At 63.2% G+C, this 199,894-nt stretch carries 174 protein-coding genes, 1 tRNA gene, 2 pseudogenes and 1 riboswitch; of the genes and pseudogenes, 85 read left to right on the forward strand and 92 right to left on the reverse strand.

The window, feature by feature from the left end; all coding sequences use genetic code 11:
- Positions 1–576, reverse strand: a pseudogene (locus tag KO539_RS25230) (hypothetical protein); the annotation flags it as partial.
- 63 nt (positions 577–639) lie between these two features.
- Positions 640–1,206 (reverse strand): hypothetical protein, encoded by a 567-nt coding sequence (locus KO539_RS25235; protein WP_219312665.1) that lies wholly within the window; start codon positions 1,204–1,206, stop codon positions 640–642.
- 412 nt (positions 1,207–1,618) lie between these two features.
- On the opposite strand from KO539_RS25235, the gene KO539_RS25240 reads away from it, so the two are divergent.
- A complete protein-coding gene (locus tag KO539_RS25240; RefSeq protein ID WP_219312667.1) occupies positions 1,619–3,421 on the forward strand; it encodes a DUF1800 family protein in 1,803 nt (600 codons plus the stop codon).
- Between the two features lie 9 nt (positions 3,422–3,430).
- Positions 3,431–4,876, forward strand: coding sequence for a DUF1501 domain-containing protein (locus tag KO539_RS25245; RefSeq protein WP_219312669.1), 1,446 nt, complete (start codon positions 3,431–3,433; stop codon positions 4,874–4,876).
- Here KO539_RS25245 and KO539_RS25250 read toward each other — a convergent pair.
- Positions 4,873–5,709, reverse strand: coding sequence for an intradiol ring-cleavage dioxygenase (locus KO539_RS25250; RefSeq protein ID WP_219312671.1), 837 nt, complete (start codon positions 5,707–5,709; stop codon positions 4,873–4,875). The two genes, KO539_RS25245 and KO539_RS25250, sit on opposite strands and share 4 nt — an antisense overlap.
- Before the next feature lie 131 nt (positions 5,710–5,840).
- Positions 5,841–6,269: a Spy/CpxP family protein refolding chaperone gene (locus KO539_RS25255; protein ID WP_051958667.1), complete on the reverse strand. Its 429-nt coding sequence runs from the start codon at positions 6,267–6,269 to the stop codon at positions 5,841–5,843.
- Positions 6,270–6,462: 193 nt separating this feature from the next.
- Here KO539_RS25255 and KO539_RS25260 point away from each other — a divergent pair, with 193 nt between their 5' ends.
- Both KO539_RS25260 and KO539_RS25265 read left to right on the forward strand, forming a co-directional pair.
- On the forward strand, positions 6,463–7,152 hold the full coding sequence (locus KO539_RS25260) for a response regulator transcription factor (RefSeq protein ID WP_219312673.1): 690 nt from the start codon (positions 6,463–6,465) through the stop codon (positions 7,150–7,152).
- A 2-nt stretch (positions 7,153–7,154) separates the two neighbouring features.
- A complete protein-coding gene (locus KO539_RS25265) occupies positions 7,155–8,654 on the forward strand; it encodes an ATP-binding protein (RefSeq protein WP_219312675.1) in 1,500 nt (499 codons plus the stop codon).
- 41 nt (positions 8,655–8,695) lie between these two features.
- On the opposite strand, the gene KO539_RS25270 is transcribed toward KO539_RS25265, so the two are convergent.
- The 7 genes from KO539_RS25270 to KO539_RS25300 form a co-directional block, all read right to left on the reverse strand.
- A complete protein-coding gene (locus tag KO539_RS25270; RefSeq protein ID WP_219312677.1) occupies positions 8,696–9,031 on the reverse strand; it encodes a FlxA-like family protein in 336 nt (111 codons plus the stop codon).
- 121 nt (positions 9,032–9,152) lie between these two features.
- Positions 9,153–9,722, reverse strand: coding sequence for a dCTP deaminase (gene dcd, locus KO539_RS25275; RefSeq protein ID WP_035819543.1), 570 nt, complete (start codon positions 9,720–9,722; stop codon positions 9,153–9,155).
- Between the two features lie 133 nt (positions 9,723–9,855).
- Positions 9,856–10,656, reverse strand: coding sequence for an alpha/beta fold hydrolase (locus KO539_RS25280; RefSeq protein WP_176389165.1), 801 nt, complete (start codon positions 10,654–10,656; stop codon positions 9,856–9,858).
- Between the two features lie 58 nt (positions 10,657–10,714).
- A complete protein-coding gene (locus KO539_RS25285; RefSeq protein ID WP_219312679.1) occupies positions 10,715–11,410 on the reverse strand; it encodes an HAD family phosphatase in 696 nt (231 codons plus the stop codon).
- Between the two features lie 21 nt (positions 11,411–11,431).
- Positions 11,432–12,193: a TSUP family transporter gene (locus tag KO539_RS25290; RefSeq protein ID WP_034756294.1), complete on the reverse strand. Its 762-nt coding sequence runs from the start codon at positions 12,191–12,193 to the stop codon at positions 11,432–11,434.
- Between the two features lie 123 nt (positions 12,194–12,316).
- Positions 12,317–12,901, reverse strand: a complete 585-nt coding sequence (locus KO539_RS25295) for a Fic family protein (protein WP_219312681.1) — start codon at positions 12,899–12,901, stop codon at positions 12,317–12,319.
- Positions 12,898–13,116, reverse strand: a complete 219-nt coding sequence (locus KO539_RS25300) for an antitoxin VbhA family protein (protein WP_219312683.1) — start codon at positions 13,114–13,116, stop codon at positions 12,898–12,900. The genes KO539_RS25295 and KO539_RS25300 overlap by 4 nt, the downstream gene beginning before the upstream one ends.
- Positions 13,117–13,338: 222 nt before the next feature.
- On the opposite strand from KO539_RS25300, the gene KO539_RS25305 reads away from it, so the two are divergent.
- Both KO539_RS25305 and KO539_RS25310 read left to right on the forward strand, forming a co-directional pair.
- Positions 13,339–14,262 carry a LysR family transcriptional regulator gene (locus KO539_RS25305; RefSeq protein WP_219312685.1) on the forward strand — a complete coding sequence of 308 codons (924 nt, stop codon included), beginning with the start codon at positions 13,339–13,341 and terminating at the stop codon, positions 14,260–14,262.
- Between the two features lie 106 nt (positions 14,263–14,368).
- A complete protein-coding gene (locus KO539_RS25310) occupies positions 14,369–15,199 on the forward strand; it encodes a hypothetical protein (RefSeq protein WP_219312687.1) in 831 nt (276 codons plus the stop codon).
- Positions 15,200–15,233: 34 nt separating this feature from the next.
- Here KO539_RS25310 and KO539_RS25315 read toward each other — a convergent pair whose 3' ends face one another.
- Positions 15,234–17,657: a DNA internalization-related competence protein ComEC/Rec2 gene (locus KO539_RS25315; protein WP_219312689.1), complete on the reverse strand. Its 2,424-nt coding sequence runs from the start codon at positions 17,655–17,657 to the stop codon at positions 15,234–15,236.
- 12 nt (positions 17,658–17,669) lie between these two features.
- Entirely contained in the window at positions 17,670–17,813 is a 144-nt protein-coding gene (locus KO539_RS25320) for a hypothetical protein (RefSeq protein WP_219312690.1), read from the reverse strand.
- Between the two features lie 48 nt (positions 17,814–17,861).
- Between KO539_RS25320 and KO539_RS25325 the strand changes: the two genes are divergently transcribed.
- Together KO539_RS25325 and KO539_RS25330 are read left to right on the forward strand one after the other, a co-directional pair.
- Complete coding sequence (locus KO539_RS25325) at positions 17,862–18,695, forward strand: class I SAM-dependent methyltransferase (RefSeq protein WP_219312692.1); 834 nt, start codon at positions 17,862–17,864, stop codon at positions 18,693–18,695.
- A 1,188-nt stretch (positions 18,696–19,883) separates the two neighbouring features.
- A complete protein-coding gene (locus tag KO539_RS25330; protein WP_219312694.1) occupies positions 19,884–21,869 on the forward strand; it encodes a helicase-related protein in 1,986 nt (661 codons plus the stop codon).
- Between the two features lie 3 nt (positions 21,870–21,872).
- Here KO539_RS25330 and KO539_RS25335 read toward each other — a convergent pair whose 3' ends face one another.
- The 7 genes from KO539_RS25335 to KO539_RS25365 form a co-directional block, all read right to left on the reverse strand.
- The gene (locus tag KO539_RS25335; protein WP_035819555.1) at positions 21,873–22,346 is read right to left on the reverse strand and encodes a T6SS effector amidase Tae4 family protein; all 474 of its coding nucleotides are present in this window, start codon (positions 22,344–22,346) and stop codon (positions 21,873–21,875) included.
- Between the two features lies 1 nt (position 22,347).
- On the reverse strand, positions 22,348–22,734 hold the full coding sequence (locus KO539_RS25340) for a Rap1a/Tai family immunity protein (RefSeq protein ID WP_219312696.1): 387 nt from the start codon (positions 22,732–22,734) through the stop codon (positions 22,348–22,350).
- 216 nt (positions 22,735–22,950) lie between these two features.
- Complete coding sequence (locus KO539_RS25345) at positions 22,951–24,183, reverse strand: sorbosone dehydrogenase family protein (RefSeq protein ID WP_219312698.1); 1,233 nt, start codon at positions 24,181–24,183, stop codon at positions 22,951–22,953.
- A gap of 7 nt (positions 24,184–24,190) precedes the next feature.
- Positions 24,191–24,988 carry a TatD family hydrolase gene (locus KO539_RS25350; protein ID WP_219312906.1) on the reverse strand — a complete coding sequence of 266 codons (798 nt, stop codon included), beginning with the start codon at positions 24,986–24,988 and terminating at the stop codon, positions 24,191–24,193.
- Between the two features lie 12 nt (positions 24,989–25,000).
- Complete coding sequence (gene lolD, locus KO539_RS25355) at positions 25,001–25,726, reverse strand: lipoprotein-releasing ABC transporter ATP-binding protein LolD (protein WP_035819561.1); 726 nt, start codon at positions 25,724–25,726, stop codon at positions 25,001–25,003.
- Positions 25,727–25,742: 16 nt separating this feature from the next.
- On the reverse strand, positions 25,743–27,008 hold the full coding sequence (locus tag KO539_RS25360) for a lipoprotein-releasing ABC transporter permease subunit (RefSeq protein WP_070310877.1): 1,266 nt from the start codon (positions 27,006–27,008) through the stop codon (positions 25,743–25,745).
- A 65-nt stretch (positions 27,009–27,073) separates the two neighbouring features.
- Positions 27,074–28,351, reverse strand: coding sequence for a lipoprotein-releasing ABC transporter permease subunit (locus KO539_RS25365; protein ID WP_035827518.1), 1,278 nt, complete (start codon positions 28,349–28,351; stop codon positions 27,074–27,076).
- A gap of 160 nt (positions 28,352–28,511) precedes the next feature.
- On the opposite strand from KO539_RS25365, the gene KO539_RS25370 reads away from it, so the two are divergent.
- From KO539_RS25370 to KO539_RS25400, 7 genes are all read left to right on the forward strand, one after another.
- Positions 28,512–29,564 carry a hypothetical protein gene (locus tag KO539_RS25370; RefSeq protein ID WP_219312700.1) on the forward strand — a complete coding sequence of 351 codons (1,053 nt, stop codon included), beginning with the start codon at positions 28,512–28,514 and terminating at the stop codon, positions 29,562–29,564.
- Entirely contained in the window at positions 29,561–31,261 is a 1,701-nt protein-coding gene (recJ, locus tag KO539_RS25375) for a single-stranded-DNA-specific exonuclease RecJ (RefSeq protein WP_099403146.1), read from the forward strand. The genes KO539_RS25370 and recJ overlap by 4 nt, the downstream gene beginning before the upstream one ends.
- Before the next feature lie 20 nt (positions 31,262–31,281).
- A complete protein-coding gene (gene fos / locus KO539_RS25380) occupies positions 31,282–31,695 on the forward strand; it encodes a fosfomycin resistance glutathione transferase (RefSeq protein WP_099403226.1) in 414 nt (137 codons plus the stop codon).
- Positions 31,696–31,969: 274 nt separating this feature from the next.
- Positions 31,970–32,056: riboswitch (cyclic di-GMP riboswitch) on the forward strand.
- A gap of 85 nt (positions 32,057–32,141) precedes the next feature.
- Entirely contained in the window at positions 32,142–34,769 is a 2,628-nt protein-coding gene (locus KO539_RS25385) for a S53 family peptidase (RefSeq protein ID WP_219312702.1), read from the forward strand.
- A 141-nt stretch (positions 34,770–34,910) separates the two neighbouring features.
- A complete protein-coding gene (locus tag KO539_RS25390; RefSeq protein ID WP_035819569.1) occupies positions 34,911–35,348 on the forward strand; it encodes an MbcA/ParS/Xre antitoxin family protein in 438 nt (145 codons plus the stop codon).
- Between the two features lie 2 nt (positions 35,349–35,350).
- Positions 35,351–36,058, forward strand: coding sequence for an RES family NAD+ phosphorylase (locus KO539_RS25395; RefSeq protein WP_219312704.1), 708 nt, complete (start codon positions 35,351–35,353; stop codon positions 36,056–36,058).
- Between the two features lie 41 nt (positions 36,059–36,099).
- On the forward strand, positions 36,100–36,420 hold the full coding sequence (locus KO539_RS25400; protein ID WP_176390254.1) for a DUF2288 domain-containing protein: 321 nt from the start codon (positions 36,100–36,102) through the stop codon (positions 36,418–36,420).
- A gap of 3 nt (positions 36,421–36,423) precedes the next feature.
- On the opposite strand, the gene KO539_RS25405 is transcribed toward KO539_RS25400, so the two are convergent.
- The 6 genes from KO539_RS25405 to KO539_RS25430 form a co-directional block, all read right to left on the reverse strand.
- Positions 36,424–38,553: a TonB-dependent siderophore receptor gene (locus KO539_RS25405; RefSeq protein WP_219312706.1), complete on the reverse strand. Its 2,130-nt coding sequence runs from the start codon at positions 38,551–38,553 to the stop codon at positions 36,424–36,426.
- 71 nt (positions 38,554–38,624) lie between these two features.
- Complete coding sequence (locus KO539_RS25410) at positions 38,625–40,643, reverse strand: DKNYY domain-containing protein (protein WP_219312708.1); 2,019 nt, start codon at positions 40,641–40,643, stop codon at positions 38,625–38,627.
- Between the two features lie 108 nt (positions 40,644–40,751).
- Positions 40,752–41,474: an ABC transporter ATP-binding protein gene (locus tag KO539_RS25415; protein WP_219312710.1), complete on the reverse strand. Its 723-nt coding sequence runs from the start codon at positions 41,472–41,474 to the stop codon at positions 40,752–40,754.
- A gap of 10 nt (positions 41,475–41,484) precedes the next feature.
- Complete coding sequence (locus tag KO539_RS25420; protein WP_219312712.1) at positions 41,485–43,428, reverse strand: ATP-binding cassette domain-containing protein; 1,944 nt, start codon at positions 43,426–43,428, stop codon at positions 41,485–41,487.
- A 7-nt stretch (positions 43,429–43,435) separates the two neighbouring features.
- The gene (locus KO539_RS25425; RefSeq protein WP_035819581.1) at positions 43,436–44,326 is read right to left on the reverse strand and encodes a branched-chain amino acid ABC transporter permease; all 891 of its coding nucleotides are present in this window, start codon (positions 44,324–44,326) and stop codon (positions 43,436–43,438) included.
- 85 nt (positions 44,327–44,411) lie between these two features.
- Complete coding sequence (locus KO539_RS25430) at positions 44,412–45,569, reverse strand: ABC transporter substrate-binding protein (protein ID WP_070219975.1); 1,158 nt, start codon at positions 45,567–45,569, stop codon at positions 44,412–44,414.
- Positions 45,570–45,937: 368 nt separating this feature from the next.
- Between KO539_RS25430 and KO539_RS25435 the strand changes: the two genes are divergently transcribed.
- Positions 45,938–46,834 (forward strand): hypothetical protein, encoded by an 897-nt coding sequence (locus KO539_RS25435; protein ID WP_219312714.1) that lies wholly within the window; start codon positions 45,938–45,940, stop codon positions 46,832–46,834.
- A 9-nt stretch (positions 46,835–46,843) separates the two neighbouring features.
- Positions 46,844–47,314 carry a hypothetical protein gene (locus tag KO539_RS25440; protein WP_219312716.1) on the forward strand — a complete coding sequence of 157 codons (471 nt, stop codon included), beginning with the start codon at positions 46,844–46,846 and terminating at the stop codon, positions 47,312–47,314.
- Here KO539_RS25440 and KO539_RS25445 read toward each other — a convergent pair.
- Together KO539_RS25445 and KO539_RS25450 are read right to left on the reverse strand one after the other, a co-directional pair.
- Positions 47,268–47,759, reverse strand: coding sequence for a tetratricopeptide repeat protein (locus KO539_RS25445; RefSeq protein WP_219312718.1), 492 nt, complete (start codon positions 47,757–47,759; stop codon positions 47,268–47,270). The two genes, KO539_RS25440 and KO539_RS25445, sit on opposite strands and share 47 nt — an antisense overlap.
- A complete protein-coding gene (locus tag KO539_RS25450) occupies positions 47,756–49,786 on the reverse strand; it encodes a bifunctional 2',3'-cyclic-nucleotide 2'-phosphodiesterase/3'-nucleotidase (RefSeq protein ID WP_219312720.1) in 2,031 nt (676 codons plus the stop codon). Before KO539_RS25450 ends, KO539_RS25445 begins: the two co-directional genes overlap by 4 nt.
- Positions 49,787–49,877: 91 nt before the next feature.
- Here KO539_RS25450 and KO539_RS25455 point away from each other — a divergent pair, with 91 nt between their 5' ends.
- From KO539_RS25455 to lysS, 4 genes are all read left to right on the forward strand, one after another.
- A complete protein-coding gene (locus KO539_RS25455; RefSeq protein WP_219312934.1) occupies positions 49,878–50,072 on the forward strand; it encodes a hypothetical protein in 195 nt (64 codons plus the stop codon).
- A protein-coding gene (prfB, locus tag KO539_RS25460) for a peptide chain release factor 2 (protein ID WP_138829122.1) occupies positions 49,989–51,093 on the forward strand; the annotation gives its coding sequence in 2 pieces (ribosomal slippage) (positions 49,989–50,069 and positions 50,071–51,093; 1,104 coding nt in all). The genes KO539_RS25455 and prfB overlap by 84 nt, the downstream gene beginning before the upstream one ends.
- 2 nt (positions 51,094–51,095) lie before the next feature.
- A complete protein-coding gene (locus KO539_RS25465) occupies positions 51,096–51,797 on the forward strand; it encodes an HAD family phosphatase (RefSeq protein WP_219312722.1) in 702 nt (233 codons plus the stop codon).
- 18 nt (positions 51,798–51,815) lie between these two features.
- Complete coding sequence (gene lysS / locus KO539_RS25470; protein WP_219312724.1) at positions 51,816–53,345, forward strand: lysine--tRNA ligase; 1,530 nt, start codon at positions 51,816–51,818, stop codon at positions 53,343–53,345.
- Between the two features lie 70 nt (positions 53,346–53,415).
- Here lysS and KO539_RS25475 read toward each other — a convergent pair whose 3' ends face one another.
- The 11 genes from KO539_RS25475 to ppnN all read right to left on the reverse strand — a co-directional run bounded on the left by KO539_RS25475 (position 53,416) and on the right by ppnN (position 63,959).
- Positions 53,416–54,417: a Gfo/Idh/MocA family protein gene (locus tag KO539_RS25475; RefSeq protein ID WP_219312725.1), complete on the reverse strand. Its 1,002-nt coding sequence runs from the start codon at positions 54,415–54,417 to the stop codon at positions 53,416–53,418.
- A gap of 12 nt (positions 54,418–54,429) precedes the next feature.
- Positions 54,430–55,452 carry a porin gene (locus KO539_RS25480; protein ID WP_219312727.1) on the reverse strand — a complete coding sequence of 341 codons (1,023 nt, stop codon included), beginning with the start codon at positions 55,450–55,452 and terminating at the stop codon, positions 54,430–54,432.
- Between the two features lie 34 nt (positions 55,453–55,486).
- On the reverse strand, positions 55,487–56,446 hold the full coding sequence (locus KO539_RS25485; RefSeq protein WP_219312728.1) for a D-glycerate dehydrogenase: 960 nt from the start codon (positions 56,444–56,446) through the stop codon (positions 55,487–55,489).
- A 20-nt stretch (positions 56,447–56,466) separates the two neighbouring features.
- Positions 56,467–57,453 (reverse strand): sugar kinase, encoded by a 987-nt coding sequence (locus tag KO539_RS25490; protein ID WP_307789222.1) that lies wholly within the window; start codon positions 57,451–57,453, stop codon positions 56,467–56,469.
- Positions 57,450–58,196 (reverse strand): sugar phosphate isomerase/epimerase, encoded by a 747-nt coding sequence (locus tag KO539_RS25495; RefSeq protein ID WP_219312730.1) that lies wholly within the window; start codon positions 58,194–58,196, stop codon positions 57,450–57,452. The genes KO539_RS25490 and KO539_RS25495 overlap by 4 nt, the downstream gene beginning before the upstream one ends.
- On the reverse strand, positions 58,193–58,927 hold the full coding sequence (locus KO539_RS25500) for an amino acid ABC transporter ATP-binding protein (protein WP_099403130.1): 735 nt from the start codon (positions 58,925–58,927) through the stop codon (positions 58,193–58,195). Before KO539_RS25500 ends, KO539_RS25495 begins: the two co-directional genes overlap by 4 nt.
- Positions 58,914–59,564, reverse strand: coding sequence for an amino acid ABC transporter permease (locus KO539_RS25505; protein ID WP_219312732.1), 651 nt, complete (start codon positions 59,562–59,564; stop codon positions 58,914–58,916). The genes KO539_RS25500 and KO539_RS25505 overlap by 14 nt, the downstream gene beginning before the upstream one ends.
- Before the next feature lies 1 nt (position 59,565).
- The gene (locus KO539_RS25510; RefSeq protein WP_219312734.1) at positions 59,566–60,258 is read right to left on the reverse strand and encodes an amino acid ABC transporter permease; all 693 of its coding nucleotides are present in this window, start codon (positions 60,256–60,258) and stop codon (positions 59,566–59,568) included.
- A gap of 90 nt (positions 60,259–60,348) precedes the next feature.
- Positions 60,349–61,155, reverse strand: a complete 807-nt coding sequence (locus tag KO539_RS25515) for a transporter substrate-binding domain-containing protein (RefSeq protein ID WP_219312736.1) — start codon at positions 61,153–61,155, stop codon at positions 60,349–60,351.
- Between the two features lie 196 nt (positions 61,156–61,351).
- Complete coding sequence (locus tag KO539_RS25520) at positions 61,352–62,401, reverse strand: LacI family DNA-binding transcriptional regulator (RefSeq protein WP_219312738.1); 1,050 nt, start codon at positions 62,399–62,401, stop codon at positions 61,352–61,354.
- Between the two features lie 187 nt (positions 62,402–62,588).
- Positions 62,589–63,959, reverse strand: a complete 1,371-nt coding sequence (ppnN, locus tag KO539_RS25525) for a nucleotide 5'-monophosphate nucleosidase PpnN (RefSeq protein WP_035819612.1) — start codon at positions 63,957–63,959, stop codon at positions 62,589–62,591.
- A gap of 311 nt (positions 63,960–64,270) precedes the next feature.
- Here ppnN and KO539_RS25530 point away from each other — a divergent pair, with 311 nt between their 5' ends.
- From KO539_RS25530 to KO539_RS25545, 4 genes are all read left to right on the forward strand, one after another.
- The gene (locus tag KO539_RS25530; protein WP_219312740.1) at positions 64,271–65,776 is read left to right on the forward strand and encodes a peptide MFS transporter; all 1,506 of its coding nucleotides are present in this window, start codon (positions 64,271–64,273) and stop codon (positions 65,774–65,776) included.
- Between the two features lie 131 nt (positions 65,777–65,907).
- A complete protein-coding gene (locus KO539_RS25535) occupies positions 65,908–66,594 on the forward strand; it encodes a UPF0149 family protein (RefSeq protein WP_257626470.1) in 687 nt (228 codons plus the stop codon).
- A gap of 11 nt (positions 66,595–66,605) precedes the next feature.
- Positions 66,606–68,306, forward strand: a complete 1,701-nt coding sequence (locus KO539_RS25540) for a hypothetical protein (RefSeq protein WP_219312742.1) — start codon at positions 66,606–66,608, stop codon at positions 68,304–68,306.
- A gap of 14 nt (positions 68,307–68,320) precedes the next feature.
- On the forward strand, positions 68,321–68,701 hold the full coding sequence (locus KO539_RS25545) for a hypothetical protein (protein ID WP_219312744.1): 381 nt from the start codon (positions 68,321–68,323) through the stop codon (positions 68,699–68,701).
- Here KO539_RS25545 and KO539_RS25550 read toward each other — a convergent pair.
- Both KO539_RS25550 and KO539_RS25555 read right to left on the reverse strand, forming a co-directional pair.
- Complete coding sequence (locus KO539_RS25550; RefSeq protein ID WP_219312746.1) at positions 68,688–69,209, reverse strand: GNAT family N-acetyltransferase; 522 nt, start codon at positions 69,207–69,209, stop codon at positions 68,688–68,690. The genes KO539_RS25545 and KO539_RS25550 overlap by 14 nt on opposite strands.
- 98 nt (positions 69,210–69,307) lie before the next feature.
- Positions 69,308–69,535: a hypothetical protein gene (locus tag KO539_RS25555; protein ID WP_035819625.1), complete on the reverse strand. Its 228-nt coding sequence runs from the start codon at positions 69,533–69,535 to the stop codon at positions 69,308–69,310.
- 133 nt (positions 69,536–69,668) lie between these two features.
- On the opposite strand from KO539_RS25555, the gene KO539_RS25560 reads away from it, so the two are divergent.
- On the forward strand, positions 69,669–70,862 hold the full coding sequence (locus KO539_RS25560; RefSeq protein WP_219312748.1) for a hypothetical protein: 1,194 nt from the start codon (positions 69,669–69,671) through the stop codon (positions 70,860–70,862).
- Entirely contained in the window at positions 70,855–71,784 is a 930-nt protein-coding gene (locus KO539_RS25565) for an AAC(3) family N-acetyltransferase (RefSeq protein ID WP_219312750.1), read from the forward strand. Before KO539_RS25560 ends, KO539_RS25565 begins: the two co-directional genes overlap by 8 nt.
- A 56-nt stretch (positions 71,785–71,840) precedes the next feature.
- Here the strand turns inward: KO539_RS25565 and KO539_RS25570 are convergent, their stop codons facing one another.
- A complete protein-coding gene (locus tag KO539_RS25570) occupies positions 71,841–74,108 on the reverse strand; it encodes an OPT family oligopeptide transporter (protein ID WP_219312752.1) in 2,268 nt (755 codons plus the stop codon).
- A 199-nt stretch (positions 74,109–74,307) separates the two neighbouring features.
- On the opposite strand from KO539_RS25570, the gene KO539_RS25575 reads away from it, so the two are divergent.
- Positions 74,308–76,635, forward strand: coding sequence for a penicillin-binding protein 1A (locus tag KO539_RS25575; protein ID WP_257626471.1), 2,328 nt, complete (start codon positions 74,308–74,310; stop codon positions 76,633–76,635).
- Positions 76,636–76,697: 62 nt separating this feature from the next.
- Here the strand turns inward: KO539_RS25575 and KO539_RS25580 are convergent, their stop codons facing one another.
- Positions 76,698–77,354 (reverse strand): TetR/AcrR family transcriptional regulator, encoded by a 657-nt coding sequence (locus tag KO539_RS25580; RefSeq protein WP_225241642.1) that lies wholly within the window; start codon positions 77,352–77,354, stop codon positions 76,698–76,700.
- 361 nt (positions 77,355–77,715) lie between these two features.
- Here KO539_RS25580 and KO539_RS25585 point away from each other — a divergent pair, with 361 nt between their 5' ends.
- Together KO539_RS25585 and KO539_RS25590 are read left to right on the forward strand one after the other, a co-directional pair.
- Positions 77,716–78,630: a triacylglycerol lipase gene (locus KO539_RS25585; protein ID WP_035819631.1), complete on the forward strand. Its 915-nt coding sequence runs from the start codon at positions 77,716–77,718 to the stop codon at positions 78,628–78,630.
- A gap of 10 nt (positions 78,631–78,640) precedes the next feature.
- Complete coding sequence (locus tag KO539_RS25590; protein ID WP_219312754.1) at positions 78,641–79,561, forward strand: lipase secretion chaperone; 921 nt, start codon at positions 78,641–78,643, stop codon at positions 79,559–79,561.
- Between the two features lie 3 nt (positions 79,562–79,564).
- Here KO539_RS25590 and KO539_RS25595 read toward each other — a convergent pair whose 3' ends face one another.
- The 4 genes from KO539_RS25595 to KO539_RS25610 form a co-directional block, all read right to left on the reverse strand.
- Entirely contained in the window at positions 79,565–82,342 is a 2,778-nt protein-coding gene (locus KO539_RS25595; protein WP_219312755.1) for a winged helix-turn-helix domain-containing protein, read from the reverse strand.
- Between the two features lie 51 nt (positions 82,343–82,393).
- The gene (locus KO539_RS25600) at positions 82,394–83,293 is read right to left on the reverse strand and encodes an EAL domain-containing protein (RefSeq protein ID WP_219312756.1); all 900 of its coding nucleotides are present in this window, start codon (positions 83,291–83,293) and stop codon (positions 82,394–82,396) included.
- On the reverse strand, positions 83,293–84,888 hold the full coding sequence (locus KO539_RS30615) for a methyl-accepting chemotaxis protein (RefSeq protein WP_281431296.1): 1,596 nt from the start codon (positions 84,886–84,888) through the stop codon (positions 83,293–83,295). The genes KO539_RS25600 and KO539_RS30615 overlap by 1 nt, the downstream gene beginning before the upstream one ends.
- Before the next feature lie 344 nt (positions 84,889–85,232).
- Positions 85,233–87,002 carry a methyl-accepting chemotaxis protein gene (locus KO539_RS25610; protein ID WP_219312758.1) on the reverse strand — a complete coding sequence of 590 codons (1,770 nt, stop codon included), beginning with the start codon at positions 87,000–87,002 and terminating at the stop codon, positions 85,233–85,235.
- A 340-nt stretch (positions 87,003–87,342) separates the two neighbouring features.
- Here KO539_RS25610 and KO539_RS25615 point away from each other — a divergent pair, with 340 nt between their 5' ends.
- From KO539_RS25615 to KO539_RS25645, 7 genes are all read left to right on the forward strand, one after another.
- Positions 87,343–88,287 (forward strand): 5'-nucleotidase, encoded by a 945-nt coding sequence (locus KO539_RS25615; protein WP_219312760.1) that lies wholly within the window; start codon positions 87,343–87,345, stop codon positions 88,285–88,287.
- A gap of 87 nt (positions 88,288–88,374) precedes the next feature.
- Positions 88,375–91,818 carry a transcription-repair coupling factor gene (gene mfd, locus KO539_RS25620; RefSeq protein ID WP_219312762.1) on the forward strand — a complete coding sequence of 1,148 codons (3,444 nt, stop codon included), beginning with the start codon at positions 88,375–88,377 and terminating at the stop codon, positions 91,816–91,818.
- A 55-nt stretch (positions 91,819–91,873) separates the two neighbouring features.
- On the forward strand, positions 91,874–92,716 hold the full coding sequence (gene serB / locus KO539_RS25625; protein WP_219312914.1) for a phosphoserine phosphatase SerB: 843 nt from the start codon (positions 91,874–91,876) through the stop codon (positions 92,714–92,716).
- Positions 92,717–92,814: 98 nt separating this feature from the next.
- A complete protein-coding gene (locus KO539_RS30620; protein ID WP_219312764.1) occupies positions 92,815–93,543 on the forward strand; it encodes a nucleotidyltransferase domain-containing protein in 729 nt (242 codons plus the stop codon).
- A complete protein-coding gene (locus KO539_RS25635; RefSeq protein ID WP_219312766.1) occupies positions 93,540–94,451 on the forward strand; it encodes a TIGR04222 domain-containing membrane protein in 912 nt (303 codons plus the stop codon). Before KO539_RS30620 ends, KO539_RS25635 begins: the two co-directional genes overlap by 4 nt.
- Positions 94,435–95,295 carry a DUF692 family multinuclear iron-containing protein gene (locus KO539_RS25640; RefSeq protein WP_219312768.1) on the forward strand — a complete coding sequence of 287 codons (861 nt, stop codon included), beginning with the start codon at positions 94,435–94,437 and terminating at the stop codon, positions 95,293–95,295. The genes KO539_RS25635 and KO539_RS25640 overlap by 17 nt, the downstream gene beginning before the upstream one ends.
- Positions 95,292–95,549, forward strand: coding sequence for a hypothetical protein (locus KO539_RS25645; protein ID WP_219312770.1), 258 nt, complete (start codon positions 95,292–95,294; stop codon positions 95,547–95,549). The genes KO539_RS25640 and KO539_RS25645 overlap by 4 nt, the downstream gene beginning before the upstream one ends.
- Before the next feature lie 7 nt (positions 95,550–95,556).
- Here KO539_RS25645 and KO539_RS25650 read toward each other — a convergent pair whose 3' ends face one another.
- The gene (locus KO539_RS25650) at positions 95,557–97,434 is read right to left on the reverse strand and encodes a serine hydrolase (RefSeq protein WP_219312772.1); all 1,878 of its coding nucleotides are present in this window, start codon (positions 97,432–97,434) and stop codon (positions 95,557–95,559) included.
- Between the two features lie 86 nt (positions 97,435–97,520).
- On the opposite strand from KO539_RS25650, the gene KO539_RS25655 reads away from it, so the two are divergent.
- The gene (locus KO539_RS25655; protein WP_099403110.1) at positions 97,521–97,883 is read left to right on the forward strand and encodes a hypothetical protein; all 363 of its coding nucleotides are present in this window, start codon (positions 97,521–97,523) and stop codon (positions 97,881–97,883) included.
- 39 nt (positions 97,884–97,922) lie between these two features.
- Here KO539_RS25655 and KO539_RS25660 read toward each other — a convergent pair whose 3' ends face one another.
- A complete protein-coding gene (locus KO539_RS25660; protein WP_219312774.1) occupies positions 97,923–99,089 on the reverse strand; it encodes a cystathionine beta-lyase in 1,167 nt (388 codons plus the stop codon).
- A 189-nt stretch (positions 99,090–99,278) separates the two neighbouring features.
- Complete coding sequence (gene rimO, locus KO539_RS25665) at positions 99,279–100,634, reverse strand: 30S ribosomal protein S12 methylthiotransferase RimO (protein ID WP_219312916.1); 1,356 nt, start codon at positions 100,632–100,634, stop codon at positions 99,279–99,281.
- A 295-nt stretch (positions 100,635–100,929) separates the two neighbouring features.
- Between rimO and KO539_RS25670 the strand changes: the two genes are divergently transcribed.
- Positions 100,930–102,462, forward strand: a complete 1,533-nt coding sequence (locus KO539_RS25670) for a sialidase family protein (RefSeq protein WP_219312776.1) — start codon at positions 100,930–100,932, stop codon at positions 102,460–102,462.
- 40 nt (positions 102,463–102,502) lie between these two features.
- The gene (locus KO539_RS25675) at positions 102,503–102,712 is read left to right on the forward strand and encodes a DUF1203 domain-containing protein (protein WP_219312778.1); all 210 of its coding nucleotides are present in this window, start codon (positions 102,503–102,505) and stop codon (positions 102,710–102,712) included.
- Positions 102,713–102,784: 72 nt separating this feature from the next.
- On the opposite strand, the gene KO539_RS25680 is transcribed toward KO539_RS25675, so the two are convergent.
- The 3 genes from KO539_RS25680 to phaC form a co-directional block, all read right to left on the reverse strand.
- The gene (locus KO539_RS25680) at positions 102,785–103,075 is read right to left on the reverse strand and encodes a nucleotidyltransferase family protein (protein ID WP_219312780.1); all 291 of its coding nucleotides are present in this window, start codon (positions 103,073–103,075) and stop codon (positions 102,785–102,787) included.
- Positions 103,076–103,177: 102 nt separating this feature from the next.
- Positions 103,178–103,741, reverse strand: coding sequence for a polyhydroxyalkanoate synthesis repressor PhaR (gene phaR, locus KO539_RS25685; RefSeq protein WP_010399000.1), 564 nt, complete (start codon positions 103,739–103,741; stop codon positions 103,178–103,180).
- 225 nt (positions 103,742–103,966) lie between these two features.
- Positions 103,967–105,688: a class I poly(R)-hydroxyalkanoic acid synthase gene (phaC, locus tag KO539_RS25690; protein ID WP_257626472.1), complete on the reverse strand. Its 1,722-nt coding sequence runs from the start codon at positions 105,686–105,688 to the stop codon at positions 103,967–103,969.
- Between the two features lie 108 nt (positions 105,689–105,796).
- On the opposite strand from phaC, the gene KO539_RS25695 reads away from it, so the two are divergent.
- Positions 105,797–106,018, forward strand: coding sequence for a hypothetical protein (locus KO539_RS25695; protein ID WP_307789224.1), 222 nt, complete (start codon positions 105,797–105,799; stop codon positions 106,016–106,018).
- Between the two features lie 16 nt (positions 106,019–106,034).
- Here KO539_RS25695 and pgeF read toward each other — a convergent pair whose 3' ends face one another.
- Both pgeF and KO539_RS25705 read right to left on the reverse strand, forming a co-directional pair.
- On the reverse strand, positions 106,035–106,820 hold the full coding sequence (gene pgeF / locus KO539_RS25700) for a peptidoglycan editing factor PgeF (RefSeq protein ID WP_219312784.1): 786 nt from the start codon (positions 106,818–106,820) through the stop codon (positions 106,035–106,037).
- On the reverse strand, positions 106,820–107,845 hold the full coding sequence (locus KO539_RS25705) for an RluA family pseudouridine synthase (protein WP_035819654.1): 1,026 nt from the start codon (positions 107,843–107,845) through the stop codon (positions 106,820–106,822). The genes pgeF and KO539_RS25705 overlap by 1 nt, the downstream gene beginning before the upstream one ends.
- An 89-nt stretch (positions 107,846–107,934) precedes the next feature.
- On the opposite strand from KO539_RS25705, the gene KO539_RS25710 reads away from it, so the two are divergent.
- Positions 107,935–108,738 carry an outer membrane protein assembly factor BamD gene (locus tag KO539_RS25710; protein WP_219312786.1) on the forward strand — a complete coding sequence of 268 codons (804 nt, stop codon included), beginning with the start codon at positions 107,935–107,937 and terminating at the stop codon, positions 108,736–108,738.
- 36 nt (positions 108,739–108,774) lie between these two features.
- On the opposite strand, the gene yaaA is transcribed toward KO539_RS25710, so the two are convergent.
- Complete coding sequence (gene yaaA, locus KO539_RS25715) at positions 108,775–109,545, reverse strand: peroxide stress protein YaaA (RefSeq protein ID WP_219312788.1); 771 nt, start codon at positions 109,543–109,545, stop codon at positions 108,775–108,777.
- Positions 109,546–109,575: 30 nt separating this feature from the next.
- On the opposite strand from yaaA, the gene KO539_RS25720 reads away from it, so the two are divergent.
- The 3 genes from KO539_RS25720 (at position 109,576) to KO539_RS25730 (ending at position 112,422) form a co-directional block, all read left to right on the forward strand.
- Complete coding sequence (locus tag KO539_RS25720) at positions 109,576–110,010, forward strand: putative toxin-antitoxin system toxin component, PIN family (protein ID WP_219312789.1); 435 nt, start codon at positions 109,576–109,578, stop codon at positions 110,008–110,010.
- Positions 110,011–110,093: 83 nt separating this feature from the next.
- Positions 110,094–111,272, forward strand: a complete 1,179-nt coding sequence (locus KO539_RS25725) for a pyridoxal phosphate-dependent aminotransferase (protein WP_219312791.1) — start codon at positions 110,094–110,096, stop codon at positions 111,270–111,272.
- A gap of 46 nt (positions 111,273–111,318) precedes the next feature.
- Positions 111,319–112,422, forward strand: coding sequence for an HD-GYP domain-containing protein (locus KO539_RS25730; protein WP_219312793.1), 1,104 nt, complete (start codon positions 111,319–111,321; stop codon positions 112,420–112,422).
- A 42-nt stretch (positions 112,423–112,464) separates the two neighbouring features.
- Here KO539_RS25730 and KO539_RS25735 read toward each other — a convergent pair whose 3' ends face one another.
- Complete coding sequence (locus KO539_RS25735) at positions 112,465–112,923, reverse strand: nuclear transport factor 2 family protein (protein WP_219312795.1); 459 nt, start codon at positions 112,921–112,923, stop codon at positions 112,465–112,467.
- A 317-nt stretch (positions 112,924–113,240) separates the two neighbouring features.
- Here KO539_RS25735 and KO539_RS25740 point away from each other — a divergent pair, with 317 nt between their 5' ends.
- On the forward strand, positions 113,241–114,092 hold the full coding sequence (locus KO539_RS25740) for a helix-turn-helix transcriptional regulator (protein WP_051958704.1): 852 nt from the start codon (positions 113,241–113,243) through the stop codon (positions 114,090–114,092).
- 29 nt (positions 114,093–114,121) lie between these two features.
- Positions 114,122–115,156, forward strand: a complete 1,035-nt coding sequence (locus tag KO539_RS25745; protein ID WP_219312797.1) for a serine hydrolase — start codon at positions 114,122–114,124, stop codon at positions 115,154–115,156.
- A 7-nt stretch (positions 115,157–115,163) separates the two neighbouring features.
- Here the strand turns inward: KO539_RS25745 and KO539_RS25750 are convergent, their stop codons facing one another.
- From KO539_RS25750 to KO539_RS25825, 16 genes are all read right to left on the reverse strand, one after another.
- Entirely contained in the window at positions 115,164–116,054 is an 891-nt protein-coding gene (locus tag KO539_RS25750; RefSeq protein WP_219312799.1) for an alpha/beta hydrolase, read from the reverse strand.
- 24 nt (positions 116,055–116,078) lie between these two features.
- A complete protein-coding gene (locus KO539_RS25755) occupies positions 116,079–117,149 on the reverse strand; it encodes a tetratricopeptide repeat protein (RefSeq protein ID WP_257626473.1) in 1,071 nt (356 codons plus the stop codon).
- 17 nt (positions 117,150–117,166) lie between these two features.
- Positions 117,167–118,072, reverse strand: a complete 906-nt coding sequence (locus KO539_RS25760; RefSeq protein WP_219312801.1) for an ExeA family protein — start codon at positions 118,070–118,072, stop codon at positions 117,167–117,169.
- A complete protein-coding gene (gene mshL / locus KO539_RS25765; protein ID WP_219312803.1) occupies positions 118,073–119,860 on the reverse strand; it encodes a pilus (MSHA type) biogenesis protein MshL in 1,788 nt (595 codons plus the stop codon). It abuts the gene before it with no gap.
- 38 nt (positions 119,861–119,898) lie between these two features.
- The gene (locus tag KO539_RS25770) at positions 119,899–120,312 is read right to left on the reverse strand and encodes an MSHA biogenesis protein MshK (protein ID WP_257626474.1); all 414 of its coding nucleotides are present in this window, start codon (positions 120,310–120,312) and stop codon (positions 119,899–119,901) included.
- Positions 120,297–120,980, reverse strand: a complete 684-nt coding sequence (gene gspM / locus KO539_RS25775; protein WP_219312805.1) for a type II secretion system protein GspM — start codon at positions 120,978–120,980, stop codon at positions 120,297–120,299. Before gspM ends, KO539_RS25770 begins: the two co-directional genes overlap by 16 nt.
- Complete coding sequence (locus KO539_RS25780) at positions 120,980–121,651, reverse strand: PilN domain-containing protein (RefSeq protein ID WP_219312807.1); 672 nt, start codon at positions 121,649–121,651, stop codon at positions 120,980–120,982. The genes gspM and KO539_RS25780 overlap by 1 nt, the downstream gene beginning before the upstream one ends.
- A complete protein-coding gene (locus KO539_RS25785; RefSeq protein ID WP_219312808.1) occupies positions 121,648–122,607 on the reverse strand; it encodes an agglutinin biogenesis protein MshI in 960 nt (319 codons plus the stop codon). The genes KO539_RS25780 and KO539_RS25785 overlap by 4 nt, the downstream gene beginning before the upstream one ends.
- Positions 122,608–122,738: 131 nt before the next feature.
- On the reverse strand, positions 122,739–123,197 hold the full coding sequence (locus KO539_RS25790; RefSeq protein WP_219312810.1) for an agglutinin biogenesis protein MshP: 459 nt from the start codon (positions 123,195–123,197) through the stop codon (positions 122,739–122,741).
- On the reverse strand, positions 123,194–124,096 hold the full coding sequence (locus KO539_RS25795; protein WP_219312812.1) for a prepilin-type N-terminal cleavage/methylation domain-containing protein: 903 nt from the start codon (positions 124,094–124,096) through the stop codon (positions 123,194–123,196). The genes KO539_RS25790 and KO539_RS25795 overlap by 4 nt, the downstream gene beginning before the upstream one ends.
- A complete protein-coding gene (locus KO539_RS25800) occupies positions 124,093–124,650 on the reverse strand; it encodes a prepilin-type N-terminal cleavage/methylation domain-containing protein (protein WP_219312814.1) in 558 nt (185 codons plus the stop codon). The genes KO539_RS25795 and KO539_RS25800 overlap by 4 nt, the downstream gene beginning before the upstream one ends.
- Positions 124,640–125,293: a Tfp pilus assembly protein FimT/FimU gene (locus KO539_RS25805; RefSeq protein ID WP_225241662.1), complete on the reverse strand. Its 654-nt coding sequence runs from the start codon at positions 125,291–125,293 to the stop codon at positions 124,640–124,642. The genes KO539_RS25800 and KO539_RS25805 overlap by 11 nt, the downstream gene beginning before the upstream one ends.
- A 45-nt stretch (positions 125,294–125,338) precedes the next feature.
- Positions 125,339–125,809, reverse strand: a complete 471-nt coding sequence (locus tag KO539_RS30625; RefSeq protein WP_281431297.1) for a type II secretion system protein — start codon at positions 125,807–125,809, stop codon at positions 125,339–125,341.
- Between the two features lie 78 nt (positions 125,810–125,887).
- A complete protein-coding gene (locus tag KO539_RS25815; protein ID WP_219312816.1) occupies positions 125,888–126,394 on the reverse strand; it encodes a type II secretion system protein in 507 nt (168 codons plus the stop codon).
- Positions 126,394–127,629, reverse strand: a complete 1,236-nt coding sequence (locus KO539_RS25820; RefSeq protein WP_219312818.1) for a type II secretion system F family protein — start codon at positions 127,627–127,629, stop codon at positions 126,394–126,396. The genes KO539_RS25815 and KO539_RS25820 overlap by 1 nt, the downstream gene beginning before the upstream one ends.
- A gap of 1 nt (position 127,630) precedes the next feature.
- Positions 127,631–129,334 carry a GspE/PulE family protein gene (locus KO539_RS25825; RefSeq protein WP_035819688.1) on the reverse strand — a complete coding sequence of 568 codons (1,704 nt, stop codon included), beginning with the start codon at positions 129,332–129,334 and terminating at the stop codon, positions 127,631–127,633.
- Between the two features lie 213 nt (positions 129,335–129,547).
- Between KO539_RS25825 and KO539_RS25830 the strand changes: the two genes are divergently transcribed.
- The 17 genes from KO539_RS25830 to KO539_RS25910 all read left to right on the forward strand — a co-directional run bounded on the left by KO539_RS25830 (position 129,548) and on the right by KO539_RS25910 (position 150,411).
- Positions 129,548–130,276: an ABC transporter ATP-binding protein gene (locus KO539_RS25830; protein ID WP_219312820.1), complete on the forward strand. Its 729-nt coding sequence runs from the start codon at positions 129,548–129,550 to the stop codon at positions 130,274–130,276.
- Entirely contained in the window at positions 130,273–131,781 is a 1,509-nt protein-coding gene (locus KO539_RS25835) for an ExeA family protein (RefSeq protein WP_257626475.1), read from the forward strand. The genes KO539_RS25830 and KO539_RS25835 overlap by 4 nt, the downstream gene beginning before the upstream one ends.
- Positions 131,782–131,888: 107 nt before the next feature.
- Entirely contained in the window at positions 131,889–133,841 is a 1,953-nt protein-coding gene (locus tag KO539_RS25840; RefSeq protein WP_219312822.1) for a type II secretion system protein GspD, read from the forward strand.
- Complete coding sequence (locus KO539_RS25845) at positions 133,838–135,217, forward strand: tetratricopeptide repeat protein (RefSeq protein ID WP_219312824.1); 1,380 nt, start codon at positions 133,838–133,840, stop codon at positions 135,215–135,217. Before KO539_RS25840 ends, KO539_RS25845 begins: the two co-directional genes overlap by 4 nt.
- 7 nt (positions 135,218–135,224) lie before the next feature.
- The gene (locus tag KO539_RS25850; protein ID WP_219312826.1) at positions 135,225–136,928 is read left to right on the forward strand and encodes a GspE/PulE family protein; all 1,704 of its coding nucleotides are present in this window, start codon (positions 135,225–135,227) and stop codon (positions 136,926–136,928) included.
- A complete protein-coding gene (locus KO539_RS25855; protein ID WP_219312828.1) occupies positions 136,928–138,133 on the forward strand; it encodes a type II secretion system F family protein in 1,206 nt (401 codons plus the stop codon). Before KO539_RS25850 ends, KO539_RS25855 begins: the two co-directional genes overlap by 1 nt.
- 7 nt (positions 138,134–138,140) lie before the next feature.
- Entirely contained in the window at positions 138,141–139,703 is a 1,563-nt protein-coding gene (locus KO539_RS25860) for a hypothetical protein (RefSeq protein WP_219312830.1), read from the forward strand.
- The gene (locus KO539_RS25865; RefSeq protein WP_257626476.1) at positions 139,700–140,377 is read left to right on the forward strand and encodes a hypothetical protein; all 678 of its coding nucleotides are present in this window, start codon (positions 139,700–139,702) and stop codon (positions 140,375–140,377) included. The genes KO539_RS25860 and KO539_RS25865 overlap by 4 nt, the downstream gene beginning before the upstream one ends.
- Complete coding sequence (locus tag KO539_RS25870; RefSeq protein WP_219312832.1) at positions 140,374–140,781, forward strand: hypothetical protein; 408 nt, start codon at positions 140,374–140,376, stop codon at positions 140,779–140,781. Before KO539_RS25865 ends, KO539_RS25870 begins: the two co-directional genes overlap by 4 nt.
- Positions 140,778–141,500, forward strand: a complete 723-nt coding sequence (locus tag KO539_RS25875; RefSeq protein ID WP_219312833.1) for a hypothetical protein — start codon at positions 140,778–140,780, stop codon at positions 141,498–141,500. The genes KO539_RS25870 and KO539_RS25875 overlap by 4 nt, the downstream gene beginning before the upstream one ends.
- Positions 141,497–142,207: a type II secretion system protein gene (locus KO539_RS25880; RefSeq protein ID WP_219312835.1), complete on the forward strand. Its 711-nt coding sequence runs from the start codon at positions 141,497–141,499 to the stop codon at positions 142,205–142,207. The genes KO539_RS25875 and KO539_RS25880 overlap by 4 nt, the downstream gene beginning before the upstream one ends.
- Positions 142,207–142,980, forward strand: a complete 774-nt coding sequence (locus KO539_RS25885) for an ABC transporter permease (RefSeq protein WP_219312837.1) — start codon at positions 142,207–142,209, stop codon at positions 142,978–142,980. The genes KO539_RS25880 and KO539_RS25885 overlap by 1 nt, the downstream gene beginning before the upstream one ends.
- Complete coding sequence (locus KO539_RS25890) at positions 142,980–143,705, forward strand: hypothetical protein (RefSeq protein WP_219312839.1); 726 nt, start codon at positions 142,980–142,982, stop codon at positions 143,703–143,705. Before KO539_RS25885 ends, KO539_RS25890 begins: the two co-directional genes overlap by 1 nt.
- 87 nt (positions 143,706–143,792) lie before the next feature.
- Positions 143,793–144,365, forward strand: a complete 573-nt coding sequence (locus tag KO539_RS25895) for a prepilin-type N-terminal cleavage/methylation domain-containing protein (RefSeq protein WP_219312841.1) — start codon at positions 143,793–143,795, stop codon at positions 144,363–144,365.
- A gap of 27 nt (positions 144,366–144,392) precedes the next feature.
- The gene (locus KO539_RS25900) at positions 144,393–144,758 is read left to right on the forward strand and encodes a YgiW/YdeI family stress tolerance OB fold protein (RefSeq protein ID WP_219312843.1); all 366 of its coding nucleotides are present in this window, start codon (positions 144,393–144,395) and stop codon (positions 144,756–144,758) included.
- A 233-nt stretch (positions 144,759–144,991) separates the two neighbouring features.
- On the forward strand, positions 144,992–149,491 hold the full coding sequence (locus KO539_RS25905; RefSeq protein WP_219312845.1) for a PAS domain-containing protein: 4,500 nt from the start codon (positions 144,992–144,994) through the stop codon (positions 149,489–149,491).
- Entirely contained in the window at positions 149,488–150,411 is a 924-nt protein-coding gene (locus KO539_RS25910) for a diguanylate cyclase domain-containing protein (protein ID WP_099403076.1), read from the forward strand. Before KO539_RS25905 ends, KO539_RS25910 begins: the two co-directional genes overlap by 4 nt.
- On the opposite strand, the gene KO539_RS25915 is transcribed toward KO539_RS25910, so the two are convergent.
- From KO539_RS25915 to KO539_RS25935, 5 genes are all read right to left on the reverse strand, one after another.
- Entirely contained in the window at positions 150,412–150,867 is a 456-nt protein-coding gene (locus tag KO539_RS25915) for a MaoC family dehydratase (protein WP_219312847.1), read from the reverse strand. It lies immediately after the preceding gene.
- The gene (locus KO539_RS25920; protein WP_219312849.1) at positions 150,860–151,348 is read right to left on the reverse strand and encodes a MaoC family dehydratase; all 489 of its coding nucleotides are present in this window, start codon (positions 151,346–151,348) and stop codon (positions 150,860–150,862) included. The genes KO539_RS25915 and KO539_RS25920 overlap by 8 nt, the downstream gene beginning before the upstream one ends.
- Positions 151,345–152,490: an acyl-CoA dehydrogenase family protein gene (locus KO539_RS25925; protein WP_219312851.1), complete on the reverse strand. Its 1,146-nt coding sequence runs from the start codon at positions 152,488–152,490 to the stop codon at positions 151,345–151,347. Before KO539_RS25925 ends, KO539_RS25920 begins: the two co-directional genes overlap by 4 nt.
- Before the next feature lie 16 nt (positions 152,491–152,506).
- Positions 152,507–153,697 (reverse strand): acyl-CoA dehydrogenase family protein, encoded by a 1,191-nt coding sequence (locus KO539_RS25930; protein ID WP_219312854.1) that lies wholly within the window; start codon positions 153,695–153,697, stop codon positions 152,507–152,509.
- A gap of 164 nt (positions 153,698–153,861) precedes the next feature.
- On the reverse strand, positions 153,862–154,449 hold the full coding sequence (locus KO539_RS25935; RefSeq protein WP_219312856.1) for a TetR/AcrR family transcriptional regulator: 588 nt from the start codon (positions 154,447–154,449) through the stop codon (positions 153,862–153,864).
- A 156-nt stretch (positions 154,450–154,605) separates the two neighbouring features.
- On the opposite strand from KO539_RS25935, the gene KO539_RS25940 reads away from it, so the two are divergent.
- On the forward strand, positions 154,606–155,814 hold the full coding sequence (locus KO539_RS25940; RefSeq protein WP_257626477.1) for an MFS transporter: 1,209 nt from the start codon (positions 154,606–154,608) through the stop codon (positions 155,812–155,814).
- A 12-nt stretch (positions 155,815–155,826) separates the two neighbouring features.
- On the opposite strand, the gene KO539_RS25945 is transcribed toward KO539_RS25940, so the two are convergent.
- The 3 genes from KO539_RS25945 to aceE all read right to left on the reverse strand — a co-directional run bounded on the left by KO539_RS25945 (position 155,827) and on the right by aceE (position 160,960).
- Positions 155,827–157,416, reverse strand: a complete 1,590-nt coding sequence (locus KO539_RS25945; protein ID WP_219312858.1) for an aspartate:alanine exchanger family transporter — start codon at positions 157,414–157,416, stop codon at positions 155,827–155,829.
- A gap of 230 nt (positions 157,417–157,646) precedes the next feature.
- Positions 157,647–158,267 (reverse strand): glutathione transferase GstA, encoded by a 621-nt coding sequence (gstA, locus tag KO539_RS25950; RefSeq protein WP_219312860.1) that lies wholly within the window; start codon positions 158,265–158,267, stop codon positions 157,647–157,649.
- A 17-nt stretch (positions 158,268–158,284) separates the two neighbouring features.
- Positions 158,285–160,960 carry a pyruvate dehydrogenase (acetyl-transferring), homodimeric type gene (aceE, locus tag KO539_RS25955; protein WP_219312862.1) on the reverse strand — a complete coding sequence of 892 codons (2,676 nt, stop codon included), beginning with the start codon at positions 160,958–160,960 and terminating at the stop codon, positions 158,285–158,287.
- A 134-nt stretch (positions 160,961–161,094) separates the two neighbouring features.
- On the opposite strand from aceE, the gene KO539_RS25960 reads away from it, so the two are divergent.
- Positions 161,095–161,586 carry a MarR family winged helix-turn-helix transcriptional regulator gene (locus KO539_RS25960; protein WP_219312864.1) on the forward strand — a complete coding sequence of 164 codons (492 nt, stop codon included), beginning with the start codon at positions 161,095–161,097 and terminating at the stop codon, positions 161,584–161,586.
- On the opposite strand, the gene KO539_RS25965 is transcribed toward KO539_RS25960, so the two are convergent.
- A complete protein-coding gene (locus tag KO539_RS25965) occupies positions 161,571–162,677 on the reverse strand; it encodes a pyruvate dehydrogenase (RefSeq protein WP_219312866.1) in 1,107 nt (368 codons plus the stop codon). The two genes, KO539_RS25960 and KO539_RS25965, sit on opposite strands and share 16 nt — an antisense overlap.
- Before the next feature lie 135 nt (positions 162,678–162,812).
- Between KO539_RS25965 and KO539_RS25970 the strand changes: the two genes are divergently transcribed.
- A complete protein-coding gene (locus KO539_RS25970) occupies positions 162,813–163,001 on the forward strand; it encodes a hypothetical protein (protein ID WP_219312868.1) in 189 nt (62 codons plus the stop codon).
- 45 nt (positions 163,002–163,046) lie between these two features.
- On the opposite strand, the gene KO539_RS25975 is transcribed toward KO539_RS25970, so the two are convergent.
- The 3 genes from KO539_RS25975 to alaC form a co-directional block, all read right to left on the reverse strand.
- A complete protein-coding gene (locus KO539_RS25975; RefSeq protein WP_219312870.1) occupies positions 163,047–163,541 on the reverse strand; it encodes a hypothetical protein in 495 nt (164 codons plus the stop codon).
- 250 nt (positions 163,542–163,791) lie between these two features.
- Entirely contained in the window at positions 163,792–166,080 is a 2,289-nt protein-coding gene (gene metE / locus KO539_RS25980; RefSeq protein ID WP_219312872.1) for a 5-methyltetrahydropteroyltriglutamate--homocysteine S-methyltransferase, read from the reverse strand.
- 363 nt (positions 166,081–166,443) lie between these two features.
- Complete coding sequence (gene alaC / locus KO539_RS25985; RefSeq protein ID WP_035819772.1) at positions 166,444–167,661, reverse strand: alanine transaminase; 1,218 nt, start codon at positions 167,659–167,661, stop codon at positions 166,444–166,446.
- A 309-nt stretch (positions 167,662–167,970) separates the two neighbouring features.
- Between alaC and KO539_RS25990 the strand changes: the two genes are divergently transcribed.
- Entirely contained in the window at positions 167,971–168,654 is a 684-nt protein-coding gene (locus tag KO539_RS25990) for a pentapeptide repeat-containing protein (protein ID WP_225241695.1), read from the forward strand.
- 163 nt (positions 168,655–168,817) lie between these two features.
- Here the strand turns inward: KO539_RS25990 and KO539_RS25995 are convergent, their stop codons facing one another.
- Positions 168,818–170,032 (reverse strand): MFS transporter, encoded by a 1,215-nt coding sequence (locus KO539_RS25995; RefSeq protein WP_219312874.1) that lies wholly within the window; start codon positions 170,030–170,032, stop codon positions 168,818–168,820.
- A gap of 119 nt (positions 170,033–170,151) precedes the next feature.
- Between KO539_RS25995 and KO539_RS26000 the strand changes: the two genes are divergently transcribed.
- Positions 170,152–171,078 carry a LysR family transcriptional regulator gene (locus KO539_RS26000; protein ID WP_219312876.1) on the forward strand — a complete coding sequence of 309 codons (927 nt, stop codon included), beginning with the start codon at positions 170,152–170,154 and terminating at the stop codon, positions 171,076–171,078.
- 160 nt (positions 171,079–171,238) lie between these two features.
- Here the strand turns inward: KO539_RS26000 and KO539_RS26005 are convergent, their stop codons facing one another.
- Positions 171,239–173,509 (reverse strand): carboxy terminal-processing peptidase, encoded by a 2,271-nt coding sequence (locus KO539_RS26005; RefSeq protein ID WP_219312878.1) that lies wholly within the window; start codon positions 173,507–173,509, stop codon positions 171,239–171,241.
- 519 nt (positions 173,510–174,028) lie between these two features.
- On the opposite strand from KO539_RS26005, the gene KO539_RS26010 reads away from it, so the two are divergent.
- From KO539_RS26010 to KO539_RS26040, 8 genes and pseudogenes are all read left to right on the forward strand, one after another.
- The gene (locus tag KO539_RS26010; protein ID WP_176389285.1) at positions 174,029–175,999 is read left to right on the forward strand and encodes a methyl-accepting chemotaxis protein; all 1,971 of its coding nucleotides are present in this window, start codon (positions 174,029–174,031) and stop codon (positions 175,997–175,999) included.
- 442 nt (positions 176,000–176,441) lie between these two features.
- Positions 176,442–176,666, forward strand: a complete 225-nt coding sequence (locus KO539_RS30630; protein ID WP_307789227.1) for a hypothetical protein — start codon at positions 176,442–176,444, stop codon at positions 176,664–176,666.
- Between the two features lie 15 nt (positions 176,667–176,681).
- On the forward strand, positions 176,682–179,714 hold the full coding sequence (locus KO539_RS26015; protein WP_307789229.1) for a type VI secretion system tip protein TssI/VgrG: 3,033 nt from the start codon (positions 176,682–176,684) through the stop codon (positions 179,712–179,714).
- Entirely contained in the window at positions 179,711–181,285 is a 1,575-nt protein-coding gene (locus KO539_RS26020) for a hypothetical protein (protein WP_219312881.1), read from the forward strand. Before KO539_RS26015 ends, KO539_RS26020 begins: the two co-directional genes overlap by 4 nt.
- A 2-nt stretch (positions 181,286–181,287) precedes the next feature.
- The gene (locus tag KO539_RS26025; protein WP_219312883.1) at positions 181,288–182,301 is read left to right on the forward strand and encodes a PoNe immunity protein domain-containing protein; all 1,014 of its coding nucleotides are present in this window, start codon (positions 181,288–181,290) and stop codon (positions 182,299–182,301) included.
- Positions 182,302–182,515: 214 nt separating this feature from the next.
- Entirely contained in the window at positions 182,516–183,376 is an 861-nt protein-coding gene (locus KO539_RS26030) for a PoNe immunity protein domain-containing protein (RefSeq protein WP_219312885.1), read from the forward strand.
- Between the two features lie 6 nt (positions 183,377–183,382).
- Positions 183,383–183,535, forward strand: a pseudogene (locus KO539_RS26035) (methyl-accepting chemotaxis protein); the annotation flags it as partial.
- Between the two features lie 51 nt (positions 183,536–183,586).
- The gene (locus tag KO539_RS26040; RefSeq protein WP_219312887.1) at positions 183,587–183,859 is read left to right on the forward strand and encodes a putative signal transducing protein; all 273 of its coding nucleotides are present in this window, start codon (positions 183,587–183,589) and stop codon (positions 183,857–183,859) included.
- Between the two features lie 13 nt (positions 183,860–183,872).
- Here the strand turns inward: KO539_RS26040 and KO539_RS26045 are convergent, their stop codons facing one another.
- Entirely contained in the window at positions 183,873–184,421 is a 549-nt protein-coding gene (locus tag KO539_RS26045) for a thymidine kinase (RefSeq protein WP_219312889.1), read from the reverse strand.
- Between the two features lie 306 nt (positions 184,422–184,727).
- Here KO539_RS26045 and KO539_RS26050 point away from each other — a divergent pair, with 306 nt between their 5' ends.
- Together KO539_RS26050 and KO539_RS26055 are read left to right on the forward strand one after the other, a co-directional pair.
- Positions 184,728–186,107, forward strand: coding sequence for a cystathionine beta-synthase (locus tag KO539_RS26050; RefSeq protein ID WP_219312891.1), 1,380 nt, complete (start codon positions 184,728–184,730; stop codon positions 186,105–186,107).
- Positions 186,104–187,285: a PLP-dependent aspartate aminotransferase family protein gene (locus KO539_RS26055; protein WP_219312892.1), complete on the forward strand. Its 1,182-nt coding sequence runs from the start codon at positions 186,104–186,106 to the stop codon at positions 187,283–187,285. Before KO539_RS26050 ends, KO539_RS26055 begins: the two co-directional genes overlap by 4 nt.
- Positions 187,286–187,388: 103 nt before the next feature.
- On the opposite strand, the gene KO539_RS26060 is transcribed toward KO539_RS26055, so the two are convergent.
- Together KO539_RS26060 and KO539_RS26065 are read right to left on the reverse strand one after the other, a co-directional pair.
- Entirely contained in the window at positions 187,389–189,602 is a 2,214-nt protein-coding gene (locus KO539_RS26060) for an acylase (protein ID WP_219312894.1), read from the reverse strand.
- A 15-nt stretch (positions 189,603–189,617) separates the two neighbouring features.
- Complete coding sequence (locus KO539_RS26065; RefSeq protein WP_099403045.1) at positions 189,618–190,457, reverse strand: hypothetical protein; 840 nt, start codon at positions 190,455–190,457, stop codon at positions 189,618–189,620.
- Between the two features lie 112 nt (positions 190,458–190,569).
- Here KO539_RS26065 and KO539_RS26070 point away from each other — a divergent pair, with 112 nt between their 5' ends.
- Complete coding sequence (locus KO539_RS26070; RefSeq protein WP_219312896.1) at positions 190,570–191,016, forward strand: DUF2939 domain-containing protein; 447 nt, start codon at positions 190,570–190,572, stop codon at positions 191,014–191,016.
- A gap of 124 nt (positions 191,017–191,140) precedes the next feature.
- Entirely contained in the window at positions 191,141–191,644 is a 504-nt protein-coding gene (locus tag KO539_RS26075; RefSeq protein ID WP_158300208.1) for a DUF2939 domain-containing protein, read from the forward strand.
- A 29-nt stretch (positions 191,645–191,673) separates the two neighbouring features.
- On the opposite strand, the gene KO539_RS26080 is transcribed toward KO539_RS26075, so the two are convergent.
- On the reverse strand, positions 191,674–193,011 hold the full coding sequence (locus KO539_RS26080) for a polysaccharide deacetylase family protein (protein WP_219312898.1): 1,338 nt from the start codon (positions 193,009–193,011) through the stop codon (positions 191,674–191,676).
- A 271-nt stretch (positions 193,012–193,282) separates the two neighbouring features.
- Between KO539_RS26080 and KO539_RS26085 the strand changes: the two genes are divergently transcribed.
- The 3 genes from KO539_RS26085 to KO539_RS26095 all read left to right on the forward strand — a co-directional run bounded on the left by KO539_RS26085 (position 193,283) and on the right by KO539_RS26095 (position 198,260).
- Positions 193,283–193,495: a hypothetical protein gene (locus KO539_RS26085; RefSeq protein WP_099403040.1), complete on the forward strand. Its 213-nt coding sequence runs from the start codon at positions 193,283–193,285 to the stop codon at positions 193,493–193,495.
- A 329-nt stretch (positions 193,496–193,824) separates the two neighbouring features.
- Entirely contained in the window at positions 193,825–195,555 is a 1,731-nt protein-coding gene (locus KO539_RS30635) for a methyl-accepting chemotaxis protein (RefSeq protein ID WP_219312902.1), read from the forward strand.
- Between the two features lie 431 nt (positions 195,556–195,986).
- Positions 195,987–198,260 (forward strand): TonB-dependent receptor, encoded by a 2,274-nt coding sequence (locus tag KO539_RS26095; protein ID WP_374106493.1) that lies wholly within the window; start codon positions 195,987–195,989, stop codon positions 198,258–198,260.
- Between the two features lie 134 nt (positions 198,261–198,394).
- Here the strand turns inward: KO539_RS26095 and KO539_RS26100 are convergent, their stop codons facing one another.
- The gene (locus KO539_RS26100; protein WP_219312904.1) at positions 198,395–199,147 is read right to left on the reverse strand and encodes a hypothetical protein; all 753 of its coding nucleotides are present in this window, start codon (positions 199,145–199,147) and stop codon (positions 198,395–198,397) included.
- A gap of 320 nt (positions 199,148–199,467) precedes the next feature.
- Here KO539_RS26100 and KO539_RS26105 point away from each other — a divergent pair.
- Positions 199,468–199,554: transfer RNA gene (locus KO539_RS26105), tRNA-Leu, on the forward strand.
- Positions 199,555–199,894: the final 340 nt, after the last annotated feature.

The raw sequence follows: 199,894 nt of genomic DNA on the forward strand, positions 1-199,894 counted from the left end.
CCCCAGCAAGCCGGGCGCGAACTGGCGCGCCGCCGCGCTGGCGGCCGCCTGGGCGATGGCGCGCGGATCGCCCGCACCGCGCGCCTGCGCGGCGCGGTTGACGGTATCGGCGGCCAGGCGCACGAACTGCTTGGCGCCTTCGAATTCGCGGTCCTCGTTTGACGACGCTTCCGCTTCCAGCCCCAGCGCGCCGCCGGCGGCCGAGGCCAGGCCGCTGCCGATCTTGGCGCCCAGCGGGCCGCCGAAATAGCCGCCGATGGCGCCGCCGGCCAGGGGAATGGCCTTCTTCGCCACACCCTTGAGCACGCCGCCGATGGCTTGTCCCACGGGCGACTTGATGATGCCGCCCGCCACCGACGCGGCCTTGCGCAGGAAATTGCCGAGAAACTGCTCCAGTTCGGCTTCATTGCTGACCGACAACAGTTCATTCGCCAGTTCCATCTCCTCGGTCTCGGAAAACATGGCGTTCGCGCCGCCCTCGCCGCTCCACTCGCCCTGGCCAAACTCGAACTGTTCCGCTTCAAAGCCGGACATCTCCTGCCCGTATTCCAGGGTCGTACGATCCAAGTCATGCATGATCAGCTCCTCAAAGTGATTACCTCGGTTGGGACTACCTTGCCGGACAGACTGGCCGTCCGGCTAACAATCGAGCACGACGATGTGCCCGCCCTCGCGGCGCCAGCGGCCAGCGTCCCGCCCCGACATTTGCGCCGCCTGCCTGAGCAAGCCTGGCGCCTCGCTGCGTGCCACTTGCAGCAAGGCCGTTTCCACCCGTGCCCCGGGCGCGCGCGTGCCCATGCCGCCGTCCTGCGCCAGCGCCGTGTTGACGGCATCGATCAGATGCACGACCTGGCGCGCCAGTTCGAATTCCTTGTCTTCCGGGCTGAGTCCTTCCAGTTCCATGCCGAAGATGCGGGCAGCGCGCCGCTTGAGCGCCTGCGGCGAACCGCCATGCAGGGGCAGCAAGGGCGCCACCACCTTGCCCAGCAACTGGCGCAGCGGGCCTTCCAGCGGCGTGCCGCGCACTTGCTGTCCCGCCGCCGTGGCGTCCAGCTGGCGCCTCAGGAAATCATCGAACTGGGCCGGCGCCTGCAATTCCAGCAATTGCGCCGCCAGTGCCAGTTCATCTTCCTGCTGCAAAGGCAGCACGCCCGGCGCTTCAGGCAATTCCATTTCGGGACGATAGGCGAGCAGGCGGCTGGTCATGACAGGCTCCGGTGAAAGATGGGCGGGTAAGCCATGCCTCCCTGTTGCAAGGGCCATGCCAGTCAGGCGCAGGGGAAAAAAGAGACAGGACGGCGAACGGCGTTTCGCCGATAGCGTAAAAACCATGGTTTCCGGCGAAGCGGGTTTCGTTGTCAAGATGAGCTTTTGAACAAGCTTAATTGGCAGGAATGGTTACGTCGCCTATCCGCCACAGTGCTTGTTCTAGACAAAAAATATTTTTCATTTTCAAAAAACAAACTTCGCGCTACATCTTCAAAAACACCTTCATTGCCACGCCAAATGATCGCAAAAATAAACGTGGCCAACACGTAAATAGTTAATTGGAAACAGGATTTTAGTAGGCAGGCCCTACAATTAACGGGCCAGAATTTGATTGCTTGAAAGAAACTAAATGATAGACCCTACTTTGCGCCGTTTATTGGCCATCACCCTACTCAGCCTGCTAGCCGCCTGCGGCGGTGGCGGCGACAGCAAGACCGGCGCCAGCCAGAACCCGGACATCTCGGCCGTGGCACCGGGGACCACCGCCCCCGGCGATCCGGCAGCCCCCGGCACCAAGCCCGGCGAGACCATTCCGCCGCCGCCTCTGACCACGCCACCGGCCGGCCAGACGGCCACGTTCACGCGCCCGGCAGCGTCGCGCTTCCTGGGCCGCGCCACGTTCGGGCCGGACATGGCGGCCATCGATGCCCTGGCCGCCAGCGACAGCGACGCCTGGTTCCGCGCGCAGTTTTCCAAGCCGCAAACCTTGCACCGTAAATATATCGACGCCAAGTATCCCGTCGCGGGCGCGGCGGCCACCCAGGCCGTGCCGAACGACTTTTATGAATCGTTCTGGCAGCAAGCCGTGCGCGGCGACGACCAACTGCGCCAGCGCGTGACCTTTGCCCTGTCGGAAATCTTTGTCGTCTCCACGCAAAACGAGGCCGTGTGGCCGCAAACGCGGGGCGTCGCCAGCTATTACGATATGCTGGGGCAACACGCGTTCGGCAACTTCCGCACCCTGCTGCAGGGCGTGGCCACGCATCCGATGATGGGCCTGTACCTGTCGCACCTGCGCAACCAGAAGGAATCGGCCACGCGCACGCCCGACGAAAATTTCGCCCGCGAAGTGATGCAGTTATTTACCATCGGCCTGTACCAGCTGAATGCCGATGGTTCATTGAAATTGTCCGGCGGCAAACCCATCGACACTTACACGCGCGACGATGTGAGCGGCCTGGCGAAAGTGTTTACGGGCTGGAGCTGGGCCGGGCCGGACCAGGGCGCGAACCGCTTCTTTGGCAGCGTGGCCGATCCGGACCGCGACTGGAAGCCGATGCAGAACTATGCGGCGTACCACTCGACCAGCGAAAAACGCTTTCTGGGCGTCAGCGCGGCGGGCGCCGCCGGCGGCGAAGCGGACATGGCGCTGGCCCTCGACACCCTGTTCAACCATCCGAATGCGGGCCCCTTCTTTGGCCGCCAGCTGATCCAACGCTTAGTCACCAGCAACCCCAGCCCGGCCTATGTGGGCAGGGTCGCGGCCGCCTTCGCCAACAATGGTTCGGGCGTGCGCGGCGACATGCAGGCCGTGATCCGCGCCGTGCTGCTCGATCCCGAAGCGCTGGCGCCAGCCGGCAGCAGCCTGCGCACGGGCAAATTACGTGAACCGCTCGTGCGTCTGGGCAACTGGATGCGCGCATTCCACGCCAGGGATGCCGCCCTGCAGTACCGCATCTATTACCTCAGTGATCCGCTGTCGGGACTGGGCCAGAATCCCATGAACGCGCCCTCCGTCTTCAATTATTTCCGTCCGTCCTACGTGCCGCCCAATTCGGCGTTGGCGACGGCTGGCCTGGTGGCGCCGGAAATGCAGATCACGTCGGAGCCGTCCGTCACCGGCTACCTGAACTTCATGCAGGACGCCATCAGCGGCGGCGTGGCGGAAAACAGCGCCGTTAAGGCCGACTACTCGGCCGAACTGGCGCTGGCCGAGCAGCCGGCCGCCTTGCTGGATCGGGTCAACTTGCTATTAATGTCCGGCAATATGTCATCCCGGCTGCGCACCAAGATCCTGTCGGCCGTCACGAGCATCGCGATTCCCGCTGCCAACGGCAGCAATGCCGCGCAAGTGACGAAGGCGAAATCCAACCGCGTGTACCTGGCCATTTTCCTGGCCATGGCCTCGCCTGAATACCTGGTTCAAAAATAAGGAAGCTGCATGAATACCCCTACTCACTTCTCGCGCCGCCGCTTCCTCGGCTCCATGCTGGGCCTGGCAGGCAGCACGGCCGCGCCCTTCGCCCTCAACCTGGCCGCCATGGGTCAGGCTGCGGCCCAGTCCGCCGACGACTACAAGGCCCTCGTCTGCCTGTTCATGAACGGCGGCAACGATACCTTCAACACGGTGCTGGCCACCGACACGCCTTCATGGAGTGAATATGTGCGCCTGCGCAACACAGGCAGCAACGATTCGATCCACCTGCCCGGCGTCGGCGAAACGGGCGGCGTGCTGCCGATCACGCCCGCCACGGCGCAGGCGGGCCGCAGCTTTGCCCTGCATCCCGCGCTCGCTCCCGTGAAAGACCTGTTCGACGGCGGCCGCGCCGCCATCGTTGCCAATGTCGGCACCCTGATCCAGCCCGTGACCCTGGCGCAATACAAGGCGGGCAATGTGGCGCTGCCGCCGAAACTGTTTTCGCATAACGACCAGCAATCGACGTGGCAATCGGGCTTGCCCGAAGGCGCCAGCATCGGCTGGGGCGGACGCCTGGGCGACCTGCTCGGCGCCGGCAACGCAAATGCGACGTTTACCGCCATCTCGGCCGCGTCAAACGCGCTCTTCCTCAGCGGGCGCCAGGTGCGCCAGTTCCAGGTGGGCCGGGCGGGCGCCGTGCCGATCCGCAATATCGGCGGCGGCTACCTGTTCGACACCACAGAGGGTGAAACCGCCTTGCGCGACATCATCAGCACGGCGGGCGACGACATGATGGAGCAGGAACACGTGGCAACGGTGCAGCGCGCCATTTCCAGCCAGAGCGTGCTGAGCGGCGCCATGCTGGCGGCCGGCGCGGGCGGCGTGCCCAATCCGCCGCCCTATATCAACCCGAACACGGGCGCGTCCAGCGTCAACCAGCTGGCCGTGCAATTGCAGACGGTGGCGCGCATCATTGGCGGGCGCGGCCCCCTGGGAGCGAAACGGCAAGTGTTTTATGTGACCCTGGGCAGCTTCGACACGCATGACCGCCAGAAGGAATTGCATGGCGACCTGATGGCGCGCCTGGCGCACGCGCTCGCGTATTTCGACGCGACCCTGGCGTCCCTGCAGGGTGCCGACGTACGGCGCCAGGTGACGACGTTTACGGCCTCGGACTTCGGCCGCACCTTCAGCAGCAACGGCGACGGCACGGATCACGGCTGGGGCGCGCACCACTTTGTCGTGGGCGGCGCCGTGAAGGGCCGCGACATCTACGGCGCCTTCCCCACCACGGGCCTGGGCCATGAGCTGGACGTCGGTTCCGGCGCCCTGCTGCCGACCACATCCGTCGACCAGTACGGCGCCACCCTGGCCAAGTGGTTCGGCGTGGCCGACAGCCAGCTGGCCGAGGTGTTCCCGAACATCGGCAACTTCAGCCGGCGCGACCTGGGTTTCATGACGACGGCTTAACCATTCACGGCGATGGTCAGGGTGACGACATAGCCATCCGTAGCGTTGCCCGTCACCGTGGCCATCTGCAAACTGTTGCCGTCGCTGAAAACATTGTCGCTGGCATAACTGATCTGCGCCAGGTTGCGCACGCTGGCCGTGTAGCCGCTAGTTGCGTAGGCTTCGTTCAAGGTTGCCATCGGCAAGGTGAACTGCGAGGTCTTGATGCGGTTCGAGGCAGAGGCCGCCTTGGCCAGGCTGGGATAGACCTCAAAGTGCACGTGCGGCATGCGCCCGGCGTAGCAGCCGGGAAAGATGGTCGTAAAGCTGACGTTGCCGGTGCTGTCCGTTTCCTGCACGCCGCGCAAGTAATTTTGCGCCGTCACGCCGCTCGAATACAGCGAATACAGGCCGTCGCGGTCGCAATGCCACAGATAAACGGCGTAGCCAGCCAGGCTGGCGCAGCCGCCGCTGGCGTTAAGCAACTGCAAATGGATGGTCAAGGGCACGCCCGCCGCCACGCCGGTGGCGCCATTGAAACTGGCGCGGATATCGCTGCGTACGACGCCCGTCTGGTTCAGCACATTGATGATGCTGCCGCCATGCGTGTTCGTGCCATCGGCAGGATACGGCCCGCCCGTCTCCTCGGGTATCACCGTGCAGGCGCCCGTGGCCGCTACTGTGACGGTGCCGCTGCTGGCCGCCGTGGCGCCGGCGTCCGAACCGCCGCCACAGCCGATCAAAGGCAAGGTGGCGGCGCCGGCCAGCAGCCAGCGCAGCACTTGCCGCCGCTCAGCCGCCTGTCGCCGCATCATTTCAAGGTCGGATGCCAAACCGTGATCATGTAATTCCATATATATTCCATCAAGTGGGGCAAGCCCGCCAGGGCGGGGTTCAGGCTGGCGCACAGGTACAAAACCTGCGTGGCCCGTCGCGAGAGCGCCTGGATGCGCATGCTGGCTCTCCCTGTGGTCGCGCCGGCCGCTTACTCGGGGCGCTCTAGCCGACGCGGGCCCTGGCGGCCGTCGCTCCGCTGCTGCGCCTGCTGGCGCTGTTCCGGCGTCAGCACGGCCAGCAATTGCTGCTCGAGGCGCGCCTGCTGCAAGCTGATCTGCGCCATGGCTTGCGCCGCCGTGCTGGCCAGCGCACTGGCCTTCGCATCGTCGTAGGCGCTGGACCCGGCCAGCGCACGCAACTGTTCATGGGCCTTGAAGGCGATCTTTTCCTGTTCCCGCAGCAAGGGCGCCTGGGCGTAGGTGGCGGCGAAAATCTTGTCCTGCTGCGCTTCGTTCAGCTCGATGCCATGCAGAAACGGCGGCAAGACTGGCGGCGGCCCAGACTGGGCCAGAGCCAGCAGCGGCATGCTGCAAGCGGACAGCAGCAACAAAGAGACGACGATACTCAGATATTTCATCGGGATTTCCTTTCGTGGCGATCAGCCCTGATTGTCGCCGTCTGGCGTGTAAAGCAACGTCAAGGCGGCGTAAAAGCGCGTAAAGGAAGCGCCGGAAATGTAAGCGAACGTATGTAAAAGCGGGTAAAACCGCCGTGAACAGCCCCCTTTGACTGCTATCATCGGGCGATATTCACCCGAAAAAAGCACAGGCATGAGCAAGGTTTTGTTAATCGATGACGACGTGGAACTGGTCGGCATGTTCCAGGAATACCTGACGCAGGAAGGTTTTGATGCGCGCGCCGTGCATGACGGCGAAAGCGGCGCGGCCGAAGCGCTGACGGGCCTGTATGCCATCGCCATCCTCGACGTCATGATGCCGCGCATGAATGGCCTGGAAACCCTGCGCCGCATCCGTGCCGGCAGCAACCTGCCCATCTTGATGCTGACGGCGCGCGGCGACGATACGGACCGCATCGTGGGCCTGGAGCTGGGTGCCGACGATTACGTCACCAAACCGTGCACGCCGCGCGAGCTGACGGCGCGCATCCGCGCCATCCTGCGCCGTTCGCAAGCCGTGCCGCACGATGCGTCCGGCCTGGTGCCGCTGACCGTGGGGCAACTGACGATGTGGCCCGAACAGCGCCGCGTTGCCTGGGCCGGTGCGCACCTGGAACTGACGAGCACGGAATTCAACCTGCTGGAAGTGCTGGTACGCCATGCGGGCAAACCCGTGAGCAAGAATCAATTGTCGGAACTGGGCCTGGGGCGGCCCATGGCCCGCTTCGACCGCAATATCGACGTGCACTTGAGCAGCCTGCGCCGCAAGCTCGGCAGCCTGGCCGATGGCCGTTCCTGCCTGCAAACCGTGTACCGTCTCGGCTACCAGCTGATCAAGGAGTAAGCGTGGGCCGTCTGTTCTGGAAGTTTTTTCTGTGCATCATGCTGGCACAAGTGACGGCCACCATCGGCATCGGCGGCACCTTCTGGCTGAAAAACCGGGCAGCACAGCAGGAACGGGCTCTCGACATCGATACCAGTCCGCCCGCGCAAATGATCATCGAGGCCGCCAGCGCCACTGTGGAAGCGGGCGGCAGCCAGGCCTTGCGGCAATTCCTCGGCAAGCTCGAACGCATGCGCGTGTTTGCCGTCGATGCCAAAGGACAAGAATTGATGGGCCGCACGGTGCATCCCGCCATGCTGGCCAAGGCGCGCGCCATGCTGGAGCAGGGCCAGGCCCATCCCGTCGTGCGCGAAGCGGCCGGCGGCGACGGCAAGCGCTACCTGCTGTTCCTGCCCTCGTCCGAACGCTTCCGCAATGCCGAGGCGGGCGCCGCGCGCGACACGCTCAACGCCGTCGCCATGAGCGGCCCGCGCGCCATGGGAGCCGGTCCACGGCCGCACGAAGCGGGCGCGCCACCGCCACGCGGCGAATTCGGCCGCGGCATGCCGCCGCGCATGGACACGCCCTACCGCAACTTCATCCCCCTGGCCGCCGCCATCGCCGCCAGTTTGCTGTTCGCCTTTTTGCTGGCCTGGTATTTTGCGCGCCCCATCCGCGACTTGCGGCAGGCGTTCGAGGCCGCCTCGCACGGCAACCTGGCGCCGCGCTTTCACGCCAGCGGCAAGCGCGGCGATGAATTGACGGACCTGGGCCGCGATTTCGACCGCATGACGGGCCGCTTGCGCAGCCTGATGGATAGCCAGACGCGCTTGCTGCATGATGTGTCGCACGAGCTGCGCTCGCCACTGGCGCGCTTGCAGGCCGCCATCGGCCTGGCGCACCAGCAACCGGAAAAGATGGCCGCCTCGATGCAGCGCATCGAACGCGAAAGCGAGCGCATGGATAAACTGATCGGTGAACTGCTGACCCTGTCACGGCTGGAGGCCGGCGCCGCGCAAGCGGGTGCCGGGCACACGCACAGCGAAGACGTCAGCATCGCCGATCTCGTGCACGACATCGTGGACGACGCCCGCTATGAAGCCAGGGCGCGCCTGCTGGGCATAGCCCTGGCGGGCGACGCGGCCATGGCCGACGCCAGCGTCACGGGCCAGCCGGAACTGCTGGCCCGCGCCGTGGAAAACGTCGTGCGCAATGCCATCAAGCACAGCCCCGATGGCGGCACGGTGCACGTGGAGCTGTCGCGCCTGCATGATGACAAGCAGGAATGGCTGCGCATCGCCGTGCTGGACCGTGGCCCCGGCGTGGCCAGCGCCGACCTGGCCCGCATCTTTGAACCGTTCTTCCGCGCCAGCAATACCCAGCACAGCACGGATGGCCACGGCCTGGGCCTGGCCATCGCCCGGCACGTCATCAACGCCCATGGCGGCCGCATCAGTGCCAGCTTGCGCAGCGGTGGCGGACTGTGCGTGGAAATGCTGTTGCCCGTCAAAACGCCAGGCTGACCTGTCGGCGAGCCTGGCGTTTTATCCGTGCGTATCTGCTGTTATGCCTGCGTATCGATGATGCTGCCCAGGGTCGACGAGGTCGATTGCGCTGGACTCGTCGCCGTATCGGCGCTGCTGGCCGGCTGAGCGTCTTGCTGCGCCTGCGCGGCGGCAGCTTGCAACTGGGCAATTTGCGCCTGCAAGGCCTGGATTTGCTGCGCCAGTTGCTGCTGCAGCTTTTGCGACGCCTCCGTCTGCTCGCCCTTCTGCGACTCCGTCAACTGCTTTTGCGCCGCCGTGATCTGCTTTTGCAGCGCCGCGATCTGCGAACCGCTGCCCGCACTGGCGCTACTGGCCGCGCCGACTGCGCCGCCTGAACCGATTGCCGCTACCATACTGCCTCCTCAGTGTTTCAATACCAAGGTTAACGGCAGGCATGGCGCGCGGATGTAGGTCGGCGGGTGTAAAGGCAGGTAAAGACTGCTAAACCGGATGGCGCCCCGCCCTTCGCTGCAATCAGGTCTTCGGCAAGGTCACGCCAACCTGGCCCTGGTATTTGCCGCCGCGATCCTTGTACGACGTTTCGCACACTTCATCGGATTCGAAGAACAGCACTTGCGCCACGCCTTCGTTGGCGTAGATTTTCGCCGGCAACGGTGTCGTGTTGGAAAACTCCAGCGTCACAAAACCCTCCCATTCCGGTTCGAACGGGGTGACGTTGACGATGATGCCGCAACGGGCATAGGTGCTCTTGCCCAGGCAAATCGTCAGCACATTGCGGGGAATGCGGAAATACTCGACCGTACGGGCCAGCGCGAACGAGTTCGGCGGGATGATGCAATAACCCTTGCCCGATACGTCGACGAAATTATTCGCGTCAAAATCCTTGGGGTCGACGATGGTGGTGTTGATATTGGTGAACAACTTGAACTCGTCGGCGCAACGGATGTCATAACCATAGCTGGACGTGCCATAGGACACGATACGGTTGCCGTCGCGTTCCTTGACTTGGCCCGGTTCGAACGGCTCGATCATGCCCGTTGTTTCCGCCATGCGGCGTATCCATTTATCGCTTTTAATCGTCATCGCAGGGGTATCTTTCTAGAATATCGGAATGGCTGGAGCCGCACATCTGGTGCAGGCGCGGCCCGGATGGCAGGATTTTACGCGAAAATCCGCCGCCGTTGGCCCCCATCGCCTGAAAATCCCTGGCGATATTCTATTGCTTCGCCAGCAATGCCGTGATCATCTCGCGCACCACCTGTGCCGTCAGTTCCGGGTTTTCCATGGGAAACAGATGGCCGCCCGGTACCTGGCGGAAAAACTTGCCGACCAGCTTGCGCGTGGCCGTCAAGCCCGCCTGGCGGCATTCCACCGATTCCGTGCCGCCGATAAAGCCGATGGGCACTGGCAAGCCATCCTTGACGAGGCCGCCGATATGGTGCGGCAAGCTGCGGTAGACATCCGTTTCCACTTCGCGCGTAAAGCGCAGCTGCACCCCTTCCGGATGGGGCACCAGGCCGCTGTCGATGTAGTCGCGCAAGACCTGCGGCGCCCAGATGGCGAACATGTCCTTGGCGGCAAAATGCTCATACGCCGCTTGCGCATCGGGCCACAGCTTGCGCCGCCGGGCGGAAAAACGTGACGGCGAGAACCGCTCGCCCAGCGCCGTGTTGCGCGCCAGGCGCACCAGCAAGGCGCGCCAGCCCGCCACCACGGGCGAATCGAGCAAGACCACGCAGCGCACCAGATCGGGCCGCTGCTTGGCCACCATCACGCTGAGCATGCCGCCCAGCGAATGGCCGACGAGAATCACGGGCGCGCTGTAGCGCCGTTCCAGCTCGTCGATATATTCGCGCACCAGCTCGGGCCAACCCGTGCTGACGGGATAATTCGGGTCGTGCGCGTGCATGTCGAGCGCCTGCACGGTGTAGTGCTGGCCCAGCAAGCCAAACAGCTTGCGGTAGGTGCCAGCAGGATAACTGTTGGCGTGGGCAAAGTGCAGTTGCGGGAGGGTCATCGTGGGACGGTGCCGGTGAATGCGATAAACAATTGTAATGGCATGCCGGCAAGACGGATCAGAGGAAGGCCTCTAATTGTCCCTGCGACCGCGTCATGCCGGGCACGAACGAAGCCAGTACCTCGCCCAGCTCGGCGTTTGAATCCACCACGCAAAAAGCGTCGTCAAACGCATGATGACGGTTCATCTGATTGCGCACGACGATGCATTCCAGCCCCGCCGCATTGGCGGCGCGCAAGCCGCGCGGCGAGTCTTCCACGGCCACGCAGTCGGCGGCGGCCAGGCCCAGGCGCTGCAAGCCCAGCTGGTAACCGTCGGGCGCCGGCTTGCTGTCGCCATACATTTCACGCGTCAGCACAAAGTCGAAATGTTGCAACAAGCCCGTGGCCGCATGGCTGATCCGGAAATGCTGTTCATAAGCACTGGTGACCACGCCCATGGCCACGTGCGGGCGCAGCGCCGCCAGTACTTGCTTGACGCCGGGCATGGCCAGCTGCCGCGCCTGGCGCAGGCGTTGCGCAAACAGCACGGTGCGTTCGGCCCGCAGGCGCTCGACCAGCTCAATGTCGTGGCCCTGCCCCAGCAGCACATGCCAGGCGCCGTAATTATTGTCCAGGAACCAGTCAAAAAATTGCTTCGGCGTCAGGTCTATGCCGTAGGGCAAGAGCAAGTCGCGGTTGCTTTCGTAAAACAGCTGCTCGGTGTTGACCAGCACGCCATCGTTGTCCCACAGCACGCCCTGGATGGTTTTCATGGCTTGTTGTCGTTCAAAAACTTACTTGAAGAAGATGTCGTAAGACAATTTCACAATCAGCAGCACCAGCAGCACGAGGAAGAGGATGCGCACGAAGGCGGCGCCGCGGCGCACGGCGATCCAGGTGCCAGTCAGCGCACCAAGGATATTGCACACAGCCATCGGTGCGGCCACGGCATACACCACGTGGCCGGCGGGAATGAAGAAGGCCAGCGCGGCCACGTTGGTGGCGATATTCACCAGCTTCGAGCAGGCCGAGGCGAGGATGAAATCGAAGCCGAAGACGCGGATGAACAGGAAAATCAGGAAACTGCCCGTGCCAGGTCCGAACAGGCCGTCATAAAAGCCGATGGCGCCGCCGATGACGATGGCGAGGATGCGTTCGCGCGGACCGATGGGGCGCGCTTCGCGGGTCGTGCCGAAATCCTTCTTGATGAAGGTGTAGATGGCCATGATGATGATCAGCACCAGCACCATGGGGCGCACCACCTGTTGCGGCACGTAAGACACGGCCGCCGCGCCGATGAAGGACATGACGAAGGCGCTGGCCACGGCCGGCAGCACCAGCAGCCAGGGGATATGCACCTTGCCGACAAACGAGCGGGCGGCAAACGTGGTGCCGCAGGCGGACGCCAGTTTATTCGTGCCCAGCAAGGACGTTGAGGCCATGTTCGGCATCAGGTTGAACAGGGCCGGCAGCTGTATCAACCCGCCCCCGCCCACGGCGGCATCGATCAGGCCGGCAAAGAAGGCAAATAAACACAGCAGCGAGATGGTCAGCATGATAGGCAATAAGGAATGATCGACAGCGGCAGTATAGGCGCCGTGGATTTTTCCGGATGCAACTTCAAATTGCGGAAAACGCAATCAGGCGTAACGCTTGACGGAATGCGCCAGGAGGCCTGACTACTGCTGGCTGGTTATCATTGTGAACACGTTTTCCATCGGCCCCACGTTGCCGGCAAAACTCACAGTGGCCGCATCTATCCAGGTTTTTTGAGACACTTTAGTGTAGTCGAGATCGAAGCCCGCATGCCGTGCCAGTTGCTCGATGAATTGCCGCGTGCTGCGTCCGTTGCCCTCTCTGAACGGATGCAGGGCATTGATTTCGGCATAGTGATAGGCGAGGCGCGTAATGAATATCGGCTTATCGAGCCCGACAAGCAGCTTGTCGCGTGCAATGGCTGGAAAGACCTGCTTGTCTGCATAGTTCTGGATCGCGGCGTGATGCGCGAAAAACGTGGAACCCTTGGAAATATCCACGGTCCGAGTTTTTCCGGCCCAGGCATACAGGTCTTGAAAAAGGTAGGAATGTATTGCTTGCAAGTGTGCTAAATCGAATCGTCCAACAACTGGGCTTTCCTGAAGCTCCATGGAGCGCTCGGCAGTTTTACGAAATTCGAACTGCCTCAATCGTTCCTTGTCACGGATATCCGGCTTGTTACGCAGAATATCCGTACCAGGATAACAATAGGGGTCATTGAAAGTCACGCGGCATGCAGGACTGGTGTTTTTTCCTGGTCATCAGCGCTGACACCAAATTGGACATCGGTCATTGCGCGCACCTGGGCAAGCGTAAGTTCACCTTGAATATAGCGGTCAAGCAACGCCAAGTATTGCTGATCTGGCTCAAAGCCTTCAATTGCCCAACTTGCCAGTGTTTGATTGACGGAACGTTGACGATCTTGCTGGGTAAATTTGGCCATCAATTTCTCCCGTAGAAACGATATATCAAGGCAGATTTTAGCATGCTACGCAATGATTGACTTGGCAGCCATGCGGCACTGCCCGAAGTTACTCATGGGAATAGCCGCTCCCCGCACCCCCACGTGTTCATTCGTGCGCATTGCGAAAAACGCCATGAGGCATCGCACTTGACGAAATGCCTGACACTGCGGTCTACTGGCCTCTTTTGCCAGGAGTCACCGATGTCGATGAAACTGATGTGGGAGATCCGCGCATTCTGCACCGTGGTGGAAAAGCGCAGCTTCATCCACGCGGCACGCATGCTGGGACGCTCGCCGTCGGCCGTCACGCGCGCCATCCAGTTCCTCGAAGACGCCATCGGCGCCGAGCTGATCTTGCGCACGCAAAAGCAGTTCACCCTGACGACGGCCGGCGAAACGTATTACGCGTCGGCCAAACACTTGCTGGAAACGCAGGCCGAGGCGGAAGACCAATTGGCGGAATTGAGCAACTCGCCGCAAGGCTGGGTGCGCCTTTCCGCGCCGGAAATCCTGTCGCTGGGTTTTCTGCCGAAAGTGGTGGCACAGTTTTCGCGCGACTACCCGAACGTGTCAGTGGACATCCATTTCTCGGATAAATCGATCGACCCTATCCAGGAAAAGCTGGACTTTGCCATCCGCGGCGCCTTCCCCCAGTCGAGCGAGCTGATCGGCTACCCTCTGTGGAATTACCGCCGCTACATGTACGCCTCGCCCGCCTATATCGAACGCATGGGCGCGCCCGAGGAACCGGAAGAGCTGGCCGGCCACGACATCATCATGCACTCGGCCCCGCGCATCCTGCGCGACTGGCATTTCGTTTCCAGCGAACGCAACGTGCGCTACCAGGTACAGCCGCGCTTCCGCTTCACTTCCGGTATCGCCACCTTCCAGGCGGCCCTCGAAGGCGCCGGCATCGTGCGCCTGGCCAGCTGGCTGGCCGAGCCCGCCGTGGCCGCCGGCACCCTGCGCCGGGTCTGCACGGCGTACCGGCTGACGTCGTCAAAAGAGCTCGATCCCAGCATCCATGCCGTGTATGGCACCTCGAGGATGGCCAAGGGAGCAAGGTTGTTTCTGGAATATGTGCGGCAGCGGGGGTTGGAGATACCGGATGAAAGGGGAAACTAGTAAAACATAGTTGTCAATCTTATGCAGATAAAAAGTGAAAATATATCCTGCATGTTAAAATTTAAAAGACACCTCTCAAATTCTTCACAAAGAAAAATATTCCGACATGAGCAAGTTAATTCCAACACAAGCGATACACAGGAAATTTGATTTAACCTCTGATGCACCCTCGCCAGAAAGCAAAGCAAATACTGCGAGATGGTTTGCAGAAATGATAATAAAAGATTTTCTTTCTGATAAATTTCCCACGGGTGACAATTTTCAAAATTCATCAATTGGAGAATTAATATTAAAACTAAAGGGAAAGATACACCCTACGGTCATTGATGCCCTTAACCAAATAAAAAAAATTGGTGATCAAGCGTCGCACTACAATTCAAACCAAAAAATCCTTGACATTGATGCAAAAAAATCCATTGATACCGCATTCAGTCTCTTCCCATTATTAATCATAGATCATCTGAAAAAAAATCCATTAAGTGAGCATCCTGATAGAGCTCTCTTGCTAAGTACAACATTGCCATCAATTAGATTGCAGATACTTGATGAAATAATGGAGTTCGATAGTGATAAGGTTACTCAATATCAACTCGAAATTTTGCACAAATGGTGTTTGGCATGTGCAAAAAGCGGAAAGAGAGATAAAGCTAGACGTAAACTCAAAGATCTTTTAAAAAGAAATAAAATATCAATTGAAACGCATTCCTTTGAGGAGAATTCAATTAACGAAATAACAAGAAGAATGGCTAATAATGAACTTCCGATCGCCAAAACGCATGCGGATTTTGTCAGAAACTTCGGAAACGTTATGAACAGATTGAGCCAACATAGCAAAGAAGAAAATGCTGAACTAATTAAACTTCTCAACGGAATGGTAGAAGGAATAGAGCCTAGTGAAATGGGGCATCTGAAAGGTATGCAAATATTTCCAGTCTGAATGCCGCTGAGAATTGACGTCAATCCAGGCATTCCTAGCGGCTATGCCAGTACCGCGGCCGGCTGGCGCGATACCGCGTTACATCAATATTGTCCCCAAACTCCAGCACCACCGCCCCCGTCACATCCGTGCGCAACCGCGCAATGCCCATGTCGCCATAGCGTGCATACACCTGCGCCTTCGGATGTTTATAGCGATTCCTGTGCCCGACCTGAAAAATAGCCAGGGTCGGATGGACCGCGTTCAAAAATGCCGGCGTCGATGACGTCCCACTGCCGTGATGAGGCGCCAGCAGCACGTCGGCGGCCAGTTCGCCGTCCATCGAGCGCGCCAGCAATTGCGCCTCCTGCGCCGCTTCAATGTCGCCGGCCAGCAGGATCGCGTGCTTTCCAGCCGTGATTTTCACGGTGCAACTGCGGGCGTTCGGCTTCAGGGCGATGTCCATGTGGCTCGCCGGCAATGGGTGCAACATGGCGAAGTGCACGCCTTCCCACGTCCAGCTCTGGCCTGCCATGCAGTGCAGATAGGGCTGGTGTAACTCCCGCCGCGCCTCGACGGCCGGGTGGCCACCGAACAGCGACGAGGCCAGCCAGCCCACTTGCACGTTTTCCAGCAGGGACATCGCGCCGCCTGCGTGATCGAGGTCGCTGTGGGAAATGATCACGCCGTCGAGCTTGCCTATGCCGCGTGCGCGCAGGTAAGGCACGATGACCCGGCTGGCCCCATCGGAATCGAGGCTGTAGGCGGGTCCCGTGTCGTACAGCAGGCGGTGTTCATGCGTTTCCACCAGCACGGCCATGCCTTGTCCCACGTCAAAAGCCGTGATCCACATCTGGCCCGGAGGCGGACTCGATGGCAAGGCCGTCAGCAGCGGCAGCCAGCCCAGCATGCCCGCCCAGCGATGCGGCCATCCCCGTGGCGCCAGCAGCCATGCCGTGCCAAGCAATGCCCAGCAAAAACTCCACATTGGCGGCGCGGGCGCCGTCCACACGGCAAAGCGGCGCGCACCCAGCCACTCGAGCAACTGCGCCAGCATCTGCACGATGGCGTGCGCCAGCAGCAGCAATCCATCGGACAGGGGCGTCGGCAGCAGGCTGCCAGCCAGGGACAAGGGCGTGACGACCAGGCTGATGATGGGGATGGCCAGCGCATTGGCCACGGGGCTGACCAGCGACACTTGCGAGAACAGCAGCATCGTCAACGGCACCAGTCCCACCGTCACCACATACTGCGTGTGGGCGCCCAGCGCCACGGCCGCGCGCAGACGACGCCAGCGTCCGGCCTGCAGCGGCATCGGCGCCGTGGTGCGCCCTGCCGTCGCGTACAGCATGGTGGCGACGGCGCCGAACGACAGCCAGAAGCCGGGCCACAACACGGCCCACGGGTCGAGCAGCACGACCACGCCCAGCGCCAGGCACAGGATATGGCCTATGCTGGTGATGCGTCCCAGCCACAAGGCCAGCGCGACCACCAGCAACATATACAAGGTGCGCTGCGCGGGCACGCCGAAGCCGGCCAGCAGCACGTACAAGAACGCGGCCAGCGCGCCGGCCAGGGCCGCCACCTTTTGCGCCGGCAAGCGCAAGGGCAGTTGCCAGTCGGTAAAGAATGAACGGCGCCACAACGCGCCCGCACCCAGCGCGAACAGGCCCGCGATCATCGTAATGTGCAAACCCGAGATGGAAATCAAATGGCTCACGCCCGTGCGGTTGAACACTTGCCAGTCCGACTGGGGTATGGCGCGCTGGTCGCCCACCACCAGCGCCACGATCACGCCCGCATACTGCTTGCCGTCCAAGCTGCGCAAGATGCGCGCGCGCAAGGCCGCGCGGCTGGCCTCCACCACGTTGCCAAAGCCGGGCACGAAGGCGGCCAGGCGCACGTTCGGCGTATCCGCGCGCGGCTGCGGCCTTACATAGCCCGTGGCGCGCACGCCCTGCTCCAGCAGCCACGCTTCGTAGTCAAAACCCATGGGGTTCGCATTGCCGTGCGGACGCTGCAGCCGCACCGTCAGGCGCCAGCGCTCGCCCGGCTGCACGTCGCCGACATCGTTCGTCACTGCATCGCGAAAACCCGCGTACCAGGACAGCGCGATCAAGGGCGGCACCTTCGCCCCAACCGCCTTCTCCACGGCAAAATTGAAACGCACGCCCTGCTCGAAGCGGTACGGCAGACTGACCACAGTGCCCGTGACAACAATATCCTGTCCTTCATCGGCCAGCGCCAGTTGCGGCGCCATGGCGGCCTGGGCCAGCCAGGCCGCCCAGTAAAAACCCAGTCCCACGCCAGCGGCAAGCGCAACAACGCAACGCCAGTGCGCGTGGTGGCGCAGCGCCAGACTAGCAATAAACCCTACGCCAGCGATCACCCACAGCAACGTGCCCGCCTGCGATGGCAAGCTTGCCTGCGTCTGCAACCAGGCAGCGCCAGCGGCAAAGCCGAGTATCAGGGTGCGCATAAGAAGGCAGAATCAAGGCAGAATCAGCTCGCGGCGAAAAGGGCTCAGGTACTGTGAGCGTTTTCTGCGCTTTGCCCTCTGATCTGGCGCAATGGCGTCCTGAATAAGAAAGTTCAGCACGCCATCCGGCACCACCGCTGGTGAAATCTTCTCCATGCTAAGATGGCCATCCGGCGCCAGGCGCCACGACTTGGCGGACCTTGCATGACCCTACTGACAGCGGCCGAAACTTATTTGCAGGACTTTCATCAAAGGCAAGTCGGCGCGACCAGCGCCGCGTTTGCTCATCTGCCGGCCAATTCCCCCGCTGCCAACTGGACCTCGTCCTACCATGTGCTGACCAGCCTGGTACCGGACGTGGCGACGCCATTGACTGTGCTCGACCTGGCCTGCGGCGACGGCCATCTGCTGGGTTTGCTGGCAGCCAGGCGGCAAGCCCGGCTGCAACTGTTCGGCATCGACATGAGTCAGGCTGAACTGGCCGTCGCGCGCGCCGCCCTGCCCCCGTCCGTGCATCTGCTGCCAGGGCGCGGCCAGGCGCTCGACCTGCCATCGGCCAGCGTCGACTATCTCGTTTCGCACATGGCGCTGATGCTCATGGACGACATCGAACAAGTCGTGCGTGAAATCCGCCGCGTGCTGCGCCCCGCTGGCCAGTTCGCCGCCATTGTCGGCAGGACGTTCTTGCTGGGCGAAGTGAACGACGTTTTCATGCGCGTGTTCAAGCCGATCGCCAGTACCGAACTGCCACCGCTGCGCTTTGGCGACCGCCGCACGGGGTCCGAAGCGGGCTGGCGCGAGCTGCTCGATGGCAGTTTCGCAGATGTTGAATTCGACGACATCAACGTACCATGGACGCCCACGCCGGGCGAACTGTGGACGGCCCTGCTGGACACTTACTATATCGACCGCCTGGACGACGGCGCCAGACAGCGCCTGCGCGGCGCGTTCATGGACGCCGTGACGCCGCTGCAAGCCGGTGACGGATTGATCGCCACCGGCTGGGGACTACGGGCCGTACGCGCACGGGCAGCCTGAACTGCCATCGATGCCATGGCTTGCTGGCGTCAGAGGCAACAGGCTACGATAGTTGCTGCCGCGGCGCGCAGTACTCCTTCTGTCAATTGCAGGTTTGCTGGCAAGCGGACCGCTCGGCGTTGCACTCAGCTTGAGCGGTACCGCCAGCAATGCAAGCCCGCCATTCGGCGGCGCAGGCGCTAGCGCAGCTTGCAAAGGCTGGCGTCGCAGTCACCGCCAAACCGAGGCCTGACGCAAAAAGAAATGCAGCGAGCTTTTTATTCATGGAGTTCTCCCAAAGTCGGATGGCTGATAAATCCCTGCGCGCGCCATCCTCTGGCGCAGGGTCACATACACAGGTATGTCGAGTGTCATCGCAAGCTGGCTGTGCGTCAGCGCGAAGTGAAAAGTATTGCGGTCGCCAACGTATCCTGGAGCACCGTCAAATCAAAGCCGTTCATATAAAACGCGGCGCGCCTCATTCGATAGCCAGAATAATGCCGCACATCGCCGTCAATTTCAGCTATTTTGAAAACATGCCAAAAATTCCCTCGTAAAATATGATGCCATCATCAGCTCGCCTTTATTAATTGTCAAGTTAATTCGATTCATTTCGCACCAGCGGATAATTTCTCACGCAATGAAAAATACAGGCGCGATAAGGAAACGATCCCGCCGTGCTTAATTTCAAATCGACAGCGTGGTAAGGCGCGTTCAGTCATGCCAGATGCTGCTGGCACCATGGGAGCGTGGCGATAATTAGCCATTGCCGGATGCGTGCAAGAGAACACCTGCGACCTCGCATCCAGAAAAACAATCTGCACATAATACGAATATCACCACCGTGGATACCAATAGAAACTTACTCTTTGTTATTATCGACGCTACGGTAGTTAAAGTTTCACAATTAAATTTAACAAATCAAACGACCTTAATAAAAATATATTTAAAAATTCAGCCGAATAAAAATGGAACGGGAAAAATACGATGAGAGAGAAGCACCAGATATCGCATTCCGATTCCACGCTCAAGCAAAGTGATTCGCCAGAATGGAAGCGCCGCTCTCAATGCCTGCCAGTTGCTTATCCGGCACAGAGAATCATCGCTTTGAAAATCAGTGCTCTTGTGACAGCCGCACCTCGCACGGGGCAAAATCTTTGCCTTCGCACGGTATAATCGGCCTCGCTTACTTCAACACCCAGGCACGACATGACTTCCTCCGCACTTCCTCACGATACTTCCACCGACATTTCTGACAGCAGCGAAGACAATAACGACGCCACCCTGGTCGCGGAACTGGGGGAACTGGCCGAGCATATCCGCCTGGTGAAAATGGAAGGCCGCGTCTTCGTGCGCTTTTCCGGCGTGGTCAAGGCGGGCCACCTGATGGTGCCGTATGCGCTGGTACCAAGCCAAGGCGTGCTGGCGCGGCCGGCCAAGTGGCGCAAGATGGACCGCGAGACCAAGCTGGCCCTCGTGCGCGAACGGGCCAGCGCGGCCGTCTTCGAAGAGCTGCGCCAGCATGTGATCGATTTCGTCGCCGATATCGCGGGCCTGAGCGAAGACGTGGATACGGACCCGATGGTCTTCCTGCACACCTTGGCCGACATGCAGACGTCGGAGCCGGCGGGCATGGTGTTCGACCGCATCCGCCAGCGCTTCCATCACGCCATCGAGCGCCAGCAGGAAGAACAGCATGCGGCGCGCACGCGCCAGAGCATCAACCTGGCCGAGTATCCGGCCTCGTTCGAGATGGCGCGCCGCCTGCCGCGCCGCTTCATCGCCCTGCTGGGACCGACGAACTCCGGCAAGACGCACCGCGCCATGGAAGCGCTGGTCAAGGCAAAGAGCGGCATCTATCTTGCGCCATTGCGCTTGCTGGCCCTGGAAAACTACGAGCGCCTGCAGGAAGCCGCGCCGCATGGCAAGCCGCTGGCCGTGAGCCTGATCACGGGCGAGGAACGCCGGGTCGTCGACGGCGCCACGCACGTGGCCAGCACGGTGGAAATGCTGGACACGAAAACCGTCGTGGAAGTGGCCGTCATCGATGAAATCCAGATGCTGGCCGACCCGGACCGGGGCGCCGCGTGGACGGCGGCCGTCTGCGGCGCGCCGGCCCACACCGTGTATCTGGTAGGAGCCCCCGAAGCGCGGCGCGCCATCGAGGCGCTGGCCGAACGCCTCGACTGCCCGCTGGAAGTGCATGTACTCAAGCGCATGGCGCCCCTGTCGATGGAGCCGACCGCCGTGCGCAAGGTGCGCAACCTGCGCCGCGGCGACGCCGTCATCGCCTTTTCGCGCCGCGAAGTGCTGATGTGGCGCGACATGATCACGGAAACGGGCCTGTCGGTGGCCACCGTCTACGGCAACCTGTCGCCCGAAGTGCGGCGCGCGCAGGCGCAGCGCTTCCGCGATGGCACGGCCGATATCGTCGTCGGCACGGATGCGCTGGCGATGGGCCTGAACATGCCGATCGCGCGCATCGTCATGACCACCTGCGTCAAATACAATGGCCGCGAAGAGGAAGAGATTTCAGCCGCGCTGGCGCGCCAGATCGCCGGGCGCGCGGGCCGCTACGGCGTGCATGAAGAGGGCCTCGTGGCGGGCTACGACAACGAAACGCATGAAGTGATGCGCGCCCTGCTGAAGGAAAAGCTGCACCCGCTGAATACGAGCGGCTTCGCCGTGGCGCCGTCGCTTGAACACCTGCACCGCATTTCGTCGGTGACGGGCGAACTGTCGCTGTCCAAACTGCTGCGCCGCTTCATTCACAATATCGACGTGCCAGACGGCTTCTTCTTCCCCCGCATCACGGAAGACCAGAAGGAGCGCGCCGTCTGGCTCGACACCCTGCCCCTGTCCGTGGCCGACAAGTTCACCCTGTCGCTGGTGCCGATATCGAGCAAGGTGCCGTCTTTGCAAACGGCGTGGGAACACTGGGCGAAGAATCTGTCGCAGGGAAAAACCAGCACCTTGCGCCAGCACGCGTATGGCGGCGGCACGCAGAATTTGCAGCAGGTGGAAGACACTTGCCGCTACTATTCCGCGTATGCGTGGCTCAGCTACCGCCTGCCCGAATTCTTCCCCGATATCGCCGTGGCGCAAAACCTGTCGCGCGACGCGTCGGAGCGGGTCGACTCCATCCTGCGCGCACACAATGCGGCTTCGCGCGGACGCTCGAAGAAGTTCAAATAGACGTCAACGGATTTCCCAGAACCACACTTCCGCGCAATCCCAGTAGCACTCGGAACCGCACACCTTCACGCCGATGGATGGCAAGAGGATGTCGATATGCCCGCCCGCGCCACCCAGGTAACCGGGAATGCGGAAAAAGGCGACGAGGCCCTTGCGCTGGCCGATGCCGGCGATGGCGGCGTCGCGTGCGAATTTCTCGGGCGGGCCAAACATCGAGGGGCTGGCCAGCATATGCGCCAGCTTGGCCTGTCCCGGTTCGATCAGCGCGCCCTTGAACGGCCCCTTGCGGATCGCCATGCGGCCCTTGACCTTGACGCCGGCCTTGATCAGGGCCAGGCTGACGCGGATGGCGCAGGTATTGGCAAAGCTGTCCTTGCCGATCAAGTCTTCCCAGCCGATTTCGCCGAACAGGGCCGCCTGGTCGACGGCGGCCACGCTCGGATAATTCTCGCGCAGCTTGATGAATGCAGGTTTCACGTCAGCCTCCTGGTGGTGGAGTGGAACAGGGAAAACGCCGCGCCAGAATGGCGACAATCAGGGTGGACGCTTCGCCCAGACGGGCGCGCGCGGGCAACTTTTTCAGTTCGGCGACGATGTGCGCGTCGATTTCCACCGTTTTCAGCCGACCCGTATCGCACCACAGCCGCCCCTGCGCCGCATCGGCCACGCCGGCCAGGTAGCCTTTGGCGTAGCGCTGATCGAGCAGGAAGATAGCATCGGCCATCGCTCCCTTGGCCGGCCCTTCCTGGTAATACGCGATCAACTGGTCGGCGCTCAGGCGCGGCGCCGGAGCATAGGCTGCGCCCTGCCCGTGTGCGTTGGGCAGGCACAGGCTCAATACAATGAAAAGGAAGGGGACATACATGGCCAGCCATGGTCAGTGAGGGAGGTCTGGCTGATTGTAGAAGGATGCGCCAGCCCCGCACTGAGCGAGGTCAAGCGTAGGTCGGGTAGGTCGGGTAGGTCGGGTAGGTCGGGTTAGGCCAAAGGCCGTAACCCGACAACACCAGCCAACAATGATGTCGGATTACGCGCGGCGTTGCCCCGCTAATCCGACCTACACGTACGACACCGGTGAAAGTTACGGTTTGCCCGGCGCCGCATAATGCAGCTTCAGCACCAGCCCATTATGGTCGTCGGCCATATAGATATCGCCATCCTGTCCCTGCTTCACATCGACGGGCGCGCCTCTGCCCTGCTTGCCCTTGCGTTCCCAGTTGCTGATCAAGTCGACGGACTTGCCCAGCGGCGCACCGGCCTTGTCGGGCAGCAGGGCCACCAGGCGGTGACCGTTGCTGCGGTAGCCGTGATAGCCGATGATCAGGCTATTCTTGTACAGCGCCGGGAAACGGCTGGCCGTATAAAAGGTCATGCCCAGCGGCGCGGCATGGCCGGGCAGCAGGCGCTCCGGCGCCGCGTATTGGGCGTCGCACGCCGTCTTCGGATATTCGGGACTGGCGACGTTATCGTCGTAGCAGTACGGCCAGCCGTAGTGCCGGTCGGCCTTGATCAGATTGAGTTCTTCATGCGGCAGGTTTTCGTCGCTTTTCAGTTGCGGCATGGCGGCCTGGATGGCGTCGCGCGAGTTTTCCGCCTGCCACAGCTCGCCCGTCGCAGGGTGAAAAGCCAGCGCCATCGAGTTGCGCAAGCCGCGCGCATGCGTGCGCCAGCTCGTCACCGTGCCGGCCGGCCAGGCCATCGCGTATTCGCGGATGGCGCCCAGCGCTTCCAGGCCTTCCGCCGAAGGGCAAGCCTTGGCCGGGTCCGGCGCCTTGCCATCGTTCTCGCAATGGTCGGTGCTCGAGCCCACGTTCACGTACAGGTCGCCCTTGGGGCTGAAGCGCATGTTCGTCAGCAGGTGCAAACCGAGGCCCGGCAGGCGCGGCGTCTTGGCCTTGCCGCCGATCACGTCAGTGACGGTGCGCGTGGTGTCGCGCAGGTCGAAGCGGAAGATGCGCCCCACCTCGCCCACGTAGACCATGCCGTCCGGTCCCTGCACGATGCCGTTCGGGCGATCGAGCTTGTCGAGCAGGAGCTTGCGCTCGTAACCGCCACCGGCCGCCTTGGGCTGCAACAGCCACAATTTACCCTGCTTCGGCGCCCATCCCGTCATATCCGTGACGAGGATGTCGCCATTCGTCAGCGGCAGTACGCCACGGGGAAATTTCAGGCCGTCGGCCAGCACGGCCACGCAAAAGCCGGCCGGCGTGGCGACGTCGAGGCGAGGCAAGCCGTCGCACTGAGCGCTGGTCGCAGCCATAACGGGAGCGAAGGCACCGGACAGGCAAGCGGCCAGGATGATCTTGTTATTCATTGTGGTCTCATTCCATCAAGGGTAATCGGGGCAGTACGGCGCGCGCATTGGCGCTGGTGGCAACGGCCACGTCGGCCAATGCCAGGCCGCGCAGCTCGGCCAGCACGGCGCCGATGCGCGGCAATTCTTCGGGGCTGTTGCGGCCCGGGTGGATCCAGCTTGGGGAAATGTCGGGCGCGTCCGTCTCCAGCACGATGGACGCCAAAGGCAAATCGGCGGCCATGCGGCGTATCTGCAGCGCGCGGGTAAAGGTCATGGCGCCGCCAAACCCCAGCTTGAAACCGAGGTCGATATAGCCCTGCGCCTGCTGGAAGCTGCCGTTGAACGCATGCGCGATGCCACCGTTCGGGCGGATCTGGCGCGCGTGCTTGAGGACGATGTCCTGCGAGCGGCGCACGTGGGTCAGCACGGGCAGGTCGAAGTCGCGGGCGATCTTCAGCTGCTCGCGCAGGAAGTGTTCCTGCCTGGCGCGCATGGCCGGTTCGCACAGCATGGGGATGAAGAAATCGAGGCCGATCTCGCCGATGGCGACAAAGCGCGGGTCGTTCATCGCCAGCGCCACGGCTTCGCGCAGGGCGATCAAATCGTCCTCGGTGGCGTGCGGCACGTAGATCGGGTGGATACCCAGCGCATAGCAGGCGTTGGGCGCCGCTGCCGCCAGGTCGCGCACGATGCTGAAATTGGCCCGTTCGACGGCGGGAATGACGATCATGTCCACGCCTTGCTGCTGCGCGCGCGCCGCCACCTGCGGCGATTCATCGCCGAATTCATGTGCGTCGAGGTGGCAGTGCGTGTCGATCCACAGCATGGCGGTTCCTTAATATTGGTACGGCTGCAGCCCTTCGTCCGTCAGGCGCAGCACGCGGTCGCAGCGCTTGGCCAGTTCGATATCGTGCGTGACGATGACAAACGCCGTGCCCAGGGTGCGCGACAGTTCCAGCATCAGGTCGAAAATCTGTTCGGCCGTGGCGTGATCGAGGTTGCCCGTCGGTTCATCGGCCAGCACGCAGGCCGGCTGCGTGACGAGGGCGCGGGCCAGGGCCACGCGCTGGCGCTCGCCGCCCGACAATTCACCGGGCGTGTGCGTGACTCTCTTGGCCAGGTTCACGCGCGTGAGGATTTGCTGCGCCAGCTCGGTGGCCGGCGCGCGCTTCATGCGGCGGATCATCAAAGGCATGGCGACGTTGTCCAGCGCGGAAAACTCGGGCAGCAAGTGGTGGAACTGGTAGACGAAGCCCAGCGAAGCGTTGCGCAAGTCGCCGCGCGCCTTTTCGCTGAGGGTGGCGAAGTCCTTGCCCAGCAAGGTCACCTTGCCGCTGGTGGGCGTATCGAGGCCACCCAGCAGGTGCAGCAGGGTCGATTTGCCGGAGCCGGATGCGCCGACGATGGCGACGCGCTCGCCGCGGTGGACGTCGATGTCGATGCCAGCCAGCACCTGCACCTTGTAGCTGCCCTGCGTGAAAGTCTTGCCCAGGCCGCGGCAGGAAAGGACGGCGGAATCGGCGGAAGCGCCGTTGGAGGCAGGTTTGTTCAGATCGGTCATGGTAGTCGTCAGTGGTTTATTCATAGCGCAGGGCTTCCGCAGGTTTCACGCGGGCAGCCCACCAGCTTGGGTACAGGGTCGCCAAAAAGGCGAGGATCACGGCCAGCACGCCGATCTTGGTGACGTCGGGCCAGCGCAGGTCGGACGGCACGGTGCTGATGAAATAGATGTCCTTGGAGAGGAACTGCACGCCCAGCAAATGCTCGATGAAGGGCACGATGACGTCGATATTCATCGCCACCAGCACGCCGCCGCCGACGCCCAAAATCGTGCCCAGGATACCCACCAGCGCGCCCTGGATCATGAAGATCTTCATGATGGAGCGAGGGGAAGCACCCAGGGTGCGCAGGATCGCGATATCGGCCTGCTTGTCCGTCACCGTCATCACCAGGGTCGACACGAGGTTGAAGGCGGCCACCGCGATGATCAGGGTCAGGATGATGAACATCATGCGCTTTTCCGTCTGCACGGCGGCGAACCAGTTGGCGTTCAATTTCGACCAGTCGCGCAGCCACAGGTCGCCCGGCATGGATTTTTTCAGTTCCGCCGCCACTTGCGGCGCCTGGTTCATGTCGGCCAGGCGCAAACGCAGGCCGGACGGACCATCGAGGCGCAGCAAACGCTGGCCGTCTTCGATGTTGATGAAGGCCAAACCGGCGTCGAATTCATTGTGGCCCGCCTGGAAGATGCCGCTGACGGTAAAACTGCGCATGCGCGGCAGTACGCCGGCCGGCGTGACCTGGCCCTGCGCCAGCATCAGGGTGACTTTTTCGCCGAGGTTGACGCGCAGGGCGCGCGCCAGCTCGATGCCCAGTACGATATTGAAGGTACCTGGCTGCAGCGCCTTGAAGCTGCCCATGCGCGTCTGGCCGGCCACGTCGGAGACATTCGGCTCTTCCTCGGGCAGCACGCCGCGCACGATGGCGGGACGCAGCGCATCGTCGCGCAGCAGCATGCCCTGCGTTTCCACGAACGGCGCGGCGCCTTTCACGGCAGGATTCTTGAAGGCCTGCGCCGCTTCGGCGCGCCAGTCCGGCATGCTGCCGCTGTTGTCGAACACTTCCACGTGGGCCAGCACGGACAACATGCGGTCCGTCACTTCCTTCTGGAAGCCGTTCATCACGGACAGCACGACGATCAGCGCCGCCACACCCAGGCCGATGCCGGCCATGGAAATGAGCGAAATAAAAGAGATAAAACTGTTGCGGCCACTGCGCTTGCCGGCCCGCGTGTAGCGCAAGCCGACCAGCCATTCGAAAGGAAGATTTTTTAACATGCTCATTGATTCGTTAATTCCAAGGGGTCTGACCCGCCGGGTCTGACCCCGGCAGTTTGTTGATCAGCCAACTATTCATACCGCAGCGCCTCTGCCGGCTTGACACGCGCGGCGCGCCAGCTCGGGTAGATGGTCGCCACCAGCGCCAGGCCAAAGGCGATCAGGCCGATCTGCGCCACGTCCAGCCAATGCACGTCCGACGGCACGGCGCTGATCTGGTAGATTTCCTTGGAGATGAAGTGCAAGCCGAAGATGCCTTCGATGAAGGGCACGATGACGCCCACGTTCAGCGCCAGCACGACGCCGCCGATGACGCCCAAAGCACTCCCCAGCAAGCCGACCAGCGCGCCCTGGATCATGAAAATCTTCATGATGGAGAACGGCGAGGCGCCCAGGGTGCGCAAAATGGCGATGTCGGCCTGCTTGTCGGTGACCGACATGACCAGGGTCGAGACGAGATTGAACGCGGCGACGGCGATGATCATGCTGAGGATGATGAACATCATGTTCTTCTGGCTTTGCACCAGCGCATACCAGCTGGCACTGGCGCGCGACCAGTCGCGCATCCACAGCTGGCCCGGCATCGACGCCTTGAGTTCGCGCGCCACCTGCGGCGCCTGGTTCATGTCGTGCAGGCGCAGCCGCAGGCCGGACGGGCCGTCGAGCTGCAGCAGCTGCTCCGCGTCCTGCATGTTGACGAAAGCCAGACTGCCATCGAGTTCATTGTGGCCCGCCTCGAAGATGCCAGATACCTTCAGCGCGCGCATGCGCGGCATGACGATGCCAGTGGCCGGATCGCCCGCCCTCGGCTCGCGTTCCAGCATCAGGGTGACGTTCTGCCCCACTTTCACGTCGAGCGCCTTGGCCAGGTCGATGCCCAGCACGATGTTGTACGAGCCTGGCGTCAATTCCTTGAAACTGCCCTGCTTCATCTGGCTCGCCACGCTGGAGACGGTGGCTTCCTGCTGCGGCAGCACGCCGCGCACGATGGACGGGCGCATGGTTTCGTCGTTCAGCAGCATGCCCTGGGTTTCCACGAAGGGCGACACGGCTTTCACTTGCGGGTTGGCGTAGGCGGCGCGCTCCTGCGCCTGCCAGTTCGGCATCGAGCCGCTCGTATCGAACACCTCGACGTGGGCCAGCACCGACATCAAACGGTCCGTGACTTCCTTCTGGAAGCCGTTCATGACGGACAGGACGACGATCAGGGCGGCCACGCCCAGGCCGATGCCGGCCACGGAAATGAGGGAAATGAAGGAAATGAAGCTGTTGCGGCCACTGCGTTTCCCGGCGCGCGTATAGCGCACGCCGACCTGCCACTCGAAAGGAAATTGTTTGATGATGCTCATGCGCTCCCGCGACAACGTGATATGCGAGCGCGCAGTGTGCCACACAAATGGTATTTCATGCGCGAAACACATCACCGTGGCGCCATTTTTCCGCACCCGGCGGCTAGGGAAAAACCGCGGGAACTACTCCTCCAGCGCCACAATCGCCTACAATCTCGGGATGAATCAACTTACCCTCGTCCTGCCCTTCGCCTTGCCCAATGCCGAGCTGGCTGCCGACCTGCTCAAGGTCTTGCAGGCGCCCGCCCTGGCGGCCCTGCTGTCGCGCACCTCCAATTGCAATTTAGAAACTTTTGACAACGCCAACCGGCTGCTGCCGCACGAAGCGTGGCTGGCGCATGCCTTGACCCTGTCGCCCGCGCCCAACGGCGAGGCGGCGCAATCGGCCTTTGCGGCCCAGGCCATGCGCGGCTACGGCCTGGCGCCGGAACCGGGCGCGCGCTACTTCCTGCTGCATCCGGCTCACCTGGCCATCGCCCGCAGCCATATCAGCCTGGAAGACTTGCGCCAGCTCAAGCTGAGCGAGGCCGATGGCCGCACCTTGTTCGACACGGCGCGCCCGTATTTCGACGAAATTGGCCAGCCCTTGTCGTATGGCGACGCGGGTACCTGGTTCATGCGCGCCGATGGCTGGAGCGACTTGCAGTGCGCCACGCCGGACGCCGCCACCACGCAAGACCTGTCCGTCTGGATGCCGGAAGGCGAACATGCGCGCGCCGGGCGCCGCCTGCAAAACGAAGTGCAGATGCTGTGGCATGAACATCCCGTCAATGCGGCGCGCGAAGAGCGGGGCTTGAAAGCCATCAATTCCTTCTGGATCTGGGGCGCCAGCCTGGCCAACGCTGAAGCTGCACGCTGCGCGTCCAGCCTGCATACCAAAGACGTACCGGGCTGGCTGGCCGCGCTGGCGGAACCGGCGCAGCGCGATGCCAGTCCAAACAGTGTGCTGGCAAGCCAACAGGACGCGATTGTCGTGCTGGGTTGCTTGACCGAAGCGGCGCAAGCCCAGGAATGGGGCATGTGGCTGCAGCAGTTGCAGGCGCTGGAAGCGGACTGGTTCGCGCCCCTGCTGGCGGCCATCAAGGATGGCCGCCTTGGCCAGCTGCGCCTGGTGCTGAGCCACCGCGACGCCTGGCTGGACTGCACCACCAGCAAGCATGCGCAGCGCAAATTCTGGCGCGCGATTACCTTGAACAAGTTGAAAGCATCATGACCCGTACCCGCATCGCCACCCGTCCCTGCCCCTACCGCGAATCCGAACTGCTGCGCCAGGGCGGCATCCACCCTGTGCTGGCCCGCCTGTACGCGTCGCGCGGCCTGTCCGACGCGGCAGAACTGTCGAGCGAACTGGCGGCCCTGATGCCGCCGTCCGGCCTGCTGCACATCGGCGCGGCCGGCGTCTTCCTGGCCGACGCCATTGCCGCCAAGAAACGCATGGTCATCGTGGCCGACTACGATTGCGACGGCGCCACCGCTTGCGCCGTGGCCATCCGCGGCTTGCGCGCCATGGGCGCCGACGTCGATTTCATCGTGCCCAACCGTTTTGAGTACGGCTACGGCCTGACGCCGGAAATCGTCGAACTGACGGCCCGCGAAAAGTCTCCCGACATCATCATCACCGTCGACAACGGCATCGCCAGCATCGATGGCGTGGCCGAAGCGAACCGGCGCGGCATCCAGGTAGTCGTCACCGATCACCATTTGCCAGCCGACACCCTGCCCGACGCGGCCGTCATCGTCAACCCGAACCAGCCCGCCTGCGGTTTTCCGTCGAAGCACCTGGCGGGCGTGGGCGTGGTGTTCTACGTCTTGCTGGCCCTGCGCGCGGAAATGCGCCAAAGAGGGATTTACGACCAGAAAACCCAGCCGCCCCTGCAAAACCTGCTCGACCTGGTGGCGCTGGGCACGGTGGCCGACGTGGTGCGCCTCGATACGAACAACCGCATCCTCGTCGCGCAAGGCTTGAAACGCATGCGCAAGGGCAATATGCACGCGGGCGTGGCGGCGCTCTTTCGCGTGGCGGGCCGCGAAGCGCGCAGCGCCACGCCGTTCGACCTGGGCTTTGCCCTGGGACCGCGCCTGAACGCGGCCGGCCGCCTGCAAGACATGTCGCTGGGCATCGAATGCCTGGTCACGGACGACGAAGGCCGCGCCTGGGCGCTGGCCCAGCAACTGAACGACATCAATCTGAAGCGGCGCGAGATCGAGGCGGAAATGCAGGACACGGCCCTGCTGCACCTCGATGACTTCGAGCCGGCCAACAGCAGCACCATCAGCGTGTTTGATGAATCGTGGCACCAGGGCGTGATCGGCATCGTGGCCTCGCGCCTGAAGGAAAAATTCTACCGCCCGACCATCACGTTCGCGCCCGGCGCCGATGGCTGGATCAAGGGTTCCGGACGCTCGATTCCCGGTTTTCACTTGCGCGACGCGCTCGACCTCGTGTCGAAACGGGCGCCTAGCCTGATCGACAAGTTCGGCGGCCACGCCATGGCGGCGGGCTTGACCATCCGCGCCGACGCCTTCGACGCGTTTTCCAAGGCCTTCGAAGCCGTGGGCCAGGCCTGGCTCAGCCAGCAACAGCTGGAACGGGTCGTGGAAACGGACGGCCCGCTGGAAGACGCGTATTACACGACGGCCTTCATCGAGCTGATGGATGGCCAGGTGTGGGGCCAGGGCTTCGCCCCGCCCGTCTTCTGCGATGAATTCCGCGTCGTCAGCCAGCGCATCTTAAAAGAACGCCACTTGAAACTGCTGCTGGAGAAGAACGGCGTGCGCTTCGATGCCATCTGGTTCGGGCATACGGACGCCTTGGGCGAACGCACGCGGGTGGCGTTCCGGCTTGATGCGAATGAATACAATGGCACCACGAAAGTTCAGCTGATGGTGGAGCACGCGGAACCTGTCTGATGGCACCTGAAAGCAACACCATGCTGACCGGTCTGAACCACCTCACCCTGTCCGTGCGCGACCTGGCGCGCAGCGTCGCCTTTTACCGCGACATGCTGGGCCTGCGCCTGCATGCCCGCTGGGACAGGGGCGCGTATCTGTCGGCCGGGGATTTGTGGCTGTGCCTGTCGCTGGACGGGCAAGGCACGGCTGCGCTGGCCAGCCCCGCCTACACGCATTACGCGTTTTCCATTTCCCAGCACGACTTCCCCGCCTTTGCCGCCCGCCTGCGCGCCGCTGGCGTGCCCGAATGGCAGCAAAACCGCAGCGCCGGCGATTCCCTGTATTTTCTCGATCCGGACGGCCACCAGCTGGAAGCCCATACGGGCAGTCTGGCGCAACGGCTGGCCGCCTGCCGCGCAGCGCCGTACCAGGGCATGGTGTTCGAGGATTGAAGCTGTCCACATCGAATATTCAATAAATTCGTTAAATTCGTTATTCCTCAAAAAAACAAGCACCGTGGTTGTGAAAAAACACTGTCATGCATCGATACACCCCTGATAACATTGCTTTTAAGACTTAACAAAGTCGACAAGATTCCACTCAGCAACAGGCAAATAAGCCACATTTCATTGCAAAAATAAAAATATTGATTGAAAATAGTTAACACTTATTTGGCAAATTCACTAAAATTGATGACGCATCAGGAAATTCCCAATGATGCATGATCAGTTTTGAGGGCAAACCCGTCGAAAGGCGGGGACGCAAAGCCACCGGCCTACCGCGCGCAAGCGCCACGGCAGCGGGGCTGCCAATGTGCAGGACCGGGGCCGCCGGCGCGCGGCGCCAGCCTGGATGCATTGTCGAGATGTGGCCCTCGCCCAACTCGGAGAGTTTCGCCATGAAAAAAATCATTCCCCCGCACCACCGTCACGGGCGCCTGCTGCTGGGCGCCACGGCTGCCCTGCTACTGGCCGCGTGCGGCTCCGGCCAGGAGACGCCGGCATCAACGCCGCCTGCCGCCATCGCCACGGCCGCGACACAGTTCACCGTCGAGGTGCCCGTCATTCCGGACGCCGTCGGCGCGCTGGTGGTGCAACCGATGTTCCATGCGGCCCCCGCCCTGCTCGATACGCCTGACGGGCGCGACAGCGCCAACAGCAGCGGCTCGGCGCACTGGCGGCCGCACTTGCAGCGCGTGCCCGGCGCCATGGGGGAAATGACCACGCGCCGCCTGACGGCGCAAAGAATCGCCGTCGCGGAACAGGCGGCGCAGGACATCGCGCCATTGCTCGATGGCGGCGGCGCGAGCGACATCGCCGCGCCGATGGCTGGCAGCAGCGTGGTGGCGACCTATTCTCCCGCGCAAATCCGCGCCGCCTACGATCTGCCCGCCCTGCCGGCGGCCGGCACGGCGCTGACGCCGGCCCAGGCGGCCCAGCTGGGCGCGGGGCAGACGATTTACATCGTCGACGCCATGCACAACCCGAACGCGGCCGCCGAACTGGCCATCTTCAACCAGAAATTCGGTTTGCCCGCCTGCACCACCAAGGCCATCGCCACGAATGCCACCCTGCCCTTGCCGCCCGCCCCGCTCAGCGGCTGTGAATTTTCCGTTGTCTACAACACCCCATCGAGCACCATGACGGCCACCGCGCCCGCCTATAACTCGGGCTGGGCCATGGAAATCGCGCTCGACGTGCAGTGGGCGCATGCCACGGCGCCGCTGGCGCGCATCGTGCTGATCGAGGCGCCCGACGCGTCCATCAACAGCCTGCTGGGCGCCGTGCGCCTGGCCAACCTGATGGGGCCTGGCGTCGTGTCGATGAGCTTTGGCGCCGCCGAAGGCAACTGGACGGCTTCCGTCGACAGCGCCTTCACGGGCAAGAACATGAGCTACCTGGCCGCCACGGGCGACTCGGGCAGCGGCGTGTCCTGGCCTTCCGTATCGTCCAACGTGCTGGCCGTGGGCGGCACCACGCTCAGCTACAGCGGCAGCGGCGTGCGCAGCGAAACGGCCTGGTCCGGCACGGGCGGCGGTATCAGCGCCTACACGGCACTGCCCGCTTACCAGACGGCCAGCGTGCCCGGCCTGACCAACTTGCTGCGGCGCAACGTGGCCGACGTGGCCTTCAATGCCGACCCCGCCACAGGTCAGTACACGGCCGTGATGACACCGGGCAGCAGCACCGCCAGCTGGCTCAGCATCGGCGGCACCAGCCTGTCCACGCCGCAATGGGCCGGCCTGATCGCCATCGCCAACGCCAGCCGCGCGCTGCAGACCAAGACGGTGCTCGGCCTGGCGCACGGCATGCTGTACGGCCAGATCGCCAGCGTGCCCGGCACCTTTGCCAGCAGCTTTGCCGACATCACGCGCGGCAGCAACGGCACCTGCGGCGTGTGCACGGCCAGGGTCGGCTACGACCCGCTGGGCGGCCTGGGCACGCCCAACGTAAAAAGCCTGCTGGCCAGCCTGTCGGGCACGCAGATCGCGCCAACAGCCCCCGTGGTTGCGCCGGCCAGCATCAGCGGCGCGGCCGGCAAGCCGCTGTCCTTCACTGTCTCGGCCAGCGCCGCCAATCCCCTCAGCTACAGCATGCTGGGCGCGCCGGCCGGCATGAGCATCGCCGCCACGGGCGTGGTCAGCTGGGCCAACCCCATCGCCGGCACGTATGCCGTGACCATGGTCGCCAGGGATAGCGTCAGCGGTCTCAGTGGCCAGGGCGTGTACGCCATCGTGATCACCCCCGTCGCGCCGCCCGTCGTTGGCACCGGCGCCATCACGGGCAAGGTAGGCACGGCGTTGTCGTTCAACGTCAGCGTCTCCGCGCCCAATCCCGTCAGCTACACGCTCGCCGGCGCACCGGCCGGCATGAGCATCAGCAGCGCCGGGCTGGTGAGCTGGGCCGCGCCCGTGGCCGGCATCTATGCCGTGACCGTCACGGCCAAGGACAGCAAGACCGGCTTAAGCGGCAAGGGCATTTATACAGTGGCCATCGCCGCCCCGCTGCCCCCCGTGGTGACAGTGTCCAGCGTCAGCGGCAAGCCGGGCGTGGCCCTGTCGTTCACGGCCACGACGGTGGCGCCCAACCCCGTCAGCTACAGCCTGTCGGGCGCGCCGTCCGGCATGAGCATCAACGCCGCCGGCGTCGTCAGCTGGGCCAGTCCCGTGCTGGGCAGCTACAGCGTGACGGTCATCGCCAAAGACAGCAAGACGGGCTTGACGGGCCAGGCCGTGGCAACGGTAAAAATCGCCGCCGCCGGTCCCACGATCAGCGCCGCCGCCATGACGGGCGTGGCCGGCAAGGCCATGAGCGGCAGCATCGTGCTGACGGCGCCGGGCGCGAACGCGCTGTGGATCTCCATCATCGGCGCGCCGCTGGGCATGCAGTTTTCCATGAGCGGCATGACCATCACGGCCCGCTGGCCCCTGCCGGTGGCGGGCAGCTACACGCTGAAGGTCGTGGCGCTGGACAATCATGGCTTGACGGCGCAGCTGAACGTGCCGGTTACGGTCACGGCCAGATAAGCTCGCGCAGCCCGCCCGCCAACGGGGCGCACCGGGACACATGTCCTGGCGCGCCCCGTTTTGCATGCGCGCGGCCGTTGCAAGGAATCCTGAAAAGGAGTATAAATAGTCCTTAAACAGAGTTTTATCGAAGGACATATCATGAATCTCGCTTACGCCTACCCGAAAAGCCGCTTCGAGCCGGCCGTGCTCGTCGACCTGAACGCCAAAGCCGAGCGCGAGCGATTGTCGCAGGCGGCCTTGAAGGGGTTTTTCAAGCTTGCCTCCGCCTGGAAACTGCGCGACGACGATGCGCGCGAATTGCTGGGCGGCCTGTCCAGCAGCGCCTGGTACGAGTGGAAGAAGCACCCGGACCGCGTGCTGGAAGTGGACCGCATCACGCGCATTTCCTACCTGCTGGGCATTTATAAAGCCTTGCACATCCTGTATGGCGACAAGCTGGCCGACGAATGGGTCAGTTTGCCCAACAAGAACCCCATCTTCGGCGGCCGCACGCCCCTGTCGCAGATGCTGGCCGGCGGCTTGCTGGCCATGCAAACGGTGCGCAAGCTGCTCGACGCGCGCCGCGGAGGGCTGTGATCGTGCCTGCCGTCCCGAATGAACACCTGCCGCCGCTGGCCGCCTTGCGCCAGATCGACACGTGCCGCCTGATTCCCTCGCGCTTCGCCGACATGGAAGACTCCGTGCTGGCGCCGCTGGCCGAGGACGACGCGCACCTGCGCGAGCTGTTCGAGCTCGATAACGCGACGAATGCGCGCCTGGTGGCCGAGTACGGCGGCGCGCCAGGAATTGGCGTGGACGAGCTGGTTTTTGGCGTGCCGCACTTTCGCATCATCAACGCCGCCTACACCTATGCCCGGCCGGAAGGGGCGCGTTTCAACGATGGTGAACGGGGCGCCTGGTATTGCGCCTTCGACATGAAAACGGCGCTGGCCGAGATCATTTTCCACAAGACCGTGGAATACCAGGAAATTGACTATTTCGACGACAGCGTCAGCTACCAGTCGCTGCTGGCCGATTTTTCCGCCAGTTTCCACGACTTGCGCGGCCAGGAGCGCTATGCGGCCTGCCTCGATCCGGCCAGCTACATCGCCTCGCAAGACCTGGCCGCCATCCTGCTCGAAGCCGGCTCCATGGGCGTCATCTTCCCCAGCACCCGGCTGGCGGGCGGCACCAACCTGGCCTGCTTCCGCCCCGCCCTCGTGGGCAATGTTCGCAAAGGCGCCGCCTATCGGTTAACATGGCGGGGTACGCCAATACCGCAGGTGGAAGCCGTCCCAGGCAAATAAACCGCGCGCATCGGCACCGACTCACCGCAACCTGATCTCACATGCAAACCAATCCTGAAAAAGACACCGAACTGCGCCTCAAAGTGAACAGCGAAACGGCCCGCCTGGCCTGGAGCGAACTGGAAAAGCACTTCGCCCAGGGCAACGTCGTCTGGGTCGCCAATGAACTGGACCTGGTCGAAGTGGCCGTGCGCATCTCGCACGACGACAAGGCCACGATCACGCAATGGATGGCCGATGGCAAAGTGGCCAAAGTCTCCGACCAGCAGGCGCTGGACTGGCAGGCCGCCGACGCATGCCTGTGGGCTGCCGTCGTCAGCCCGTTCATTCTGGTGCAGCAGGAAAAGCCCACCAGGCACTGATGCTTACAGGCTGCGCTCGAGCATCAGCCGCAGCGCAGCGCTGCTGTCCAGGGTCGTCACGCTGTCGCTGCGGCCCTCCCCATCCACATAGGATTGTCCTTGCACCTGCTGCCAGTGCAGCAGGTTGGCCGCCGACAGGCGCACGCGCGTTTTCGTGTCCGGCTGCCACAGCGCATACGCGTCCAAGGTGCGCCGCACGCCCGCATGGCTGCTGGCGTGCGCATCGAGCCGCGCCAGTCCGCCCGTCTGCACGTGCAGATTGCCGCCCATGCTCAGCATCGGCGAGCGCCGGTAATCGAGCCCCAAGTTGAACGTGGCCGGCACCTGGCTGGCCAGGCGGTTGCCAGGACCCGGTACGGCGGCGACGCGCGACCAGTTGCGCCCCGCATTGGCGCGCACGTCGATATCGGGCGCCTGCGCCCACCAGGTCCGCACGGGAAACTTCACATCCATTTCAATGCCGCGCACCGTGGCCGTGCCATTGTTGAACGGGCTGGCGGTCCAGATGCCATCGTGCTGGAACAGGCGCTGCACGGTGACATCGCTGATGCGCCGCGTGAATGCCGACAAACTGGCCACGCCGCTCTTGCCGAAATAGCTTTCCCAGGCCGCGTCCAGCCCCCACGCCAGTTCCGGGCGCAGGTCGGGATTGCCCTGGAAATCGGGATTATTGGCGCTGTTGCCATTGTTGACGGTGTAGCGGCGCGGCACCAGGTTGCGCGTGGTGGGCGCCTTGTAGGTGCGCGCCAGCGCCAGCCGCAGCTGGTCGCGCTCCTGCTGCGGCGGCTTCCACAGCAGCTGCGCCACGGGACTCCAGACGCTGGCACGCGTGCGCACTTCGCTCAGGGTGCGGCCTTCGGTTGCCGTCTGCAAGCCTTCCCAGCGCACGCCCGCATACATTTGCAGGCGCGGCGTCACGTCCCATTCATCCTGCGCATACAGGGCCAGGCGCCGCACGTCGGCCGTGTAGTCTTCATCGAGCGCATACGGCGCGCCACCGGAAAAATACGTGTCGCGCTGGCGGCGTGACTCGCTGCGGCGTATCAGGCTGCCATCCCATCCCACGCTCAGGGCGTGGCCGCCGCCCAGCCGGCCCAGGTATTTGCCGCTGCTGTTGACGCTGTCGTCGATGGCGTCGGACACCACGCCGCGCAGCAGCAGGGGCGCGCCACCGGCCGCCTCGCCATGGAAGGCGTAATCCGTGTCGCGCCGGTTGTGGTTGACGCCCAGTTTGGCCGTCAGCTTGCCCGCGGCCCCCAGCGAGTGCGACCAGCTCACATCGCTGCGCGCCGAAAACACGCTCGCTTGCGAGGTGGCGCCATTGCGCGGATAGCTCGATGCCTGCCCCAGCAAGGTCGTTTCGCGCGCCACGCCGTCAAACCCCGTGCGATACCAGTCCAGCAGGCTTTGCCAGGTAATGGTGTCGCCCTTGTCCAGGATCCAGTGCAGGCGCGGCGTCAGGCTGGCCTTGTTGACGGACGAGGCATTGCGTGTGCGCGTGTCGCGCAGCGCCAGCGGCATGCCGGCGGCATCGGACATGGTGTCAGTCGTCCTGCCCGCCACATCGTCGGCCGTGCGCTCGAGCGCACCCGTCAGCGCATAGGCGAAACCCGGCAGCTTGTCCGCCACGCGCAGGGATGCGGCAGGCTGCCAGCGGCCGTCCTGCCGGCCCGCGCCCAGCTTCCATTCGCGCTCGGCGCCGCTGGCGCCCTTGCGCAAGACCACGTTGATGCTGCCGGCGACGGCCTGCATGCTGTATTCAGCCGTCGCGCTGCGCAAAATCTCGATGCGCTCGATCATGTCGGGCGCGATCGATTCGATGGAAAAGCCCGGTGGCGCGGGCTCGCCGTTGATCAGCATTTGCGTGTAGCCTGCCCCCAGGCCCCGCATGCGCACCTCGCCACCGACGACGGAGACGCCGGGCTGGCGTTTCAGCGTCGCGGCCAGGCTGCTGTCGCCATATTGGGCCAGGTCGTCGCGGCTGACGACGATCTTCGCGGCCGTATCGTCGCGCCGCTGCTGCACGCCGCTGGCGGCGGAAATTTCAACTTTCTGCAGTGGTGCATCGTCGGCGCAGGCCATGCCTGAGAGCAAGATGAGAACGAGGGGATGATACCTGAGGCTGCTGCGCATGAGAGCTGTTCTACGCCATATGAGGAAGTGCGCAGTGTAGAGGATTTGTCAAGCCGGGACCAGCACAAACGTCACGATACGCCCTGCTTTGCGAGCCCCCGGTAGTCCTCTTCGCTGACCTCAGTCAATCCGGCATGGCCGTCGTAGCGGTAGAACCGATGCTTGTCGCGCGCATGGCGATCATCGAGAAACGCCAACGTGGCCAGGTCTATGCGCTTGGCGCTCAGCGGGCTTCGGCCACAAAACAATTTACGCGTGCCTAGCTGCAGAAAATGAGGATGCGGCACCGAGACTTCTTCCGGCCTGAATTCGACAGCCAATGGCTTGCCATCGGACATCATCAACGTGGAATTGAACGCATAAATGCCAAGTATCCGTGTATTTTCAGGAGCGAGGCTTTTTTTTGCCTGCCCCCGGTAGTAAACGGCACGGCTATCCTTGGCCCAGTCATAACCGCAGCTCACGAAAGTGGCAAGGTCAGCCTTGGAAATGGGCTCAGGACAATGATAGAAAATCCGGTGGCAATAGACTTTTTTACCGTCACTCAGGTAAATCGAATCGAATGCGCTGAAATGCTCCACAGACTCGGCAGAAAACCGTTCGGGCACGGCGCGGTCAACCGCATGATACGGGATCAGATACAAGCCATTGACATCGCCGCACAGATGTTCACCCAATAATTTGAAACTGGCTGCATCCAATCCGGTGATGGGCCGCCCATGAAAGTACACCTGTCGGCCCAGTTCGAAGCCAGATCCGATGACACGCCGCGCCGGGATTTCTTCCTGCTGCGCCGCCTGCGCCTCGTCCTGCGCCTGCAAGCGGTGCCACCAGTAATCCGTCAGTTGCGGATGCGCCTCGAAAAATGGCGCCCACCGCTGCTGCATGACCTTGTCGAGTACCCCGTCGCTGCCCAGCGGCCCGTTTCGGTCGCCCACCAGTGTCGACGAGTAATCGGCGCCTGCATGATGTACCAGCGCCACGACGAAACTGTCCACATCCACATGCAGCGGTTTGTTGCGGTAATAAGCGCGCTGATGATCGCGGTAATAGTCGAATCCCAGGTGTTGGAAACTGGGGCCGTGAGCGCCGCGCACACGCGTCCCTGCTGCGTAGACAAACTGATCATCCACGGCAATATACTCGTGCTGAAACTCACGCGCAGACACCACCCGGCCGGCCTCATCAAATTCCGGTTGCCGGCATTTGAGCAATTGGAATTCGCCCACATAGCGCATGGACTTTCCCGTCAAATAATACGCACGTTGCCCATCCTTGGCGTAACGTTCGTTCAGTACGGTGAAGGTGGCCAGATCGGCATGATCAATGCGGTAAAAATATTCATATGCAATGCTCGATCCCTGCTGTGCCTGCACGATGATCGACTCGCCATCCGTCCCCCATCGCTGCGCAAGCATGCGAAAGCCGTCAGGATGGGCGATGGGCAAAGGTGTGCCATCCTTCTGGTGCAGTCGCTTGTATCCTCTGTAGACCTGCCCGTTGATCACCCGGTAATCCGGGTGATTGGTGTAACGGATACGGTCGTGCGCGCTCGCGGTCACCTTTCCAGACAGAAAGACATTCACGCCATCGCTGAACAGCGCGCAATCGGCGGATACAAAAGCTGGCGCCGGCCCGAGCAAAGCAAGCGCCTGGTGCTTTACATCAACCATGACAGTGACCGAATAATCGCAAAACCAATAGGCGCAGGACTGGTCACGCCAGTAGTGGTAGCCGAGGTCTTCCAGGGTGCCATTGAAACGAAACGGCAAAGCCTGCACCGCATGGTAGCCATATCGCGCAAGGTAATGCGGCAGCAGGTAGTAATCACGCTGACTATCGCGCAACAACCCCGGATGGGTTCGATGTCGCCAGACCACTTGCCGAGCATGCAAAGGCGACGACGGAAAACGCCGGGAACTTGCCTCTTGAGCGATCTCGGAGGGCAGCTTTCCTGCAAGCGCGAGCATGATGTAGACTTCGCGTGCACTATCGTCCCCGAGTAACGCCCCGTCCATAAACGCGAAGTCCCCGTGCCATTCAAGGTCAAGGGACTCCCACTGCGCAGCATCCACCTCTGGCGTCGTCATCGTTGCATTTCAAGATAATAATTCGGCAGCATAACCCTTTTGCAAGAAAAATCGCGCCCTGCAGGCGCAGTGATCCCATTGCCACATCATTGCCGCATTAATGCCGCATTAATGCCCGCCGCCCAGGTAGGCCGCGATCACCTTGGGATCATTTTTCAGGCTTTCCGCCGGCCCATGCACGGAAATGCTGCCGTTTTCCAGCACGTAGCCGTAATCGGCCACGTTCAGGGCGGCGGCGGCGAATTGCTCGACCAGCAGCATGGTCACGCCTTCGGCCTTCAAGCGCGTAATGATGCGGAAGACTTCTTCCACCAAAATCGGCGCCAGGCCCATCGACGGTTCGTCCAGCAGGATCACTTCCGGGTTCAGCATCACGGCGCGGGCCATGGCCAGCATCTGCTGCTCGCCGCCCGAGAGCGTTCCGGCCAGCTGGTCGCGCCGCTCCTTCAGGCGGGGGAACAGCTCCAGGGCCTTGTCCAGATCGCCCTTGATGTCGCCTTTCGGGCGCGCCCGCGTAAAGCGGGGGAAGGCGCCCAGCAGCAGGTTGTCCGTCACCGACATCGAGGCGAACACCCTCCTGCCTTCCGGCGAATGGGCCAGGCCCGCGCGGGCGATGCGGTGGGAATCGAGGCCCGTGACATCCTTGCCGCCCAGGGTGACGCTGCCGGATTTCGGTTTCAACATGCCGGAAATGGCGCGCATGGTGGTGGTCTTGCCGGCGCCGTTCGAGCCGATCAGGGTCACCAGCTTGCCCTTCGGGACGTCGAGCGAAATGCCGTGCAGGACTTCGACTTTGCCGTAGGCGGCGTGCAGATTGCTAATGGTCAGCATGGTCTTCCTCTCAGTGCGCCGCTGGCGCCAGGGTTTCGGCGCTGCCGCCCAGGTAGGCTTCGATCACTTTCGGGTCGCTCTGGACCAGCGCGGGTGCGCCTTCGGCGATCTTCTGGCCGAAGTCCAGCACCGTCACCACGTCCGACAGGGCCATCACCACGTCCATGTGGTGCTCGATCAGGATGATGGTGATGCCATGCTCGCGGATCTTGCGGATGATGGCCATCAGTTCCTTGATGTCGGGCGCCGTCAGGCCGGCGGCCGGCTCGTCGAGCAGCAGCAAACGCGGGTTGAGGCCCAGCGCGCGGCCGATTTCCAGCAGCCGCTGCTTGCCATACGGCAGATTGCGCGCCTCTTCGTTGGCCAGGTCCGCCAGGCCGACGAATTCGAGGATGCTGGCGGCCCGCTCGCGCGCGGCCGCCTCTTCGCGCTTGTAGCGCGGGGTGTGCAGCATCACGTCCAGCACATTCGACTTGAAGGTGTTGTGCAAGCCCACCAGCACGTTTTCCGTCGCCGTCATCTCGCCGAACAGCTGCACGTTCTGGAAGGTGCGCGCCACGCCGCCCAAGGCGATCTCGGATGGCGTGCGGCCGGAAATCACGGCGCCGGCAAATTCCACCTTGCCCGCCGTCGGCTTGTAGATCCCCGTGAGCACGTTCATCATCGTGCTCTTGCCCGAGCCGTTCGGCCCGATCAAGCCGTGCACGGAGCCTTGCGTGACGTTCAAGTCCACCTGATTCAGCGCCTTCAGGCCGCCGAACTGCATCAGGGCCTGCTCCACGCGCAGCAGGGTCGCGCCCTGCTGCCCGCCCTGGGCGTGGTCGAATGGCGCCACGCCGTGCGAAGCGACGGCTTGCACATGGCGCCGGCCCTTGCCGATAAAGCTCATCAGAAAGCCGACGATGCCGTCCTGCAGGTAGTACACGACAAACAAGGTCATCAGGCCGAAGATGGTCAGACGCCAGTCGACCATGTTTTCCAGCTTGTACGAATACGCGGCCAGGCCGATGGTGGCCACCAGGGGCACGAGCACGCCGCGCACGGTGGAGCGTTTCTTCGCCAGCATGAAGGCGGAACCGATCACGCCCAGCACGGCGGCGGCCACGGCGATCTTGCGGAACAATTCGATGTCCGACAAGAGGCTGGGCAGCATGACGACGATCATGGCGCCGATCAGCGCACCGGAACGCGTCTTGCGCCCGCCCATGATGACGGCCAGCAGGAACAAGATCGTCAGCTCGAAGTTGTAGGTATTGGGTGAAATATACTCTTCCGAATACGCGTACAGGCTGCCGGCCAGGCCCGCGAAACCGGCGCTGATGACGAAGGCATAGACTTTATAGCGGTACACGGACACGCCCATGCAGTCCGATGCGATGGGGCTGTCGCGCAAGGCTTCGAACGCGCGGCCCAGGTTCGATTTCAGGATGCGGTGCACCACCACCAGCGAGATCACCAGCAGCGCGGCGACCATGTAGTAGTACTCCACTTCCGTCAGTTTGTGGCCGAACAGCACGGGCTTGTGGATCTTGATGCCCATCGGGCCTTCCGTCAGGAAGCTCATTTCATTGATCAGGATTTGCACGATGGTGCCGAAGGCCAGCGTCACCATGGCCAGGTAGGGGCCCGTCACGCGCAGGGCCGGCAAGGCCAGGATGGCGCCAAACACGGCCGCGCCCAGGATGCTGGCGGGGATGGCCAGCCAGAACGACAGGCCCAGCTTGAACACCAGCACGCCCGTGACGTAGGAGCCGATGCCGAACAGGCCCGCGTGGCCCAGCGACACCTGCCCCGTGTAGCCGACGACGATATCGAGGCCGAACAGCAGGATGGCGTAGATCAGAATGGTCTCGGCCAGGTGGATGTAATACGGGTTCGGAATGACGATGGGGAACAGCGCAAGCGCGGCCAGTCCCGCCGCGCTCAGCGCCAGCATGGTGATTTTCTTGTTCATGTCGTCCTCAGACTTTCTTGATCGCGGCTTTGCCGAACAGGCCGGACGGCTTGATGGCCAGCACCAGCAGTAATAGCAGCAGGCCTGGCACTTCCTTGTAGCCGGTGGAGATGTAGTAGCCGGTGGTCGTTTCCGCGATGCCGAGTATCAGCCCGCCGACGATGGCGCCCACGCCCGACGTCAGGCCGCCGATGATGGCCACGGCAAACGCCTTCAAGCCCAGCGACGCGCCCATGGTCGCCCCCGTCAGTGTCAGCGGCGCCACCAGCACGCCAGCAAAGGCGGCCGTGGCCGACGACAGCGCGTAGGAAAACGTGATGACCATGCCCGTGTTGATGCCCATCAGGCCGGCCGCGTCGCGGTCGTTGGCTGTCGCCACGACGGCCTTGCCGTAGATCGATTTGCGGTTGAACACTTCAACGGCCAGCATGATGGCCAGCGCGCCGACGATGACGGCCACCTGCATCTGCTGCACATTGGCGCCAAACACCTGGAACGGCGCGGCAGACAGGGGCGACGGGAACATCAGGTCGTCCTTGCCCCAGATATTTTCCGCGACGTTCTTGAAAATGATGGCCAGCGCGATGGTCGACATGATCCAGCCGAATTCGGACTTGATCTTGATGGCGGGCCGCACGCCTATCCATTCGACGAACACGCCCTGCAGGGCGCCGAAGACGATGACGATGGGGATCATCAGCAGATAGCTCATGTACGGGCCGCCGTGGATGGTGCCCACCAGGGAAAGGCCCACGAGCGCGCCCAGCATCAGGGATTCGCCCTGGCCGAAATTGAGGGTGCCGGAAGTGGCAAAGGTCAGCTGGTAGCCGAAAGCGATGACGGCATAGATCATGCCCAGCGCGACGCCGCTGAAGACGAGCTGCAGGAAGATTTCCATGGTATTCCCCGGAAGACGAACGATGAAAAAATGGCCAGTCCTGATTCCTCAAGGCTGGCCACTGCGCGGCGACTGTCTGCCAGGCTTATTTCGCGAGGACGACTTTGCCGTCCTTGACCTCACCGAAGACCGTCAGGTCGGCCGTGATCGCCTCATGGTTGGTTTTGCTGAATGGCTTGTTATACGTGGTGACGGCGCCTTCCACCTTCTCGTTCAGGTTTTCCAGCGCGGCGCGCACTTTCGGGCCATCCGTGCCGCCTGCCTGCTTGAAGGCCGCGGCCAGCAGGTAGATGGAATCGTAGCCTTGCGCGGCCGAGACGGCCGATGGCATGCGTCCGCCCGATGGTTTGTAGGCGGCCACGTAGGCATCGATGAAGGCCTTGCGCTTCGGCGTGCTGGCATCCTGGATGAAGGTTTGCGGCATGCGCGTGCCATTGCCGTTCTTGCCCGCGTTGTCGATGAAGTTACCCATGGCCAGGGTCCAGCTGCCGATCAGCGGCACTTTCCAGCCCAGTTTTTCCATGCCATTGGCGATCTGCGCCAGTTCCGGGCCGATGCCGTAGGTCAGCACGACTTCCGCGCCCGCCTGCTTGGCTTTCAGCAGCTGGGCCGTCATGTCGACGTCCTTGATGTTGTATTTTTCCACAACGACGGGCTTGATGCCCTTCTTGTCGAGTGCCTTTTCCAGGTCTTCGCGGCCCAGCTGGCCATAGTTGGTGGAGTCGGCCAGGATCGCCACTTTCTTGAACTTGCGGTTCTCGATCGCTTCATGCACGATCATGCCGGACTGGATGGTGTCATTGGCCGCATTGCGGAAAATGTAGTTTTCCGGCTGGTCGGCGAACTGTTTGGTGACGATGGAACCCGTCGCCACATTGTTCATGACGGGAATTTTCGCTTCCTGGTAGAAGCGCTGCGAAGCGAGGGCCACGCCCGTGTTGATGTAGCCGACGGTGGCGGCGACCTTTTCCTTGTTGATGAGCTCCTGGGCGATCTGCACGCCGCGCTCGTTCTTCGCTTCGTCATCGCGCTCGATCAGCAGCAGGGAACGGCCCAGCACGCCACCCTTGGCATTGATTTCAGCGACGGCCAGCTTGACGCCGTCGCGCATCGACACGCCCATCGGCGCGGAACCGCCCGTAAACGGTCCGGACACGCCGATCTTGATGGGGTCGGCTGCGACCGCCGCCTGCGAGAAACCCAAAACCAAACTTGCCACGAGCAATTTCTGTTTCAAATTCATTGTCATCTCCTCTGATACAACGTTTTTAATGCCACTTATTTTTATAGTCGTACGCTGGATAACCGCCCCATCGATAAATCATTGTAGGTGAGTAAACATGCACCAGCAACAACTACATATGACGCGTCGCAACATAGAAAAAACAACATTTCCGCCGAAATCTTGTCAGTATTTTGTAAGGAAATTATGCAGCAAAACCGAAATGACTTGACCGCCGAGGAGAAAGGCGGGTGCCAATTTCCGCTGAAGCACGCACCACCTCGCCTGCTTGATCTACCGCAAAGCCGAACCCTCGTCGACTGCTAAGGTGAGATGTGCCCCGGCATCCGCATGGGCCTCTCCTGCACCACCACCTGCCCGGAGGCATTATGGCGCTACCACTGACAAGATCGTTCACCGTTTCCCTCGCTGCACTACTGCTCAGTATGCTCAGCGGTTGCGCCAGCTTCAAATCCGTCGACAGCTTTGCGCAGACGGGCCAGCAAATGACCGCCGCCTTCCCACCCATCGCCAACGCCACCGTGGACAGCTGCATGAACAATGAGCTGCGCAGGAACCTGATTTCCACCGATGGCTTCGACCCTGCAGCCGCCGAGCAGCAGGCCAGGCGCGGCTGTGACAAAATCGCCAATTCGAATCAGAAAATACTGCTGCTGAACAGTGTCCTGGCGCGCTACGCGCAAGCCCTGCAAGATCTGAGCGGCAGCAAGGTAGCCGACTACCACGATCAGTTTTCCGGCCTCGGCGACGCTCTGGGCAGCATTCCTGTTCCCGGCAGCGGTACGCCGCTGCTCGACCCAGGGCAGGTAAGCATCGTCATGAAACTAAGCGAACAACTGAGCCGTTTGCTGACGCAGAACATACAGAAATCAGCCATCAATGAACTACTCGCCCAGCAGGAGGCAATCGGCATCATCACCAATGCGCTCAATACCTATGTGCAGGCGGCGTACCGCGACAGGATCGCGATCGAACGGCGCGACAGCGGCGTCCTGCACATGGCCCTGCATGAAACGGCACGTGCCGAGCCGCTGGCAACGAATTACGTCAGGGTCCGGCTGTATCGTGACGAGAAGCAACTGGGCGAACGCGCGAAAATTCCTGATAGCTATGCCAGGGCCGTCAAGGCCTTCCAGGAAAGCCTCGACAGCCTTCGCAAATCGCGCGACGACAGCGCGCAAATGCAACAGCAATTGAAGGATTTTTCCCTGCGCGTCGATGAACTGAAACTCCAGGTGGCCTTCCTTGCACCTGCAACTTGGTAGGAGGACATTATGGCAACGATCAACAAACAGGCTACCTTGAAAGCATTCGAAATTGCCAATAACCTGTCCGAGATTTCCACCTTGCTGCTGGCGTGGAGGATCAAGGGACGCAGGACACTGAGCCCTCAGCAAAAAGAGGAACTGAAGGAACTCGAAGACCACCTCAATGAACTGGTGGCCAGTTTCCAGGCGCACGGCATCGACATGATCGCAGATGGCGCACAAGAGGCCGCCAGGCAGGCCGACCAGGCAATCGATATCGCCAATGCGGCGCTGGAAAAAATAAAAGACGTCAAGCATGCGATTGACGTCGCCGCCGCTGTCGTCAGTGTTGCCGCGACCTTGCTGTCAAAAGACGTGCTGGGTGTGGTGGATGCAACGAAAGACCTTCAGGCATTGCTCAAAGCCAGGGAGGAATCGAAAAACGACGGCATCAAGGCTCCTGCCCCCGGTGCCCCATCGCATGCTCAGCCATCCTGATCAGCAGCGTTGACTGCGCATCGCTGCGCGCATAGCCCATTGCCCCTTCTTTCGTGGCGATGGCTTTTTGCATCAAGGCTTCAGGGTGCTCCCGCTCGCAGGCCGCGTCGAGCCAGTAACGCGCCCTGGCTTCATCGCTCTCCAGCAGCATGTTCGCGACGATGAACATGGCCGGCGCCACGCCCCGTTGCGCGGCCAGTTCCAGCCAGCGCAGCGCGGCGGCGCTGTCCTGCGGTCCGCCCATGCCATTCTTGAACATCAAGCCCAGGTAGTACGCAGCCGGACCGCTGCCCTGCCCAGCCGCCTGTTCGAACAGGGTGCGCGCCTGCGGCTGGCTCGCCTCATCCGCGCGCATCAGGACCTTGGCCCGGGCCGTGACTTCGGGCGCCGCCGCTGCCACGGGCGAAGCCAGCGCGGCGGCGAGCAGCAAGTTTGCCAGCATCATTTCGACAGGTCGAGCTGGTACAGAGCAAAACCCTTGCCCGCACCATCGTCAAGCTTCAGCTGCGTGACGTTGTCGATGCCGGCCGCTTTGGCCAGGTCGATCACGTTCGGCGCAGAGTGGAAGACCACCGGCCCTTTCGTGGCCACCCTGGCGAATCGCCAGCTGCGCGCCAAGCCGTTTTTCGCGCGCGTCAGGTTCTTTTCCTTGGTCACGTAGGCGATCAGGAGTTCGCGGTTGTTGTCGGGCGAGGCCACCACCGTCTTGCTGCCATCGAGGCCGGGGAAATTGCCGCCGCCGCTGGCGCGGTAGTTATTTGTCGCGATCAAGAATTCCTGGCTGGCGTCCACCGGCTTGCCCTTGTACGTCAACCCCTGGATGCGCTGGCCGGGCTTTTGCGTGACGTCGATCTGGTAGCGCACGTCGGCGCTCGTGATCGCGTCGAAGTTGTAGCTCGGATGGGCCGTGTTGACCAGCTCCTGCGCTTCTGCCTTGTTCGGGTCGATGGTGTTGAAGCGCTGCGCCGACTGTTCCAGCCAGGCTTTCAAGTCCGCGCCATTCATCTTCACGCCGTACAGCGCGTTCGGATACAAATACAGATCGGCCGCGTTATTGAGCGCCACATTGCCCGCATTGACGTCCGTGTAGTCGGACACGCCGGCCGAACCGCTCTTGAACGGCGACGACATCGACAGCACGGGCAAGTGCGCAAACTGCGGCAGGTTTGCCTTCACGTAGGCGGCCAGGTAGCCCGCCTGCGCCTGGTTCACCACCTCGATGGCGCTCACATCGCCCACGTCGGCGAAATACGTCGACATGCGGAAGTCCGTCTTGCCCACGGGCGTCTGTACATAGGCAATCGTCGCCGCGTGCTCCTCGGCCACCAGTCTGGCGATGGCAGGATCGGGCTGGACGTAACTCTTGTCCGCATTCTGGATGCCGCGCGCTTCCACCGTCGTGGCGCTCTTGTCGACCACCCACTGCTTGCCGTCGTGGCGCAGCGCGAGGCCGATCACGCCCAGATGCTTGCCCCACAAATTGGCCATCACGGTGGGCACGCCATTGACCAATCCCTTGGCTTTGTCGACGCCGGGCAAATTAAATTGCGGCACCGTGCTGGTCGCGTTCGGGAACAACTGGTGCGAGTGGCCGATCAGCATTGCGTCCACGCCCGGTACTTGCGACAGGTAGTAATTGCCGTTTTCCATGCTTGGCGAGTACGGGCTGTCATCTAAGCCGCCGTGCGAGATCGCCACCACCAGTTCGGCGCCCTTGGCGCGCATCTCGGGGATGAATTTTTCCGCCGTCTCGCGCACGCCCTGCGTGTAGACGCGGCCTTCCAGCCAGCGCTTGTCCCAGGCCATGATGGTCGGCGGCGCAAAGCTGATGATGCCGACCTTCACGGTGGAGGTGATTGCCTTGCCATCGGGGCCGGTGGCCGTGATCTGCTTGGCTATGATGTGGTACGGCGCAAACAGGGGCTGGCCCGTCTTGACGCTGTAGACGTTGGCCAGCACTTGCGGGAACGCGGGGCCGGCGCACCGTGGCTTGCTGGCGTCGACGCTGTCGACGTCAAACTGGTTGCCCGTTACCTGGCTCAGGAACGCCAGGCCGTAGTTGAATTCGTGGTTGCCGATGCCGCCGCCGTCGACTTTCAGCAAATTCATGGCCTTGTAGATGGCCAGGGTCTGGTCGCAGGCCAGCGGTTTTACCAATGCCTGGTAGTCGGCCAGGGCCGTGCCTTGGATGGTGTCGCCATTGTCGAGCAAAAGGTTGTTCGGATACTGCGCGCGTGCCTGGGCGATCAGCGCCGCCGTGCGCTCCAGGCCGATCGACGGTTCCGCCTGCAACTTGTAGTAATCATAACTGAGCACATTCGCGTGCAAGTCCGTCGTCTCGAGCAGGGCCAGGGTGGCGCTGCTGCCGGCCGGCGCGGCCAGCGGGTGGACCGATCCGGTGGCGGCGGGCGGCAAGGCGCCGCAGCCGGCCAGCAGCAGCGGTAACAGGGCAAGACGGGGAGATTGAAGCATGATGTATTCCTGTGGAAAGACAATATCGCCAGCATCATACGCAGCACGCCAACCATCTTCAAGGCAAAAATATTGTCGCAAATACAGCGAAATGACGATTTTATTGCCCCGTGCGGCATCGATTCGGCGCCGCCGGCATCAGAAACGCGCCGCGCTCGCGTATAATTCAGGGTTTGATTTCACCATAGAAGACCAGAACATTATGGAAGCCGAACGCATCAATATCATCTCCGCCCTGCTGAACGACCTGACGGTCCGCGAAGCCGAACTTCGGAGGTATCTTTGACTTCACTGTCAAGTCGGAGAAACTAGAGCAAGTCAACGAAGAGCTGGAAGACCCCACCGTCTGGAACGATCCCAAGCGCGCCCAGGACCTCGGTAAGGAAAAGAAGGCGCTGGAAGCCATCGTCTTCACCCTGGCCAAGGCCGATGCCGACCTGCGCGACACCCGCGACCTGTTCGACATGGCCCGCGAAGAAGGCGACGACGACACGCTCGAAGCGATCGAGCAGGACGTGCAGGAAATCCGCAAGGTCATCGAAAGCATGGAATTCCGCCGGATGTTCAACAATCCGATGGACCCGAACAACTGCTTCATCGACATCCAGGCCGGCGCCGGCGGTACGGAAGCCCAGGACTGGGCTTCGATGCTGCTGCGCCAGTACCTGCGCTATTGCGAACGCAAGGGCTTCAAGGTCGAAATCCTGGAGCAGTCCGACGGCGAGGTCGCCGGCATCAAGACGGCCACCCTGAAGGTCGAGGGCGATCACGCCTACGGCTTCCTGCGTACGGAAACGGGCGTGCACCGCCTGGTGCGCAAGTCGCCGTTCGACTCGGCCAACGGCCGCCACACCTCGTTTACGTCGCTGTTCGTGTATCCGGAAGTCGACGATTCGATCGAGATCGACGTCAACCCGGCCGATATCCGCGTCGATACCTACCGCGCGTCGGGCGCCGGTGGTCAGCACATCAACAAGACCGACTCCGCCGTCCGCATGACCCATGCGCCGACCGGCATCGTGGTGCAGTGCCAGAACGACCGTTCGCAGCACCGCAACCGCGCCGAAGCGATGGAAATGCTGAAAGCGAAACTGTACGAACATGAACTTCGCAAGCGCATGAGCGAACAGCAAAAGCTGGAAGACTCGAAGACGGACGTGGGCTGGGGTCACCAGATCCGCTCCTACGTGCTGGACCAGTCCCGCATCAAGGACTTGCGCACCGGTTTCGAGACGGGCAATACCAAGGGCGTGCTCGATGGCGACATCGACGAGTTCATTTCCGCCTCGCTCAAGCAAGGCGTATAAGGATGAACGCATCCGCTCCGGCATTGGCAAAGCGCGCCTTCCTGTTCGACATGGATGGCACGATCGTCGACAACATGGCCTTCCACACGACATCGTGGCTGGCGTTCTTTGAACGTCACGGCCATGCGCTGGACGCGGATGCCTTTTTCCGCGACACGGCAGGACGGCAAGGACATGAAATCATCGCCAAGTACCTGGGCGAGGAAGCCGACCACGTCACCCTGCTGGCTGAAAAGGAAGTCGTCTACCGCGAACTGTATGGCCCGCACCTGGCGACAGTGCTTGGCTTCGACCAGCTGATCGCCAGCGCGCGCCAGGCTGGCGTGGGGCTGGTGGTCGGGACGGCCGCGCCGGCCGAGAATATCGCGTTCACGCTCGACGGCCTGGACCTGCGCCACCGCTTCGACGCCATCGTCGGCGCCGCCGACGTGGAACGGGGCAAGCCGCACCCGGACGTTTTCCTGAAAGGCGCGCTGCTGGCCGGCGCGCTGCCGCACAACTGCATCGTCTTTGAAGACGCGCCCCTGGGCGTGGAAGCGGCGCGCCGTGCCGGCATGCGCGTCGTGGTGCTCACCACCACCCTGCCGGCCGAAGCGTTTGCCGCCTTCGACAACGTCATTGCCATCGTGCCGGACTTCTCCGCACTCGACGTCGACGCACTGTTTGCCAGCGTGGCGCCAGCGCTGGCGCCACATCATCAATAATCACCAACGAAGAACACCATGACTACGGATATCCAAGAACAAGCCGCCGCCCCCGATGAAAACAAGATCATCGCCGAGCGCCGCGTCAAGCTGGCAGCACTGCGCGAACAAGGCATCGCCTTCCCGAACGATTTCCGCCCCGAGCACAAGGCGGCATATCTGCACGTGCAATACGGCAGCAAGACGCGCGAAGAGCTGGAAGCCGAACCTGTCACCGTGGTGCTGGCCGGCCGCATGATGCTCAAGCGCGAAGCCGGCAAGAAAGCCGCTTTCGCCACCCTGCAAGACGCTTCCGGCCCGAAAGCCGACGGCCGCATCCAGATCTACGCCACCCTGGACCTCACCGGCGAAGCGGCCATGGCCGCCCTGCACCACTATGACCTGGGCGATATCCTGGGCGTGACGGGCACCCTGTTCAAGACCAAGACGGACGAACTGACCATCAAGGTGTCGGAACTGCGTTTGATCACCAAGTCGCTGCGCCCGCTGCCAGACAAATTCCACGGCCTGGCCGACCAGGAAACGAAGTACCGCCAGCGCTACGTCGACCTGATCATGAACGAAGAGACGCGCCGCACCTTCAAAGCCCGCACCGCCGCCATCTCGTCGATCCGCCGCTTCATGGAAAAGAACGAGTTCATGGAAGTGGAAACGCCGATGCTGCACACGATTCCTGGCGGCGCGGCGGCCAAGCCATTCGTCACGCACCACAATGCGCTCGACATGGAAATGTATCTGCGTATCGCGCCCGAGCTGTACCTGAAGCGCCTGGTCGTGGGCGGCTTCGACCGCGTGTTCGAGATCAACCGCAACTTCCGCAACGAAGGCGTGTCGATCCGCCACAACCCGGAATTCACGATGATGGAATTCTACGCGGCCTACACCGACTACAAATGGCTGATGGATTTCACGGAAGCCGTCATCCGCCAGGCCGCCATCGACGCGCACGGCACCGCCACCCTGACCTACGGCGGCCGCGAGCTGGACCTGGCAAAACCGTTCCACCGCCTGACCATCGTCGAAGCGATCAACAAGTACGCGCCGGGCTACACGCCGGAGCAGTTGAATGATGCGGAATTCATCAAGGAAGAGCTGAAGAAGTTCGGCGTCAAGCCGTTCGCCACGGCCGGCCTGGGCGCGCTGCAACTGGCGCTGTTCGAAGAAACGGCTGAAGCGCAGCTGTGGGAACCGACCTACATCATCGACTACCCGGTCGAAGTGTCGCCACTGGCGCGCGCTTCCGACACGGTGGCCGGCATCACCGAACGTTTTGAATTGTTCATGGTGGGCCGCGAGATCGCCAACGGCTTCTCCGAGTTGAACGATGCGGAAGACCAGTCGGCCCGCTTCCTGGCGCAAGTGGCCGCCAAGGACGCCGGCGATGAAGAGGCGATGTTCTACGACGCCGACTACATCCGCGCGCTGGAATACGGCATGCCGCCAGCTGGCGGCTGCGGCATCGGCATCGACCGCCTGATGATGATCATCACGGATTCGCCGAACATCCGCGACGTCCTGCTGTTCCCGCATTTACGCCGCGAAGAGTAATCACGGACGCAAGCCGATAAAAAGCCGCCTGATTTTGCGATCAGGCGGCTTTTTTACATCTGCGGCCGTGTCAGCCGGCCAGAGTCACGCGCTGGTGGCTGCGGCTGGCCTGCTGCGCCGCCAGCGCCGTGGCCAGCGCGCGCAGGCCGTCGTCGCCGGTGGCGGCCGGCTGCCCTTCGCCACGCATGGCGCGCTGGAAGGCGCGCACCGAGCGCACGTACAGGTTTTCATGCTCGACGGGGATGTCGATGCTGCCGCCGTCGCGCGTCAGGCTGATGGTGCCGACGGGGCGCTGCGTCATCACGCCGGTGGCGAAGATGGTGCCCTTCGTGCCGATGATTTCCACGCCGGACAGCGAATACGGCGCGTTAAACGCGTCGTGCACCTGCACCAGGGTGCCGTTATCGAACTCGATGACGGCCATCAGGCCCTCTTCCAGCCCGGCCACCGTCATGCCGCCGCTGGTGGCGCAGGCGGTGACGTGGCGCGGTTCCGCGTCGAGCAGGAAGCGCAGGGTGTCGACGTCGTGCACGAACATGTCGAGCGTGACGCCACCCGACTCCGGCGCGTCCAGGCGCCAGCCGCGCAGATGCTGCGGCAGGTTATTCGCGTGCAGCACGCGGCCATACAGGGGCTGACCGATCTCGCCGGCGCGTATCAGCTCGCGCACCTTGCCGTGGCTGGCCGCGTTGCGCAGGTGGTGGTTAATCCCCAGCACCACGCCCGCTTCGGCACAGCCGTCCACCATGCGGCGGGCGTCCTCCAGGTTCAGCGCCAGCGGCTTTTCGCACAGCACGTGCTTGCCGGCGCGCGCCGCCTGCAAGGTCTGCGCCATGTGCCATTCGTTGGTGGTACTGATGTACACCGCGTCCGCGCCCGGATGCGCGAGCGCCGCGTCGAGGTCCGTGTAGCTGGCGGCGATGCCAAATTGTTCGGCAAAGGCGGCGCCGCGCGCGGCGTCCCGGCTGACCACGGCCAGCACTTCCGCGTCGCCCTGCTGGCCGATTGCGTCGACCATCCATTCGCGCGCCACGGTGCTGGCACCGACCAAAATCCATCCGATTTTCTTCATTCGATTCTCCCCTTAAAAAGTGTGGCGCAGGCCCAGGTTCCAGGCCTGGTTGCCGGTACCGTTGTCGGTGGCGTTGCCCACCACATAGGCGGCGCCATTGCGGTTGTCGATGTGCGCATAGGCCGCATACAAGGTGCTGCGCTTCGACAGCGCGTAGGTGTAGCCGATGCCGATTTGAGAAGCGTCGCCGTTGGCGGCGCGCCGGTCGTCGCGTCGCACGTACGAGAACAGGACTCTGTGCGGCCCGACAGGCACGGTGGCGCCCAGCATCAGGTCCGCACTGTCGACCGTGGTGGCGGCGCCAGCCGTGCTCTTGCTGACGGCGACGGCGCCATGCGCCTTGACCACGCCGAAGTCCCAGGTGGCGCCCAGCACCGTGTTGCGCGCCCTGCCCGCCACCAGCGCGGTCGACAGCGTATTGGCGTCCTGGTGCGCCATGCGCACATACAGCGGCCCGCTGGCATAGGTGGCTGCCGCGCCCGCGTAGCGTTTGGCCGACGCATCGCCGGGCACTTCGCCGAAGCCGTACGCCAGTTCGCCGGAAAGCCCGCCGCGCACGGGCGAGCTGTAGGTGACGCTGTTGTCGACCCGGCTGATGTAGCCGGCCGTGAAGACATTGCTCATCCTGCCCGCAAAACCCAGGTAAAACGGGTCCAGCACACCCAGGCTGCTGTCGATGAAGGTGTACTGGCGGCCCAGGCGCAAGGTGCCCGCCGCGCCGGCCAGGCCGACGAAGGCCTGGCGTCCGAACAGCAGGCCGCCCTGGGCCGAAGCACCCGTGTCGGCCAGGATGCCCGCATCCATCGTGAACAGCGCCGTCATGCCGCCGCCCAGGTCTTCACTGCCCTTGAAACCGAGCCGCGAGCCGTTGGCGATGCCGCTCGTCACCTTGAGCACCCTGCCCCCTGGGCCGCCGTTCTCGGACACCACGCCCAGGTCCGCGATGCCATACATGGTCACGTTCGACTGCGCGCAACACAGGCCGCCGCAAGCGCCCGCGCCGATGATCATTGCCCTTGCTACCTTGTTCTTCATTTCTTTCCCTGTTTATTTTTTATTGATACTGCTCTTAGCCGACCAGATAGCGCGGACGCTCGCCGCGCAAGCCGGCCAGCAGGTTGTCCACGGCCTGCTGCGCCATGGCGTAGCGCGTTTCATGCGTGGCCGAGCCGATGTGCGGCAACGCCACCACGTTGGCCATGTGCGGCAGAGGATTGTCCGGCGCCAGCGGTTCGCGCTCGAACACGTCGAGACCGGCGCCGTGAATGGTGCCCTGCTGCAGCGCCTCGATCAGCGCCGCCTCGTCGACGATGCGCCCGCGCGAGCCGTTGATGAAGATGGCGCCGGGACGCATCAGCGCGAATTCGCGCCGCCCCATCATGCGTTCCGTCTGCGCCGTCAGCGGCAGCACCACGCAGACGAAATCGGAGCCGGCCAGCAAATCGTCAAGCGCCACCTGGCGCGCGCCCAGCGCCGCCTCCACCTCGGGCACCGCTTCGCCATTCACGTACAGCACCTGCATGCCGAAGCCCAGCGCGGCGCGGCGGGCGACGGCGCGGCCGATGCGGCCCATGCCCAGCATGCCGATGGTCTTGCCGTGCACGTTGACGCCGTACTGGCTTTCGCCCACGCTGCGCGTCCAGCGTCCGGCCTTGACGAATTCGGCCAGTTCGACGACGCGCCGCGCGCTGGCGAGGATCAGCGCGAAGATCGTGTCGGCCGTCGTTTCCGTCAGCACATCCGGCGTATTGGCCAGCAAGATGCCCCGTTCGCGCAGGTAATCGACGTCGAACTGGTCGACGCCCACGGAAATGGTGGAAATGATGTCCAGGTTGGCGGCCGGGTCCAGCAGTTCACGGTCCAGGCGCACGCTGGCGCCCAGCAAGCCGTGCGCGCCGCGGATGGCGGCGGCGAATGCGGCGCGGTTGCCCGCATCGATCGCTTCGAAGTACGTCACCTCGCATTCGGCGCGCAGGCGCGCCAGCAGCGGTTCCGCCAGCTTTTTATACACAACCACATGTTTTTTCACGAGTGTTTCTCCTGTTCGGTTCAAGATGGGTCCAGCGCGTCGAGCTGGGCGCGGGTCGGCAAGCCTTCCATGTCGCCGGCCACCTGGATGGCGAAGGCGCCGACCCGGTTGCCGCGCCCTACCGCCTGCGCCAGCGGCAAGCCTTCCAGCAAGGCGCTGACCAGGCCGGCCGCGAAACCGTCGCCGGCGCCCACCGTGTCGACCACGTTGGCCACACGCTCGCCCGCCACCATGCCGCTGTCGCCCTCGGCCGTGCGGTAATAGGCGCCCTCGGCGCCCAGCTTGACGACCACCAGGCGCGCGCCCTGCTGCAGGTAAAAGCCGGCGACGTCGTGCGGCAGGTCGTGGCCAGTGAGGATTTTTCCTTCCCCCAGGCCGGGCAGCACCCAGTCCGCTTTGGCGGCGAGGCGGTTGATCTGTTCGACCATGACGGCTTGCGACGGCCACAGCGAGGGCCGCAGGTTCGGGTCGAACGACACGCTGCGGCCGTTGGCGCGCATGAAGTCGAGCGCCTGGCCGGCGAACGCCAGGCTGGTCTCGGACAGCGCCGCGGCCACGCCGGTAGCATGCAGGTGGCGCGCGGACAAAAAATAGGCGGGATCGAAGTGCTCGGGCGCCAGCCGGCTGGCGGCGGAACCCTTGCGGAAGTATTCGACCAGCGGATCGGCGCCGTTCTCGGCCTTCTCCTTGAGCAGGAAGCCGCTGGACTGGCCGGCGACGGCGACGACCCGGCTGCAATCGACGCCCTCGGCCTGCACGCTGGCGCGGATGAAGCGGCCGAACGAGTCGTCGCCCACGCGGCTCAGCCAGCCGACTTTCAAGCCCAGGCGCGCCAGGCCGATGGCGACATTCGTCTCGGCGCCGGCCAGGCGGCGCGTGAAATTCGCCACGGCCGCGAGGTCTCCCGTTTGCTCGGCAACGAACATCGCCATCGCTTCGCCGTAGGTGACGACGTCGAGCGCGTGCCCCCCTTGAATTTCCTTTTGGCGCAGTTCTTGTTCCATCATGCAGCCTCCAGTATCTGAATGTAGCGGGCCGTTTCGGCCACCAGGTCGGCGCCCTCGAGCGGGAATTCGATGGCCCGCTGCACACCGGGCGCAAAGTGCGCAAAGACGGCGCACCAGGCAGGATCGGCTTCGGAAACGGCGCAGGCGGACAAACGCCCCCCGTCGTCGAGAACGGCCTTGCAGTGCACATAGCGCACGTATGGCGCCAGCAGGCGCGCCGCCTGCTGCGCGTCCTCGCCCACCCAGCGCCAGTTGCCGATGTCGAAGGTCAGCCCCACCGGCAGTCCGATGTCACGCGCCGCCGCCAGGAAGCGTGCCATCGTCGCCAGTTTGCCGCCATGGGCCGTCTGGTCGTTTTCCACCAGCAGCGCCACGGGCGCGGCCTCCAGCTCCGCCTTCAAGGCCGGCAGATCCGGTGCGGCCGGGTAATGGCCCAGCGACACTTTCAGGTAGCGCGCGCCGAGGCGCGCCGCCTCGTCCAGCATCTGCCGCAGCAGTTCTTGCTGCAGCTGCCCGTCCGCGCCCCACAATTCGATGGGCGTGGAATACACGCAGTACAGGCCGCGCGCGGCCACCGCCGCGCCCATGCGCGCCAGATCCGGCAAGTCGGACGTGAACAGTTCGCGGCGGATCTCGATGCCTGCGCCGCCCGCATCGGCCACCACGTCGATGAAATGGCTTTGCCCCAGCTGCCTTACCCTGCTTGCGCCATAGGCCGACGCCGCCACCAGGACGGGGCTCACTTGATCGCTCCCGCGCCGACGAACTGGCGCGCTTCGGGCGTTTGCGGGTTGCTGAAAAAGGCTTCCGACGGCCCGCTCTCCCACACCAATCCCTGGTGCATGAAGACGGTGACGTCGGCCATGCGCCGCGCGAACTCCATCTCGTGCGTCACCAAGAGCATCGTCATGCCCGCCTGCGCCAGCTCTTCCATCACCTTCAGTACTTCCTGCGTCAGTTCCGGGTCGAGCGCCGACGTCACTTCGTCGAACAGCATCACTTGCGGCTCCATCGCCAGCGAGCGGGCAATGGCCACGCGCTGCTGCTGGCCGCCCGACAGCTGCTCGGGATAGGCCTCGCGCTTGTGGTCCAGGCCCACCTGCTTGAGCACGCGCAGCGCCGTGGCGCGGCCTTGCGCGTCAGGCACCTTCTTGACGATGCGCGGCGCCAGCATGACGTTTTCTTCCACCGTCAGGTGGGGGAACAGGTTGTAGCTCTGGAAGACCATGCCGACGTCCTTGCGCAAGTCGAGCAGGCGTTCCTGGCGCGCCGTCAGCGTATGGCCGGCCACGACGATGCTGCCGCTGTCGATGGTTTCCAGGCCGTTGATACAGCGCAGCATGGTGCTTTTTCCCGAGCCGCTGCGGCCGATCACGGCGATCACCTGGCCCCGCTCGACGGCGAACGACACGCCCTTGAGCACGTGATTGGCGCCGAAGCTCTTGCTGATATTGTCGATGTCAACGATGGGCATGGAATTTCCTTTCCAGTGAATGGCTGTAGCGCGACAGCGGATAGCACATCGCGAAGTAGATCAGGGCGACGATGGGGAAGACGATGAACGGCAGGAAGGTCGCATTGCTGACCAGTTGCCCTGCCCGCGTCAGTTCCACCACGCCGATGATCGAGGTGATCGAAGTGTTCTTGATGATCTGCACCATGAAGCCCACGGTCGGCGGCAGCGAATGGCGCAGCGCCTGCGGCAGGATGACGTAGCGCAGCTGCTGGTAGCGGTTCAGCGCCAGCGCGGCCGACGCTTCCCACTGCTGCCGCTGCACGCCTTCGATGCAGCCGCGCCAGATCTCGCCCAGGTAGGCGCTGGCAAAGATCGTCATCGCCGCGCCGGCCGCGATGACCGGCGACAGCTTGTAGCCAAACAGGGCCAGGCCGTAATAGGTCAAAAACAGCACGATCAGCACGGGTGTGCCCTGGACCAGCTGGATGTACAGGGCGCTGATGAAGCGCAGGAGCGGGCTGCGCGCCGTGCGCAGCAGCGCCACCGCGAAGCCGGCGATGCCGCCCGTGATGAAGACGATCAGCGACAGGCCGATGGTCCAGCGCGTGGCCTCGAGCAGAAATTGCAGGTTATCCCAGGAAAAATCACTGATCATGTCATGCTCCCATGCGCACCGCGCCCAGACGGCGGCGGCGTTTGAAGACGATCTGGCCCAGCACCCAGAAGCTGAAGCGGAACAACAGGGCCAGCAGGATGTACAGCACCATCACGACGATGTAGATCTCGAAGCTGCGGAAGGTTTCCGAGTCGAGCAGGTGGGCGGCGGCAGTCAGCTCTTCGGCGGAAATGGCCGACACGACGCTCGAGGCCAGCATCATCAAGGTGAACTGGCTGGCCAGCGCCGGATAGACTTTTTCCAGCGCCGGCAGCAGCACCACGTGACGCATCACCTGCCAGCGCGTCATGCCCAGCGCCTGCGCCGCCTCCAGCTGCGACGGATGCACGGCGCCGATGCCGGCGCGCACGATCTCGGCAGCATAAGCACCGAGGTTGACCGTCATGGCGACGAGCGCGGCGCCGTTGGCGTCAAGCTGCAAGCCCAGTGACGGCAAGCCAAAGTAGATGATGAACAGCTGCACCAGGAATGGCGTGCTGCGGATCACCTCGACATACGCGCGCACCGCCGCGCGGGCATAGGCGGGACCGTTCTTCAGGATGACTGCGGCGCAGACGCCCACCGCCAGCCCCAGCACCATAGCCAAGGCGCTCAGGCGTATCGTCAGCGCCGCGCCCCACAACAGGCGGTCCAGCGATTGCATGACGAGTTCGAAATGAAATTCATACGGCATACTCAACTCCTTTCTACGTGCACGTCCCCGGCCGCGCCACCGTGGCGGCGCGCCGTGCGGACAAGCACTATCGCTGTGCGGGTGGCGGCATCAGAAGGTCGGCAGCGCCGGCAGCGGCGCGCCGCTCCACTTGCGCGCGATGGCGTCGAGTTCGCCGTTCAGCTTGACGTAGTAGATGAAGTTGTTGAGCCACTGGTGCAGCTCGAAGTCGCCGCGGCGCACGGCCATCGAGTTCGGTTGCAGCGAGTAGGAGAAGCGGACCTCGATCTTGCCGGCGCCGCGCGTCTTGATGATGTCGAGCGCCATCGTGCTGGGAATCGAGACGGCATCGACCTGCTTGCTGAGCAAGGCCTGGGTGACGGTGGCGTCATCCTCGAAACGCACGATGCTGGTGCCGGCCGGCGCCATGCGGCTCAGCGCCGTGTCATTCGTGGTGCCGCGCGTCACGCCCACCTTCTTGCCCTTCAAGTCGGCCAGAGCCTTGAACTTGCCGCCGACCGGCGCGACGATGGCCAGCTCGAACGCGCTGTAGGGCATGGTGAACATCAGGGTCTTGGCCCGTTCCGGCGTGGGCGCCAGGGTGGCCACGAGGAAATCGACCTTGCCCGATTCAAGCGACGGCACGCGCGACGGCGCCGTCAGCGGCACGACTTCCACGGGCAGGTTCAGGTATTTGCCGATCAGGTTGGCGACGTCGACGTCATAGCCGACGGGCGCGCCCTTGGCGTCGATGCTGCCAAACGGCGGCGTGCCGCTGACCACGCCGATGGTCAGCTTGCCCTTCTTGATCAAATCGCCAAGCGTCTGGGCGCCGGCGTCGGCGGCCGCGCCGAGGGCGCACGTAGCGGCCAGCGCGCAGGCCACGAATTTCGCGTAAAACAGTGTCGTCATCTTCATGCTCAGTCTCCTGTGATCCCGGTACCGGCCTCGTCGAGGCACTTCCGGGAATATTGTCAAATGGACGATTTATTTCGTCTCTTGCCGTTTTCCACCTTTACTACGCTTGACTATCCACGCCCCTTTCCAGTGTGAATCCAATCTATGAAACCGGTTCCATAACCTCCCCAAAAAAAAGGGCAAGGCCCTCTTCCCGTCAGTCTCCGCCCAGGGTGGAATTGCGCACGATCAGCTTGCCTGGCAACAGCACTTCGCGCGGCGGGCATTGCTCACCCTGCAGGCGCGACAGCATGCACGTCATCGCCGAAAAGCCGATCTCGTAAGTTTGCTGCTCGATCGTGCTCAGGCCCGCCAGCGGCGACCATGGCAATTCGTCAAAGCCCAGCAAGCCCACGTCCTGCGGCATGCGCAAGGCCAGGCGCTGCAGCATCAGCGCCAGTTCCAGCGCCACCATGCCGTTCGAGGCCAGCAGCGCCACGCGGCGGCCGCGCCACTGCGCCAGGCACTGCCGCACCTGCGCGTCGATGGAAGGCCGGTCGTCCAGGTCCACCGCCAGCACTTCGCCCACGCAAGCCGGATGCTCGGCCATCACGGACTGGAAACCGTCGGCGCGCATCAGGCGCGAACTGACGCCCGTCAATGGCGGCGCGACGAAGGCGATGGCGTCGAACCCCTGCTCAATCAGATGCGCGGTAGCCAGCCGGCCCGCCTGCACATTGTCCAGCCCCACCAGGTCGAAATCGGCGCCCTCGATGCGGCGGTCGACCAGCACGATGGGCATGCCCGCCTGCTGCAAGTCGGACGACTCGATGTTGCGTCCCTGCGTGTTGACGATCAGCCCTTCCACGCTGTACGAGCGCAGCGCGGCAAGCGACTGCCGTTCGCGCTGTTCGTCATTGCCGGTATTACATAAAATCAAGGTATAGCCATGTTGCTGGCAAGCCGCTTCCACGCCTTGCAGCACGGCCACCGTGTAGGGATTAAGCATGTCCGCCACGACCATGCCAATCAGGCGCGTGCGTCCCCGCTTGAGGCCGCGCGCCATCTGGTTCGGCTGGTAGCCGAGGCGCGCGATGGTGCTGGTGATCTGCTGGCGGATATTCTCGGACAGGGCGTCGAGCTCACCGCCGAGAAAGCGCGACACGCTCGTCTTCGACACGCCCGCCTCGCGCGCCACCTGGGCGATGGTCACGGGCCGTGCCGGCTCGCCGGAGAGGGTTTTTTTGCTGCCGCGTACTGAATCCAAGGTCTATCTCCACTGCCTGTTGATCTGCATATTTTTATTTTGGAACCGGTTCCAAAGATAGCACCCACGCATCGATGACGCAAGCGATTTGATTGCCTGTGGCGGCGAAGGAACACGATGGGGCATGAATGAAAAAACGCCGCCCTCCCCCGGCAAACGCAGAGGGCGGGCGGCGCTGACTAAAAAATTACTGGACGACGGTGTAGCAAGGCACGTATGCCGTACCCGCCAGTTTCATGCGGTGCTGCGCCACGAACGAGGCCAGCAGTGCGTCCATCGGGCCGGCGATGGATTTGTCGCCGTGGATCTCGAAGTTGCCGTGTTCCTCGATCGAGCGGATGCCGTCATCCTTGACGTTGCCCGCCACCACGCCGGAAAACGCGCGGCGCAACTGGGCCGCCAGCAAATGCGTGGGCTGGTTCTTGTGCAGGCTCAGGTTGCGCATGTTTTCATGCGTGGGGTGGAAGGGCTTCTGGAACTCATGATCGATCTTCAAGAGCCAATTGAAGTAATACGCGTCGCTGTGCGCCTTGCGGAATTCGCGCACCTGGCGTATGCCTTCGAGCATCTCGCGCGCCACCAGTTCCGGGTCGTCGATGATGATTTTATAGCGCTGCTGCGCTTCCGGGCCCAGGGTGTCGTGGATGAACTGGTTGATCTGCACGAAGTACTCGCGCGACGTTTCCGGCCCCGTGAAGATCAGCGGGAAGGGAATTTCCGCGTTGTCCGGGTGCAGCAAGATACCGAGGATGTACAAAATCTCTTCGGCCGTGCCGGCGCCGCCGGGGAAGACGACGATGCCGTGGCCGGCGCGCACGAACGCTTCCAGGCGCTTTTCGATGTCCGGCATGATGACCAGGTCATTGACGATGGGGTTCGGCGACTCGGCCGCGATGATGCCCGGCTCGGTGATGCCCAGGTAGCGGCCATTGTGCAAACGCTGCTTGGCGTGGCCGATGGTGGCGCCCTTCATGGGGCCCTTCATGGCACCGGGGCCGCAGCCGGTGCAGATGTCGAGGCCGCGCAAGCCCAGCTGGTAGCCCACTTCCTTCGAATAATTGTATTCGGCGCGGTTGATCGAGTGGCCGCCCCAGCAGACGACCAGGTTCGGGTTGAGCTGGGTTTGCAGCACGTTGGCGTTGCGCAGGATGTGGAAGACGGCGTCCGTCACGCCTTCCGTGCTCTGCAAGTCGAATTTCGGGTTGCCCGTCACTTCATCGCTGACGAAGATGATGTCGCGCAGCACGGCAAACAGGTGCTCGTGGATGCCCTTGATCATCTTGCCGTCGACAAAGGCGATGGCTGGCGCGCCCTTGATGTCGAGCTTGATGCCGCGCTCGCGCTGAATGATGGAGATTTCAAACGACTGGTAGCGCTCCAGCAGGGCGCGGCCATCGTCGATGGTGCTGCCGCAATTCAGAACCGCCAGCGCGCAGCGGCGGAAAGTGTTGTACAGGCCGCCCTGGCTGGTGTCGAGCAGTTTGTTGACTTCAGTCTTGGAGAGCACGTCCAGGCGGCCTTCCGGTGAAACCAGAGTATCGATAACGTCGTGTTCCATAATGCGAAAAATCCCTTTATAAATCGATGCTCGAAGGTCTTGCAGCCTTAATATACGACAAGTCAGGCAAGTTGTGCTGTGCCGCCGCAAAATCGCCGGTGCCGCCCTTGCCTGCAAACCGGTTTGAACAATATGAAACAGTCATTCTTACTAATGCGAATCGAAATCTTCGCTCAGCGCAATTTGTAGATTAGAATGCCAGCCTATTGGAATTCCCGTGCGTGAGGTTCTTCATGAGAGTCCCCGCCGCCCGCAGGCTTCCATAAGTTCGTTGTATCGATTGACTATAATAATTTTTCAGGAGGAACCGCATGAGCGGTGCGACTACGCCCAACAAGGAAGCCGTTATTCCCGAGTTCAAGCAGATTATGGGCCATCCAAGCCCATTGTGGATGTTGTTCATGACTGAATTCTGGGAACGCTTCGCGTTCTACGGAGTTCGCTGGGCGCTGGTCCTGTACATCGTGGCCCAGTTCCACGCTGGCGACGGTTCGGGACAGGCAGCGGCCAACCTTACCTACGGTTCCTTCCTCGCGCTGGTGTACGCCGGCGCCCTGTTCGGCGGCTACATCGCCGACCGGGTCATCGGTTACCAGCGCTCCATCCTGCTGGGCGCCGTCTTCATGGCTGCCGGCCTGTTCTGCATCTCGGTACCGAACCAGGACATCTTCAACCTGGGCCTGGCCACCATGATCGTCGGTAACGGCATGTTCAAACCGAACATCTCGACCATGGTCGGCAAGCTGTACACGACAGCCGATCCACGCCGCGACAGTGGCTTCACGATCTTCTACATGGGTATCAACATGGGCGCCATGGTTGCGCCCGTCTTCACCCAGTGGCTGGCCGAGTCGATCTTCGGCACCAGCGCCATGCCGTCGTACAAGATGGTCTTCATGGCGTCCGGTTTCGGCATGCTGATCAGCCTGGTATGGTTCGCCATCGGCCGCCGCGCCCTGAAGGGCATCGGCGCTCCGGAAGCCGGTTCCGGCAACCCGATGCGCGTCGTTTGGGTGGCCGTCGGTTCCCTGTGCGTGATCCCGCTCGTCTACTTCCTGCTGACCGTCGGCGCTGAAAAGCTGCAAATCGTCCTGACCGCGCTGTTCATCGGCCTGGCCGTGATGCTGATGATCGAAGGCATACGCAACGGTAAAGTGGCGCGTGACCGTGTCATCGCCATGCTGCTGATCTTTGTCTTCAACATCCTGTTCTGGATGTTCTTCGAACAGGCAGGCAGCTCGTTCACCTTCCTGGCTGACAAGATCGTCAACCGCGACCTGGGCTTCTGGATCTTCCCGACCGCCTACTTCCAGACCGTCAATTCGGTCGCCATCATCGTCTTCGCGCCGATCATCGCCGCCATCTGGGTCTTCCTGGCGCGCCACAACGTCAATCCGTCGATCCCGCGCAAATTCGGCCTGGGCTTGCTGGGCAATGCGGTCGCCTTCGGCCTGCTGATCTTCGCTCTGTCGAGCCTGGTTGGCGCCGATAACAAGATCCCGTTCTGGACCCTGACCACCGTGTACGTGCTGCAATCGATCGGCGAGCTGTGCCTGTCGCCTATCGGCCTGTCGATGGTCACCAAGCTGGCGCCAGTGCGCCTGGTCGGCCTGGGCATGGGCGGCTGGTTCCTGTCGACCGGTATCGGCAACAACCTGTCGGGCATCTTCGCCAGCCACGTCAGCGGCACCAGCGGCATGTCGGTGCAGTCGGCCCTGTCTGGCTACACCTTCGGCTTCTGGTCCCTGCTGGGCGCCGGCGTGATCCTGTTCCTGATCGCACCGCTGATCAACAAACTGATGCACGGCGTGAAGTAAGCGTTCTGCCTTGGATAAAAACGGCGGCCTGCGGGCCGCCGTTTTGCATTCTCGCGCCGGTTTTCCCCTTGCCGGGCGGTACAATACGGCCAGGGCCACCGGCCACTCCACCCACATCACCAAAGAATATTATGTCCAGCATCTCCACCACCATGCCCCTCTCCGACGACGAATACGCCGAACTCGACACCCTGCTGGCCACGCCTGCCCTGGCCGGCCGTGCCATGGACGTGTCGATGCTGGAAGGTTTTCTCACGGCCGTCGCCCTGAGCCCGAAACAGATCGCGCCGGAACAGTGGCTGCCATGGGTGTGGGACAAGGCGACCGGCAGCGCCTCGCCAACACAAGATGAGGCCAGCGAACGGGCGGCCAGCCTGGCCCAGCGCCACCACGCCTACATGGTCGAATGGCTGGCGAAGGACCCGGACAGCTTCGAACCCATCTACGTCTGCGGCCCGGAATGGAGCGTGCCCGCCTGGTGCGCAGGTTTTATCCTGGGCACGAGCCTGGACAAGCCCCAGTGGGCCGCCCTGGCCGTCAGCCACCCGCAGTACCTGGCGCCGTTCCAGCACCTGGCCACGGCCAGCGAACTCGATGACGATGCGGCAGAAACGGCCATGGATGGCGTGATTCCTTCCGTGATCGCCATCAACGCGGCCTGGGCGCGCCAGCGCCACCTGAAAAGCCAGGCACACAGCCAGCCCGGCGCCACGGTCTTGCGCGAACTGCCGAAGACGGGCCGCAACGACCCGTGCCACTGCGGCAGCGGCAAGAAGTACAAGAAATGCTGCGCCGACGCCGATAGCGCGGCGACCTAAGCGGTTCCTCCTTGCGCCAGCTGCTGACGGCCATCCTGCGCTTCCTGCTGCGCCACGCGCTGCAGTTCGCCCTGTTCATCGTCATCCTGCTGGCCGGACGCCTGCTGCTGGCCGAATGGCGCGCCTACAGCGCCGGCAGCGAGGCCGTCGCCGCCCTCAGGCTGGCCGCCAACGGCGCCGATCATCATGGCGCCGGCCTGGCCGCTGCCGCCACGGCGCGTGTCAACGCCCTGCAAACGGCCTCGCAAGCGGCCATCGCCGCGCGCCTGGCGCAAGTGCAGGCGCAATTGACCACTTTGCGCACGCGGCAGCAGCCCTCGCTGTTCACCCTCCCCCTGCCCGACACGAACACCCTGGCCCTGCACGCGCAGGACGAAGCGGCGCGCCGCGTGGAGATCGAAGTGCTGGCGCAGGAAGCCCGTTATCTGACCGCGCTGCAGGCGGCGGTCAGCGGCGCAGATGCACGCCAGACGCTGGCGCGCCTGCACGCGGACCACGTGCGCGCGTATGCGGCGCTGCAAGCCAATCTGCGCCAGCGTCGGGAACTGGAAGCGCAGCACCCGCTGGCGGCCCGCCTGCCCGGCAGCGACGCCTATGCGCAGCTGTCGCAACTCGAAGCGCAGGGCCAGCGCTTGCGCGAGATCAACCTGCAAGCGTATCAAGCCTGGACAAAGCAGCGCGCCCGCACTAGCGCCACGCACTCCGCCCGCCCCGCCCCATTTACCATCGACGAGCAAGCCTTGGCCGGCGCGCTGGCGCCCGTGCAGGCGGCGATTACGGCCGGCGAAGGACAGCTGGCGCGCAACTGGATCGCCCGCTGGCGCGCTCCCGTCATGGACGTGGCGCCCACGGCCGCCCTGCTGGTCTTGTCGGCCATGTTGCTGCCCGTGGCCATCAAGGCCTTCTTTTACTTCGTGCTGGCACCCGTCGCTGCGCGTTTGCCGCCGCTGTCGATCGCGCGCACATTGCAGCTCAACGCCGCCAGCCTGCCCCTGCCGCCGCAGGGCGAGTCGCGCATTTCCGCCGTCTCGCAGGGTTTGCTGCTGCAGCCGGGCCAGCGGATGCTGATCCACCCCGAATACCTGCAATCGTCGCCCGTCAGCACCTGCAAACGCACGCAGTGGCTGCTGGACTGGCGCTTTCCATTTACCAGCCTGGCCGCCGGTATGGTGGCGCTGACCCGCCTGGAAAGCAGCGAGCCGGCATCCGTGACGATTTCCGCCAGCGACGACCCGCTGCTGGAAGTGGCCATCGTCCACCTGCCGGCCGGCAGCGCCCTCGTGTTCCAGCCACGGGGCCTCGTCGGCCTGGTCTGCGATGCGGACCAGCCTTTGGCAATCAGCAGCCACTGGCGCCTGGGCAGCCTGCATGCCTGGCTTACCTTGCAGCTGCGCTTCATCGTTTTTCGCGGCCCCGTCACCCTGATCGTGCGCGGCTGCCGCGGCGTGCGGCTGGAACGGGCCGGCCAGGGGCGCTCCATCAGCCAGGCCGCCACCCTGGGTTTTACCACTGACGTGCTGTATTCGACCCTGCGCAGCGAAACCTTCATCCCCTACCTGCGCGGCCAGCAGGCGCTGCTCAACGACCGCTTCGATGGCGACAACGGCGTCTATCTGTACGAGGAAACCCCGCGTCACGGCAAGCAGCCGGGCAAGGTGGGCAGCTGGTTCGAAGGGTTTACTGACGCGATTTTAAAAATATTCGGCATCTAGCCGGAAAGAACACCATGAGCGATATCCTGTTTGCCGATTTTCTTGAGGACCATGCCGTGTATGCGGCGGCCGAGGCCTACTGGCAGGCACGCCTGGCCTTCCTCGACGGCCAGTGCGCGCCGTATCTGCGCACCGCGTTTGCCAATGGCCAGCCGTTCTATGACGGTAATCCCATCATCAACCTGGCGGACAGAAACGCCGGCAAGGCGGCGCGCATCGTGCAGCAATGCCCGCATGAATTCGGCCACGACTACACGAGTTTCGAACAAACCATCGAGCTGGCCGACGGCGATGGACATCGCCCGGCACAGGAAAAGATCATCGTGCTGACCTTGACGCAGGCAACGGCGCAAAGGGCCGGGGATGAACTGCGGGCCTGGTTCATGCCAGGCTAAAGGTCACACCCTCCGGCACAAAATCGGGTTGCAGCAAACCAAAGACGTGCAGGTCGACAAACACGCCATTTAACAGCTCCCCTTGCCGCAGCACGCCCTCGTGCGCAAACCCCAGCCGCTCGGCCAGCGCCATGCTGGCGTGATTGCCGGCAGCGCACTGCAATTCGATGCGGTGCAACTGCAGCGCGCCAAACGCATGCGCGAGGACGGCGCGCACCGCGGCGCTGGCGATGCCCCGCCCTTGGAACTGGCTTCCGAGGTAATAACCGATCCGGGCATTGCGCTCCGCTGCATCGATGTCTTTCAGGCGGATGCTGCCGCACAAGGCCGTACCGGAGAAAACATGCCACTCCAGGACGTCACCGCTGGCCGCGCGCGCGCAAGCGGTCTGCAGATAGGCCTGCGCCTCGCCGAACGAGTCCAGCTGCACCACGGCGGGCAAATAAGCTTGCAGGTGCTCACGGTTTTGCGCCACCAGGGTGGCCAGCGCTTGCGCGTGTTCAGGCAAGGTTGGAACAATGGAAATATCAGGAAATGCTGAAAGAGTCAGATGCATAGATCCCTGGCGGGCCGGTAAAGTTAAAGTGGAAACGCGCAGCCATAGCGCTACGCCGCAATCGAATGCGACACCGTCAGCCACTCGCCCGGCTGCAGATTCGCCGCCGCCTCACGCGTGGCCAGCACGCTGTCCGGGTCCAGGTCGGAGCGGTTCAACTTGTAGGAATAGGCGAAATCGTCGGCATCGAATGCCTGCCCCGCCTTGACGTAATACTTGAAGCCGACAAAGGAGTCGGGATTGGTGACGACCGAATACTCAAGCGTGACATTGTTCATGGCGGGCCTCGTCGACGACGGTGAAGTAGCCATTATGCGTCAATTCCGGCGGCAGCGAATCCTTGCGGCAAGTCAATAGCCGTGCCGGCTGCCGGCGCTAGAGTGGCCTGAGCCAATCACCCAATGGAATGCCATGCGCACCTTGCTCACGAAGATCCGCAACACACTGGCGCCGCAGGCGGGCCTGCCGGCGGCGGCGCGCATGGAGCGGCTGTCGGACCGGCGCGGCCTGCCCGCCTTCGACCCCGGCCCGCAAGCCGTCGTCAAGGCCTGCACGGCCTGGCTATGCGCGGCGCAGGATCATTCCAGCTCAAACGACGGCGGCGTCGCGCGCGACTACAATTTGCTGACAGGCTGGTCGAGTTCCTACCCGGAGACCACCGGCTACATCATCCCCACCATGATCGCCCTGGCGCGGCGCACCGGCGACCATGGTGAAGATGAGGCCCTGCACGGGCGGGCGCGCCGCATGCTCGATTGGTGCGTGACCATCCAGTTCCCCGAAGGCGGCTTCCAGGGCGGGAAGATCGACTCCACCCCGCGCGTGCCCGTCACCTTCAACACGGGCCAGATCCTGCTGGGCCTGGCCGCCGGCGTGGCAGCGTATGGCGCGGCCTACGAGGATGCCTTGCACCGCGCGGCAAGCTGGCTGCGCGACAGCCAGGATGCCGACGGCTGCTGGCGCCGCCATCCGACGCCGTTCGCCAGCGCCGGCGACAAGGCTTATGAGACGCACGTGGCCTGGGGCCTGTTCGAAGCGGACCGCATCGCGCCAGGCCAAGGTTATGGCGCGGCCGGCCTGCGCCAGGTCGACTGGGCGCTGAGCAAACAGCGTCCCAATGGCTGGTTCGCCTCGAACTGCCTCGACAACCCGCTGCTGCCCCTGACCCATACCATCGGCTACGCCCTGCGCGGCCTGCTCGAAGCGCACCGTTTTTCCGCGCGCGCCGACCTGCTGGACGCGGCCGCGCGCACCGGCACGAGCATCGCCAGGGCCGTGGCGGCCGACGGCTACCTTGCCGGCCGCCTCGGTCCCGACTTCCAGCCGGGAGCCAGCTACGCCTGCCTCACGGGTTCCGCGCAAAACGCGTATTGTCTGTTCCTGCTGTACCAGCTCACGGGCGAACGGCACTACCTCGATGCGGGACGCCGCCTGAACCGTTACGTGCGGCGTTCGATCAGCATCGACGGTCCCGCGCACGCGCGCGGCGGCGTCAAGGGTTCGTTTCCCGTCGATGGCGATTACGGCACCTGGGCCTACCTGAACTGGGCCGCCAAGTTCTGCATCGACGCCAACCTGCTGGAAATACAAATTGGCGATGCTTGAAAAGACAAAAAGCGCCATCCACGCCGCGCTGGAAGCGTGGCGCCGCGCCGCCAGCGCCCGGCATCTGCGCCAGAATGCGCCCCATGTGACGCGCACCAGCTTGGCCGCCGGTCTGGCGCGGTTGGGCATCGCGCACGGCGATACGCTGTTCGTGCATTCCTCGCTGAAAAGCCTGGGCTATGTCGAAGGCGGCGCGCTGGCCGTGGTACATGCCCTGCAAGACGCCGTCGGCCCGCAAGGCACCCTGCTGCTGCCCACCTACTATCTGCCCGGCGGCACTGTGCGCGCCACCTGCGCCATGCCGGACTATGTGTTCGACCCGCGCCGCCATGGCACGCACATGGGGCGGTTGCCCGAAGCGTTTCTGGCAAGCGGCAATATCCACCGCAGCATCCACCCCACCCACTCCGTGTCCGCGTGGGGCCGCCATGCCGCCTATCTGACCGAGGCGCACCACCGCGCGCCCTCGATCTTCGGCATGGGCTCTCCCTGGCAGCGCTTCATCGGCTGCGACCACGCAAAGGTGCTGGGCCTGGGCATTTCCATGGGACCGGTGACGTTCTATCACGCGCTGGAAGACGCCATGGGCGACGCCTTTCCCGTGCCCGTCTGGGAAGACGATGTAAAGCTGCTGGCCTGCCTGGACCACGCCGGCCGGCGCTGGGACGTGCCCGTGCGCCCGTTCGACCAGGCAGTCGCCCAGCGCCGCATCGACCATGCAAGCCGGGATGACTTGCGCGATTATTTTGCGCGCGAATTCGACGCCGCCGGCCTGCGCGTCAACGGCCAGGTGGGCGATGCGGCGTCGTGGGGCATTCCGGCACAGGCGTTTTATGCGCACCTGCGCCAGCTGGCGTCCGAACACGTGACGATCTACGCGAGCGCGGCGCAGCTGGCGGCCCGGCCCATCGGGCGCGCATGAAAAAACCGCCCGGATCATCATGACACCGGGCGGTTTTCCTTGGCTTGGCTACAACATCAAGCCTGCGGACTGCCAGCCTTCTTCTCGCGTGCCACAATATACAGCAGCACGATGATGACGGCATACGGCAGCAGCGACAGCGCATCCGAGTGCAGGCCCGCGTAGAATGGATTGCCATGCTCGGCCCAGTCGGCCATCATCTGGTCGAAGTGCGTCAGCACGCCGGCCGTAATGGCGATGATGATGCCGGCCAGCGCGCCGCCGGCGATGTAGCCGGAGGCCAGCAGCACGCCCGAACTGCGGTCGCCCGCCAGCTGGCGTTCTTCCTCGTTCAGCTTTGCATTGTGTTCCAGCTTGTTGTTGCGGCGGTCCGCCAGCCAGCGCACCAGGCCGCCGACGAAAATCGGCAAGGTGGACGACAGCGGCAGGTACACGCCCACGGAAAACGCCAGCGACGGGATGCCGGCCATTTCCAGTACCACGGCGATCATCACGCCGAACAGCACCAGGGTCCACGGCAGCTGCTGGTCGAGGATGCCCTTGATGATGTAGGACATCAGCACGGCCTTCGGCGCATCATATTTCTTCACTTCCGAACCATCGGGGCGCTTGCTGTAATGGCCATTGATGCCCGGATCGACCAGGTAAGCCAGCTGGCCATCTTCCTTGACGAAATACTTGCCGGCCGGGCCGCCCACGGTGTCCGTCTTTTGCCAGACTTTATACGTGTTGTGGTCCGTATCGGCTTGCGGGCCATGCAGCTCGCCCGTCACCGTCAGCTTCGACGCATCAACCGTCAGGCCAGGCGCCACTTGCGCGGCTGGCACGTAGACGGTGCTCGCTTCGTTCAGCTTCAGCAGAATCGGTCCGAGGATCAGCGCCGACGACAAGGCGCCCGCCAGAATCGCGTACTGCTGCAGGCGCGGCGTGGCGCCCACCAGGTAGCCGGTTTTCAAATCCTGCGAGGTGGTGCCCGCATTGCTGGCGGCGATGCACACGATGGCGCCCACCGACAGGGCCGTCACATAGTAACGTCCGCCCGTCCAGCCCATGATCAGGAAGATCAGGCAGGTAAACAGCAAGGTGGCCACGGCCATGCCGGAGATCGGGTTCGACGACGAGCCGATTTCGCCCGTCAGGCGCGACGATACGGTGGCGAACAAAAAGCCGAAGACGAGGATCAGCAGCGCACCGAGGAAATTCATGTGCAGCGGCGTGGCAAACGTGATCACGGCGATGATGGACAGACAACCGATGACGACCCATTTGAGGGGGATATCCTGGTCCGTGCGCAGGGTCGAATTGCTCTTGACGCCCTTGCCGATGCCTTTCAGGCCGGCCGACAGGCTGCGCCAGATCATGGGCATGGCGCGCACCAGGGAAATCAGGCCGCCGGCGGCCACGGCGCCCGCGCCGATATACAGCACGTAGGCGCTGCGCACGTCATCGGCGCCCATTTCGCTGATCAACTTGGTGCCCGGCGAGAGCACGGTGGTCAGGCTGTCGCCGAAGAACTTGATCATCGGGATCAAGAGCAAATACGACAGCACGCCGCCGGCCGCCATGGTGGCGGCGATGCGCGGGCCGATGATGTAGCCCACGCCCAGCAATTCAGGGGAAATCTCGGCGCCGATGGAGCCGCCCTTGAGCGGCGCGGCAAATTCCACGCCCGGCGTATCCTTCCAGCCCTTGAACGAGATATTGAATACCTTGTACAGCAAGCCGACGGCAAAGCCGCCGAAGATGATCTTCGCGCGGCGCTTGGCGTCCAGCGCGGCAGCCGAATCCTTTTCGATGCTTTCGCCGGCGGCGATGCGCGATTCTTCCGTGGCGGCCGCCTTGAGCACTTCGGCGCAGGCCGTGCCTTCGGGGAATTTGAGTTCCTTGTGCTGGTCGACGATCATGGTGCGGCGCATGGGGATCATCATCAGGATGCCCAGCAGGCCGCCGAGAATACCGACCAGCATGACCCTGGAGATTTCCAGGTCGAAGCCGAGGATCAAAATGGCCGGCATGGTCACGCCCAGGCCGAAGGCCAGCGATTCGCCGGCCGAACCGGCCGTTTGCGTGATGCTGTTTTCCAGGATCGACGAATCCTTGCCGCCCACCTTCTTGGCCAGGCCGAACAGGGTAATCGCAATGACCGCGACGGGAATCGAGGCGCTGACGGTCAGGCCCACTTTCAGCACTAGGTACAGCGAAGAGGCGCCAAAGACCATCCCCAGGATGACGCCCATGAACAGCGCGCGGAAGGTCATCTCGGGCAGCTTCGCATCGGCCGGGATATACGGCTTCACGACGCTCGGTGTTGCATCTTTTGCCATGGATATTTCCTTAATTTTTAAAAATAAACAGCCCGGATTGACGCCCGGGCTATTTTCTTGAAGCCGAGACTATCGCACAGCCGCGTTTCGATGAAAAGGTTTTTTGAGGTCCATGACGCCGCCCCGCCCACACGGGAAGCGCTGGCGCATTGGTCTATAATCGCTGCCACCGTGCCTTGCACGCTCACGTGAGACTGCCTTGACTGCCAAACGAACCGGATTCCCCTGGCCTTCCCGCCGCGCCACCGTGCGCGGCTTCATCATCGCCGGCTGCGCCGCGCTGGCCGCCGCCGTGCTGCTGGCCGCCTACCTGTTCCTGTATGTGCGCCCGCGCCTGCCCGAGCTGGACGTCATCACCGACTACCAGCCGAAGATACCGCTGCGCGTGTACACGGCCGACAATGTGCTGATCGGCGAATTCGGCGAAGAACACCGCGACTTCGTGCCGATCGCGCAAGTGCCGGAAATGATGAAAAAGGCCTTGCTGGCCATCGAGGATGGCCGCTTCTACGAACACCACGGCATCGACTTCGTGCGCGCCGGCGGCGCCGTGCTGTCGAACCTGCGCCACGGCTTCGGCCACGGCGGCGGTTCCACCATCACCATGCAGGTGGCGCGCAACTTCTTCCTGACGCGCGAAAAAGTCGCCTCGCGCAAGCTCAATGAAATCATGCTGGCCCTGAAAATCGAGGCTGCCCTGTCGAAAGACCAGATTCTCGAGCTGTACATGAACCAGATGTACCTGGGCCAGCGCTCGTTCGGTTTCGGCAGCGCGGCGCAGACGTACTTCGGCAAGCCACTGTCCGAATTGTCGATCGCGGAAATGGCCATGCTGGCCGGCTTGCCGCAAAACCCGTCGCGCCACAACCCGATCAGCAATCCGAAAAAGGCGCACGCGCGCCAGCAACTGGTCTTGAAACGCATGCGCGAACTCGATTACATCAGCGAAGGCCAGTACCAGCAGGCGCTGGCCCAGCCGCTGCATATCAATACCCGCGGCAAGCAGGGTTTCGACACGCATGCCGAATACGTGGCCGAACTGGCGCGCCAGGCCGTGTATGCCCAGTACAAGGAAGACAGTTACACCAAGGGCATCAGCGTCTACACGACGATACTGAAAGCGGACCAGGATGCTGCCTACGCCTCGACGCGCCGCAACGTCATCGCCTATGACCAGCGCCACGGCTACCGCGGCCCGGAAACCTTCATCGACATGCCGGTCGATCCCGAGCAGCGCGACGACGCCATCGATGCGGCGCTGCAAAAACGCCCGGACAGCGACGGCCTGATCGCCGCCGTCGTCACGGAAATGGTTAGCGGCAAGGTGGTGGCCGACACGGGCGATGGCGACGCCAAGACCATCACGGGCGACGGCCTGCGCTTTGCCGCTCCTGCCCTCTCCACCAAGGCCAGCGCCGGCATCAAGCTGCGCCCGGGCGCCGTGATCCGCATCAGCCAGGACAGCAAAGGCAACTGGGCCATCACGCAAGTGCCGCTGGTGGCCGCCGCCTTTGTGTCGCTCGATGCGGAAACGGGCGCCTACCACGCCATGGTGGGCGGTTTCGACTACAACCTGCAAAAGTTCAACCACGTCACGCAAGCATGGCGACAGCCCGGTTCGGCCATGAAGCCGTTCGTGTATTCGGCGGCGCTGGAAAAAGGCTTTTCGCCGGCCACCCTGATCAACGACGTGCCACTGGAAATGCAGGCGGGCGGCAAGGTCTGGGCGCCGCAGAATGACGACTTCAAGTTCGACGGTCCCATCACCATGCGCTATGCGCTGGCGCAATCGAAGAACGTGGCCTCGGTGCGCATCCTGCGCGCGCTGGGCGTGTCGTACACGCACGACTTCATGGAAAAATTCGGCTTCGATCCAAAGCGCCAGCCCAGCAATCTCACCATGGCGCTGGGCACGGGTTCCGTCACGCCCGTGCAGATGGCGGGCGCCTACGCCCTGTTCGCCAACGGCGGCCACCAGGTGGAGCCATACCTGATCGACCGCATCGTCGACGCCAGGGGCACGGTGCTGATGCAGACCAAGCCGCCCGCGCCGAACGATGACAAGACCCTGGCGCTGGACCCGCGCAACGCCTTCGTGATGGACAGCATGCTGCGCGAAGTCACGCTCACCGGCACGGGCGCGGCGGCGACGAAAAAACTGGGACGCGGCGACATCGCCGGCAAGACGGGCACCACCAGCGACGCCGTCGACGGCTGGTTCGCCGGCTATGGCGGCGGCATCGTGGCGGTGGCGTGGATGGGCTATGACGAGCCCAAGTCGCTGGGCGGACGCGAATTTGGTTCCTCGCTGGCCATGCCGATCTGGATCGACTACATGCGCACGGCACTGTCGGCGCGCCCGCAAATCACGCGCGCCGTGCCGGCGGGCCTGAGCCAGGTCGACGGCGAGTGGCTGTACGACGAATTCATCGACATGAATGGCGTCAAGACGCTGGATATGGATGTGGAAACGCCGACGGATCCGGCGGCCGTGCCAGAGACGGTGCCGGTGGAAACCACGAACTGATGAACCCGTAGGTCGGGTTAGCCGGAACGGCGTAACCCGACAAGCCGCCGTTGGCGGCGTTTTTACGCCGCCTTGACCATGCTCAAATACCCGCGCACCGTACTGACGACGCTGTCGGCGAAATCGTCGACATTGACCTTCGCCGCGCGGTACTTCCAGCGTTTCACGTACCAGTCCTGGAACAGGGCCAGGCAGTGCGCGGCCAGCAAGGTGGGATCGCCCTGCGGCTTCGCTTCGATTTCGGCAATCGTGGCGGCGATCAGGGTCTGCACATACAGTTCCGAATTTTTCGCCATGCTGCGCTGCTCCACCTGCAGCACGCGCGAATCCATGAAGACAAAATAAAACCACGGCTGCAGCACTTCGGACAGGTAGATCGACGAGCGTATCATCGCTTCCAGGCGGTCCAGCGGCGACTTCACGTCCACAAACAGCAGCGGCAAGGCTTGCGTGGCGTGGCGCACCACGTCTTCGATCATTTCGGCCAGTTGGTCCTTGCTGGTGATGTAGCCATACAGGCCACCCATCGACAACCCCGTCTCGCGGCACAAATCGCGCAAGCTCATGGCGCGGAAGCCCACGTCATTGGCCAGGCGGAAGGTGGCGACGAAGATGCGTTCAAGATTTTCCAGCGCCGGCTTGCGGCGTTTGACGCCGATACGTTCCGCGTGGCGGTCAAGAATATATTCCCAGATGTTTTCGCCATTTAAAGGCGTCATCTGCTGAAACTGTTCAAAATTAAAATGGGTCGACAAGTGCATTCCCAAGTAACGGTGGAGGAGCGATATCCATGCCATGCCGGTACGCGGCATGGCAAGACGGCGGGACGGCGGATGCCGGGCCGATTATAGCTCAGGAAAACAACTATTTGACTTTTCAACTATGCAATGGGCACATCAGCAACGCCAAATTCCCACAGTTATTGCGCTGCATCATGCAATTCAAATGCAATTTACATCGAGCGGTGCTACATTCAAAAAACCGAGCGCTCGCTATTTTTAATGCATCGAGAATGTAAGGAGTGCACGGTTCACCGCTACAGCATCGACATTTCCATATTATTCAAATAACGGAGACAAAATGAAGACTCGCTTTTGGCAATTGCTATCCACCCTGCTGTTTTCCCTCGCCATCCTGCCCGGCAGCGCCAGCGCCGCCGGCTACACGCAAACCAAGTACCCGATCGTGCTCGTGCACGGCCTGTTCGGCTTTGACAAGCTCGGTCCCGTCGAATATTTTTATGGCGTTCCCGCCGCCCTGCGCAGCGGGGGCGCGCAAGTGTATGTGACCACCGTGTCGGGCGCCAACAGCACCGAAGTGCGCGGCGAGCAGCTGCTGTCGCAGGTGCGGCAAATCCTCGCCGCCACCGGCGCGGCCAAGGTCAATCTGATCGGCCATAGCCACGGCGGCCCCACGGCCCGCTATGTCGCCTCCGTGCGCCCCGACCTGGTGGCGTCCGTTACCAGCGTGGCCGGCGTCAACAAGGGTTCCAAGGTGGCCGATATCCTCAGCGGCGCCATTCCCAACACCAGCAACGCGTTGGGCAATGCGCTCGCCTCACTGATCGGCATTTTGTCGGGCAACAAGGGCTTGCCGCAAAACGCGGGCGCCTCGCTGGCGTCGCTGTCCACGGCCGGCTCGCTCGCGTTCAATAGCCGCCACCCGCAAGGCGTGCCCACCTCCGCCTGCGGCGAAGGCGCCTACCAGGTGCAAGGCGTGCACTACTTTTCGTGGAGCGGCGCGCAACCGTACACGAACGTGCTCGACGTGGGCGACCCGGCACTGGCCGCCATCAGCCTGGCCTTCGGCGGCGTCAAGAACGATGGCCTGGTGAGCAGCTGCTCCAGCCACCTGGGCAAGGTGATCCGCGACGACTACGCCATGAACCACCTCGATGAAGTCAACCAGTTCGTCGGCATCGTCAACCTGTTCGAGACGAGCCCCGTCACGGTCTTCCGCCAGCAAGCGAACCGCCTGCAAGGCCTGGGACTGTAAGGAGAAACGCATGCACGCGAAATGGATCTTCGGCGGCAGCCTGGCGGCGCTGGCCCTGTACCTGGCGCTGCGCCCCGGTGAACCACCCGCCCCGCCGCCGGAAAAGGCGGAACCGGACCTGTTCGCGTTCGTGCGCTCGATGGAAGGCACGCGGCCCGACGGCAACGTGACGGTGGCCGCCGGCGACAAGCTGGTGGTCGACGCGGAACTGGCCCACCTGTTCGACTACTATCTGGCGGGCCTCGGCGAAAAGCCGCTGGCCGCCATCCGCAGCCAGATCGAGGCGGAACTCGACAAGCGCCTGGCGCCCGCGCCCGCCCGCGAAGCGAAACGCCTGCTGGGCGCGTACCTGGCCTACAAGCAGGCGCTGGCCGGCGCGGAACAGGCCTTGCCGGCGCAAGCCGATGCGGCCCTGGCGGCGCGCGCGCGCCTGCAAGCCATGCGCGCCTTGCGCGGCAATTACTTTACAGCCGAGGAAAGCGCGGGCCTGTTCGGCGCCAGCGACGCATATGACGACGACGCCGTGGCGCGCATGGCGATACTCGGCGACGCATCGCTCGACGAGGCGCAGCGCCAGGCGCAACTGGCCGCGCTGGACCAGAAAATGTCGCCCGCCCAGCGTGCCGCGCGCGATGCGCCGCTGCAGGTGGCGCAGCTGGACGCCTCCGTCAAGTCGCTGCGGGCACAGGGCAGCGGCGAGAATGAAGTCTACCGCCTGCGCGCCAGCACGTTTACGCCTGCGGCGGCGGCGCGCCTGGCGGAACTGGACCGCGAGGAATCGCAGTGGCAGCAGCGCATCATCGCGTACCAGGCTGCCAAGGCACAGCAGGCCAGCCTTCCCGGCGGCGCGCAGGATGCGGCAGCCCTGCAGCAGCTGCGCGATGCCAGTTTCACGCCGGAGGAACAGCGCCGGCTGGGCGCCTACGAATAGCGCTCAAGCCAGCTGCGCCAGCAAAGCCGCCGCCGCCATCACATCCGAAGTGTCGCGTCCCTGCCGGTAGCCCGCATGGACGGGGGCCAGCACGGCATGCGCGGCGACGGCGCGGCCTTGCGCCTGCAGCACGGCCGCCAGGCTGGTGGCGCAGCGCAACTCCCAGCCCGGCGCCTGCTGGCCCCTGGCCAGCTGCAGCGCCTCTTCCAGCTGCAGCCGCACCGCTTCCAGGCCGGCCGCATCGTCGTGCGCCAGCGCGCGCCAGCGGTGGTGCGCGTCGCGGCGCAGCACTTCCGGCGCGCTCCACGGCGCCAGGCCCATGCGCGCGCGCCGCAGCGCCTGGCTATCGGCAGCCGCGTCGTGCAGGGTGGCCATCAGATCGACCTGTATCGGCCAGCTGCGCACCGACGGCCAGGGGAACTGTGTCAGCGCCTCGCCCCCGTCAAGCAGGCGCTGGTAGGCGGCGCCCCAGGCGCGCCAGTACAGCAAGCCATAGCGGGCCGCGTGCTCGCACAGCAGGCAAATCCACGCATGCGCCAGTTCCCGCTGTCCGCACCACAGGGCGACGGGAATGGCATTGATGGCCAGCGCCACGCACAGCGTGACGCCATTGTGCTCGAAGCCCACCGTCACCGCCTCGCGCGCCAGGGCCAGCGCGTCGTCGGGACGGCCCTGCATCCACAGGCAGCGCGCCAGCGTGCCGCGCAGGCACACCTGGTGGTCGGCCAGCAAGGCATTGTTGAAACCAAGCTGCAGCGCGCCCTCGGGATGGGCGAGCACCATGCGCGCCAGCGCCGCCGACTGCGCGTAGCGTCCCTGCACATACTCGCCCACGGAACGCATGCGCGCCAGCACCAGGCGCATCGCCGTGTCGTCGCGCGTGTCGCACAGGATGGCCAGCTCGGTGACGTAACTGTCGGCGCGCTGGAAGTCGGCCAGCTTCAGACTGCAGATCCACATGCCGCAAATTGCTTCGGCACGGCGGCTGCCATCGTCCGTGCGCATGGCCAGCGCATAGCCGCGCTGGAACGACCGCAGCATGGTGCCGGTGATGCCCTGCGTATGCAGCAGCAGGTGCGCCTGCGAGGCATGCAGCTGCATCTCGCTGTCTGGGTCGTCCACGGCATGCGCAGCCATGCGCTCGAGCGCCCGCTCGACGCGCACGCGGTATTCATCCATCAGCGACAGCTGATAGAACAGGGTTTGCGCGGCCAGGGTCAGCGCCACGCCCAGCGCCACGTCGCCCTCCTCGCCGAAGGCCCAGTCGATGGCGGCGCGCAGGTCGTCGACATGGCGGCCGTAGCGCGCGCTCCAGTGCGCCGGCGCCATGCTTGCCCAGTCGGCGGCGATGCGCCCGGCCAGGCCCAGGCAATGGCGCGCATGGCGCAGCAGCACGGCGCCCGCATCCCCGCCCGCCGCAAGCTGCGCGCCAGCATACGCGCGCGTGGTGTCGAGCAGCCGGTAATACACATGCTGGCGGCAAAACTCGATGCTGACGAGGGACTTGGCGGCCAGGTCCGCCAGCGTGTCGAACACGTCGCAGCCCGCCACGGCGCTGGCCGACTCGAGGCGGAAGCGGCTCTTGAACACACTCAGCGCCTGCAGCACCTGGCGCTCTTGCGCGTCGAGCAGGCCATAGCTCCAGTCCAGGGTGGCGCGCAAGGTCTGGTGGCGCAAGGGCATGTTGCGCGCGCCGCGCGTGAGCAGGCGAAAGCGGTCGTCGAGCTGGCGGCGCAATTCGTGCAGGCCGAAATGGCCGATGCGCCCGGCCGCCAGCTCCAGCGCCAGCGGGATGCCGTCGAGGCGCCGGCAAATGTCCACCACCACGGGCACGTCGGCGTCGGCCAGCACGAAGGCATCGTCGACGGCCGCGCAGCGTTCGCAAAACAGCTGCACCGCGGCGAAATGCCGGAGCGCCGCCGCATCGGGCGCGGCGTCGGCCGGCGGCAATTCCAGCGCGGGCAGGCGCTGCAGCTGTTCGCTGCTGAGGCGTAGCGGCTCGCGGCTGGTGGCCAGCAGGTGCAGCAACGGCGCGCCCTTGAGCAAGGCGTCGGCCAGCGTGGCGGCCGCGCCGATCACGTGTTCACAGTTATCGAGCACGAGCAGCATGTGGCGCGGGCGCAGATAGGCCAGCAGGACCGGCATGGCGTCGCCGGCCGGCACCGCCACGCCCAGCGCCGTGGCCAGCGCCAGCGGCACCAGGCGATCCTCGTCCAGCGGCGACAGGTCGACGAAACACACGCCGTCGGCATAGCGGCGCAGCACGCGCGTGGCCAGGCCGACGGCCAGCGTGGTCTTGCCGATCCCGCCCGGACCGGCAATGCACAACAGGCGCAATTGCAGCAGCTGGTTGGCCATCGTTTGCAGCACCTCGGCGCGGCCCAGCATGCGCGTCAGCATGACGGGCAGGTTGTGCCGTGGCTCGGCGCCCGCCGCACCGGACACCGGACGGCCCGTGTGCGCCAGCGGCGCCAGGAAGCCGTAGCCCCGACCGGGGATGGTGGTGATGTAGCGCTGGCCGTCGCGGCCATCGCCGAGCGCCTTGCGCAGCGCCGCCAGATGCACGCGCAAGGTCGCGTCGTCGACCACGGCATTGGGCCAGACGATGGCCACCAGTTCATGCTTGTCGACGATGTCGCCGGCGCGCTCCAGCAGGGCCAGCAGCAAGTCCATGGCCCTGCTGCCCAGGCGCAGCGCGCGGTCGCCCTCGAACAGCAGGCGCTCCAGCGGCAAAAGGCGAAACGGGCCAAAGACATAGGCCGGGACGGGACTGTTTATCATTCTTGCGTGGGGGGGTAGGTGTTAAAGCACGCGGCTTGCAGTGGCCATATTCTACTGAGCATCCGCGCCATGCCGCATGGCGCCATGTTTCGGCACTGTTACAAGGCCGGCGGACAGCAGCGCGGCCACCTCGTCCGCGGGCGCCGGGCGGTGCAGATAAAAGCCCTGCACCTGCGGGCAGCCCAGCCTCCGCAGCTGCGCCAATTGCTCACCGTTTTCCACGCCTTCGGCCAGCGCCTGCAAGCCCAGGCCGCGCGCCAGCGCCAGGGTCGAGGCGACGATGACGGCGTCGCGGCCACTGCTGCCATTGCTGCCCAGGTCGTGGATGAAGGAACGGTCGATCTTGATGGTATGAATCGGCAGCAGCCTGACATGGCTCAAGCCCGAATGGCCGGTGCCGTAATCATCGAGCGAAATGGCCAGCCCCAGCGCGCGCAGGCGGCGCAAGCCCTGCGCCGCCTGCGCCATGTCGTCGATGCAGCAGCTTTCCGTCACTTCCAGCTCCAGCAGGCAGGCGGGAATGGCGTGGCGCCGCAGGCAGCCCAACACGAAATCGGGTAACTGCGCCGGCAACTGCGGCTGGCACAGCTGGCGCGCCGAGATATTCACCGCGACCGGCACCAAAGGCAGGCCCTGCGCGCGCCACTGCGCCAGCTGGCGGCAGGCCGCGTCAATGCCCCAGTTGCCCAGCGCGGTGATGGCGCCAGTCTGCTCGGCCAGGCCGATGAATTCGTTCGGATAGACCAGGCCGTGGCGCGGATGGTTCCAGCGCAGCAGCGCTTCGAGGCCGACCAGACGCAATTGCGCCGTATCGAACTTGCCCTGGTAGTGAAAGCAGAATTCGCCGCCGGCGATGGCGCTGTCCAGGCGCCGCTGCAACTCCCGGCTGCGCGCCGGCGCCCGGCACAGCCGCGCCAGCGCGACCTGCCAGAACCTTGCCAGGCGCGCCACTAGGCCGGCAGGCGCGGCACGGCAGACGCAGGGCGGCCCGCCAGAACCGCCGGCCCCTGGCGCAGGCGAAACACGCTGACCACCTGCAGCAGCTTCGCCGCCTCGCCTTCCAGCGATTGCGATGCGGCCGCCGCCTCTTCTACCAGGGCGGCGTTCTGCTGCGTCACTTCGTCCATCTGCAGCACCGCCTGGCTGACCTGGCCGATGCCCGTGCTTTGCTCGGCGCTGGCGGCCGTGATGTCGGCCACCATCTGGCTCACGCGCCCCACGGCCGCCACCACGTCCTGCATCGTGGCGCCGGCCTTCGCCACGAGGGCCGCACCGGCGTCCACCTGCTGCGTGGAAGTGGCGATCAGGGCGCGGATATCGCGCGCCGCCGCCGCGCTGCGCTGCGCCAGGTTGCGCACTTCCGTGGCCACGACGGCAAAGCCGCGCCCCTGCTCGCCGGCGCGCGCCGCCTCGACGGCCGCGTTCAGGGCCAGGATATTCGTCTGGAAGGCCAGCATGTCGATCACGCCGATGATGTCGGCGATCTGCGCCGACGACGCGCTGATGGCGTCCATGGTGTGAATGACCTGGCCCACGGCTTGCCCGCCGGCGCCGGCGATGCTGGCCGCCTCGACGGCCAGCACGCTGGCATGGCGCGCATTGTCCGCGTTCTGCTGCACCGTCGAACTGAGTTCCTCCATGGCCGACGCCGTCTGTTCCAGCGAGCTGGCCTGCTCCTCGGTGCGCGACGACAGGTCGATATTGCCGGCCGCGATCTGCGACGAGGCCGTGGCGATGGTGTCGGTGCCGCCGCGCACCTGCTGCACGATGTCGAGCAGGTTGCCGTTCATGATGCACAGCGCGTCGAGCAGCTTGCCTGTTTCATCGCCGGCGTGGCGGCCGAAGGTCGATGTCAGGTCGCCGGCGGCCACGGTCTGCGCCACGCTCAAGGCATGGCGCAGCGGATCGACGATGCTGCGTGTGACCAGCCAGGCGGTGACGAGCGAAAAGAGCACGACCAGCGCGCTCAGTGCCAGCATCATGTTGCGCGCCGTGACGTATTCGTGGTGCACCTGGGCGCCCGCCTCCTCCATCAGCTCATGCTGGTGCGCGATGAGGCTTTCCAGCGCCGCCATGTAGCGCAGCTGCTCGCCGCGCACCGTGCCGAGCAGCAAAGTCGTCGCTTCGTCGCGCGCACCCTCTTCCAGCAGGGCCAGCACCTTGTCGCGCCCGGCATTGAACGCGGCGCGCGCCTGCGTCACGGCCGCCATCTGCTGGCGGCCCTGCGGCGACAGCACCACCTTGTCCAGCTGCGCCAGGCCCTTTTCCGTTTCGCCGCCCGCCCTGGCGATGGTGGCACGTTCCTGCGCCAGCTGCCGCGGCTCCGTCATCAGGAGCAGGTTGCGCGAGGAGCGCGCGATGATGTTGACATTCTTGATGATGTCGTTGGCCAGCACGGTTTTCGGATATTTGTCGTCGATCACGTCGCGCATGCGCAGTTCCAGGCTGGACAGGCGCAGCATGCCCAGCATGGCGGTCGCCAGCAGTAGCAAGGTCAACAACGCAAAGGAGCAGCGCAGGCGCGTGCCGATTTTCATATTTGCCATCTTTATTCGCATCCTTCAGTGTGGTGCATCGGTCATCGCGCCGGGCTCGCATGCAAGGCTGACGGCAATGGCTGCCGCCTGCCAGGTATGGCTGGACGCAGCAGGCGGAGGGGTCAGCCGGGATGTGGCCGAGGCGGGAACAAGGGTGGTACGGCAGGCAGTGTGAGTTACCTCACAAGCAATGTCGCGTTAAGTTTTGCAAAGATTTGCTTAGATGGCAAAACAGCTATTTTTATAACGCTGTTTTTTTAGTAAGTAGTAGCCGCAGTGCGACCCTGTGCGCGCATGCAAAAACGGCCGCACAAGGCGGCCGTCCGTTAGCGCATGCTGGCGCCGTCAATCCGTCAGAACACTTCCCACTCGTCGTCGCGCGGCGCGCTCTGGCGCTGGGACGGCACGGCGTGCAAGGCCGGGCGGCCTGCGGCGGGGCGCGATGCAGCCCCCGGCGCCGGACGCTTCAGCGCGGCGTTGGCCACCACGGCGCGCGGCGCGGCCGGCTTGGCGTTCGCGCGCGCGACGGGCGCCTGGGCGCCATCGAGCTTGAAGACGCTGACCACGTCGGCCAGCTGGCCCGATTGCTCCTGCAGCGATTCGGCAGCGGCGGCCGCCTCTTCCACCAGGGCCGCGTTTTGCTGGGTCACCTGGTCCATCTGGCCGATGGCCTGATTGATCTGGTCGATGCCCGAGCTTTGCTCCTGCGTGGCCAGGCTGATTTCCGCCATGATGTCCGTCACGCGCTGCACGCTGGAGACGATTTCGGCCATCGTGCTGCCCGCCTCGGCCACCAGCTTGCTGCCCGCATCGACTGCCACCACGGAGTCGCCGATCAGGGTCTTGATTTCCTTGGCCGCCGCCGCCGAACGTTGCGCCAGGTTGCGCACTTCCGTCGCCACGACGGCGAAACCGCGTCCCTGCTCGCCTGCGCGCGCCGCTTCCACGGCCGCATTCAAGGCCAGGATATTCGTCTGGAAGGCGATGCCGTCGATGACGGAAATGATGTCGACGATCTTGCGCGAGGAATCGTTGATGGCGTCCATGGTCTCGACCACCTTGCCCACCACGGCGCCGCCCTTGACCGCCACGCCCGAGGCGCTCAGCGCCAGCTGGTTCGCCTGCTGGGCATTGTCGGCGTTCTGCCGCACGGTCGACGTCAGTTCTTCCATCGACGACGCCGTCTCTTCCAGCGAACTGGCTTGCTCTTCCGTGCGCGAAGACAGGTCCAGGTTGCCGCTGGCAATTTCCGACGAGGCCGTGGCGATAGTTTCCGTGCCGCTGCGCACCTGACCGACGATGCTGACCAGGCTGGAATTCATGTCTTTCAGCGCCTGCAGCAGCTGCCCCGTTTCTTCCGTCGTGTGCACTTCGATCTGGCTCGTCAGGTCGCCCGAGGCCACCGTTTGCGCCACTTTCACGGCCGAATTGATTGGCTGGGTGATGGCGCGCGTGATGTAGGCGGCGCAACCGATGCCCAGCGCGGAAGCCAGCAAGCCGAGGATGACCATCAGGCTTTCCGAGCGGATCACGGCCGCGCTGCCGTCCTTGACGCTGGCATCGGCCACGCCGTTATTGAGCTTGATGATCTCGTTGAGCGTGCCTTCGGCCTTGCCGAACAGCGCGCGCGAGTCCTGGTACTGTTTGTAGAAAGTCACGAACAACTCTTTCTGCCGTGGCTCGTCGCGGTTGTCGGCCAGCTGGCGCAAGATGGCGCGCACCTTGTCGTCATCCGTCTTCCAGGCCGTCCACTCGCCCTGGAAGCGCTGCCACAGCACGGTTTCCTCGGGCGTTTGCGGCAGCGGCTCGTACAGCTTGCGGCCTGCCTCGATATTGTTCCAGGCCTTGGTGCGCAGCTGCAGCGCTTCCGCGAACTTGTCCTGTGCCTGGTAATTGTTTTCATAGATGGCGGCCGTCAGGGTGGCGGCGGCAACGGCCGTCTGCCCTTCGCTGATCATCATCAAGCCCTGGATCGACGGCAGGCGCACCACGCCGATTTCATTGACGGCGCGGCCCACGGTGGCAATGCCCGTGTAGCCGCTGATGCCCACCACCAGCAAGGCCGCCATCATCACGGCAACGAGCGTCGCCAACTTCCATTTGATCAGTAAATTCTTAAACATGGCGAGATCCTTTATAAAGTCACGAAGACTGCTGGCGAAGACGGGGCTGGCATGTTCGAGTAAAACAGCTGACACTTGTATAAAGGTGGCGGGGATGGGGCGTACGCTTCGTTACAATTGGCGAGATTTTATAATAGGAAGCATAGTGGAAAACGGGGGCGCTGGCTGTCAAATACTTGATACAAAACAAGATTTATTTCTTTACTGTGGCGTGTATTGCACAGCGGTCAAAAAAATTGACAAGGTGCCCCGCTTTGGTGCAAAAAATCCCGCTGCGCCGCTATTGGCTACGCAGTTGATAGTCGTATAAGATGAGCAACAAGCAAACAACAGGCAGACCATGGCTTATCCTATCGAACACAAACTGGTGATCGGGGTCGCTTCCAGCGCCCTGTTCGACCTGGCCGAATCGCACCAGGTCTACCTCGACAACGGTCCCGAGGAATACCGCAAGTACCAGGAAGCGCACATCGACACGGTCTTGCCGCGCGGCGTGGCCTTTCCCTTCATCCGCCGCTTCCTGAACATCAACAAGCACTATCCGCGCCAGTCGCCCGTGGAAGTGGTGCTGTTTTCGCGCAATTCGCCGGAAACGGGCTTGCGCGTGATGCACAGCATCGCCCACTACGGCCTGGACATTTCGCGCGCCGCCTTCATGACGGGCAAGTCGCCCTACCCCTACCTGCCGGCCTTCAACGCCTCGCTCTTCCTCAGCGCGAATGAAGACGACGTGCGCAGCGCCCTGGCCTGCGACTATCCGGCCGGCCTGGTGCTGCCGTCGCGCACGGAAGACGACGAGAACGACGAAGAACTGCGCGTGGCCTTCGATTTCGACGGCGTGATCGCCGACGACGAAGCGGAAACTGTCTTCAAGCGCAACAACGACGTCGATGAATTCCACGCCCATGAAACCCTGAACGTGGGCACGCCGCACCGCCCGGGACCGCTGGCCGGCCTGTTCCAGAAGCTGGCCACCATGCAGCGCCTGGAAGAAAGGGCCCAGCGGCGCGATCCCGGCTATAAAAAGATCCTGCGCATCGCCATCATCACGGCGCGCAACGCGCCTTCGCACGAGCGGGTCGTCACGACCCTGAAAAGCTGGGGCGTGGCGGCCGACGAAACGTTTTTCCTCGGCGGCATGGACAAGTCGCGCGTGCTGGCCGTGTTCAAGCCGCATATCTTCTTCGACGACCAGCTGAGCCACCTCAAATCGGCAGGCGGAACGATACCGATGGTGCACGTCCCCTTCGGGATTGCGAATATCCGCGCGGGCGATGGTCTATAATCTCGCCTGTCAGCGCCGTCACTGGCGGCGCTGCGCGCACCACAGCTGTCCCATTCAACTGCCTCTGCCACTAGTGTCATCGCCTGCATGTCCTTAGACTTAACAAAAGCCCTCCCCAAGCCCGGCAACCGCTATGCGCTGCCCGCCCTGTATGGTTCATCCGACGCCTATGCCCTGGCGCTGGCCGCACTGGAATTGAAAGCGCGGGGCCAGATGCTGGCCGTGGTGGTCGCGCAGGCCAGCGACGGCCAGCGCCTGCTCGATGAAATCCCTTGGTTTGGCGGCAAGGAACTGCGCTGCCATCTGCTGCCGGACTGGGAAACGCTGCCCTACGACGCGTTTTCGCCGCACCAGGACCTGGTCTCCGAGCGCCTGGCCACCCTGCACGAAATCCAGACGCGCCAGTGCGACGTGCTGATCGTGCCGGCCACCACGGCGCTGGTGCGCCTGGCGCCGCCGTCCTTTTTGGCCGCCTACACCTTCTTCTTCAAGAAGGGCGAAAAACTCGACGAAGCGCGCCTGAAGTCGCAGCTGACCCTGGCCGGCTACAGCCATGTATCGCAAGTGATGTCGCCCGGCGAATACTCGGTGCGCGGCGGCCTGCTCGACCTGTTCCCCATGGGTTCGGCCCTGCCCTACCGGCTCGACCTGTTCGGCGACACCATCGAAACCATCCGCACGTTCGATGCCGACACCCAGCGCTCGCTGTATCCCGTGCATGAAGTGCGGCTGCTGCCGGGGCGCGAATTTCCCATGGATGAAGCGGCGCGCACCACCTTCCGCAACCGCTGGCGCGAGCAGTTCGAAGGCGATCCATCGCGCTCGGTCGTCTACAAGGACATCAGCAGCGGCATCGCCTCGGCCGGCATCGAATATTATCTACCCCTGTTCTTCGAGCAGACGGCCACCCTGTTCGACTACCTGCCGCCCGACGCCTCGCTGGCCCTGGTGGGCGAGATCGACGCCGCCATCGGCCGCTTCTGGACCGACACCCAGTCGCGCTACCGCTTTTTAAAAGCGGACCGCGAACGGCCGATTTTGCCGCCCGATTCGCTGTTCCTGTCCGACGAGCAGTTCTTTGGCCTGGCCAAGCCGTACCCGCGCCTGGCGATTGCGAAGTCGAACGATGCGCTGGCGTCCGAACTGTCGGCGCCCGTGCCGAACATCGCCGTCAACCGCCGCGCCGACGACCCGCTGGCCAACCTGCGCAGCTACCTGCTGCAGGCGGGCCGCCGCGTGATGATCTGCGCCGAATCGAACGGCCGCCGCGAAACCTTGCAGCAGTACTTCACCGAATACGATCTGCACCTGACGCCGGTCGAAGGCAGCGACGGCTTCCTGCAGTCCGACGCCAAGCTGATGCTGGGCGTGGCGCCGCTGCATGCGGGCTTTGAATTGTTCACGCCCGAGGGCAACCTGGCCTTCATCACGGAGACGGAGCTGTATGCCGGTTCCGGCCGCCGGGTCGGCAGCAAGAAGCAGGAAGGCGTGACGCAGGTCGAATCGATGGTGCGCGACCTGTCGGAGCTGAAAATCGGCGACCCCGTCGTGCACATCAACCACGGCATCGGGCGCTACATGGGCCTGACCAGCATGGACCTGGGCGAAGGCGAAACGGAGTTCCTGCACCTCGAATACGCGAAAGACACGAAACTGTACGTGCCCGTGTCGCAGCTGCACGTCATTTCCCGCTATTCGGGCGCCTCGCCGGAAGACGCGCCGCTGCATTCGCTCGGCTCGGGCCAGTGGGAAAAAGCGAAAAAGCGCGCGGCCGAACAGGTGCGCGACACGGCCGCCGAGCTGCTCAACCTGTATGCGCGGCGCGCCCTGCGCCAGGGCCATTCGTTCGAATTCTCGTCGCACGACTACCAGCGCTTCGCCGACAGCTTCGGCTTCGACGAAACGCCGGACCAGGCCGAGGCCATCCACAACGTCATCAAGGACATGACTTCCGGCAAACCGATGGACCGCCTCGTATGCGGCGACGTCGGCTTCGGCAAGACGGAAGTGGCCTTGCGCGCAGCCTTCATCGCCGTCATGGGCGGCAAGCAGGTAGCGATACTGGCGCCCACCACCCTGCTGGCCGAGCAGCATGCGCAAACCTTTGCCGACCGCTTCGCCGACTGGCCCGTGCGCATCGCGGAATTGTCGCGCTTCCGCAGCGGCAAGGAGATCACGCAGGCGTTCAAGGGCATGGCCGACGGCACCATCGACATCGTCATCGGCACGCATAAACTGCTGTCCGACGACGTGAAGTTTACCCGCCTGGGCCTCGTCATCATCGACGAGGAACACAGGTTCGGCGTGCGCCAGAAGGAAGCGCTGAAAGCGCTGCGCGCGGAAGTGGACGTGCTGACCCTGACGGCCACGCCGATCCCGCGCACCCTGGGCATGGCCCTGGAAGGCTTGCGCGACTTTTCCATCATCGCCACGGCGCCGCAAAAGCGCCTGGCCATCAAGACGTTCGTGCGCAGCGAGGGCGAAGCCATCATCCGCGAAGCGTGCTTGCGCGAACTCAAACGCGGCGGCCAGATCTACTTCCTGCACAACGAGGTGGAAACCATCCAGAACCGTCTGGCCATGCTGACGGAACTGCTGCCCGAGGCGCGCATCGCCGTCGCGCACGGCCAGATGCACGAGCGCGACCTGGAAAAGGTCATGCGCGACTTCGTCGCCCAGCGTTTCAATATTTTGCTGTGCACGACCATCATTGAAACCGGCATCGACGTGCCGACGGCGAACACCATCATCATGCACCGCGCCGACAAGTTCGGCCTGGCGCAGCTGCACCAGTTGCGCGGCCGCGTCGGACGCTCGCATCACCAGGCTTACGCCTATTTGCTGGTGCACGACGTACAAGGCCTGACTAAACTGGCGCAGCGCCGCCTGGACGCCATCCAGCAGATGGAAGAACTGGGCAGCGGCTTTTACCTGGCCATGCACGACCTGGAAATCCGCGGCGCCGGCGAGGTGCTGGGCGAGAGCCAGTCGGGCGAGATGACGGAAATCGGCTTCCAGCTGTATTCGGACATGCTCAACGAAGCCGTACGCTCGCTGAAAGCCGGCAAGGAGCCGGACCTGGCCGCGCCGCTGGCGTCGACCACCGAGATCAACCTGCACGTGCCGGCCCTGCTGCCGGCCGACTTCTGCGGCGACGTGCACGAGCGCCTGTCGATCTACAAGCGCCTGGCCAACTGCGCTACGCAAGAGAAGATCGACGATATCCAGGAAGAGCTGATCGACCGCTTCGGCAAGCTGCCCGACGCCGTCAAGGCCCTGGTCGAAACGCACCGGCTGCGCATCGCGGCGAAAACCGTGGGCATCGTCAAGATCGACGTGCATGGCGAGGCGGCCACCCTGCAATTCATGGCCAAGCCGCCCATCGACCCGATGCGCATCATCGACCTGATCCAGAAAAACCGCCATATCAAGCTGCATGGCCAGGACAAGCTGAAAATCACGGCCGCCATGCCGGACCTGGCCGCGCGCGTGACACAGATCAAGACCACCATCAAGCAATTGACGGTGTAGACCATTTCGATACTTAATGCAGGACTGCCCCATGACCACTACCAAGAGCATCACCATGAATCTGATCCTGCAGGGCCTGGACGGCGATAGCGCACGCCTCGAACGCATCGCCGCGCTGGCCGCGCCGACGTCCATCACGCGCCTCGGCCCGAACGCCGTGCGCTGCGAACAGATCGCCTACTCGCCCGCGCTGCGCCCCACCATCGAAGTGGCGGCCCAGGCGGCGCAGCTGGACGCCACCTACATGATGGGCCAGCGCGAACTGGCCGAATTCAAGCTCGTGGCGATGGACATGGATTCGACCCTGATCACCATCGAGTGCATCGATGAAATCGCCGACATGCAGGGTCTCAAACCGCAGGTGGCGGCCATCACGGAAGCGGCCATGCGCGGCGAACTCGATTTTGCGGCCAGCCTGAAACAGCGCGTGGCCCTGCTCGAAGGCCTCGATGCGTCGGCCCTGCAGCGCGTCTACGACGAGCGTTTGAAACTGTCGCCGGGCGCGGAAACCATGCTGGCGGCCGTGCAAAAAGCCGGCCTGAAAACCCTGCTGGTGTCGGGCGGCTTTACCTTCTTCACCGAACGCCTGAAGGAACGCCTGGGCCTCGACTACACGCATGCGAACGCACTGGAAATCGTCGACGGCAAGCTGACGGGCAAAGTGTTAGGGGGTATCGTCGACGCCGAGGAAAAACAGCGCACGGTGGAGCGCGTGTGTGCGGAGCTGGGCATTTCCCCATCCGAAGCCATCGTCATGGGCGACGGCGCCAACGACTTGAAAATGATGGGCATCGCCGGCCTGTCCGTAGCCTTCCGCGCCAAACCCGTGGTGCGCTCGCAGGCCGACGTGGCGCTGAACTTCGTGGGACTCGATGGCTTGCTCAATGTATTGACCTGAGTTGACTCTCTCTGGCGGACGGTGCGCGCAGGGATGCATATTTTTGCTATATTGCAAACTTATGATCATTCCGCCAACCCACCGTGAAAGTACACCGCATGCCGCCACCGCTGCCAGAAGAGATTCAACGCCACCTGGATGTGTTTGTCGCCGCCGCGCAAAGCGCCTTTGGTGACGACCTTGCCGCCGCCGTGCTGTTTGGCTCGGCCGCCGATGGCCAGGTGCGCGCCACCTCCGACGTCAACCTGCTGTTGCTGCTCAAGCGCTTTACGCCGCAGGCGGCCGATGCGCTGCGCGGGCCCTTGCGCCTGGCGCATGCCGCCATCGATCTGCAGGTGATGTTCCTGCTCGAGAGTGAATTGACGCAGGCCGCCGACGCCTTCGCCGTCAAGTTCGCCGACATCATCGCGCGCCACAGGGTGCTGCATGGCATCGCCCCTTTCGCCAGCCTGCACACCAGCCGCGACGCCGTGCTGCGCCGGCTGCGGCAAGTGCTGCTGAACCAGCAGGTGCGCATGCGCGAACGGTATATGCTTTTGAGCCTGAATGAAGAACAGCTGGCCGGCGCCATCGCCGACGCGGCCGGCCCCCTGCGCGCGGCCGCAGCCTCGCTGGCGCAGCTGGAGGGCAAGCCTGCGCTGTCCGGCAAGCAGGCGCTCGAAGCGTTTGTCGACCAGCTGGGCGAGCCGGCCCTGCACGCCGCCTTGCAAGCCATGTCGGCGGCGCGCGAAACGGCGCGTCTGGCGCCGGGGCAGGCCCTGCCCGCCTTTACGGGCTTGATGACGATTACCGGACACTTGCGCGAGCACGCGGAGCAGATGCGGTGAACGGCCTCAATCCCTTTGACTGGAGCGGACCCTGGTTCCTGCTGGCCTATCTGATCTTCGGCGTGCTCGTGTACTACCTCGCGCGCGAGCTGCTGATACGCATGGAATTGCGCAATCCGCACGCCCAGCTGTCGCTGGCCGATGATCCCTACCGCATCGCATTCTTGCGCGGCGGTGCGCTTGAAGCCGTGAAAATCGCCGCCGTCGTGCTGGTCGACCGCGGCTTGCTGCGCGCCGATGGCCCGCTGCTGGAGACGGCCAGCGCCGACAGCCTGCGCTTTGCCCGCCATGACATCGAACGCGACGTGCTGCGGCTGTACCTGGGCCGCCAGGGTCACAGCAAGGAACTGGCCGTGCAGGCCGAGATGCTGCCGTCATGCCGCGCCTACCAGGAGACCTTGACGCAGCAGGAATTGCTGGTCGGCCCGCCGCTGCTGCGCCGGCGCGAACGCATCACCTGGGCCGCGCACTGGCTGCTGCTGACGGTGGCCGCCGTCAAGGCCGTCATTGCCATCAGCCGCCAGCATTACAACCTGCTGTTCCTGGCGGCCCTGCTGGTGATTTTTCTCCTGATGCTGCGCGGCTTGCGCACCCAGGCGACCAGCTGGAGCGCGCAGCGGCTGCTGACCGACTTGCGCATGCTGTTTGGCCGCCTGAACATGCGCTCGTCGCGCCTGAACGCAGGCAGCAGCAGCGCCGACATGGCCCTGCTGGCGGCCATCTTCGGCCTCGGCGCCCTGCCCCTGTCCGTGTACACCTACGTCGCCGAGCTGTACCCGGTGCCCCGGCCGCAGCAGGGCGGCAGCTCGACGTCGAGCGACTCGGGCGACTCCTCATCGGGCGGCGACGGCGGCGGCTCGTCGTGCGGCAGCGGCTGCGGTGGATGCGGCGGTGGCTGTGGCAGCTAGCCAGGGCACCATGCGCGACCGCGTCGGCCTGGGCTGGCGCGGCGAACTGGCTGCCGGCATCGTGTCCAACCTGGCGCAGATCGACGTGCTGGAAGTGATCGCCGACGATTATTACCGCGCCTCGCGCACCGGCATCGCGGCCCTGTGCAGCCTGGCGCGCCAGGTGCCGGTCAGCCTGCATGGCGTGGGCATGGGGCTGGCCTCGACGATTCCCGCCGACCCGCGCCGCCTGCATGCGATGGCGCGCCTGATGAAAGTAGTGCAGGCGGAATCGTGGTCCGAGCACCTGAGTTTCGTGCGCGCCGGCGGCGTGGAAATCGGCCACCTGGCGGCGCCGCCGCGCACGCCACGCAGCGCCGCCGGGGCGATCGCCAATATCGCGCTGGCCACGCGCATCGTCGGCAGCGCGCCGCTGATGGAAAACATCGCCACCCTGCTCCAGCCGCCCGCCAGCACGATGGACGAAGCCGAGTGGGTGGCGCAGATTATCCACGGCGCGCAAGTGCCGCTGCTGCTCGACCTGCACAACCTGTATGCGAATGCCGTCAATGCCGGCGAGTCGCCGCAGGAACTGCTGCTGCGCCTTCCGCTGGACAGGGTCGGCGCCGTGCACCTGAGCGGCGGCCACTGGATAGCCGCGCCGGGCGGCGGTCAGCGCCTGCTGGACGATCATCTGCACGACGTGCCGCCCGAAGTCTTCGCTTTATTGACGGTGCTGGCGCGCCAGGCGCCCCAGTCTCTGACGGTGATCGTCGAACGCGACGGCAATTACCCGTCGTTCGAGCATGTGCTGGGCCAGCTGGAGCTGGCGCGTGCGGCCTTGCGCGCGGGGCGAAACACATGAGTTCCCCCGCACTGGAAACCTACCTGGCAAAGTTGTACACGGACGACGCCCTGCGTGCCGCCTTCCTGCTCGATCCCCGTGCGCACGCTTTGCTGCAAGGCTTGTCGCCAGAGGAAGCGGAGGCGATGGCGGCGATGGACCGCGTCGGCCTGCAGATGGCGGCGGCCAGTTATCGCGCCAAGCGGTCCGCGCACGGCAGCAAGGCCAGGCCGGCGCAACGCTGGTGGCGCCGGCTGCTGCAAGCCTGGCGCTGAGCGCCCGCTACAGCTGCCACATACGCAGCGGCAGCAGTCCCCACCAGGCCAGCACCAGCAGCAGTTGCAAGGCCGCCAACAAGGCGACCCAATCCCATTTCGCCCACGAACCCGCCTCGGCCGCCGTGCCGCGGCTGCGCCAGCAGCGGGCCAGGCCGAACGCCGTCGCCAGCGGCAGCGCGCCCGTCACCAGCGCCAGCAGCACGCTGGCGATGGTGACGTCACCCAGGCGCAGGTAGGACTGGAAATAGAAGAACGGCAGCGGCAAGAGCAGCGCCAGCATAGCCAACAGAGGCGCGAACAGATGGTCGTCCCGCTCCAGGCTGCGCAGCGCCGCGCGCCACACGCCCACCACCAGCACGTACAGCAAGCCGGCAACGCCCAGCGCCAGGCTGCCCCACAGCACCAGCATGCGCAGCATCGACGCGCGCTCGTAGCTGCGCAAGCCGTCGCTGAGCACATGCTTGCCATCCTCCTGCATCAGCACGTGCGACGGCGTGCTGCGGTCGCTGGCGCGGAACAGCAGGCCTCCCACCGGTTCCAGTTCCTTTGGCTCGCCCTGGAACGGGATCAGGAACAGCGATTCGCCATCCCATTTCAGGCGCGTAAAGCCGAAGACGGCGTCGACCCAGGCCATGCTGGCCATGGGACTGGGCGACGGCACGTAGACGCCCTGCCAGTTTTCCACCGTGGGCGCGGGCGTGCCGCGCGGGGCCGGCGCGCGCAGCGGCAGTTCCAGGTCGCGCAGCAGCAGGCGGTTGAAGCGTTCATAGTCGGCTTGCTCGGCATCCGTATTGAAAGCGACGAAAAAGGCGCTGTCCTGCTCCGGATAGAGGCACAGCATGGCGCGGAAACCCACGGCCGTGCCAGGGTGGCAGGCGCCCACCACGTTGTGGCGGTCGCGCACGGCCAGCGCCAGGCCGTGGCCCGTTGCCAGGCCCGCCTGCGCCGCATCCGTGTCGGCCGGTTCGGACAAGGCACCCATCAGCGCCAGGTCGATGAAGCGCTTGCCCTGCAGCTTGCCGTCGCCCATCAGGAATTGCCCCAGCTTGGCCATGTCGGCCGCCGTGGTGGTAAATTGCGCGGCCGGACGCAGGTATTGCGGCACGGCCGGCTGCGCCACGCCATGCTCGAAGTGGCCCATGGCCAGGCGCGGGTCCGCATGCGCTCCCGCCTGAGCGCTCATTTGCGTAACATAGGCAAACGTGCTGTCCGCCATGCCCAGCGGCAGCAGCAGCTGCGCATCGAGGTAGCGTTCATACGGCTGGCCCGTGACCTTCTCGATCACCATGCCCAGCAAGCCATAGCCCATGTTCGAATACGCATAGCGGCTGCCGGGACGGGCGCGCACGCGCAGCAGATTGCGGTCGCCGTCAAAGGCGGCAGCCAGCGGCGCATCCGGCGCCGGGTTCAGGCTGAACGCCTGCCAGAAGCGCACGTTATCGAGGCCGGACGTATGCGCCAGCAGGTGGCGGATGCGCACGGGGTCGCTGGCCTGCCACGGGTTTTTCAGCGCCAGTTCCGGCAGCACTTGCTGCAAGGGCGTGTCGAGCGTGAGCCGGTCTTCGCTGACCAGGCGCAAGACACCCAGCGCCAGCGCCACCTTGCCCACGGAGCCCACTTGTACGCGCGTGTCCGCCTGCATGGACATGTGCTTGGCGGCATCGCGCAGGCCGGACGCACCGACTTTGACTGTTCCGTTAGGCAATACTTCACTCCAGACGGCACCCGTCAGGCCCTCGTCCTTCAAGCCGGCGGCAAACTCCGCGTCCAGGGGAGCGGCGGCGGTGTGGGCTGCGGTGGCGCACAGCAGCAAGGCCGGCAAAGCCTGGCGCAGCCATGACCTGGCGCGCGCGGCCAGGGTGCGATAGCGATCTCGTTTCAACAATGTATTCTGCCTTTTTGCATGGACTGCGCTCCTGCCCCGCTTTGCTTGTTACAATTAAAAATTGAGCAACGACGGGAGCTTTCATGTCACAAGATATTATTTTGGATACCCAACTCCAGCAGACCAAAAACCTGGCCTGGTGGTTGTACCTGATACATGGCGCCAGCTTTGTGTTTTCGCTGGGCGCGTTTTCCTTCATTCCGCTCATCATCAATTATGTGAAGCGGGGCGAGGCGGCCGGGACCTTCGTGTACAGCCATCACAGCTGGATGATCCGTTCCTTCTGGTGGTATCTGGCCTGGATCGTCGTCGGCGCCATCCTGTGGATCACGCTGATCGGCATTCCGCTGGCCTTCCTCGTGTGGGGCGTGGCCTGGCTGTGGAAGGCGTACCGCCTGCTGCGCGGCTTCATCGACCTGAACAACAACAGCCCCGTCCCCATGTAACGGCTGTGCGGGCAAGCCACCGTGCTTGTCCGCACACCGCTACATCGCCGCGAACGCCCGTTCGATATCGGCGATCAAGTCCTGCGGTGCTTCCAGTCCCACGTTCAGGCGCACGAGCTGGCCCGGCAACTGCCAGCCCTTGCGCATGGCTGCGATGCGGTACGGCATCACCAGGCTGTTCGCGCCGCCCCAGCTGTAGCCAATCTTGAACAATTGCAAGGCATCGACGAAGCGGTCCGTCTGCGCCTCTGTGTAGCGGGCATCGAACAGCACGGAAAACAGGCCGCCCGCACCCGTGAAATCGCGCTGCCAGATGGCGTGGCCGGGGCAATCGTCGAAAGCCGGATGCAGCACCGTGGCGATCTCGCTTCTCCCCTTGAGCCAGGCGGCCACCGCGCGCGCGCCCGCATCGTGCGCGTCGAAACGCAACTTCATGGTCGGCAAGCCGCGCAGCACCAGGTAGGCGTCGTCCGCCCCCACTCCCATGCCCAGACGCATGTGCGCCAGCGCCAGGCGCTCGTGCAGCGCCCGCTCGCGCGTGGTCAGTGCGCCCATCAGCACGTCCGAGCCGCCCGACTGGTATTTCGTCAGCGCCTGCATGATGATGTCCACGCCCAGGTCGAAACCGCGCAAGGCCAGGCCGGCCGACCAGGTGTTGTCCAACGCCACCAGCACGCCGCGCGCATGGGCGGCCGCGCAGATGGCGGGCAAGTCCGGCACTTCCATCGTCACGGAACCCGGTGCTTCCGTCCAGATCAGTTTGGTGTTGGGCTGGATCAGGGCGGCGATGCCGGCGCCGATGAGCGGATCGTAATAGCGGGCCGTGATGCCGAAATCCTGCGCCAGCCAACGCCCCAGTTCGCGGTTCGGGTTGTAGATATTTTCCGGCAGCAAGACGTCGTCGCCCGTTTTCAGCAGGGCAAAGTCCGCCATGGCGATGGCCGCCAGGCCCGACGGCGCCAGCAGGCAGTACTTGCCCCCTTCGATCTCGGCCAGCCGCGCTTCCAGGGTGAAGGTGGTGGGCGTGCCGTGCAAGCCGTAGGTATAGGCGTTCTTCTCTTTCCAGTCGCCCGAGCGCATGGCCGCCACGTCCTTGAACAGCACGGTCGATGCGTGATGAATGGCGTTGGGAAAGGCGGCAAAGCCTTGCGGCGCCTGGTAATCGCTGTGGATCAGCGCGGTTTGCGGAGATTTGGTCTGGGTCATGGCGTCGGGAAATAAAAAAAGGCGGATCAGCAATTGCTGATCCGCCTTGATTGTAAGGGCTTTACGCCCTGCACGCCGTACACATGACAGAGTGTTACACCTGCATAAAAAACGTTCAGGCCAAGGCGCGCTGCCGAAGACAGTACCTTACTGTACGGCAAGGCAGCGCAACGCCGGCATGGACGTTTTTTACTCGGCCGCGCCCCACAGGTCATGCGCGTCGGCTGACGTGATCGTGACGTCGACGAATTGCCCCACCGCCAGCTTGCGGTGCGGCTCGAATGGCGGCTTCACATACACGACGCCATCGATTTCCGGCGCGTCGGCGGACGAGCGGCCCACGCCGCCGGAGCGGGTGACTTCATCGATCAGTACGCGCACGGTCTTGCCGACCTTGGCTTGCAGGCGTTTCTTGGAAATTTCTTCCTGCAGCAGCATCACGCGGCCGCGGCGCTCTTCGCGCAGCTCTTCCGGCACGGGATTGGCGATTTCGTTGGCCGTCGCGCCTTCGACAGGCGAATAGGCGAAGCAGCCCAGACGGTCGATCTGCGCTTCCTTGAGGAAGTCGAGCAAATACTCGAATTCCGCTTCCGTTTCGCCAGGGAAACCGGCGATGAAGGTCGAGCGGATGGTCAGGTCCGGGTTGATGGCGCGCCAGGCCTGGATGCGGTCGAGGTTTTTCTCGCCGCTGGCCGGACGCTTCATGCGTTTCAGTACATCCGGGTGCGCGTGCTGCATCGGAATGTCGAGGTAAGGCAGGATGTGGCCGCCGCTCATCATCGGAATGATCTGGTCCACGTGCGGGTATGGATACACATAGTGCAAGCGCACCCAGGCGCCGTAGGTTTTGGCCAGCTCGCCCAGCGCTTCCGTCAGCTGGGTCATGTGCGTCTTCACGGGACGGCCATTCCAGAAGCCGGAGCGGAATTTCACGTCCACGCCATACGCCGAAGTGTCTTGCGAAATGACCAGCAATTCCTTGACGCCGGCCTTGAACAGGTTTTCCGCTTCGATCATCAGTTCACCGATCGGGCGCGAGACGAGGTCGCCGCGCATCGATGGGATGATGCAGAAGCTGCAGCGGTGGTTGCAGCCTTCGGAAATTTTCAGGTAGGCATAGTGCTTCGGCGTCAGCTTGACGCCTTGCGGCGGCACCAGGTCGAGGAACGGCGCATGCGGCTTCGGCAGGTGGAAATGGACGGAATCCATCACTTCGGCCAGCGCGTGCGGACCCGTGACGGACAGCACTTTCGGGTGCACCTTCATGATGATGTCGTCGCCGGCAGCATCTTTCTTGGCGCCCAGGCAACCGGTGACGATGACTTTACCGTTTTCAGCCAGCGCTTCGCCGATGGCGTCGAGCGACTCTTGCACGGCAGCATCGATAAAACCGCAGGTATTGACGATCACCAGATCGGCGCCAGCGTAGGATTTCGCCGTTTCGTAGCCTTCGGCGCGCAGTTGGGTCAGGATTTGTTCGGAGTCAACCAGCGCTTTCGGGCAGCCGAGCGAGACAAAGCCCACTTTCGGCGCCGCACCTGGCATGGCCAGCATGGCCTCGGGCTGGGCGGAAGGAACAGGAATACGGTGAATTTCAGACATAGTTGGCAGCTAGTAAAATGGTGAGGCGAATCGGCTATTGTACCCCGAGCCGCCCTTAGCTGTCAGTGACGGTCTGGTTTTGCTGCGGGATATGCAACGGTGGGAGCCGCGGGCGACCTGCCCTGAGCATATTCCTTCACACATTCCATATCTGGCTGCAGCCCATACTTGACTAATGTACTTGTTATTTCATACACAGTCTCGCTATAATAAGATTTTATTGCACTGTGGAAATAAAATGTTCATCAAAAAGTTCGTTGCCAACGTTTTTGCAGGAGCCGTCTCTGCGCTGATGCTCGGTGGCTGTGTCACAACGCATGTGCAGCGCCCTCTCAGCGTCGGCGTGCCCTCCGAAGGTACAGCCGTTACTGTCAGCATTACTGCCAACACTGATGCGGTGAACGGATTGGGCCAGATCACCTTGGGCCGCCTGAGTAGCGGAGACGCAGTATCCAGCCTGGTCCTGCAGCAATATATCCTGAACCAGGTTGCCAAGGATATGGCGCGCGACACGACTCTTTTCATGGGGACCCTGCCACCGGGGAAATACTACTTCAGTCAACTGGCCGACGCCGGCAAATCAAACCGCTACATCAAAATGGGCAGCGGCCTGGGCTTATTTACTGTGGAGGAAGGCAAGCCGGTCGATCTGGGCCGCCTGATCGTCACTCCTCTTTATGGCGAGCGTGTACTGGTCGGCCGCAGCGTGCGGGTGCGAGACAACCGCACTCTGCTCGAACGCTATTCTCCCGAGCACCTGAAGCTGTTTGCACCCGAAAAGACAGTCAGCTGGTCCGGATCGCGCAGTGATACGGATCGCGCTGAGGAAGTCGCCATGGCCCGCCCCACCGGCGCCGAATGCGTGACGGAGCTACCAGACGGCAGCGTGGCGGCCGCAACCCGCATGGGCACAGTGCTGTGGCGCAGCCCTGAGGGAACATGGAAACAACTGGCCAGCGACAAAATAGAGACGCTGAACTGCGTGCAGCCGGTGCAAATGCCGGATGCAGACTTGCTGGCCTTCGGCGAGTTCGGCACCCTGCTGCGCCATGCGCCGGGACAGAACAAGCTTGAGCCGATTGACACTGGCAACCTTCCCTATGGCAATCTGGTCGGACTGGCTGGCAATATGGACGCTGGCTGGTATGTCGCCGTCCAGCGTAACAATGAAGTCACGATTTATCATTCCGCCCGTCTCGAGCGCGGCGAGTGGAATCAGGTACGCAGTGAGAAACTGGGGAAGTGGCTCCTGAACCAGGGCACCTGGTTCTGGCTGCGCGATATCGGCACAGGCTTTGCCTACACGTCGACGAAAGGAACGCTGCACCTCTACGACTACGCCAGTGGCCAGTGGTCAGAGCGGGCAATGCCCGATCGCCGTGTGGATGCGATGCGCATCAGCGGCAGCGGCATGTGGAGCCTCATAACACAAGGTTACGGGCCATTTGCGATCACCTCCAGAGATGCTTTCGTTTCAGTGAATCAAGGTCAAACCTGGCAAGAGGTCACCGCTAGCCACATTCCGCTGGTTCAGCGTACCGATGGCACCCTGCTGCGTTTTGAAAGCAGTCTGATGAGCGATACGACCTTACATGCCAGTAGCGACATGGGCAAAACGTGGACACTGGTGGACGCCAAACCGAAATCACGCGAGTTGACCCCGCTTAAATCGGGTGCGATTCTGGGAAAAATAATGCGCTGGAGCGTGCCGGCGCAATTTGAAATATCGAACGACGGCGGTAAAAGCTGGACTGCCGAAAGCATGAAGTGAAAGTTCTGACCGTCAGTCGACAATGCCATGCCCACCCGATGTGAACGATGACTACCAGGCGGCATCCGTGCCGTCTGCCTGGATCGACTTGCAGAGCAAGAGCCGGATGGCGGACGCGCCTGAATATGCGGTGGAAGGCACGTCGATTGAAACCCTGATTGAGCAGATATTTGGCAATCAGGAAGTCAGCTATATCCACGTCCACAACGCCAGACGCGGTTGCTACGCTGTCCGGGTTGACCGGGCATAGGTAGCAATGGATTGCATGTGCGATTCTCAGGCTCCTGCATCGCTTATCATCAAATGCAGGCTATGAGCTTGCTCAGTCCGGTTCCAAAGCACGGCAGGAAGCAGCACCTGGGAATTCAATACGTAGCTTGGGCCAGGTACCTTGCCAATTCTTGCCACGCACGCGGCCTGCGTAGACCGATTGCTTCGCTGTCAGAAATCGCTCTGTCGGCCGGACCACCAGATCGAAAAGATCATGCAGGCCGAAAGGAGCCGCTATATCGATGTCTGCAAGGTCATTGAGTCGCACACCCACGGCAGTGGCAGTTTCCGCGATGTCATCCTTGCCGGACAGCGTCTGCCCATCAAGGAAAAATGGTTGCACTATGCTCCGATCAAAACCCGGCACACCGAGGCGATATGGCGCCTGAATGCACAACGGCACAGGAACTCCTGTGCCGTTGTGCGACGTAAAAACCGGATCAGCTTATTTTTTGTCCGTTGGCGGGACCGGCGGAACAAACGGGAACGTGCCGAACAGGTTCTTGCTCTGGCTCTGCATCTGTTCCTGCATCTGCACGAACAGGCTCTTGCTCTGGTCGATGTAGTTGTTCATCATGCCTTGCATCATCGGGCCCTGGACATTCATGAACTGGGTCCACATTTCCGGGCTGAATGGCTTGCCTTCGAAACTGCCGGCCGACGTGCCCGTGAATTTGTGCTGGATATCGGTGAACGCTTGCACGTTCTTTTCCAGGTAGGATCCCATCATGCCCTGCATGGCGTGGCCATAGTAGCGGATGATCTGCGACAACACGCTGCTCGAGAACATCGGCGCGCCGTTCGCTTCCTCTTCCAAAATGATTTGCAGCAAGATGCTGCGCGTCAAATCTTCATTGGATTTGGCATCGACGACGGTAAACACCTCATTGTCCAACACCAGCTGCTTGACGTCCGTCAAGGTGATGTAGGAACTGGTTTGCGTGTCATACAGACGGCGGTTGGGATATTTTTTAATCAGGCGGTCTATACTTTTTTTTGCACTACTCATCACAAGTTCCACTTATTGCGCCGCAGCGCGTACAGAGTTAATCCGAAAAAAAAGCGAACGTGGGTCCGCTTTCGCACCTGCCTACTTTTTCCATTATAGAGTGGAAAATGGCTCCATTGCACATCAGGGTAGTAGATTCCCATATTTATTGCAACGCAACTAAGAGTAGATTCCTGACAAGACCGGAGATTACGCCGGTCTTGCCTGGCGAGAAGCTTTTGTAAACTAGTCCGCCCTGACTTTAACATACCGCCCCGGCGCCGGCTCGATTGCCGCGTGGCGTTTGTTGCCCGGCTTGCCTGGCGCCTTCACCTGCGCGCCGCCGTGTTCGGCCAGGAAGGCCGCCCATTCGGGCCACCAGCTGCCCACGTGCTCGGTCGCGCCTTCCATCCATTGCTCGGCAGTCAAAGGCTTGGCTTTCGCCGTGCGGGCGGTTTTAGCTGCATCATTGCTCCAGTAACTGCGCTTTTTCTTCGAGGCAGGATTGATCACGCCGGCGATATGGCCCGAAGCACCGAGGATGAAGCGGTTGGCTTTCGGTTTTTTCGGGTTCAGCAAGGCCGTGCTGGCGTAGGCCGCGCCCCAAGGCACTATATGGTCTTCGCGCGAACCGTAGATGAAAGCGGGCGCGTCAATGCTGCTCAGGTCGACCTTTTCCCCGGCCACCGTCAGCTTGCCCGGCACTTTCAGGCTGTTTTCCAGGTAAGTGTTGCGCAGATACCAGCAGAACATGGGACCCGGCAAGCCCGTGCCGTCGCCATTCCAGTACAGCAAGTCGAACGCGGGCGGTTCCTTGCCTTTCAGGTAATTCGATTGCACATAGTTCCACACGAGGTCGTTCGGCCGCAGGCTCGAGAAAGTGCTGCCCAGGTCGCGACCCGACATCAGGCCGCCCTTGGCCAGGGACTGCTCGCGCAGCGCCACTTGCGGCTCGTCGATGAAGACGTCGAGCGCGCCCGTGTCGCAGAAATCGAGGAAAGTGGTCAACAAGGTCAGGCTGGCGGCCGGATTCTCGCCGCGCGCCTTGAGCACGGCCAGCGCCGTCGAGACGATGGTGCCGCCCACGCAAAAGCCGAACATATTGAGCTTGTCCTGGCCGGAAATGTCCTGCGTGACCTGGATGGCTTCGATCACGCCTTGCTCGACATAATCGTCCCACGTCAGGTGTTGCATGCTCAGGTCAGGATTGCGCCAGGACATCAGAAACACGGTATTGCCCTGCTCCACCGCATAGCGCACGAGCGAATTTTCCGGCTGCAAGTCAAGGATATAGAATTTATTGATGCATGGCGGCACCATCAGCAGCGGCCGCTGGTGTACCGTGGGGGTGCTTGGCGTGTACTGGATCAGCTGGAACAGCGCATTCTCGAACACCACCGTGCCCGGCGTGGTGGCCACGTTGCGGCCCACTTCGAAGGCCGACTCGTCGGACTGCGAGATGCGGCCCTTCTGCATGTCGGCCAGCATATTGCTCAAGCCCTTGGCCAGGCTCTCGCCCTTGGTCTCGATCAGGGTTTGCTGGGCGTCGGGATTGGTCGCGAGAAAGTTGGCAGGCGACATGGCGTCGACGATTTGCTGCACGGCAAATGCAATCTTTTGCTTCTGGTGCGGCGTCGCTTCCACGGCATCGGCCATGGCGCTGAGAAACTCCGCATTCAGCAGGTAAGCTGCCGCATTGAAGGCCGACAAGGGGCTGGCGTGCCAGGCGGGCGCGGCGAAGCGGCGGTCTTTCAGCTCCGGCGTCTTGCCGGCCATAAAATCAGCCCACAAGCCCGTCAGTTTGGCCACGTAGGCATTTTTCAGTTGCTCGATCACTTCCGGCTTGATGCTGGCACCCGCATCCTGCAAAATGCCGGCAATCGGATTGCCCTGGGGCTGCGGTACCATGTTGAACCACGTCTTCCACTGCTCAGGATTGCTGATCTGCGCCATCCATTCCTTGGTCATTGCTTGAGGATCGGGCATATTCATAGATGTATGTAAGTCCATTCAAGAATTAATAAATAACTACTTCCGGGCCACCTGCATGCAAACTTTTACTGACTGCCAATACCGATGATGCTCATGACCGCTGTTGCCTGGATCTATGTCGTCGGCCTCATGGCGCTGACGGAACCGTCCATCGTCGCCGGGGTGATGACCTTCGTGCTGTACTGCGTCATCCCCCTGTCCATCCTATTCTATCTGACGGGCTCGCGGAGACGCAAACGCAAGGCCGAGCTAAAAGCCCGCGCACTTGCCTCAGCAGACGATAAAACAAAAACGGCAGACACATAAGTGTCTGCCGTGCAGATTATTTGCGCCAGATCAAACTGGCCTGTCTTCCCGTGACGCCATCGCGTCGGTACGAGTAAAACTGCGCCGCATCGCTGACGGTGCAATATTCCCCGCCCGCCACTTGCGCCACGCCATCGCGCAGCAGCATGGTGCGCGCCAGCGCATACATGTCGGCCAGGTATTTGCCCGGCTTGCCTGCGATGGCGGCGAAAGAAGCGCTCAACACTTGCCGTTCCGCCTCATCGCGCGCGCCGTCGCGGAACGCTTGCAGCACGTCTTGCCCCACTTCGAATTGCTGCGGACCAATGGCCGGCCCCAGCCAGGCGAGGATGTCCGTCGCACCTTGCGACCGCATGCTGGCCACCGTGCACTGCAAGACGCCATTGGCCAGGCCGCGCCAGCCCGCGTGGGCCGCACCGACAACGAGGCCATCCGTCGAACAGAACAGTACCGGCAGGCAATCGGCCGTCATCACCACGCACACGGCGCCAGACTGTGTTGCCACGCTGGCATCGGCGTCCGGCACATGGCCGTCCAGCTTGCCAGCATCGGCCACAACCACGCCATGCACCTGCGACAGCCAGGCCGGCTCGGCAGGCAAGATAGCCGCCAGCCGCGCCCGGTTGGCGGCCACGTGCGCGGGCTCGTCGCCCACGTGCGTGCCCAGATTCAAGCCACCGCCGCCCTGCCCGTCACCATATGGTTCCTGGCTGACGCCGCCCGCGCGCACGGTCGCCAGCGCGCCCACGTTCGCGGGCAAGCCGGGCCAATCGGGTACTAGGCAAGGCAACGGCGACGTCATCAGACCTGTTCCGGCTCGGGAATGCCGGCCGTGGCGATCAGTTGCGCGAAATCATCTGCCAGCGGCACGATCCATTCGCACGCTTCCAGCGTGCCCGGATGCACGAGACCCAGGCGGCGCGCCTGCAGTGCCTGGCGCGAGAACACGGTCACGAGGTGCTGCTTGCCATATACATGGTCGCCGACCAGCGCGAAGCCCAGATGCTGCATATGCACGCGGATCTGGTGCGTGCGCCCTGTTTCCAGACGGCATTGCATCAGGCTCACGGGACGGCGGTCGAGTTCGCCGCTGCCGATCAATTCATAGTGCGTGATGGCAGGCTTGGCCGTAAAGTTTTCCGAGACGGCCATCTTGACCCGGTCACGCGGGTGGCGCGCGATGGACGCGTCGATGGTGCCCGCCATTTTCGGCGTGCCCCACACGAGCGCGAAATACTCGCGCTTGACGGTGCGCGCCTGCAACTGGCGCACCAGGTCCGTTTGCGAAGCGAGGGTCTTGCCGACCACCATCAGGCCGCTCGTATCCTTGTCCAGGCGGTGCACGATGCCGGCGCGCGGCACGCCGGCCAGTTGCGGGCAGTGGTGCAGCAAGCCGTTGAGCAGGGTGCCAGACCAGTTGCCGGGGCCCGGATGCACGACCAGTCCGGCCGGTTTGTTGATGACGATGATATGCTCATCTTCGTGCACGATGTTCAATTCCATCGCTTCCGGCTTAAAAGCCTCGTCTTCCGGCGCGCTTTGCGGCAGAATGACGATCTTCTCGTCGCCATAGGCGGTCATGTTGCGTTTGGCAACTTTTCCATCGACGGTCACGAAACCGGCTTCCAGCCACAATTGCAAGCGGCTGCGCGAGTATTGCGGCACCAGCTGGGCGATGACTTTATCGAGGCGGTGGCCGCAGGCGTCCGGCGTCAGTTCCAATGTAATCGGGGCCATTTCCTCGAAGACGTCGTCGGCGGCAAAATCGCCGTCAAACGCCTCTTCGGCAACATGGTCAGAAAGGGAGTCAAACGCGGGGTCAGCCAAATTAGGCTTCGGAGTTAATATCACAGCATTCCCATCGGCTATAATCAGCCTATTGTAAAATCTTGGTTAAAACCTTCTTGCAAAACGTCATGCAAAAAAAATTATCGTTGGTAGTCGCTTCAGTCGTTCTGCTCGGCATGTCCGCTTGCAGCTTGTTGCCTGAAAAAGTGGATGAGACCAAAAACTGGTCCGTTACGAAATTATACTCGGAGGCGCGTGAAGAAATGGCCGGGCAGCACTATGAAGCTGCAATCGGCCTGTTCCAGAAGCTGGAGGCTAACTATCCTTTCGGCAACTATGCTCTGCAAGCGCAGATGGAGATCGCTTACGCGTATTATAAGGCGGGAGACCAGGCGCAGGCACTGGCTGCCGTCGAACGCTTCATCAAGTTGCATCCGAACCACGCCAATGTCGACTATATGTACTACTTGCGTGGCCTGATCAGCTTTAATGACCAGATCAGCTTCCTGAACTTCCTGTACGAGCAAGATCCGACCGAGCGCGACCCGAAAGCCACGCGCGAAGCGTTTGCGGCCTTCAAGCAACTGGTCGACAAGTTCCCGAATAGTAAATATGCGCCCGATTCGTTGGCCCGCATGAACTATTTGATCGATGCCATGGCGAAATACGAAGTGCACGTGGCGCGCTATTACTTCCGCCGCGGCGCCTTCCTGGCCGCCGCCAACCGCGCGCAAACGACGGTCAGCGACTTCCGTGCCTCGCCGGCCATCGAAGAAGCGCTGTTCATCATGTACCGCTCGTATGACAAGCTGGGCTTGACCGACCTGCGCGACGACGCCTTGCGCGTGCTGACCAAGAACTATCCGGACACGGCATTCCTCAGCCCGGAAGGGGTGAACAAGGAACGCAAGTGGTGGAAATTCTGGCAGTAAAATGAAAAAAACCGGAGCTTGCTCCGGTTTTTTTACTTATTCGCCTACCTTGCGCCGGAACACCCAGCTCTTGTCGTTCGACGCTTCCGGCACGAAACCGTAACCGTCGACATCGAACTGCTTCAGCTGTTGCGGATCGCGGATCTGGTTGACGGCCGCATAGCGGGCCAGCATGCCGCGCGCGCGTTTGGCGTAGAACGAGATGATTTTATACTTGCCATTCTTCCAGTCCTCGAACACGGGCGCGATGACGGGCACGTCCAGCTGGCGCGGCTTGACGGATTTGAAATATTCTTCGGAAGCAAGGTTGACCAGCACTTGCGCGCCCTGCTCCTTGGCCGCGCGGTTCAGGCCGTTGGTGATGGTGTCGCCCCAGAACGCATACAAATCCTTGCCACGCGTGGTCGACAACCGCGTGCCCATTTCCAGGCGGTGCGGGTGAATCAAGTCCAGCGGACGCAGCAAGCCGTACAGGCCGGATAAAATGCGCACGCGCGACTGGGCATAGTCGAGCTGGGCCGGCTGCAGGCTGCGCGCCTCGAAACCGGCATACACGTCGCCATTGAAGGCCATGATAGCCTGGCGCGCTTCCGACAACTGTGGCGTCCACGACGCATAGCGGGCCACATTGAGGGCCGACAAGGCGTCGGAAATGCCCATCAGGCTGCCCACTTCGCTAGGGGAAAACTGGCGCATGCGTTCGATGAGCTGGGCGGAATGGTCGAGAAAATCGGGGGTGCTGTGCAACGAGGTTGTTGGCGGCGTCTCCAGGTCGAGACTCTTGGCGGGCGAAAGCACGATCAACATAAATTATCACTACAGAATAGAATTGCCGACATGATACCTGCTCCACAAAAACTCGTCCTCGACACCAACGTTTGCCTCGACCTGTTCGTCTTTAACGACCCGCGCTGGGCGGGCCTGCTGGCGGCCATGGAAAGCGGCGCCGTGCATGCCATCACGCGCGAAGATTGCCGCGCGGAATATCTGGTCGTGCTGCATTACAAACATTTGCCGCTCGATGAAGCGAGCCGCGCCGTTGCCGCCGCCCGCTTCGACGCCCACATCACGGTCGTGGCCCCTTTCGCTTCCAACGTGCGCCTGCCCGTCTGCACGGACAAGGATGACCAGAAATTCCTCGAACTGGCGCGCGACGCCAACGCCGACATCCTCATCACCAAGGACAAGGCGCTGCTGAAACTGGCCCGCAAGACGGCCAAGGCCGGCATGTTCAAGATCATGGTGCCGGAAGGCTGGGCCTTGCCAGGCTGAGCCGCCAAAGCCCTGCACGCAAGGGGGCGCGCTGCGCTAGAATGGGACACGATTCTACTTTCCGCACCGCGCCCCTACCGTTCATGAACAGCCCGTCCCTGCCCCATCTGACTCCCACCCTGACCTCGCGCCTGCCTCTTGTGGGCACCACCGTGTTTACCCGCATGTCCAGCCTGGCGGCCCAGCATGGCGCCGTCAACCTGGGCCAGGGTTTTCCCGATTTCGATTGCGATCCGGCGCTGGTCGAACTCGTCAGCGACGCCATGCGCGCCGGCCACAACCAGTATCCGATGATGACGGGCGCCGCGCCCCTGCGCGAGGCAATTGCCGCGAAAATCGCCAGCTTGTACGGCCACGGCTATGACGCCGGCACGGAAATCACCGTCACGGCCGGCGCCACGCAGGCGCTGACCACGGCCATTTTGTGCTGCGTGCATCCGGGCGACGAAGTCATCGTCATCGAACCGGCCTACGACAGCTATCTGCCCGCCATCGCCCTGGCTGGCGGCGTGCCCGTGCTGGTGGCCATGGAGGTGGGTGAACACGGTTACAGCGTGCCGTGGGACAAGCTAGCCGCGGCCGTCAGCAGCAAGACGCGTTTGATCATCATCAACACGCCGCACAATCCGACGGGCACGATCTTGCGTCCCGCCGACGTGGCCGCGCTGGCCGACATCGTGCGCGGCACGCAAATTTTGATACTCTCCGACGAAGTCTACGAACACATGGTGTACGACGGCGTGCCGCACGCTTCATTGAGCCGCAACCCGGAACTGGCGGCGCGCAGCTTCATCGTTTCCAGCTTCGGCAAGACGTATCACGTGACGGGCTGGAAAATCGGCTATGTCGCCGCGCCAGCCTCCATGACGGCGGAGTTCCGCAAGGTGCACCAGTACAATGTGTTTAGCGTCAATACGCCGATGCAGCACGGCCTGGCCGGCTACATGGCCGAGCCGCAGCCCTATCTGGATTTGCCCGCGTTTTACCAGCGCAAGCGCGACCTGTTCCGCGACGGCCTGGCGGGCAGCCGTTTTACCCTGCTGCCTGCCGACGGCACGTATTTCCAGTGCGTACGCTACGATGCCATTTCGCAAGAGACCGAAGCGCAGTTCGCCGAATGGCTGACGACGGAAATCAAGGTGGCGGCCATCCCTGTCTCCGCGTTTTACGCGCAGGGCAAGGAGTCGGGCATCGTGCGCTTCTGCTTTGCCAAGAAAGACGAGACCTTGCGCCTGGCGCTGGAGCGCCTGCGCAGCATATAACCGAGCACTAAACATGGCTTCGCTGCGGCGGGGCAAAGGATGACAGATGGTACAGCGTCGCATCGGCCCGGCCGATCTGGTTCCCGGCGAACCCCTGCCCTGGGATCTGTTTTTGGCTGACCATAGTGCCGGCCCGCAACTGCGCAAGGGACAGATCATCACGGACGGTGCGCAACTGGGCCGTTTGCTGCAGCTGGGCCTGTACGTGGGCGCGCCGGAGCAGCCATCCGTCTTGCGCCTGCTCAATGAGGCGGCGCAGCGCCTGGAACGGCTGCTGCTGGCCTTGCGCAGCGAAAACAATGCCGAGCGCGACGTGCGCGACATCGCCCGCGAATTGCTGCGCGCGCTGGAACACGATGCCGATATCGCCCTGGCCAGCATCCTGCTCAACCAGATCGCCGGCAGCTACGCCGTGCGCCACTGCATCGAAACGGCCTTGCTGGCCATGCTGGTGGGCCGCAGCATGCACAAGCCCCACGATGAACTGTTGTTGATCGGTGCGGCCGCGCTGACGATGAACGTGGGCATGCTGCGCCACCACGACAGCTTCCAGGACCGGCGCGGCCCCCTGAACGACGAAGAAATGCGCATCGTGCGTCTGCATCCGCAGGAAAGCACGGAACTGCTGCGCTGCGCCGGTGTCGACGACGAGGAATGGCTGAGCTGTGTGCTCTTGCACCACGAAAACGACGACGGCAGCGGCTACCCGCAGGGGCGCACGGCCGATGAAATCCTGCAAAATGCCAAGCTGATCGGCCTGGCCGACCGCTATTGCGCCCGCGTTTCCGCGCGCAACTACCGGCGCTCCATCGTGCCCGACCAGGCGCTGCAGCACATCTTCCTCGACCAGGGCGTGCCCATCGACCCGCTGCTGGGAGAACAGTTCGTCAATCTGCTGGGCAAGTATCCGCCCGGAACATTGGTGCGCCTGCGCAGCGGCGAACTGGGGGTGGTGACGCAACGGGGCGCCGGCCACGTGCATCCGCTCAGCGATGCGCTGGGCGCGCCGCTGGCCGCCGCCGAGCTGGCGCAGATGACGCCGCGCGACACGGGCGACAGCCAGTTCGCCATCGTCTCGTCGCTGCATGAAGATGATGCGGGCGTGCGCTTCAGCATGCGCAATGTGTGGGGCGACGAGGCGCGGTTGTAGGCCGCCAGGGCAAGGCCGGCGCCAGGCCGGGAAAATGCCAGCTTACGGTTTCGGCGGACGGATGCCCGTGTACTGCGCGCTGACCAGCAGCCATTGCTTGTCGACAAGCCGAGCCACATAGCCGGCGCGCAGGGCGAAGGTGCGGGCACCCGCTTCCTGATTGAGTCGGTAGGACAGCCGCGCCGAAATGAGCGCCGTATCGCCAAACAGCCGCACCACTGGCTCATCGAACTGGAGTTGAGGGCTCGGCCGCTTCTGCTCTGGCGCATAAAAGGAGAGCATTTTTTCGCGCCCGTCCACCTCGCCGACCGGCGATATTTCCACATAATTCTCGGCCGTCGTGGCTTTCAAGGCAAGCTGATCAAAATTATTCTGCGCCTGCGCGTGGCGCTGCACCAGAGCCACCAGTTCGGCGTCGCCGGAAGCCGCGTTCGCGCTACCGATCACGCCGAAGGCGCCAAGCAGGCAGGTGGAAAGAAGGTGTGGAAGAGTCAATTTCATGCGTAGTCATCCTGGTCGAAGTCATTGAGAAGCGTCCGTTGATTCCTGCGGCAGCGCCAGTATCGAACACTCGCTTGCGGGCAAACTCATCATGAGGGAGCCCACTGTATGCTATCCGATTGCCCTTTCCGGCGCATGCCATTGCGACAAACGGCTTGATTGGGGGATTGAAACGCCATTTCGAGGACGCGTGTAGCCGGCTTGATGGCGCCGTCCCGCATCCCGCGCATTCCCCCGAATCGACCGTTCATCCTGCCCCCGGCGCTGTTCGTCGTTCCGCGCTCGCCCGTGGGGGCAGCCGCACATACCATGCCGACATGACCACTCCACTCCAGTTCAAGTCCGGCCAGTTCTATGGCGACGTGCATCACGGCGCGCGCGGCAGCATGTTCGATATCCGCCGCCTGCAGGCCACGCGTGGCGAGGATGAAGTCGAAACGCACCGGCATGACGACGCCCACTTCGTCTTCGTTCTGTCCGGCACGTATATTTCCAGCGCCCTGCACGCCCCGCCGCGCGCGCCTTCGCCCACTCTCGTATTCAATCCTGCCGGCACGACGCACCGCGACCGCTTCGTCGATGGCAAGGGCAGTTTCATGACGGTATCGCTTGACCCTGCCCTGCTGGCGGGCGCCGAGGAATTGCATGCGGCCCAGGAGTGCGCCAGCGTGTTGCGCGATACGGCCAGCGCGGCCGCCGCTTTCCGGCTGGCGCGCGAAATTGGCCGCGGCGGCGATGGCGCCCTGCTCGAAGCGGGCGCATGGGACATGCTGGCCAGCCTGCACAAGACGCCCCGGCAGGCGCGCCCATCCCTGCCCGGCTGGGCCCACCAGGCTTATGAAGCCGTGATGGACCTGGCCAATGACACGCATCTGCGCATCGCCGACGTGGCCGCCGCCCTGGGCGTGCATCCCGTGCACCTGGCCCGCGTGTTTCGCCAGGCCTGGGGCTGTTCGCCGGGCGACCTGCTGCGCTGGCGCCGCGTCGACCAGGCCAGCGGCCTGCTGCGCCGCCCGGAACTGAGCATGGCCGAGGTGGCGCTGAGCGTGGGCTTCGCCGACCAGAGCCACATGAGCCGCGCCTTCCAGGCCCGCTACGGCATGACGCCCAGCAACTATCGACGCCAAATGTTTCAAACGTCCAAGACAATGCCCGGATTGCAAGACTAGACTGAACTTTTCCAACTCAGGAGTACACCATGTTGCGATATTTACCCCTTCTTCTGGCCTTCGGCAGCAGCGTCCACGCGGGCGAACTGGACGGCGTTACCACCGCCATCGAAGCGGGCGACTTCAAGCAGATCACCAGCGTCGTGGTGGCACAGCATGGCAAGCTGCTCTACGAACACTACTTCGACAAGGACGGCGCGGAAAGCCTGCGCAACACGCGCTCGGTTGGCAAGACGGTGGCGGGCATGCTGGTCGGCCTGGCCATCGAGCGCAAGCTCTTGCGCACCGACACTCCCGTCCTGCCCTATTTTCCGGAACTGCGCCCGTTGGCCCATGCCGACCCGCGCAAGGACAAGATCACGGTCGAGGATTTCCTGACCATGAGCTCGCTGCTCGAATGCGACGACGACAACCAGCATTCGCGCGGCAACGAAGAGCGCATGTATCTGGTGGAAGACTGGAGCCGCTTCGTGGCGGACCTGCCGATCCGCGGCTTTCCCGAATGGCAGCCCCGCCCCGAGCAATCGCCATATGGCCGCGCCTGGAGCTATTGCACGGCCGGCGTCACCCTGCTGGGACCGCTGCTTGAAAAAGTGAGCGGCCAGCGCGTGCCGGACTTTGCGGCCGCCAACCTGTTCAAGCCGCTGGGCATCGACAAGGTGAAATGGCAATTCCAGCCCAAGGGCAGCGCCATGACGGGCGGCGGCTTGCAGCTGCGCAGCGTGGACCTGATGAAGCTTGGCCAGCTCTACCTCGACGGCGGGCGCTGGAATGGCCAGCAGGTGATGCCGGTCGACTGGGTCAGGCGCTCGATCGCGCCGCATGCCAACGCGCGCGAAGGCATGGACTATGGTTACCTGTGGTGGCTGCAACCGTTCACGGCGAATGGCCGCACGGTGCAAAGCTATGGCATGGCGGGTTCGGGCGGCAATAAAGTGCTCGTATTGCCGGAACTCGATGCCGTGGTCGTCATCACCACGACCAACTTCCAGGTGCGCGATGCCCATGGACTCAGCGAAAAATTGCTGACCAAGCTGATCATGCCGGCACTGATGCGCCCCTGAGCACCCCTCATTTTGCCGACGTCAGGTACGCCCGCAAGCCATGCGTGAGCACGAAAGGAAACACGCTCGCGTGATCTTCATCCTCGAAGACGCGCAAGCGGGTTGTCAAGCCGGGGAACTTGCGCGATTTCAACTTCCCATCGAATTCGCGCAAGTCGGCCAGCATGTCAGCCTCGTCCTCCGAACGCGAACGCTTCTTGCCTGCCGCCAGCTTTTCCAGGCCGCCGATGCCGAAGAACACGGACGCCGGCAAGTCCTTGTGGCTGGCCGCATACGCCTGTTCGCGGTCAAACATGACGCCGGCGTCGTACCACAGCGACGGGCTGCCGAGGATGTAGTGCTCGAAGGTGCGCGGTTGCGTCAGCAAAAATTGCAGACCCAGCAGGCTGCCGTAGGAATGGCCGATAAACACCTTGCGCTGCATGTTCACGCGATACTGTTGCGAAATAAAGGGAAACACCTCGCCCGAGATGAACTGGGCATACGCCTTCGCTTCGCCGAACGCCGGCTGCCGCCCCGGCATGTCCGAGCGGTAATCATGCTTGCGCGGCGTGGTGGGCGTGTAATCGCGGCGGCGGCTGTACACCCCGCCATCGCCATTGGCGTACGACAATCCCACCACGACCACTTCTTCCATCCCCGCATGCTTGTTCAGGCGCTGCGCGATATTGCGCACGATGGGGAACGAGTAATTGGCGTCCACGACGAACAGCACCGGATAGCGTTTATTGCCCTGCCGATAAGAATCGGGCAAGGCGACATATACCTGGTAATCGCGCTTCAGGGCTTGCGCCCGGATGTCGCGCACTTCGGTATTCTCAAGAACGTAGCTGGCAGGGGCGGCCTGGGCGCTGACGGCCAGGCAGCACAGGACGATGAGCAGGCTGAAAGGCTTCAAGCTGTTTCTTTCATTGAGGTAAATTTACTTCGCCGCAGCCGCCGTCAGCTGCACCAGCTTGCGTTCGACAAACGCCTGCAATTGCGGCGACAGGGTTTGCAAGCCCTTGGCCCGCTCGAACGCCTGGCGCGCCTGGGCAGGATGGTTGTCCGTCTGCAAGGCGATGCCGAGACCCATCCACCAGACGCTGTTGTCGGGCGCCGTCTGCAGAGCCAGCTGATAGTGGTCGGCCGCTTCGCGGTAGCGCTGCTCGCGCTGCAGCACGCCAGCCAGGAAGGCATGGTATTCGCCGCTGTCGCTGGCGTACGGCAGGCTGCGCGTCAGGGTATCGAGGGCAACCGCGCCGCCGTTGGGCTTGTCCAGCTGCAAACGGGCCAGCATCATCGCTTGCGCCGGCTGTTTCGGGTCCAGCGCCAGACTCAGTTGCAACTGGCGCGCTGCTTCGTCGGGGCGCTGCGCTTCCAGCAGCAGGCGCACCAGGGTTTCGCGCGCGCCCTGGTGGCGCGGATCCAGCTGCAGGGTCTGCTGCAAGGCCAGCATGGCGTCAGACACGCGGCCATCCTGCAACTGCGCCAGCGCGCGCCGGTATTCATTCTCCACGCGCTGCTGCGGCGTGACTTGTTTTCCATCGATGATGCGCTCGCTGGCGGCCAGTACCGGCGTTTTCACCACGGGCGCGACGGCACGCTTGGCGGGTTGTTCCGTGATGCGGCGCATCTCGGCGGCACGCAGCCTGGCTGGCGCGACCGTCTCCTCGGCCTGGAACACGGGTTCGGGTTCCGCCGCCACGACGGGTGCCGCTGCGGCGACCACCACTGGCACGGGAGCAACGGCCGCAGGCACGGGCGCCGATACTGGAAGCAACACCGGCGTGCTAGCCACATTGACCAGCACGGGCGGCACGGCCGGGCGCTTCAGGTAGACCCAGCCCAGGGCGATGGCGGCGGCCGTCAGGCCGGCCGCGCCGCCGAAGACCAGCGCGCGCGAGACGCCCCGCTCGCGTTCGGGCACGGAACGGATGCCGGCCGCGTCGCCGCGTCCATCGGGGGTGCCGCGGGCATCGAGGTCTTGCAACATCTTGTTAATCAGGCTCATCTACAGGCTCATCTTCGTCATCGGTTCAATAAAGTCCAGCTCGCGCCGCAGGCGGCAGCCAGCACGCCGGCACCGGCCAGCCACGGCCACGGCCGTTGCCACAAGCGGCGCGGATTGCTGGCCAGGGTGTCGCTGGCGGCCAGCGCCACGTGGCGTCCGCTCACTTGCTGCCGCCCTTCGCCATACGCCACCATCAGCGCCTTGTGCGCCATGATGTTGATCAGGCGCGGGATGCCGCCGGAAGCCTGGTACAGCTTGCCCACGCCACGACGGCTGAACAGGCGCGCGCCATCGAAACCGGCCACACGCAGGCGGTGCGCTACATAAAAATCCACGTCGTCGCGCGACAACGGACCCAGGTGGTAGTGAAAGGTGATGCGCTGCGCCAGCTGGCGGATTTCCGGCAGGGCCAGCTTGACGTCCAGTTCCGGCTGGCCGAACAGCACGATTTGCAGCAGCTTGCGCTTTTCCGTTTCCAGGTTCGTCAGCAAACGCAAGGCTTCGAGGCTGTCGACGGGTATCGCCTGCGCCTCGTCCAGGCACAGCAGCACGCGCTTGCCCTGCGCCGCCAGGTTGAGCAGGCGCAAGTTGAGGGATTTGAGCAATTGATGCTGATCCGCATCTTTCTCCAGCAGCACATCGAGGTCATCGGCCAGCGCCAGGATCAGCGAACGGGGCGGCAAGTTCGGATTCGGGATGTAGGCCGTGACGAAGTCCGGTCCCAACGATTGCATGAACTTGCGGCACAAAAAGGTTTTACCAGTGCCCACCTCGCCAGTGATCTTGATGAAGCCCTCGCCATTGCGCGCCGCCACCAGCAAGGTGTTGAGCGCCTTTTGCGACTGCGGGCCGTTGAAAAAGAAACTGGTATCGGGCGTGAGGCCGAACGGCGCCTCGCGCAAGCCGAAATGGGCCTGGTACATTTAGCGCCGCTCCGACGGACGGCGCGGGTCGAGCGCCTCGATGCGCTTGCCCGAATCGAGCAAGTCCTCGTTCCAGCTATTGGCGCCGTCGACGATAGTCGGCTTGATCAGCACCACCAGCTCGCGCTTCTGGATCACCTGCCCCGTGTTGCGGAACAGCGCGCCCAGCACGGGAATATCGCCCGCGCCCGGCACTTGCGAGCGATCCGCCGTGGTGGCCTGGCGCATCAGCCCGCCGATGGCGACGATGCGGCCATCCTGGCTGCGCACCATGCTGTCCATTTCGGACGTGCTGGACGCGGCCAGTGGCAGTTTCAGCGAACCGGCGCTGCCCAGGTCGATCTCCTTGCTGATGGTCGACACCTGGCTGACGGACGGGTGCACGTGCAGGATGATGTTGCCATCCGCATCGATCTGCGGCGTCACATCCAGCACCACGCCGGAAAAGAACGGCTGCAAGGTCACGTTGGGACTGGTCGTCGCGCCGCTGGCCGTCGTATTCGTCGTGGTCGACACGCCCGTCACGTAAAACTCGTCCGTGCCGATCTTCAGCACGGCCTTCTGGTTGTTCATGGTGGCGATACGCGGGCTCGACAGCACGTGTACGGAGCCTTGCGATTCCAGGAAGGAAATCATGGCCGCGAAATTGGCCGTCTGGAAAGCCAGGCCGAACATGGAACCGGCCGCGTTCGCCGCCGAGCTGAGGCCGAAGCCGCTGCTGGCCGTCAAGCCATTGCCATTCGTCATGTTGGGCGGCTGGCCGCCGTTGAACGGCAGCGGCGCCAGGCTGCCGCCCGGCTGGATGAAGCCCGTCGAGATGCGGTTCGTGTGGCCGCTCTTGATCGAGGCGAACGAGGCCCAGTTGATGCCCGTCTGCGTGTTGTTGTTGAGTTCGACTTCGAGGATTTTCGCTTCCAGGATCACCTGGCGGTCGACGGACAGCTGCGTGGCCTTCAAATACATGTCGACATTGCGCAACTCGTCCGGCATGGCGCGGATGACGATCACGCCCGACTGCGGGCTGAGCACCACTTGCCGGCCGCCTTCGGTGCTGCCCACGATGGCTTCCAGCGCCGCTTTCAATTCCGGCCAGAAATCCGCCGTCGACGAGGTGGTCAGGTTGCTGCTGTCCAGCGTGCGGCCGCCCTGGCCGCTATTCGTTTGCTGGTTCTGCTCGTTATTGTTGCCCTGGTTGTTATTACCGCTATTGCCGCTATTGCCCGAACCGCCCGAGTTGGTCGAACCGACCGAACCGACCGACGTCGACGACACGCGCAGGTTGGAACTGCCGCGGCGCGCGCCCGTCAGATAATTGACGTGGAACAAACGCGTCTGCATGGTCAGGGGCTTGATGTAGATCTGCGTGCCCTCGACCTTGTAGTCGTAGCCATACAGTTCGCGCACGGCGTCGAGCGCCTGGAACAGGGTCACGTCCTTCAGGTTGGCGGAAATCGTGCCGCCGATGTCGGGATGAACCAGCATGTTGTAGCGCGTACCGGCCACGATGGAAGTGAAGAACTGGCGCGCCGGCACATTGTTGAAAGCCACGTTGAAGCGCTCGTCAAGCGCGGCGCGGGCCTTCGGCAATTGCTGGGCCAGGGCCGCCACGGGCGGCAGCAGCGCCGCTTCCACGGCGTCCGGCTGGGCCGCTGGCGCCGTGGTGGCCGCCGCGCCCTTGACGGCGTCGGTGATCGCATTATAGGTATCGCGCTTGACGGGCGCGACATTGCAGCCGCCCAGGCCCAGGCTGACGCTGATGACAGCCGCCATCGTACTGATCTTGAACATGCTCGCCTTGTGTTGATTGAGTTGCTTGGCCACTTCTTCTACTCCTGCTTGCTGCCGGTCTTGCTATCGGTCTTGCGATCGGCCTTGTTATCGGTCTTGCTGCTCGGGTACAGCTTGAAGGTTTCCAGTGATTTGCCACGCCGCAACAATACGGCCGTGTCGCGGATTTCCGTCACCACGGCGCCGCCCACCTTGCTGCCGACCCTGACCGTCTGGCCATCGATGACGGCCAGGCGGCGTCCGCCCGGCTGGGTGGAGATGAGCACCGACTGCAGCTGCGGCCGGGCCGCGGCGGCGGGCGCGGTACTGGCGGGCGCCCACAGGGCTGCCGGCGGGCGCGTCGGATCATCGAGCGCCTGCGCCTGCGCGCCCGGCCATGCCAGGTGCAGCGTCAACCCCAGCGCCAGGGAAAGCGCCGGCAGCGCGCGGCCAACGGTCAAAGTGCGATCCATGTATCGTCCATGCTGAGGGTATGTAAGGTCAGGGTCAAGGTGGCGTTCGGGTAGCTGGCGGCGTCCAGGTGGGCGGCGCCCCAGAAGACGCGCGTCGGCATCGCTTGCAGCGCCTGCATGTATTGCACCATGTCGGCATAACTGCCTTGCAGCACCACTTCCACGCCATGCTGATGCAGCAGGGGCGCTGGCGCCGCCGCCTTGGCCGCCGCATCGCCGTTCGCGGCATCGGCCTGGCGCGCACCCACGGCGCTGGCGGGCAAGGTTTTCAGCGACACCACACGCAGTCCGGCGTGCTGGCGCAGCAAGTGTTCCAGCAAGGTCACCATGCGCTCGGGCGCCACCAGGCCGTGCTGCTTCTCGCGCAGCGCCTGCGCCAGCGATGCCGTTTCCGCCTGCAGTGCCACCAGGCGCGCACGCGCTTCCTGGTCGGGATCGGTGGCGTGGGCCAGCATGGTCAGCTCGATTTCCTTGTCGGTGGCCGTCAACAGGCTTTGTTTTTGCGCAATACTCGCCTCCAGCGCGGCGCGTTTCGCCAGCAGGGGATTAAAGCTCATGAAATAAAACACGAACAGGACGGCGGCCGCACCGGCGCCGAACACCATCAGCCGCTCGCGCAGGCTGAGGGCGTCGAAGGCCGTGGCCCATTTTTTCAGCAAGGGCAGCATCAGCGTGTTCCTCCGGCAACAGGTTTTGCCGGCGCGGCTGGCCCGGCCGCGCGGTCGGCCGACTGCAGGCTGAACGCTACATAAGGCAGGCTGGGCGCCTTGCCCTCGGCCACAGCCGGGGGCTGGGGCTGGCCGATGTCGAGGCTGGCGAAGCTCTTGCCTTTCAACACTTCCTGCTGGCCCAGGCGCGTGATGTAGGCGGGCAGCAGCGACGCGTGCAAGGCGCGGCCCTGCAAGCCGAAGTCATTGCCGGCGCCGGCGATATCCACGCCCGTCAGCCATACGCCCTCGACCCTGGCCTGCGCCAGCGCGCGAAAATAACCGGCATAGCCGAGGGTATTGCCCAGCTTGCCGCTTGCCAGCACGCCAGACGCATCCTGCAGCAACTGGCGCTGCGCCTCGACGGCCGCCAGTTCCTGCGCCAGGGCCGGATCTTTCTTGCGTGGCGGAAAATCGCGCAAGATCTGGTCACGCTTCGCCTCGCCTTGCGCCAGCGCTGCCTTGACGCCCGCTTCGCGCTGCTCCAGGCTGGCCATTGCCTGCTGAGCCAGCACGCCCACGGCCAGCAAGACCAGCGCCAGGCCGCCCAGGCCCAGGCCGGCCGTGCGCGCCGACATATGGTGTTTTTTCAGTTCAAACTGGGGATTGAACAGATTGATCTGCTGGCTCATGCGCCCTTCCCTTCGTGCTTGCCCGGGTGCTGGCCAAGCTCGCGCAAGGCGGCGCCGATGGCCAGGAAGTAGCGCGCCTGCATGGCGGGGTCGCGCAGCTCGGCGGCCTGCGACAGGTCCAGCACCGTGGCCAGGTCCAGCTGCTCGACCGGCATGTAGAGATTGTCGGCCAGATACGCGTGCAAGCCATCGCTGGCACCCGTCATCAGCATCAGACGGGCCAGCGAAATGAAATGGAACTGGCGGTCAAAGTGGTCGAACGAGCGCTGCAGTTCCAGGGTGACGCGGTCGTAATACTGGCTGGCGTCGGGCGACTGCAATTGCGTCAGGGTCACATCGATGCGGCGCGCCTGGTACAGCTCGCCATTGAAGCTCATGGTCAGCAAGCCGCCGTCGCCATCGAAAAACAGCACGGCGATGCCGCGTCCCGGCGTTTCCAGCAAGGTGGCGATATTGCGTTGCGCCATCTCGGGGATATCGATCACGGACAGGCCGATCTTGCATTCGGCGTACTGCGCCTGGCGGCGCGACACGGCACTGTTGCGCGCCGCGACGGCAAACACGCTGCTGCCCCGCTGGGTGCCGTTCGGGTCGCCGGGGATGTCGAACACGTCGATGGTGGCCTCGGCCAGGGGGAAGTCCAGCATGTCCTTCAAGCGCCAGCCCACGGCCGTTTTCAGTTCCTCGCGCGGCACGGCCGGCGCTTCCAGCGACAGCAACTGGTATTCGCCGCCGGCCAGCACGCTGGTGCAGTGGCGCGCGGTCGCCTGCAGTTCCTTGCCCAGTTTTTCCAGCACCTCGGCCGGCGCCGGCCGCGCAGCCGCCTGGTAGCTGGCGCCCCGCACGCGCGGCATGCCGTCGGCGGGACGTTCGACAACGACAGCGCTGACGCCTTCGCGGCCAAACGCCGTGGCCAGCCATCCATCGTACTTCTTTGCTCTTGCGAATAAACCCATGCGAACTATCCAGTGTAAGTGCCTGCCCGATCTTGTCGCGCAGTGTATGCATCCAGCCAATTTTAATTCATGAAGCCAACTTTATTGTGTAAAAACAATAAATTAGCGATCTTTTTTGCACGCAGTTGACCTTACTGCGACAGCACGGCTTGCAAACGGCGCTGGACGTAATCGGCGTTATTTCCCGCGTTCGGACAGCGCGGCTCGACCGAGGCCGGCTGATTGCACGCCGTGGCCGTGATGGTCCAGCTGGTCAAGGTAGCGGGCGCCGTGGCCGCGCTGCATTGCACGGTGACGCTGAACGCCGATAGTGTCGTGCCCGCCGGCAAGCTGAACGTGGTACCGCCGATGCATGCCGCGCCGGTGGTCAGGCCCGCACTGATCTGTTTCTGCAAACCCCATTCCAGGCCGGCGCGGGCAGCCTGCTCGGCGCGCACGCCCTGCACGTCCATCGCCGATTCCTTCTGCTGGAAGGTGGAAATATTCACCATCACGGCCGCCAGCGCGGCCAGCACCACCAGCAGGAAAATGGCCGTGACAAGGCTGAAACCGCGCATGCGGCGTGCACGGTAGCGCAACAAGCGCGTCATGGCGTATTCCGCGCCTGCACCTGTTGCACCAGGCGCAGCACGCCCGTATTGCTGTTCGCCGCACCCAGGCTCAGGTCGATATTCACCAGGCCCCGCTGCACATTGGCCAAAATGCCATAGCTGAAACGGCAAGCCGTCACCTGGCGCGCCAGCTGGGCACCCTTCGCCGCCAACAATGGCTCGCTGCCAGCCACAACCGGCTGGGTGGCCTGGATGGCATAGCCGGCGTAACGGGTCAGCGTGCCGGTCCCCAGATCGCACGCATAGGTGACGGGCGTCGACACCACCTGGAAGCGGTTCGATGGCGACGGCAGCGGCGCCGGCGCCGTCGTGAAAGGATAGCTGCCGAGCGTGACGACACTACCGGACACGCCCGTTACGGCCGCGCGGTTGCAGCCATTCGCCGCGCTGCAGGCATAGGCATTGTTCGGCGCGTACTCCGTGCCCAGGTTGTAGACGACGATCTGGTCGCCCACGTTGATCGCCTGGCGCGCGCCCAGCGCATTGGCGGGCATGGCGCCGACGACGGTGAAGGTCAATGGAAGGCTGGGGTCGGGAGGGGTATCAAAGCTCAGCACATTGCCCGGCGCGGCCGCATCGCTGTCGCTCAGGTAGCGCCCGCCCGTCTTGGTCAGCAGCAATTCCAGGAACAGGCCGTCGTTCGACACGCGCACGCTGTTGGGCAGTGCCAGGCGCACGTCGCGCGTCAGGCGGCGCGCCGCCGTATCGGCCGTGTCGGCCAGTACCGCGCGCGCCGCGACATCCATATAGCCTTGCACGGGCACGCGGATGAAGACGGCGACCATGGCGCCGATGATGCCCGTGATGACGATCACGATGACCAGCTCGACGAGGGTAAAGCCGCGCGCAAGGCGCCGGGGATTGAGGAATTTTTTCATGGGATACTGTTCGGCGCGTAGCGCACGCGATAGCCGTCAAGCACGATCTGCTGGTCGGCATATGGCACCGTCACCTGGATACGCAGACCTTCCGTGGCGGGCAAGCCGTTCAGGGCTGCCTGGGTGATAACCACAGAGGCAACGTATGCCTTGGCGGAGCCTGCAGCCCAGACGGCGCCCTGCGCATCCGTCTTGTACTCCGTGGCCGCGCCATACGCGCTCACGTAATCGTTGACGTTGTCGAAAGGCCGCCCCACGCCGTTCGCTTCTTCCCCCGGCCCTTCCGGGACGGTGCAGCCGGCCGGGCTGGTCGCCGTTTGCGCAGCCGGGTCTTGCGGGTCGCAATAGGTAAACCGCGCCAGCTGGATTTCTTCCAGCATGCCTTCGGCAATCGCCAGCGCCTGCTTGCGCAATTGCGGATCGGCGCTGTGCTTTGTCGTCAGGCTCATTACGCCGAGAATGGCGGCCGATGCCAGGCCGACGATGACGATGAACAGCACCAGTTCGATCAAGGTCACGCCGCGCTCGCGCCGGCGATGCTGGCTAATGGACATAGCCCGTCTCCCCTTCAACCGTGACGGTGCGCGTCAGGCCGTTGCTCTGGATGCTGATTTGCAGCGGGCCAGGGAAGGTCGATGCGTCAGGAAACACATTGGTCAGCGCATATGGCTGGCCCAGCGCGTCGAAATAAAAACTTGCCGACTTGACGGGATCGGTGGACATGGTCACACCGGAAGGACGGCCTTCGCACAGCCAATTGCTACCCAAGCAATGCTGCAACGTTTCCTTGCTGCCGCTGTTGCTGCCCGTGGGCGGCACCACCTTCTGCTCATCGCTGCAGCCGGTGTCGAAGCACAGGGCCACCTTGTTGGCGTCGATGCGGACAAACACGGCACGGTTTTGCGCCACCGCAAGCTTTTGCCCGTAGCGCACGATATTCGTCACCTGGTCGGCAAAACCGCGCGCGTCAAACGTGTCGCGCTGGAAAAACCGGTTGACGGCAAAGGTCGCCAGCAAGCCCGCCAGCACCAGCACGGCCACCAGTTCGATCAAGGTGAAGCCGCGCGCAGCCGTACGCGGCAGGGGGCGTAGCGGCCCTGCGTGGCGATGCGGAAAAGCTGTCGGTGGCTGCTGCAATGGATGGCCCGTAAAAAAGCCCAACGGGCTGGCGCCTGGGGTTGGGCTGGTGGTGCGCAAGGAAGGCCGGGCGTGGCCTGACTTTCCTTGCAGAGTGCTCAGATATTAATTGCAGGTCGTGGTGCTTGCTTCGACCGTAATCTTCGGCGCGTCACCTGCCTTGGTCGGAGCAACGTACGTTACCGTGCATGTCGCGCGGGTTGCATCGGGCTTCACGACACCACCTGCGAACTTGTAGTCTGGGTCGGTCAGGCCAGCCGCATCGATGATGGTATCAGCAGTCGGATAGCCATAAATACCTGCGATATCCTTGCCTTCCATCTTCGCGCTGGTAACACCTGAAGCATCGGCAACCGCGCCGCCGACCAGCCACTGGGCATGATACAGGGCCGCGCCCGCCTTGACGGCGCCAGCGGCCGCCTGCATCTTGGCCACGCGCGCATCGGTCGACATGTCGATAAATTTAGGAATCGCCGTGGCGGCCAGGATGCCGAGGATCACGATGACGACGATCAGTTCGATCAGGGTGAAACCTGCCTGGGCGCCGCTTTTCATACTACGTAAAGACTTGTTCATTCTTGCTTTCTCCAAAATCAAATAAAAACATCAAAACCAACGCCATGAAACTGTCGCCGCACCGGACCAGAAAGCGCCTCAGTTTGCTACCGAGTCCGGCGATTTCCACACCACGATATCGGGTTCCTGGGCAAGCTTGTCAAGATCGGCGTCTGCTCGTGGCAAGGTTACCTTAAATTTCACTGACTCAACCCCTTTAGCGGGAAAAATATTGCCATTACTAAACAAATAGATGATTTTTTGCTCTTTTTTATCGTACAACCAGTTCCCGGCTTGCAATTTTTCAAGATCCGGATGCGCGAACTCGCCCAGGTAGTTGGCCGGCTTGTCGACCAGCCAGTCGAACGGGTTTTGCCGTGCCAGCGCCGGCAACTGGTCGCGCCGGTCGGCCAGGTACAAGTGCAGCACCTGCACCCGCAAACTGGTGCGCAGGACGCCCAGCATCTGCGCCACGGCCACCTGCTGCGCCTGCTGCTGGTAATAGCTGACCCGGTTCAAGAAAACGGCCATCAGGATGGCGAACACGCCCGCCACCACCGCCAGCTCGAACAGGGTGAAACCGCGCTGGCGGAGCGGTTTTCTCATCAGTGCAGGGCCGCCCGGCCCAGGTCCCAGATCGGCAGGAAGATGCCCAGCGCCAGCACCAGCACCATGGCGCCGAGGAAGACGATCAAAATCGGCTCGATCTGCGCCGACAGGGTTTTCAGCTCGTAATCGACTTCGCGCTCGTACATGTCGGCGATCTCGTCCATCAGGTCATCGAGCGAACCGGACTCCTCGCCCACGGCGATCATCTGCAGCACCACGGGCGTAAACACGTTGGCCGCCACCGAGGTGCGCAAGATGCTTTCGCCCCGCTCGACGCCGTCGCGCATCTGCTCCACGCGCGCGCTCAAATACGTGTTGTCGACCGTTTGCGACACCACCGTCAGCGCCTGCACGATGGGCACGCCGCTCGTGCTCGACAAGGCAAAACTGCGCGCGAAGCGGGCCATCGTGCCTTTCAGGATGATCTTGCCGGCGATCGGCAGGCGCAGCTTGGCGCGGTCCCATTTGTACAAGCCCTCTTTCGTGCGCAGCCAGGCGCGCCAGCCGAAAAAGCCGCCCGCGCCCAGCATCAGCAGGAGGGGCCAGTACGCCACCGTAAAGCGCGAGGTGCCGATCAGGATGCGCGTCATCAGGGGCAGTTCCGCATGGAAACTGGCAAAGACCTTTTCAAACTGGGGAATGACGAAGATATTCACCACCACCATGGCGGCCAGCATGGCGAAGACGACGAAGGTCGGGTAGCGCGTCGCCGTTTTCACGCGCGCGCGCATGTCGCGGTCGAATTCCAGGTGGTTGAACAGGCGCAAAAACACTTCATCGAGGCGCCCCGTCATTTCGCCCACGCGCACCATCGACAAATAAAACGGCGTGAAGATGGTCGGGTGGCGCGCCATGGCGGCCGACAGTTCGCGGCCCGCGTCGAGCGACTCGCGCACATCCTTGATGATGCGCCCGAACGCGGGGCTGATGGCGGACTCCTGCAAGCCGGCCAGGCCGCGCATGATGGGCACGCCCGCCTTGAGCAGGGTGTACAGCTGGCGGCTGAACAGTTGCACGTCCATGGGCGTGACTTTTTTCTCGGTCAGCCTGGCCCACCAGCCCAGCTGGCTGGCGCCGGCCTTCGTCACCGTCTGTTTGGTGGCGCTGATGTCGACGGGCGTGCTGCCGCCCGCCATCAACTGGTCGGCCACGGCGCCGCTGTCGGCGCCTTCCATCACGCCGGTCAGCAGTTCGCCGCTGGCGCTACGCGCCTTGTAAGAGAAAAACGGCACCTCAATCCTCGCTCTGGTTGCTGATGCGCATCGCTTCCATCACCGTCGTGCGGCCTTGCACCACCAGCTGCACGGCGTGGCGGCGCAGGGTCTCGCCCGCCATCTGCGCCGTCGCCACCTTCATGAAGTGGGAAGGATCGGCATGGTTGGCGGCGTCGGCCACGGCGCGCGTGATTTCCAGCAATTCGTACACGCCCGTGCGGCCCCGGTAACCCATGCCGTTGCAATGCGAGCAGCCCTTGCCGTGGAAATACTGGTTGCGCTCGACCAGCTCGCCCAGTTCCAGACGCAGCCATTCGTATTCATTCGGCGTGGGCTGGTACGGCGTGCTGCAGCTTTCGCAGATCACGCGCACCAGGCGCTGCGCCAGCACGGCTTGCAGCGAACTGCCCACCATGTAGCGGGGCACGCCCATGTCCATCAGGCGCAGCGGCGTGCTGATGGCGTCATTGGTATGCAGGGTCGACAGCACCAGGTGACCCGTCATGGCGGCGCGCAGGCCGATCTGCGCCGTTTCCTGGTCGCGCATCTCGCCGACCAGCACGATGTCGGGATCTTGCCGCAGGGCCGAACGCAACACCCGGGCAAAGTTCAGTTCGATCTTCTCGTTCACTTGCACCTGGTTAATGCCCGGCAAGCGGTATTCGACCGGGTCTTCCACCGTGATGAGCTTTTTTTCCACGGAATTGAGCTCGGACAAGGCGCAGTACAAGGTCGTCGTTTTGCCGCTGCCGGTCGGCCCCGTCACCAGCACGAGGCCGTTCGGACGGCTGACGATGGCGCGGAACTGCGCCACCAGCTTGGGCGGCATGCCGATGGCGTCCAGGCGCAAGGTCGTGCCACCCTGGTTCAGCAAGCGCATCACCACCGATTCGCCGTACTGCGTTGGCATGGTGGAAATACGCACGTCGATGCGCTGGTTTTTCACGCGGATGGCGAAGCGGCCATCCTGCGGCAAGCGCTTCTCGGAAATATCGAGGTCCGACATCAGCTTTAAACGCAGCGCCAGCGAACTGGCGATCTTGCTGTCCGCTTCCGTCTGCAGGTGCAGCACGCCGTCGATGCGGAAGCGGATCTGCAGCCGGCCTTCCTGCGGCTCGATGTGGATGTCCGAGGCGCGCACCTGCGTGGCATCCTCGAACACGGATTGCAGCAGCTTGACGATGGGCGCCTCTTCCAGGCCCGGATTGGCAGCCAGCGCGCCAAAGTCGACGGACACGTCGCCCAGGTCCTGCTCCAGCTCGCGCGTCAGCGTGGAGATATCCTCCGTGCGGCGGTAGATGCGGTCGATGGCGGCCAGCACTTCCGTTTCATTGACAACGGCCAGCTCGATATGGCGCTTGACCAGGCGCGAAATTTCATCATAAGCGAACAGGTCCGTCGGATCGGACATGCCGACCAGCAAGCCCTCGCGGCGGTCTTCCAGCACCAGCGCGCGGAAGCGCCGTGCCTGGGTTTCCGGCAGCAGCCGCACCAGTTCGGGATTGATGTTGAAAAACTTCAGATTGATGTAGGGAATGTCGAGCTGGCGCGCCAGCGCGCCCGAAATCTGCTCTTCCGTGACGAAGCCGTGCTCGACAAAAACGCGGCCCAGCTTGCGCCCCGAACGCTTCTGTTCCGTCAAGGCCTGGCCCAACTGTTCTTCCGTCAGCAATTTCTGCTGCACCAAAATTTCACCGAGCCGGACTTTCTCTGGCCTTGCCATTGCATACTCCTCGACAAACAAAATCCACAGACGATACACGCCAGCGGCGCGCGCAGGTATTTTATTCCAGAACCTGTTGTTTCTTAAAGAAAATACATTGCGTGGCTTGATTTTCGCGCATTTCAACACACTGCAAGGAAACGCTTGCCGCCCACCTGCGCCCATGGCAATAATGGAGATCCTTCCCCGTCTTCCCTGCCGACCATTGCCCCTATGAATGCCTGTGCCATCGAGTTCCACAACGTGCATCTGCAACTGGCGGGCAGCGCCGTGCTGCGCGGCGTCGACCTGCAGGTGCGCGCGGGAGAACTGTTCGGTCTGGTTGGCGTGAATGGCGCGGGCAAGACATCGCTGCTGAAATGCCTGCTCGACTTTTGCGCGCCCGAGCGGGGTAACATCACCATCTTCGCCCAGCCGCACCGCCACGGCGCGGCGCGCCAGCCCCTGTCGTTTCTGCCGGAACGCTTCCAGGCACCCCATTACCTGACGGGCGGCGACTTCCTGCGCTACCTGGCGCGCCTGCACAAGGCGACCCCCGATGCGCAGGCGCTGCAGCAAACCCTGGACGCGCTGGACCTTGCCCCGGACGCCTTGCTGCGCCCCGCGCGCGAGTATTCAAAAGGCATGATGCAAAAGCTGGGACTGGCCGCCTGCTTGCTGTCGGGCAAGCCGCAACTGGTGCTCGATGAACCGATGAGCGGGCTCGACCCGAAGGCGCGCGCGCAGTTCAAGCAAGTGCTGCGGCAAGCGCGCACACAAGGCCGTGGCGCCCTGCTCACCTCGCATGCGCTGGCCGACGTGGAAGAATTGTGCGACCGCATGGCCATCCTGCATGCGGGCCGCATCGTGTTTACAGGTACGCCAGCCGAATGCCGCGCGCGCCATGGCGGCGCCGAAGACGCCAGCCTGGAACAGGCTTTTCTCAATTGCATCGCGACATGAACGCCCCTGTCTCCGCACCGCACGCCGCCAGCCCCAGCCCCAGCGGCTACGCGCCCGCGCCGCACGGCATGTATCTGCGCCATTTCGGCTTGCGCACGGCGCCGTTCGGCATCACGCCGGACCCGGCCTTCTTTTATACGGGCAATACACGGGGCGAACTGCTCGATGCGCTGCTGTATGCCGTCACGCAAGGCGAAGGCATCATCAAGCTGACAGGCGAAGTGGGCAGCGGCAAGACCATGTTGTGCCGCATGCTGGCCGAGCGCCTGCCGCCCCACGTCGATGTGCTGTACCTGCTCAATCCACGCCTGGAGCCGGACGACGTGCTGCACGCCATCGCCGCCGAACTGGGCCTGGAACTGGACGGATGCCGCGCCGATGCCGTGCTGCGCGCCCTGCACGGCGAGCTGATCGCCCGGCATGCGGCGGGACGGCAGGTGGTGCTGCTGGCCGAAGAAGCGCAAGCCATGCCGGGCGCCACGCTGGAAGCGCTGCGCCTGCTGACGAATCTGGAAACGGCCAGCCACAAGCTGCTGCAAATCGTCCTGTTTGGCCAGCCGGAATTGCAGCACACCCTGGACTTGCCCCAGTTTCGCCCATTGAAGGAACGCATCACCCACAGTTTTAGCGTGCCGCCCCTGCCGCGGGCCTTGCTGGGCGACTATCTGGCATGCCGCCTGAGCGCCGCCGGCCGCATGACGCCGCTCGTCTTCACGCCGGCCGCACTGCGCCGGCTGGCGCGCGCGGCGCAAGGCATCGTGCGCAGGGTCAACATTTTGGCCGACAAGGCCTTGCTGGCCGCGTTTGCGGACGATGCACAGGAAATCAGTGCGCGCCACATGCGCCTGGCCATTGCCGACAGCCCCTTTTACCGCGCGCCCTGGCATGCGGGCAAGCTGCTGGCGGGCGCCTTGAGCGCGCTGATGCTGCTGCTGGCCACGGCGCTGCTGTGGCAATGGCTGACGGACAGCCAGGGACAGACAGCGGCGACCGCCAGGACGGCCCCGCCGGCAAGCCAGGCATTCCAGGCATCGCAGGTACACGCCACCACGCCCGCCATTGCGCACCCAGGCGCGCTGCAGACAGCCGTGGCGCGCGCACCGTTGCCAGCGCCATCCACGCTGCTCGACAACAAGCTGGCCGAATCGCGCGACTGGCTGGCGCGCCAAGGGGCACGGCAACTGGTGCTGCAGATCGCCAGCCTGCCCGCCACCGAGACGGCTGCGGCGGAAACCTTCCTGCAGCAGGCGCAGCAAGCCACCGGCCTGCGCGACCTCCACGTGTTTCGCCTGCCTGGCGGCGCGCCCGCAAAGACGCCGCGCAATACCTCCGCCGCGCGCCTGCTCATCGTTTACGGCAGCTTTGCCGACCAGGCCAGCGCCGAAGCCGTGCGGGCCAGGCTGGCCCCGGCATCGCCACAGAAAATATTGCTGAGCGACATAGATAGTATCCGCATGGAAATGAAAGCCATGATCGCGGCAAAAACGGGGCGTGGCGCCCCCTGACTTTATTTCCGCATATTGCCTCTCGGGCCTGCACAGCCGATTGCTTTTGAGCGATCATGCTGGGTAAAATTACAAAAGCACAACACGACTTCAAGGGCGAACTTTTCATGACTCAACACCCTATTCCTGTGCTGGCCTCCTGGGTCGCCCTCGCCTGCAGCACCATGCTGGCCGGCTGCGCCACGCATCAAACGCCGCTGTCGCCGGCCCACCTCAATGCCGCGCCCGTTCCCGCCGGCGTCATTCCCGAACCGGTGCAGCAAAGCAGCGCGCTGGCCGCACCCTTGCCGGCGCCCAAAGTGGAGACCTACAGCGTCACCGTGCACAAGGTGCCCGTGCAATCGCTGCTGTTTGCGCTGACGCGCGACGCGGGCATGAATATCGACATCCACCCGCAAATCGAAGGCAGCGTCACCTTGAATGCGCTGAACCAGACCCTGCCGCAACTGCTGGCGCGTATCGGCAAGCAAGTCGATATGCGCTACGAAATCGAGGGCAAGAACCTGACCGTGCTGCCCGACGCGCCCGTGTGGCGCAATTACAAGGTGGATTACGTCAACATGGCGCGCAGCACCAACAGCAGCGTGAATATCGCCACGCAAATCTCCACGGCGGGCGGCGGGTCGAACAACGCCAGCAACCCCGTGGGCGGGACGCAGGGCAGCGGCGGCAATGGCAATAACAATTCGACTACCCTGGTCGTGAATCGTTCGGAAAATAATTTCTGGTACAGCCTGGAAAAGAATATCCGCGACCTGCTGCGCGAGACCACGCTCAACGACGTGCAGGTGGACCCGCTGGCGCAGCTGAACCAGCAATTGACGAGCATGCCCGGCCAGCAGGGGCAGCAAGGACAGCAGGCACAGCAAGTCCAGCCTGGCCAGCAGCAGAATCAGGCCGGCAATCAATACGGCGGCCAGGCGCCGATGCAGACTGGCGGCCAGTATGCGCCAGGCCAGCAGCAGGCGCCCATCCAGAACGCGAATCCCGGCCAGCCGCTCGATGCGAACGGCATGCCGCTGTTAAAGCTGGCCAACAAGGGCAGCCCCTCGTCCGTCGTCGTCAACGTGGAAGGCGGCCTGATCGCCGTGCGGGCCACGGGGCGCCAGCATGAAAAGATCGCCGAATTCCTCGACGCCGTATTGCACAGCGCCAAGCGGCAAGTGCTGATCGAGGCGACCATCCTCGAAGTGCGCCTGAGCAATGAATACCAGCAGGGCATCAACTGGTCGCGCCTGACGGGCAGCCTGCAATTGCGGCAAGGGCAAGTGGGCACGGCGGGCCTGTCCAGCGGAGTCACGCCCGGCGCCACGCCCGGCATCTTCGTGCTCGATTACCTGAAAGACAGTTTCAAAACGACCATCCAGCTGCTCGAATCGTTCGGCAAGGTGAAAGTGCTGTCCAGCCCGAAGATCAGCGTGCTGAACAACCAGACGGCCATGCTGAAGGTGGTCGACAACAATGTCTTCTTTACCATCAAGGTGACGCCCGCCGTGATCAGCTCGACGGGCACCATCACCACGCCGGCCACGTATGAATCGAAACTGGAAACGGTGCCCGTCGGCTTCGTCATGAGCGTCACGCCGCAGATTTCCGACAGCGATGAAGTCACCCTCAACGTGCGCCCCACCATCACGCGCATCGTGGGCTACGTGCAAGACCCGAATCCGGCCCTGGCCACGGCCAACGTGCAAAGCCGCGTGCCCGTGATCCAGGCGCGCGAGCTGGAATCGATCATGAAAGTGGGCAATGGCCAGATCGCCGTGATGGGCGGCCTGATGCAGGATTCCATCGACAATGCCCGCGATGGCGTGCCCGGCCTGTCCAGCCTGCCGTTGGTGGGCAATCTGTTTACCTACCGCAATGAAGCAAGCAGCAAGACGGAACTGGTGATCTTCATGCGCCCCGTCGTCGTCAAGGATGCCAGCGTCGAGGGCGATTACCGCGCGTACCGCTACCTGCTGCCCGGCCAGGCGCCGCTCAACAGCCAGCCCTACACGGATGGCCCGCCGGCGCCGGCCGTCCGGCCGCAGGCGCGCTTGCAGGGAGATTTTCCATGAGCTTGCTGATGCAGGCCCTCAAGAAGGCCGAGCGCGCCAAGCAGAACAGCCTTTCCGACGAGGAACTGGAAAAGCCGTCCGAAGCCTACGACCAGGTCCTGGAACTGGCGCCGGCCGACTCCCTGCCGCCCCCTGCCACGCCTGCCGCGCCAGTGGCACCGCCGCCCGCGCCGCCGGCCAGCACCTTGCGCCTGGAACCGCTGGCGGACGCGCCCGCGCCGCAGCCCGAGTCCGGTGGCGCGCAGCCTGGCCCGCCTCCCGAACCGCCACGCGCGCGCGCCGAACCGCCGCCCGCCCGGCCACGCGCCAGCCGCAGCAATCCGCCGCCGAAAGGTCCCACCGGCCCCATCAGCGTCGACCCGGCCACCGTGCGCCTGGCCGTGCTGCTGGCCATATTGCTGCTGGTGGCAGGTTCCATGGCGTACTGGTACTGGCGCGCCAGCACCAGCCCCGGCGCGGGCGCCAGCCTGCCCGGCGTGCCCATGCCGCTGACGGACGCTCCGGGCGCGGCCGGCGTTGCCGGCCCCGTGCTGGTGCTGCCGGCCACGGGTGCCGCGCCGACGGACGCCATGACGCCTGCCGCACTGCCGCCCGACTATCCGCGCGACGCGCGCCAGCAGACAGCTGCGGCGGACCAGCAGGCGATGATCCAGGCCGCCGTGGCGGCGCAGCTGGCGCACCTGGCCCCGCCTGCGCCACCGAGCCTGCCACCGGTGGCCGCGCCCGACAACAGCCAGATCCAGGTGCAGCGCAGCGTGGCCGCGCCGCAAATCAACCCCGGCGTGCAGCAAGCCTACCAGGCCTTCAACGGGGGCCAGCTGGGCCTGGCTCGTCAGCAATATGAAACGGTGCTGCGGCAGGATGCGAATAACCGCGACGCGCTGCTGGGCCTGGCGGCCGTGGCCCTGCGCGAGCAGCAGGGTGCGCAAGCGGCGGCCCTGTACGTGCGTTTGCTGGAAATCAATCCCGACGATGGCGAAGCGCTGGCCGGCCTGATCGGACTGCGCCAGGGCGACGTGGCGCAGAGCGAAGCAAGGCTGAAAGCCATCCTGGCGCGCAGCCCCGACAGCGCACCCGTGCTGTTTGCACTGGGCAATGTTTACGCCAAGCAGCGCCGCTGGAACGAGGCACAGCAGCAATTTTTCCGCGCCTATGGCGCCGCGCCCGGCAATCCCGACTATGCCTTCAACCTGGCCGTGGGCCTGGACCGGCTGAACCAGCCCCGGCTGGCCGCCACGTATTACCAGCGCGCCTTGAGCCTGGCGCAAGCGACGCCGGCCGCCTTCGACCAAGCCGTCGTGCAAACGCGCTTGCGCGAATTGACGGCAGCTGTGGCCACGGCCGAGCCGGCCACTACCCCACCCCGTCAGGAATAAGCATCACATGGCAGAACAGGCAAAACTTCCCCTCGGCAAGCTGCTGATCCAGAAAGGCGTGATCAGCGAAGACCAGCTGCGCATCGCCCTGATCGAGCAGCGGCGCAGCAGCGAGCCGCTGGGCAAGCTCTTGATCACCCTGGGTTTCGTCACGGAAGCGACTGTGCGCGAGGCGCTCAGCGAAAACCTGAAACAGGTCAGCGCCGATCTGTCGAGCCTGGTGGTCGACGCCATTGCATTAAAACTGATCCCGAAAGACGTGGCCAAGCGCTATCGCGTCTTCCCTATCGTCTATGAACGGCAGGCGGACAATCTGATCCTGGCCATGGCCGACACCAGCAACATCGTTGCGCTCGATCAAATCAGCGCCATGCTGGTCAAGGGCATCACGATTTCCACCGTGCTGGTCAACGAATCGGACATTTCGCGCGCCATCGACCAGTACTATGGCTTCGAACTGTCGATCGACGGCATCCTGCACGAGATCGAAACGGGCGAAGTCAGCTATCAAAGCATGGCATCGCCATCGGACGAGTACAGCCAGCCCATGGTGCGTCTGATCGATGCGCTGCTGGCCGATGCCGTGCAGAACGGCGCCTCGGACATCCATTTCGAGCCGGAACAGTCGTTCCTGCGCATCCGCTACCGCATCGACGGCATCCTGCGGCAAATCCGCAGCCTGCACAAATCGTACTGGCCGGCCATGGCCGTGCGCCTGAAGGTGATGTCGAACATGAATATCGCCGAGGCGCGCGCGCCGCAGGATGGGCGCATCAGCATCAAGTTTTCCGGGCGGCAAATCGACTTTCGCGCCTCGGCGCAGCCCACCACGCATGGCGAAAACGTCGTGCTGCGCGTACTGGACCGGCAAAAAGGCATCGTGCCGCTCGACGCCTTGGGCCTGGCCGAAGCGGAGCTGAACTTGCTGAAACTGATGATCGCGCGCCCCGACGGTGTGATCCTCGTGACGGGCCCGACGGGCAGCGGCAAGACCACGACCCTGTATTCGATACTCAACCATATCAATACGGAAAGCGTCAACATCATGACCCTGGAAGATCCGGTCGAGTATCCGATGAACATGATACGCCAGACTTCCGTCAACGAATCCGTCAAGCTGGGCTTTGCCGACGGCATCCGTTCGATGATGCGGCAAGACCCGGACATCATTTTAGTTGGCGAGATCCGCGACCGCGAAACGGCGGAAATGGCCTTTGCCGCCGCCATGACGGGCCACCAGGTGTATTCCACCCTGCATACGAGCTCGGCCATCGGTTCCGTGGCGCGCCTGCTCGACATCGGCATCCTGCCCGACATCATGGCCGGCAACATCATCGGCATCGTGGCGCAGCGCCTGGTGCGCCGTTTGTGTCCGCACTGCAAGGAAACGGTGATCGCCGATAGCATCGAACGCCGACTGCTGGGCCTGGTCCCGGACGAAGCGCCCGTGTCCATCTGCCGCGCCGCCGGCTGCGAGCGCTGCGCCCACCAGGGTTACAAGGGCCGCCTGGCCATCATGGAAATCCTCAAGATGACGGCCGAACTCGATGAATTGACGGCACGCCGCGCCAGTTCGCGCGAATTGAAGAACGCGGCGCGCGCAGCCGGCTTCAAGGGCATCGTCGACGACGGCATGCGCCGCGTGATGGAAGGCGTCACCACCCTGGAAGAAGTGGGCCGCGTGGTCGACCTGACGGAAAGGCTGGCCTGATGGCGCAATATGTCTACCGCGCCATGGATGCCGCCGGCGCGCTGATTCCCGGCAGCATGGAGGCGGCCAACGTGCCGGATCTGGAAGCGCGCTTGCACCGCATGCAGCTCGACCTCATCGACTGCAAGATCACGGGGCAGTACCTGGTGTTGCTGGGCAAGCGGGTCATCCACCGGCGCGACCTGATCAATTTCTGTTTTCACATGGAGCAATTGACGGGTGCGGGTGTGCCCATCCTGGAAGGCTTGAATGACTTGCGCGAAAGCACGGACCACCCGCGCCTGCGCGAAGTCGTCACGGACCTGATCGAAAGCATCGAGGGTGGCCTGCCCCTGTCCGGCGCGCTGGCCCAACATGGCGACATCTTCGACGCCACGTTCACCAGCCTGATACTGGCGGGCGAACAGAGCGGCAGGATCGCCGACGTCTTCAAGAACCTGTCCGAAAGTCTGAAATGGCAGGACGAGCTGGCCTCGCAGACGCGCAAGATCGTCATGTACCCCGTCATCGTGGCCATCGTCGTGGCGGCCGTGACGTTTTTCCTGATGATCTATCTGGTCCCCCAGCTGACGGCTTTTATTCGCAACATGGGCGGCGAGCTGCCGCTGCACACGCGCGTGCTCATTGCCGTGTCGAACGTGTTCATCGACTACTGGTATCTGCTGCTGGCTTTGCCCGTGCTGCTGTTTTTCGGCCTGCGCGCCCTGATCCGCCGCAACGAAGGCGCCCGCTATGCCTGGGATGGCTTGAAACTGCGGCTGTGGCTGGTCGGCCCCGTGCTGCACAAGATCATCCTGGCCCGCTTCGCCACGTTTTTTGCCCTGATGTATGCCTCCGGCATCACAATACTCGAATGCATCCGCCTGTCCGAAGGCATCGCCGGCAACCAGGTGGTGGCGGCCGGCCTGCGCCGCGCCGCCCAGCTGATCAGCGAAGGCCATGGCGTCACCGCCGCCTTTCAGCATACGGGCATCTTCCCGCCGCTGGTGATCCGCATGCTGAAGGTGGGCGAGGCCACGGGTTCGCTGGACACGGCCTTGCGCAATGTCAGTTACTTTTACAACCGCGAAGTGAAGGAATTGATTGAAAAAGTGCAAGCCATGATCGAGCCGGCCATGACGGTCATCCTGGGCTTGCTGCTGGGCTGGATCATGCTGTCGGTGCTGGGGCCGATCTACGACACCATCAGCACAATCAAAACCTGAGGCCGCCGTGTTCCGCAAACAATTACTCTACATTACCAGCGACGCCCTGTGCGCCTACGACTGGGACCATGGCGTGCTGGGCCCGGGCCAGACCTTCGCCGCCAGCGCGGCCGGGCTGGACGGCTTCGCCGCGTGGCTGGAAGACCCGCAGCAGCAAAGGCTGGGCGTGCCCGTCTACCTGCTGACGGACTTGATCGAGGAAGATTTCCAGCATCAGCTCGTGCCCCATGTGCGCGGCAAGGCGGGCCGCGCCCTGCTCGAGCGGCGCAGGCAGCAGCTGCACCGCGATACGCCCTACCGGGGCAGCGCCATGCTGGGCCGCGAAAGCACGGGCCGCCACGACGACCAGGTGCTGTTTTTCGCCCTGACCAACCCCACCTTGCTGCAGCCGTGGACCGAGGCGCTTGAACACTTGCGCGTGCCCGTGGCCGGCATTTATTCGACCAGCCTGCTCAGTATTGCGCTGGTCAAAAAGCTGTCGCTCGCGCATGAACACTTGCTGCTGGTGACGCAGCAATCGGGCGGCTTGCGGCAAAGTTACTATGAAAAGGGCCAGTTGCGCTTTTCGCGCCAGACGGCCACCATCGCGCTCGACGGCGTGGCCGTGAATATCGCGCTGGAAACGGAAAAGACGCGGCAATTTCTCACCAGCACGCGCATGCTGGCGCGCGGCGACCTGCTCAATACCGTCATCCTGGCGCCAGCCGCGCAGATCGCCAAGCTTGAATTGTTGTGCGACAACGGCGTCGAAGTGGCGTATCACTTCATCGACCTGCAACAGGCCGGCGCACGGGTGGGCTTGCGCCAGACGCCGGCGCTGGCCGATGCATTGCTGCTGACCTTGCTGGGCAAGCATCCGCCGGCCAGCCACTATCCGCCCGGCGCGCTGGCCCGCTATTACCACTTCCAGCGCGCGCGCAAGACGCTGTATGGCGCCAGCGCGCTGATCGGCGCGTCGGCCGCCCTGTGGTGCGTGATCAATTTACTGGGCGGCATCGCCGACGGGGCCACCACGCAGCGCCTGGCGCAGGAAACGGCGTCCTACCAGGAACGCTACCGCAGCGTCATGTCGACGCAGCCGCCGGCGCCGGCCAGGACGCAGAACATGAAAGTGGCCGTCACCCTGGGCCAGATGATCGCCAGCCAGGCGCCGGATCCGGGCCGCCTGCTGGGCCTGCTGGGCGCGGCGCTGGACCAGGCGCCGCAAATCCAGCTGGGCCAGCTGCACTGGAACGCGGGACCGCCCCCAGCGCGCACGAGCGGCAGCCAGCAAGCACCGCAGACGGAAAGCGGTCGCCCGCTGGGCAGCAGCCTGGCCGGCATCCCCGTCGCCCCGCCGCAGGCGCTGCGCCTGGAAGCGGACGTGGCCATGCCGAACAATGACTACCGCGCGGCGCTGGCCGCCATCACGGCGTTTGCGCAAACCCTGGCGCGCCAGCCGGGCATGCAGGTAAGGATAGAGGAAACGCCGCTCGACTTGCGTCCCAGCGTGGCCTTGTCCGGCAAGAGCGCCGCGCCGGCGCCGGACAGCCAGGCCCGCTTTACCCTCTTGCTGGAGTGGCAGCCATGAGCGGCCCCGTCAAGCAGCCGCCCCTGCCCGGCATGCAGCGGGCAAGCACGCCTGCGCGCACCCTGCCCGCCTGGCTGGGCGAACTGCACCTGGTGCGCGGCGCCCTGCTGTGCTTTGCGCTGACCTTGCTGGCCGGGGTGGTGCTGCTGAGCTTGAGCACCGCCTATCGCACGCGCGAAGCGCAACAGCTGTACCTGGCCCAGCACACGCGCGCGGCGGCGGCCACCCTGTTCAACCACGCGGAAGCGGAAAAGCAGGAAATCCGCGCCTACGAACCGCAATTCCTGGCGCTGCGCCAGCGCGGCCTGATCGGCGAGGAAAACCGCCTGGCCTGGATCGACGCCATCCACCGCAGCCAGGAACAGCGCAAGCTGCTGCCGATCAGCTATGACATCAGTCCCCAGCAAGGGCTGCAAGTGCCGTTGCCGATGGTGATGGGGCAATATCATTTGCGCGGCAGCCGCATGCGCCTGCAGATGGATTTGCTGCACGAGATGGATTTGCTGAACCTGTTTGACGATTTGCGCCAGGCCGGCTATTTCGCCGTGCAGGAGTGCAAGCTCAAGCGCCATGGGGCAGCCGGGGCTGGCGGCGCGGCAGCACCCACCTTGGGCGCCGAATGCGAGCTGCTGTGGCTGACCGTCAACAGCCTGGCCGTGGCGGGGCCGCCATGAGGTACGCTCTCGTCCTGTGCGCGCTGCTGGCCGGCGCCGCGCCCACTCTCCATGCACAGGCACAGCAGCTGGGGCGCTTGTTCCTGTCGCCCCAGCAGCGCGCCCAGCTCGACACGCAACGCTACGGGCCGCCGCCACCCGATCCGGCCCTGGCGGCGCCACCGCCCCCGCCACCGCCCGCCCCGCCCGTGGAATTGAATGGCGTGGTGGTGCGCAGCAGCGGCCGCTCCACCGTCTGGCTGAACCAGGAAGCGCAGAACGAGCCGCACAACCGCCTTGCCCGTGGCAAACCCGGCACCTTGACCCTGCGCCTGTCGAACGGCCAGGTGGTACTGCTGAAACCTGGCCAGCGCTACGACCCGGCCAGCGGCACGGTCACCGAAGTGCAGGAGACCCCGCCATGACGCCACGGAAAGCTCGTCGCCAGCGTGGCGCCGCCCTGCTCCTGCTGGTGGCCGTGCTGGGCCTGGGCGCGGCCAGCCTGCTGATCAGCGCTTTTGGCCGCAACACGGGCGAAGCCGAACGCCAGCAGCGCACCCTGGCCACCCTGGCGCAGGCGCGCGACGCCTTGCTGGGCTTTGCGGCGACCAATGGCCGCCTGCCCCGTCCGGCCGCCTCCGCCCTCGACGGGCGCGAACGGGCCGCCGACTGCGCCGACGATGCCGCCTGCAGCGGCTTTTTGCCGTGGGTGGCGCTGGGCGTGGACGGCGTGGATGCCTGGGGCAAGCTGCTGCGCTACAGCGTCACGCCGGAAATGGCTCGCGCCCCCATCGTCTCGTTTTCCGCCATCGCCAACAGGGTCGTGCTTGAACGCGGTCCGCGCGGCGAACTTGCCTTCGTGGCGGGCCAGGCGCTGTGCGACGTCAGCGCCCAATGCCTGCCCGTCGTGCTGTTCTCGCAAGGCAAGGATCATTACGGCACGGCCGCCAGCGGCGTGCCGCAGATCAATACGGCACGCGGCAATATCGATGAGGCGGCCAACGATCGCGCCAGCCGCGGCTTCATTGCCCGCCCCGCCACCGGCAATGCCGCGCTGCCCGGCGGCGCCTTCGACGACATGCTGACCTGGATTACCTTGCCCACCCTGTACCAACGCATGCGCGCCGCGCGCAACCTGCCATGAGCGCCCGCCATCCGCGCCGTCATGGCGGCTTTTCCCTGATCGAGATCGCCATCGTGCTCGTCATCGTGGGCCTCATGATCGGCGGCCTGGTCACGCCCTTGACGGTGCAACTGGAGCAGCGCAAGGTGGCCGAGACGCAACAGGCGCTCAATGAAGCGAAGGAAGCGTTGACCGGCTACGCGTTGCGCTACGGCTACCTGCCCTGTCCCGCCATCTCCTCCATGAGCGGCCTGGAAGACCGGCGCGGCACGCGCTGCACGGGCGAAAAACGCGCCGGTTTCCTGCCCTGGGCCACCCTGGGACTACGCCAGGGCGACAGCTGGAACAATCTGCTGCGCTACAGCGTGACGCCGGCCTTCAGCGACAGCGGCCAGCTTTTCAGCCTGTCGACGCCGCGCGACATCAGCATCGTCACGCGCAATGGCGGCGCGCTGCTGCAGGCGACGGCCTTGAACGACATCCCCGCGATGATCATGTCGCACGGCAAGAACGGTTTCGGCGCCACCAGCGTGCAGGGCCAGCGCCAGGCTGTGCCGTTCGGCAACAATGTCGACGAGCGCAACAATGCTTCAAACGCCACCACCGTCATCAGCCGCGCCGCCAGCAGCCCGCAGCAGCCGGGCGGCGAGTTCGACGATATCGTCGCCTGGCTGTCGCCAAACATCCTGTTCAACCGCATGGTGGCCGCGCAAAGGCTGCCACGCTGATGCCGATGCTCTCGCCCTCGTTCACCATCGCCCGCTACACGCTGCTCGAAGCGCTGCGCAGCCGCCTGCCATGGCTGTTCCTGCTGGCCGCCTGCGGCGCGGCCGCCCTGGCCGGCTTCCTGCAGCAACTGGCGCTGACGGAAAGCGGCGCCGTGCAGGCGGCCCTGCTGGCGGCCACCCTGCGCCTGGCCGGCGTTTTCCTGCTGGCTACCTTCATCATCACCAGCATGGCGCGCGAAGCGGCCGACCGGGGCCTGGAACTGCTGCTGGCGCTGCCGATGCCGCGCGCCGCCTACCTGCTGGGCAAACTGCTGGGCTATGGCACGCTGGCGGCCATTCCCGCCGTGCTGTTCGGACTGTTGATGGCGCTGTTCGCCGCGCCCGCGCAATGCGCGCTGTGGGCGCTGTCCTTGCTGGGAGAGTTGTGGATCGTCGCCGCCTTCAGCCTGCTGTGCGCGGCCAGCTTGCAGCAGGCCCTGCCGGCGCTGGCCGCCACGGGCGGCTTCTACGTGCTGGCGCGCATGCTGGGCAGCCTGCAACTGCTGGCGCATGGTCCGCAGGCAGGCGATTCCCTGGTTCAACGGGCAACGGCCGGCGCCATCGACGTGCTGGCCCTGCTGCTGCCACGCCTGGACGCGTTTACGCGCACGGAATGGCTGCTGTACGCCACCGGCGACTGGCAGGCGCTGCTCAACGTGGCGGCGCAAACCGGCATCTATGTGGCCTTGCTGGCCAGCTGCGCATTGTGCGACTTTTACCGCAGGAACATCTGATGGCCGCGACCAGCCAGCGTCCATGGACCAGCGTGCCGCGCCCCGTGTGCTGGCTGCTGGCGGCTTGCCTGTTATTGCAGCTGGGCTGGCGCCTGGCGCAGCAGCACGCTCCCGCCCAGGCACGCCCGCTGCCCGCCGCGCCGCCGGCTGGCGTGGCGCGTCTGGCCAGCCTGGGCGAGCCGCTGGCCATGTCGAAAGCCATGCTGCTGTACCTGCAATCGTTCGAAGACCAGGCCGGCGTCAGCCTGCCGTGGCGCGAACTCGACTATGACCGCCTGGCCGGCTGGCTGGAAACGGCGCAAACGCTCGATCCGCGCAGCCAGTACGCGCTGGTGGCCGCCGGCGAGGTGTATGCCGGCGTGGCCGATCCGCAGCGCGCGCGCCGCATGCTCGATTTTGTCGCCGCCAGCTTCGCGGCCGACCCGCGGCGCCGCTGGCCCGCCATGGCGCAGGCCGTGCTGGTGGCAAAGCACCAGTTGCACGACCTGCCGCTGGCGCTCGGCTACGCGCGCGCATTGCGCCAGCTGGCGACGGGGCCGCAGGTGCCGCCGTGGGTGCGCGAGATGGAAGCGTTCATCCTGGAAGACATGGACCAGCTCGACGGCGCCCGCCTGGTGATCGGCGGCCTGCTCGCCAGCGGCCAGATCAGTGACCCGCATGAACTGGCCTTCCTCGCGCGCCGGCTCGACGAACTGGCCAGGAAGAAAGCACAGGCCGCCCCATGAGCCGCTGCCTGAAATGCCATGTGCATCGGGCACCAATTGCAGTAAACTGCCATCTCAAGCTGTAGCACTTTTTTCCAAGGAAATCCCATGCTCCCACGCCGCCAGCACGGCTTTACGCTCGTAGAAATCGCCATCGTCCTGGTCATCATCGGCTTGCTGCTCGGTGGCGTGCTCAAGGGACAAGGCTTGATCGACAGCGCCAAGGTGAAAAACATCATCCAGCAGTCGAATGCGCTGACGGCCGCCGTCAACGCCTACCAGGACAAGTTCCGCGCCCTGCCCGGCGACGATCTCCAGGGCACCGTGCACGTGCCCAATTCGGCCGGCAACGGCAATGGCGACGGCCAGATCGGCGACGGCCAGCCGCGCGAATTCACCCTGGCGCCGCAGCACCTGGCGCTGGGCGGCTTCATCACCGGCTCGTTCAACGGCACCTCGCAATTCATGACCAGCGCCCAGGGCGGCGCCGTCTACCTGTACAACGACGAAGTGGGCGGCCGGGCCGGCAACGGCATCCGTTTCGACAACCTGCCCGAGAGCTACGCGGAGCAGATCGACAGCAAATTCGACGATGGTGTGGCCGGCACGGGCAGCGTCCGGGCGAACATGCCCTACGGTAATGCCGGTGCTATCATTGCCCGCACCGCCGTCTTTTTCTGAGCCTCCAGTCACTATCAAAGGAATACCATGTCACTGCACCGCAAACTCATCGTTTCCCTGGCCGCAGCCTGCGCCTTGCTGGCCGGCAGCGCGCAAGCCCAATACGTGGGACCGACGGCCGGCCCGGCCGCGCCCGGCAATGTGGCCGCCATCCTGAAAAACCCCGTCGACGACCAGGCCGTCGTGCTGCGCGGCAATCTGCTGCGCAAAGTGGGCAACGAGAAATACACCTTCTCCGATGGCACGGCGGAAATCCGCGTGGACATCGACGACAAGGTCTTCATGAATCGCAAGATCGACGCCAAAACCCGCGTGGAAATCCGCGGCGAAGTGGAAAAAGACTTCATGGAAAGCCCGGAAATCGACGTCGACGTGCTGACCGTGGTGCCGTAATCCGCCGTGCCATCCCGCAGCCACGGCGGGATGGGTATCACCCCTCTTCTGTATGCCTTGCGCAAGCTTTTTTCCATTCCAGAAACTAGGCTTGTCAGAACAATCAATTTCGTCTAGCATCTTTTCATTCAAGGTCAGCCAGCGCCAGCGTGAGCCTGCCTGTCGACTCATCCATTCTGGGAGCTTTCCGGGTGCAAGATTTGCCTTCGATACGCTCAAGAATTTCATGGCTGGTGCTCGCCTGGGTCATTCCGACGGCGCTCGTGTTTCTCCTGCTCGTGGCGCAAAGCTACACGCGCGAACGCGACCATGTCGTCAGCGAAACGGCGCAGGCGGCGCGGGCGGTCGCGGCCGCCGTCGAACGCGACCTGAACGGCGCCCAGATGGCCGCGCAGATCCTGGCCGGCTCGCCCGCCCTGCAAGCCGACGACATCGGCGCCCTGCGTGTCCTGGCCGCCAGCCTGCTGCAGCCGGGCCTGGCCGTCAGCGGCTTCATCGTTTCCGACGCCAAGGGCCGCCAGCTGATCAATACGACCTTGCCCGCCAGCCAGGCGCCGCCTCCCCTGCCGCAAAAATGGGCCGCCAGCATGGAGCGCACGCGCGACTACGGCAAGCCGCGGCTGACCAGCCTGGCCAAGGCACCCGACAGCGTGCCGCAGCTGGCCCTGAACCTGCCCTTGCCGCGCAAGCAGGGAGCCGCCTACGTGCTGACGGCACTGTACCCGCCCGACTACCTGTCCGTGCTGCTGCGCGAACTGCACCTACCCGCCTACCTGGGCGCGGCCATCATCAATGCCAACGGCATCAACGTGGCGCGCACCCTGGCGCCGCAGCGCTATGTGGGCCAGCGCACTGCGGCGCCCCTGCTGGAACAGATACGCCAGGCGCGCGAAGGCGTGCTGCGCCATGCCACCCTGGAAGGCATCGACGTGTACACGGGCTTTCGCCGCGCCCCGGACGCCGCCTGGACGGTGGCCGTCACCATGCGCACCAGCACGGTGGCAGAAGCCCTGCTGCGCTCGGTAGTCACGGGTTCCCTCATCCTGGCGCTGCTGCTCGGTGCCGGCTTTGCCCTGGCCTGGCGCGTGGGCGGCCGTCTGGCCAGCACCCTGCAGGAACTGACGCAGCAAATCCATGCGCTGGCGCAAGGCAAATCCTTGCTCTCAAACAAGCACGCGGACCGCGAATCGGCCGACATGGCCAGTGCCCTGGGCGCGCTGGAACGCGACCTGCGGCGCCACCGCACGCAGCTTGAAAGCCTGGTGGCCGAACGCACGCTGGCCCTGGAAAAATCCACGCGCCTGCTGGAAACCGTGTACGCGACGGCGCCGATCGGCATGCTGTTCGTGGACCTGGACTTGCGCATCGTCATGATCAACCACTACCTGGCCACCATCAACGGGGCCAGCGTGGCGCAGCACCTGGGCCGTCCCGTGGGCGCCATGCTGTTCGACGACGCCGTGCGCGCCGAGGTGGAACGCTGCGTGCGTCAGGTCCTCGGGACGGGGCAGCCCATCGTCGACATGGAATTGCAAGGCCATAGCGGCCAGCAGCGCGAACAACTGAGTCACTGGATCGTCTCCTACCACCCGATTTTTGGCCCGGAACAGCAGTTGCTGGGCGTATCGGGCCTGTGGCTGGACATTACCGAGCGCAAGCGCAGCGAAGCGGAATTTCGCCGCTCGAAACACCTGTTTGGCACCATCATTGAAAACATCCCGGCCATGGTCTTCGTCAAGCGCGCAGACAAGCTGAGCTTTGAAATGGTCAACCGCCACGCGGAACTGACCCTGGGACGCTCGCGCGAGCAATTGCTGGGCAAGACGGACCATGATTTCTTCCCGCCGCAGCAGGCGTCCGCCTTCGTCAGCGCCGACCGCAAGCTGCTGGCCACGGGGCAGATGGTGGAAATCGAACAGGAAGCGATCAATACGGCCGACGGCACCACGCGCCACTTCACCACGCGCAAGGTGGTCTTGCGCGACGATGCGGGGCGCCCCAGCCATGTGCTGGGGGTCTCGATCGACATCACGGAACGCAAGCGCGCCACCGAGGTGCTGCACGCCACCACTTGGCGCCTGGAACAGAACGAGCGCTTCATCCGCACCGTCACCGACAACCTGCCCGGCATGGTGTCGTACTGGGGCGCCGATTTGCGTTGCCTATTTGCAAATAAATTCTATAACGAATGGTTTGGCCGCAGCAGCGCCGAGCTGGCCGGCATCCACATGAGCGAATTGCTGGGGCAGGAACTGTTCGACGTGTATGCGCCCCACGTCGAGGGCGTGCTGGCGGGCCGGCCGCAAAGCTTCGAGCGCGACCTGCTCGATCCCGGCGGCCAGGTGTGCCACACATGGACCAATTACATCCCCGATTTCGACGACAACGGCGGCGTGCGCGGCTTCTTCGTGCTGGCCTCGGACGTCTCCGAACTCAAGCGCACGGAATTGCGCCTGCACGAACTCAACGAGCAGATGGTGCGCGCGCGCGACAAGGCAGAGGCGGCCAGTATCGCGAAGAGCGAATTCGTCGCCAACATGAGCCATGAAATCCGCACGCCGATGAACGCCATCATCGGTCTGGCGCGCCTGCTGGAAGAGTCGCCGCTGGAACGGCGCGAGCGCAGCTATGTCGGCAAGATCCAGATGGCGACGCAGTCGCTGCTCAACATCGTCAACGACGTGCTCGATTTTTCCAAGATCGAGGCGGGGCAGATGGTGCTGGAACAGCGCCGCTTCCAGCTCGAACGCATGCTGGGTAGCGTGGGCGTGCTGCTGGCCAGCAGCGCCTGGGCGCGCGGCGTGGAGCCCGTGTTCGTGCTCGATCCCGGCGTGCCTGACGAACTGATCGGCGACGCCCTGCGCGTGGAACAGATCCTCATCAACCTTGTGGGCAACGCCGTCAAGTTCACCGCGCATGGCGAAGTGGTGCTGAGCATCGGCATGGAGGCCGAGGATGCGGCCAGCGCCACCCTCGCGTTTTCCGTGCGCGACACGGGCATCGGCATCGGCGCGGCCGAGCAGGAACGCATCTTCGACGCGTTTTCCCAGGGCGACAGCGGCACCAGCCGCAAATACGGCGGCACGGGACTGGGGCTGGCCATCTGCCGGCGCATGGTGGAACTGATGGGCGGCACCCTCAGCGTCAAAAGCACGCTGGGCCAGGGTTCCGACTTCCGCTTCAGCTGCCGCTTCGAGAAGGTGGCGCCGCCGCCCGAGCCGTCCGGCAAGGGCGTGCCCAAGGCCCTGTCGCTGCTGATCATCGACGACAACGCCAGCGTGCGCGCCATGCTGGAAGACTGGTGCGCGGCGCAGGGCTGGCACAGCCGCAGCGCCGACAGCGGAGCGGCCGGCCTGGCCCTGCTGCGCAACCACGCCAGCGGCCTGGACGGCTTGCAGGCGGCCGCTCACGTGGATATGGTGCTGCTCGACGCGGCCATGCCCGGCATGGATGGCATTTCCATGCTCACCGAGGCGCGCGCCGACGAACACCTGGCGCTGCCGCCCGTGATCATGCTGGTGGCCGACCAGGACAGTGAAAACCTCGAACGTCTGGCCGACAGCCTGATGCTGGCCGGCATCGTCTCGAAACCGGCCACTCCGGCGCGCCTGCTGGCGGCCGTCACCGCCGTGCGGGATGGACGCAATGGCCGCAGCGCGCCATCCGTGCTGCCCGTGTCCACGCCCTTGTCGGGTTTGCTCACAGGCATGCGCGTGCTGCTGGTGGAAGACAATGAAATCAACCAGGAAGTGGCGCAGTACATCCTGCTGCACTCGGGGGCGCGCGTGGCCGTGGCCGCCAATGGCAGGCTGGCCGTCGACTTGCTCGCCAGCACGCCCAACGCCTGGGACGTGGTGCTGATGGATTTGCAGATGCCCGTCATGAATGGCTACGACGCCACCCTGGCCATCCGCGCCCTGGGCTTGCCGGACTTGCCCATCATCGCCATGACGGCCAATGCCATGGACGAAGACCGTCTGCGCGCCATCGCCAGCGGCATGAACGCGCATGTAGCCAAGCCCATCGATGTCGACGAGATGATCGAGACCCTGACCCGCCTGGTGCGCTCTTCCCTGGGTGGCGGCGACGGCGCCGTCCAGGCAGCCGATGCCGCCACGCAGACGCCGGACTTGCCGGCCACCGTGCCCGGCATCGACCTGACGGCGGCCCTGCACCGTTTCGGCGGCGACTACGGCGCCTTCCTGGCCCTGCTCAAGCGCTTTGAGAATTCGCAAGGCGACGCCGTCGAGGAAACGCGGCGCCTGCTGGCCGCCGGCCATCTGCAGCAGGCGGCGCAACTGCTGCACCGCGTGTGCGGCGTGGCCGCCAACCTGGGCGCCACGCAGATCGCCAGCCTGGCCGGCGAGGCGGAAAAGGCGCTGAAAACGGGGCAACCGCACGCCACGGCCGCCCAGCTGGGAAAGCTGGAACGGGCGATGGCCGAAGTCATCGAAGCGGCGCGCACCCTGCCCTCGCCCGTACGGCGCAGCCAGCCGGCAGCGGCAGCGCCCGGCGGTGCGCCCGTCGATCTGCACGCTGGCCTGTCCGAGCTGCTGGTCCTGATCCACAACAACAACCTGAAAGCGCTGGCGCAATTCCAGGCCCTGCACCCCGCCATACAACAGTCGGACCGGGAAGCGGCGCTGGCGATGGCACATGCGATTGAAACGCTGAATTTTGCCGAGGCGGAAAAACTCGTGCTCGATCAGCTGAAACGAGAGGAAAACAAGTGAGCTGGACCAACCTTGCCATGAACGGGCGCATCCTCATCGTCGATGACGCCATGGAAAATATCCAGATCCTGCACCAGCTGCTGCGCGAGGAACACGACGTGCTGTTCGCCCTGAGCGGCGACAAGGCGCTGGAAATTGCGCATAATCAACTGCCGGACCTGATCCTGCTCGACGCCGTCATGCCCGGCATGGATGGCTATGCGGTCTGCAGCGCGCTGCGCGAATCGGCCCTCCTGAACGCCATTCCCGTCATTTTCGTCACGGCCCTGAACCAGCCCGAAGACGAAACGCGGGCGCTGGAAGCGGGCGCCGTCGATTTCATCACGAAACCGTTCAACGCGGCCGTCGTGCGCGCCCGCGTGCGCAGCCAGCTGACCATCAAGCGGCAAGCCGACGCCATGCGCGAACTGTCGCTGACGGATTCGCTCACGGGCGTGGCCAACCGGCGCAGCTTCAACGACACGATGGACAGCGAATGGCGGCGCTGCGCGCGCGACGGCGTGCCGATGGCCCTGATCATGGCCGATATCGACCACTTCAAGGATTACAACGATACGTATGGCCACCAGGCGGGCGACCTGTGCCTGCAGCAGGTGAGCGCCGCCCTGCGCCGCTGCGCCGTGCGCCCGCCCGACCTGCTGGCGCGCTACGGCGGCGAGGAATTCATCATCCTGCTGCCGCAGGAAACGCGCGACGGCGCCGAAGTGGTGGCCCAGCGCATCCTCGACGAAGTGCGCGCGCTGGAAATTGCCCACGCCAGATCGAGCGTCGGCCCGCACGTCACCGTCAGCCTGGGCATGGCCAGCATCATGCCCACGGAAGGCATGGACCCCAGCGCCCTGATCCGCGCCGCCGACGCCCTGCTGTACCGCGCCAAACATACGGGGCGGGACAGGTATTGCGCGCCGGAGGGGGAGTGATCAGGGATAGCAGCGCATCAAAAATTCCGCCACGCACACGGGTTTCGGGTCGCCTTCGCGTTCCATGGTGACTGCCCAGTTCACTTGCGCGCCTTCCAGCACGTCGTCGACGGAGAGGATGTCGAGCCGCGCGCGCAAACGGCTACCGACGGGCACGGGCGCGGGAAAGCGCACTTTATTCAAGCCATAGTTGATGGCCATGCGGATGCCGGCCATGTGCAGCGCACCCTGCAACATGGCCGGCAGCAGGGACAAGGTCAGGAAGCCGTGCGCCACGGTGCAGCCGTACGGCGACTCGCGCGCGCAGCGTTCGGCGTCCACATGGATCCACTGATGGTCGTCCGTGGCGTCGGCAAAGGTGTCGATGCGCTGCTGGGTGATGGTCAGCCAGTCCGAAACAGCCACGTGCTGTCCCGCCAGCGCTTGAAAACCGGCGATGCCGGCGATATCACGCATGGTTTTCGCCTGCCGGACGGCGGCCGAACATGCCCATGCCTTCCACTGTCGTCACCACTTCGCCATGCTGGTTGCGCACGCTCCACACGGAAATGACGATGCCGCGGTCCGGCTTCGATGTGGATGGGCGCACGTCCTTGACCTGGTAGGTCAGCTGCAAAGTGTCGCCCGCGCGCACGGGTTTGAGCCAGCGGATGCTGTCCAGGCCGGGCGAACCCATGCTGGACGAATGCTTGAGCAGATTGTCCACCACCAGGCGCATCATCATGCCGCAGGTATGCCAGCCGCTGGCGATGACGCCCTTGAAGATGGTCTTTTCGGCGGCCGCATGGTCGACGTGGAATGGCTGCGGATCGAAATCCGTGGCAAAAGCGATGATTTCCTTTTCCGTTACGTGGCGCTGGCCCAGGTCGATTTCCAGGCCTTGCGTAAAGTCTTCGAAATACCAGTGTTTCGGGGTGGTGGCAGGCGATGCGGTCATGCGGTCTCCGTCGGCAAAAAGCCCGGCTGGGCGATAAAGCGCTCGATATGATGGTCCACGTCGCCCAAGGTCAGGGCGATCATGGCAAGGCGCTTGAAATGGTGGGCAGCAGGCAATTCGTCGGTGACGCCCATGCCGCCATGCAATTGCACGGCTTGCTGGCCGACAAAGGTGGCGGCCAGTCCCACTCTCGCCTTGGCGGCGGAGACCGTGCGGCGCCGCTCGGACGCGTCGTCGCTGTCGACCTTGGCGGCGGCCAGCATGGCCATCGAACGGGCCTGCTCCAGGTGGATGAACATGTCGGCCATGCGGTGCTGCAAGGCCTGGAATTTGCCGATCGGCGCGCCGAACTGCTGGCGCGTCTTCAGGTATTCCAGGGTGGCGGCGAAGATGGCGTCCATGGCGCCCACGGCTTCCGCGCACAGCAAGGAGGCGCCGTAATCGACGGCCGCGTCCAGCACGGACCAGCCCTGCCCCGCCTTGCCGATCAAGGCGTCGTGGCCCAGCACCACTTGCACGAGGGTGACGGTGGCGGCGCGCTGGCCGTCGATGGTGCGGTAGTCGCGCACGGAAACGCCGGGCGCGTCAACAGGCACGAGGAACAGCGAAATGCCGTCCGTATCGCTTTGGCTACCGCCGCTGCGCGCCGAAACGATCAAGGCGCCCGCCTGCGCGCCATGAATGACGACGGTTTTCTCGCCATCGAGCACGAAACCGTCGCCTCGGCTTGTCGCCGTGGCGGCAATATCATTGAGTTCGTGGCGCGACTGGCGTTCACCGAGCGCGCAAGCCAGTTTCAGGCTGCCGCTGGCGACCTGTTCCAGCACGCCATCGTGGCCGCCTGCCAGGCTCAGGAAGCGCGCGCCCAGCACGGTGGCCAGGTAGGGCTCGACCACCAGGCCACGGCCCAGTTCCTGCATCACCAGCAGCATGTCCACGGCCGTGCCGTCGAAGCCGCCCGCGCCGGCCGGCAGCGGCAAGGCCGTCATGCCCAGCTCGGCCAGGGTGGCCCAGGCGGCATCGGACGTGCCCGTGGCCGAGTGGATGATTTTTTGCCGCGTTTCAAAGCGGTAATCCTTGTCGACCCAGCGCCTGAGCGCATCGGCGAATTGCTGCTGTTCCTGATTAAAATGAAAGTCCATGTCGTCTCCTTCTGGCTTACAGGCCCAGGATCATCTGCGTGATGATGTTTTTCTGGATTTCATTCGAGCCGCCATAGATCGATGTCTTGCGGTAATTGAAGTAATACGCGGCAAGCGGCGCAGCCAGGTCGTCGCCGCCAGCGCCGTGCGGCGCGCTGCCGTCCAGAAATGCCGGGTCGAACGGCAAGGCTTGCGGGCCGATGGCTTCGACCATCAGTTCCGTCAGTTGCTGCTGCAATTCCGAACCGCGCACCTTCAGCATCGATGCCTGCGGTCCCGGCCCCTTGCCTTCGTCGCTGATGACGCGCAAGACCGTCATTTCCAGCGCCATCAATTCAATTTCCAGGGTGGCGACCTTGGCCGCAAAAGCGGGATCGTGCAGCAGCGGCGCGCCGCACTTGGTTTGTTGCATGGCCAGCTGCTTGAGGAAAGTCAGCTCGCGCTTGGAGCGGCCGACGGCGGCGATGCCCGTGCGCTCGTGGCCCAACAGATACTTGGCGTAGGTCCAGCCCTTGTTTTCCTGGCCCACCAGGTTGCTGACCGGTACGCGCACGTTGTCGAAAAAGACTTCGTTCACTTCATGTTCTTCATCGAGCATGATGATGGGACGCACGGTGATGCCCGGCGTTTTCATGTCGATCAGCAAGAAACTGATGCCTTCCTGCTTGCGCACCGTGCTATCCGTGCGCACCAGGCAAAAGATCATGTCCGCGTGCTGGCCCAGCGTCGTCCAGGTTTTCTGGCCGTTGACGATGTAATGGTCGCCGTCGCGCTGGGCCGTGGTTTTCAGCGAAGCAAGGTCAGACCCGGCGCCCGGCTCGGAGTAACCCTGGCACCACCAGTCGTCGCAATTCAAAATGCGCGGCAGATAATATGCTTTTTGTTCGGCGCTGGCGAAGGCCATGATGACGGGCGCCACCATGTTGACGCCGAAGGGCAAGATCGGTGGCGTGGCGGCGCGCGCGCACTCGTCTTCCCAGATGTGGCGCTGCACGGCCGTCCAGCCCGTGCCGCCATGTTCGACGGGCCAGGCCGGCGCGGCCCAGCCTTGCTGCGCGACAATCTTGTGCCAGCGCACGTAATCGTCGCGGTTCAGGCGCAGATGCTGGCGCACCTTGCGCTGCAAGTCCGCCGGCAGATGGGTGTCGAGGAAGGCGCGCACCGTGTCGCGGAAGGCGCTCTCCTCGGCCGTGTAATGCAGGTCCATGTCTGTCTCCTTGTTCTTATCGGTTGCCGTGATGACTGCACGCAAGGAAGCTCAGCGCACAAAAAAGCACGACCGTTCTCAAGGATTGTACAACAGATTGGGAGTGGCGCCAGCGGTTTTACACAGGCTCAAGGTTCATCGCGAAGCCATGCCACTTTTCGCCATTACCTTTGAACTAATAGCCCCCGTAGCAGCAATTCCAATGCCGCAACTGCTTTTATCAGGCGCGCATTGCCTTCGTCGCCGTCTGCGATCCAGAACGCCGCTTCCGCCAAGCTGCCGTAGATCAGCGCAGCCAGTGCCTGTGGGCAAGCATCGGCCACGATGCCCTGCCGAATCAGCTGCTGGATCAGCCCTTGCATCGATTCAAGGCAATGGCGCTGCGAATCCGGTGAAGCGCCACCCAGGACCGCCCTCGCATCGCGCAACACGATGCGCTGGATTTCCGGTTCCAGGGCCATCTCCAGATAGGCACGGCAGCGGCTGCGAAAGCCTTCCCACAAGTCTGCGGTGCCGTCGGAGATGGCTTGCAGGCGGCCATCCATTTCCGCGTCGATCTGCTCCACCACCGCCAGCAGCAAGCCCTTCTTGTCGCCGAAGTGATGGTACAGCGCACCCCGCGTCAGCCCTGCCTGGGCGGTGAGGTCGTCCATCGACGTGTCGGCATAACCGCGCTCGCTGAACACTTTGCGGGCCGTGGCCAGCAACGAGGCGCGGGTTTCTTCCATTTCCACACGGGTGCGGCGAACCATGGCTTTCTCCTTACATACGTAACGTATGATTGTTTACGTGCAGTGCGTATGTATATATACTTATTCATACGCGATGTATGTATTATCACTGCGACGTGTCTCCGTTGCAAGCAGGACACACACAGTTTCTCGAATGATCAATGAAGGATCTGCACCATGAATACGTCTCCCTACGCTGCCGCAGAAAACGCTGTCCGCCACCCGTGGCTAGCGGTCAGCGCTATCGGCATGGCTACTTTTTCCGTCGTGACGACGGAAATGCTGCCGGTCGGCCTACTGACGCCGATTGCCGACACCCTCGACACCTCCACCGGAACGGCCGGCCTGATGATCTCGCTGCCAGCATTACTGGCGGCATTGTTCGCGCCGCTGGTCGTGCTCGCATCAGGCAACCTGGACCGGCGCAAGATACTCTGTGGTTTGCTGACACTCCTGGTGATCGCAAACATTGCCTCGGCCCTGGCGCAAAACATGGCGTGGATGCTGGCGGCACGTGTACTCGTCGGTTTTTGTATGGGCGGCATCTGGGCCATCGCCGGCGGCCTCGCTTCCCGCCTGGTTCCTGCCCGCTCGGTTGGGCTGGCAACGTCGGTCATCTTCGGTGGCGTGGCGGCCGCTTCCGTGCTGGGTGTGCCGCTAGGCGCCCACATCGGCGACCTTGCAGGGTGGCGCTGGGCCTTCGGCGTCATGGCGCTGTTCAGCAGCCTGGTACTGGCGCTGCATCTGGCCGTCATTCCCGCCCTGCCCGCTACCGCTGCGACGACCTGGCGCCAATTCGGCAAGCAGCTGCGCAACAGGCAGTTGCAAGCGGGGCTGCTTCTGACCCTGTTGCTGGTGAGCAGCCATTTCATGGCCTTTACCTTCGTGCGCCCGCTGCTGCTGTCCGTGTCGGGGTTCGATGCGCAATGGCTGGGCGCACTGCTGTTTGCCTATGGCTTCGCTGGCATCCTTGGAAACTTCCTGGCCGGTGTCATGGCCGCGCGGCGCATGGCGACGACCATCATCGCCATCTCGGGCGGCCTGCTGCTCACGCCGCTGCTGTTCCTGGCTGTCGGCGACTCCGGCATCGGCGGCGGCGTGGTGTTGCTGGCCTGGGGACTGGCCTACGGTGGCGTATCGGTCGGCCTGATGACCTTGATGCTGAAGGCGGCGCCCGGCGCCGTGGAGATCGTCGCCGCGCTGTATGTCGGCGTCTTCAATATCGGCATTGCGCTCGGCGCGTGGACCGGCGGCCAGGCCGTGGACAGGCTGGGCCTGTCCGCCAACCTGTGGCTTGCCGCAGGATGCGCCGCTGCCGCCTTGCTGCTGTCGTTTGGCATCCGCTTTATGGAAGCCAGCAAGCAGCCTGGTGCTGCAAGCGATTGACGCTGACCGTCATCAGCCATACAAATGCAGCAGCACTTGCACGGCAACGATCTTGACGATGGTCATGCTGGGGAAAATCATGGCGTAGCCGAGGTTGGGCCGGTCCGACTTGGCCAGGCGGTTGGCGAACACCAGCACGGCAGGATTACCCGTGGCGCCGGCCGCGATGCCCAGCAACTCGGGAAACGGCAGGCGCAGGAAGACCTTGCCCAAAATCACCACCAACGCGACCACCACCAGCACCGTCACGGCGCCGAGCGCCAGCATGGGCAAGCCGTCGGCGCCCACTTGCTGCACGAAGGGCAAACCGGACGCCATGCCGACGGAAGCGAGGAAAATCGTCAAGCCATAGTTGCGCATGACCAAATTGGCCGACAGGGGCAAGCGCCAGCTGATCTTGCCCACCCTGCCCAGGCGGCCCAGAATCAGCGCCATCACCAGCGGCCCGCCGGCCAGGCCCAGGCTGAACGAGCCTATCCACGGCAAGGGAATCGGCACCAGGCCCAGCAGCACGCCCAAGACCATGCCCATGCCCAGCGAGACATAGCTGAACTCGGCCGTGGCCGTGATGGAGTTGCCGAACAGCTTGCGCACGTCGGCCGCATGTTTGGCTGGCGCGATGGCCATCACCCGGTCGCCAAACTCCAGGGTCAGGAACGGGTGCGGCAAGATCATGGCGTCGCCGCGGCGAATGAAGGCGATCTGCAAGGGGAAATCCTTGGCCAGGTTCAATTCGCCCAGCGGCACGCCAACGATTTCCGCGTCCGACACGAACACCTCCGTGCCGTCGAACGCACTGCGGTCCTTCATCAGCCGGCCTGGATCCAGATGGCCCAGCGCCGTGCGCGCCGCTTCCACACCCGCCACCGTGCCCGACACCATCAGCGCGTCGCCCACGCCGAGCACGAGGCCCGGATCGGGCAAGCGGTTCTGGTGGCCCTGGCGCACGCCGATTACTTGCACGCCCGCCAGCGGGCCGTCGGCCAGTTCGGACAGGGCCGCGCCCGCCAATTTGGCTTCGTCGATGGTAATTTCGGACACGACGATGGGTGCCGGCGGCGGCGTCAGCACGGGTTTTAGTATCCGCCCGGCCAGGTACAGGCCCAGCATGGGGCCGACCACGCCGAACGGATACGCGACGGCATAGCCGACGGCCGCGTCGCCATTGCCGTGCGACGCTTCCAGCGCCGCCTGCAAGGCGGCCGTGCTGGTCATGGCGCCAGCAAACACGCCGCTGGCCATGCGCAGCGAGATATCGATCCACTGCCCGCCCCAGACGGACACGGCCAGGCCGCCCATGACGGCGACAAAGGCGATCAGATTGTGTTTCTGCCCCGCACCGCGCAAGCCGGCGAAAAACTGCACGCCATACTGCACGCCGATGCCATACAGGAACAGCAGCAAGCCGATGGAGCCGACCATCGGCGGCGGCACGGAACCGGGAGCAAAGGCGCCCAGCGCCAGCCCCGCGAACAGCACGCCGCCCACGCCCAGCGAAAAGCCGAACACGCTGATGCGCCCCAGCGCATAACCGGCGCCGATGACGAGAAACAGGGCGAGGATCGGCGTGGACTCCAGCGTGTGGCGAAATAATTGAAGCATCAAAAACCTTGGTCTGGGGAAGGCCCAGTTTAGCATGCACAAAAGCAACACGATGGCGATGATGACAAGCAAGCGTGCGCAGCTTTGCACCTTAAAAATGGGCAAAAAAAAGCCCGCTGCGGGAGCGGGCTGAATCTAATTCCTGTGAGGAAGTAGAGGAGACAGGTGAATGATGCCGCATCGCAGCATATTCATCCAATTCTATGTTGTGATGATAGAAATATGTTTTATCAATATCTGCCCTCCTCTTCGCGCAACGCCTGCTGCACGGCGGGACGCTCGCCGACGCGCTCGATCAAGCGCCGCACTTGCGGGAAGGCCGACAAGTCCACCTTGGTGTGCGCCGACCAGCCGAGGATGGTGTACAGATAGGCATCCGCGATGGAGTAACGCTCGCCCAGCAGATACGGTCCGCCAGCCGCCAGTTGCCGCTCCACATAATCGAGGCGTGCGGCCAGGCGCGAGCGGGCCACGTCCTGCGCCTGCGTGCCGTATTCCGGGTGGAACAGCCAGGGGCTGAACACCTTGTGCAGCTCGGTGGCAATAAAACCCAGCCACGATTGCAGCTGCACGCGCGCCAGGGAGCCCGGCGGCGGCGCCAGACCGCTGGCCGGCGCCAGGTCGGCCAGGTATTGCACGATGGCCGTGCCTTCCAGCAAGATGGTGCCATCGTCCAGCGCCAGCGCCGGCACGTACAGGTTCGGATTCACCTGCGCATAGTCCTCGCCCGTTTCCGTGACGCGTGGAATCTTGCGAATATCAACTCTTTCCAGCTCCAGCGCAATGCCCGCCTCGATGGCCACGATGTGCGGCGACAAAGAACACGTTCCCGTTGCGTAATACAGTTTCATGATCACTCCTCGAAAAGTTACACGGACGCGGGATCGAGTTTTTCCACGTCGATGCCGTATCTGGCGATGGCTACGCCAATCTTGCTGCGCGGCAGCTGGCCCCCATCGGCCAGCGCCGTCAGGGCGGCCAGCACGATGAAATGGCGGTCCACTTCAAAGAAGGTGCGCAAGGATTCGCGCGTATCGGAGCGGCCGAAGCCATCCGTGCCCAGGGCAACGAAGCGCCGGTCGTGCACGAAGGGGCGCACCTGGTCGGCCACGATCTTCATGTAATCGGTGGCGATCACCACCGGGCCTTGCCGGCCAGCCAGGCATTGCGCGATATACGGCACGCGCGGCTCACTGTCCGGGTGCAGCATGTTCCAGCGCTGCACGGCCAGGCCGTCGCGCCGCACTTGCGTCAGGCTGGTGGCGCTCCACACGTCGGCCGCCACGCCGAAATCCTGCTGCAGCAGCACGCCGGCGGCCAGCACTTCGCGCAGGATGGAGCCGCTGCCCATCAGCTGCACGCGCGGCGAGGTTGCCATGAGTGCTTCCGGACTTTCCTGCAGCAGATACAGGCCCTGCAAGATGCCCGCCTCGGCGCCTGCCGGCATGGCTGGGTGCGGATAGTTTTCGTTGAGCAAGGTGATGTAATAGAAAATATCCTCTTGCTCGGCAAACATGCGGCGCATGCCGTCGTGGATGATGACGGCCAGCTCGTAGGCATAGGTAGGATCGTAGGAAATACAGTTGGGAATCACGGACGACAGCACATGGCTGTGGCCATCGTCGTGCTGCAGGCCTTCGCCCATCAATGTCGTGCGGCCCGAGGTGGCGCCCAGCAGGAAGCCGCGCGTGCGGGCATCGGCCGCCGCCCACGCCAGGTCGCCCACGCGCTGCAAGCCAAACATCGAATAGAAGATGTAGAACGGAATGGTGGCCAGACCATGGTTGCTGTACGACGTGCCAGCGGCGATCCAGGAGGAAATGGCGCCCGATTCGTTGATGCCTTCCTGCAATATCTGCCCATCCTTGGCTTCCTTGTAATAGCTGAGCTGGCCCGCGTCCTGCGGCGTGTACAGCTGCCCCAGGTAGGAATGGATGCCGATCTGGCGGAACAGGCCTTCCATGCCAAACGTGCGCGATTCATCGGGCACGATGGGCACGATGATCTTGCTCAAGGCGGGATCTTTCAGCAGGGTACCGAGGATGCGCACGAAGGCCATGGTGGTGGACGCGCCCCGCTCGCCGCTATCCTTGAGCTGGGTGGCGAAGGCGGACAGCGGCGGTATCGGCAAGGGCGCCACCTTGCTGATGCGGGCGGGAATGTAGCCGCCCAGTTGTGCCCGGCGCGCGGCGAAGTAGCGCGCTTCCTCGCTGTCCGGCGCCGGTTTCAGATACGACATTTCTTCCAGCTGGGCATCGCTGACGGGCAGCGCGAAGCGGTCGCGGAAGGCGCGCACGGCGTCGGCGCTCATTTTCTTCAATTGATGATTGATGTTCTGCCCTTCGCCCGCCTCTCCCATGCCGAAGCCCTTGACGGTCTTGGCCAGGATCACGGTGGGACGGCCAGGCGTGCGCATGGCTTCCGCGTAGGCCGCGTGGACTTTTTCGGGATCGTGGCCGCCGCGCGTCAACTGCCAGATGTCGTCGTCCGACATGTGCGCCACCAGCGCCAGCAGTTCCGGATACTTGCCAAAGAAATGCTCGCGCACATACGCGCCATTCTGCGATTTGAAGGTCTGGTAATCGCCGTCCACGCATTCCATCATGCGTTGACGCAACAAGCCGCTCGTGTCGCTCTGCAATAAAGCATCCCAGCCGCTGCCCCAGATGACCTTGATGACATGCCAGCCCGCCGCGCGGAACGTGCCCTCCAGCTCCTGGATGACCTTGCTGTTGCCACGCACGGGACCGTCCAGGCGCTGCAGGTTGCAGTTGACGACAAAGATCAGGTTATCGAGGCGCTCGCGGCCGCCCAGGGAAATGGCGGCCAGGGATTCGGGCTGGTCCATCTCGCCGTCGCCGAGGAAGGCCCACACCTTGCGGCCCTGGTGCGGCTTCAAGTCGCGGTACTCGAGATAGCGCATGAAACGGGCCTGGTAGGCGGCCGTCAGCGGCCCCAATCCCATCGATACTGTGGGAAATTGCCAGAAATCGGGCATCAAACGGGGATGCGGATACGACGACAGGCCCTCGCGGCCCGCTTCGCGGCGGTAATTGTCCAGCTGCGCTTCCGTGATCCGGCCTTCCAGATAAGCGCGGCCATAGATGCCGGGCGCGGAATGGCCCTGGATGTAGACCAGGTCGCCGGCAAACTGGTCCGTATGGCCACGGAAGAAATGGCTGAAGCCGACGTCATACAGCACGGCCGCCGACTGGTAAGTGGCGATGTGGCCGCCCACGTTCGAGTGTTTGGCCGCGCGCAGCACCATCACCATCGCATTCCAGCGGATGTAGGCATTCAGGCGGCGCTCGATGGCCAGGTCGCCCGGATAAGCGGGCTGGCGCGCCGTGGTGATGCTGTTGGTATAGGCGGTGGTGACGCGGCCATGCATGTCGCCGTGCTGCGCGGCATCAATATCGACAAGCTGGTCGAGCAGGTAATGGGCGCGCGGGCGCCCTTCCACGGCGACGACGGCCTGCATCGCCTCCAGCCATTCTTTGGTTTCTTGCGGATCGATATCGGGTACGGCGAGGGATGGGGTCATGGCAGTCTCCTGAGGGTGGGCATACATCGTCATGATCGATTGCTACTGCAATCATTGCATTTGCAATCGTTATGCCGGCCATTGTATAGCGCTATAATTGCATTTGCAACTGTGATTGATCTGGAGGAATACCGATGTCTGAAACTGCGCCTGAAATTGGCTCGCCCCCCGCGCCCGACCTGTGGTTTTCATTCGTGCGCACGCACCGTTTGATGATCCGCGAGATCGAACGCCGCCTGGCGGCGGCCAAGCTGCCCGTGTATGCGTGGTATGACGTGCTGTGGGGACTCGAAAGCGGCCCCGACGGTTCGCGCCGCATGCACGAACTGGCCGACGCGCTGGCCATCGAACGCTACAACCTGACGCGCCTGGTGGACAAGCTGGAAACGGACCGGCTGGTGACGCGCACGCGCTCGATGGAAGACGGGCGCGCCGCCTTCGTTTCCATCACGGAAGAAGGAAAAATCCTGCGCAAGCAGATGTGGGCCGTCTACCAGGCCACGGTGGCCGACCTGTTCCTGGCACAATTTGACAACGATGGGCAGCAAGACTTCAGCGCCGCCCTCGCGCGCGCCGCCGAGGCGGCACGCAACGCAGGCCAAGGCAAGATTCAGAGCAAGGCGTAACGCCGCAGCGCGTACTCGACGAACTGCAGGGGCAGCGCGCCATCGTCGGCCAGGGCTTTCAAGGCGGTAACGGCCAGCCATGGCGCGCTGACCTCCATCATGGCGTCAGCGCCGACGGCGATGAAACGCCCGCGCACGTAACCGCCGATCTGGCCCGCGATGTGCTGCCCATAGCCGGTGACGGCGATGACGGGTGCGGCACTGTCATCGAGGCAACGCCGCACATGGGCCAGTCTTGGAATGGCGCGCGGGTGACGCAGGTTCCACTGCTCCGCCGCCTGCGCATCGCGCGCCAGGCGCGTGTAACTGGGGCAACTCCACACTTGCGCGGCAATATCCCAGTCCTCCTGCAGCAAGCGGGCGGCACCGGCGACGACGGCCAGCATCCTTCCCGCCCCGCACAGACGCACCCGGCATGGCGCAGGATCCGGCGGCGACACGCGGTACATGCCCAGGCTGGCCGCTGCCGTATCGGCGGCCGACAAGGGCGCCGCCACCGCATACTCATCCGCATCTTCGTCCGCATCTTCGTCCGCATTTTCGTCATGTATGGCCAGATAGTAATAACCTGGCTGCTGTTCCACATACAGCGTTTCCAGTGCCGCGCGCAGGATGGCGCGTACTTCCTCGCCCGTCGCTGGGTCGAAGGGCATGCAATTGTGCTGTGCGGCCAGCCAGGCGGGCAGCGCTGGCTGCACGCCTTTCGGCCAGCGAGAAGATTGCGTTTCCGCATCGCTGCAAACGATGCCACGCTCGCGCGCATCGACCAGCACGCCACTCAGAGCCTGGAGCGAAGCGGGACGGCACAGATACAGCAGCGGTTTCTCGGCGCCATAGCGCAGCGGCCAGGCACTGGCGGACGCCGTCACATTCCAGGCATCGTCATGCCGCTGCGTCACTTCCGCGCGCACGACGCGGATGGCATTCGCCGCGGCCGGGCCCATCTGCAAGCTGCGCGCCATGGCGCCCAGCGCGCGGCGCGGCGAAACCTGCCGCAACGGCAACGCCGGTGGTGCCGCCAGCGCGGCTAGGCAGGCTTGGGCGGCGTCGCGCGCGGCGTCCAACGGCGGAGAAGAAGGGGAAGAATGCATGAAGGCTCCTGTTTCAACAACGCTTGCGCAAGGCAGACATAGCCTATACGATTGCAAATGCAACGATTGTAGTTGCAATCCTTTGCGCGAGCAAGGGACGCGGGCCAACCGACATTCCTGTCTTCAAGGTGAAAAATGACGCTGAACAATTCTGAAACCGTGCGCATGGCGTATGCCGTGAAACTGACGAACGCGCAAGTCGAGGCCGCCAAGCGCCTGTATGCCGCGCATTTCGGCCCTACGGACAACCCACAGGCGATGGCCGCCATCATCGCGGCCCTGGCGCGCAACTACAGTTCGGCCGTGGCGGCAAATGTGCTGTAGCGCCACGCATGACGCAGGCAAAAAGAACCCGCTATGCAAGCGGGCCTAGCTCGTACCAAAAATGACGAGCTTTCGACGTGATCCTTGTGCGCGCGTCACCAGCACGCGGGCTTGCTCTACGGTTACGCAAGTCTGCGGCGCAAATTCCGCTGGCACTGTTTCCGCATCGCGCGCGATGAGTTGCGGATCATTGATCACGTCATAATCGCCGCGCTTGAAAAGCAGTTGCTCGATACCGGCGTCCCCTTCGGACATCGGTGTGACGACAATCAGCGACCAAAGGCCTTCATCACCCAGAAATTTCTTTTGCTTCAGGAATGCGTTAATGCGATCAGCATGCGGCACCGGGTCGATCAGCTCGCTCTGATAGATGCCCATCGGGCACAGCATCGTGCCGGGCGGCCATCCCATATCGGGCAACGCTGCGACCGTGACCGGACGCAACTGCGCCAAATGGCGGTCAAGCGGATGCTTCTCCGCCGAACAGGCACCGAGCGCCATCAGCGCCAGCATGCCGGCGGCGCGAAACAAAGGCATCATCAACTTGTCTCCTTGTATGTTTATGCTTAAACAAGCTTATCTTAAGGCATGCAGCCGTGGGAAAACAGGCAAAAAAAAGCCCGCTACGGAAGCGGGCTGAATCTATTTCCTTGGAGGAAGTAGAGGAGACAGGTGCATGATGCCGCATCGCAGCATCATTATCCAATTGCATGTTGTGATGACAGAAATACGATTGTTCTATATCTCAGCCACGTCTCAGCCATAGCGGCCTCCCCTGCCCCTGCCCTCCTTAGGCCACGGTGTCGCCGCGCAAGGTTTTCGCTGCCGCCACCATGTTGGCCAGCGCGGGTATGACTTCTTTCCAGCCGCGCGTTTTCAGGCCGCAATCGGGGTTGACCCACAGGCGCTGGGCGGGGATGCGCTCGGCCGCCTTGCGCATCAGCTTGACCATCTGTTCTTGGGCAGGAATATTCGGCGAGTGGATGTCGTAGACGCCAGGGCCGATGTCGTTCGGATAGTTGAAATCATCGAAGGCGTCCAGCAATTCCATGTCGGAGCGCGACGTTTCGATCGTGATCACGTCCGCATCCATGCCGGCGATCTGCGCGATGATGTCGTTGAATTCCGAATAGCACATGTGCGTGTGGATCTGCGTTTCATCGGCCACGCCATTGGCCGTGATGCGGAACGATTCCACGGCCCAGCGCAGGTACTCGGCCCACTGAGATTTGCGCAGCGGCAAGCCTTCGCGCAATGCCGCCTCGTCGATCTGGATCACGCGGATGCCGGCCTGTTCCAGGTCCTGCACTTCGGCGCGGATGGCCAGCGCCAGCTGGTAGCACGACACGGAACGGGGCTGATCGTCGCGCACGAAAGACCAGTTCAGGATGGTGACGGGGCCCGTCAGCATGCCTTTCATCGGCTTGTCCGTCAGCGACTGGGCGTAGGTGCTCCACTCGACCGTCATGGCGCGCGGGCGGCTGATGTCGCCGAACAAAATGGGCGGCTTCACGCAGCGCGAACCGTACGATTGCACCCAGCCAAACTGGCTGAAGGCGTAGCCGTCGAGCTGTTCGCCGAAATATTCCACCATGTCGTTGCGTTCCGCTTCGCCGTGCACAAAGACGTCCAGGCCCAGGGTTTCCTGTTCTTGGACGCAATGGGCGATTTCCGCCTGCATCAGTTTTTTATAGCTGGCTGCATCGAGCTGGCCGCTGCGGAACTGGCTGCGGGCCTGGCGGATTTCCGCCGTCTGCGGGAAGGAACCGATGGTTGTCGTTGGGTACGCGGGCAATTGCAGCAGTGCAGCTTGCTTGGCGGCACGTTCGGCATAGCTGCCGGCGCGCTGGCCCAGGCTGGCATCGATGCGTGCCACGGCCGCTTTCACATCGGGATTGTGCACGCGCGGCGACTGCCGGCGCGCTTGCACGGCCGCATGATTGGCATCGAGCGCCGCTTGCACGGAGGCACGGCCCTTATTCAGTGCGCCGGCCAGGGTGTGCACTTCATCGAGCTTTTGACGGGCAAAGGCCAGCCAGGATTTGATATCTGTATCGAGCTTTTGTTCACTGTCCAGGTCGACAGGCACGTGCAGCAAGGAGCACGACGGCGCGATCCACAGGCGCGATTGCAGGCTGGCGTGCACGGGTTCCAGCCATGCCAGCACCTCATTCAAATCCGTCTTCCAGATATTGCGGCCATTTACGACGCCTAGCGACAGCACGCTGCTGGCGGGCAATTGGGCCATCACCTGCGCCACTTCCTCGCGGGCGTTAATGGCGTCAAGATGCAAGCCTTGCACCGGCAATTTACACGCCAGTGCCAGATTGTCTTGCAGCTTGCCGAAATACGTGGCCAGCAGCAGCTTGACGTTCTTGACCTTGCTCAAGGCATCATAGGCCGTGACCAGCGCCTGCTGCCAGGCGCTGTCCAGTTCCGTGACGAGGATCGGTTCATCGATCTGCACCCATTCCACGCCTTGGGCCGCCAGTTCCTGCAGCAGTTCCACGTAGACGGGCAGCAAGCCTTGCAGCAGCGCCAGCTTGTCGGAATCATCCTTGGCCTTGCCCAGCCACAGATAGGTGACGGGGCCGATCAGCACGGGCTTGGCTTTGACATTCAATTGACGCGCTTGCGCCAGTTGCCGCAGCAAGCGACTGCTGTCGAGCTTGAACTGCGTCCCGGCCGAAAATTCCGGCACGATGTAGTGATAATTGGTGTCGAACCATTTCGTCATTTCGCCGGCGTGGACGCAGCTGCAATCGCTGTCGCTGGCCGAACGGCCACGGGCCACGCGGAAATAGTTGTCGAGCGCCGCGCCTTGCAAGCCGCGCACGCGCTGCGGCAAGTTACCCAGGGTAAAACTCAGGTCCAGCACCTGGTCGTAGAAGGAAAAGTCGCCCACGGGCACCAGGTCCAGCCCGCTCTGGTCTTGCCAGTGGCGCTGGCGCAACTCCGCGCCATGGCCTTCCAGCGCGTCCAGGCTGCTTTGGCCTTTCCAGTACTCTTCTAGGGCGAATTTCAGTTCCCGTTTGGCGCCGATGCGCGGATAGCCCAAGTTATGTGTCGTGACGGTCATGGCGGTAGTTCCTCCTGATGAAGTATGGAGACATCATAGAGGCTTTCATCCATGAAAAATAATGGTAAAACTTCATACATCCATTATTAATATTCATGTGAAACCATGTTCTAACATATCCACCTGGCCGTGCTGCGAAGCGACCGCCTCGTTCGCCGAGCGTGCCGGTCAGAACCCTGGGCCAAAACGACGGGCAAAAAAAAGCCCGCTGCGGGAGCGGGCTGAATCTATTTCCTTGGAGGAAGATAGAGGAGACAGATGCATGATGCCGCGTTGCAGCATATAAAACCACTTTATATTCGTGATGTCAGAAATACGCAGCAGTGATATTAAGGGCAACGAAGCATTCCATGCGGCAACCTTTTATGCTGCCGACTCCATTTTCCCGTCGCCGGAACGCAACATATTCTTGATGCCGCGCAGCGCCTGCCGCACGCGCGCCTCGTTTTCGATCAGGGCGAAGCGCACATATTCATCGCCATATTCGCCGAAGCCGATGCCGGGTGAGACGCTGACCTTGGCTTTTTGCAGCAGCAGCTTGGCGAACTCCAGCGAGCCCAGGTGGCGATACGCTTCCGGAATATGCGCCCAGATGTACATCGAGGCCTTCGGTTTTTCCACCATCCAGCCCGCTTCATGCAAGCCTTTCACCAGCACGTCGCGGCGGCGCTGGTATTGGGCGCAGATGTCCGTCACGCAGCTTTGGTCGCCTTCCAGCGCGGCAATGGCCGCCACTTGCACCGGGGTAAAACTGCCATAGTCGTGGTAGCTCTTGATGCGCGCCAGGGCCGCCACCAGTTCCGCATTGCCCACCATGAAGCCGATGCGCCAGCCCGCCATGTTGTAGCTTTTCGACATGGTGAAAAACTCGACGGCCACGTCGCGCGCGCCCGGTACCTGCATGATGGACGGCGCCTTCCAGCCATCGAAGGTGATGTCGGCATACGCCAGGTCATGCACCACCAGAATATTGTGCTGCTTCGCCAGCGCCACCACGCGCTCGAAGAATTCCAGCTCCACGCATTGCGCCGTCGGGTTGGACGGGAAGCCCAGCACCATCATCTTCGGTTTCGGATAGCTTTCGCGGATCGCCCGTTCCAGTTCGGCAAAGAAATCCACGCCCGGCCCCATGCGCACGGAGCGGATGTCGGCACCCGCGATGACGGCGCCCCAGATGTGGATCGGGTAGCTGGGATTCGGCACCAGCACCGTGTCGCCACGGTCGAGTGTCGCCAGCATCAAGTGGGCCAGGCCCTCTTTCGAGCCGATGGTGACGATGGCTTCGCTGTCTGGGTCGATGTCGACCTCGTAGCGCTTCTTGTACCAGTGCGCAATGGCGCGGCGCAAACGGGGGATGCCTTTTGACGCGGAATAACCGTGCGTGTCGGGGCGTTTGACCGTCTCGACCAGCTTGTCCACGATGTGGGCCGGCGTGGCGCCATCGGGATTACCCATCGACATGTCGATGATGTCCTCGCCACGGCGGCGCGCGGCCATCTTGAGCTCGGCGGTGATATTGAAAACGTAGGGGGGAAGGCGATTGATGCGCGAAAAGCTGCGCGGAGCTTGGCTGTCGGTCATGGTATCTCTATACGTAAGCGCCCGGATCCGTCCGAGCGACGTTGGCGCAATGCGTGCGCCTGCAACGATACTAACCCGAGCTTGAGGAAACTGGCAAGGCCGATTCGGACAGGCTACAATACGCGCTGATCGAAAATGAGCGCACCGGTTGGTAACCCGGTAAGTGCCCGGCACAGTCCGGCATGCTCCCGCCCACGCGGACCCACGGCGCTGACCTCTGACTGTACCACCAGCCGGGGAGGTGTTCTGGTTCGTGCATTTTCCCGCCGCGCCATCCCTCCCCTGTTTTTTACTTTAGGAATGAGACGGATGGCAACACACGACACCGCAGTAACTGGCATGACCCTGGACCGCGCCGGCATCGAGCAGCAACTGGCACAATCAGTGCACCACTTCATCGATTGCGCGTTCGACGGCGAAGACTTGTCGCGCCTCGATCTGCAGGGCTGCACCTTTGAGCGCTGCACCTTTGCCGAAACCAACTTGTTCGCCAGCAAACTGGCGCGCAGCACCTGGCGCCGCTGCCGCGCGGGCAGCGCCGATTTCGAATCCGTCGACGCCGTCGATGCCACGTTTGAAGGCTGCGACCTGAACAACACGAAATGGCGGCGTGCCAAGCTGGCCTCGGCCACTTACCGCGGCTGCAAGCTGACGGGCGCCTCGTTCGAGGAAGTGGCCCACCTGGGTCTCACCTTCGAAGACAGCCTGCTGGTAGGCGCCGACTTGCGCGGCTTCTCGTTCCGCAAGGCGACATTAAAACAGCTGGATTTTTCCGACGCCTACCTGGCCGGCTGCGATTTCCGCGAGGCTGTCTTCGAAGGCGGCAGCCTGCGCAATGCCACCATCAAACTGGCGAAGTTCCAGGGCGCGGACCTGCGCGGCGCCGATATCGACGGTTTCAAATTGAGCGAAGCGGCACTGCTGAAAGGCGCCGTCATCACGCATGCGCAAGCGGCCAACTTCATGCGCGCGCTCGATCTGGTGGTGATTTAATCTGAAAAGACAAAAAAAAGCCCGCTATGTAAGCGGGCTGAATCTATTTCCTTGGAGGAGATAGAGGAGACAAGTGCATCTTGCGGCATTGCGGCACATCACGCCACTTTATCTTCATGATGATAGAAATATCCATTAGTGATAATGAGGCGGCATCAGGGTTTCAAGCCGTGCGGCGCGTGGCCTGCGGTAAAAATTCTCCCAGCCACACCAGCAGGGCCAGGCCCGGAAACGCCATGCCGGTCAGCAAGGTCGCCTGCCAGCCGTAACTCGCATACACCCAGGCGCCGATGGCCGAGCCGGCCGCGCCGCCAGCGAAGAACAGCGCGAAATACAGGCCGTTCAGGCGGCCCCGCACTTCAGCGCCCAGGCTGAAGATGGCGCGCTGGCCCAGCACCAGGTTGGCGGCCACACCCATGTCGAGCACGATGGAGGCGACCACCAGCAGCCCCAGCGCCATGTGTTTCGATTCCGGCGCCAGCATCGGCAAGGCAAAGGCGACGATGCCCAGCGCCAGCGCCGCGGCCGTGGCCGGCAAGGTGTGGCCCGCATCGGCCAGGCGGCCGGCGATGGGGGAAGCGACGGCACCAGCCATGCCCACCAGGGCAAAGATGGCGATACCCGTTTGCGACAGGCCGAACGCGGGGCTGGACAGCACCAGCGGCGTGACGGTCCAGAACAGGCTGAAGGCGCCAAACAGACCGGCATGATAGGCGGCGCGGCGGCGCAGCACTGGCGTACCCAGCAGCAAATGCCACAGCGAGGCCATCAGGGCCGGATATTTCATGCTCGACACGGGCTGACGCACGGGCAAGGCGCGGCGCAGCACGGCAGCCAGCGCCAGCATCAGTACTGCGGCGCCGCCAAACACCACGTGCCAGCTGGCATGGGCCGCCACCAGCGAGGCCACGGGGCGGGCCAGCATGATGCCCAGCAACAAGCCGCTGACCACCTTGCCCACCGTCTGTCCTCGCGTCGCCTCTTGCGACAGGTGGGCGGCAAACGGCACGATCACTTGCGCCGCCACGGAACCCAAGCCGATGGCCAGCGCGGCGGCCAGGAACACGATGGCGCCCGTGGAGAGGGCCGCCGCCACGAGGGCCGTGGCCGTCACCAGCAAGGCGGTGACGATCAGGCGGCGGTTTTCCAGCAAGTCGCCCAGCGGCACGACAAACAGCAGGCCCAGGGTATAGCCGACTTGCGTCAGGGTCACGATCAGCCCGGCCGCCTTGGCCGACAGGCCCGTCGAGGCACTGATGGGCCCGACGAGGGTTTGCGCGTAATACAGATTGGCGACGATCAGGCCGGAAGCGATGGCCAGCAGCAGCACCATGGCGGGTGAAATGTCGTGGGGAGCAGACGGTGAGGCCTTGTTCATGTTGTTTCCTCGGTTCGATAGGGATGTTGCCATTCTAGGCAAAGCTGAGGCAAAGATAATTAGGGCATAATCCGCTTATACTTTTCACATAAGATGAACAATTAAACGGAAGCTATCCCATGGACAAGATCAAGGCCATGCAAACCTTTGTGCGCATCGTCGAGGCCAACAGTTTTTCCAAGGCGGCCGAAACCCTGAATTTGCCGCGCGCCGCGCTGACGGCCACCCTGCAAAAGCTGGAAGCCTACCTGGGCACGCAGCTGCTGCAGCGCACCACACGCCGTTTGTCCCTGACGCCGGAAGGCGCCGAATATTTTCGCCATTGCATCGACATTTTGAAAGCCGTCGACACGGCGGAACTGGCCTTCCGTGGTCCGGATGCGAAAAAGCCGCGCGGCTTGCTGCGCATCAACCTGCCCAATACGGTGGGGCGGCGCCTGATCATTCCCCATATCGCGCAATTTCACGCCGCCTGGCCCGACGTGCAATTGCAGCTGAGCCTGACGGACCGCCTGGTCGACCTGACGCAGGAAGGCATCGATTGCGCCCTGCGCGTGGGCACCTTGCAGGATTCCGCCTTCATCGGCAAGCAGGTCGGCCTGATGCGCTTCGTCACGTGCGCGTCCCCTGCTTACTTGGCGCGGCACGGCACGCCGCACACCCTGGCCGACCTGGCAGTACACCGTGGCATCATGCATTACTCGGGCCGCACGGGACGCGCCTTCGACTGGGATTTCCAACAAGGCAAGGACGTGGTGCGCGTGCAAATGGCCGGCCCCATCGCCGTCAACGACGCGGACGCCAGCGTCGCTTGCGCGCTGCAAGGGCTGGGCCTGGCGCAGGCGGCCATGTACCAGGTACGCGCGCACCTCGACAGCGGCGCCCTGGTGGCCGTGCTGCCCGACTGCTTGCCCACACCCATGCCCATGTCGCTGCTGACGCCGCAAGGCCGGCTGGCCACGCCCAAGCTGCAGGCGTTTGCCGGCTGGCTGACGGCCCTGCTGGCGGCCCACCCCGACGTGCAACTGCCCACGCACAAAATCTGAGGCAAAAAAAAGCCCGCTACGAGAGCGGGCTGAATCTATTTTCTTGGAGGAGAATAGAGGAGACAAGTGCATTATGCTGCGTCGCGGCATATCAATCCAATTGATTGTTGGAATGATAGAAATACGCGAAACAGATAACTCTCTCCCTACCCCACCTTGATTACTTCGATGTCGCCGCCACCGGTGTCGCCTTGACATCCGCGGCATACGGCAAGACTTTGGATGCCAGGCGGGTATCGGCCTTGATCAGCGCCACTTCGTCGGCCAGGATGCGCGCCGCTTCGTTCAGCAGCACGTCCTTGGCGCTCTTCGCGGCCGTTTCGGCGTCCAGTTCGGCGCTCAGGGCCCGTTCGTCACCCTGCAAGCCGTCGTCGGTGCGCAAGGCGCCCTTCACGGCGGCGATCTGCTTGGCCGTCTTGTTGGCCGCTTTCGCGCCCTTCAGTACGTCTTTCGGATCGGGAATTACCACCAGGTCGTCGGCAGGATTCGAAATCTGCGCGATCAGGCGTTTTTCACGGGCCTTGGCGCGCGCTTCCTGGGCATCGCGCTCCTTGCGGCGCACGGTTTCATTGAGCGAAATCTGGTTTTCCTTGCGTTGCTTGACGACGAGGGCGATATCATCGAGCAAGTACTGGAAATCCTTGTCCTTGGCCACGCGCGCGTCATGCTTCTTGTCCAGCAGCGGCACGATCTCCTTCAGGTCGCCCGTCGGTATGTAGGGCGCCGGCTTGACGGCCACCCATGGCAGGGCATTGTCATAGCTCGATTCGCCGAAGTTTTCCGCGTCCGACATGGCCGGCAGCTTGATGTCAGGCGTGACGCCGCGCAACTGCGTGGTGCCGCCATTGATGCGGAAGAACTGGGCGATGGTCATTTTCAGCTCGCCGAAACGGGCTTTCTCGCTGCCGCCGAAACGGTCGAGGTTGAACAGGGTCTGCACCGTGCCCTTGCCGAAGCTGCCTTCGCCGATGATGACGCCACGGCCGTAATCCTGCACGGCGGCGGCGAAAATTTCGGAAGCCGACGCCGAGCCGCGGTTGATCAGCACACCCATCGGGCCATCCCAGGCCAGGCCGGCATTCGTATCGCTTTCCACTTCGACCTTGCCTTCGGCATTGCGCTGCATCACGACAGGACCCTTGTCGATGAACAGGCCCGTCAGTTCGACGGCTTCGTTCAGCGAACCGCCGCCGTTGTTGCGCAAGTCGATCAGGACGTTGTCGACCTTGTCCTTCTTCAACTCGCCCAGCAGGCGGGTGACGTCGCGCGTGGCGCTTTTAAAGTCCTTGTCGCCACGGCGGCGCGCTTCGAAGTCCTGGTAGAACGTCGGCAGGGAAATGACGCCGATGCGGCGCTTGACGCCGTTGTCGCGCACTTCGATGATCGATTTCTTCGCCGCCTGCTCTTCCATGCTGATTTTCTTGCGTACCAGCGGCAAGACCACGTGCTTGGCGTCAGGGCCGGCGTCGGCCGGCAGGATGTCGAGGCGCACCACGGAATCCTTGGCGCCGCGGATCAGCTGCACCACGTCGTCGATGCGCATGCCCAGCACTTCGGTGATGGGGCCGCTTTCGCCCTGCCCCACGCCGACGATACGGTCGCCCACCTTCAGCTTGCCCGACAAACCGGCCGGGCTGCCCGGCACGACTTCGCGCACCACCGTGTATTCGTCGCGCGTCTGCAGCACGGCGCCGATGCCTTCGAGCGACAGCCGCATGGCGATGTCGAAGTTATCCGAGGCGCGCGGGCCCAGGTAATTGGTATGCGGTTCGATCGACATGGCATACGAGTTCATGAAGATCTGGAACACGTCTTCGCTGTTGAGCTTGCGCGCACGGGTCGTGTAGCTTTCATAGCGCTTGTCCAGCGTCTCGCGGATGGCCTTGTCTTCCTTGCCCGCCAGTTTCAGGCGCAGCCAGTCGTTCTTGACGCGCTTGCGCCACAGGTCGCGCACTTCCTCGTCGTTTTTCGGCCAGGCGGCCTTTTCGCGGTCGAGCTGGTAGCTCTCGTCGGCCGTAAAGTCGAACTTGGTTTTCAGCAATTCACGCGCATACGCCATGCGCTCGTCGAAACGCTGCTGGTACAGGTTGTAGATGGCAAACGGCGCCGTCAGGTCTTCATTGATAATGGCGTCATCGAGCCTGGTGCGCAGCGGCGTGAAGCGGTCGACGTCGGCCTGCACGAAAAACAGTTTTTCCGCGTCCAGTGACTTGAAGTAACGGTCGAAGATTTTCTCCGACATGGCGTCGTCGAGCGGCATGGCCTTGTAATGGACGCGTGTCAATACGCGCGATGCCCACAAGGCGGCCTGCGTTTGCTGGGCCAGCGGCTTCATGGGTAGCGGAGGAGCGGCGCTCTTGTCCGTCTGGGCTGCGCCAGCGTTGGCTGACAGGGCAAGCACCAGGGTGACCAGCATCATTTGCTTCTTCATCGGCTTCTCCGAAAATTAGTTGAATCAATTCCAGGCGGCGCAGTTTCATGCGCCAGCCAGCAAGACAGTAAGGGGAATACACGACTGGTCTGCATATTATTCTACAGGATACGGCCTGGCAGTCTCCCATGGAATATCAGTTTCTTCCCGGAAGCTTAAACGCGAATTAAGGGCGGCGTCTCATTCATTACAAAGTGAAACATTCGTGACAAAAATTGCATCGCCCATCGCTGATGAATATCAAAATTCGTCATTGCAATCAAAAAAGTCAACAGGCTGTTTTTACAATCCTTGATACAGATGATGTTTTTATGCGAAAAAATGATTCCTGCGGGAAACACTTAGTAACAAAACGCAAGCAACATGCTATCATCGCGCCCTGAAATCCAGCTTGCCTGTGCGCGGCCCACAAGGCCGGCGCGCCTCCGTTTCAACAGTATTCCCCACCAGATCCCCTCCCCGCGTGTCATGTCATGACCAGGAATGGCCGAGCTGATTACCCTTTGCCAGACTCAAACTATGCCTACAATTTCGTTCTCCCCCCGCCACTGGAGTGTCGGCGGCAAGATCACCATTTTTACCTTTGCTCTCGTCAGCCTGATCCTCGCCAGTCTGACGACCTTGATCAGCATCCGCACCTCGACAGCACTGGAACAGCGCGCCGAAGCGGCTGTCACCAGCGAACTCAATAGCGTCATGACGACCACGCAAGTATTCCATACGGCCATGGTCAACGAGGCGGCCAGCTTCGCGCGCCTGTTCGCGGCCGAATTTCCCGGCCCGTTCACGGTCGACACGGGCGCCATGGTGGCCGTGGCAGGCAAGGCCACACCAGCGCTGGCCAACGGCGGCAAGGTGCTCAACCTCGACACGGCCCTGGTCGACCGCTACACGGCGCAAACGGGCGTGATCGCCACCATTTTTGCCGCCAATGGCGATGAATTCGTGCGCATCAGCACCTCGCTGAAAAAACAGGATGGCGAACGGGCCATCGGCACCCAGCTCGATCACAACCACCCCAGCTACGCGCCGCTGCGCGCGGGCCAGCGCTTCGTTGGCATGGCCACTTTGTTTGGCAAGCAATACATCACGCAATATGACCCCGTGCGCGACGCAGGCGGCAAGGTGGTGGGCGTGCTGTTCATCGGCCTGGACATCAGCAAGAATCTGGCCATGCTGAAAGAGAAGATTCGCCAGGTCAAGATCGGCCAGACGGGCTACATCTATATCGTCGACACGGCGCCAGGCGCCAATTACGGCCACCTGGTGCTGCATCCAAACAGCGAAGGCAAGAGCGCGCTCGAGTTCAAGGCCAGCGACGGACGCCTGTTCATCCAGGACATGCTGGCGCAAAAAGACGGCGCCATGCGCTATACGTGGACGGCGCCGGGCGAAACGGCTGCCAGCGCGCGCGAAAAGCAGCTGTATTACCGCCAGTTCAAGGATTGGCAATGGATCATCGCGGGCGGCACGTTCACGGACGAGATCACCCTGGAAGCGCGCCAGATGCGCAACCAGCTAGCCGTTTCCGGCTTCATCGCCCTGCTCGTCTTCGCCCTGCTGCTGTACTGGCTGGTGCGCACCCTCGTGTCGCGTCCGCTGGCCGCCGCTGAAACGGCCGCCGCGCAAATCGCCGCCGGCGACCTGACGGTGCACCTCGACACGACCAGCCTGGACGAAATCGGCCGCCTGCTGCTGGCCATGAACCGCATCAGCGACAACCTGTCGCAAGTGGTCAGCAATGTGCGCGGCAGCGCCGGGCAGATCGCCACGGCCTCCGGTGAAATCGCCAGCGGCAACCTGGACTTGTCGAGCCGCACGGAGCAGCAAGCCAGTTCGCTGGAAGAGACGGCCGCCTCGATGGAGGAACTCAGTTCCACCGTGCGCCAGAACGTCGATCATGCGCAGCAGGCAAGCCGGCTGGCGCACGACTCGTCCAGCCTGGCCGCGACGGGCGGCGCCGCCGTGGCGCAGGTGGCCAGCACCATGGACGCCATCCGCAGCTCCTCGGGCAAGATCGCCGACATCATCGGCGTCATCGACGGCATCGCCTTCCAGACGAATATCCTGGCCTTGAACGCGGCCGTGGAAGCGGCCAGGGCCGGCGAACAGGGACGCGGCTTTGCCGTCGTCGCTACCGAGGTGCGCACTCTGGCGCAGCGCTCGACGGCCGCGGCGAAAGACATCAAGGATTTGATCCAGGCGTCCGCCAGCACGGTGGACCTGGGCCACGCCCAGGTGAGCCAGGCCAGCGCCACCATGGAGACCGTGGTGGCCAGCGTGCAGCAAGTGAGCACCATTATGGCCGAGATCGCGCAGGCCAGCGAAGAGCAGCGCAGCGGCATCGAGCAAGTCAACCAGGCCATCGCCCAGATGGACCAGGTGACCCAGCAAAACGCGGCCCTGGTGGAAGAAGCGGCCGCGGCCGCCGACGCCCTGCAGGAGCAGGCGCAGGAGCTGAACCAGGTGGTGGGCGTGTTCAAGCTGTAAGTGCAATCCGGGTGTCAGGATGACGTGAATCAACGCAGCCGGGCGATGTGCTGCCATGGCGCTCTTCAATGGCAACCCGGCGCCCCCTCCCGCAAGATGTCACGCATTCGCCAATGCACCTACTTCTTTCGTAAAATCATTGCTTCTCACAATGGACGGCGACAGCCTTCTGTCGCCTGCGTCCAGTGGCGGATAGACAGCGGCACATCATACCTATGCAAGCAAGCGGGTAACGAGCGCCGCGTACGAGTAAAGCCTAAAGCTCTGGCTGTGCAAGACCAGCGAGCACAGCCATTCATTCTCCACTGACTCGCCTTGAATTAATTGACATTTCAATTGAATCACGCTTGCGCAACGGCCTCAACCAAGGTGTAATGCCACAAAATAAATATTACTTAATTTGCATTGCAGCCTAGCCTACCGCACCAGGGAGTATTGCCAGATGTCACAGCCGACTGACTCACAGCCCCAGGCATCCAGCCCGCACGCCATGCCGGGCGGTTTCACGCAAACCACCCGCCTCTTACGGCTGACGACCCCGCTCGGCCCCGACAAACTGCTGCTCGAATGCCTGCGTGGCGAGGAAGGCCTGAGCCAGAGCTACGCCTTTCAGGTGACGGCACTGTCCAATGACGCCCGCATCCCCCTGAAATCGCTGATCGGCTAGCCCGCCCGCGTCGACCTGCTCACCAGCGTCGCCGGTGCCGAGCGCCCCTTCCACGGCTATATCACGGCGGCCGAGCTGACCGAGTCCAACGGCGGCTTCGCTCGCTACGCGCTGACCATCGAACCGTGGACCGCCTTCCTGGCGCTGGGCCAGGACAGCCGTATCTTCCAGGACATGACGGTGTTCGACATCCTAGACACCGTCTTCGCCCCCTACCAGGGCCAAGGCCAAAGCCGGCTGGTGCCGGCTTGGCGCTTCGACATCGCCAAGCGCGACATCTACCCGCGCCGCAGCCTAACCACGCAGTATCAGGAAAGCGACCTCGCCTTCGTCCTGCGCCTGATGAGCGAGGAAGGCCTGTTCCACTACTACGAGCACAGCGCCGGTGACGGCCCTGGCTTGGGCGGGCACACCCTCGTCGTTGCCGACCACAACGGCAGCTTCAAGCCCAACGCCCAGGCCAACATCGACTTCACCCAGCCTGGCGCCGTCATGAAGGCCGACAGCCTTGACCGCTGGCGCACCAGCGTCGTCTGGCAAACCAACGCCATCGACATGCGCTCCTGGGACTACCGCTCCCGCCGCGACAATCAAGTTGCCGCTCACTCCGACGTACCCGACGGCATGCGCCTGCTCAGCTGCGACGCCCCAGGCGCCTACGCCTACCAGACCCAGGCGCAGGGCCAGCGCATCGCCGAGAACCAGTTGCAGGCGCTGGAGGCCGGCAAGGAAATCCACACCGCTGCGGGCACCGTGCGCACCGCCGCGCCCGGCACCACCTTTACGCTGCGCGGCCACCACCTGTTCGACGACGCCGCCGACGACGACGCCCGCAGCTTCCTGGTCGTGCGCGCTGTGCATCTGGCGTACAACAATCTGAGCGCGGACATGCGCGCCAGCATCGCGCACGAACTGGGCCAAGGCGCGCTGGCCGCCGCCAACGAGAAGGAACAGGCGCACAACCTGCACGCCGGCGGCAAGCACATCGGCGAACGGCCGCTGTACCGCTGCCGCCTCGACGCCATCGGCCGCGCGACGCCCTACCGCAGCGGCGGCATGGACAACCACGGCCGCCTGCTGCACCCGCGCCCGACCGTGCACGGCCAGCAAACGGCCATTGTCGTCGGACCGCCCGGCAGCGTGATCCACACCGACCGCGACCACCGCATCCTGGTGCAGATGCACTGGCAGCGCGGCAGCGGCAGCCACAGCCGCCTGGAGCACCCGGCACCGGACGGCCACAGCGGCGCGCCTGCCGACCATCGCGCCGGCACCTGGGTGCGCGTAGCCACGCCGATGGCACCGGTGGCGGGTGCCAACTGGGGCGCCAACGCGCTGCCGCGGGTGGGCCAGGAGGTGCTGGTGGACTTCTTGGAGGGAAACATCGACCGCCCGGTCGTCATCGGCAGCCTCTACAACGGGAAGGGCCAGCCCGACGCCCAGAACAACCAATCGTTCAAGGGTGCTGGCGCGGCTACCGGCAACGCCCCGGCCTGGTTCCCCGGCGAGGGCGGCGGCCACGCCCACCCCGCCGTGCTGTCGGGCTTCAAGTCGCAGGCGCTGGCCAGCAGCCAGAGCGGCGCCGGCGCCTACAACCAGCTGGTGTTCGACGACAGCCCAGGCCAGTCGCGCCTGTCGCTGCAGCGCCACGCCAAAGCCCACGGCGGCAATGACGAGCTGAACCTGGGCTACCTCCGCCACCAGAGCGACAATCAGCGCCTGGCCAAGGCTGGCTTCGGCGCGGAACTGAAAACCGAGCACAGCGCGGCACTGCGCGCCGGCAAGGGCATGCTGCTGTCGAGCGACGCCCGCAACGGCGCCAGCGATGGTCAGCTCGACTCGATGGAGGCGCAGGCGCAGATCGCACGCGGCCACGAGCTGCAACTGAACATGGCGACGACCGCGCAAAAACACAACGCCGATCTGAAAGGCGAGCAAGCCGAGGCCGAGCCGCCCCCGGAAAAATTGCCGGCGATCGCGCAGATGGCGCATAGCGTCGAGGTGCTCAAGGGCGCGGACGGCGCTGGGGCCGGAGCGCAGAGCCCGGTGACCGCCTACACCGAAGCGCAGTTGCAACTGTCCGGCCCGGCCGGTATCGCCGCGACCACGCCGGGCAACGCCATCTTTGCTGCCGGCAACACCAGCAGCGTCACGGCGAGCCACGACATCAACTTCGCCGCACAGGGCAACAGCCATCACTTGATCGCGGCGGGCATCAGCCTGTTCACCTATGGCAAAGCCAGCAACAAGGAAAAGCCGAACCAGGAAACCGGCATCCGCCTGCACGCGGCGACCGGCAAGGTCAGCAGCCAGAGCCAGTCTGGGCAGACCCGCATCACCGCCGACAAAGCCGTCACTGTGGCCAGCACGAGCAAGGGCGTCAACATCGCCGCCAAGCAGCATGTGCTGATGACGGCGCAGGGCGCTTACTTGAAGCTGGAAGGCGGCAACATCATGATTCACGGGCCGGGGAAGATGGAGTTCCTGGCCAGCATGAAGGAGTTGGCGGGACCGGCCAGCAGCAGCCCGACACTGCCGCATTTGCCGGACCATCGCGATATGAGTCACTTTATCGATTTGAATTATCGCTGGGACGACTTGCAGCCGATGGTCGGCGCGCCCTACACGTTGACATTCGACAATGGCACGAGCATACAGGGCAAGCTCGATGCCAAAGGCTTTGCGCGCCTGGAAAACATGTCAAGCCGCCCCGCCACCGTGACCTACGGCGAAGACGAGCGGGACGCCGTTCCGCGCAAGAAACTTGAGCCGAACCAGATTCTGGGCGCAAAGCCGCGCACCGAAGAGGAGGCGCAAGCCTTCCTTGAAAGGTACCTGGCGCAGGAAGCGGCCTACCACAAAGACAATTTCTTCCCTGATGAACTGGCCGAGATGGGCGACGCCCCCCCGCCGGACGGTTCCGTCAGCGAGCTTGACTATGATTTCCACTATGACGACTACAAATATGCCGATGAAGAAAACCCACAGGATCAGCAAGCGGAAAAGGACTATCGGCAATTGCATGACGGCGAAGGCGGATCGGCATGAGTAGCGCTGGAAGTGGTGCGGCGTACAGCGCGTCGCATGCGCAGTCCGCTGTAGAGTCGACGGTGGAGCTGGCGGCACGCATGAACCGGGAAGCCAACAACGGCATCGGAAACTGGCTTGGCGGGCTGGTAAGCGGCAAGGGCAGTTCGCCATCGCAAATCATCGTCACCGGCATCCTCGGTTTGGTACCAGGTCTGGGCCAGGCGATGGACGCGCGCGACCTCGTCTTTTGCATCATCCTGGTGTCCAGGTCGCCGGCCGCGACAGGCGGCTGGGTCGAATTGGTTATCACACTGATCGGTTGTGTACCAGCGGCGGGCGATGCGCTGAAGGTGGGATTCAAGCTGATGAAGGATGGTAAAAGCTTCGGCCGCGCCCTCGAAGGGGTCACGCCCAAACTGCGCGGCAATGTCGAAAAATATTTACGTGAGATCAACTGGAAGACGCTCGCCAGCGAATGCAAGGAACTGCTCGACAAGGCCTTCGCCGCGTTTATCGACGGTCTGGATAACTGGGCCGTGCGGGCGCTCACGAGCCGCGCGCAGGTCAAGAATATTATCGGCGAATTAAAGAGCTTGCGGCAACTCGCGCCGAAAATGATCGATGATGTTTTCGCCGAACTGAAGACGCTGCATACCAGTGTGATGAAGCACGAACTTCCCGGCACGACGGCGGCGCTGGCCGGTGCCCGTGGCAAAACCGTCAGGGCGGAGGGGCAGGAAGCCGCATCGGCTGCCGCAAGCAGAGAGGTCAGCGCGCTGGCGAAAAAGGAACGCAAACTATTGCCGAAGAAGAGCCGTGATACGAAAGACAATCATGTGCTGGTCGACAAGGCGAATGTCGACACCAGAAAAGCGGCGCAGAAAAACAGGGACAGAAACAAAAAGGCGATTATCGCTGAACACCTGACAGATTATTATGTTAAAGATAAGTATTCCGCTTTTGCGAAAGCAAACAACCACGGCAAGTTAATAGAAGAAAAAAGTGTTGCGCACACAGGGATAGACCATTTATGGGCAAACCCCGCCGACATTGCCAAGCCATTTGTTGTCGCCGATACGAAGTCCAGTATCTTCGACGCTTTTAAACTCATGGCGGCACTACCGAAGGAACTGCAGGAAAAATTTAATGTATTGAAAGCCGACGAAGCGGCCAACCCGCTTAAAAATCGAAAACCGAACATTTTTGACAGCGAGGCCAGGGATACGCTCGCCAACCATGACGTGGAGATTGGAGGCAGCAATGACCATGACGCGGCGGTACGGCGGGGCCTGAATCCACCGGGGAAAAACAAGCGGGGCGAGCCAACCGGTCTGCCGCCCCAGATGACCCACGCGTGGATCGCCCATGTTTTACCGAAGGAAAATTTAACGCCTCAAGGGGAAAAACTTTCCCTCTTAATAGAAATATTTGAAGAAGACATACTGCTTAATCCGAACACAAAACATCCTTATCAACGTTGGATTTCCTTGGTAACTGGACGCCAATTAAGCAAACACAAAAAAGCTGGCGGTGCAAAACATGAAATACAATTAATGCTTAATTTGCCCGATAACATACTTGCGAAATAAAAATGAATAAAATACTCACACAGGAAGAGTTCAAAATAAGAAAACGTGAATTATTACTCAATATGGAAATTTATGAGAGCAATTTTACCGGATCGCTTAGAACGTTTGATACGTTAAATCGATCGTTTCAACAGCCTCTGGAGATACTAAGAAAAATACCAGCGGTAAACTTCATGATGGCGACTCGTCGCCGTGCTTGGGCCGGAATAAATCATCTTGCCACGGCCTACAGCGCCGGACATGCGATTAGTGAGATAAGCGAATTTTATCCGAAGGTATTAGAATACTGGGAAGAATATGCCAAGTATGACAAGGCATACGACGCCACCCCGGAGGGACGTGAAACCTATGTCGCCCACCTTCCTCTTCTTGGTGAAGGCTTCGACCAGGCAAACCGGTTAGTCTGCCTTGGCATCCTGCTTGGCTGGGGGCATTTGTTGCCTCGTTTGCCAGCGCTTCTCGACTATCACAACCCGCGGCATGACGGTATGCTGGAACGCTTGCTCGCTTTCTACCTATCTGAGCGCGGCACGCCACCGGACGAATGCACCCGCCACCTGCCTTACTTCAAGACGCTGAAGATTTTCGCGGCGCCCAAGGAAAAGCGCAGCGAATTGATGGCCGGATATCTGGACGACTGGTACCACGCCAGCCGTCGCGAACCGTACCACGACAGCCATACCCGAGGCAAAAGCTTCATGGGATACTGGTCCTGGGAGGCAGCCGCCATCACTTACCTGCTCGATATCGACGACCGCAGCTACCGCGACGCGCAATTCTATCCAGGGGACCTGGTGGATTTCGCCAGAAATCAACGAAACAATCCAAACGGCTCAAGCGCACCGGCGCAGGCAGACGGGGAACTGCGCGCGAACGCGGGCGAACCGTGTCCCAAAGCCGGCATGTGGGAGGCGCTCGATATTGCGCCACAGACAAAATTCTATGAGCAAGGCGAAACGATGCTCGACCTTGGTTCCGCGTATGGCTGGACGGTGTGGCGATACATGAAATCTTGAAACGGACATTGAAAAGCTGGAGGGCAACGGAGAGCTGGATACTTTTTGAATTCTATGGCGGAGGTGGCTGCTAATTCGACCACGAGGAACCTATTTTATGGCGCCGGCCACGTTAGCCTCGACAAACTGCTGCGCGAACACACAAATCAAAGGGCGTGAGCCATAACATTCAGTTTATTTTCAACTTGCCGAAAAATATACTCGGAAAATAAAAATGCATAAAACACTTACCCAGGAAGAGTTAAAAATAAGAAAACGTGAATCATTGCTTGATTTTGATACCTATGAAGAAAATTTTAATGGTGCACTTGATACGTTTGAAATATTAAATAAATCGTTTCAACAGCCTCCGGAAGTACTAAAAAAAATACCTGCTGAAAATTTCATGGTGGCGACTCGCCGTCGTGCTTGGGAAGGCATTAATTATCTTGCCACGGCCTACAGCGCCGGACATGCGATTAGTGAGATAAGCGAATTTTATCCGAAGGTATTAGAATACTGGGAAGAATATGCCAAATATGACAAGGCATACGACGCCACCCCGGAGGGACGTGAAACCTATGTCGCCCACCTTCCTCTTCTTGGTGAAGGCTTTGACCAGGCAAACCGGTTAGTCTGCCTTGGCATCCTGCTTGGCTGGGGGCATTTGTTGCCTCGTCTGCCAGCGCTTCTCGACTATCACAACCCGCGGCGTGACGGTATGCTGGAACGCTTGCTCGCTTTCTACCTATCTGAGCGCGGTACGCCGCCGGACGAATGCACCCGCCACCGGCCTTACTTCAAGACGCTGAAGATTTTCGCGGCGCCCAAGGAAAAGCGCAGCGAATTGATGGCCGGATATCTGGACGACTGGTACCACGCCAGCCGTCGCGAACCCTACCACGACAGCCATACCCGAGGCACAAGCTTCATGGGATACTGGTCTTGGGAGGCCGCCGCCATCACTTACCTGCTCGATATCGACGACCGCAGCTACCGCGACGCGCAATTCTATCCAGGGGACCTGGTGGATTTCGCCAGAACTCAACGGAACAATCCAAACGGCTCAAGCGCACCGGCGCAGGCAGACGGGTAGCTGCGCAGCGGCATCGAGCAAGTCAACCAGGCCATCGCCCGGATGGACCAGGTGACCCAGCAGAACGCGGCCCTGGTGGAAGAAGCGGCCGCGGCCGCCGACGCCTTGCAGGAGCAGGCGCAGGAGCTGAACCAGGTGGTGAGCGTGTTCAAGCTCTAAGTGCAATCCGGGTGCTAAGATGGGGCAGAATCCACCGCCCCAGGAGAAACCATGCACGACGACTATGTTTTGATTGCCCGGCTGATGATCCCCACGGATGCGCACGTCATTCGCGGCTGCCTGGCAGCGGCCGGCATCGACGTGCTGCTGACGGACGACCAGCACATGCAGGCCGACATGCTGCTGGCTGCCGCCATCGGCGGCGCCCGCGTGCTGGTGCGCGAGCACGACGTGGCGCGCGCCAATGAGATACTGGCAGCCTTCGAGCGGGGCGATCTGGCCTTGTCGGACGATGCCGATGTGGGCGCGCCCGTCGCCGATTAATTTACGAGTAGATTTACGAGTAAAAACAGCGCCCGCACGCCTGGCGGTAACTCTCGTTGCCGCCTATGCTGATCTGCTCGCCTTCCTTGATGCGGTGGCCCTGTTCATCCACGCGGATGTTCATCGTGGCCTTCTTGCCGCAGGTACAAATATTCTTCAATTCCTCGATATCGTCGGCCAGCGCCAGCAGGTAGGCCGAGCCGGGAAACGGTTCGCCCTTGAAATCCGTGCGCAAGCCGTAGCAGATGACGGGCACGCCCTTCACTTGCGCCAGCTGGTGCAGCTGCTGCGCCTGGGCCGTGCTGAGAAATTGTGCTTCGTCCACCAGCAAACAGGCCACTTGCGGAATGTCATTGAGGAAATTCGTGTCGGCATGGAAGATATCGACCTGGCGCTGCGGCCCCAGGCGCGACGTTACTCTGCCCACGCCGTAGCGGCTGTCGATGGCGGCCGTGTACAGGCGTACCTGCTGGCCCTGCTCTTCATAGTTGTGCGCGACCTGCAACAAGGCCGTCGACTTGCCCGCGTTCATCGCGGAATACCGGAAATAAAGTTTTGCCACTGCCGCCTGCCCTGTTCGTCTGGTTTTTCAGGATACTGTTCAGTACCTTTTCGAGGCGTGATTATAAATCGCAATGGCGGGCTTGCGGCAGCTTAATAGTCGTGCCATTGGCGCGGCAAGCGGGATAAAAACGGCGCATACTCGCATCGCGAACCTTGCAGCCGATATGCGAACGGCGCATATGCAAGCATATAAACATTCGTTCGCCGCACTCGTCCACCCGCCTACACTGCGCGGCACGGAAGGCGGCTCGGGACACGATCCGGAGCCGTTGTTTCTCTGACAGGAGCCACTATGAATGATCGAATGCCATCCCCACCCCAGCCGCCAGCGCTATACAAGCTGATCGGCAATACCCCGCTGGTCGAAGTGACCAGGCTCGACACGGGCCTGTGCCAGCTGTTCCTGAAACTGGAATCACAAAATCCCGGCGGTTCCATCAAGGACCGCATCGGCCTGTCCATCATCGAAGCGGCCGAAGCCGACGGCAGCTTGCAGCCGGGCGGCACCATCGTCGAGGCGACGGCCGGCAATACCGGCATCGGCCTGGCCCTGGTCGGCCGCATCAAGGGCTACCGCGTCATTTTAGTGGTGCCCGACAAAATGTCGACGGAAAAAGTGCTGCACCTGAAAGCCCTGGGTGCCGAAGTGCACACCACGCGCTCGGACGTGGGCAAGGGCCATCCCGAGTACTACCAGGATTACGCGGCGCGCCTGGCGCGCGAACTGCCGGGTGCCTTCTTTGCCGACCAGTTCAACAATCCCGCCAATCCGCTGGCCCACGAAACGACGACGGCGCCCGAAATCTGGGAGCAAAGCGGCCATGACGTGGACGCCATCGTCGTCGGCGTCGGCTCGTCCGGCACCCTGACGGGCCTGACGCGCTACTTCCGCAAGGCCCAGCCCAAGCTGGAATTCGTGCTGGCCGACCCGCAAGGCTCCATCCTCACCGAATACATCGACACGGGCAAAGTGGCCGACACGAGCGGCTCGTGGGCCGTCGAAGGCATCGGCGAAGATTTTATTCCCTCGATCGCCGACATGGACAGCGTCACCAAGGCCTACACCATCAGCGACCAGGAAAGTTTTGATTCCGCGCGCGCCCTCTTGCTTGCCGAAGGCATTTTAGGCGGTTCGTCCACCGGCACCCTGCTGGCGGCCGCCCTCAAATACTGCCGCGAACAGACGACGCCAAAGCGCGTTGTCACCTTTGTCTGCGACACGGGCACGCGCTATCTATCCAAAGTCTACAACGACGGCTGGATGCGCGACCAGGGCTTGCTGCAACGGGCCGTGTCGGGCGACTTGCGCGACCTGATCGGACGCCGCTATGACGAGGGCGACGTCGTCAGCGTGGCGCCTGGCGACACCCTGCTCACGGCCTTCAACCGCATGCGCGCCAGCGACCTGGCCCAGTTGCCCGTCATCGACGGCGGCCAGCTGGTCGGCATCCTCGACGAATCGGACTTGCTGCTGCATGTCTCGGGCGACGCCGCGCATTTCGCCGGTCTGGTGGGCGCCACGATGACGACGCAGATCGAAACCCTGGCGCCATCCAGCGGCTTGTCCGCCCTGCGCGCCACCCTGGACCGGGGCTTGACGGCCGTCGTCGCCGACGATGCCGCCTTCTATGGCCTGATCACCCGCTTCGACCTTCTCAACCACTTACGCAGGACACTATCTTGAGCCAGGAAACCACCCGCAAGAGCCATCTCGCCACGCGTGTCATCCACGCCGGCCAGTCGCCCGACCCGTCGACGGGCGCCATCATGCCGCCCATTTACGCCACCTCCACCTTCGTGCAGGACAGCCCCGGCGTGCACAAGGGCCTCGATTATGGCCGCTCGCACAATCCCACGCGCTGGGCGCTCGAACGCTGCGTGGCCGACCTGGAAGGCGGTAGCGCGGCCTTCGCGTTCGCCTCGGGCCTGGCAGCCATCTCGTCCGTGCTGGAATTGCTCGATGCGGGCAGCCACATCGTCGCCGGCGACGATATGTACGGCGGCACCTACCGCTTATTCGAGCGCGTGCGCCGCCGCTCGGCCGGCCACGAATTCACGTATGTGGATTTGACCAATCCCGAGAATCTGCTGGCCGCGCTGCGCCCGGAAACGAAGATGGTGTGGGTGGAAACGCCCACCAACCCCATGCTGAAACTGGCGGACTTGCGCGCGATCGCCGACATCTGCCGCGCGCGGGGCATCATCGCCGTGGCAGATAACACCTTCGCCAGCCCGCTGGTGCAGCGCCCGCTGGAACACGGCTTCGATATCGTCGTGCATTCGACCACCAAATACTTGAACGGGCACTCGGACATCATCGGCGGCATCGCCATCGTCGGCGCGGAAGAGCGCCAGGCCGAATGGCGCGAGCAGCTGGGCTTTTTGCAAAACTCGGTGGGCGCGATTGCCGGGCCGTTCGACAGCTTTTTAGCCTTGCGCGGCGTGAAAACCCTGGCCATCCGCATGCAGCGCCATTGCGAAAGCGCACTGGCCTTGGCGCAGTGGCTGGAGCAGCAAAAGGAAGTGAAAAAAGTCTTCTATCCGGGCCTGGCCTCGCACCCGCAGCACGCGCTGGCGCGGCGCCAGATGGATGGTTTCGGCGGCATCATCTCGATCGACCTCGATACGGATCTGGCCGGTGCGCGCCGCTTCCTCGAGCGCTGCGAAGTATTCGCCCTGGCCGAAAGCCTGGGCGGCGTGGAAAGCCTGATCGAGCATCCGGCCCTGATGACGCATGCCAGCATTCCCGCCGAGCAGCGGGCAAAGCTGGGCATCGGCGATGGCTTGATCCGGCTGTCCGTGGGCATCGAGGACATCGAAGACCTGCGGCACGATTTGCGCACGGCGCTTGATGCGATTTGAGGGGGTGATTTGTCGGATTACGCTGCGCTAATCCGACCTACGGTATGCCGAGGGCGGTAGGTCGGATTAGCCCGCAAGGGCGTAATCCGACACACCACAAACCTCACTCCCCCGGCCGGTACCTGCGCTCCAGGTGCTTCGCCACATCCTCGGGATAAAACAGCACGTCCTTGAATTCACCGCGCGCATACATGGCCGCCTGGTCCTTGAAGTGGGGCGACTTCGGGTCGCCACTCTGGCCGCCGGCAAGAATGCTTTTCGCCTTGATGCGGGGGCCAAATTCCACTGCCGCGACAAAGCTGTTGCCACGCTCGCCATAGATCCGTCGCGTGGTGCTCTTGCTGCTCTGTCCATACGCGGCCAGCGCGCCCCAGTTGCCTGACGCATAAGGCACGGGCAAACTTGGTTGCACATCGTCGAACGGCTGCACCACGTCGCCCGTCAGGCGCTGGAAGCGGTTGATCTCGCCCCATGGGGTTTGCCAGTTGCCGAAGTCGCGCTGCAGTTTATCCGCCGCCGTCGCAAGGGCAGCCAGCCGTTGGTCCGCCGTGACCTTGTCTGTTGCCATGAAGTCCACCACGGGCACGCCCTGTTCGCGCGCCTGTTTCCCTGTCAGTTCGGCCAGCTCCTGGCCCCAGAACACGGCCAGCGAGGTGGCGGTGGACGTCAGCGCATAGCGCCAGTCCCAGGTTCGCAGCAAGGCCACCTTGTCGGCCAGCGCCAGCTTTTGCGCAGAGTTCTCCGGCAATGCATCGTATGCGGAAAACAGCGGCGGCAACAGCGCTTCGAACGCCGTCAATTCGCTGTCATACGAGGCGGCGATCAGGCTGTCGAGGGTAAAACCTGTTTTATTTCGAAAGACCTTGACGGCGTGCAGGCCGCGCGCGTTTTCGCCGTACACGGACATGTAGGCGGGGTAATCACCCTGGCGCGGGCTGTTGGCGCCGGCCGCCGAATACGGCCAGTTGTTCGTGTTCTGTATCCAGCCATTCTGCGGGTTGAACAGGGTGATGGTTTGCGCCACCGTGTGCAGCCCTTTCCATTCCGTGGCCGGGTCGCTGCCGTCGACGGGCTGCTTCCAGTTGAAGCGCGGGTCGCGCACGGGGATGAAATTGCCGTGAAAATAGGCGATATTGCCGTCCGCATCCGCATACACGGTATTGTTCGACGAATTCGTGCGCAGTTCCATCGTCTGGTAGAACGCCGCGTAATCGCGCGCCTTGGTGCGCGTGTACGATTGCGTCAATGCCTTCAACGGTTCGTTCATCAGGCGCACGGCCACCCATTTACCGTCCTGCGCGCGCACGATCGGGCCGTGATGGCTGTAATAGACGGTGATGGTTTTCGAGCCCATGCCACCATCGGCCAGTTTATATGGCAAGGTAATCGGCACGGCTTTCAAGCGGCGCAGGCCGCCATCATAGCGGTAGAACCAGGCGCCGTCCTTGTCGACGATGCTTTCCAGGTATTCGTCGATGACGTCGCCGCCGCCCGAGGTATGCATCCAGCCCAGGCGCTCGTTAAAACCCTGGTAGACGAAGAACTGGCCCCAGGTGACGGCACCATACGCGTTCAGGCCTTCGCCGCTGGTGACTTGCACTTCGGGACGGAAGTAGAACGAGGTATGCGGGTTGATCATCAAGAGCGCGTGGCCATTTTTCGTGATGGCGGGCGCGATGGCGAAGCCGTTCGAGCCACTCGGCTCTGGCTCCAATCCAGACGCCAACCCGGTTTCCACGCTGGCCAGCGCCACAGCTGCGGTTTGCTGGCCATAAAACGCTTCGAGCTGCGCCAGGTTGATCGATTCGATATCGCCACCGATGCTGCCCTCACTGAAGCTCAGGGCCATCCACGGCTCGAAATGCGCGATCAGTTTTGGTTTGACGTGCGGATGCGTGGCCAGGTAAAAATTCAGGCCATCGGCAAACGCATCCATCAACTTGCGCAGCCACGGCGGGCTGGCGCCGTACTGCGCCTGCAGCGCAAGCGGATCGATGAAGAGCCTCATGCGCAGGTCGCGGTACAGCTCCCGTTCGCCCTCCACTTCCGCCAGGCGCCCCATGGCGTTGATGTAATTGCGTTCCACGCGCGGGAAATCGTCTTCGGCCTGCGCATACATCAGGCCAAAGACGGCATCGGCATCCGTCTTGCCCGTCACGTGGGGAATGCCCCAGGTATCGCGCGCGATGCTGACGTTGGCGGCCTGCGCCTGCCAGCGGGCCATATCCGCAACAGAAACGGCGGGCGCCGCCAGCACCGGGGTAACGGCAACGGCGCCGCAGGCGATGGCGGCGAACAGGGCACGGCGAGCTGGCATGCACTACTCCACTAATCAGGATGCGTCGATGAGGGTTGCAATCCGCTGGTTGAGTTCCACGTTTTCCGCCTGCAGCTGCGCCACCCGCTGTTTCAGGCTGGCGATCTCGCCGCGCAGGCGCTCCGCTTCGGATGGCGCCTGGGCCGCGTTGTCCGCCCACGGCTCATTGCCCGTCTCCGGCGTGTCCTGCGACACGTGGGGTGCCTTCGGCTCGCGCGGCGTGCGCGTGGCGGCGCGCTGTTCGCGGATTTCCTTGGCCGCCTGGCGCAGCAATTTTTTGCCACCGGCGACAGCCGCCACCTGCTCTTCCGGCGGCAGCGACGCCACGGTGGCCGCCGCGTTGATGGAAATCGTGCCCGAACGGACGGCTTCCACCAGTTCCGGCGAGGCCGCCTTCTGGATCTTCTCGATCTGGCTGATCTGGTTGCTGCTCAACCGCGCCGCCTTGGCCACTTCTTCGCGCGTGCTCATGGGTGGCTTGGGCGCGTTTTCGCCTTCCGGCGCATCCTGGGCGCTGACGGGCGCAGGGCTGCGCGCGGCGACGATTTCCTTCTTGCGCAATGCCAGCACGCCGCGCTGGAAGTCCGACACGCTGCGGCGCGCCAGGTGATTGTCGATCATCCACAGCATGACGTCGTCGAGCGAGGTAAAGCTGGTGTTCTGGATGGTCTTGAATTCGATGCCGTGCTGGCGGCAGATGGCGTAGCGGTTATGCCCGTCGATCAGCACGTCGTTCCACAGCACCAGCGCGTCGCGGCAGCCTTCGGCCAGCAGGCTGCGCTCGAGCGCCGCGTACTCGCTGGCGGTGAGCGGGTCGATATACGACTGCAGCACCTGATTGATAGTGATATTCATGGTTGTCCTCAATATTGCGGCGCGATGGTCCGCGCCGGCACGAATGCTACACCATCCACCGCCCCTGGCCGGGTAAAATCACGGCGGCACAGCTCATACAAAAACACGGACCATGAAAAGAAAGTACGCCACCGCGATCATTTTTGGCGTCGCCGCCATCGGCTTCACCTGGGTCAGCCCCTACATCGCCATGTACCGCATCAGCATCGCGGCGAAATCCGTGCGCCTGGAAACCCTGGCGCAGCAGGCCGACCTGCCCGCCGTGCGGGCCAGCGTGGCGCGCCAGTTGCGGGCGGCTGGCGAAACGGCCAGCGAAGACGATTTCAAGGAAATGCTCGACACCATCGTCTCGCCGCCCGGCATCACGGTATTGATTCTGCACGGCAAGCAGGGGCCGGACGGCAAGCGCCACGACTTCGGCATGGCGTACCGCTCGTGGAATGAAGTGGTGCTGCGGCGCAGCGGCGCCGGCCCCGCCGCCAGCCAGTTTTTGCTGCGCCGCCATGGCATCTGGGACTGGAAACTGACGGACATTACCTTGCCGCCAGAATTACTCTGACGAAACTTGATCTAAAACAACACTTACCTAAACCGCTATGTTGACTTTTGGAAATATTATGTAGAATGCCAACACTTCAGGCGCACGGATCGCCAGGCATCCGAGAGATTGCACGATGAAAAGAATGATGCTTCTCGCTGTAGTGGCACTGGTCGCGCTGGCCGGCGTCTTCTATGGCAGCCCGTATTTCACCATGAACGAGATCCGCGCGGCGACCATGGACGAGGATAGCCAGGCCCTGGCTGCGCATATCGACCTGCCCCAGCTGCGCGGCAGCCTAGGGCAACAACTGCACACCCTGTTCTCGGCGCCCGAAGTGGCCGACGACATCAGCCCCGACGTCATTGACCCCTTGCTCGATACCATGCTGATGCCAGAGGGCATCGTCGCCTTGATGAAGCTCAATGACCGCTACGAAAAGCCGATCGCCAAGGTCAGCGACATCAGCGGCCGCAAGCGCAACACCAAGCCCGACTACAAACTGCGCTACACCTCCTGGGACAGCGTCGTGGTGCAGCGCGCCCACAGCAAAAGCCATATCGGCGAACTGACCCTGACGCGCGACGGCCTGTGGCGCTGGAAACTGGTGTCGGTGGCCCTGCCGAAGAACTTGCTGGCCGACGCGTAAGGCGCCGGCGCAACCTTCTTCCGCGGCGATCAGCGACGGTCTGTCACCCTGCCCGTCGTATCGGCAAACCAGCGGCTATGCGACACCACTTGCAGCGCCCCGGCAGCCACTTGCCCCGCCAGCCATGCCAGCAATTCATCGATGACAGCATACGAAGTCTGGTAGTCGGACGCTGGCGTCCTGACGATATCGTGGCCGTTGACAAACACAAAGCTGCCATCGTCCACCGCCGTCTGGATCGCCGCCTGGACTTGCGCAAAGCTGGCGTCGTTTGTCAGGTTGACCAAGGATGTATTGAGGATGTACGCATCCTTGTCATTGCCGGAGAAAAACACCTGGTCAAAGCCGCGCTCTGCCGTATAGCCGGCGCCGCGCGCCGACAGGAAACCGGCGGCGCGCATGGCGTCGATGGCCGTATTGGTCCACAACGATTCGACCCACGCATGGTGCGATGGCCCATCGCCGCCGATACCGGCCGCGCGCATCTGGTCGCGCCCCACCTGCAGCGCCGTGACGTACTGGGCCGAACCCTGCACCGCCACATTGTCGTGCACGCTCTGGTGCAGGGTAAAGTCGAACAGGCGCGACGGATCGTCGAAACGCGCCTTCATGCGCTCGGCCGACATGTAATCGGAATGCCCCAGCAGCGACGTGACGATGGCGAACGAAGCGGGCAAGTCATAATATTTCAGCCGCTCCATCAGATACGTATCCCAGGAGGCATAACCATCATCAAAGGACAAGATGACGGTGGGCAATTTACGCTTCGGCAACGCCGCAAGCATGCCCAGCCAGATCGTTTCCGGCTGCGTGGTGGCGGCGGTCAGCTGCACGGTAAATTTCCCGCGCGACAGGTTTTGTGCCGTGGGCGTGCCCTCGCAATCGAGCGGCGTGGCCAGCTTGGGCACCCACCACGCATTGTCGACGAACATCACTGTGTCAGTGGCGGCGGAACCGCCGTAATGCAAGGCATTCAGGAAGCCGGACCAGAAACTGCTGTAATCGCTGTTCCCGAGGTAAATCATGCCACCCGTCTGCATGATGGCGGCATTCGTCGAGCGCAGGGCGAAGGAAAAGCGTTGCAAATCCCAGTTGAACGGGATGCGCGGCTGGCCCTTGCCGGCAGCGCCTGTCGTTCCGACTTTCACGACGGTACCGGCAGGCAAGCCGGCAGGCAGGTCAATGCGCAAGGAGGGGTAGCCATCCTTGAACGACACGGCGGCATCGAGCGACACCGTGCAGCCCGGCGTCACATCGCTGTCCCAGAACGACAGATCGTGCGTGGACATGAATTCCAGCGGCGTATTGGTAACCGGCGGCGGGGGCATGGAAAAGCGGGGCGGGGCGTCATGGTGCTGGCTGGACATGGTGCGGCTTTCAGGGAGACTGTGCCTGGCGGCCGATGAAATGCACACCCTGCAACAGAAAAGATATAAGAAATATATTATTTCTCGCAGGATTTCTTTCCTCGAGTAATTATCAACTATACCAAATCATTGCAATTATGGACATAATAATTGCAAATATTTTATGATCCCCACAGCTGCCTCGGTTGTACCCGTGCTACAGGCCCGTGCACACAAGAATAGGCTGCTTCAGCCCTGCTATCATCAAGCTTTGATTTCCATCGGAGGCAACATGTCGGACCTGGTACAACACGCATTGACCCACGCGGGCAAACCGGCCACCACGCCCTGGGTCGTGACCCTGGTCAGCGGTGAAAAACTCACCGGCCCCATTTCCCCGCTCAGCGACGGTTGCTACGCCATCGGCCTGGGACAAATCAAGTATTTCTCCAGCGACAAGGTCGCCTGCCTGAATGTGTCGGGCGCGGGTGCATTTCCCATCTGAAAGCCCTGGCGGCGCAGTTGCAGGTTCCAGACGCTCTCCCCCGCCCGGTCCGGTGGCGCGGGGACAAGCCTGGCACGTCAAAAAGTTGTTTTTTGGCACGCAAAATCTGATTGATTTACTGAATTTTTTGTGTGACAATGAATTTAATAAATAAAACAAATAAATTATTGAAATCGATTTTTTAAATTAATTCGATCCTCACACCACGAATCCGTGTTCTGGATAGAAAAGCACTGCGCAGGAAACGATCCGCTGCCAGGCAAGCGCCTGCACCCGTCCCACGCAAGCCCCCTTTCTAATCTTCAGCACGTATTTTTGGGAGAGACATCATGGATAAATTTACCGTACGCACCCAGCTCACTCTGGCTTTCGGCCTGCTGGTCTTTTTCCTCATCGGCATATCGACCCTGTCCGTGCGGAGTTTTTCCACCTTCAACGCCAGCTTTGACCAGTATGTCAACGGCATCACGGCCCGCGCCAATACGGCGCACCGCGTGCGTGACGCGATCGACATGCGCGCCGTGGCGGCCAGGAACCTGGTGCTCGTCACCAAGCCGGAAGACCTGGAAACCGAACGCAAACAGGTCTTGCAGGCACACGCCGATGTCGTCAAGAACATGCAGCATCTGCTGCAGCTGGCGCAGCAGCCGGAGGTATCGGACGAGGTGCGCGCCATCATCAGCAAGATCGACAGCATCGAAAAGCGCTATGCCCCCGTGGCGCTGGGCATCGTCGACCTGGCGCTGCAAAAGAAAACCGAACAAGCCATCGTCAAGATGAACGAGGAGTGCCGCCCGCTGCTGGCCGCCCTGGTCGCCGCCAGCGATGAATATTTCGCCCTGACGGACAAGCACTCCGCCGTCATCTTGCAGGAAGACAAAGAGCACTACATTCTCAACAGGAATATCCTCATCGGCGCCAGCCTGCTGTCCATCGTGCTGGCGGCCCTGGCGGGCTGGCTCATCACGCGCAGTCTGCTCAAGGCGCTGGGTGCCGAACCGAAACAGTTGTGCGACGCCGTCAGCCTGCTTGCCGCCGGCGACCTGACCGGCCAACTCAGCGTCGCACCGCACGATAGCGTCAGCGTGCTGTCGGCGCTGCAGCGCATGCAGGCGTCGCTGACCACGGTAGTGTCGTCCGTGCGCCAGGATTCCAACACGGTGGCCCTTGCCGCCGAGGAGATTTCCAGCGGCAATAGCGATCTGTCGCTGCGCACGGAACAGCAAGCCAGTTCACTGGAAGAAACCGCTTCCTCGATGGAAGAACTCACCAGCACCGTGCGCAAGAATGCGGAAAATGCCCGCGAAGCCAATGTACTGGCCACCACCGCATCGGACGTCGCCAGCAAGGGTGGCGCCGTGGTGGGACAAGTGATGGGCACCATGGACCTGATCAGCGAATCGTCGCGCAAGATTGTCGACATCATCAGCGTCATCGACGGTATCGCCTTCCAGACCAATATCCTGGCCCTGAATGCCGCAGTGGAAGCGGCGCGTGCCGGCGAACAGGGACGCGGCTTTGCCGTCGTCGCCACCGAAGTGCGCGGCCTGGCCCAGCGCAGCGCCAGCGCGGCCAAGGAAATCAAGGCGCTGATCGACGATTCCGTCAGCCGCGTCGATGCCGGATCCAGGCTGGCGGCGCAAGCAGGCACGACGATGTCCGAGGTGGTCGCCAGTGTCGCCCGCGTCAGCAACATCATCGCTGAAATCACGGTGGCCAGCCAGGAACAGTCGACCGGGATCGAGCAGATCAATCAGGCGGTGACACAGATGGATAGCGTCACGCAACAAAACGCGTCGCTGGTGGAAGAAGCGGCGGCGGCGGCCGAATCCCTGCGCGACCAGGCCAGCCACCTGGTGCAAACCGTGAGCATCTTCAAGACGCACGACAGCCATGTGGCGGCGCCCGCGCCAGCCCATGCTCCAGCGCGCGCCAGCCACAAGCCCCTGCGCCTGGTACCGGCGGCGGCCAGCAGCACCGTCAAGCGCCAGGCCACGCCCGCAAAACACCGCACGGCGCAAGCGGAAGCCGTGACGGCCGGCGATTGGGAAGAGTTTTAAGCTGATCGGGCATGCGGCCCCGCATGCCCCGCTTTACGCGCACAGGGGATCGCCGCAAACGGCGCCGTCCCCTGTAGCGCTGCAACAACACGCCCGTTTCGAAAAAAACCGCGGCATCTGTTGTATTTTCAATGTCCAGCCATGCGCAGCACGGCAAAAACCATCCCACTTTTTGCGTTCCCGCAGGACAAACTGCCGCCATGCCTGGCCGCTGTTGCGCTCGCACGAGCCTGCCGGCACTCCACTATGCACCCGCCAGATATTGACGACAAATACGATTTTATTCGTGTATTCAGTCGAAACGGATATGAATAGTCGTCAATGGGAAATGGCATGAATAGCAAAACTTTCCGTGCTAGCATAATTTCTCATCCAGCTGGCCAGCGCCAGCTGGCAGTGCCCCAACAACCTCGACCGACAGGAGCCGTTTCATGATGACACCGCATTCCAGCACCCTACGCCACACCTTGCTTGCCCTGGCAATCACGGCCGCCTTTCCCCTGCAGGCGATGGCCCAGGACGGCGTCCCGGCGCCTGCCGCCCCGGCGGTGCAGGCCGGCCCTGGCCAGCTGGAAACGGTGATCGTGACGGCGCAGCGGCGCGCGGAAAACATCAAGGACGTGCCCATGTCCATCGCCACCCTGAAAGGCGACAAGCTCGACACCCTGACGGCCGGCGGCGCCGACATTCGCTTCCTCAACAGCCGCTCGCCCAGCGTCTCCGTCGAATCGGATTACGGCCGCACCTTCCCCCGCTTCTACATTCGCGGCCTGGGCAATACCGACTTCGACCTGAACGCCTCGCAACCGGTGGGCCTGGTGATGGACGATGTGGTGCAGGAAAACGCCATGCTGAAAGGTTTTCCCGTGTTTGACGTCGATCAGGTCGAGGTGCTGCGCGGCCCGCAAGGCACCTTGTTCGGCCGCAACTCGCCGGCCGGCGTGATCAAGTTCGATTCCGCCAAACCCGTCTTCAAGACGGAAGGCTACCTGAGCGGCGGCTTTGGCAAGGATGGCATGAAGAACCTGGAAGGCGCCTTCAACGTGCCCGTCAGCGACACGGTGGCCCTGCGCTTTTCCGGCCAGACGCAGCGCCGCGACGACCGCGTGCACAACCCGCGCCCCACCGGCACGCGCGACTTCGAAGGCTATGAAGACAGCGCCGCCCGCCTGCAGGTGCTGGTCAAGCCCACGCGCGATTTCACGGCCCTGTTCAACGTGCATGCGCGCAACCTCGACGGCACGGCGACCTTGTTCCGCGCGAATATCCTGAAGCAAGGCACGAACGACCTGGTCGACGGCTTTGATTACGATACCTATCCGACCGACGGCATCAACCGCCAGCACCTGAAAACCAAGGGCGGCAGCATGCGCCTGAAATGGGACTTGCCCGGCGTCACCCTGCATTCCATCACCGGCTACGAAAAACTCGATTTCTTCAGCCGCGCCGACGTCGACGGCGGCTATGGCGCCGTGTATGCGCCACCGATGGGGCCCGGCTTCATCCCCTTCGTCGTGGAAACGGCCGACGTGATTCCCAACCACAAGCAGATTTCACAAGAATTCCGCGCCGAATCGTCTGCCCGCGGCCCGCTGCAATGGATAGGCGGCCTGTTCTACTTCAAGGAAGATATCCAGATCGACAGCATCAGCTTTGACAGCCTGGCGCCCGGCAACCCGCAAAACAGCGCCTACGCCACGCAAAACCAGAGCTCGAAGTCGTACGCGGCCTTCGGCTCGCTCAACTACACGGTCTCGGACGCGCTGAAACTGCGCGCCGGCCTGCGCTACACGACCGACAAGAAGGATTTCTCCGCCAAGCGGGTAGAGGCGACCACGGCCGGCCCCTTCAAGCTGAACGACACGTCGCACAACATCAGCTGGGACCTGAGCGGCACTTATGTGCTGACGCCGGAAACGAACGCCTACGCGCGCATCGCCACCGGTTACCGCGCGCCATCGATGCAGGGCCGCCTGAACGGCCTGGCCGACCGCCCTTCGTTCGCGGGCGCCGAGAAAGCCCTGTCCGTCGAGGCCGGCATCAAGCAGGACCTGTTCGACAAGCGCGCGCGCCTGAGCCTGGCCGTGTTCCAGTACCGCGTCAAGGACAAGCAGCTGACGGCCGGCAGCGGCGCCGTCAACATGAACCAGCTGATCAACGCCGACAAGGCCACGGGCCGTGGCGTGGAACTCGATTTTCAGGCGAACCTCAGCGATTCGCTCAGCATGACCTTGGGCGGCAGCTACAACCACACGGAAATCCAGGACAAGAAGCTGTTCGTGCAAAGCTGCGGCAATGCGCTGAACAATCCGGCCAGCGGCTGCACCGTCACCGACCCTGTCGGCCCTTTCCGCGGCACCGCCTACATCGACGGCAACCCGCTGCCGCGCGCGCCGGAATGGCAAACCAACTTCACCCTGAAATACAGCATTCCCCTCGCCAATGGCGAGTTCTACGCTTACACGGACTGGGCCTATCGCACCAGCTACAACTTCTTCCTGTATGAAGCGAAGGAATACAAGGCCAAGGAACTGCTCGAAGGCGGCTTGCGCGTCGGCTACAAATGGGACCGCTATGAACTCTCCGCGTACGGTCGCAACATCACCAACCAGATCCAGTCGCTGGGCGCCATCGACTTCGACAACCTGACGGGCATCATCAACGAACCGCGCACGTATGGGGTGCAGTTCAAGGCGACGTTTTGATGGCTTTGAGCGTGTAGCGCCGTCCGTCCTGGCATGACACAGCCGCCCGGCATTCGCCGGACGGCTTTCTTGCGCGGCGACGCCATTACCTGGAGCCTGTCGCGGCGGATGAATGCCTCCGCCGCCACAGGCTCTTAGCCAGGGATCATCTCGACATTCGGATTCTTGGGCACCGTGACGGTACCGCCGGGATTGGGGCCGCCGCCGCTGCCACCTCCGCTACCACCACCGCCGCCACCGCCACCGGTGCCACCGGTGCCACCTGCGCCATATGCGCCGGGAATCTGATACGGCGGCGGAGCGCCCAGCTGAGTTTTCGCAAGCGCTTTGCAGTATTCGCTGTACTTCGGATCTTTGGCAAACTCGCGTCCCGCCGCCGCAATCATCGCGGCGAGATACTGGTTGGACTTGGGATCAAAAATACTCAGGCTGTAATGTATCGCCAGCATGGTGGCATACAGGTCAGGATTGGAATTCGTGCCTGCCACGCTGAGTGAAATACCTTGCTGATGCGCTTCCATGGCAACCTGAAAACCAAATACTGCCGCTTCCCCTTCGCGCTGATAGCACCAGTTTTCCTTCGCCTCGGGAGCGACGGGCACGGCGTCGTCGCGGCGATACACGTAATGCCCCAATTCATGGATATACACTTCCGTCAGGATCTGATCGACCGGCACGCCGCGTTTGGCGGCAGCGGCGGCGATGCCGCTTTCATCGATGTAGATCGTACCCGACTGTATCAAGCCATTCACCGTGCTGCCGCGCTGGTACATATTGTAGCCAGTGCCATATACGAAATTGCCACCACCGTCGAGGTAGGACTGCAAAGTCTTGTTCGCCTGTGCCGAACGCGTATTTTCAATCAATTCTTTTACTGAACGTGCCATGGTGTTCCTCTTTTAAGTTAACGACAGATTGCCAAGTAAAAAACGACTTCAGATGAACAACAACCGCGCGCGCCTGACTACGCACGCATCGACGCACCTCCTTTCAGTGGACAACGCCAAATAGCCCCAGGCGCTGCAAGCAGCGGGAGCCAAAAGCGAAATGGAAAACAATGAATCAGGCCAGACAGGCTTGCGGCCCATGCCCATCAAGGCGGCGGTGACATAAGGCAATGACCAGGCACGGCCTGGATCGCCGGTCCGGGCAGCGGGAGTTCAAGATGGTGCAATGGGCACCACTTGTGCTAGAATCTCGCCGCGCTGCCCGGATGGTGAAACTGGTAGACACTGGAGACTTAAAATCTCCCGCCTGTAAGGGCGTGCCGGTTCGATTCCGGCTCCGGGCACCAGCGCACATGCCTTTTTCGGCGATAGTGACCACTATTTTTTTGCGATGTTTTTTTCCGCAAAATACAGTCTTTTCCGCAATGAATCACCAGAGCCTACTTTGTGGGCTTCACCAGCTTGCCTCGACGATGGCGAATATATTGCATCGCACATCCAGCACATCCAGGGTCAGGTCTAGCACATCCAGGGTCAGATACCGTCTTGAATGACAAGTCCTTTTGCCAAATAATTCGCATCAAAGGGCCTGTCATTGTGGATCACTCCATAGATCAGATGTGCTAGTTTGTGCATGATCGCGCCAATTACGGCTTTTTTCGCCATGCCCGTTGCAGACAAGCGTTC

The organism is Janthinobacterium sp. NKUCC06_STL (assembly GCF_019345455.1).
Taxonomy (GTDB): Bacteria; Pseudomonadota; Gammaproteobacteria; order Burkholderiales; family Burkholderiaceae_D; genus Janthinobacterium; species Janthinobacterium rivuli.

What these genes read in the sequence shown, in the direction of transcription:
- rimO (WP_219312916.1), bottom strand. Translation starts at nt 100,634, where the DNA reads ATGCCAGGTGCGGCGCCGAAAGTGGGCTTTGTCTCGCTCGGCTGCCCG.
- KO539_RS25490 (WP_307789222.1), bottom strand. Translation starts at nt 57,453, where the DNA reads ATGATGGAACAAGAACTGCGCCAAAAGGAAATTCAAGGGGGGCACGCG.
- KO539_RS25400 (WP_176390254.1), top strand. Translation starts at nt 36,100, where the DNA reads ATGCAAACCAATCCTGAAAAAGACACCGAACTGCGCCTCAAAGTGAAC.
- KO539_RS25480 (WP_219312727.1), bottom strand. Translation starts at nt 55,452, where the DNA reads ATGAAGAACAAGGTAGCAAGGGCAATGATCATCGGCGCGGGCGCTTGC.
- KO539_RS25790 (WP_219312810.1), bottom strand. Translation starts at nt 123,197, where the DNA reads ATGACGCGCTTGTTGCGCTACCGTGCACGCCGCATGCGCGGTTTCAGC.
- KO539_RS25420 (WP_219312712.1), bottom strand. Translation starts at nt 43,428, where the DNA reads ATGAACAAGAAAATCACCATGCTGGCGCTGAGCGCGGCGGGACTGGCC.
- KO539_RS25840 (WP_219312822.1), top strand. Translation starts at nt 131,889, where the DNA reads ATGACTCAACACCCTATTCCTGTGCTGGCCTCCTGGGTCGCCCTCGCC.
- KO539_RS25815 (WP_219312816.1), bottom strand. Translation starts at nt 126,394, where the DNA reads ATGAGAAAACCGCTCCGCCAGCGCGGTTTCACCCTGTTCGAGCTGGCG.
- KO539_RS25450 (WP_219312720.1), bottom strand. Translation starts at nt 49,786, where the DNA reads ATGCTTCAATCTCCCCGTCTTGCCCTGTTACCGCTGCTGCTGGCCGGC.
- KO539_RS25260 (WP_219312673.1), top strand. Translation starts at nt 6,463, where the DNA reads ATGAGCAAGGTTTTGTTAATCGATGACGACGTGGAACTGGTCGGCATG.
- KO539_RS25975 (WP_219312870.1), bottom strand. Translation starts at nt 163,541, where the DNA reads ATGATGCCTTTGTTTCGCGCCGCCGGCATGCTGGCGCTGATGGCGCTC.
- lolD (WP_035819561.1), bottom strand. Translation starts at nt 25,726, where the DNA reads ATGACCGATCTGAACAAACCTGCCTCCAACGGCGCTTCCGCCGATTCC.
- KO539_RS25755 (WP_257626473.1), bottom strand. Translation starts at nt 117,149, where the DNA reads ATGAGCCTGATTAACAAGATGTTGCAAGACCTCGATGCCCGCGGCACC.
- KO539_RS25695 (WP_307789224.1), top strand. Translation starts at nt 105,797, where the DNA reads ATGATGCTCATGACCGCTGTTGCCTGGATCTATGTCGTCGGCCTCATG.
- KO539_RS25305 (WP_219312685.1), top strand. Translation starts at nt 13,339, where the DNA reads ATGTCGATGAAACTGATGTGGGAGATCCGCGCATTCTGCACCGTGGTG.
- KO539_RS25885 (WP_219312837.1), top strand. Translation starts at nt 142,207, where the DNA reads ATGCCGATGCTCTCGCCCTCGTTCACCATCGCCCGCTACACGCTGCTC.
- KO539_RS25730 (WP_219312793.1), top strand. Translation starts at nt 111,319, where the DNA reads ATGGTACAGCGTCGCATCGGCCCGGCCGATCTGGTTCCCGGCGAACCC.
- gspM (WP_219312805.1), bottom strand. Translation starts at nt 120,980, where the DNA reads ATGCTGCCCTTGCTGAAAAAATGGGCCACGGCCTTCGACGCCCTCAGC.
- KO539_RS25475 (WP_219312725.1), bottom strand. Translation starts at nt 54,417, where the DNA reads ATGAAGAAAATCGGATGGATTTTGGTCGGTGCCAGCACCGTGGCGCGC.
- KO539_RS25845 (WP_219312824.1), top strand. Translation starts at nt 133,838, where the DNA reads ATGAGCTTGCTGATGCAGGCCCTCAAGAAGGCCGAGCGCGCCAAGCAG.
- KO539_RS30620 (WP_219312764.1), top strand. Translation starts at nt 92,815, where the DNA reads ATGCCGCCACCGCTGCCAGAAGAGATTCAACGCCACCTGGATGTGTTT.
- KO539_RS25735 (WP_219312795.1), bottom strand. Translation starts at nt 112,923, where the DNA reads ATGAAATTGACTCTTCCACACCTTCTTTCCACCTGCCTGCTTGGCGCC.
- KO539_RS25990 (WP_225241695.1), top strand. Translation starts at nt 167,971, where the DNA reads ATGGCAACACACGACACCGCAGTAACTGGCATGACCCTGGACCGCGCC.
- KO539_RS30635 (WP_219312902.1), top strand. Translation starts at nt 193,825, where the DNA reads ATGGATAAATTTACCGTACGCACCCAGCTCACTCTGGCTTTCGGCCTG.
- KO539_RS25900 (WP_219312843.1), top strand. Translation starts at nt 144,393, where the DNA reads ATGTCACTGCACCGCAAACTCATCGTTTCCCTGGCCGCAGCCTGCGCC.
- fos (WP_099403226.1), top strand. Translation starts at nt 31,282, where the DNA reads ATGCTGACCGGTCTGAACCACCTCACCCTGTCCGTGCGCGACCTGGCG.
- KO539_RS25740 (WP_051958704.1), top strand. Translation starts at nt 113,241, where the DNA reads ATGACCACTCCACTCCAGTTCAAGTCCGGCCAGTTCTATGGCGACGTG.
- KO539_RS25310 (WP_219312687.1), top strand. Translation starts at nt 14,369, where the DNA reads ATGAGCAAGTTAATTCCAACACAAGCGATACACAGGAAATTTGATTTA.
- KO539_RS25960 (WP_219312864.1), top strand. Translation starts at nt 161,095, where the DNA reads ATGTCTGAAACTGCGCCTGAAATTGGCTCGCCCCCCGCGCCCGACCTG.
- KO539_RS25445 (WP_219312718.1), bottom strand. Translation starts at nt 47,759, where the DNA reads ATGATGCTGGCAAACTTGCTGCTCGCCGCCGCGCTGGCTTCGCCCGTG.
- KO539_RS25240 (WP_219312667.1), top strand. Translation starts at nt 1,619, where the DNA reads ATGATAGACCCTACTTTGCGCCGTTTATTGGCCATCACCCTACTCAGC.
- KO539_RS25560 (WP_219312748.1), top strand. Translation starts at nt 69,669, where the DNA reads ATGCGCACCTTGCTCACGAAGATCCGCAACACACTGGCGCCGCAGGCG.
- KO539_RS25455 (WP_219312934.1), top strand. Translation starts at nt 49,878, where the DNA reads ATGACGATTTTATTGCCCCGTGCGGCATCGATTCGGCGCCGCCGGCAT.
- KO539_RS25655 (WP_099403110.1), top strand. Translation starts at nt 97,521, where the DNA reads ATGTCACAAGATATTATTTTGGATACCCAACTCCAGCAGACCAAAAAC.
- KO539_RS25610 (WP_219312758.1), bottom strand. Translation starts at nt 87,002, where the DNA reads ATGTTTAAGAATTTACTGATCAAATGGAAGTTGGCGACGCTCGTTGCC.
- KO539_RS26085 (WP_099403040.1), top strand. Translation starts at nt 193,283, where the DNA reads ATGTCGGACCTGGTACAACACGCATTGACCCACGCGGGCAAACCGGCC.
- KO539_RS25435 (WP_219312714.1), top strand. Translation starts at nt 45,938, where the DNA reads ATGGCGCTACCACTGACAAGATCGTTCACCGTTTCCCTCGCTGCACTA.
- KO539_RS25440 (WP_219312716.1), top strand. Translation starts at nt 46,844, where the DNA reads ATGGCAACGATCAACAAACAGGCTACCTTGAAAGCATTCGAAATTGCC.
- KO539_RS26070 (WP_219312896.1), top strand. Translation starts at nt 190,570, where the DNA reads ATGAAAAGAAAGTACGCCACCGCGATCATTTTTGGCGTCGCCGCCATC.
- KO539_RS25510 (WP_219312734.1), bottom strand. Translation starts at nt 60,258, where the DNA reads ATGCCGTATGAATTTCATTTCGAACTCGTCATGCAATCGCTGGACCGC.
- KO539_RS25255 (WP_051958667.1), bottom strand. Translation starts at nt 6,269, where the DNA reads ATGAAATATCTGAGTATCGTCGTCTCTTTGTTGCTGCTGTCCGCTTGC.
- KO539_RS25410 (WP_219312708.1), bottom strand. Translation starts at nt 40,643, where the DNA reads ATGACGACGCCAGAGGTGGATGCTGCGCAGTGGGAGTCCCTTGACCTT.
- KO539_RS25930 (WP_219312854.1), bottom strand. Translation starts at nt 153,697, where the DNA reads ATGGACCTGCATTACACGGCCGAGGAGAGCGCCTTCCGCGACACGGTG.
- KO539_RS26000 (WP_219312876.1), top strand. Translation starts at nt 170,152, where the DNA reads ATGGACAAGATCAAGGCCATGCAAACCTTTGTGCGCATCGTCGAGGCC.
- KO539_RS25870 (WP_219312832.1), top strand. Translation starts at nt 140,374, where the DNA reads ATGAGGTACGCTCTCGTCCTGTGCGCGCTGCTGGCCGGCGCCGCGCCC.
- KO539_RS25235 (WP_219312665.1), bottom strand. Translation starts at nt 1,206, where the DNA reads ATGACCAGCCGCCTGCTCGCCTATCGTCCCGAAATGGAATTGCCTGAA.
- KO539_RS25920 (WP_219312849.1), bottom strand. Translation starts at nt 151,348, where the DNA reads ATGACCGCATCGCCTGCCACCACCCCGAAACACTGGTATTTCGAAGAC.
- recJ (WP_099403146.1), top strand. Translation starts at nt 29,561, where the DNA reads ATGACCCGTACCCGCATCGCCACCCGTCCCTGCCCCTACCGCGAATCC.
- KO539_RS25590 (WP_219312754.1), top strand. Translation starts at nt 78,641, where the DNA reads ATGCACGCGAAATGGATCTTCGGCGGCAGCCTGGCGGCGCTGGCCCTG.
- KO539_RS25785 (WP_219312808.1), bottom strand. Translation starts at nt 122,607, where the DNA reads ATGGGTTTATTCGCAAGAGCAAAGAAGTACGATGGATGGCTGGCCACG.
- KO539_RS26030 (WP_219312885.1), top strand. Translation starts at nt 182,516, where the DNA reads ATGCATAAAACACTTACCCAGGAAGAGTTAAAAATAAGAAAACGTGAA.
- KO539_RS25285 (WP_219312679.1), bottom strand. Translation starts at nt 11,410, where the DNA reads ATGAAAACCATCCAGGGCGTGCTGTGGGACAACGATGGCGTGCTGGTC.
- KO539_RS25250 (WP_219312671.1), bottom strand. Translation starts at nt 5,709, where the DNA reads ATGGAATTACATGATCACGGTTTGGCATCCGACCTTGAAATGATGCGG.
- KO539_RS25830 (WP_219312820.1), top strand. Translation starts at nt 129,548, where the DNA reads ATGAATGCCTGTGCCATCGAGTTCCACAACGTGCATCTGCAACTGGCG.
- KO539_RS25940 (WP_257626477.1), top strand. Translation starts at nt 154,606, where the DNA reads ATGAATACGTCTCCCTACGCTGCCGCAGAAAACGCTGTCCGCCACCCG.
- serB (WP_219312914.1), top strand. Translation starts at nt 91,874, where the DNA reads ATGAATCTGATCCTGCAGGGCCTGGACGGCGATAGCGCACGCCTCGAA.
- KO539_RS25300 (WP_219312683.1), bottom strand. Translation starts at nt 13,116, where the DNA reads ATGGCCAAATTTACCCAGCAAGATCGTCAACGTTCCGTCAATCAAACA.
- KO539_RS30630 (WP_307789227.1), top strand. Translation starts at nt 176,442, where the DNA reads ATGTCACAGCCGACTGACTCACAGCCCCAGGCATCCAGCCCGCACGCC.
- KO539_RS25670 (WP_219312776.1), top strand. Translation starts at nt 100,930, where the DNA reads ATGTTCATCAAAAAGTTCGTTGCCAACGTTTTTGCAGGAGCCGTCTCT.
- KO539_RS25555 (WP_035819625.1), bottom strand. Translation starts at nt 69,535, where the DNA reads ATGAACAATGTCACGCTTGAGTATTCGGTCGTCACCAATCCCGACTCC.
- gstA (WP_219312860.1), bottom strand. Translation starts at nt 158,267, where the DNA reads ATGAAACTGTATTACGCAACGGGAACGTGTTCTTTGTCGCCGCACATC.
- KO539_RS30625 (WP_281431297.1), bottom strand. Translation starts at nt 125,809, where the DNA reads ATGAACAAGTCTTTACGTAGTATGAAAAGCGGCGCCCAGGCAGGTTTC.
- mfd (WP_219312762.1), top strand. Translation starts at nt 88,375, where the DNA reads ATGTCCTTAGACTTAACAAAAGCCCTCCCCAAGCCCGGCAACCGCTAT.
- KO539_RS25710 (WP_219312786.1), top strand. Translation starts at nt 107,935, where the DNA reads ATGCAAAAAAAATTATCGTTGGTAGTCGCTTCAGTCGTTCTGCTCGGC.
- KO539_RS30615 (WP_281431296.1), bottom strand. Translation starts at nt 84,888, where the DNA reads ATGGCAAATATGAAAATCGGCACGCGCCTGCGCTGCTCCTTTGCGTTG.
- KO539_RS25360 (WP_070310877.1), bottom strand. Translation starts at nt 27,008, where the DNA reads ATGAGCATGTTAAAAAATCTTCCTTTCGAATGGCTGGTCGGCTTGCGC.
- KO539_RS26050 (WP_219312891.1), top strand. Translation starts at nt 184,728, where the DNA reads ATGCCATCCCCACCCCAGCCGCCAGCGCTATACAAGCTGATCGGCAAT.
- KO539_RS25825 (WP_035819688.1), bottom strand. Translation starts at nt 129,334, where the DNA reads ATGGCAAGGCCAGAGAAAGTCCGGCTCGGTGAAATTTTGGTGCAGCAG.
- KO539_RS25800 (WP_219312814.1), bottom strand. Translation starts at nt 124,650, where the DNA reads ATGTCCATTAGCCAGCATCGCCGGCGCGAGCGCGGCGTGACCTTGATC.
- KO539_RS25425 (WP_035819581.1), bottom strand. Translation starts at nt 44,326, where the DNA reads ATGGAAATCTTCCTGCAGCTCGTCTTCAGCGGCGTCGCGCTGGGCATG.
- KO539_RS25515 (WP_219312736.1), bottom strand. Translation starts at nt 61,155, where the DNA reads ATGAAGATGACGACACTGTTTTACGCGAAATTCGTGGCCTGCGCGCTG.
- metE (WP_219312872.1), bottom strand. Translation starts at nt 166,080, where the DNA reads ATGACCGTCACGACACATAACTTGGGCTATCCGCGCATCGGCGCCAAA.
- KO539_RS25390 (WP_035819569.1), top strand. Translation starts at nt 34,911, where the DNA reads ATGAATCTCGCTTACGCCTACCCGAAAAGCCGCTTCGAGCCGGCCGTG.
- KO539_RS25365 (WP_035827518.1), bottom strand. Translation starts at nt 28,351, where the DNA reads ATGAGCATCATCAAACAATTTCCTTTCGAGTGGCAGGTCGGCGTGCGC.
- KO539_RS25880 (WP_219312835.1), top strand. Translation starts at nt 141,497, where the DNA reads ATGAGCGCCCGCCATCCGCGCCGTCATGGCGGCTTTTCCCTGATCGAG.
- mshL (WP_219312803.1), bottom strand. Translation starts at nt 119,860, where the DNA reads ATGTTCAAGATCAGTACGATGGCGGCTGTCATCAGCGTCAGCCTGGGC.
- yaaA (WP_219312788.1), bottom strand. Translation starts at nt 109,545, where the DNA reads ATGTTGATCGTGCTTTCGCCCGCCAAGAGTCTCGACCTGGAGACGCCG.
- KO539_RS25245 (WP_219312669.1), top strand. Translation starts at nt 3,431, where the DNA reads ATGAATACCCCTACTCACTTCTCGCGCCGCCGCTTCCTCGGCTCCATG.
- aceE (WP_219312862.1), bottom strand. Translation starts at nt 160,960, where the DNA reads ATGACCCCATCCCTCGCCGTACCCGATATCGATCCGCAAGAAACCAAA.
- KO539_RS25890 (WP_219312839.1), top strand. Translation starts at nt 142,980, where the DNA reads ATGGCCGCGACCAGCCAGCGTCCATGGACCAGCGTGCCGCGCCCCGTG.
- KO539_RS25745 (WP_219312797.1), top strand. Translation starts at nt 114,122, where the DNA reads ATGTTGCGATATTTACCCCTTCTTCTGGCCTTCGGCAGCAGCGTCCAC.
- KO539_RS25545 (WP_219312744.1), top strand. Translation starts at nt 68,321, where the DNA reads ATGAGCGATATCCTGTTTGCCGATTTTCTTGAGGACCATGCCGTGTAT.
- KO539_RS25405 (WP_219312706.1), bottom strand. Translation starts at nt 38,553, where the DNA reads ATGCGCAGCAGCCTCAGGTATCATCCCCTCGTTCTCATCTTGCTCTCA.
- KO539_RS25645 (WP_219312770.1), top strand. Translation starts at nt 95,292, where the DNA reads ATGAGTTCCCCCGCACTGGAAACCTACCTGGCAAAGTTGTACACGGAC.
- KO539_RS25465 (WP_219312722.1), top strand. Translation starts at nt 51,096, where the DNA reads ATGAACGCATCCGCTCCGGCATTGGCAAAGCGCGCCTTCCTGTTCGAC.
- KO539_RS25770 (WP_257626474.1), bottom strand. Translation starts at nt 120,312, where the DNA reads ATGGATCGCACTTTGACCGTTGGCCGCGCGCTGCCGGCGCTTTCCCTG.
- KO539_RS25935 (WP_219312856.1), bottom strand. Translation starts at nt 154,449, where the DNA reads ATGGTTCGCCGCACCCGTGTGGAAATGGAAGAAACCCGCGCCTCGTTG.
- KO539_RS25725 (WP_219312791.1), top strand. Translation starts at nt 110,094, where the DNA reads ATGAACAGCCCGTCCCTGCCCCATCTGACTCCCACCCTGACCTCGCGC.
- KO539_RS25315 (WP_219312689.1), bottom strand. Translation starts at nt 17,657, where the DNA reads ATGCGCACCCTGATACTCGGCTTTGCCGCTGGCGCTGCCTGGTTGCAG.
- KO539_RS25325 (WP_219312692.1), top strand. Translation starts at nt 17,862, where the DNA reads ATGACCCTACTGACAGCGGCCGAAACTTATTTGCAGGACTTTCATCAA.
- KO539_RS25895 (WP_219312841.1), top strand. Translation starts at nt 143,793, where the DNA reads ATGCTCCCACGCCGCCAGCACGGCTTTACGCTCGTAGAAATCGCCATC.
- KO539_RS25370 (WP_219312700.1), top strand. Translation starts at nt 28,512, where the DNA reads ATGAATCAACTTACCCTCGTCCTGCCCTTCGCCTTGCCCAATGCCGAG.
- KO539_RS25615 (WP_219312760.1), top strand. Translation starts at nt 87,343, where the DNA reads ATGGCTTATCCTATCGAACACAAACTGGTGATCGGGGTCGCTTCCAGC.
- phaR (WP_010399000.1), bottom strand. Translation starts at nt 103,741, where the DNA reads ATGAGTAGTGCAAAAAAAAGTATAGACCGCCTGATTAAAAAATATCCC.
- KO539_RS25915 (WP_219312847.1), bottom strand. Translation starts at nt 150,867, where the DNA reads ATGCGTGATATCGCCGGCATCGCCGGTTTTCAAGCGCTGGCGGGACAG.
- KO539_RS26025 (WP_219312883.1), top strand. Translation starts at nt 181,288, where the DNA reads ATGAATAAAATACTCACACAGGAAGAGTTCAAAATAAGAAAACGTGAA.
- KO539_RS26060 (WP_219312894.1), bottom strand. Translation starts at nt 189,602, where the DNA reads ATGCCAGCTCGCCGTGCCCTGTTCGCCGCCATCGCCTGCGGCGCCGTT.
- KO539_RS26005 (WP_219312878.1), bottom strand. Translation starts at nt 173,509, where the DNA reads ATGAAGAAGCAAATGATGCTGGTCACCCTGGTGCTTGCCCTGTCAGCC.
- KO539_RS25945 (WP_219312858.1), bottom strand. Translation starts at nt 157,416, where the DNA reads ATGCTTCAATTATTTCGCCACACGCTGGAGTCCACGCCGATCCTCGCC.
- KO539_RS25580 (WP_225241642.1), bottom strand. Translation starts at nt 77,354, where the DNA reads ATGACGCCTTTAAATGGCGAAAACATCTGGGAATATATTCTTGACCGC.
- KO539_RS26100 (WP_219312904.1), bottom strand. Translation starts at nt 199,147, where the DNA reads ATGGCACGTTCAGTAAAAGAATTGATTGAAAATACGCGTTCGGCACAG.
- KO539_RS25290 (WP_034756294.1), bottom strand. Translation starts at nt 12,193, where the DNA reads ATGCTGACCATCTCGCTGCTGTGTTTATTTGCCTTCTTTGCCGGCCTG.
- KO539_RS25385 (WP_219312702.1), top strand. Translation starts at nt 32,142, where the DNA reads ATGAAAAAAATCATTCCCCCGCACCACCGTCACGGGCGCCTGCTGCTG.
- KO539_RS26075 (WP_158300208.1), top strand. Translation starts at nt 191,141, where the DNA reads ATGATGCTTCTCGCTGTAGTGGCACTGGTCGCGCTGGCCGGCGTCTTC.
- KO539_RS26095 (WP_374106493.1), top strand. Translation starts at nt 195,987, where the DNA reads ATGATGACACCGCATTCCAGCACCCTACGCCACACCTTGCTTGCCCTG.
- KO539_RS25780 (WP_219312807.1), bottom strand. Translation starts at nt 121,651, where the DNA reads ATGAGCCAGCAGATCAATCTGTTCAATCCCCAGTTTGAACTGAAAAAA.
- KO539_RS25855 (WP_219312828.1), top strand. Translation starts at nt 136,928, where the DNA reads ATGGCGCAATATGTCTACCGCGCCATGGATGCCGCCGGCGCGCTGATT.
- KO539_RS25330 (WP_219312694.1), top strand. Translation starts at nt 19,884, where the DNA reads ATGACTTCCTCCGCACTTCCTCACGATACTTCCACCGACATTTCTGAC.
- KO539_RS25760 (WP_219312801.1), bottom strand. Translation starts at nt 118,072, where the DNA reads ATGTACCAGGCCCATTTCGGCTTGCGCGAGGCGCCGTTCGGCCTCACG.
- KO539_RS25595 (WP_219312755.1), bottom strand. Translation starts at nt 82,342, where the DNA reads ATGATAAACAGTCCCGTCCCGGCCTATGTCTTTGGCCCGTTTCGCCTT.
- KO539_RS25660 (WP_219312774.1), bottom strand. Translation starts at nt 99,089, where the DNA reads ATGACCCAGACCAAATCTCCGCAAACCGCGCTGATCCACAGCGATTAC.
- KO539_RS25345 (WP_219312698.1), bottom strand. Translation starts at nt 24,183, where the DNA reads ATGAATAACAAGATCATCCTGGCCGCTTGCCTGTCCGGTGCCTTCGCT.
- KO539_RS25500 (WP_099403130.1), bottom strand. Translation starts at nt 58,927, where the DNA reads ATGCCCATCGTTGACATCGACAATATCAGCAAGAGCTTCGGCGCCAAT.
- KO539_RS25280 (WP_176389165.1), bottom strand. Translation starts at nt 10,656, where the DNA reads ATGACCCTCCCGCAACTGCACTTTGCCCACGCCAACAGTTATCCTGCT.
- KO539_RS25970 (WP_219312868.1), top strand. Translation starts at nt 162,813, where the DNA reads ATGACGCTGAACAATTCTGAAACCGTGCGCATGGCGTATGCCGTGAAA.
- dcd (WP_035819543.1), bottom strand. Translation starts at nt 9,722, where the DNA reads ATGACGATTAAAAGCGATAAATGGATACGCCGCATGGCGGAAACAACG.
- KO539_RS25570 (WP_219312752.1), bottom strand. Translation starts at nt 74,108, where the DNA reads ATGGCAAAAGATGCAACACCGAGCGTCGTGAAGCCGTATATCCCGGCC.
- KO539_RS25835 (WP_257626475.1), top strand. Translation starts at nt 130,273, where the DNA reads ATGAACGCCCCTGTCTCCGCACCGCACGCCGCCAGCCCCAGCCCCAGC.
- KO539_RS25875 (WP_219312833.1), top strand. Translation starts at nt 140,778, where the DNA reads ATGACGCCACGGAAAGCTCGTCGCCAGCGTGGCGCCGCCCTGCTCCTG.
- KO539_RS25865 (WP_257626476.1), top strand. Translation starts at nt 139,700, where the DNA reads ATGAGCGGCCCCGTCAAGCAGCCGCCCCTGCCCGGCATGCAGCGGGCA.
- KO539_RS26065 (WP_099403045.1), bottom strand. Translation starts at nt 190,457, where the DNA reads ATGAATATCACTATCAATCAGGTGCTGCAGTCGTATATCGACCCGCTC.
- KO539_RS25430 (WP_070219975.1), bottom strand. Translation starts at nt 45,569, where the DNA reads ATGAATTTGAAACAGAAATTGCTCGTGGCAAGTTTGGTTTTGGGTTTC.
- KO539_RS25505 (WP_219312732.1), bottom strand. Translation starts at nt 59,564, where the DNA reads ATGATCAGTGATTTTTCCTGGGATAACCTGCAATTTCTGCTCGAGGCC.
- KO539_RS25925 (WP_219312851.1), bottom strand. Translation starts at nt 152,490, where the DNA reads ATGGACTTTCATTTTAATCAGGAACAGCAGCAATTCGCCGATGCGCTC.
- KO539_RS25320 (WP_219312690.1), bottom strand. Translation starts at nt 17,813, where the DNA reads ATGGAGAAGATTTCACCAGCGGTGGTGCCGGATGGCGTGCTGAACTTT.
- KO539_RS25850 (WP_219312826.1), top strand. Translation starts at nt 135,225, where the DNA reads ATGGCAGAACAGGCAAAACTTCCCCTCGGCAAGCTGCTGATCCAGAAA.
- ppnN (WP_035819612.1), bottom strand. Translation starts at nt 63,959, where the DNA reads ATGGAACACGACGTTATCGATACTCTGGTTTCACCGGAAGGCCGCCTG.
- KO539_RS25585 (WP_035819631.1), top strand. Translation starts at nt 77,716, where the DNA reads ATGAAGACTCGCTTTTGGCAATTGCTATCCACCCTGCTGTTTTCCCTC.
- KO539_RS26040 (WP_219312887.1), top strand. Translation starts at nt 183,587, where the DNA reads ATGCACGACGACTATGTTTTGATTGCCCGGCTGATGATCCCCACGGAT.
- KO539_RS25965 (WP_219312866.1), bottom strand. Translation starts at nt 162,677, where the DNA reads ATGCATTCTTCCCCTTCTTCTCCGCCGTTGGACGCCGCGCGCGACGCC.
- KO539_RS25565 (WP_219312750.1), top strand. Translation starts at nt 70,855, where the DNA reads ATGCTTGAAAAGACAAAAAGCGCCATCCACGCCGCGCTGGAAGCGTGG.
- alaC (WP_035819772.1), bottom strand. Translation starts at nt 167,661, where the DNA reads ATGACCGACAGCCAAGCTCCGCGCAGCTTTTCGCGCATCAATCGCCTT.
- KO539_RS25415 (WP_219312710.1), bottom strand. Translation starts at nt 41,474, where the DNA reads ATGCTGACCATTAGCAATCTGCACGCCGCCTACGGCAAAGTCGAAGTC.
- KO539_RS25535 (WP_257626470.1), top strand. Translation starts at nt 65,908, where the DNA reads ATGTCCAGCATCTCCACCACCATGCCCCTCTCCGACGACGAATACGCC.
- pgeF (WP_219312784.1), bottom strand. Translation starts at nt 106,820, where the DNA reads ATGACGTCGCCGTTGCCTTGCCTAGTACCCGATTGGCCCGGCTTGCCC.
- KO539_RS25340 (WP_219312696.1), bottom strand. Translation starts at nt 22,734, where the DNA reads ATGTATGTCCCCTTCCTTTTCATTGTATTGAGCCTGTGCCTGCCCAAC.
- KO539_RS25720 (WP_219312789.1), top strand. Translation starts at nt 109,576, where the DNA reads ATGATACCTGCTCCACAAAAACTCGTCCTCGACACCAACGTTTGCCTC.
- lysS (WP_219312724.1), top strand. Translation starts at nt 51,816, where the DNA reads ATGACTACGGATATCCAAGAACAAGCCGCCGCCCCCGATGAAAACAAG.
- KO539_RS25995 (WP_219312874.1), bottom strand. Translation starts at nt 170,032, where the DNA reads ATGAACAAGGCCTCACCGTCTGCTCCCCACGACATTTCACCCGCCATG.
- KO539_RS26080 (WP_219312898.1), bottom strand. Translation starts at nt 193,011, where the DNA reads ATGTCCAGCCAGCACCATGACGCCCCGCCCCGCTTTTCCATGCCCCCG.
- KO539_RS25795 (WP_219312812.1), bottom strand. Translation starts at nt 124,096, where the DNA reads ATGAAAAAATTCCTCAATCCCCGGCGCCTTGCGCGCGGCTTTACCCTC.
- KO539_RS25270 (WP_219312677.1), bottom strand. Translation starts at nt 9,031, where the DNA reads ATGGTAGCGGCAATCGGTTCAGGCGGCGCAGTCGGCGCGGCCAGTAGC.
- KO539_RS26020 (WP_219312881.1), top strand. Translation starts at nt 179,711, where the DNA reads ATGAGTAGCGCTGGAAGTGGTGCGGCGTACAGCGCGTCGCATGCGCAG.
- phaC (WP_257626472.1), bottom strand. Translation starts at nt 105,688, where the DNA reads ATGACCAAGGAATGGATGGCGCAGATCAGCAATCCTGAGCAGTGGAAG.
- KO539_RS26010 (WP_176389285.1), top strand. Translation starts at nt 174,029, where the DNA reads ATGCCTACAATTTCGTTCTCCCCCCGCCACTGGAGTGTCGGCGGCAAG.
- KO539_RS25530 (WP_219312740.1), top strand. Translation starts at nt 64,271, where the DNA reads ATGAGCGGTGCGACTACGCCCAACAAGGAAGCCGTTATTCCCGAGTTC.